Source organism: Hyphomicrobiales bacterium (genome assembly GCA_002869065.1).
In the GTDB taxonomy this organism is placed as follows: Bacteria; Pseudomonadota; Alphaproteobacteria; order Rhizobiales; family Rhodobiaceae; genus Rhodobium.
The window spans coordinates 57,672-288,357 of the sequence record PKTR01000006.1; the positions used below are offsets into that span (position 1 = coordinate 57,672).

Below are 230,686 nucleotides of genomic sequence, written 5' to 3' on the forward strand. Positions count from 1 at the left end.
GCGGTACGATTTGCTTATCGTCGGCGGCGGCGTGAACGGCTGCGGCATAGCGCGCGATGCCGCCGGGCGCGGCCTGAAGGTGCTTCTGTGCGAGGCCGACGATCTCGCCGGTGCGACCTCGTCCGCCTCAACGAAGCTGATCCACGGCGGGCTGCGCTATCTTGAATACTACGAGTTCGGCCTTGTCCGTAAGGCTTTGAAAGAGCGGGAAGTTCTTCTCGCGCTCGCGCCGCATATCATCTGGCCTCTGCGCTTCATCCTGCCGCATCATCGCGGCATGCGGCCGGCCTGGTTCCTGCGCCTCGGCCTGTTCCTGTACGATCATATCGGTGGCCGCAAGCGCCTGCCTCCAACGAAGACCCTGGACATGCGGACGCACCCGCTGGGCGGGCTGCTGAAGGATGGCTTCGACTACGGTTTCGAATATTCGGATTGCTGGGTCGACGACGCGCGTCTGGTTGTGCTCAACGCCGTGGATGCAGCCGAGCGCGGCGCCGACATTCGCGTCCGCACCGAATGCGTCAAGGCCGAGCGCACAGGCAGCGATTGGACGGCGACGCTGAAGAATCACCTGACCGGCGAGACCGAAACCGTCACCGCCCGTGCCCTGGTCAATGCGACCGGTCCCTGGGTGGCGCGTTTCCTTGAAAAGGCCGTCGGCGTCGAGCCGAAAAACCGCGTGCGCATGGTCAAGGGCAGCCACATCATCGTGCCGCGCTTCTTCGATCATGATCGAGCCTACATCCTGCAGACGACCGATGGGCGGATCGTCTTCGCCATTCCCTACGAGCAGGACTTCACGATGGTCGGCACCACCGACATCGATTATCACGGCGACCCCCGCGACGTGGCGATTTCCGACGACGAGATCGACTATCTCTGCGCGGCGGCGAGCGAGTATTTCCGCCATGATTTCCGTCGTGACGAGATCGTCCACACTTTTTCCGGCGTCCGCCCGCTCTATGATGACGGCGCCTCGGAGGCGAAGGCCGCGACCCGCGACTATGTCTTGAACGTCGACACCGGCGACGGCGCCGCGCCGCGCCTTGATGTCTATGGCGGCAAGATCACCACCTATCGCGTGCTCGCCGAGATGGTGCTGGAAAAACTCGGCGCGTTCCTGCCGTTCTCGCCGCGCGGCTGGACGGGCAAGGAGGCGCTGCCAGGCGGCGATTTCCCGATCGACGGCGTCGGTGCGCTAACCGAAAAACTCGCCGCCGACTATCCGTTCCTGTCCGACAAGATGGTTGCCCGTTTCGTCCGCACCTACGGCACGCGGACCTGGGACATGCTGGGCGATGCCGCGTCTTCCGACGATCTGGGCACCTGGTTCTGCGCCAGCCTCAGCGAGCGGGAAGTGAACTATCTCATCGACCACGAATGGGCGCGCAGCGCGGCCGATATCCTCTGGCGCCGCTCCAAGCTCGGCCTGCGCTGCAGCAGCGCGGATGTCGTCGCGCTTGAACAATTTGTCGCCGAACGGCTGAACGCCAGAGGCTGACGACAGATATTTCCGGCGCGCCCGCAACGTGCCTGCCGAAAGGCCATGCGCCGCGCCGCCACAGTGGTGACAACGCCGCGTCGCGGTGCTGTTATCGCGTCACGAGCGATTCAACGAGAACACCGTTCGGGAGGTCCCGCCATGTCATCCGCCATTCTTGCCATCGATCAGGGCACCACGTCGAGCCGGGCCATCGTTTTCGATGGCGACCAGCGCATCGTCGCGGTGGCGCAGGAGGAGTTCCCGCAGCATTTCCCGGCCTCGGGCTGGGTCGAGCACGACCCGGAAGATCTCTGGCGCACGACGCTCGCGACCTGCCGCGGCGCGCTGGAAAAAGCGGGTCTCAGGGCCGCCGACATCGCCGGCATCGGCATCACCAACCAGCGCGAGACCACCATCGTGTGGGATCGCGAGACCGGCTATCCGGTCCACAAGGCGATCGTCTGGCAGGACCGCCGCACGGCGGACCGTTGCGCCGCGCTGAAGCGCGAGGGCGCCGAGGCCGAGGTGGTCGCCAAGACCGGCCTGCTGCTCGACCCGTATTTCTCCGGCACCAAGGTCGCCTGGATTCTCGACAGCGTTCCCGGTGCGCGCGAACGCGCCGAGGCCGGCAAGCTCGCCTTCGGCACCGTCGATTGCTTCCTGCTGTGGCGGCTGACCGGCGGGCGGGTGCACGCGACCGACGCGACCAACGCCGCGCGCACGCTTCTGTTCAACATCCACACCAATGACTGGGACGACGATCTGCTGCGCATGCTGAACGTGCCGCGCGCGATCCTGCCCGATGTGCGCGATTGCGCCGCCGACTATGGCGTCACCGCGCCCGACCTGCTCGGTGGCTCCATACCTATCCTCGGCATTGCCGGCGACCAGCAGGCGGCGACCATCGGTCAGGCCTGCTTCGAACCGGGCATGATGAAGTCGACCTACGGTACCGGCTGCTTCGCCGTCCTTAACACCGGCGAGGAGGCGGTTACCTCGAAGAACCGGCTTCTGACCACGGTCGCCTACCGTCTCGACGGCCGCACGACCTACGCGCTCGAAGGCTCGATCTTCATCGCCGGCGCCGCCGTGCAGTGGCTGCGCGACGGGCTGCAGGTCATCACCTCGGCCTCCGAAACCGGTCCGCTGGCGGCTGAAAGCGACAGCGGCCAGCACGTCTATCTGGTGCCGGCCTTCGTCGGCCTCGGTGCGCCCTATTGGGATGCGGAGGCGCGCGGAGCCCTGTTCGGCATGACCCGCAACACCGGTCCGCGCGAACTCGCCCGCGCCGCGCTCGAAGCGGTCTGCTACCAGACCCACGATCTGCTGGAGGCCATGCGCGGCGACTGGCCGGCGGCGAGCGGTGCCGGCACCGTGCTGCGCGTCGATGGCGGCATGGCGGCGAGCGACTGGACCATGCAGCGCCTCTCCGACATTCTGAGCGCCCCGGTCGACCGTCCGACGGTGATGGAAACGACCGCGCTCGGCGCCGCCTGGCTCGCCGGCATGCGGGCGGGCGTCTGGCCGGATCGCCAAGGCTTCACCGAACGCTGGCAGCGCGACCGCCGCTTTGAGCCGGGCATGGCCGAGACCGAGCGGGCGGTGAAGATCGCCGGCTGGAAGGACGCGGTGCGCCGCACGCTGAGCGAGCACTGACCCGCTCAATTGGTGGCGTGCCGGTCTACAGCAGCGCGACGACGATCAGCGCTGCGGTGATGACCGCACCGGCGACCGGCACCGCGATCGGAACGTGGAACGTCGCGCGCTCCGTCCCTTCGCGACGTTTGATCAGGATCAGCGCGCCGTTGACGATCAGAAAGATCGTCAGCGCCAGCACCGACGTTCCCGCCGCCAGCTTCTCGATCGGAAGCGCTACAGCAAGCGCCGTCGCAATCACCGTGACCAGCACCGTCGCGCGCAACGGCGTGCGGGTGCGCGGATTGACACTCGACAGCCAGGCGGGGATCCAGCCGCGCCGCGCGATCCCGTAAAGCACCCGCGAGGCCATGACGATCTGGACGAGAATGCCGTTGACGCCGGCCGCGACCGCAATCGACGAAATGACGACGGCCGGCACGAGGCCCGAGGCTTCGGCGACGGCGGCGAGCGGGGCGGGGGCCTTGGCCAGCACGTCGGGGGGAATGACGGTCACCGCGATGGCCGCCACCGACAGATAGATCAGCGTGGCGAAGAACAGCGTCAGAAGGATCGCACGCGGCACGGTCTTCTGCGGTTCGTGAACTTCCTCGATGACATTGACCATGTCCTCGAAGCCGATGAAGGCGAAGAACGCGATCACGGCACCGGCGGCAATCGGCATCGGCGCGGTCGAAAAGGCAGCGCTCATCGTGTCGCCGAGTTTGGCCAGAATGTCGGGATCGGCGATCACCGCGCCAGCGGCAATCAAGATCAGCCCGCCCGCCTCGACGATGGTCATGAGGCCGGCGAAGGCGACGGATTCGGCAATCCCGCGAACGGCAACCGCACCAAGCAGGACGACGATGACGATCACCGCAAGTGCGGGCGGGATGGGCACCAGCGTTGCCAGATAACGCGCCGCGCCGATGGCAACGGCGGCTGCCGAAATGACACCCGCCGCGGCAACCGCGAGGCCGATCAGCGTTCCCATCAGCGGCGATCGGTAGCCGGCTTCGGTATAGGCGGCTTCGCCGGCGCTTTCGGGATAGCGGGTCGCCAGTTCGGAAAAGGAAAGCGCGGTAAGACCCGCTGCCGCGGCCGCTGCCACGAAGGAGAGCGGCGCGCCATAGCCGGCAAGCGCTGCAACCTCGCCGATCAGCACATAGATGCCCGCGCCGATGGTGACGCCGAGGCCGTACAGCACCAGCATGGTGAGCGAGATCGAGCGCTTCAGTTCGGTCATCTCGGACCTCCGTGCTGCTCACTCCCCGATGTGGTCATTCCGCCCCGGCAATGCCATGCGACATATGGGAAAATCGCAGGCCAGCGTGCTCAGAACCGGTAGCCGTGATGGTCGAGGAACGACTTCAGCGCCATCGGGAACGGCACGGTCGCGCGCATGTTTTCCGCGCATTCGCCGAACAGCCCGGTGTCCTTGCAGACCTCGAAGCCGTCATCCTTGCCCGGCTTGTAGGCCTTCTGCATCGCCTGCCAGGCTTCGACTCCTTCGCCGATCATCGATTTCGCCGCGATCCAGCCGGCAAAGAAGCCCGGCTGGAACTTGCCATCGTCCTGTCGCCAGCCTTCAAGTGCCTTCGCCCATTGCTTCAGCTTTGGCTGGAAGCGCGGCTCGCGCGACACGTCGACGATCTTGCCGGCCTGTACCGACAGGATCTTCACCGGCGCGGCGCTGCAGGCGTAGCAGTCGAAGGCATAGAGAAAATTCTGATCGGCGGCGACGAATTCGGCCCGGCCGTCGCCATCGGCGTCTTCCATGTAGTTGCCGCCGCCGTCCCATTCGCCCATGTCGACCGAGTTCCAGCCGCCGGCCCTGTCGGCGGTGGCGATGACCACCTTGGTGCAGCAATGTGCGCCGCCGGAATAGCTCGAGAACACCACCTCGGGCAGGTCGTTCGCCGCGTCGACTTCGATGACCTCCGCAACGCCCTGAACCCACTCGCCCGCCGAGACGCCTTCGGCTTCCAGAACCTTCTTGGAATCGACGAAGACATGCAGCACCGGGACGGTTTCCTCGTAGCCTTCCACGGTGCGTTTTTCGGTCCTGAGCGCCGCGGTGATGCGCCCTGACGTCACCATCGCCTGACGGTGCTGGTCGTCGAGCGTTGCGGTCGGATAGGCGGGCTTTTCCTCGGCAAGGGCGGCAAAGGGCGCGATCAGGATGACGGCGATGGCCGTGGCGGCCCGGAACAGATGGCGGTGCATGGCATCCTCGTCTTACGCGGCAACCGATACCGGCCACTCCGGCGGCAATGTCGGCGCAGTCAATAATGTCCGCGCCGCCGAAAGCAGCCCGGATTACATCGCGCGTACCATATGCGATTTTCGGATCCGAAACACGTCTTCGCGACCGGAGCGTAGCGGGTCTCGCTGAACGACTACGCTGAGCCGGGTGCAAGAAGCGAACCCAAGGCCGCGCGAGCGCTCTCGGCCGTGTCCGCGGACGAGCCCGAAGCGTCGATTTCCGCCCAGTCGAGTGCGCCGATATCGTAGCCGAGCTGCTGGCGGACGACGATGACGCCGGCATCCGACGCGTCGCCGGTGCGGCCGCCGACGCGCTCTTCGAGCACGCCTGCCGGCGCGGTGAGCCAAAGGCCGGCAAAGGGCGCCTCGACGGCTCCGGCAATACGGGCAACCGCGATCCGCTCTTCCGGATCGGCGAAGACGGCATCGATAATCACCGACTGGCCGGCGGCGAGCGCGGTACGCGCCTGGATCATCAGCCGGTGATAGACCTCGTCGGAGATTTCCCGTGCATAGGCCTCGGCCGGCAGGGGATCGGTCTCGGCAACGCCGAACAGCGCCTTGCGCTCAACGTCGGTTCGAAGCACCACCGCGCCCGGCGCACGCCCGAGATCGGGGGCAATCGCCATGGCGAGCGTCGACTTTCCGGTCCCCGACAAGCCGCCGATGGCAATCAGTGCCGGAGCCGTCGGTTCGACGCATTTCTCGGCGGTGGTGAAATAGCGCAGCGCGTCGGCGATCACCGCTTTGCGTTCGGCATCGCCGGCAAAGGGCAGGCGGGCGGCGGTGACCTTGGCACGGATCGCGGCCCGGATCGCCATGAAGAAGGCGAGTGCGGCAATACCTTCGAGATGGTCGGCCTGATGGGTGAGGGCGAGGTAACGCACCATCAGCCGGTTGGCAGCCGCGCGGTCGCCCCGTTCCCACAGATCCATGATGAGGAAACCTAGATCGTAGAGCACGTCGCCGGTGGCGATTCCGTCGTCGAACTCGATGGCGTCGAACAGGACCGGCGCGCCCTCGTCGAGCACGATGTTGCGCAGATGCGCGTCGCCATGACAGAGCCGGATATGGTTCATCCGCCCGCGCTGGGTGAGCAGCGGGGTGAGCCGGGAGAGCGTTTCGCGGCATTGCTCGGTCAGCGCATGCACCCGCTCGAACGGAAACAGGTCGGGCCATTCGAGGAAGGCGGTCTGGTTCTGCTCGATATAGGTGGCGAGATCGGCAATCCAGGATTCCGCCTCGCGCGGGCCGGCGGCCTCGTGGGCACTGGCCATCATCGCAGCGAGCGCATCGATCATCGCGGCGTCGAACGGGCCGTTGCCGGCGATCCGGTCGAGCGTTTGCGCGGGGTCGAAGCGGCGCATGCGCACGGCGTACTCGATTGTCTCGCCGGCGCCATCGAGTTCCAGACGGCCGTCCGCTTCACGGGTGATTGCGACGACGCCCTGATAGATCGACGGGGCGTTCGGCCTGTTGCGCTCGATCTCGCGTTCGCACAGCTCCCGGCGGTGATCGAGATCGCCGAAATCGAGATAGGGGAAGCGCACCGCGCGCTTGACCTTGTAGGCAAGCGGCCCGGCAAGGAAGACGGCGGAGATTGCCGTGTCGACGCGTATGACGGCTTCATCGATGCCGTGGGTCGCCGGGTCGGCAAGAAAGCCGAACGTCGCATCCTGGTCGGCGACGATATGCGATGGGGCCGGATCGCCCTGCGGCGCGGCCGCACCCGTCCACTCTGTCGTCATGGCGGGGCCTCCTCACGTGACGTCTGGCCGGGACGGTCTGCGTCTCCGGTGGCCGACGGGCCTGCGTAACATCCCGCACCTTCGCACAAGACTATGAAATCAGGTAGCGTTGCGGTAAGGCGTTGATCAAGGTCAATGATCGGCGGGCCTTTTGTGCCACGCTTGATCGTTCGACAAAAAATCGAGGAACGCCGAACAAGAGGATACGACCATGCCAAAGACGGGGCTTAAAAAAGTAAGACTGAATCTTGCGCGGACAAAAGAGTTTCCGGGCGGTTCCAGCCGTCATGGCTATGAATTTACCGCGCCTCTGGACGATGCCGGGCACATTGACCCGACGGCCTGGAAGAAGGTTCGCGATCAATGCCGTGTTCGCCGCTTCTGGGCCGGCGAGGAAGAGGACATCGGCCATCTCGTACATCGCCCCGGCGGCAGCTGGGCGTTCCGCTACGATATCGATGGCGATGAAGACGACGAGGCCGGCTACAAGTTCGGCGAGCACCCGTTCCATCCCGGCGAATACGTTTCGATTCGCGATGAAGACGGCGACCTGCACACGTTCCAAGTGGTGACCGTCACCGAACTCTGATTCCAAAACCCGGTGTCCCTCGGGTTCTGATTGCGCAGCCCGGTGTTCGATGAGGACGCCGGGTTTCGTGTTTCTGCGGTCGGGCGTTGGCGTGCGTTGAACACGTTTCCTTCGCGCACAAAAACCGATAGGGGTTTTCGACAGGCGGAAGGCTCCGCCAAACCCGAATTGCAGTCAGAGTGAGCATCATGGCCGAGACGAGGAAAACCGGCGGCGAACTGGTCGTCGCGATGTTGGAGCGCAACGGAGTCGACCGGGTGTTCTGCGTGCCCGGCGAAAGCTATCTCGCCGTGCTCGACGCGCTGCACGACAGCGATATCGAACTCACCCTGTGCCGTCAGGAAGGCGGCACCGCGATGATGGCGGAGGCCGACGGCAAGCTGACCGGCCGGCCCGGCATTTGCTTCGTCACCCGCGGTCCCGGCGCCACCAATGCGGCCGCCGGCGTGCACGTCGCCAAGCAGGACTCGACGCCGATGATCCTGTTCGTCGGCCAGATTGGCCGCGATCACCGCGAGCGCGAAGCCTTCCAGGAAGTCGACTACCGGCAGATGTTCGGTCCGCTTGCCAAATGGGTGACCGAAATCGACAGCGCCGAACGGGTGCCCGAAATCATCGCCCGCGCCTTCACCGTCGCCATGTCGGGCCGGCCGGGACCGGTGGTGATCGCGCTGCCCGAGGACATGCTACGCGAAACCGCCGAGGTGCCGCTGCCGGCCCCTTCGGTCGTCGTTGAAGCCTCGCCGGGCGCCACCCAGATGGCCGATCTCGGCGAGCGTCTTGCCGCTGCCCGCGCGCCGATCGTCATTCTCGGCGGCAGCCGCTGGAACGAGGAGGCGCGCGCCGCCGTCACCCGCTTTGCCGAACGCTTCGACCTGCCGGTGACCTGCTCCTTCCGCCGCCAGATGCTGTTCGACCACGACCATCCGAACTATGCCGGCGATGTTGGCATCGGCATCAACCCGAAGCTCGCCGCGCGCATCCGCGACGCCGATCTGGTGCTGCTGCTCGGCGGCCGCATGTCGGAAATGCCGAGCCAGAGCTATACGCTGTTCGATATTCCCACGCCGCGCCAGCAGCTCGTGCATGTCCATGCCGATGCCGGCGAACTCGGCCGCGTCTACCAGCCGGCGCTGGCGATCAATGCCTCGCCGGTGCAGTTCGCCGCCGCGCTCGACGATCTGGCGCCCGCCGCGCCGCCGTCATGGGGGGAGGCGACCCGCGCCGCCCGCGCCGATTTCGAGGCCTGGTCGACGCCGCCGGCGAACAATCCGGGCGACGTTCATATGGGACCGATAGTCAGCGCGCTGCGCGCCCGGCTCGACGACGAGACGCTGATAGCCAACGGCGCCGGCAACTACGCCACCTGGGTGCATCGTTTCTGGCGCTTCCGCCGGTTCAATACCCAGCTTGCTCCGACCTCGGGCTCGATGGGCTACGGCCTGCCGGGCGCAATTGCCGGCAAGCTGCGCTTTCCCGAGCGCAATGTCGTGGCCTTCATCGGCGACGGCTGCTTCCAGATGACCTGCCAGGAATTCGGCACGGCGGTGCAGGCGGGCGCGGCCATCGTAGTCGTCCTCGTCGACAACGGCATCTACGGCACGATCCGCATGCATCAGGAGAAGAATTATCCGGCCCGCGTCATCGCCACCGATCTGGTGAATCCGGACTTCGCCGCCTGGGCGCGCTCCTATGGCGGTCATGGCGAGACGGTAACGAAGACGGACGAGTTCATGCCGGCCTTCGAGCGCGCGGTGGCAAGCGGCAAGCCGGCCATCCTGCATGTTCGCCTCGCACCCGAAGCGATCACGCCGACAGCGACCCTGACCGGCCTGCGCAAGGCGGCACTCGCCGAAAAAGGATGAGTCTCTTATCCGGACAATAAAAAACGCAGCCCGAAAGGCCGCGTTTTCTTTGTTTTCAGTTTGGTCGGCGCCGTTGTTGGCGGCTCATTTCAAGTCCATTGCAAATGGAGCTTGAAATTCCGTTCGTGTATTTCTCCCGGCTTCCAGCCGAAAGAGAAATTCACGAGCATCCGCAGGACGGGCGCATCGCGCCCTTGTGCTGCGAAATTAATGCGCCATCAGCACCGGCACGGTCATCGAGCGCAGGAAGGTGCGCGTCGCGCCGCCGAGGATGAATTCGCGCATCCGGCTGTGCCCGTAGCCGCCCATCACGACCAGATCCATCGAATGATCGGCCACGTAGTTGAGCAGCGCGTCGCCGACGCCGGTCGGCGGGGCCGGGATCCGTTCGATCTCGACCTGCAGGCCGTGGCGGGCGAGGTAGAGCGCGATATCCGCGCCGGCTTCGCCTTCCGGCTTCTTGCCGTTTTCGACGATGACCACGGTCACGCTCTTGGCGAGCTCGAGCATCGGCAAGGCGGCATGAACCGCGCGGCTTGCCGTCCGTGATCCGTCCCATGCCACCATCGCCTTGCGGTCCACGAAGGACGGCTTGGAGACATACGGCACGAGCAGGATCGGCACGCCCGAATCGAACAGCGTCGCTTCGATCAGCGCTTCGCGCAACGGCTGCGGATGGTCCGGATCCTCCTGGCCGATGACCACGAGGTCGGTCAGCCGGGTGCGGGCGAGCAGGCCGCCCCATGCGCCGTCACCGACGGAAACGATCGCTGTTTCGCCGTTGACGCCGCCAACACGCAGCTCTTCCTCGAACTGCTTCGCGCCGGCTTCCGCCTGTTCGCGCGCCTGCCGGATCGAGGCTTCGAGATAGTCGCCCGGTATCGGCGCGGTGACATAGCCCGGAACCACCGGTTCCACCATCGGAGCAAGGCCGGTGAGGTGCGCTCCCACGAAGCGGGAGATCTCAACGGCAATCTTCGGGGCAGGTCCTTCTGTCTTCAGGTCAAGAACGACCACAATGTCCTTAATAGCCATGATCGGCCCTCCTCTCGTATCATCGGAATGATGATCCGACGAAAAGCATATGAGAACCTTGATTAAACGCAAGAATACCCTGCCAACATGGCGATTTTCCGGCTGTCGGCGGGGCTTTCGCGGACACTGGTTACCGGCGCGCTGAGACGCGCCCTCGCGAATCAGGAAAAGTGTTGCACGATGCAACGCTTCGTTGACATCTCAGACACAAACTTCGCCGGATGCGGGTGGCATCGCAGCGCTTCACGCGGCGCGCGCGGTGCTCAGATTGTCGAGCGACATCGCGATGTGCTCGGCGAGCTTGATGTGCACCGGATGGGTCGCCGTGTGGCCCTTGATCAGCGCAATGTTGGTATGCGCGAGACGCGGGACGCCTTCCGCCGGTCCAAGCACCCGGAGATCGCCGTTGAGTGCGCTTTCCGGCAGGACGCCGACCGCAAGCCCGGCGGTGATCGCGCCGATCATGGCCGTAGCGCTGCCACTGACGAAGGCGATGCGGTAGGCGCGTCCATGGTCTTCGAGCGCCTGAATAGCCGCCCGGCGCCAGCAGCAGGTCGTCGGCCCGACCGCAAGCGGCAGCGGGTCGAGCAGATGCGTCATGTGCGTGTCGGACCCGAGGAAGAACAGCGGCTCGCTGCGGATGATCTGCGCGCGGTCGCCGAAGTCCCTGACCACGTCGCCATGGGTGACGATGCCGAGGTCGAGATCACCCGCCTTCACCCGCCGGTTCACCTCGTTGCTCGACTGGCAGGTCATCGAGATTTCGAGGTTCGGATGGGTGCGCGCAAAGCCCGCGAAAATCCGCGGCAGCAGGCGCGGCGCGTAGTCGTCGGGGATGCCGATACGCACGAAGGTACGTTCCGTCTCGTCGGAAAAGGCGGTCAGCGTTTCCGCGTTGAGGGCGAGCATCCGCCGCGCATAGTTGAGCAGGCGCTGGCCGTTGTCGGTCAGCCGCGACTGGCGGCCCTCACGCGCGAAGAGCGGCTTGCCGACGTTCTCTTCGAGCTTCTTCATCTGCAGGCTGACCGCCGATTGCGTCCGGTTGACCCGGTCGGCGGCCTGCGTGAACGAGCCGGCATCCGCAATCGCGACGAAGCTGGCCAATTGATCGATATCGAGCGCGCGCATTGATGTTGTCCCATGAGCTTTTCTTATGGGTTAGATTAAAAACATTCGTTGGAATTATCAATAGCTGTCGCAGATACTGCATTCATCGACGCGGCGCACTTGTCGCCGGTAGGGAGCGAACGGCCCCATCCGGCAGCGCCGCAAGGACCACGGCTTCTGAAATCGGCTCACGACGGGCTGGCCCGCAGTGTTTTGCGGGAACGGGGAAGGCGTGTCTTCTTGAGGAGGTTGGACGATGAATATCGGTCTTCACGATACCCGCAACGACAGCCGGCGGATCTGGAACTCCCAGCGGATCGGCTACGCCTTTGTCGCCGCGGCAGGCACCGTGGCTCAGTTCGCGTCGAACTGGTGGAACCGTCGCAAGCTGCGCGCCCTCTACGAGTTCAGCCCGCACGAACTCGCCGACATCGGCATCACCCGGCAGGATCTCGACGCGGCCTATTACGGCCCGGCCGAGATGAGCCCGGGCGCGATCCTGCGGCGGCGGGCGAACGACCGGCGCACCGCCGAACGCGATGCCCTGCGGGCACTGAACAAGCTCGGGCACTAGTTCAAGGCACGTTGCCGCATCCCGTTCTGGACGGCTGCGGGATGCCGCGGCAAACCTGACTGAAATGACGCGGCCCGTTCCCGGCGCTTCTCCTTCTCACCAATCGCCGAGGACGGACTGCACCACCGCAAGGGCTGCAACTGCTGCCGTATCCGCTCTCAGGATACGCGGCCCAAGCGGAATGGCGGAGACGAACGGCTGGGCACGCAACACCAGCCGTTCGTCTTTCGAAAACCCGCCTTCGGGACCGATCAGCACCGCCAGCGGCCCGCGCGGCAGCTCGGCAAGGATCGGGATCGGGTTCATCTCGTCGTCGCGCTCGTCGCAGAACAGTAGGCGCCGCCCCGGCTCTCGCCCCGGCCATTTCTCGATCAGATCGGCAAGCGCCGCTGGCTCGCGCACTTGCGGGATCGCGAGGATGCCGCATTGCTCGGCCGCCTCGATCGCGTTCGACTGCATGCGCTCGGTGTTCACCCGGCCCGCCTGTGTGTGCTGAGTCATCACCGGCTGCAGCACGCCGGCGCCCATCTCCACCGCCTTCTGCACCATGTAGTCGAGCCGCGCATGCTTCAGCGGCGCGAACAGATAGTGCAGGTCGGAGGGCGGCGTCTGCTCGCGCGTCTGCTCGACCATGGCGACGACGCAGTGCTTGCGGCTCATTTCTTCGAGCCGCGCGAGCCACTCGCCGTCGCGCCCGTTGAACATCAGCAACTCGCTGCCCTCGCTCATGCGCAGCACGTTGCCGAGATAGTTCGCCTGGCCCTTGTCGAGCTCGATGCGGGCGCCCGCATTGAGCGTCTGGCGCACGAAAAGCCGCTGCATGCGGAAAGCGTAGCGAGGCATTTATCCTGTCCCCGAAAGTCTGCCGGCCAGTCGGTGCGGATCGCCGGTGCTGACCGTGTTGCCTGTTCTTGACCTTGTGTCGGCCGTTATGCCTCCTTGTGCGTCGAAAAGGAGACCAAGGCGTGACCGATTCTGTATCGAACATAGCCGAATATAGCGTTTCGGAAGTGTCGTTCGCCGTCAAACGGACGGTGGAAGACGCCTTTGGCTATGTGCGCGTGCGCGGCGAGATTTCCGGCTATCGCGGCCCGCACTCGTCGGGCCACGCCTATTTCGCGCTAAAGGACGAGAAGGCCCGCATCGAGGCTGTCATCTGGCGTGGGGTTTTCTCCAAACTCGCCTTCAAGCCGGAAGAGGGCATGGAGGTGGTCGCGAGCGGCAAGATCACCACCTATCCCGGCTCGTCGAAATACCAGATCGTCATCGACCAGTTGGAGCCGGCCGGCGTTGGCGCGCTGATGGCGCTCGTCGAGGAGCGCCGCCGCAAACTCGCCGCCGAAGGTCTGTTCGACGACGCGCGCAAGCAATTGCTGCCCTATCTGCCGCGCGTCATCGGCGTCGTGACCTCGCCGACCGGCGCCGTCATCCGCGATATCCTGCATCGTCTGGCCGATCGGTTCCCGGTCCACGTGCTGGTGTGGCCGGTGCGGGTGCAGGGCGAAACCTGCGGGCCGGAAGTGGCGACGGCCATCCGCGGCTTCAATGCGATCGAACCCGGCGGGCCGATCCCGCGTCCCGATCTGCTGATCGTCGCGCGCGGTGGCGGCAGTCTCGAGGATCTGTGGGGCTTCAACGACGAGGTGGTGGTGCGCGCCGCCGCCGACTCGATGATCCCGCTGATTTCCGCAGTCGGCCACGAGACCGACTGGACGCTGATCGACCACGCGGCCGATCTGCGTGCGCCGACCCCGACCGGCGCGGCGGAAATGGCGGTGCCGGTGCGCTCCGAACTGCTCGCGACCATCGAGGATCTGTCGCGCCGCCACGCAGGCGCAATGGCTCGCCTGATGGAAGCCCGTCACCGCGATCTCCGCTCACTCGCCCGCGCGTTGCCGAAGCCCGACGACGTGGTTGCCGTGCCGCGCCAGCGTTTCGATGCGGCAGCGGGACGGCTTTCCCGCGCGCTCGGCGCCAACACGCAAGCACACACGACCCGATTTGTCCGCACCGGCGGCCGCCTTTCGCCGCGCCTTGTCGAGCGCCTCGTCGAGCGCCTTCGCCAAAAGCACGACCGCGCCGGCGAGCGCGCCGGTCAGGCCTATCATTTGTTCCTCACCGCAAAGCGCCGGCAGATGGATCGCACCGCGCTACGCCTCCAGCCGCGTCTGGTCGACCACCGCGTGACCCGCTCCGCCGACCGGGTGGAGAGTGCCTCGCGGCGTATGGAGCAGGGCATGCGGCTGCGGCTCGAACGCGCCCGCCAGCGCTTCGATGCGACCGCAAAGCTGATGGAGACGCTCTCCTACAAGAACGTGCTGAAACGCGGCTTCGCGCTGGTGCGCGACGACGCGGGCAAGCCGGTGCGTGCCGCCGCCGGCGTCGCATCGGGTTCGGCGCTCGAGATCGAATTCGCTGATGGCCGTCTCGATGTGGTCGCTGCGGGCGGCAGCAAACCGCCGAGCGGCGAACCATCAGCCGCGAAGCCGCCAAGCTCGAAGTCGTCGGCGAGGAAACCGGCAGCGCCAAAGAAAACCAAACCCGAGCAGGGCAGTCTGTTCTAAGCTGTCCGAAATCGGAACGAACCGGCCGAAGCGGGGACGGCACCCGCCGCGCCGAAATGGAGGAACGCCCATGGACCTCGCCTTGAGCGAAGAGCAAAGCCTGATCCGTGACACTGCGCGTCGGCTGGCCGCGGACAGGCTGGCGCCGCTTGCCGAAACGCTGGACGAGGGCGGCGGGCGCGAGGAACTCCTCGCCAATCTCAAGCTGCTCGCCGACAACGGCTTCATGGGCCTCAATGTCAGCGCCGACTACGGCGGCACCGAAGCCGGCAGCATCGCCTTTGCACTCGCCATCGAGGAAACCGGCCGCGCCTGCGCAGCGACCGGTGTGACGTTGTCGGTCACCAACATGGTCGGCGAGGTCATCCAGGCGGTTGGGTCGGACGAGCAGAAGGAAACCTATCTGCCGCGCCTGTGCGACGGCACCTATCCGGCCGGCGGCTTCTGCCTGACCGAATCCGGTGCCGGTTCCGATCCGTCCGGCATGAAGACCCGCGCCGTCATGGACGGCAACGAATGGGTGCTGAACGGCTCCAAGCTTTATATTTCCTCGGCCGAATATGCCGGCGTGTTTGTCGTCTGGGCGGTCACCGACCCGGAGGCGAAGAAGGGCAAGGGTATCTCCTGCTTCCTCGTCGAGGCCGGCACGCCGGGCATGACCATCGGCAAGGCCGAAAAGAAGATGGGCCAGACCGGCTCGGCGACCAACGAGGTCATCTTCGACAATTGCCGCATCCCGGCATCCGCGCTGATGGGTGAAGTGAATGACGGCTTCCGCATCGCCGTGGCTGAGCTGGCCGGCGGCCGCATCGGCGTTGCTTCGCTTGCGCTCGGCATTGCCCTCGCGGCGATGGAAGCGGCCAAGGCTTATGTGTTGGAGCGCCAGCAGTTCGGCCGCGCGATTGCCGATATGCAGGGTATACAGTGGATGATCGCCGACCGGGAAACCGAGCTCGAAGCGGCGCGGCTGCTGATCCTGCAGGCCGCCTGGCTGAAGGAAAATGGCAGGCCCTTCGCCAAGGCCGCTTCGATGGCCAAGCTCTATTCGTCGGAGGCCGCTCAGCGTGCCACCTACACCGCGCTGCAGCTCCATGGCGGCGCCGGCTATATCCGCGACTACCCGCTGGAACGCCACGCCCGCGACGCCCGCATCACCACGATCTACGAAGGCACCAGCGAGATACAGCGCCTGATCATCGCCCGCGAGGTGCTCAAGGAGGTCGGGTCGGACGGCTAGGGTGAGGCGGCACAGCAGACCGTCTCCGCGCCGGCTCCTGGGGCGGGTAGGGTTAAGTTGCTGTTAGGCTTGTTTTCCTTTTTGCGACCATTTGCTTAGCCGTTTACCGGCTGTCCAGAGTGCCGCTGTATTTTAGGGCTCCCTAATTCTCGGTTTCGGCATCTGGAGCCCGCCCATGGCCAGGACCTTGGCTTCCCTCTCCAAGCACCATGCGCATCTGCGAGCGCTTGCCGCCGATGATCGCGGCAATATCGCCCTGATCTTCGCGCTGCTCCTGCTACCGGTCCTGCTCGCAATCGGCGGAGCCGTCGATTTCGTGCGCACCATCGAAACGCGCGGCGCGATACAGAGCAGCGCGGAACTGGCGGCACTGGCGGCTGCGACGCCGGAAGCGCTGTTGCTCTCCGAAAACAAACGCCGCGAACGCGCCGAGAAAGCCTTTGCCGCGCATATGGAGGGCAGGGGCCTTGATGATCCGCGCGTCACGGATGCGCGCTTCACGGCCGATACCGTCGCCGTCGATGCGACGGCTTACGTTCCGACCAGCTTTCTCAAGCTGATCGGTATGGACCAGATCGAGATCTCGGCTGAGGTCGAGGTAACGATCCCGGAAACCCGTGTCGGTGAAATGGTGTTCGTGTTCGACTTCCATACCCCGGCTCACAAACACATGAAGGACGGTCTGGCCGACCTCATCGGGCGGCTGACCAACCAGGGCGCCGACGATACGGCGCGGATCGGCCTCGTACCCTTCGGCGATGTGGTCTATGCCGGGCTTTCTCCGGCCTATCGGCGACCCGAGGCCGTCGATGCAGCAACCGGCAAGCCGACAGGTGAGTCGGCCGCAGGCGCGGCGAATGTCTGCCTGCTCGATCGGCCGCTATCGGCAGCACTCTCCGACCAGCTTCCGGCTCAGGCGAACCCCGACACTCTGTGGCCGGCGATCCTGCCCGACAGCGGCAATGGTTCGAATGTCTGCCGCCATTTCGAGCGGGCGAACGCGAGCTTGCGTCCTCTGTCGTCGCAGCACCGCGAGACCATGGCCGCCGTCAGGGATATCGGCGCGATGGTCGATACATGGTCGAGCGAGGCCCGCCTCGCCAACGCGCTGGCCCTTGGCTGGGCGGTCCTGTCGCCGACGGCGGCCTATGAAGAGGGTACCCGATATGGCGACCCGAAGACGCCCAAGACCATGGTGGTGATCGCGACCGCGACGCCGGGTGAGAACAACCCGGATCAGTCGGTGGTCAACAAGCACAGCGAAAGCGTCGGGGGCGACGATGTCGCCTATCGCAATGCCGCTCGCATCTGCGACGCCATGAAGGCGCGCGGGGTCAGGATCGTCACGGCGATCTGGGATGTGAACGGCAAGAGCTTCGATCTCGGCGAGGAGAAGTTCGTCAATCTGCAGCACTGCGCCTCGGAGGACGATGATTTCGTCGTCCTGAGCCGGGCGAACGATGTGCGCGGCCGGCGGATCTACGACGCGGTCGTTGCGCTCGAGCCGCTCCTGCGCCGCAAACACATCGTCTTCGTCAGCCGCTGACGTTGGCCCAGGCGAGCGCCGCCGCAACGGTGAACACCGCGAGGATGGTCGAGATGAGGATCGCCGCCGACGAACGCCGCGGCAGCACGTCGTAGGCCTGCGCGATCACGAACACGTTGCCGGCAATCGGCATCGACGCCACGACGACGCCGATGGCGAGCGCGGTCGACGGCACGCCGGCAAGGGTGAGGCCGGCAAAGACCGCAAGCGGATGCGCGACCAGTTTCAGCAGCGTCATGATGCCGATAGCCGTGATGTCGCCCTCGATGCGCCGTCCCGACAGCGAGACGCCAAGCGAGAACAGCGCCGCCGGCCCCGCCGCTGCGCCAAGGAAGGCCAGAAATCGGTCGAGCGGGCCGGGCAGGCCGAAGCCCGCCGCCGAGACAGCCAAGCCGAGCGCAATCGCGACGAGGAATGGGTTGGCGACGACGCCGATGGCGATCTGCCGGATCGCCGCGCGATGGCTTTCCGCGCCCCGGCTTGCTTCGAGTAGCGCGATCGACAGCGGGATCATGACGACGAGGTCGATGACCAGCGCCTGCGCGACCGGGCCGGCGCCGGCCTCCCCGAACGCCGCGATGATCAGCGGCAGGGCGAGGAAGCCGATATTGCCCACCGAGGCGGCCTGGCCGAAGATCGCCATCTCGCCAAGCGGGCTCGAAAACACCAGCCGGGCGAGAAGGGCTGCAGCGGCAAAGATCACCAGCCCGGCAAGGCCCCAGCCGAGAAAGAAGGCGGGATCGATCAGCGTGCCGATGGGCTGCTGGCCGAGCGCGCGCACCACCAGCGCCGGCATGGCGAAATAGAAAATGAAGATGTTGAGGCTCTTCACGCCCGCCGTGTCGATCATGCCGCGCCGTCCGGCGACGAGGCCAAGTCCGACGACGGCAAAGAACGGCAGGGTGAGGGTCAGAATGAGATCCAAGGAAAACTCCGCGGGCGGCTGGTGGGTACCTCACCCATATCGCGGCAGACGGTGCACCGCCACCCTCTCGCACCAACCGCAGAGCTGCGCCATTGCCCGCCGCAGGCCTCCCGGTTTAGCGTTGCCATTCCGACCCTTTGAGGACCCGCCGCCAAATGCCCGCAAGCCTGACCACCATCGGCTTCGATGCCGACGATACGCTTTGGCAGAACGAACAGTTCTTCCGCATCACGGAGGAACGCTTCGCCCATCTGGTGGCGCCGCACACCAATATCGACGATATCCAGGACCGGCTGCTCGAGGCGGAGAAGCGCAACCTCAGCCGCTACGGCTTCGGCATCAAGGGGTTCACCCTCTCGATGATCGAGACCGCGATCGAGATCACCGAAGGCGAGGTTCCGACCGCCGTCATCGGCGAGATCTTGCATATGGGCCGCGAGATGCTCGCCCATCCGGTTCACACCCTGCCGCATGCCGCCGAGACGCTCGAGTCCCTCGCCGGCGAGTTCCGTCTCGTCCTCATCACCAAGGGCGATTTGTTCGATCAGGAGCGCAAACTCGCCCAGTCGGGCCTTGGCGATCTGTTCGACGCCATCGAAATCGTCAGCGACAAGACCACCGACACCTATGAGCGCATCTTCGCCCGCCACGGCGACGGACCCGCGCGGTCGATGATGGTCGGCAACTCGCTGAAATCGGACGTTATCCCCGCCATCGAGGCCGGCAGCTGGGGCGTCTATGTTCCGCACGATCTGACCTGGGTCGTCGAGCATGCCGAAGAGCCGGAAGGCGCGGCGCGCTTCCGCAGGCTCGTTCATCTTGGCGAATTACCGGCCCTGATCGCGGGTCTGACAGGATGAATGCACTCAGCGCACGGAGCCATGCAGAATTGTTGACTCAAAAGTGGTTCGCAAACCGGCGCCGACCCCCTATATCCGCTTGAACAGTTTTTCTTCCGATCAGGCGGCGCGCATCGCATTTCAAGGCCGCCCCCGCCAAGGAGCCTTTCATGGCGCGCGACACCATCGACGAAACCCCGATCGAAACGCCGGATCAGCTTGCCGACTGGCTCGCCGTCGGCTGCAAGCCGGAAGAACGTTTCCGCATCGGCACCGAGCACGAGAAGTTCGGCTTCCACACCGAGGATCACATCCCGGTTCCCTATGAGGGGCCGCGCGGTATCCGTCGGCTGCTCGAAGGCATGGAAGGCCTGCTCGGCTGGGAGCGCATCGAGGATCGAGGCAAGATCATCGGTCTCGTCGATCCGACCCATGGCGGGGCCATCAGCCTTGAACCGGGCGGTCAGTTCGAGCTGTCCGGCGCGCCGCTCGAATCGATCCACCAGACCTGCCGCGAGACGAACTCGCATCTTGCGCAGCTGATGGAGATCGCCGAGCCGCTCGGCATGAAGTTTCTCGGCATGGGCGTGTCGCCGAAATGGTCGCTCGACGAGACGCCGCGCATGCCGAAGTCGCGCTACGACATCATGAGCGCCTACATGCCGAAGGTCGGCACGCATGGCCTCGACATGATGTACCGCACCTCGACCATCCAGGTGAATCTCGACTTCTCCAGCGAAGCCGACATGGTCACCAAGATGCGCGTTGGCCTTGCCCTGCAACCGATTGCGACCGCGATTTTTGCCGCTTCGCCGTTCCTCGACAGCAAGCCGAACGGCTTCCTTTCGTATCGTGCCGAAGTCTGGCGCCACACCGATCCGGACCGCACCGGCATGCTGCCGATCGCCTTCCATGATGATTTCGGTTTCGCCTCTTACGTGAACTGGGCGATCGACGTGCCGATGTATTTCGTCAAGCGCGGCGACACCTATCACGACGTCACCGGCCACACCTTCCGCGACTTCATGGAAGGCCGGCTCGAGAATATCCTGCCGGGTCAGCGCCCCACCGTCGGCGACTGGAACAACCACCTCTCGACCCTGTTCCCCGACGTCCGGCTGAAGCGCTACATCGAGATGCGCGGTGCCGACGGCGGCCCGTGGCGTCGTATCTGCGCGCTCCCGGCCTTCTGGACCGGCTTGCTGTACGACGCCGAATCGCTTGCCGCGGCGGCCGACCTCGTTGCCGACTGGACCGAGGCGGAGCGCCTGCAGCTGCGCGACGACGTGCCGAAACTGGCACTGCGCGCGCCGTTCCGCGATCACACGGTGCGCGAGATCGCTCGCGATGTGGTGGCCCTGTCGCGCGCCGGCCTCGCCCGCCGCGCCAAGCTGAACAGTGCCGGCTTCGACGAGACGGGCTTCCTTGCGCCGGTAGAGGAATCGCTCGCCATCGGCGAGACGCCCGCCGACCGCATGCTGCGCCGCTATCACACCGACTGGAACTGGGAGATCGACCCGGTCTTCGAGGAATACGCCTACTGAGTCGCCATACCGGGTGCTTCGAACCCGCAGGGTTCGCAAGGCCGACCGGCCGCCGGCACTTATGTGCCGCCCACGCGGAGGGCCAGCCCTGCAGGGGCGTACGGCCCGTGAGCGGAATAGCTCGCTCGCAGGGTTCGCTAGGTCGACTGGCCGCCGGCACTTATGTGCCGCCCACGCGGAGGGCCAGCCCTGCAGGGGCGTACGGCCCGTGAGCGGGATAGCTCGCTCGCAGGGTTCGCAGGGCCGACCGGCCGCCGCTGCAAGCTCTCCCTCGTCATCCTCCGGCTCGACCGGAGGATCGGCCAGCCAATTGCGCCAGATTGGCCGGTTCGGAGCGGGTGCTGCCGTTTCTATCGTCCCAAGACGCGATCCCTGGACGTGTTGAGAGCGATCCTCCGGTCGAGCCGGAGGATGACGAGGTGATTGTTTCCCGAACCCGAATGCATCCCCGTCTTTTCGGGAAATTGACGAGTCCGCCTTCCTCCCCGATCATATGGTCGGGAGCCAGCTGATCGCTGGCCGGGGGAGGCGCCCATGAGCTATTCGCTCATCAATATTCTTTTCGACGCGCAAAACGGCGACGCCGTCAGCAATTTCGCCAAACGCTTCGGTCTCGGTTTCGACGACACCGAGCGGGTCATGGAAGCGTTGATGCCGGCCTATTCGCGCGGCTTCAAGCTGAACACCTCGAACCCGCTCAGCCTGGCGAATTTCCTCGATGTCCTCGGGCAGGACCGCCATATCCGCTACTGGCGCGATCCCACGGCAGCCTTCACCGCCAACGCCTTCGACGATGGTGCCGGCATCCTACGGCACATCTTCGGCTCCGACAGCCTGGTTTTCGCGATCGCCAGGGAGGTCGCGAAAAAGACCGGCGTTCCCTACGACACCGTCGAGAAAATGATGCCGCCGATTGCCGCCATGCTTGTTGGCGGCATCGCCGAGGAACTGCCGCGCACCTCATTTGGCGAATTGATCGACGCCTATCTCGACGGGTTCGCCCGTGGGCGCCCCGATCCGGAGCCTGAACCCGAGCCGCTCCCTCTTGGGCCATCGAGCTTCTTCGACGCGGTCGGCACGTTTTTCGAAGGTCTTTCGCGCGGCCGGACCGAGGACAATGAGACCGAGGACGATGAGACCGAGGCCGAACCGGAGGAGGAAGGAGAAGCCGAAGCGGAGGAGGAATTCGAGGCAGACGCCGAGGAGTTTTCCCCGAACGGCGAGGAACTCACCGGCGAAGACCTGTTCGGCAGCCTGCTCGACGCCGGCGTGGAGCTGAGCCAGAGCCATGTCAGCGCCATGAGCGAGGTGTTCGAGCGCTTCTGGGATATCTCGCCGCAAATGCCGGGCGACGACGACTGAGACGAATACGGCGGCGAAGCCCGAAATGCTCCGCCGCCATTTCCCGATCTGTTCGCTACCGAATACGTGGGAAGAGCGTCAGTCCCACATCGGGACCGTGCTGCCGCCACTTTCGCGCTGCTTCATAACCTTGGCCTGGATGTATTTCTGGAAGTGCGTGTCCTTCCAGTGGCCCTCATGGACGAATTCGTGCATCGAAATGAAGTGGAACGGCTTGAAGTAGCCCGGCATACGCACCGTCTCGGCGTCCTTGCCGCTCTTGCCGGCAACGTCGGCCTCGCGCGAGAAGAAGCTGATCGACGGCGTGTACATCACGCCCCATTTGCGCGCCAGATCCCGCTCTTCCATCGTTTCACCGTCGAAATCGGTGGTTTCGCGCGAACCCCACATGTCGAGCTGCACGACGACGAAATTGTTCTTGATGTAGTCGGCGATCTCGGGAATCGCGAAGTTCTTGACGTGCATCTCGCGGCAGTAGGGGCAGCCGCGCTGTTCGAAGATGACGGCGAAGTCCTTGCCGGCGGCCTTCGCCTCTTCGAAGTCTTCCGCCATGTCGAGGAAGGATTCGTGAAACCACGGCTGGACATGCAGTCCGTTCGGGCCGACTTCGCCTTCGCCTGCAGCTTTCACCAGAGACGGCGCTGCAAGTGTGCCCGCAGCCGCGCCTGCGGCCGCACCGAGCATGAAACCTCTACGGTTGAGATTGATCATCGTTTCCCCCTCATGGAACGCGTTTGATTGGTCTTGTTTGATACGATCATACCTCACTGTCAGATGGTGAACAGAGGCGCGTTGTCAAAGCTTCGCGAGCGTGGGCCAGTGTGCCGACGTTCCCGTCTCGCCCGGCGCGGGAAGTCGTGATAGGGAATTCCCAAGGGCCGCGCTTCCCGCTGCCCTGTTTTTTCGGTTTTCGTTCGGTGAGATGCCATGCGCGTTCTGGTGATCGAGAATTTTGCCGCGACCACGCTCGGTCTGGTCGGGACCGCGCTTGAGGAAGCCGGCGCGGAGCTCAGCGTGATCCGCACCTTCGAGGGGCCTGTCACGATCCCCACCGACTCGGACGGCTTCGACGCGCTGGTGGTGCTTGGCGGCGCGCAAAACGCCCTTGCCGACGACACCCACCCCGAATTGCCGCGCATTGCCGCCCTGACGAAGGCGTTCGGCGACGCCGACAAGGCGGTGCTGGGCATCTGCCTCGGTGCCCAGCTCGTCGCTCGCGGTTATGGCGCGGAAAACCTTCTTGATCGCGGCATCGAATTCGGCTGGCAGCCGGTCGGTCCGACCGAAGCGGGCCGCAGCGATCCGGTCATTGAGCCGCTCGGTGACGCCGCGCCCGTGTTCCACTGGCACAGCGACACGTTCACCTTGCCGCCGGGCGCCGAGCACCTCGCCACCAGCGATCTGACCCGCCATCAGGCCTTCCGCATCGGCCGCGCGGTATACGGCATCCAGTTCCATTTCGAGGCGAGCCGTGCGCTGGTCGAGGAATGGTGCGAGGTCTTCGCCGATCATATCGCCGAACATACGCCGGACTGGCCGCTGCGGATGGAAGAGGAAAGTGCCCGCCACGGCGTGCTCGCCGATACGGTGGGGCTTGAAATCGGCCGCCGCTGGGTGTCGCTGATCCGCTGAATTTGTCAGGAGAACACACCGTGCGCGTCCTTGTCATCGAGAACACCAACCCCTCGAAGATCGGCCTTCTTGGCGTGGCGCTGGAAGAAGCCGGCGCCGAACTCGATGTGCTGCGCGCCTACGAGACGCCCGATGCTGTGCCGGCTAATTCAAGCGGCTACGATGCGCTCGTCGTGCTTGGCGGGCCGCAGAATGCGCGCGCCGACGATCTCCATCCCGAATTGCCGGCAATCGCCGCGCTAACCCGTAACTTTGGCGATGCCGACAAGGCGGTGATGGGCATCTGCCTCGGCTCGCAACTCGTCGCGCGAGGTCACGGCGCGGAAAATGTGCTCGACCGGCCGATGGAGTTCGGCTGGCACGAGGTTCGGCAAAGCGCCGAGGGTGCCGCCGATCCGGTGATGGCGGCGATCGGCAGGGGCGAGCCGATCTTCCACAGCCACCGCGACACCTTCACCCTGCCGCCGGGCGCGGTGCATCTCGCCTCAAGCGACCGCACGCCGAACCAGGCCTTCCGGCTCGGCCGCGCCGTCTATGCCGTGCAGTTCCATTTCGAGGCGAGCCGCGACGTGGTCAGTTTCTTCAGCGACGCCTTCGCCGAGCGCATCGCCAGTCACACGCCCGACTGGCCGCAGCGACAAGCCAGCGAAGCCGAAACGCACGGCGTTCGCGCCGATGAGGTCGGGCTCGACATCGCCCGCCGCTGGGTGTCGTTGATTCGGTAGAGCAGGGGTTATTCGACGACGGCGTCGGCTTCGAGTTCGACCAGCCAGTCCGGGTCGACGAAGCCGGAAACCTCGACGAAGGTGCAGGCCGGGCGGATGTCGCCGAATGCTTCGCCATGCGCTTTCGCCGCCTCTTTCCAGCGCGAAATATCGGTCACCATCACCCGCGTGCGGATGACGTCGCCAAGCGATGCGCCGGCGTCGGCAAGCGCCTGTTCGATAATCTCGATGCAGCGCTGGGTCTGCCTGTAGACATCGCCGACGCCATCGGTGCCGCCGTCCGCCGCAATCGGTGCCGTGCCGGCAACCGCGATCGTGTTGCCGATCCGAACCGCGCGGCTGAAGCCGATCTCGGGTTCCAGATAGGAGCCCGAGGACACGTTCTTGCGCATTGTTCTGCTCCGAAAGTGGCTAGAGCGTCTCGCGTTCAAGCTGAATCTCGAAATGCTCTAGCCCTTTGTTTAGCCGCATCTTTGTCGACGCCAATTGTTCCAATTGGCTGCACGATGCTCTAACCGACCACCACGATGTGCAGTGCCCGCGGCCCGTGTGCGCCCAAAAGGATCGTCTGCTCGATGTCGCCGGAGCGCGACGGGCCGGTGATCATGTTGACGGTGCGCGGCATCGTTCCCTTGCCGTTATAGGCGCGCAGCCGCTCCCACATGGTCTCCATGTCGCCGGTGATGTCCTCCGCCGCGACCACCACGATGTGGGTCTCGGGCAGGAAGTTCAGCGTCGTCGGATTGTCGGCGCCCGATTGCAGCACCAGCGTGCCGGTTTCGGCGATGCCGGCGAAGCTGTGCGACAGGCCGACCGCGTCGTGCCCGTCGGACGGGCCGGTCTGAACGTCAAGCGTCGGCGTCTTGTCCCACGGCACGCCGGCAAGGCGCGGATCGTTGCCGCGCCGCAGTGCGGCCGGCAGGTTCTTGTCGCGCAGATAGGTCTGCAGCGCGGCGGGCAGTTCGTCATAGGAACCGATGCGGGCAACGCTCGCCTGCACCTTCTCTGCTTGCTCGACGAACATGCCGATGCGCTCGGCGAGCGGCAGCTGGCCGCGCTTCGGGATCACCCCGCGAGGCGTCTCGGCGAGGCGCGTTTCAGTGATCGTCCGCCGTTCGGTGTCGTCGCCTGCAACGCCGAGCGAACGTTTCAGGCGGGCAAGGATGGCGTCGCGTCCGCTCATTGCTGTGCTCCCCGGTTGCCGCTGGCGCGCTGGCGTTCGGCCCATTGCTGCTGGAAGGTTTTGCCCTGCGGCGCCGGCAGGTCGCGATGTCCGGTCCAGCCGCCGGCAAGCGGCAGCCGCGAGAACCGGCCAGAGCGTTTGCCGAAGAACGACATGAACCGCGCCGCAAGCCCGGTCGCGAACTGATAGAGCTTCGGGCGCTTGGCCAGGAACGCCCACAGCTTCAGCCCGTTGCGCTGGGTCGTCGGCTGCAGATTGCGCTCGAACTCGCGCTCGCGCCAATGCCGCATCATCTTCGGCAGCGGGATGCGCATCGGACACACGCTCTCGCAGCGCCCGCAGAAGGTCGAGGCATTCGGCAGATGGCCGGACTGGTCGACGCCCCACAGCGTCGGCGTCAGAACGGCACCCATTGGGCCCGGATAGACCGAGCCGTAAGCATGGCCGCCGACCGCGTGATAGACCGGGCAGTGGTTCATGCAGGCACCGCAGCGGATACAGCGCAGCATGTCCTGGAACTCTGTGCCGAGCATCGCCGAGCGGCCATTGTCGAGCAGCACGACGTGATAGGCGTCGGGACCGTCCGGGTCGCCCGGGCGGCGCGGGCCGGTCGAAAAGGTGGTGTAGACCGACATATCCTGGCCGGTGGCGGAGCGCGCCAGAACGCGCAGGATCGTCGCCACGTCGTCGAGCGTCGGCGTCACCTTTTCGATCGAGGCGACCACGATATGGGTGCGCGGCAGGATCTGGGTTAGATCGCCATTGCCCTCATTGGTGACGATGATCGAGGTGCCGGTCTCGGCGATCAGGAAGTTGGCGCCGGTAATTCCGACATCCGCGCCGAGGAAGGTATCGCGCAGCACCTCGCGCGCTTCGCCCAGAAGCGATGTCGCTTCTTCCAGATTGCGTTCTTTCGGCAGATGGGTGTGCACGCGGCGGAAGTCGGCCTCGACCTCTTCCTTGTTGACGTGCACTGCCGGCGCGATGATGTGGCTTGGCGGCTCGTTGCGAAGCTGGATGATGTATTCGCCGAGGTCCGTCTCCACCGGGCGGATGTCGTTCTCGAGCAGGTGCTCGTTGAGCCCGATCTCCTCGGTGATCATCGACTTGCCCTTGGTCACCGTCTTCGCGCCCGCCTGTTTGCAGATGTCGAGGATGATGGCGCGGGCATCCGCCGCCGTCTCCGCCCAGTGAACCTGGCCGCCGGCCTCCGTCACCTTCTTTTCGTAGGCCTCCAGATAGAGGTCGAGATGGGCCAGCGTGTGGTTCTTGATATCGCGCGCGTTGTCGCGCAGCGCCTCGAACTCGGGCAGCGCGGCGGCAGCCTTCGCCCGCTTGGTGATAAAGCCGCGCTTGACGTTGCCGAGCGCCTTTTGCAGCCGGGCATCGCCGAGCGCTTCAGACGCCTGTTCCTTGAAGGCGGTCGATTTGATCTGCATGACGCCCCTCAATCCTGCGGTTCGCCGATGGCCGGCGTATCGGCCATGCCGGCAAGCACTTCCGCGACGTGGCGCACCTTAATGGTCTGTCCCTCGCGCTGCATCTTGCCAGCCATGTTCATCAGACAGCCGAGATCGCCGCCGAGCAGGGTTGCGGCGCCGCTCGCCGTCACGTTCTCGCTCTTCTTGCCGACGATGGCGTTCGAGATGTCGGGATATTTGACACAGAACGTGCCGCCGAAACCGCAGCACACGTCGGATTCTTCCATTTCCGTCAGCGACAGCCCCTCGACCGAGGCAAGCAGCGCGCGCGGCTGGTCGTGAACGCCGAGTTCGCGCAGGCCCGAGCAGGAATCATGGTAGGTCACCGAGCCGTCGAACTTGGCCGAAACGGTGTCGATCTTCAGCACATCGACGAGGAAGCTCGTCAGCTCGAAGACCTTGTCGGCAAAGGCTTCGGCGCGCGTCGCCCAATGTGCGTCGCCGGGGAAGAGATGCGGGTAGTGCACCTTCATCATCGCCGCGCAGGAGCCCGACGGCGCGACCACATAGTCGAAGTCCTCGAAGGCGGAGATCACCTGCTCGGCAAGGTCACGGGCATCCGCCGTGTCGCCGGAATTGTAGGCCGGCTGGCCGCAGCAGGTCTGCGCTGGCGGCACGACGACCCGGCAGCCGGCGTCCTCCATCAGCTTGACGGCGGCGAAACCGACCGAAGGCCGCATGAAATCGACCAGGCAGGTAACGAACAACCCGACGGTGGGCTGCGAGGCGGCGGGCGAGGGGCTCAAGCTTGTGACTCCCTGGTGTCGGAGGCGGTCCGGCGCTTGCGCGCCGGCGAAGGGGACATATGCGACGACCGCTCGGCCATTTGCTGCAGGCGGAGCGCGGCGACCGTTTCCCAGTCTCCGGCGCGCTGCACCTCGCGCATCGTCGTCTCCACGTAATCGATATGGGCCTCTGCTGCCAAGCGCGAAGCGACCGGATCGCCGCTGATGATCGCCTCGTAGATGGCCCTGTGCTGGGAAAGCAGGTTCTCACGGGCGCCGGGGAAGGCATAAACCGTCATGCGATTGTAGAACACGCCGTCGGACAAAAGCCGGTAACAGGCCCTGAGCGTGTGCAAGAGGATCATGTTGTGCGCGCTCTCGCCGACCGCATTGTGAAATTCGACATCGATCGCGGCCTCGGCATCGAAGTCGCCCCGGCCGTGCGCTTCTTCCATCCCGGTGAACAGGCGCGTCAGGATTTCCTTGTCCGCTGCGGTCGCCCGCAACGCGGCGAGTTCGGCGGCGGTTCCTTCGACCTCGCGGCGGAATTCAAGATAGTCGGCGACGGCGCGCGGATGACGGCGGATCAGGTCGACGATCTGGTCGGAGAACACCGTGCCGATCACGTCGGAGATGAAGGTTCCCTCGCCGTGACGCGAGGTGACGAGCCCGCGCTCCTCAAGTTTCTTGATCGCTTCGCGCAGGATCGGCCGCGAGACATCAACTTTTTTGGCCAATTCGCGCTCGGCCGGAAGCCGGTCGCCGGAGCGCAGAATGCCTTGCAGGATCAGGCTTTCGAGCTGCTCGACAACGGCGTCCGCCGTGCGGTTGTGGCTGATCTGGTGAAAAACCATTCGTTGGCACTGTATTTTAGCGATATCTGAAGTATCTGCCGCGTCGGTGCGCAAATAGCCTTTTCAGCGGGCCATTTTGTTGCTGACGCATGCAGGGCTCGGCATCGAAACTATTCTGCATTGCTTTCAGTGGTCAACATTGTTACCCAATAGACCAATGGCGGGTAACCGCACCGGCGTGGCGTCTGGACAATGAATGAGGGCTGGCCATCGGCCCCTTGATCGGTCTAGATTTCGGTCGGGAACAACGATCCGTCTTTTCAAGAAACGGACTTTCGACATCCAAGGGAGGAAACAGGGATGAAGAAATTTCTCGCTGCATCGGCTCTGACCGCTGCTATTGCGATGACTGGTGCTCCGGCTCAGGCTCTCGACAAGCTGAACTGGGACATGCAGTCGACCTATTCGAGCTCGCTGACGCAGCTCGGCACGCTCGGCAAGGTGATCTCCGAGCGTCTCGCGGCCGTTTCCGGCGGCGACATCAAGCTGACTTTCCAGGAGCCGGGCGCCATCGTGCCGGCACTCGAAGCGTTTGACGCGGTCTCCTCGGGCGCCATTCAGGCCGCCTGGTCGACCCCGGGTTACTGGACCGGCAAGGACTCCGCCCTTGCGCTGTTCGCCGCCGTGCCGTTCGGCCCGAGCGCCGGCGAATACTACGCCTGGATCAAGTTCGGCGGCGGCCAGGAGCTGATGGACGAAATCTACGCTCCGCACGGCATCAAGTCGCAGATCTGCGCCGTCATCGCCCCGGAAGCTTCCGGCTGGTTCAAGAAGGAAATCAACTCGGTTGACGACCTCAAGGGCCTGAAGATGCGCTTCTTCGGCCTCGGCGCCAAGGTCATGGAAAAGATGGGCGTTTCGACCCAGCTCCTGGCCGGCGGCGACATCTTCCCGGCGCTTGAACTCGGCACCATCGACGCCACCGAATTCTCCATGCCGGCGATCGACCTGAAGCTCGGCTTCTACCAGGTCGCCAAGCACTACTACTTCCCGGGCTGGCACCAGCAGTCGACCCTGTTCGAACTGATGATGAACAAGGAAGAGTGGGACGGTCTCGGCGACGACACCAAGGCGCTGATCGAAACCGTTTGCGAAGCCAACGTCGCTTACGGCCTGGCCGAAGGCGAGGCGATCCAGTTCGACGCGCTGGCCAAGCTGAAGGCCGAAGGCGTGACCATCCACAAGTGGGACCAGTCGATCCTCGACGCCCTGCAGGCCGCCTGGCTTGAGGTTGTGGACGAAGAAAAGGCAAAGAACCCGAACTTCGCCAAGGTCTGGGAATCGCTCTCGACGTTCCGCGCCGGCTACAAGACCTGGAAGGACATCGGCTACCTCCAGTAAGCCGCTGTTTCTCTTGAGGAATAAGGCGCCGCGCGGACATGCTTCGCGCGGCGCCGGAATTTCAGCCGGACCGGGTCTTTCGTTCCTATCGTGACAGCACACAACGTGCGAACAGGCGTTAGTCCGTTCCGCTGATCGGGCGTGGTCGTCAGAGGTTCCCGCGGGAACCGTTCTCCGATCCCGACCCCGTTTCTTTGACACTGGCGCCCCGCAATCGTGGCGTTGCGTGCCGTATTGAGCGTTTCCGCCGATTTCCCGTGAGGACACCGCGCGGCGCTCCAGGGGGAGAGAGCACCATGGGTTCCGCTCTGGCCGGCCTTGGCCTGCTGTTGGCGGTGGTCGCATCGATGCCAGCCGATCTGCTGGGCGATGCAATCACGTCCTACGCGATTTGGTTTTACGCAGCCGGCGCCGTACTGATCGTCTTGGGCGCAGCGCTGGGCGCGCGGCCCGTCATCGTCCTGCTCGGCGTACTGATCGCCGTGCCCTTGTTCTTCATCATCCCCGACGGACTGCCGGGCATCCTCAAGGCCAGCGGGATGAACGCGAAGTCGGTGTACCGCAACCACGAGCAACTTCTCGTGTTGTGCAGCCTTGCGGTGATGATCGCGGTGTTCCTGCTGGTGCTGTTCCGCAACCGCAGCGGCGTCTTCGCCGGCATGACGGAGTCGGCCGAGGATATCGACGATTTCGTCATCAAGGTCGGCAAGCTGGCCGCCTGGCTGTTCATCCCGCTGATGCTCGTCATCACCTACGACGTCACCCAGCGCAAGATCCTCGACTACTATCCCGACTATCTCGATACGGTCTTCTCGTTCAGTTCGACCAAGCTGCAGGAACTCGAGTGGCACCTGCACGCCACGCTGTTCCTGTTCTGCCTCGGTTTCGGCTATGCCAGGGATGCGCATGTCCGCATCGAACTGGTTCGCGACCACCTCAAGCCGAAGAGCCGCGTCTGGCTCGAAATCATCGGCGCGATGCTGTTCCTGCTGCCTTACTGCTATCTGGTCGTGAAGTTCGGCTACACCTTTGCTGAACGCGCCTGGACCTCGAACGAAGTGTCCGCGGCCCAGACCGGCCTCAGCCATCGCTGGATCATCAAGGCGATCCTGCCCGCCGGCTTTGCGTTCCTCGCACTGTCGGGCATCGCCGGCCTGTTGAAGAACATCGTCTACCTCTTCGGTCCCGACGATCTGAAACCCCGTGTTGCCGAATATGCCGGCACCCACCACGCTGACCAGCCGGACGATCTCGCCGAGCATGGTCCGATCACAGACTGACGGGGACATCGAAGATGGAAACCTTCATCGAATATTTGCCCCTGTTCATGTTCGTGGCGCTCGGGCTCTTTCTTTTCACCGGCTTTCCGGTCGCCTTTATCCTCGGCGGTATCGGGCTTGGCTTTGCCTTCCTCGCCGACCAGCTCGGTGCGTTTAACGTCGCCCGTCTGGTCGTCGTGCCGAACCGCATTTTCGGCGGCTCGATGGAAAATCCGGTTCTGGTCGCCATCCCCATGTTCATCTTCATGGGGACGATGCTGGAAAAATCGGGTGTCGCCAAAGACCTGCTGCACTGTCTGCAGGTGCTGACCCGGCGTGTACCCGGCGGTCTCGCTCTCTCGGTCACGCTGATGGGCACAATCATGGCCGCGACCACCGGCATCATCGGTGCCTCGGTCGTGATGATGACGCTGCTCGCGCTGCCGGTGATGATGGAGCGCAAATACGACATCCCGCTCGCGACCGGTACCATCGCGTCGTCCGGCACCCTCGGCATCCTGATCCCGCCATCGATCATGCTCGTCATCATGGCCGATTTGATGTCGATCCCGGTTGGCACCGTGTTCATCGCCGCCATCGTGCCGGGCCTGCTTTTGTCGGCGCTCTACTCGCTCTACATCTACGGCCTGTGCCATTGGAAGCCGCATCTCGCACCGCCGCTTCCCGATGATATCGGCCCGAAAAACCGCCGCGAATTCTGGGCGATGATCTTCCGCAGCTTCGTCCCGCCGGTGCTGCTCATCGTGCTGGTGCTCGGTTCGATCTTCGCGGGCTTTGCCACACCGACCGAGGCGGCCGGCGTCGGTGCCATCGGTGCGACGCTGCTGGCCATCTACAACCGCGCGCTCAACAGCGAAATCCTCAAGGACGTTTGCCATCGTTCGGCACTCACGACCGCGATGATCTTCGGCATCTTCGTCGGTGCGACCTGCTTCAGCCTGGTGTTCCGCTGGCTCGGCGGCGATGTGCTGATCGACGAGTTCATCAACGCCGCGGGCATCGGCTCCTGGGGAATCCTGCTCGTCATCATGGGCATGATCTTCTTCCTCGGCTTCTTCTTCGACTGGGTCGAGATCACGCTCATCGTGTTGCCGGTGTTCGGTCCGATCGTCGCCGCCCTCGATTTCGGCGGTCATGTCGGCGAATGGCCGGGCGTGTCCGAGTCGGCGCTGATCTGGTTCACCATCCTGGTGGCGGTGAATTTGCAGACATCGTTCCTGACCCCACCATTCGGGTTCGCGCTCTTCTACATGAAGGGCGTCGCCCCTCCGGGCGTTAAGATCCAGCACATCTACAAGGGCATCATTCCCTTTGTGATCCTGCAGTTGATCGGTCTGGCTCTGGTCGTCAGCTTCCCGGAAATAGCACTGTGGCTGCCAAGCACGCTGCTCAAATGACCTGATCCCGACGGCCCCGGCAAAAACCGGGGCCGTCTCGCATCTGTCGCCGTTTTTGTGATATCGCCACGCAGTGGGTTTACTGCGCGAAGGCAGGTGTATGCTTTGCCGCGGTCGTTGGTGGTCAGCAGAAGGAACGGGTCATGGGTGAAACGTCATCGGCCGGCGGAGGGGCGGTCTTCGAAGAACACCCGTTGCGCCAGACGCTGCTCGACGAGGTCCACGCGCGACCTTTCCCCTTGCTCGAGGCGCCGCTGCGCTCGATCCATCTTGCCTTCATGAATGCCAATACGGATGCCGAAAGCGAATTGGCCGCCGTCAGCGCGCTGTTTAGGGCTCATGGAGCCAAGCCGCCGGCCGCCGGTGCTCGTTATCACCGCAGTCCGATCGATATCGGCATCCTGCGCTGGGAACGGCACTCGGAATTCTCGACCTACACCTGGGAATCGAAGCCCGGCGAAGATCCGTTGCGGGAAGTCGCGCCGCGCGGCCCCTTCGGCGATGGCTTCACCCAACCCGGACCGCTGTTGTCGGCCTTGCGCCTGATCTTCCTGCCCGATCCCGGTGATGCGGGGCTTGAGAAACTCCTTGAGGCTTTCGATCCCGTCAGCCTCAGCGTCTCCGAAGTCACGCAGGGCAAGGGCCTGTTCGCGACCGACCTGAAGCAGGATCCACAGGGCTATATCCGCTACCTCGTCGTCGACCACGGCATGAGCCTCAGCCGCGCCGGTTCCGTCATCCTGCGCTTGCACGAGATCGAGACTTACCGGACGCTTGCGCTGCTCGGCCTGCCGGAAGCGCAGGCGGTGGCGCCGCGTGTCCGGCGGATGGAAGAGGAGCTGAGCGGCATTACCGCCGCCATCCGCGACACCACCGAACTGACCGCCAACCGGGAACTTCTCGCCCGTCTGACAAATCTGGCCGGCGAGCTCGAGGCCGATGTCGCGCGCATCAGCTACCGCATGAGCGCGACGCGCGCCTATGACGAAATCCTGCAGTACCGCATCGATGCGCTTGACGAAAAACCGACGCCGGGCCACGGCACGCTTGACCGCTTCCTCGCCCGCCGCCACAAGCCCGCGATCCGGACCTGCAATTCCGTTCAGAAACGTCAGGAGGCGCTGGCCCAGAAGCTCGGCCGTGCCATCGACCTGCTGCGCGCCCGGGTCGACATCGATCTGGAACAGCAGAACGGCGAATTGCTGGAATCGATGAACCGGCGTGCGCGCATGCAGTTGCGCCTGCAGCAGACGGTCGAAGGCCTGTCGATCGGCGCCATCAGCTATTACCTCATCGGCATCGTCGGCTACGCCGCCAAGGGGCTGAAAGAAGCCGGCGTGTTTCCGGTTAAGCCGGAAATCGTCATGGGCGCGGCCGTACCGGTCGTTCTCGGCTTCGTCTGGATGATGGTGCGCCGGATCCGCAAACACCACGCCGAGCACGACGACGGCTGATTGCTGCACCTCGGAGCGGCAACAAAAAAGGCCGGGACAAGCCCGGCCTTTTCAAATCTCGCGAGAATGCCGTGAGGCTTACTTCTCGTTGCCTTCCAGGTCGAACGACGACAGGTAAGCGATCAGGTCGGCGGCCTGCTTGTCGTCGAACTTCTGCTTGGTCATCTTCGACTTGCCGCCGATATAGGCCGACGGGTCGCGGGCGTATTCGACGATCTCGGCCGGCTCCCAGGTGCCGATCTCGCCGGCCTTGGCCTTCAGCAGGTCGGAATACTTGGCAGAATAGCTCTCCCAGGTCGCGGCTTCGCGGCCGACGATGCCGTTGAGAACCGGGCCGACAGCGTCTTTCGCCTTGTCGCCGACGCGGTGACAGGCCTTGCACTTGTTGAAGACCTTCTTGCCAGCCTTGGCGTCGCCGCCAGAGAAGTCCTGAGCGGACGCAGCGCCCGTCACGGCGATCATCGCAGCCGCAGCAAGACCAATAATATATTTCATGAGGAATGCCCTCCGGTTGTTTCCATTGCTCTCGAACACCGGGCCGCCCCTGGACCGGAAGCGGGACCATATCATGCAATTTTGGAATGTCAGCCCCCCGCGCTTTAGAGGCGTTAAAGAGAGCCCGGGGGCGACAATATGTTGCAGCCGCCAGCAGCGTTTCAATCGGGGAAGGGGATCACGCTCGCCGATTTCGCGTCGGCCACCGCCGGTGATGATTCGCCAAGCAGCTCCGAAATTCCGACATCCCAATAGGGCATCACGCCATAAATCTCGGCGAGGTAGTCGATGAAGACGCGGACCTTGGCCGGCAGGAAGCGGCGGCTCGGATAGACTGCGAAAACCGCAACGAGGCGCGAGCCGGAATATTGCGGGAGGACGACCTTGAGCTTGCCGGAGGAGAGTTCCGGCCCGATGTCCCAGGTCGACCTGAGAGCGATGCCAAGCCCGGCCATGACAGCCTCGCGCACGACCTCGCTCGAATTGGTCATGATGCGGCCTGAAGCGCGCACCGATACGAAGCCTTCCGGCCCTTCCAGTCGCCACGGGTCCTGATGCGCGGCGGCGAGGCAGACATGCCGTTCCAGCTCGGCGAGGGTTTTCGGCGTGCCGTGTTTGTCGAGATACTCCGGCGTCGCGCACAACACCCGGTGGACCGGTGCGAGCCGGCGCGCAACGAGGCTGGAATCTGCCAGTTCGCCTATGCGAACCGCGATATCGTAGCCTTCGCCGACGATATCGATGAACTCGTCCGACAGGATCAGATTGACGGCGATATCGGGGTTGGATTCGAGAAACGGGCCGAGATGCGGGGCGATGTGCAGGCGCCCGAACGAGGTCGGGGCCGAAATCTTGAGCGTGCCGCGCACCAGTGCCGAGCGTCGGGTGACGAAGGCCTCCGCTTCCTCGACGGCGGCGAGAATGGCGACCGCGCGTTCGTAATACCCCTGGCCCGCTTCGGTCAGGGCGATCTGTCGTGTGGTGCGCTGGAGGAGGCGGGTACCGAGGTGGTCTTCTAGTCGGCGGAGGCGTTTCGAAACCACGGCCGGCGACAATCCGACCTCTCGTCCCGCAGCCGACATGCTCCCTGCCGTCACGACGCGGACGAAGATTTCTAGATCTGAAAAATCACTCATTTTCAACCGACTGGAAAGGCAACTTCTTCGCTGAAGAGCTTTCTCAATTAGGGCTTGATCTGTCATATTCCAGACTATCGGCACCAAATAGATGTTACAATTGCCGGCAGCTAAGAAACTGGAATTCAGTCCTAATTCCTGGGGAGAAACAAATGTCCGGCCTGACGATGCCGCCGCTCGACGATGCGGTGATGACGAGGAGGCGCGAGATCGTCTCCGCCTTGCAGGCCATCGTCCCCGGCGAAGGGGTGATCGCCGACGAAACCGAGATGCGGGTCTACGAGTCCGACGGTCTGACCGCCTACCGCCAGCTGCCCTTCGTCGTTGTGCTGCCAGAGACCGTCGGGCAGGTAAGCCGCGTGCTTGCCTATTGCCAGGAGAACGGCATCAAGGTGGTGCCGCGCGGCGCTGGCACCTCGTTGTCGGGCGGGGCGCTGCCGCTGGCTGACGCGGTGCTTCTGTCGATGATGAAGTTCAACCGCGTGCTCGACATCGACTACGATAACCGCGTTGCTGTGGTGCAGCCCGGCGTGACCAATCTCGGCATCACGCGGGCCGTCGAACATGCCGGCTTCTACTACGCGCCCGATCCCTCGTCGCAGATCGCCTGCTCGATCGGCGGCAATGTGGCGGAGAATTCGGGCGGCGTGCATTGCCTGAAATACGGCCTGACCACCAACAACGTGCTCGGCGTCGAAATGGTGCTGATGTCGGGCGAGGTGGTTCGAGTCGGGGGCAAGCATCTCGACGCCGAAGGCTACGATTTGCTCGGCCTCATCACTGGGTCGGAGGGCATGCTCGGCGTCATCACCGAGGTGACGGTGCGCATCCTGCAGAGCCCTGAGACGGCGCGCGCGGTGCTGGTCGGGTTCCCCTCGAGCGAGAACGCGGGTTTCTGCGTCGCCGACATCATCGGCAGCGGCATCATCCCCGGCGGCATCGAGATGATGGACAGGCCGGCGATCCACGCGGCCGAGGATTTTGTTCATGCCGGATACCCGCTCGACGCCGAGGCACTGCTGATCATCGAGCTTGACGGACCCGAGGCCGAGGTCGATCACCTGCTGACTGAGGTCGAGAAGATCGCCCGCAGCCACAACGCCAACCACGTCCGCGTCTCGACCAGCGAGGAAGAGCGGCTCACCTTCTGGGCCGGGCGCAAGGCGGCGTTCCCCGCCGTCGGCCGTATCTCGCCGGACTACTACTGCATGGACGGCACGATCCCGCGGAAGGCGCTGCCGACGGTGCTCGCCCGCATGCGCGAGATGTCGGAGCACTATGGCCTCGGCGTCGCCAACGTCTTCCACGCGGGCGATGGCAACCTGCATCCGCTCATCCTCTACGATGCCAACAAGCCGGGCGAGCTGGAAAAGGCGGAGGATTTCGGCGCCGATATTCTGAAGCTCTGCGTCGAGGTCGGCGGCGTGCTGACCGGCGAACACGGCGTCGGCGTGGAGAAGCGCGACCTGATGCCGGCGATGTTCGATGATGCCGATATCGCCCACCAGATCCGGGTGAAATGCGCCTTCGATCCGAACCAGCTTCTCAATCCGGGCAAGGTGTTCCCGGAACTGCATCGCTGCGCCGAACTCGGCCGCATGCACATCAACAAGGGTCAGATGCCGTTCCCGGACATCCCGCGCTTCTAGAATGCGTCTTCAGGACGCCGAGAGGCTTCCTGGACAGGAAACGCACACAAAAACGAGTTCCCGAAAGGGGTCGCATGACCGATACATTCAAACCGCGCGATCAAAAGGACGTCGCCGACGTGGTGGCGTGGGCGATCGCGGAAGAAAAGCCGCTCGATGTCCGTGGTCACGGCTCCAAGGCCGGGCTCGGGCGGCCGTCGCAGAGCGCCTACACGCTCGATCTGTCCGGCCTGTCCGGCATCGCCTTCTACGAGCCGGAGGAACTGGTGCTCGGCGCCAAGGCCGGCACGCCGCTCGCCGAGATCGTCGCCGCCCTTGATGAAAAGGGCCAGATGCTCGCGTTTGAGCCGATGGACTTCGGCCCGCTCTATGGCGTCGAACCGGGGAAAGGGACGCTCGGCGGCACGTATGCGGCCAATGTCTCCGGCCCGCGCCGCCTGCAGGCGGGTGCGGCGCGCGACCATGCGCTCGGCATCGCTGGCGTTTCGGGGCGCGGTGAGGCCTTCAAGTCCGGTGGACGGGTGATGAAGAACGTCACCGGCTACGATTTGACCAAAGGCCTTGCCGGCTCCTACGGCACGCTCGCGGTGATGACCGACATCACCATCAAGGTAGTGCCGAAGCCGGAAACGCTGGCGACCGTCGTGGTGCCGGAGCTTGCCGCCGAAACGGCAGCCCGCGCCATGGCCACGGCGATGGGCTCGCCGTTCGAGGTGTCGGCCGCCGCGCATCTACCCTCCGCTGTTGTTGCCGGCCTCGATGGCGTCGAGGAAGGGCGTGCGGCCACCGTGCTGCGCCTCGAGGGCTTCGGCCCGTCGGTTTCCTACCGCGCCGGCAAGCTGGTCGAGCTGTTGAAGCCGTTTGGCAACGCCTATCGGCTCGATGAAAAGGCGAGCACGGCGCTGTGGGCGGAGATCCGCGACGTGCGGCCCTTCGCCGGCGCCGATGAACGCCCGCTCTGGCGGGTGTCGGTCGCGCCGACCGCCGGTGCCGGTGTCGTCGAGGCGATCACGCGGGCTGTTCCCGGCGCGCGCGCCTTCTACGATTGGGCCGGCGGGCTCGTCTGGCTCGAACTGCCGCTGGCAGGGGAAGCTCATGCCGATGCCGTGCGCGGTGCTATTGCCGTGGCCGGCGGTGGCCACGCAACGCTGATCCGTGCCGATGCCGCAACCCGCGCCGCTGTCCCCGTCTTCCAGCCGCAGCCGGCCGGTCTCGCGGCCTTGTCGGCGCGGCTGAAGGCGCAGTACGACCCGCACGGCATTCTCAACCCCGGCCGCATGGTCGCCGGGGTGTAACACCACGATCGGAAGGGCGCCGAGCATCGATGGGGCAGGGCCACACACATTCTCACGGGGCGGGTCATAGTCATGGCCCCAGTCAGGGCCACAGCCACGATCACGCCTCCGGTGCCAATGAGCGCCAGACGCTGATCGCGGCCTGCCTGACCGTGAGTTTCATGGGCGCCGAGATCGTAGGCGGCCTGTGGTCGGGCTCGCTCGCGCTGTTGGCCGATGCCGGCCACATGCTGACCGACACCGTGGCGCTCGTGTTTGCCTGGCTCGGCTTCCGCCTCGCCCGCCGGCCGGAATCGCCAAGCTTCACCTATGGCCTGAAGCGGCTGCCGGTGCTGGTTGCCTATACCAGCGGGCTCAGCATGTTCGTGATCTCGTTCTGGGTGCTGACCGAAGCGATTGGCCGCATGCGCGCGCCCGTGCCGGTTGCCGGCGGAATGGTGATCCTGATCGCCGTCCTCGGCCTCTTCATCAACATTGGCGTCTTCTGGATCCTCACCCGCGCCGATCGCGAGAACCTCAACATCCGCGGCGCGGTGCTGCACGTTATCGGCGATCTGCTCGGCTCGGTCGCGGCGATCATCGCCGGCACGGTGATCTACTTCACCGGCTGGATGCCGATCGACCCGTTGCTGTCGCTGCTCGTCGCCGTGCTCTTGGCATTCGGTGCCTGGCGGCTGACCCGCGATGCCGGCCGACTGCTGCTGCAGGCCGTGCCCGAGGACCACGATATCGCCGCCATCAGCGCCGAAATCGCCGCCGCCATCCCCGGCGTGCTCGATATCCATCACGTTCACATCTGGTCGCTCGCCGACCGCCAGACCATCATCACCCTGCATGCCCAGGTGGAGCCGGAGACCGACGGCGATGCTGTCGTCGTCGCCGTCAAGGAGCTGCTGCGCAGCCGCCACGGTATCGGCCACGCCACCGTCGAGATCGAAAAGGGCCCCTGTGCCGATGGAGCGGGGGCCGCCGGCCCGCGCGCCGTCGCCTGACGAGAAAACAAGAAGATGCAAACGACCTTTTCCGCCGAACAGCTCGCCAATCCGCTCGTCGCCGAAGCAGAGCGCATCCTGCGCAAATGCGTCCATTGCGGCTTCTGCACGGCGACCTGTCCGACCTTCGTGCTGCTCGGCGACGAACTCGACTCGCCGCGTGGCCGTATCTACCTCATCAAGGACATGCTGGAGTCCGGCAAGCCGGCGACGGAGAAGGTCGCCAAGCACATCGATCGCTGCCTGACCTGCCTGTCGTGCACCACGACCTGTCCGTCCGGCGTCGACTACATGCATCTGGTGGACGGCGCGCGCGCCCATATCGAAAAGAGTTACCGCCGGCCGTTTATCGATCGGCTGCTGCGCAACGTGCTGGCCGCAGTGCTGCCCTATCCGAACCGCTTCCGCCTGTCGCTGATCGGCGCCTTCTTCGGTCGTCCGCTGGCACCGCTTATGAAGCGCATGCCGGGCTTCGAGCGCTTCGCCGCCATGCTGTCGCTCGCGCCCGCGCGTCTTGCCGGCAAATCGGCCGCCCAGCCGGGAATGGCCTATGCGGCCGAAGGCGAGAAGAAGGGTCGCGTCGCGCTGATGACCGGCTGCGCCCAGCCGGTGCTCGCGCCCTCGATCAACGACGCCGCCATCCGGCTCCTGCGCCGCGCCGGTATCGAGATCGTGCTGCCGGAGGGCGAGGGCTGTTGCGGCGCGCTCGTCCACCACATGGGCCGCGAAGAAGATGCGCTTGCCGCCGCCCGCCGCAATGTCGACGCCTGGACCCGTGAGATCGAGGGCAAGGGGCTCGACGCGATCCTGATCACCGCGTCTGGTTGCGGCACCACGGTCAAGGATTACGGCCACATGCTGAAAGACGACCCGGCCTATGCGGAAAAGGCCGCCCGCGTCTCGGCGCTGACCCGCGATATCGCCGAATATGCCACCGGGCTCGAACTCGGCCAGCCGCTGCGCCTCACCGGCCTCACCGTCGCCTACCATTCCGCCTGTTCCATGCAGCACGGCCAGAAGATCACCCGCCAGCCGAAGGAGCTGTTGAGCAAGGCCGGCTTCATCGTCAAGGACGTGCCCGAAGGCCATCTGTGCTGCGGCTCGGCCGGCGTCTACAACATCATGCAGCCGGCGATCGCGACGCGCCTGCGCGACCGTAAGGTCGCCAATATCGAGCGCACCGCGCCCGATCTGATCGCCACCGGCAATATCGGCTGCATGACGCAGATCGCGACGGGCACAGACCTTCCCATCGTCCACACCGTGGAACTGCTGGACTGGGCGCATGGCGGCCCGGTCCCCGAGACGCTCGCCGAAAAGGGCATCGGCGCCGCCCACACGCACGCCTAGGCAATGGCGCACGCCTGATCGCGGGCTGTTCTGCAGGCATTGGCACTAGACGAAAGAATCTTTTCCATTTTGGAAAAGGTGATCCTCCATTACGATGGGTTTCGTTGAAGGCCGTTTCGGCGTTAAGTGCGGCGCAATTCTGGACGACGACGCGTGCACGGCGTGTCGTCAGCTCAACGAGGCCTACGCCATGACCGATATTGCTCTTCCCGAAGGTATTGCCATCACCGGCGCGCTCGGCGACCGCTACGAGGAAATCCTCACGCCGGAAGCGCTCGCTTTCGTCGCCGATCTGCACCGCAGCTTCGACGAACAGCGCAAGCGCCTCCTGAAGCTGCGCGAAGAACGCCAGAAGCGCTTCGACGCCGGCGAGCTGCCGAACTTCCTTGAAGAAACCGCCCATGTCCGCGACAGCGACTGGACCGTCGCGCCGATCCCGGCCGATCTGCAGGACCGCCGCGTCGAGATCACCGGCCCGGTCGACCGCAAGATGATCATCAACGCGCTGAACTCCGGCGCGCGCGTCTTCATGGCCGACTTCGAGGACGCGTCCTCGCCGGTCTGGAGCAACATGATCGAGGGCCAGATCAACCTGAAGGATCGCTGGAACGGTTCGATCGACTTCACCGACGCCGAGAGCGGCAAGAGCTACGCGTTGTCCGACAAGCCGGCCGTCCTCCTCATCCGGCCGCGCGGCTGGCACCTCGACGAGGCTCATGTGCTCGTCGACGGCACGGCGGTCTCCGGCGGCCTGTTCGATTTCGGCCTCTATGTCTTCCACAATGCCAAGGCGCAGCTGGCGCAGGGCTCGGGCCCGTATTTCTATCTGCCGAAGATGGAAAGCCACCTCGAGGCGCGGCTGTGGAACGACGTATTCAACCGCGCGGAACATACGCTCGGCCTCAACGAGGGCACCATCAAGGCGACGGTGCTGATCGAGACCCTGCCGGCGGCCTTCGAGATGGACGAGATCATCTACGAACTGCGCGAGCACATGGCCGGCCTCAATTGCGGCCGCTGGGACTACATCTTCTCGTTCATCAAGACGCTTCGGAAGAACCCGAACTTCGTCCTGCCGGATCGTGCGCAGGTCGGCATGGGCAAGGCCTTCCTCAACGCTTATTCGCAGCTCCTCATCAAGACTTGCCACCGCCGTGGCGCCTTCGCAATGGGCGGCATGGCCGCCGCCATTCCGAACCGCCGCGACCCGGAAGCGAACGAAAAGGCGCTCGCCAATGTGCGGGCCGACAAGGAGCGGGAAGCAAAGAACGGTCATGACGGCACCTGGGTCGCGCACCCGGATCTGGTCCCGGTCGCCATGGAAGTGTTCGACCGCGAGATGCCGGGCCCGAACCAGCTCGACAAGCTGCGCGAGGATGTCAGCATCGGCCAGAAGGAGCTGCTGGAAGTCCACCAGGGCACCAAGACCGAGGGTGGCCTGCGCGAAAACATTCGCGTCGGCGTCCAGTACATCGAGGCCTGGCTGCGCGGCCGCGGTGCGGTGCCGCTCTACAATTTGATGGAAGATGCCGCGACGGCGGAAATCTCGCGCGCCCAGATCTGGCAGTGGCTGAAATTCGGCGCCACGCTCGAAGGCGGCGTCGCGGTCACCGAAGAGCTGTTCGACCGGTGCCTCGAAGAGGAAATGCAGCGGGTGCGCGGCGAGGTCGGCGACGCGGCCTATGACGGCGGCCGCTTCCCGGAAGCCATCAAGCTGTTCCGCGACATGTCGCTGTCGGAAACCTTCGAGCCGTTCCTGACGGTCCCGGCCTATCAGATCATCAAATAACAAACGTTCTGCCGGCCAGCCCGGCGGAACGGCTCCCTGGAGCCCCGGCGAACCCTTTGGTTCGCCGGGGTTTTTTCTGTGCGCACGGACGTGATTTCGCGGCGCCCCGAGGTCGCGCTACAATGATCGCGAAGTCGTGGCAGAAGGAGGAGGCCCCATGACTGGAAGTTTCAAGCTCTTTGGAATGGCCTGCGCGATCGCGATGGTCGCAGCTTCGCCCGCTGTAGCCCAGCAGGCGACCGGCACGCCGGCAGTGACCGCACCCTCGCAGCCGGCGACCACCGGCTCGGTCTCGGCCCCGTCGACCGGCACGCCGACCGCCACTCCGGCTGAGCCCGCAACGGCAAGCGAACCGCTCGGAACCTTCGACGGCTCGCATGACTGCGAACCGGCGCGCTGGTCCGGCAAGACGCCAGTCAGTTGATCGAAAAAACGAAACCGGCCCCGCCATCACTGACGGGGCCGGAGCGTTTACTGATGATCCGGGCGGGAACTAGCGCTTTCCCGAACCGAAGGTCCGCTTCAGCGAAAAGTTGACAGACTTTTCGGATAAGAAATCGCGCAAAAACAATCCCCTACCGCACGATCACCTTGGTGCCGACGCCGACCCGCTCATAGAGCTCGGTGACGTCCTGATTGCGCATGCGGATGCAGCCCGACGACACCGCGTGGCCGATCGTCCAGGGCTGGTTCGAGCCGTGGATGCGGTACAGCGTCGAGCCGAGATAGAGCGCGCGCGCGCCGAGCGGGTTGTTCGGGCCGCCTTCCATATATTGCGGCAGGCCCGGCTGGCGCTGACGCATTTCCTCCGGCGGAGTCCAGCCCGGCCATTCTGCCTTGCGGGTGATTTTGTGCGTGCCGGCCCATTCGAAGCCGGGACGACCGACGCCGACGCCGTAGCGGCGGGCCTTGCCGCCTTGCTCCACCAGATAGAGGTAGCGTTCGTCGGTGTTGATGACGATGGTGCCCGGCTTGTGCGGGCCGTCATAGGACACCGTGGTCGGCATGAATTCCGGCGAAATCGAGCGCTTCGGCTTGGCGGCCACACGCGGGCGCGCCTGCAGCGACACCTGCTGAACGGGCCGCTGGTGCGGCGGCTCGCGGAACGTGCGGTGCGGCACGGCCATTTGCGTATCGCGGTAGAGCCGCGTCTTGCGGCGTTCGACCCGGCGCGGCTGCTGGGCGTGGCGCCCGGGGCGCAACTGCAACAACCAGGGTTCGGTGAGGTTGGGGCTCAACAGCAGAGGCGGATTGGAGCCGTAACGGGCCTGGCCGGCCTCGGATGTGCTGCAAAACGCAGCCAGCCCGATGGCGGACATGGCAAAAAGGGTCACAAAACGTTTCATCGACGTACTCGGCACTTTCTCGTCAACGGGTCGCGCACTGGGCGCGGGCTTACGGTCGGCGCAGTCCGGTCGGGCCGAACTCCACAGTCGGTCGCACACATTCGCTCGCCGACACCGGCGCCGAACGCTAAGACCGAAGAACCGTGACGGGTTTGTTTGGCAAGACGCCTCGACTTGCATGCCCTTACCCGGTTCCCCGAGATTAAGGCTAAGGACGCGAGTCACACCGATTGGTGAATCAAATCGTTTACCAACGTCATTGGTGCCGGGTTCTTGTTCGCGTGGTTAGGAAAACGTGAGGAAGCGTAGTTAACAGCTGACAAAACAACGCTCTTGAAGGCGTTTGCCCGTTAACATCTACGGCATTGCAGGAGGGTGCGGCGCTATCGGCTGATATCGATGCGCTTGTTGGCGATCAGTGTCGAGAGTCGTTTGCGCGCATCCGCGATTGCCGCCGGCAGAACGCGGCGCACTTGCACCGGCGTCATGCCCGCCTTGACCCGGCGGTCGTACAGCATGTTCAGCAGGTACCAGTCGAAAATCGCGAAAGTCTCGACCGAGGAACTGTCGTTGAAGATGGAGTCCTTCAGCCGCCAGTCGTCATTGACCGGCCCGAGGCTCTGGGTGATCTCCTCCACCATGCAATGGCGGAACGCGCGCCGGCCTTCATTCGCAACGATATAGACGAAGGCGCGGTCGAGGTTGATGCCGTTGCGCCCTCCGGTTACCGCCGAGCAGGCACTGCGCCGCAGAAGCAGGCTGTTGGCCTGGCCCGGCATGCCCTTGAGCGTCTCCTCGATCACTTCCCGGTAGTCGCCGCGGTCGATCAGGAAGACGATCATCTCCGCTTTTTTCTCGTGGCGGGTTTCGGTGATGTTCAGGTTCTTCACCGAAGCGCGCAGCACCTTGAGGAAACGGCGCACCTCCGCGCTGCGGTCGGGCTGGGCAAGATTGATGATGTGAACGCGGACGCGGCCTGGAAACTTCTTGATCCGGTTGCGGTTCGCCCGCCGGTTCTGCACCGGGTCCTCGGCGCCGAACACGGTACGCATGAAGCCGTCGATCAATTGCGCGTCGCTGTAGGAGTTGACGACGGAAGCCGGGCTGCGTTTGCCCGCCGCCGCAGGCCCTCCGCCGGTCGCGGCCGACAGCGCGCCAAGTGCTATCACGAGCAGGACGAGCACCAGCCTTCGCATCATGCCTGTCGGCTCCTTCCCGTCCGCGAATTCGACCCAAACCGACATCGCCGCCCCGGCATTGCCCGTCGAATGACTGTGAACCCGCATTGTGGCGCGGATCGGGGCGCGAAGGAAACGAAAACGCGCGTCACCGGCAAGATCGTTTCAGCGGACGTAGCGGCGGACGTCGCGCAACACCGAGGGCAGCGCCGATTGCGCTTCGTTGCGCGACATGCCCGGCCGGATCCGGTGGTGGTAGAGCATATTGAGAATGAAGCGGTCGAAGGTGGTGAACCGGTCGTGGCGGGACTGGTCGTTGAAGACGCTGTAGGAAAGCGTGCGGTCATCGTTCATCGGCCCGAGGCCCTGCAACGTTTCCTCGACAAGACAACGGCGGAACAGGAACTCGCCTTCGTCGGAAACGATTACCGCGGTCGACGACGAGATGCCCCGCGAGTCCGACAACACGCGAACCAGGCATCGGCCCGGCGCATCGGCCTTGGGATCGTCGTAGATCTCGCGCCGCACGACCTCGGTATATTGCGGCCGGTCGACGACGAAGATGGTGAAGTTGGCATCTCTCTGCCGCGACACGATGGTCGTCGTGAGGCCGCGGATGGCGCCGTTCAGGCTGCCGATGAAACGGCGCGCGGCCGCGGTGCGGTCGCGGCGGGCCATGTTGACGATGTGGAAGCGGACCGTGCGGGTGTATTTCTTCACCCGGTAGGGCTGCCAGTTCCAGGTGCGGTATTCGAGCCCGAACACCGTGCGCATGAAGCCGTCCATCAACTGCTTGTCGGAAAAACGCGGTTGCGCGGCCCCGATCCCGGAGGCCACGGAATCCATGCCGAGGCAGAACGCACAGATCAACAGAACGCGAACCAGACGATGCACCGAACGCCAAGCCTTCTCTTCCAATCGGGTTTTGCGACATTAGCGGCTGATGACGCGCTCTCCAAGCGCTTCGCCTTTTATCGGGCCGGTAAGGATTTCATTAAGGCTGCGCTTGGTAGCATTTGTCGTCTGCGCAGGGCTCGCGTCTCCTCTATGGCTTGAAAACAGATGATTGATCGCAAAAAACAATTTCGTATCGAACGGATGAACCGGCAAAGTGAATTCGATGCCGGGGCAGCCCCGTCGGATGGCGCTTGCAATGAAGTTCTGATCGAACTTGCCGAAATCAAGAGCCTGATCAAGCAGTCGGCCCGCAATCCAGGCGCCGTGGTGGACGCCGCCGACGAGGACTTTGCCGCGGCCGAACAGGATGCGACGGCGGCGCGCTATTCCGAAGAGGAACTGCGCGAGGCGCGCAAGCTCAAGGTCGAACTAGATATCATCCACGAGGCCATCGATCGCACCAAGCGCGAGATCGCCACGCTGCACAAGACCAATGTCGATCCTGAACGCATGACCCGCGTCACCGACGAACTGGACGCGGTCGTCGATGGCACGGAACACGCCACCGAGAAGATTCTGGCCGCGGCCGAGGTGATCGACGAAGACGCCAACACACTGTCGGCCCGCCTGAAGGGGCAGGATCAGGACCTTGCCAACGATATTCAGGACAAGGTCGTCAAGATTTTCGAAGCGTGTAACTTCCAGGACCTCACCGGACAGCGCATCACCAAGGTGGTGTCGACCCTCAAATTCATCGAGGATCACATCAATCAGATGATCGATATCTGGGGTGGTATCGACAGTTTCCAGGATGTCGAGGCCGAAAGAATGCCCGAGCGCGAAGGCGACAAGGCGCTGCTTAACGGCCCGGCATTGGAGGATTCCGAGGATATTGCATCACAGGACGACATCGACGCTTTGTTCGCCTGAGTGCGACCGCTGGTTCGCGCTGGCTTGACTTGACGCGGGGGGACAACCCTGCGACGACTATGCGCCTGTTGAAACCGATTGCGAGGACCGCAATGATCACGCCCGGCCTGCGGCGCGTTCGGTCTCTTTTCTTCGCCCTTAGCGTTGCTGTGCCGGGTGTCGTTCTCGGCGCTGCGCCGGGTTTCGCCGGCAGCACGGTCGCCACCGGTGCGGCGACGTCGGTTGTTCGCTCCGAGATTTCGACACCCGCGTCCGCGGTACGGCCGGTCCAGTGGGGATATGGCCGCCGCCCGATCGCGCGCCGTGCGTTCCGCTCGTGCAAGCGCTTCGCCCGTAAGGTCTATCGCGGCAGAACCAGGAGCCGCGTGCGGATCGTGTCCATCGAGCGCTTCTACGCAGAGCAGGGCAACCGGTTCTTCGTCGCGGGAACGATCCGCGTTCTCGATGGCCGGCCGGACTCGTTCTACCGTTTCCGCTGCCGGACCAAACGCGCCAAGGTCGTCTGGTTCCGTTAGGAGCTGGAGGCCTCGCCTGCACACTCACCTCATACCGACACAGCAAGGATGGCGCGATGGCTGTCGAGCACAGGAACGGCTTGATCGAGGACGTCGAAAGCGGTGCCTGCCGTTGCTGGTGGCCCGGCAATGACCCGCTCTATCAGGCCTACCATGACGACGAATGGGGGCGACCCGTTCGCGACGACAATCGCCTGTTCGAAAAGATCTGCCTGGAGGGCTTCCAGTCCGGCCTGTCCTGGCTGACCATCCTGCGCAAGCGGGAGAATTTCCGCAGTGCCTTCGCCGGTTTCGATCCGCAAAAGGTCGCCGTCTTCGGCGACGCCGACATCGAACGCCTTCTCGGCGACGCCGGTATCGTGCGCCACCGCGGCAAGATCGTGTCAACCATCAACAATGCCCGCCGCGCGCTGGAACTGCGGGACGAGTTCGGATCGCTCGCCGCCTATTTCTGGCGTTTCGAGCCAACCGCCGACGACCGTCCGCAAACGCTCGACTACGGCTCGCTTGTTGCACTCGGCAAGACACCCGCTTCGACCGCGCTGTCGAAAGATCTCAAGAAGCGGGGTTGGAGTTTCGTCGGTCCGACCACATGTTATGCCTTCATGCAGGCCATGGGCATGGTCAACGACCACCTCGAAGGGTGCTTCGTTCGCTCCAAGGTCGAGACCGACCGGAGCGCATTCCAGCGCCCGCGATAACGCTTCAACGGCGAAAAAGGTCGTGTTTTTCGGCTATCTACGCAGAAATCCGACTTTGCGCTGTTGACATGCTCAGGCGCCATTCTTAAATCAGCGCTCGACTGTTAGCACTCGACTAGGGTGAGTGCTAACAGGGCCTTTCAACAAGCGTGAGGAAGTTCGAGCGATGAATTTTCGCCCTCTCCATGACCGTGTGGTCGTTCGCCGCGTGGAATCCGAAGAAAAGACCGCTGGTGGCATCATCATCCCCGACTCGGCCAAGGAAAAGCCGTCCGAAGGCGAAGTCGTCGCCGTCGGCCCGGGCGCCCGCGACGAAGACGGCAAGCACATCGCAATGGATGTGAAGGCCGGCGACCGTGTGCTGTTCGGCAAGTGGTCCGGCACCGAGGTCAAGATCGACGGTCAGGACGTCATGATCATGAAGGAATCCGACATCATGGGCATCATCGGCTGACCGCCGGTGTGCTCGTAATCTGAACAATGACATCCGGTCCGTTCATCACTGAAGAATGGCAGTTGCTGCTTGTTCTCGCCGTCGGCATTGGCGCCGCTTGGGCGCTGCACCGACTGGCCAAGAAGATGAGCGATCGGGACGAATAGGGATCAGAGATTCATGTCTGCAAAAGAAGTCAAATTCGGCTCCGAAGCCCGCGACAAGATGCTCGCCGGCGTCGACATCCTCGCCAACGCGGTGAAGGTCACGCTTGGTCCGAAGGGCCGCAACGTCGTCATCGACAAGTCGTTCGGCGCGCCGCGCATCACCAAGGACGGCGTTTCCGTCGCCAAGGAGATCGAGCTCGAGGACAAGTTCGAGAACATGGGCGCCCAGATGGTGCGCGAAGTGGCCTCGAAGACCAACGACATCGCCGGTGACGGCACCACCACCGCGACCGTGCTCGCCCAGGCCATCGTCAAGGAAGGCGCCAAGGCCGTTGCCGCCGGCATGAACCCGATGGATCTGAAGCGCGGCGTCGACATGGCCGTTGCCGAAGCCGTCAAGGATCTGATGAGCCGTTCCAAGCCGATCAACACCTCGGAAGAAGTCGCCCAGGTCGGCACCATCTCGGCCAACGGCGAGCGCATCATCGGCGAGAAGATCGCCGAAGCCATGCAGACCGTCGGCAACGAGGGTGTCATCACCGTCGAAGAGTCGAAGGCGCTTGAGTTCGAACTCGAGACCGTCGAAGGCATGCAGTTCGACCGTGGCTACCTGTCGCCGTACTTCGTCACCAACGCCGACAAGATGATTGCCGAGCTCGACGATCCGTACATCCTGCTGCACGAGAAGAAGCTCGCCAACCTGCAGGCTCTGCTGCCGGTTCTGGAAGCCGTCGTCCAGTCGTCGCGTCCGCTCCTCATCATTGCCGAGGACGTTGAAGGCGAAGCGCTGGCGACCCTCGTCGTCAACAAGCTGCGTGGCGGCCTCAAGGTTGCAGCCGTCAAGGCTCCGGGCTTCGGCGACCGCCGCAAGGCCATGCTCGAGGACATCGCCGTTCTGACCGGCGGCCAGGTCATCTCCGAAGACCTCGGCATCAAGCTCGAGAACGTCACCCTCGACATGCTCGGCACCGCCAAGCGCGTCACCATCACCAAGGAAGAGACCACCGTCGTTGACGGCGCTGGCGACAAGGAAAACATCGACGCCCGCGTTTCGCAGATCAAGGCGCAGATCGAGGAAACCACCTCCGACTACGACCGCGAGAAGCTCCAGGAGCGCCTGGCCAAGCTCGCCGGTGGCGTTGCCGTCATCCGCGTCGGCGGTGCGACCGAAGTCGAAGTGAAGGAAAAGAAGGACCGCGTCGACGACGCCCTCAACGCGACCCGCGCGGCCGTCGAGGAAGGCATCGTCCCGGGTGGCGGTGTTGCTCTCCTGCACGCCAAGGAAGCCGTTGCCAAGCTCGACAGCGAAAACGCCGACGTTGCCGCCGGTATCAAGATCGTCCTGCGCGCTCTTGAGGCCCCGATCCGCCAGATCGTCGAGAACGCCGGCGTCGAAGGCTCGATCGTGGTCGGCAAGCTTTCCGAAGCCAACGATCCGAAGCTCGGCTTCAATGCCCAGACCGAAGAGTATGTCGACATGATCGCGGCCGGCATCATCGACCCGACCAAGGTCGTGCGCACCGCGCTTCAGGACGCCGCTTCGGTTGCTTCGCTGCTCATCACCACCGAGGCGATGGTTGCAGAGCTGCCGAAGAAGGACGCCGGCATGCCGGCGATGCCGGGCGGCGGCATGGGCGGCATGGATTTCTAATCCATCCCCACCGACGACATTGCGAAGGGGCCGCCTCCGGGCGGCCTCTTTTTTTGTCTGAAAGGGTGTTTCCAAAGGGAGTTATCCGCAGAAATATGCGGGTTTTTGGGTGAAGTGCAAAACCGTGACGGGCGTCACATCCGGATTTGGCGGGGCTCGCTAGAGTTCAATCATCGACGGGCGGAAACAACAAACGCCCACAACACGGGAATGCATCAAACACGGGGGAGAGACCCCACCCAAGAGGAGATACAGCCATGCGGAAGTTCGCCACCACCACCATCAGCACCCTGACCGCCGCCGCCCTTCTGGCCGGTTCGCTTGCAGTCACGACGACCTCGGCTTCGGCCGGTATGGCCAACGTCAACGCCGCGCTGACCCCTGCGGTCGCGACCACCGACGGATCGGATGCCAACGTCGTCAAGGTTGGCTGGCGTCACCGCCATCACCGCCGCCATCACTACGGCCCGGCCGCTGCCGGCCTGGTCTTCGGCCTCGCCACCGGCGCGATCATCGCCAACTCCTATGGCCCGCGCGAGTGCTACTGGACGACGATCAAGAAGAAGCGCTGGAACCGCTACGGCGAGCGCGTGATCATCAAGAAGCGGGTCAAGGTTTGCGACTAAGCAATCTTCCCGCCCCGGGAGCCCACCCTCCCGGAAAGAAGCCCCGCCCAAAAGGCGGGGCTTCGGCGTTTCTGGGGTAGGGCGCTGTACGTCTGAACTTCGCGCATGCGCCACCTACGCTTTGTCGCCCACCGTCTTCCGTTCTTAACTCCCGCTCTCTGTTCCCGTACCCGTCATCCTCCCATTCCCACTCCCGTCATCCTCCGGCTCGACCGGAGGGTCGCGCTCGATCCGGCACGGCCGGGAGGGATGCACAATGAGGCTGATGATCCCGGTGCAAGCGCCGGGACGCCAATGACTGGGCTATCCGATCCTCCGGTCGAGCCGGAGGATGACGCGGTGAAAGGGGGGCGGCCAACAAAGACCCGCCAAAGCAATACCGTTCCGATATGGGCAATAGGCCCCGGCTCAAGGCCGGGGTGACGGGGAGTGAGTGGGGCCAGGCACGGTGCCCGGCAAAGACCTCTGGATGGCTCTCATTTGAACCAAAGAGAACCGTGCGTGGGCTCGGCAGTTCCGTAGCTAAAGCTCCGCTGCCGCCTCAAGCACCGCGCGGTTTTCGATGCAGTAGTAGCCGGAGATACGGCTGATCGTGCCGGCCCGCTTCCAGTCGTTCAGCACCCGGTTGACGTTCTCTCGCGCCGCGCCGGCCATATTGGCGAGGTTCGCCTGGCTGAGCTTGTAGTGGATGAGGGTGCGGCCGTTATCGAGCGGCTTGCCGAAGGATTCCGCCAGTTGCAGCAGGGTCTGCGCGACCCGGCCCGACAACGGCAGGAAGCTGCGCGCGGCCAGAACGTCGTTGGCAAGCCGCAGCCGGCCCGCGACGATCGCCAGCATATGCCGGTAGAGCGCCGGGTTCTCTTCCGCGAAGCGGTCGAACGAGGCCTTGTCGACGAAGGCGAGCTGAGTCGGTTTCAGCGCACTGACGCTCGCCGAACGCGGCCGCCCATCGAGCAGCGCCAGTTCGCCGACCAGCGAGCCGGGACCGAGCACGGCGAGCAACTGCTCCTCGCCGTCATGGCTGACCACGCTGACCTTCAAGGAACCTTCGAAGACGACGTAGAACCCGTTGCCCGGATCGCCGGCAAGAAACAGCGTTTCGCCATTCGCGAGCTTCACCGACCTGGCGAGCTCGGCAAGTCCCTCGGCGAGATCGTCGGCCAGTCCTTCAAGCGAAAAACTGTTCTGAAGAATGTCCTTGTTGAGCCGCATCGTCGCCCCTCCGCTCTGTAGCCACACCGAGATTACGGCATGCAGGGGTAAATTTCACGCAAAGCCGTTCCGCTGCGGCATATCGGGACAAAAAAGCCCTGCACAACCCTGTTTTCGGCGCCCGGGGATCACACTCGGGGATAGCGCATCGCTACCGGAGGTAGGATACTGAAGAAACCGGGTTGTGGTGGTGCGGCCCGTGGATGCGTTCGCGACTGGGGGTCGAACGTGACAGTGTTGCGTGCCGGCGCGGTTTTCGCCGTGTCGGTTGGGGCAGGGATGGCAGTGACAGCTGCACGCGCCGACGACGAGGAGGCGCTGCGCCGCTTTCTGTATTTCTCCGACGCTCATGTCGCCTTCAATCAGCAATATTCGACCTATGGGACCCGCTTCGCGCCGCTGTCGAGCATCGACGAGACGGGGCCGATCGTCAGCATCACCTTCTCGTCGGGCAAGTTCCGGTACCGCAAGAAAATGCGCGCGCCGATCGGTCGGCGTCCACGAAAGAAACTGATCCGCACGGTCGATTTCGGCGGCGGTCTCGCGGCCGGCTATCAACTGGTCAAACCGCGCTATGGCGTCGCGCTGCTCGTTGGCGGGCTGGCCGACTATCGCCTCTTGATGCGGCGCGATCCGACCAATGACGATACCGGCTTCCGGCCAGCACTTGCCGTGATGGCAGAGGGCTGGGCAAAGCCGATCCCCAACCTGCTCGTCACGGCCTATGCGGAGGCCAAGACCCGCCATCACGCGACCTACGGCAAGCTGTTCGCCGGCCTTGAGGTCGACGAGGAGGTCTTTGTCGGGCCAGAGATCGGTTTCAGCCGCGACGACTACGGCACCGAACGCTTCACCGGATTCGGCTTTCTCGGCGTGAAGACCGGCCCGTTCCGGGTGAAGGCAACCTTTGGGGTCGTCGATGATGGCAGCCGCAAGAACGCCAACTATCTGTCGGTTGTCGCCTGGCGCCGGTTCTGAGCCGCAAAGCGCCCGGCTTCCGGCCGCTGCGTGCGGCGCGCAACCTTGCCCTGCCGGTCGCTTTCGTCTAGAGCATGGTCCGTTCAAATCCGGGCGATTTGGGCGACGAACGACGTTCATCAGATCAGCAACGGAGCCGCTTGCCAGAACCGCGAAGCGCTCCGACGACAAGTGGGGCGCGCCGGACCGGCGCGCGAAGTGTTTCAGACGCACCGTTGACCGCCGGGCCGGGCCCGCGACGTGTCCGGGCGGGGAGTTCCGGGAACCGATGGCCAAGAACAAGAAAGCGGACAAGCTGAAGGCGCGCCTGCCGCGTGGTTTCGTCGACCGCGAGGCGGCCGAAATCCGTTCCACCGAGGCGATGCTCGCCAAGGTGCGCGAGATTTACGAGCGCTATGGCTTCGACCCGGTCGAAACGCCGCTGATGGAATACACCGACTGCCTCGGCAAGTTCCTGCCCGATCAGGACCGCCCGAACGAGGGCGTGTTCTCGCTGCAGGACGACGACGAGCAGTGGATGAGCCTGCGCTACGATCTGACCGCGCCGCTCGCCCGCTATGTCGCCGAAAACTATCAGCAACTGCCGCTGCCCTACCGCTCCTACCGCAACGGCTGGGTGATGCGGAACGAAAAGCCGGGCCCCGGCCGCTTCCGCCAGTTCATGCAGTTCGACGCCGATACGGTCGGCGCGCCCTCGGTCGCCGCCGATGCCGAGATGTGCATGCTGATGGCCGACACGCTCGAAGCCGTCGGCATCAAACGCGGCGACTACATCATCCGCGTCAACAACCGCAAGGTGCTCGACGGCGTGATGGAAGCGATCGGCCTTGCCGGCGACGAACACGCCGGCACCCGTCTCACCGTGCTGCGCGCCATCGACAAGCTCGACAAGTTCGGTCCCGAAGGCGTCAAGCTGTTGCTTGGAGAGGGCCGCAAGGACGAATCCGGCGACTTCACCAAGGGCGCTGGGCTCGACGAGCGCGGCATCGCCATCGTGCTCGGCTTCGTCGAAGCCGGTCGCGCAACGGCGGCTGAAACGGTCGATGCGCTGCGCGCGCTCGTCGCCGACAGCAAGACCGGCAGCGAAGGCGCCGAGGAACTTGGTACCATCGCCGAACTCGTGTCGGCAGCGGGTTACGACGACGGCCGCGTCAAGATCGACCCCTCGGTGGTGCGCGGTCTCGAATATTACACCGGTCCGGTCTACGAAGCCGAGCTGACCTTCGAGGTCACCAACGACAAGGGCCAGGTGGTCCGCTTCGGCTCGGTCGCAGGCGGCGGGCGCTATGACGGTCTCGTCTCGCGCTTCATTGGCCAGCCGGTGCCCTCGACGGGCTTTTCCATCGGCGTCTCGCGGCTTCTCTCGGCACTGCGCTCGACCGGCAAACTCGCCGAGAAGGCCGTCGACGGTCCGGTCATCGTCACCGTGATGGACAAGAACGCGGTCGCCGACTACCAGCAGATGGTGTCGGAGCTGCGCGCCGCCGGCATCCGCGCCGAGCTCTATCTCGGCAATCCGAAGCAGTTCGGCAAACAGCTGCAATACGCCGACCGGCGCAACTGTCCCTGCGCGATCATTCAGGGCTCGGACGAGCGCGAGGCCGGCATCGTCCAGATCAAGGATCTGATCGAGGGCAAGAAGGCGGCAGCCGAAATCGAAGACAACGCCACCTGGCGTGAGAGCCGGCCGGCGCAGTTGGAAGTCGCCCGCGCCGATCTCGTCGCCGCGGTGAAAAAGCTGCTGGCCGACCAGCAGTCAGACGGTTAGGGAGCGTGTGATGCGCGATTTCGACGAATGCCTCGCGACCATGCGCGGGCTGATGGAGACGACGGGCTACCGCTTCGTCGATCCGCCGATCCTGCAGCCGGCCAACACCTTCGTCGATCTGGCGGGTGAGGACATCCGCGGCCGATTGTTCCTGACCGTGACGCCGGACGGCGACGAATTGTGCCTGCGGCCTGAGTTCACCATTCCCGTCTGCGCCCACCACATCGATACCGGCAATCCGGCACGCGGCGCGGCCTACGCCTATTTCGGCCCGGTGTTCCGCCATCGCGTCTCGGGCGGCGCGAGCGAGTTCCTGCAGGCCGGCGTCGAATCCATCGGCCGCGAGGACAACGAGACCGCCGACGCGGAAATCCTGTCGCTGGCGCTCGCCTCGCTGCGCACCTTCGGCCTCGAACTGCCCGATATCCGCATCGGCGATCAGGACCTGTTTTATGCGCTGGTCGACAAGCTCGATCTGCCGGTTGCCTGGCGCCGCCGCCTGAAGGCGGCCTGTGGCGACCGTGCCCGGTTGGACGCGCTGATCGGCCAGCTAGCCGGCGACGGCGAGCCGAGCGGCGCCGATGGCCGCGCCGGGCTGCTCGCCGCTCTTGAAGGCGCCGACCATGACGGCGCGCACGGGCTTGTCGAGGACCTTCTGTCGATTGCCAGCATCAGCGTCGTCGGTGGCCGCAGCGCGTCCGAGATCGCCGAGCGCTTCCTCGAGCAGGCAGCCTTTGCCGCCGGCTCCGGCGCCCGCCCCGACGAGGCCGACGTGCTTGCGCGCTTCCTCGATATCGCCGGCACGCCCGACCGCGCGGTCGAACAGATCGCCGCGCTGTGCGATGAGGCCGGCATCAATCTCGACACCACCATCGCCGTCTATGAGCGCCGCATCACGCTGATGGCCGAGCGCGGCATTCCGTTCGAGCGCATGCACTTCGCCGCCGATTTCGGCCGCCGCCTCGACTACTACACCGGCTTCGTGTTCGAAATCCGCGATCCCGCCGATCCCGGCCGCGGCCCGCTCGTCGGCGGTGGCCGCTACAACGGTTTGCTGAAGCTGCTCGGCGCCGGCAAGGACGTGCCCGCCGTCGGCTTCTCGATCTGGATCGAACGCCTGCCGCAGGAGGCCGGACAATGAGCTCGCTGATCGTCGCCGTACCCTCCAAGGGTCGGCTGCAGGAAAACGCCATCAATTTCTTCGCCCGTGCCGGCCTCAAGCTGTTGCAGCCGGGCGGCGCGCGCAACTATCGCGGCCGCATCGACGGCCTCGACAATTGTGAGATCGCCTATCTGTCGGCGTCGGAAATCGCCCGCGAGCTGGCGGTCGGCAACGTCCATCTCGGCATCACCGGGCTCGACCTGGTGCACGAGAAGATGGCCGACCCGGAAGCCCGCCTGCACCTCGTCACGCCGCTCGGCTTCGGCCATGCCGATGTCGTGGTCGCCGTGCCGAAGGCCTGGATCGACGTCGCCACCATGGCCGACCTCGCCGATGTCGCGCACGATTTCCGCGCCCGCAACGGCCGGCCGCTGCGCGTCGCCACGAAATACATCCGCTCGACGCGGGCGTACTTCGCCGAGCACTCCATCGCCGACTACCGCATCGTCGAAAGCCTTGGCGCCACCGAGGGCGCGCCCGCAGCCGGCGGCGCGGAGCTGATTGTCGACATCACCACGACGGGTGCGACGCTTGAAGCGAACAATCTGAAGGTGCTCGACGACGGCGTGATGCGTCGCTCGCAGGCCCATCTGGTCGCCGCCCGTGGCGCCCATTGGAGCGAGGAGGGGCTGACCGCGACCCGCGCCATCCTCGATCGCGTTGCCGCCGACGAGCGTGCCCGCAAGGTACGCGAGATCCGGACCACGGTTGCCAACACGGCTGAACTCGGCCGCGAGGTCGGGCGCATGTTCGGCGCCACCGTGCCGTTCGGTGCCACGCGGGGCGCGACGCTCGTGCTGCATTGCCCGGCGAACCGGGTTTACGACTGCGTTGTCTGGCTGCAGGGCAACGGCGCCGAGACCGTCACGGTCAGCGCGCCGGAATATGTCTTCGAAGCCCGCAACCCGCTGTTCGACGGGCTGGTCGAAGCGCTGCGGTAAGATTTGTGCTCGTTGCGCCATTCGCTTGGCGCACAGCCTCCGCCCACACACTCCCCGTCACCCCGGCCTCCGAGCCGGGGTCTGTTGCCCGTTTCAGCACGGTATGCCGGCAGCGTTGTCGCCGGGCATACCCCCCCACGTCATCCTCCGGCATGACCGGAGGATCGTTCTCCATTCGCACGGCGGTGGTGAGGCGGATAAGGGGGGAGTTCCTGTGACATCCCTCCAAGCGCAACCGACGTGTCCGACGCTGTCCGATCCTCCGGTCAAGCCGGAGGATGACGACGGAGAGGGGGGCTGGCCGGGCGCTTCTGACCGCCTGCGGGTGGTGAGGCACTAGCCGCCGCTTTTAAGCGACGTGCTCAATCCCGCGGGTTCGAGTAACGCAGCTCGTCTTCGTAATAATCGTCGAAGCCGACGCGGCGGCGCAGTTCGGTGAACGCCATCAGCATGTTGTCGGGATGCTCGCCGTGCTTCATGGCGGCGAGCGCATCGCGCATCGCGTGCATGGCCGCCGACAGCAGCGTCAGCGGATAGGCGGCGATGCGGAAGCCGAGCTCCTCCAGCTCCGCCGGCGGCAGTATCGGCGTCTCGCCGCCCTCGACCATGTTGGCCATGTGGATGCCGGGCACCTCACGGCAGACCGCGGCCATCTCTTCCTTGTCCTTCGGCGCTTCGACAAAGAGGATGTCGGCACCGGCATCGCGGAACAGCGTCGCTCGCTCGAGCGCCTCGTCGAGACCGTGACCGTGGCGCGCATCGGTACGGGCGAGAATGAGAATGTCGGCGCCTTCCTCGCGCGCGTCGACGGCGGCCTTGATACGGTCGAGCGCCTCGACCCGGTCGACCACCAGCTTGCCGCGGGTGTGACCGCAGCGCTTCGGCGCCACCTGATCCTCGATCATGATCGAGGCAAAGCCCGCCTGCGCGTAGCCCTTCACCGTGCGCTTGACGTTGAGCGGATTGCCGTAGCCGGTGTCGCCATCGCCGATCACCGGGATCGTCGTCGCCGCGCAGATGCTGCGGCCCTGATCGACCATCTCGCCATAGGAAATGAGCCCGGTATCCGGCAGGCCGAGCCGCGCCGCCGACACCGCAAAGCCCGACATGAAGGTCAGCGGAAAGCCCGCCTGCTCGATCATGCGGGCCGACAACCCGTCGAAACAGCAGGGCATGACGCGCAGAACCGGCTCGGCAAGGAGGGTGCGCAGGGTGGCTGCCGGCGTGGTCATGGCGGTATTCCTTATTTAAATGCAGGTGCTTGCGAAATCCGGGCTACAGCTTGAACGGGATGTACAGCACCAGGTCCGGCCAAACATAGCACAACGCGACCGTCGCCAGCATCAACAGCAGGAACGGCCAGACGCCGGCCGAGACCTCGCCCATGCCCGCCTTGCCGACCGACTGGATGACATAGAGGTTGAGACCGACCGGCGGGGTGATCAGCGCGCATTCGACCATGATGACGAAGAACACGCCGAACCAGATCGGATCGATGCCGAGCGCCATCAGCGCACCCGACAGAACGGGCACCATGATCAACATCATCGAGAGCGCTTCGAGCACGAGGCCCATGATCAGCAGAACGACGCTGACCGCGATGATGAACATCAGCGGCGTGTCGAAGGACGAGGTCAGCAGCGCGGAGATGTCCTGCGGGATACGGTAGAGCGTGATCGCCTTGCCGAACACCTTGGCGCCGGCGACGATCAAAAGGATCGCGACCGAAGTCACCATCGCCTCGATGGTCGCTTCCTTCAGCGACTTCCAGGTCAGCGTGCGCAGCACAAGCGTGGTGACGAAGAGCGCGCCGAGAAAGCCGATGGCGGCCGCCTCGGTCGGCGTGAAGGCGCCGGCATAGATGCCGGTGATGACGAAGGCGGCGAGCAGCACCGTCGGCAGCGCGCGGATGCCGGTCTTCAGCTTGACGTCCCAGCCGGCCTTCGGGCTCGGCTGGTAGTCCGTCGAGGTCATCGCGAAGATCACCGAATAGATGATGAACAGCACGATCAGCATCAGGCCCGGGCCGATGCCGCCGAAGAACAGATGGATCGGCGATTCCTCGACGATGAAGGCGTAGACGATCATCGGGATCGACGGTGGAATGAGAATGCCAAGCGTACCGCCGGCCGCCAAGAGGCCGAGCACGAAGCGGCGCGGATAACCGCGCTCGGTCATCTCCGGGATGGCGACCGTACCGATGGTGGCAGCCGTTGCCACCGACGAGCCGGAGATCGCCGCGAAGATACCGCAGGACAGGATCGTCGCGACGGCGAGCCCGCCCGGCCAGTGTCCGACCCAGGCCTGCACGGCGGCGAACAGGTCGCGCCCGACGCCGCCTTTCAAGAGCACGTTCGACATCAGCAGGAACAGCGGCACGGCGATCAGCACGAAGCTGTCGAGCGTCGACAGCAGCCCCTGCGGCACCATCAGCGGCGAGAAGCCGCCGATTGCCAGGAGCGCGAAGCCGAGCCCGCCAAGCGCGAAGGCGACCGGCATGCCGGAAAGCAGCAGCGCAAAGAGCGCGATGAGGATGAGGGCGGTTGTCATGATCAGTCGCCCTCATGCGGCTTCGGTGACGGCGTATCGTTCTCGCCGCGGCCGAGCGCACGGATCGTTTCGATCAGGGCCTGGACACCGAGAAGCGCAAAGCCGACCGGGACCGACAGCTCGGTCCAGAAGGTCGGAATGTTGAGCATCGAGCCGGTCGTCCGCCCGGTCTCGTAGGAATCGTAGGCGATCGGCGTGCCGTACCACACGACCACGCCGCAAAAGCCCGCGACCAGCAGGAAGATCAGCGCGTCGAGCCGATGCTGCACCATGCGCGGCAGGTGTTCGGTTACGAGGCTGATGCGGATGTGATGGCCGTTATGCAAGAGCGCGGCGGCGGCCAGAAAGGTGCCCCACACCAGCAACAGGGTCGACAGCTCCGCCGCCCATTTCGTCGGGGCATTGAACAGGTAACGGGCGATGACCTCGTAGGAGAGCATCAACCCGACCACAAAGAACGCCCAGGCGCCGATGGCGGCCAGGAATTTGGACAAGCTGTCAAACAGGCGCATGGTGAAAAACCGGCCGGACGCCACGGGCTGCGGCGTCCGGCCTCAAGAGGTTGCGATCAGTTGCCGAGAGCGTTCGCGGCGTCGAAGACGGTCTTGCCGAGGCCGCCCGAGGCGGCCAGGAAGCCATCGAACACCGGCTGCGCGGCAGCCTTCCAGGCGGCGATTTCTTCCGCGCTCGGATCGTAGATCTTCATGCCGTTCTCTTCCGACATCTTGAACGCCGCGGCCTCGATCTCCGTCATCTTGTCGCGAACGGTGGCGTCGGCCTTGGCGGCAGCCGCCTCGATCAGCGCCTTGTGCTCATCCGAAAGGCCCTGCCAGAACTTTTCGTTGATGACGACGATGAACTCGATGTCGGCGTTGTTGGTGCGGGTGATGGTGTCCATCACTTCCCACAGCTTGCGGCTCTTGACGCCCGACACGCCGGTCATGCCGACATCGACCGTGCCGCGCTGATAGGCGAGGTACTGTTCCGAGCCCGAGATAAGCGTCGGCACGCCGCCGGCGGCTTCGATCCAGGCGCCGAGCGTCTTGCCGAACACGCGGACCTTCTTGCCGTTGATGTCTTCTGGCGTCTTGATCGGGCCGCCGTTCGACAAGAGCACGACGCCGCCATAGGCCTGCCACCACAGCACCCGATTGCCGGTGCCCAGAATCGCTTCGTCGATCGGACCGCGCACGGTGCCGCCCTTGGCGGTCGCGGCGCGCACCTTTTATTCCGAGTTGAACAGGAACGGCAGGTAGAACACGTCGACCGCCGGGATGTCGCCGACGAAGCGGGTCAGCGAGGCAACGCCCATTTCGATGGCGCCCGAGCCGACGGCCTGCGGCACTTCCTTGTCCTTGTAGAGCTGCGCGGAGTCGTAGATCTCGACCGCGATGTCGCCGTTCGAGGTCTTCTCGACCTCTTCCTTGAAGACCAGCAGGTTCTGGCCGAGATGGCTCTTCAGCGGAAGCTGCAGGGTGATGCGCAGCGTGGTCGAGGCCGCGAACGCCGCAGATGCGCTGAGCGCAAGCGCCACGGTACCCGCGATTGCGAGACGAGCAAGTTTCATCAGGTGGTTCCTCCCAGTTTTTTCGACCCGGAGAATGGCCGATCAATTTCCGCGTTGGCAAGCCCCTTTCGTAATCTTTCCAATATGTTGCAGTGCATTAATGCGCATTCGCGAATGTTGCGCTCGAAGGTGCGAACGCACCTTGCCGGCGTTTTTTCGCAACAAAGCGCGCGCCGCGTGACCGGTTTGCGCGAATCCGTCACAATCGATATCTCCACCAGAAACGAAAGTGGCGCGGGCCGGACGGACCGGCGCGGCAAGGGATGTCAATCTTGGCGATCAGGCGGCTATCGGAATCGACCATCAACCGGATCGCGGCGGGCGAAGTGATCGAGCGCCCGGCGAGCGTCGTCAAGGAACTGGTCGAGAACGCGCTCGACGCCGGGGCGCGCCGCATCGAGATCGTCACCGCCGGCGGCGGCAAGACGCTGATCCGCGTCACGGATGACGGCAGCGGCATGACCCGCGAGGATCTCGAGCTCGCCGTCGAACGCCATTGCACCTCGAAACTGGCCGAGGACGACCTCGCCGATATCCGCACCCTGGGCTTTCGCGGCGAGGCGCTGCCCTCGATCGGCTCCGTCGCCCGGGTGACGATCACGACGCGGCATGCAAGCGAGCCGCATGCCTGGGAACTGACCCTTGAAGGCGGGCGGCCCACCACGCCGAAACCGGCCGCGCTGACCGAAGGCACCCGCATCGAGGTGCGCGATCTCTTCTTCACCACGCCGGCACGGCTGAAATTTCTCAAGAGCGAACGCGCCGAGGCAACCGCCGTCACCGACGTCGTGCGCCGTCTCGCGCTGGCCCATCCCGACGTGCGTTTTTCGCTCGCCGGCGCCGACCGCACCATCAGCGATTTTGCCGCTGCCCGCGGTGATGAGGCAGGCGCCGCGCGGATCGCCCAGGTGCTCGGCAAGGAGTTCCTCGACAATGCGCTCGAAATCGACGCCGAGCGGGAAGGGGTCCAGTTGACCGGCTTTGCCAGCTTGCCCACCTATCACCGTGCCAACACGCTGCAGCAGTTCTTCTTCGTCAACGGTCGCCCGGTGCGCGACAAGCAACTGCTCGGCGCGCTGCGCGGCGCCTATCAGGACGTGCTCGCCGGCCATCGACATGCGGCCGTCGTGCTCAATCTCGACCTCGACCCGCACGAGGTCGACGTCAACGTGCACCCGACCAAGGCCGATGTGCGCTTTCGTGATCCGGGGCTGGTGCGTGGCCTGATCGTCGGCGCCCTGCGCCGCGCCTTCGCCGAAAGCGGACCGCGAGCAGCAACCCACAACGCTTCCGCCGCCGTTGATGCCTTCCGCGCCATGGGGGCAGAGGCACGGACGGGGGCAGGGGGTCAGCCTTTTGCCGGCGGCTCCGCCCAGCGTCCCTCCGCACCCTATGATTGGCGCCAGTCGCCCTATCGCCCGGCTGATGAGGCGTCACCGGGCGCTACGCCGCCCTACGGCGCACCCACCGGTTTTGCCGAGGATCAGGCCGCGTTCGATGCCGTGTCGGCGCCGAGCGTCGACCGCCGGCCAGATGCGGCGCCGCTTGCCGAAGACCGCGTTGCCCGCCCGCTTGGCGCGGCCCGCGCTCAGGTGCACGAGACCTACATCGTCGCCCAGACCGAGGACGGCATCGTCATCGTCGACCAGCACGCCGCCCACGAGCGTCTCGTCTATGAGCGCATGAAGGCGGCGATGGCGGAGACGGGTGTCGGCCGGCAGATCCTGCTGATCCCGGAAGTGGTCGACCTGCCAGTCGATGACGTGGCGCGGCTGCTGGAGCGCGCCGACGAGCTCGCCGAGGCGGGGCTGGTGCTCGAATCCTTCGGCCCCGAAGCGGTCGCGGTGCGCGAGACGCCGGCGCTGCTCGGCGATACCGACATCAAGGGGCTCGTGCGCGATCTCGCCGACGACATCGCCGAATGGGACAGCGCCACGCGGGTGCGCGAGCGGCTCGACGCGATTGCCTCGACTATGGCCTGCCACGGTTCGGTGCGGGCCGGCAGGCGGTTGAAGGCGGAAGAGATGGATGCGCTGTTGCGCGAGATGGAGGCAACGCCGCTGTCCGGCCAGTGCAACCATGGCCGGCCGACCTATGTCGAGTTGAAGCTCGCCGACATCGAACGGCTGTTCGGCCGCAAGTAGCGCCGCGCCAACATTTCACAAGAGCGGGATATACCTCAGACGGAAGCGCGCCGCGCCGGTTCGCCGAGCGCCACCGTCGACAGCACTTCGTTGCGCACCGCCTTCGGCGGCGAGAACAGATTGCCCTGACCGAATTTCGGCTGATAGTCGAGCAGGTCGCGCACCTGCGACTCGGTCTCGATGTGGTCGATGATCAGCTCGACTTTGTAGCGTGCCAGAAGGTCGGCGAGGTCGGCGAGATGGATGTCCGTGCCTTTGACCGCTTCCGGGTCGAGCAGGCGTTCGGCGGCGATCTTGAGGAACCGGATGCCGGTGCGATTCAGTTCGGAGAAATCCATCCGCAGGTCGCGGACATTGTCGACCGCGAAGCGCACGCCGTATTCCTTCAACTCGGCGAGCGCGTCGGTCTCGAGCGGCCCCATCGAGCGATAGCCCTCCTGGGTCAGTTCCAGGATCAGCGCCGGCCCGACCTCAGACACGGATTTCAGCTGGTCGATCAGCTCGCCGAAGCAGCGCGCATCGACCAGCGACAGCGGCGAGATATTGCAGAACAGGCCGAGGCCGCGATCCCTTGTCGCAAAACGCTTCACCACGCTGAAGGCTCGCCGCAACAGCACCTGATCGACCCGAGGCGTCACGCGGGCCGCTTCGGTGGCGGCGAGGAAATCGGACGGGTAGATCATCACGTCGGCATCGTCGCGCAGCCGGATCAACGCTTCGTAGAAGCGGGTACGTCGCTGCGGCAACGTCACGATCGGCTGCAGATGCAGTTCGACCCGGTCGCCCATCACCGCCGACTGGACGGTGCGCAGCAGCTCCTCGCGCGCGGCTCGCTCCTCGGCCTCGCGCTGACGCCGGGCGTGGTCATCGCTATTGCGAACCGCAGGAGCGGCGGCCGAATGCCCGCGCGGGGCCGGCGGCATTATACCGGTGGCCGGCGCGGGAAGCGCTGCCTGCTGGGTCGCTGCGCGTACCGCGGCATTCTCGATTTCGGTGACCCGAACCTCGAGGTCGGCAAGCGACTCGGCGAGCTGTTTGACCAGCACGCTGAACACCTCGACTTCACCATAGAGCGACTCGACGCGTTCCCCGGCGTCGACCGACCCCTTGTCCTCCACCACCGCGAAGCGGTTCTCCAGATTGGTGACGTCGTCGCCAAGACCGTCGACCTGGCCCGACAACTCCTCGAACCGGGCGATCACACGGTCCTGATCGCGCCGGCGGTTCTGTTCGAGATAGGCCGCGGTGATCGCCATCATCACGATCATCGAGATGATCAGCGCCTCGCCCACGCTCATGCCAAGCTGCAAACGGGCGACGATGCCGGCGGACGCGGCAATGACGGCCATGCAGATGACAATGAAGATGGAAACGATGCGGGCCATGCCTCGGGGCTTCTCCAACGAACGGTGACGTACCGAATCGTCTGAAATGATGCGCGATTTCGCGGCAATGCGCACCGCCCCGCGGCGGCTTATCCCCAGCCGAGGGCTCGTTCGGCGAAAAATGCGCCCATGCTTCGGGTCCCGCGATGCCTCGCAACGCGGTGTGACGGGCAGTTCGGGTTTGGAACTCGGTGCATCGGGTTGGTTCGCCGGTTTTATGAGCGCTGCAAAGGTCTTGACCTTCCTGTCACTGGAAGTCGCAGATAGAAGGGGGCGCGGCGCCGATCGGGAAACCCTATGGGGGCGGTTGTCGTCGCTCAAATGGATCAGTTCCGGCACAGCCTCTGGATGCGTGTGCCGATGCCTCAAAAAGGATCAAGCCAATGATCACGCTCAAGGTTTCCGGCATGTCCTGCCAGCATTGCGTCAAGGCCGTCACCGCCGCCGTCGGTGAAGTCGACGACGCGGCCAGCGTGTCGATCGACCTCGAAGCTGGCGAGGTCGCGATTGAGTCGGCGACGCCGCGCGAGAAGTTCGTCGAAGCGATCGAGGATGCCGGCTACGAGGTTGCGGCCTGATCCGGCAATTTGCGGATCGGGGGGGCACCGCCCGGCATTTCACCTCAGTGTGAACGCTTGTGAACGGCGCGGCAGCGGCAATCGCGTTATCATCGTTGAACAGTGTTGCGGTGCAGCCGCCGACGCTTTGACCCGTACCCTTCGGTATTCGGTCGTAGCTGCGGCTCGCGCCGATGCCCGGCTAGACGATCCGCCTGTCGTTCGTGCCGTACCCCCAGTCGGCACAACGGCCCGCCGGCGCGGTGTTGCCCCACCGTGCCGGCTCTTTTTTGTGCCTTGCGCCTGATACTTGAGGGAAACAGCCGCGGTCAGCGCAACGCTGCGAGCCGCCCGCGCAGGGCGTGGTAGACCTTTTTCGCCGTACCCCGGAGCCGCCGCCGGCCTTTTTCAAGGCGTTCGGCAATGGCGATGGCGATCCCGGTGCTGGCCGGTCGCGTGTCGATGAGGATGTCGGCGGCATCGCTTTTTTCCGACCACAGGCTTTCCATCATCGAATGGCCCGCCTCGGTGCAGGAATCGGCGCCGATGATCGACGGATCGTCGACGATCCGCCGCGTCACGTCCATCACGGTCAGATAGCCCGGTGTGTATTTCGACAGGGATTCCTCATAGGCCGTTTTCCAGCAAAACGCCGTTTTGCCGCTGGTGACCGCGACCGACATGGCGACCGGCCGACCGTCGAGTTCGAGCGTATCGACCTGCACGTCCCCGCGGCGGGCGAAGGTGGCGATTACCTTGAGGAAGAAGCGCAACGCGTCGGGCTTGCGCAGGATCGCGGTGCCCTCGCGGCCCTTCCATCCGGCGGCCTCGAGTTCGAGGAACTGGCAGAACGCCGGCAGCACTTCGGACTCGGTGGTGTAGAGCTTGCGTTCCAGAACGCCGGTCTTGCCGAGCGACTCCCGCGCCTTTTCGGAACGGCGGTAGCGCCGCGCACTGAGTGATGCCTTGAGATAGGCCTCGCCGTCGAGATCGGTGTTGAGCGAGATATACGGCGTGTGGTTGACCACGGAGAAATGCCGGTCGCTGCGCTGGGTGGCGGCCTCGAGACCGCGCATGGCTTCGCCGTCGGCTTTCATCGTGTGCATCAAGAGGATGCGCGGGAACCCGGCGGCCGCGATTGCGTCAAGCGCATGCATCCAGAAGGCCGTGCCGCGCCCGGGCAGGATCAGCGGTGTGCCGCGAACGCCCATGCGGTGGTTCCAGACCTGCGTCGCCGAAAGCCACGGCCCCCAGCGGTGGCGGGCGAGTTCGATCGGCATAGCGCCGGCAAGCACCCGTTCATCGCCGTCTGTTTCATCGCCGCCGGCGTCGTCCCAGACCAGCACCAGAAACAGCCCTTTGGTGCGGCGGACTTCAGCCATCGCGGCTTCCAGCACGGTCGGCTCGAAGAACACATTGGCTTCCCCGGCGCGGTGGGCGAGACGCTCCAGCGCTGCGAAGACCGTTGCGATGTCGGCGAGCGGAACGATTTCGGCGCGGAATCCCTCAGGGGCGGCGACCTGAGCGGCAGCCCGGGACTCGGCGCTACGGGACCCGGAACGGGGGTCCGCTGCGGTGTCGAGAGCGGTTCGGCCTTGGATGAGCACTCCTAAACCTCTTGGCATTTCTTCTGGGACATCGGTGAACGCGCAAGCACGCTGCGCAGCAGCGCGCGAAGCTGGCCGATATCGAGTGTCGGAACGGGTTGGAAGCCGAAGTTTCGGCGGATGACGATGGTCGACAGCAGCAGTTCAAGCAGCATCGCGGTCGCGGTCGCGAGCGCCGCACCGGTGATCCCGAACGCCGGGATCATCACCAGATTGAAACCGGCGTTGGCGATCACTGCGGCGCCGAGAATGGCCATCCCGGTGCGCTGATGCCCGGTCATGACGAGCATTGTTTGCGCGGGTGCGATAGCCGAACGCGCAACGGCCGAAACGGTCAGGATGATCAGCGCCGGATAGGCTGCGGAAAAACTGGTTCCAAAAGCCGCCAGCAAGAGCGGTCCGGCAGCAACGATGCCGAGCGCCATGATCGCCGCCGGCCAGAAGGACAGCGTGACAGCCTGATTGACCGCGCGCGCAAGCCCGTCGTGATCGTCGGTTGCGGCGAAGTGGGCAAACCGCGGCGCCATCACCGCGATGACGGCGACGGGAACGAACCCGACCAGCATCAGGATCCGCGTCGCCGCGTAGTAGTGGCCGACGTTTTCCGCCGGGAGCAGGGCGCCCACCAGCACGATGTCGACATTGTTCATCAGGTGCAGGAGACCCTCGACCATCACGAGAGGGATCGCGACACCGAGCCAGGACGGCATGGAATATTCCGTCGATCCCAGGCCGATCGATTCGCGGGCGCCGTGGCGGGCGACAAAGGCCTGCACGACCGCCGTTGCCGCCACCGCGACCAGCATCAACGCCATGGCGTCTTCCGCCGTCGCATCTCTGCCGTAGACCGCGATCGCAATCGCAACGCCGGCCACGAGCATGACCGGACGAAGCAGCAGCGAAGGCGCCATGCCGCGTACCGGCCAGCCATTGCCGCGGCAGAAGCCGTCATTGACCTCCGTCAGCGCCAGGAACGGCAGGCAGAACGCAGCATAGAACAGCGCTTTGTGGTAGGTCGGCGCAATGGAATCGCCACTCTGGCTCAGCACGGCGATGGCGATCAACGCGATCAGCGACGACAGGCTGAACGCCACACCGAGCGAAAGCCGGCGCAGGCCGCGCAACAGGTCGAACCGGGCAAGCGCCTTATATTCGGGAACGAAACGCATCATCGCCGCGCCAAGGCCAAGCGAAAGCCAGCCGCCGATCAGCATAAGCCAGACCATGATGTTGGCGTAGATGCCGTATTCGGCCGCGCTCAACCAGCGGGCAAGGGCGATCTGGGCGACGAAACCGACGCCGGCGCCGGCGATCCGCAATCCGTAGACCGTCAGCACGCGCAGACCGCTGCGCGCGGTCTCGCGCGCCTGCAGGTGCACGGCGTCATGCACCGGCACCTCGTCAGTCGCCTCCACTTGCTCTGGCGGCTTTGTTGCGGCGTGGCTGTCCACGTCGATCCTCCGTCTACGGCGTCTGCGATTGTCCGCAAGACCCCGCCGTACCCCTGAAAAATCTCGTCTTGGAAAAACAACGTTACAGAAAAAGGATTTACTTCCGGTGAGCCGGTAGCGTTAAGGAACCGTAACGGCCGCCGTTCGGCCTGGCGTTCCGGTCGGCACTCCGCCGTCCTTCGGCGCTCGCGGAAACGCTTTCTTTACCCTGTTGGCGCAAAACGGATTGAGGTCATGGATGATTAACCATGACGTCGTTCGCAGTGGGGGTCCGTTTCGTCATGTCAGTCTTGCGAGGTCCGGCCGAAAACGTCCGCATCCTCGTTCTTGAATCCGATCCAGCCGCAAAACGGGTGCTTCTTTCCGGGCTTGAAACAGCCGCCGGGGTAGAAGCGACCGTCGTCGCCGATACGCTCGCCGGTGCCCGCCGTCTGGCCCGCGCGGAAGACTTCGATCTCGCCGTTGTCGATCTTGATGCGATCGGTGGCGCGGATTCGCTCGGTGCTCTCGTTCCTCTGCTCCCCGATGCCGTCGTCTTCGCCGTTACCGCAAGCGGGTCGGTTTCCGGCGCCATCGAGTCGCTGCGCGCCGGTGCGCACGACTTCATCGTCAAACCGCTTTCCGCGACGGCGCTCATCGAGCGTTTCGCAGCCTGCAGCCGCCGCCGGCACCAGGCCGTGATCGATACCCGTGCGACGGCCGGCCGACCGTCGCCAGTCGCAAATGATTTCGCCGGCTTTGTCGGCTCGTCGCCGCTGATGCTTGGTCTGTACGATCAGGTGCGCCGCATCGCGGCTTCCCGTGCCCCCGTTTTCATCACCGGAGAATCCGGCACCGGCAAGGAACTCTGCGCCGAAGCCATCCATGCCCATTCGGGCCGCGCCGATGCCCCCTTCATCGCCATCAATTGTAGCGCCATCCCGCGCGAACTGATGGAAAGCGAGATCTTCGGCCACGTCCGCGGCGCTTTCACCGGAGCCTCGGAAGATCGCGCCGGCGCCGCCGAACTGGCCGATGGCGGCACCCTGTTTCTCGATGAGATCGGTGAGATGGATCTCGCCCTGCAGGCCAAGCTCTTGCGCTTCATCCAGACCGGCGTGGTGCGCCGCCTCGGTGACAGCCGCAGCCGGCTGGTCGACGTGCGCTTCGTTGCCGCCACCAACCGCACCATCCTCGATGAGGTCTCGGCGGGTCGTTTCCGCGAGGATCTGTATTACCGGCTGCACGTTTTGCCGGTTCACGTGCCGCCGTTGCGCGCGCGCGTCGATGACATTTTGTCACTGGCGCATCATTTCCTCGCCCGGTTTTCTGCCGAGGAAGGGCGTTCTTTCACCGGCTTCTCAAGCGAAGTGGAGCACCGTCTCGTCACTTACGCGTGGCCGGGCAATGTCCGTCAGCTCGAAAACGTCATACGCCGGGCCGTGGTGCTCTACGACGGCGAAACGATTGAAGCGGCGATGCTCGCGGGTGCTCTGCCCGCCGCACCCGATCAGCCGATTTTCCTTGGCGAGCAAGGGGGTTATCTCTCCGCCCCGGGCTTTTCGCGCCACAGCGCAGCGGCGATCGCGCCGTTCTGGCAGCAGGAGCGGGATATCATCGAACAGGCGTTGGCCGCCTTCGACGGCAATATTTCGCGCGCCGCCGCCGCCCTCGAAATCGCTCCTTCGACGATCTACCGCAAACGTCAATCCTGGACCGAGCGCAGTCATCAGCCCTGACCGACGGCACTTCGCGGTTTACCGTGACGAAAAATTTGTCCAGCAAATCATTGTGATGCGTGAACAAGGCGTGTAAATCCCTCGTCAACCAAAGAAACATCAAATGGGTTGCTGGGGATAATGATCAAAAAGGCGTCTTTGTTGCCCGCCTTGGCTTTCGCCGCGGTTGGTTTCGGGCCTGCACTGGCCGGCGATATCGTCAACAAAGCGATCGAGGTCGAAAACAGCTTGCAGAACGGTCAGCCGGTCGCCGCGCTGACGGCCGCCGAGGCCGTCTACGACGCGACCTGGACGGCGATGCCGCTCAGCTTCGCCAAGGCGACGTTCACCGACGGTGCGGCCGATGGTTATGGCCGTTTCACGGCGCGTGAAAGCAACGTGTTCTCTCCCAGTGACCAGATCATGCTCTATGCCGAGCCGCTCGGCTATGGCTACGGCGAAACCGACAAGGGATTTGCCATCGATCTCGATGCCGACCTCGAACTGCGCACCGCGGGCGGCCAGATCCTCGCCGCCCAGAAGGACGTCAGTCGGCTGTCGCACGTTTCTGCGCGACCGGAACGCGCTTTTCATCTCTCGCTGAGCTTCGTATTCGAAGGTCTCAGCGCCGGCGACTACGTCGTTGCGATCACCCTGCGCGATGCCCATTCCGACAAGTCCGGTGCGTTCGAATTGCCGTTCACGGTCGATTCCGGCAAGCCGAAGCCGCGCCCGGGTGAAGGAAGCGCTAACTGAACGCGCGGAAATCATACGAAAGTTGAAAATTTCCGGGTGTGACGGGTGAAACACTCTTCCCCTCTGCACTCATAGGATGTATCGACGGTGCGGGCGTCGATGCCGGTTGAACCGGGGTGCATGGCGCCCCGGTTTTTGTTTGGGTTCGCCGCCGGGCTCGCCGGCGGGTATTTCGTTTTCCGCATTCTCGCGGCACATTCGCTGGGTCGATCAGCGCTGCCCTTGTGGCGTCGCCCTTCCGCTCAGCCCTGACAGGTTCGAACATGGCGCGCCTTCTGCCGGTCCTGATGATGGTGTTTGGCATCGGCATCCTCTCGTTGATGGATGCGCTGGTGAAGACCATCGGGCCGTTTTATCCCGTCTGGCAGATCACCTTCCTGCGCTATGTCGCCGGCCTTGTCGCCATTGTTCCGTTCGTTCTTGCGTTGCGCCCCGAGTTCCCGAGCTGGCCGGTCATCCGCGCCAATGGCCTGCGCGGCATTCTCGTCGTCGGCGCCGGTGTATGCTTCTTCAAGGCGATCCAGTTCATTCCGCTGGCGCTGGCAACGTCGCTGTTCTTCACCGCCCCGCTGGTCATTTCCGTGCTCGGCTGGGTCATGCTGAAGGAGCCGGTTCCCCGCAGCGCGGCTGTCGCGATCCTGCTCGGTCTCGTCGGTGTCGTCGTGATCTGCTCGGGCACGCTTGCCGCGGAAACGCTCGACGAGCCGTTTGAGCAACTCGCAATGGGCCTCGGCCTGGCGTTCGCCGCCGCGCTGTTTTACGCCGTCGCCATGGTGACGATCCGCGCCCGCACCCGTGGCGATCCCATCGTCACCATCATCCTCATGCAGACCATCGGCGGGACCGTGGTCTCGGCGCTGCCGGGGCTGTTGGTCTGGCATCCGATCCAGCCCGAACATTGGGTAGTCTATGCGACGATCGGCGCCTGCGGGACGAGCGGCTTCTTCCTGCTGTCTCACGCGCTTGCGCGCGCGCCGGTGGCGACCCTTGCACCGATCGAATACAGCGCCTTCCTGTGGGCCAGCCTTTGGGGCTATCTGTTCTTCGCCGAAATGCCGCGTGACACGACGCTGGTCGGCGCCGCGCTGATCGTCGTTGCCGGGCTGATCGTCATCCGCTCGGCCAAGACCCAGCGGGTGGCGCCTGCCGAGGTGCCGCCGGTCTAGCGCTTTCCCAAAAAGTTGTCAGACTTTTTGGATAAGAAAACGCGGTGGGCAAAAGGCGACAGCGCTTTCCCAAAAAGTTGTCAGACTTTTTGGACAAGAAAACGCGGAGGGCAAAAGGCGACAGCGCTTTCCCAAAAAGTTGTCAGACTTTTTGGACAAGAAAACGCGGGCAAACAACGCGTTCCGCGGTCGATCCACATCGCCGGATCGGCTATGATTCCGATCGCAACGATACCGGCGAGCGAGGAGACGATGGCCAGCATCTACGATCTGAAACCGCGTTTTCAGGCGTTCCTGCGTCCACTCGTCGTCTCATTGGCGAAGGCTGGCGTGACTGCCAACATGGTCACGCTTGCGGCCCTCGGCCTGTCGCTGCTCGCAGCCCTGCTGCTCGCGGTCTCTGCCGGCTTCAAGGCCTCGCTGCTACTGCTGCCGCTCGTTCTTTTCGTGCGCATGGCGCTCAACGCAATCGACGGCATGCTGGCCCGCGAGCACGACCAGAAAAGCCAGCTCGGCGCGATCCTCAATGAAGTCGCCGACGTGCTGTCGGATCTCGCGCTTTATCTGGCGCTGGTCCCCGCGCTCGCGCCCTACGGGGCCGCCGCAGTGCCGATCGTTTTCTTCGTCATCGGAGCGATCATCACCGAGTTCGCCGGCGTGCTCGCTCAGGCGCTTGGGGCGGGGCGGCGCTATGACGGCCCGATGGGCAAGTCCGACCGCGCCTTCGTCATCGGCACGCTGGCTGTCGCGGTAGCCCTGTTTCCAATCCCCTGGGTCGCACTCGACGGCATTTTCGTCATGCTGGCGATCGCCACCGTTCTGACTGCCTGGAAGCGCTGCGCGGCCGTGCTTGCCGCTTGACCTCGGCTTGCCAAGCCGTTACCCGCGCAGATGATGACCAACGAACCGATCCCTTTCCTGTCCGGTCTCTCGGCGATAGCCGGGCGCTACCGTGGCATCCTCTGCGACGTCTGGGGCGTCGTGCACAACGGCGTGCGCGCCTTCGAGCCCGCTTGCGAGGCGCTGGTGAAGTACCGCGCCGAGGGCGGCACGGTGGTGCTGTTGACCAACGCTCCGCGGCCGTCCGGCCCGATCTACGGCCAGCTCGACGGCCTCGGCGTGCCGCGCGACGCCTATGACGGCATCGTCACCTCGGGCGATGCGACCCGTGCGCTGCTGCTCGAAAAGGGCCTGCTCCGCATCCACCATATCGGCCCGGATCGCGACCTGACCCTCTACGAAGACAGTCCGATGACGCTGGTCGGCGCCGAGGAGGCCGATGTCGTCGTCTGCACCGGTCTTGTCGACGACGAGACCGAGAGCCCGGAGGACTACCGCGAAAGGCTCGACGCCCTCGTCAAGCGTGGCCTGCGTTTCGTCTGCGCCAATCCCGACATCGTCGTCGAGCGTGGCAACACGCTGGTGTGGTGCGCCGGTGCTCTGGCCAGGGAATATGCCGATCTCGGCGGCGAGGTGGTCATCCTCGGCAAGCCGCACGCGCCGATCTACGCCAATGCCTTTGCGCGGATCTCCGAACTGGCCGGCACGGCGTTGGACAAGAGCGATATCCTGGCAATCGGCGACGGGCTGAAGACCGATGTCGCCGGCGCCGTCGGGCAGGGGCTCGATACGCTGTTTATATCGGCCGGCATTCATGCCGCCGATTTCGGCGACGCCGACAATCCCGATCAGGACAAGGTGCGCACCCGGCTCGCCGACGAAGGTCTCGCGGTCGCCGCGATCATCCCCAAGCTCGCCTGGTAGTCTCAGCCCTCGCAGGCATGACGGCAAAAACGAAAAGGGCGCCCCGAACCGGGACGCCCTTTTTTAATTCAGTAGGCCCGTGGGCGCTCAGTCGAACAGCTTGTCGATCTCGTTCTGCGCGCCGACCGTGTCGTCGGCCAGAAGCGCATCGACATCGTCCTGCACGATTGCGTCGCCCTTCATCTGCGGCCCGTTGAGGAGCAGTTCGCGCTGGCGCTTTTCCGAATTGCTTTCCTCGAGAGGCGGCAGGTTTTCCGGCATCTTCAGCTTGTTCATCAGCGTGTCGAGCCGCTCGTCGATGTGGTTGAGCGTGGACACGACCTTGGAAATGCGCTGGCCGGTGATGTCCTGGAACGAACAGGCTTCGAAGATCTCGATGGTCTTGTCGCTGACCAGTGCCTGGAACGCGTCGGTATCCGACGGGTCCGCGCCCATCAGTTCCTCGGCCGCATTCATGATCGTGTTGGTAGCTTCCTCGGTCGCCTCGACGATGGCATCAAGCTCGCGCCCGGCATCGGGAATGCGATTGTGCTTCATGTCGTCGGCGCGCAGGTGCACCAGCTCGTTCTTCATGGTCGCGATTTCGTCGGCGATCGAAACGAGCTCTTGATAGACGACACCGTCGAAGGACGAGAAGAAGTCCTTGTAGGAATCGGCCATCACCTCGGCGAGCTGCATGACGTCCCCGATCGACACCTCGCCTGCCTGCGCTTTGCGGCGCTCCAGAAACTGGATGACGCGCAGGACGCTCTGGGTTTTCTGACTAGTTGACATACGTTCGTCCCCGAGCAGCGGGCAAATTACCCCGTTGCCTTTTGGTCGCGACCGTCAAGCCGCATCCGTTCCGTCTGAAAGGTCGAAGTGCGTCCGGCCTTATTCGGCGCTGAACACGGCGTCGATCTTGCCCTTCAGCGTCTGCGCATTGAACGGCTTGACGATGTAGTTGTTCACGCCGGCCTTCTTGGCCGCGATGACGTTTTCCGTCTTCGATTCGGCGGTCACCATGATGAACGGCGTCTTGCTGAGCGTCGCGTCGCCGCGCACCTGCTTGAGCAGCTCGTAGCCGGTCATCGGCTCCATGTTCCAGTCGGAGATCACCAGTCCGTAACGGCGCTGCTGCATCTTCGCCAGCGCTTCGGTTCCATCCGCCGCGTCGTCGACGTCGGAGAACCCGAGCTGCTTGAGGAGATTGCGGATAATACGGATCATGGTCTTGTAATCATCGACCACAAGCACCGGCATCGAAAGATCAAGCGCCATTGTCTACTCCATTTACTTGCACACAGGCCCAAGTTACGCGGGCTTCAGCGCTAAGACGCACACTACGGGGTCGATTTCTTCAGTCTTTTCCCCGCACCCCGCTGTAAACTAGCGCAAGGGATTGAAAAGAGCGTTAACTCGGAAAATTTTACCGAGTAAGGCTGTTGCGAAGACTCTGGGGCCCCGAGTCTAGGCGTCATGGAACCAGCCGATACCCCGAAAGCCGTATTGCTTTTACCCACCGCTCGCCTCTAGCGTTCGGCCCACAAGAAATCCAAGGGAAGCATCGCCGTGCTGGAACTGAGAACGCTGTTTTTCGAAGACCTGTCGGTTGGCATGAAGGAGACCTTCATCAAGCCGGTTCTGGCGTCCGACGTGGTCGGTTTTGCCGAAGTGTCGGGTGACCGCAATCCGATCCACCTGTCGGAGCATTTTGCCGCCCGCACGCCGTTCAAGGCGCGCATCGCGCACGGTCTCTACACCGCCAGCCTGATCTCGGCGGTTCTCGGTACCCGCCTGCCGGGCCCGGGCGCGATCTACATGTCGCAGACGCTGAACTTCAAGGCGCCGGTGCGCATCGGCGACGAGGTCACCGTCATCGTCGAAGTGATCGAACTCATCGCCAAGGGCCATCGTGCCCGCCTGCATTGCGAATGCCGGGTGGAGGACCGCGTGGTGCTCGACGGCGAGGCGATGGTCAAGGTGCCGGCTCGCGGAGCGATCAAGCTTCCCACTTGACCTTGACGGACTGAGTGGGCAGGGTCGCGCCGCATCCGCCCATGCCTGCCGAAAGGTCCACCCGCGATGTCCGCCTCATATAGTGTGCGCCAGCCGGCCTTTGCCCGCGTCGACGGCCTTGCCGCCGTGCCCGATAGCGTTCGCGGCGGCGTCGTCGCGATCGGCAATTTCGACGGCGTCCACCGTGGCCACCAGAGTGTGCTCAGCGTTGCGGTGGAACAGGCCGGAGCCCTCGGGGCGCCCGCCGTCGCCATGACCTTCGAGCCGCATCCGCGCGTCGTCTTTCGGCCCGACGTGCCGCTGTTCCGCCTGACTCCGGCGCCCGCCAAGGCACGCGTCGTCGAAGCGGCCGGCCTCAACGGCATCGTCATCGTTCCCTTCGACCGCGATTTCGCCGGCCAGACGGCGGAGACCTTCGTCAGCGACATTCTGGTCGGTGCGCTCGGCGCTCGTCATGTCGTCGTCGGCTACAATTTCCACTTCGGCAAGGGCCGTGCCGGCTCGCCGTCCTTCCTTGAGGACGCCGGCAAGCGCCACGGCTTCGGCGTCACGATAGTTCCGGCTTTCGGCGACGAGGGCGGCGAGGGCATTTCGTCGAGCCGCATCCGCGCCGCGCTCGAACAGGGCGACGTGACCGAGGCTGCCGCGCTGCTCGGCTATCGCTGGTTCGTCGAGGCCGAGATCGTCCATGGCGACAAGCGCGGCCGCACGCTCGGCTACCCGACCGCCAATATGAAACTGCCGGAGGATTGCGGTCTCGCGCACGGCATCTATGCGGTCAAGATCCGGATCGGCGGTGTCATGCATGATGGCGTCGCAAGCTACGGCCGCCGCCCGACCTTCGGCGACGGCATCCCGCTGCTCGAGGTTTTCGTGTTCTATTTCAAGGGCGACATCTATGGCGAGATCGTCGACGTTGCTTTCGTCTCCTATCTGCGCGGCGAACAGAAATTCGACAGCGCCGAAGCCCTGATCGAGCAGATGGATCGCGACAGCGAGGAGGCGCGCGCCGCGATCGCCGCCATGCAGCCGCTCTCGCCGCTCGATCTGGCGCTGACCTTTTCCGGCTGAGACCAATCGGCAGGCTGGCTTGCCGCGCACGCGCAAAGCCGACTAAGCTCCGCCGCATCCGCTACAACTGAGGCTGCGATCAGGCGATGAATATCCGTCCGGTCCTGTTCATTCTCGGATTTCTCTATTTCGGTCTCGCAACGTCGATGCTCATTCCGGCGATGGTTGACCTTGCGGTCGACAATTCCGACTGGGTCGGGTTCGTCGGTTCGGCGTTGTTCACCGGGACGGCGGGCCTTCTCCTTGTCGTGTCCTCGCACAATGAGTTGAGGGAAGGGCTGACAATCCGCCAGGCTTTTCTGTTGACGACCCTTGCCTGGACGACGCTGCCCGCATTCGGCGCATTGCCCTTCCTGCATATCGGCGTGCCTTATGTCGATGCTGCCTTCGAGGCGGTCTCCGGCGTCACCACCACCGGGTCGACTGTGCTGAGCGGCCTCGACCATCAGCCGCCGGGGCTGCTCTTGTGGCGCTCGATCCTGCAATGGCTCGGCGGCGTCGGCATCATCGTTATGGCGATCGTGCTGCTGCCCTATCTGCAGGTCGGCGGCATGCAACTCTTCAAGACCGAGAGCTCCGACCGCAGCGAAAAGATCGTGCCGCGGGCGAGCGAGTTCTTCCGCCTGCTTGCCAGCACCTACCTGTTTCTTACCCTGCTGTGCGCACTCGGCTTCTACCTGACGGAGATGTCGTGGTTCGACGCGATCAACCACGCCATGACCACGCTGTCGACGGGCGGCTTTTCCACCCATGACGCCTCGTTCGCCTTTTTCACCAATCCGGTGACCGTGTGGATCGGGACAATCTTCATGTTCGCCGGCGGCTTGCCCTTCACATTGATCATCCAGGCGCTGAGGGGCCGTCCGCTCGCTCTGTGGCGTGACCCGCAGGTCATCACGCTGTTTCGCTTCCTCGCCGTCGTTTCGCTCGTCGCCGCGATCTACCTTGCCATCGCCCAGGGTATTCCCCTGCAAACGGCGGTCACGCTGACAGCGTTCAACTTCACCTCGATTACCACCACGACCGGCTTCGCCTATGGCGATTACACCATGCTCGGCGCCCCCATCGTCGGCATCGTGTTCCTGCTCACCTTCGTCGGCGGCTGCACGGGGTCGACGGCCGGCGGCATCAAGATCTTCCGTTTCATCGTGTTCGCGGGGATGCTGCGCAATCATCTTCGCCGCATGGTGCGGCCGCATCGCATTCTCTCGACCAACTACAACAACATTCCGCTGTCGCCCGACATCGCCATGTCGGTACTCGCCTTCCTCGTCGCCTATCTTGGCTCTGTTGGCTTCTTCACCCTGATCCTCACCTTCTTCGGGCTGGATCTGGTGACCGCGCTGACCGGTGCGGCCCAGGCCGTCGGCAATGTCGGTCCGGGGCTCGGCGAGATCATCGGCCCGGCGGGCAATTTCGCCACGCTGTCCGATGGCGCAAAGTGGATCTTCGCGCTTGCCATGCTGATGGGGCGGCTCGAACTGTTCACCGTGCTGGTCGTGCTCGATCCGGAATTCTGGCGCCGCTGAGCGTGCCGGCTATCCGGCTTATCCGGCTGGTGCTAGTCCTGCCGTTTGCGCGGCAGCGTGCCGTTGGCAACGTCGACGATGAGCTGGCGATGAGCCGGCACAAGATTGCGCGCCGCGTAGCGTTCGAGCACGGTCTGCCGTGCGGCCTGACGCAGCGGTTTCATCTTCTTCTGCTTGTCGAGCGCCTCGTTGATCCGAGCCGCAATCGCGTCGGTGTCGAAGAAATCGACCAGCAGCCCGTTCTTGCCGTCCTCGATCACCTCGCGCACCGGCGCGGTGTCGGAGCCGAGCACCAGCGCTCCGCAGGACATGGATTCGATCATCGACCACGACAGCACGAACGGCACCGTCAGATAGACGTGCACGCTCGAGATCTGCACCACGGCGCGGAACGTGTCGAATGGCACCAGCCCCATGAAATGCGTGCGCTCGAGATCGAGGTCGAGGGTTGCGAGCGCGTGTTCCTTGTAGGTCTTGCCGTCGGCGCGCTTGCGGCCATAGGCGACCCGGTCCTGGCCGACGATCAGCGCATGCACGTTCGGCCGTTCCTTCTGCACCTTGGCGAGCGCTTCGAGGAACTGCGGGAAGCCGCGATAGGGCTCCATGCCGCGCGCCACATAGGTGATGACCTCGTCTTTGACGCCAAAGGTCTTGTCGCCAACCGTTACGGTGGCGTCCGCATCCGGCTGCAGATAGTCGGTGTCGACGCCGTCATGCAGCACCGAGATGCGGCTCGTCAGGTGGTCGGGGAACTGGCTCGCCTGCCAGCGCGTCGGGCACACGCCCCAGTCCATGTTGGCGATATCGAGCAGGATCGGCGCGTTGCGCATGCGAGTGCGCACATCGTCGTCCTCGCTGCGCGCGTCGCCCGGCAGGAAGTCGGCGTCCGACCCGGTCGGGTGATAATACCATTCGTAATAGGAGAGCAGCTTCGTTTCCGGCCAAAGGTCGCGGATGAACAGCGACGGGCCCCAGCCCGAGTGGGCGCACACCACATCGGGCACCCAACCGCGCTGCTTCAGCGGATAGAACGCCTTGAACACGGCCTGCGCGTTGAGGATCGCCGATTCCATCGGCGCCGCTGCCGGGTGGATCTGCTGCGTCACCTCGCGGTGCGGTGCGTAGTTGATGCGGCTGATATGGATCGACTGCTGGTTCGTGCCGAGCGTACCGGCGACCATCTCGATACCCGGCTCTTGGCCGAGATAGGCCATGATGCGGCGGTACTGGGCGGGAAAATTGTTGTGCAGGAAAAGAATGCGCATCGTTCGGTGGGCCTCCCAGCCGCCGCGCGAACGCGCAACGGCAAACACATAAGGGGGACGCGACACCGTCCGCATTCAGACGTTTTGGTCTGCGGCGCCGCTCCGCAAATCATCGGGCGCACCATGCCAGCCGATAGAAGCCGCGACAACCTTGGATCATCAGGGGGCGGTCGCGTGAGGCAACTATCCCGCAGGTGCAGGCAGGGCATGCGCCAGCCGGGCTTGCCGAGCGGCAAAACCCGTGTTCAAAGCGGGTAGGGGCTTTTCCTTGCGGCCCCGCCGCGAAAGGAAAGCCCGTGCCGAAGCCGCCGCATTCGCCCCCAAGCTCACCATTGAACTCGCCCGGGCAACACGGCGCTGAAGGGCCGGCCGCGTCCAATATGAGCGGCATCCTCTTCATGTCCTCGGCGATGTTCCTCGTGCCGGTGATGGACGCGATTGCCAAATACCTTGGCCAGACCGTGCCGCCGCTCGAAGTGGCGCTGTCGCGCTTCGTCTTCCAGGGTGTCTTCGCGGTCGCCGTCGCCGTCATTCTCGGCCGCAGTCTCACCCTCTTCCCGCGCCGCCTCGGGCTACACATCCTGCGCGGTGCCTTCATTGCCGCCGCCACGCTGTTCTTCTTCACCGCCGTCAAGACGCTGCCGATTGCCGACGCAATCGCGATCTTCTTCGTCGAGCCGATGATCCTGACCATGCTGTCGGCGCTGTTCCTCGGCGAATCCGTCGGGCCACGGCGCTGGGCGGCGGTCGCCGTCGGCTTCGTCGGTGCGCTGTTCATCATCCGCCCGGGAGCGGGCGTGTTCGGTCTCGCCGGCCTGTTGCCGATCGGGGCGGCGACCTGCTTCGCCTTCTACCTGATCCTGACGCGCAAGCTTTCGGGCACGGCGTCGATCCTCTCGTTGATGACGCTCGGTGCGATCTACGGCTCGGCCTTGCTCGGTACGGCGCTGTTTGCCACCACCATGCTGGCCGTCCCCGGCGCGATCTTTCTGATGCCCGATACGACCCAGCTCGGCCTGATGGTCGTCATCGGCGGGATTTCCTTCGGCGCCCACTTCCTCGTCGTGCTGGCGTTCACGCGCGCGCCGGCCGTCGTGCTCGCCCCGCTCAACTATCTCGAGATCGTGGCGGCCACCGCGCTCGGCTTCTTCGTCTTCGGCGACCTGCCCGACGCAATGACCTGGATCGGCATCGCGCTGATCGTCGGCTCGGGCCTCTACATCGCGCACCGCGAACGCCAGGCCGGCAAGGCGCACTAGGAAACAGGGCTTTGGCGCCATTTCTTGGGAGAACAGGGCTTTCCGCCCGCGCCGAGTGTTGCTAAGAAGCGCACCATGACCGACCGATCGACCCGACCCTGCCGTCTGATGGCGGCGATACCGCGAATTATTTGCCCGGCCTTCGCGTAAGGCGGGGAACACACCCGCGCGCCAAGGTCCGGGGATTGCGACGAGCCCGCCTGATGCTCTTCGGCCGGCTTACGCTCCGTGAAAGAGTTCAGAGATTTCCTGAGAGCGCGCCCGCTGCGGCGCCGCCAGACGAGTCCGAAAGCCTGCAATGACCGATACGAACGAACGCGACTATTCGAAAACCCTGTTCCTGCCGAAGACGGATTTCCCGATGCGCGCCGGCCTGCCGAAAAAGGAGCCGGAATTCATCGCCCGCTGGGACCGCCTTGAGATGTACAAGCGCCTGCGCGAAACCGCCGAGGGCCGCGAGAAATACGTCCTGCATGACGGTCCTCCCTACGCCAACGGCAACATCCACATGGGCACGGCGCTCAACAAGGTGCTGAAGGACGTCATCACCCGCTCCATGCAGATGCTCGGCTTCGACTCCAATTACGTGCCGGGCTGGGACTGCCACGGCCTGCCGATCGAATGGAAGATCGAGGAGCAGTACCGCGCCAAGGGCAAGAACAAGAACGACGTGCCGATCAACGAGTTCCGGCACGAGTGTCGCGAATTCGCGCAGCACTGGATCAAGGTGCAGACCGGCGAGTTCCGCCGCCTCGGCGTCGAGGGCGACTTCGAGACGCCCTACACGACGATGTATTTCGACTCCGAAGCGTTGATCGCCAAGGAACTGATGAAGTTCGCCACCTCGGGCCAGCTCTATCGCGGCTCGAAGCCGGTGATGTGGTCGGTCGTCGAGCACACCGCGCTCGCCGAGGCCGAGGTCGAGTATTACGACTACGAGTCCGACACGATCTTCGTGAAATTCCCGGTGACCGCCGGCCCGGACGATCTGAAACCCGCCTTCGTCGTCATCTGGACGACGACGCCGTGGACGATCCCGGGCAACCGCGCGGTCTCCTATTCGTCGCGCATCCCCTACGGCCTTTACAAGGTGACGGCCGCGGCGGAAGAAAACTGGGCGAAGGTCGGCGATCTGTATCTGTTCGCCGACAGCCTCGCCGAGAAGGTCATGGCGGCGGCCCGTGTCGAGAGCTTCGAGCGCGTGCGCGACGTCACGGCTGATGAACTGGCCGGTGTTTCCTGCGCCCATCCGCTCGCCGCGCTCGGCTACGACTTCACCGTGCCGCTCCTGGATGGCGATCACGTTACCGACGAGGACGGCACCGGCTTCGTGCACACCGCGCCGAGCCATGGTGGCGAAGACTTTGACATCTGGATGGAGAAGAAGGCCGAGATCGAGGAAAAGGGGATCTCCTCCGCGATCCCGCATCCGGTCGACGCCGAGGGCTTCTTCACCAAGGACGCGCCGGGCTTCGACGGCGGTCGCGTCATCGACCACAACGGCAAGAAGGGTGATGCCAACAAGCGCGTCATCGATGCGCTGGTGGAAGCCGGCGCACTGATCGCGCGTGCCCGCCTGAAGCACCAGTATCCGCATTCCTGGCGCTCCAAGAAGCCGATCATCTTCCGCAACACGCCGCAATGGTTCGTGTCGATGGACCGCGATCTCGGCGGCTACGGCCTGAACGGTGCTGCCGCCCCGGCTGGCAAGGATACGCTGCGCGGCCGTGCGCTCGGCGCCATCGACGCCACCCGCTTCGTGCCGGCCGCCGGTCAGAACCGGCTGCGCGGTATGATCGAGAACCGGCCCGACTGGGTGCTGTCGCGTCAGCGCGCCTGGGGCGTGCCGATCACCGTGTTCGTCAACAAGGCGACCGGCGAGGTGCTGAAGGACGACGCGGTCAATGAGCGCATCGTCGAAGCCTTCAAGGCCGAGGGCGCCGACGCCTGGTTTGCCGATGGCGCCAAGGAGCGGTTCCTCGAAGGCTACAATGCGGACGAGTTCGACAAGATCGACGACATCCTCGACGTCTGGTTCGATAGTGGCTCGACGCACGCCTTCTGCCTGGAACAGCGCCCGGACCTGAAATGGCCGGCCTCGCTCTATCTCGAAGGCTCCGACCAGCATCGCGGCTGGTTCCATTCCTCGCTCTTGGAAAGCTGCGGCACCCGTGGCCGCGCGCCGTATGATGCGGTTCTGACCCACGGCTTCGTCGTCGCCGAGGATGGCCGCAAGATGTCGAAGTCGCTCGGCAATCAGGTCTTCCCGCAGGACGTCATCGACAAGTCCGGCGCCGATATCCTGCGTCTGTGGGTGATGTCGTCGGATTACGCCGAAGAGCTGCGCATCGGGCCTGAGATCATCCAGACTAATGTCGACGCCTACCGCAAGCTGCGCAACACCATCCGCTGGATGCTCGGTTCGCTGTCGCATTACGAGGGCGAGGAAGTGGCGCTGGCCGACATGCCGGAGCTGGAGCGGCTCATGCTGCACCGCCTCGTCGAACTCGATCAGCTGGTCCGCAAGGCCTATGACGATTTCGATTTCAAGCGGATCTTCTTTGCGCTGTTTAACTTCATGACGGTCGAGTTGTCGGCGTTCTATTTCGACGTCCGCAAGGATGCGCTCTACTGCGATCCGTATTCCAGCGTCCGGCGCAAGGCGTCGCTCTTCGTCATCAACAAGCTGTTCGACAACCTCGTCAAATGGCTCGCGCCGATGATCCCGTTCACGGCGGAAGAGTCCTGGCTGACGCGCTATCCGTCCGACGACGGTTCGGTGCACCTGCAGCTCTTTGATGAGCTGCCGGCCGAATGGCGCAACGACGACCTCGCCGCGAAATGGGCGAAGGTGCGCAGCGTTCGCCGCGTCGTCACCGGTGCGCTCGAGATCCAGCGCCGCGAGAAGACCATCGGCTCCTCGCTCGAGGCCGCGCCGAAGGTGTTCGTCGCCGATGCCGGCGTCACCGTCGCGCTCGAAGGGCTCGACATGGCCGACATCTGCATCACCAGCGACATCACGATCGTTCAGGGCGAGGGCCCGCACGATGCCTTCCGCCTCGACGAGGTGCCCGGCGTGTCGGTGGTGTTCCAGCGCGCCGAGGGCAGGAAGTGCGCCCGCTCCTGGAAGGTGTTGCCCGATGTCGGCGCCGACCCGGACTATCCCGACATCAGCCCGCGTGACGCCGGGGCCATGCGCGAGTTCGATGCGCGTGCCGCCGCCGCCCCGCAGGAAGGCTGAATCTTGGCCTTTGCGCCGCAGTCCCGTGCAAGTGCGATCGGTTTTGCCGTCGCGCTTGTCGGGTTGCTGCTCGATCAGGGCCACAAGGCGTGGATGCTCTATGGCATCCGCGTCGCCGAGACCGGGCCGGTCGAGCTCACGTCGTTCCTCGATCTCGTCATGGTCTGGAACCGCGGCATCAGCTACGGCCTGTTCCAGACCGAGACCGGGTTCGGCCGCTGGCTGCTGGCCGGCTTCACCGTGATCGCCTGTGTCGTTCTCGCCATCTGGCTGTGGCGCACGGCACGCCTATTCCCGGCGCTTTCCATCGCGCTGGTGCTGTCCGGTGCGCTCGGCAACGGCATCGACAGGCTGGTTTACGGTGCCGTTGCGGACTTTTTTCATTTTCATTTCGGCAGCTTCTCCTGGTACGTCTTCAACCTTGCCGATGTCTGGATCGTTGCAGGTGTGGCCGGCCTCCTGTATGACTCGCTCGTTCATCGCCCGAATGATGCCGCAAAGAGCGGTCATTAGAGTATGAGAGAGTGCTCGGAATTCGGGCGGGCTGAGAGCATAGCGGTTGGCCTTTTGGGCCAAGGAGAATCCCCTGTGGCGGTTGAAGTGAATTGGGTTCGTGGTTTTTCGGCTGTCATGGCTGTGGGGATTGCGCTGTCGCTCGGCGGATGCGGAGCGATGGTTGGTACCAGCGGGTTCTCCGATGAGGATCGCTACAACGAGTCTGTCGACGAAGGCGTGATGCGCCGCATCATGGAAGGTATCGGCGGCGTCGATCCGCGCCGTGAACCGATCCGCTACAAGCCGCGCTCGCCGCTTGCCGTGCCGCCGTCGAGCGAACTGCCGCCGCCGGAAGATGGCAACGCCACAACGGCTGCTGCCGGCCAGTGGCCGGTCTCGCCGGAACAGCGCGATCGGCAGATGCTGATCGAAGGCTTCGAGAAGGAAAGCGCACGGCGCGACTCACGGGCGGGCGAGCGTCTGTCCCATGACGAGTTGCAGGAAGGCGCACTGACGCCGGAAATGGCCCAAAGCGCTCGGGCACGCCGTCCGTACAACCGCGATGTCGACACGATGGAACAGTCGGGACGCCGCCTGACGCCGGCCGAAATGAAAGGCCAGAAGGCGGTCCTTCCGAGCGATGCGAAGAACCTCGACGAAAACGGCGTGCCGGTCCGCAAATATCTCATCGAACCGCCGTCGGAATATCGCAAGCCGTCGCCCGAGGCACCGCTGGCGCTGCCGGAAAACAAGCACGAGAACTGGTTCACCAAGCTTTTCTGAGGCTTCGCGACCCGAACCAGCGCCTGCTGTCTGTCTGACAGCTGGATCAGCCTGCATGCTCCATGATATTGCCCGCGATTGTCGCGGATGTTGAACGCCTGCCAAGGCGTGATCACCATCTGTTGTAGCGGCCTCCCATGGCAAGCGGTTAACCTCGACCCTATATCGTCCCTACTTCCGCCCGAATCCCCACTGCAAATGCGGGCATCCGATTTGGCCATCCGACAGGGAGAGATCCGTGCCGCACGCCCTTGCGACCATTATCCGTTCACTTGCCGCCGGCCTTGTGCTGGCCGCCGCAGTACCCATGACAGTCGTTCCGGCTTCGGCGGACGACACTGCCCCGGCAGCGAAAACCGACGCAGCGATCCCCGTCGTCGGCGCCGGCGTTTCGGTCTCGAAACTCGACAACGGCATGGACGTGGTGGTGATCCCCGATCACCGCGCGCCGGTGGTCACCCACATGGTGTGGTACCGGGTTGGCGCCGCCGATGAGCCGGCCGGCCGGTCCGGAATTGCCCATTTCCTCGAACACCTGATGTTCAAGGGAACGACCAACCATCCGACCGGCGAGTTCTCGGCGCGTGTTGCGGAGATCGGCGGTCAGGAAAACGCCTTCACCTCGAACGATTACACGGCCTACTACCAGCGTGTCGCCAAACAGCATCTCGCCGAGATGATGGCATTCGAGAGCGATCGCATGGCCAATCTCATCCTCACCGACGAGGTCGTGTTGCCCGAGCGCGATGTGATCCTCGAGGAGCGCGCCCAGCGTGTCGACAACGACCCGTCCGCCCGCCTTGGTGAGGCGCTCGATGCCGCGCTCTTCGTGCAGCATCCCTACAGCGTGCCGATCATCGGCTGGAAGCATGAGGTCGAGAGCCTCAGCCGCGACGACGCGATCGCCTTTTACAATCGCTACTACAGCCCGAACAACGCCATCCTGATCGTTGCCGGCGACGTCGAGGCCGACGAGGTGATGAAGCTCGCCCGCGAGACCTATGGCAAGCTTCCGGTCCGTGTCGAACAGGCCGCTCGCGTTCGCCCCGGTGAGCCCGATGTGATGTCGGAGCGCATGATCCGTCTCGCCGACCCGCAGGTATCTCAGCCGAACGTTCGCCAGGCCTGGGTGGTGCCGAGCTACACCACCGCCAAACCCGGCGAGGCCGAGGCGCTTGACGTGCTGGCCGAAGTACTCGGCGGCGGCTCGACCAGCCGGCTGTACCGTGCGCTCGTCGTCGAAAAGGGCCTTGCCGCCAGTTCCGGCGCCTGGTTCCAATCCTCCGCGCTCGACGATACCCAGTTCATGGCCTACGCCGTGCCGCGAAAGGGCGTTTCGCTCGATGCATTGACCTCAGAGATCGACGCGACCATCGCCGCGATCGCCGAGAAGGGCATCACGAGCGAAGAGCTGGATCGCGCCAAGCGCACCCTTGTTTCCGATGTGATCTACTCGCAGGACAGCCAGGCGACTCTTGCCCGCATCTTCGGCGTTGCTCTGACCACCGGCGGCAGCGTCGAACGCGTCCAGAGTTGGCCGGCGCGGATTTCCGCCGTCACCGCCGAACAGGTTCAGGCCGCCGCCAAGAGCTATCTGGCGAGCGGGCGGGCCGTCACCGCCGAGCTGGTGGCGCCTGCCGACCAGCCGAAATCCTGAAGCCTCTCCCGGAGTTCTGCGCAATGAAACGAGCGATTTCGACCCGTCTTGCCGGGCTTGCCGGCGCCTTGGCTCTGCTCTCGGTCGCCGTGGTGCTGACCCTTACCGCACCGGTGCGGGCCATGGAAATCCAGCGTGTCGTCAGCCCCGGCGGCATCGAGGCCTGGCTGGTGGAAGAACATACCGTGCCTCTGGTGGCGCTCAACTTTGCCTTCCGTGGCGGCTCGTCCCAGGACCCGGCGGACAAGCCGGGCGTTGCCGAACTGCTGTCGTCTCTGCTTGACGAAGGCGCCGGCGACCTCGACAGCAAGACCTTTCAGGAGCGCATGCAGGATCAGGCCGTGAAGCTCTCCTTCTCGGCCCGGCGCGACGCCTTCACCGGAAGTATGCGCACCCTCGCCGCCAATCTCGATGAGGCCGTCGAGCTTTTGCGCCTTGCCGTCAACGAACCGCGTTTCGACGAAGAACCCGTCGCCCGCATGAAGGCGCAGCTGGTGGCTCGCCTTCGCGGCGAGGAAAAGGACCCGGAGTCGATTGCCTTCAAGAAGTGGTACGCCGCGGCGTTCCCGAACCACCCCTATGGCCGCTCCGCCTCGGGGACGGTCGAGACCATGTCGGCGATCACGATCGAGGACGTTCGCGCGCTGCGCAAGCGCATGTTCGTGCGCAAGGACATGAAGGTGGCGGTTGTCGGTGCCATCGACGCCAAGACGCTCGCGCCGCTGCTCGACACCCTTTTTGGCGCGCTTCCGGCCGAAGGCGACCTTGAACCGATCGCCGATGTTGCGCCGGTCACCGGCACCCGTGTCGTCGAGCCGATGGACGTGCCGCAGACCGTCATTCGCTTCGGCACCACCGGCCTGAAGCGCAACGACCCGGATTTCATGCCGGCCTATGTGATGAACCACATTCTCGGTGGCGGCACATTCTCGTCGCGGCTTTACAACGAGGTGCGCGAGAAGCGCGGGCTGGCCTATTCGATCTATACCTTCCTTGCGCCGTATGATCACGCCGGTATTTTCCTCGGCGGCACCGCGACGCGCGCCGACCGGGCCGACGAGACCCTGCGTCTGATCGAGGAAGAGATTGCCCGCATGGCCAAGGACGGACCGACCGCGGACGAGCTGGCCAAGGCCAAGAGCTATCTGATCGGCTCCTATCCGCTGCAGTTCGATACCTCGACCAAGATCGCGTCGGCGCTGATCAACATGCAGCTCGACGATCTCGGCATCGACTACATGGACACGCGCACGGCGAAGATCGAGGCGATCACGCTCGACGACGTCAAGAAGGTCGCCAAACGCCTTCTCGACAATGGCGGCCTGACGATTGCCATCGTCGGCAAGGCGAACGCGAGCTAGAGCGTCTGTTTTTCGCGCGTCATCCTCCGGTCGAGCTGGAGGATGACGTGAACAGGCGGAAATGCCGTTGGATGCCGGAACCGGGACGGGCACGCGCCAGCGCAGAGCACGGGTTCCCAGCGGAATTGTCCGGCCCTTGGCTAACTGGCATCTCTAACCCGCAGCGCGGCAGATCATCAGCTTGCTGTCGCCTGCTTCGCGGACGTCGAGAAGCTCAAACCCGTCGGGCAAGGTCACCTCGGCCCGGCGGTCTTCTTCCAAAATGCACAGCGCGTCCGGCGCCAGCCAGCCGCCCCCGCGGGCAGCCGCGAAGGCACGCTCGCCGAGTCCCTTGCGATAGGGCGGGTCGGCGAACACCAGACTGAAGGGTGCCATCGGCGCGCAGCGGCCGATCTTCGTGGCATCGCGTCGGTAAATCTTGGCGAGCCCCGTCGCGCCGAGCGTTTCGAGGTTCTGCCGGATCAGACCGCGTGCCTCGACGCCTTCCTCCACGAACAGCACAAACTTCGCGCCGCGCGACAGGGCTTCAAGCCCGAGCGCGCCGGTGCCGGCGAAGAGATCGAGTACGCGCGCATCCTCGACCGGGTCGTCGTAGCCGTGTTGCAGGATGTTGAACAGGCTCTCGCGCATCCGGTCGGTGGTCGGCCGGATCGCCTGGCTCTTCGGGCCGGCAAGTGCGGAGCCGCGAAACCGTCCGCCGACGATCCTCATGGCCGCTTCTTCGGTCCCGGTTTGCGCCCGCGCGGATGGGACTGCCGCTCGCCGCCGGGGCCGCGATCCGCCCGCTCACCCCGCGCCGGGCCGCGCGGCGGCTTGCCGCCCGGTTTGCCGGAAAACTTGCCAGCCGGTCTGTCAGCGTCTCTGCCAGGCCCCTTGCCACGCTGCTGCGGTCCACGCGAGGTGTCGCCTTCCGGCTTGTCGCCGGGTCTTCCGCCGGATCGATCGCCACGCTTGCCCTCAGGCGCCGCTCCCCGCGGGTTCGCGCCACCGCGTCCGCCACGTGCTGGCCGCGCGTCGCGCTCGTCGTCGTCGAAACGGTCGCCCTGCCGGCGGCTGTGTCCGCCAACGGGTTTCGGCTTGCCGCGCGGCGCGCGGGGTTTTTCCTCGGGCGCTTTCGGCGCCGGCACGCGCGGCAGGGTGGGGGTATCGAAATCGGCGCCGGCTTCGTCGGTCAGCTTCTTGCCGAGTTGGTCGCGCAGCACGCGTCCGCGGATCTCGTGCACCTCGCCGGCCGGCAGGTCGCCGAGCTGGAACGGCCCATAGGACATGCGGATCAGCCGGTTGACGCTGAGGCCGAGCGCTTCGAGCACGCGTTTCACTTCGCGGTTCTTGCCCTCGCGCAGGCCGAGCGTCAGCCAGACATTCTGGCCCTGCGTGCGGTCGAGCTTGGCTTCGATGGCGCCGTAGAGAATGCCGTCGACGGCAAACCCATCGGCGAGCTTGTCGAGCGCTTCCTGGGTGATCGTGCCGTGCGCGCGCACCCGGTAGCGGCGCAGCCAGCCGGTCGTCGGCAGTTCGAGAACCCGGGCAAGGCCGCCGTCATTGGTCAGCAGCAACAGGCCCTCGGTGTTGATGTCGAGCCGGCCCACCGTCATGACGCGCGGCAGATCCGCCGGCAGCTTGTCGAACACCGTCGGACGCCCTTCGGGGTCGTGCGTCGTGGTGACGAGGCCGCGCGGCTTGTGGAAGGCCCACAGGCGCGTGCGCTCGCGCTTCGGCAGCGGCCGACCGTCGACCAGCACGGTGTCGCTTTCGCTCACCGTCACGGCGGGGGAGGCCAGCACCTTGCCATTAAGGCTGACGCGGCCGGCCGCGATCCATTGCTCCGCCTCGCGGCGCGAGCAAAGTCCCGCACGGGCCATCACTTTGGCGATCCGCTCGCCGGTGTTTTTTGTCTCAGGCTCTTTTGTCATGATGCCGGCGGTGATAGCAGAGCCGGGCGCCGGACGGAAACGAAGAAATGGAATAAAGCGCTTTCCCAAAAAGGTGGCAGACTTTTTGGACAAGAAAACGCAGAAAAGTACGCTTCAGCGCGTTAGACAGGTCGGAAAATGACGGCAACCGCATCGGGACATATGGATGAAGCGCTCAAGGAGGCCCGCGCGGCCGCCGAGCGCGGCGAGGTGCCGGTCGGTGCGGTGATCGTCTGCGACGGTGAAATCGTCGCCCGCGCCGGCAATCGGACGCTCGAACTGAAAGATCCGACGGCGCACGCGGAAATGCTGGCGATCCGCGCCGCGACTGCCGCGCTCGGCTCGGAGCGGATTGGCGATTGCGATCTCTATGTGACATTGGAGCCCTGTGCGATGTGTGCTGCCGCCATCTCCTTTGCCCGCATCCGCCGGCTCTACTACGGCGCTGGAGACGAAAAGATGGGTGCGGTGGAGCACGGCCCGCGTTTCTTCGCCTCGCCGACGTGTCATCATGCGCCGGAAGTGTATTCGGGCTTTGCCGAGAAGGACGCAGCCGAGCTTCTGCGCGGATTTTTCAAGGACCGCCGGCAGCCTTGAGCGAATGGCCGCAGAGGTCCGTTTCGTCCGTGGGACTGGCGAAACCGGCCGCAATTGACTATGTAACAGCAGGCAATGGAGTTTGAGAAAGCCTCATGATGAACCGGTTCGAGACCGCCCGCCCGATCAGCGAAGCCAAGATCCAGTATCTTGATGGCGATTATCACATCGTGCGCGCCGGAGCCTTCGTGCGCTGCGCGGTGACCGGTCAGGCGATCCCGCTCGATGAGCTGCGCTACTGGAGCGCCGAGCGCCAGGAGGCCTATGTCGACGCGGCCGCGGCGCTGAAGCGCTATCAGGATTTGAACGGCGACAAATAGTCAGAGTGCCCGCTTTAGAGGCGGGACAACACGAAGTCGGCGAGCGCCGCCGCATCCTCGAAACGACAGCTGACCGAGACAACGGTGCTTTCCGCGTGCAGCCGCCGCAAGGCATCTTGTGTCGCGCCTGAAAGCCGCACCGCGTCTTTCTGTGTTGTGACCAGCAGTGCCCCGAGACGGTCCGCCTCGGCGAGCAGCTCGCGCGCATCCGCCTCGCTGAAGCCGTGGTGGTCGGGGAAGGCCTTTAGCGCCACGACATCCGCGCCGAGCGCTTGGAGCGTCGTGACGAACTTCTCCGGCCGTCCGATCCCCGCATAGGCGAGCACCTTTTTTCCCGCGAGCGACCGTGCTGCCTCGTCGGGCACCAGCGTGGCGTGGAACACCGGTTTGCGTGCCGCAGCCGCCCGGATGGCGAATTCCTCGCCCGCATCGCCTGTTCCCAGAATGACAATCGCATCGGCCCTGGGCAGTTGCGCGGCAAGCGGTGCACGCAGCGGCCCGGCCGGAACGCAGGCGCCATTGCCGATACCGACCGCACCGTCGACCACCACCAGCGACAGGGTCTTTGCGAGCGTTGGCGACTGGAACCCGTCATCCATCACGATCACGGTCCCGGGCGCGGTGCCGATAGCATCCGCACCGGCCTTTCGGTCGGCGGCAACGACGGTGCGACCCGCCCGCGCAAGCAGCAGCGGTTCGTCGCCCACCTCGGCGGCACTGTGAGTGCCGGTCGCGACCTCGACCGGCCCGGCGAGCGTGCCGCGATAACCTCGGCTGAGAAAGGCCGGCATCTTGCCGCGCGTGGTCAGCAGCGCGCCAATGGCGATCGCGACCGGCGTCTTGCCGGCGCCTCCGGCAACAAAATTGCCGACACAGATAACGGGAACAGATGACCGATGCCGCGCCTTGCGGCGCATGCGCGAGGTCGTCACGAAGCCGTAGGGGAGCCCGAGCGGGGCGAGCAATGTCGAGAGAAGACCGGCAGGGCGCCACCAGAACGAGGGCGTTCGGACGTTCATCGTCCAGCCGCCGGTTTCGCGGAAGCGCTGGCCTCCGTTGAGTTCGTAAGAGCAGGGCGTAGCGCGTCGAGCGTGCGCTCGATGCCGCCGCGCCCGGCTGCGACTATGGCATGCGCCCGTTCCACCTGATCGGTGAGGGCGTCGGTGTCGGCCAACAGTTGCTCGATCGCCGGCGCGAGATCGGCGTCGGCCTCGATCCGGGTGACAGCGCCGGCGGAGACCAGTTCGCCATAGACATCGCGGAAATTGTGCACATGCGGGCCGGTGACGATGGCGACGCCGAGCTGGGCCGGTTCGATCGGGTTCTGTCCGCCATGGGGCACCAGCGAGCCGCCGACGAAGGCGACTTGCGCCTGGCGATAGAACAGCCCCATCTCGCCGATCGTGTCGGCAAGATAGACCGCCGTTTCCGCCCCCGGTGTGTCGCCCGACGACCGGCGGGCAAAAGCAATCCCGTGGCCTTCGAGCAGCCCGGCGACCTCGTCGCCGCGTCCGGGATGGCGCGGCACCAGCAGTGTCAGCAGATCGGGAAAGCGTTTACGCAACCGTTCATGCGCCGCGATGATCTTTTCTTCCTCGCCCGGATGGGTGCTCGCCGCGATCCACACCGGGCGGCCATCGACGGCCTCGCCGAAAGCGGCAACGGCGTCCGCATCCGCCGGCAGCGCGTCGCTATCATATTTCAGATTGCCGGCGGCGACCGCATCGTGCACGCCGAGGTCGCGGAACCGATCCGCGTCGGCGGCGGTTTGTGCCGCGCAGCGGTCGATCATGCCGAACACGGCCCGCGCAATCGATGGCGCCGCCTTCCAGCGCCGCCAGGAACGCTCCGAAAGCCGGCCATTGACGACGCAGCGGGGGATCCCGGCGCGTGCGAGTTCCGACAGGGTCGCCGGCCAGATTTCGGATTCGACAAAGATCGCCACATCCGGTCGCCAGGTTTTCAGGAAGCGGCCGATCAGCGGTGCGACGTCGAAGGGAACGTACTGGTGCAGGGCGCCCTCGGGCAGTCGGGCCGCCGCGATCCGCGCCGCCGTCACCGTGGTCGTTGTCAGCAGCACGGCATAGCCGTTCGCGATCAACTGAGACAACAGCGGCATGACGGCGTTGGTTTCGCCGACGCTTGCCGCATGAACCCAGGCAAGCGGACCCGTCGGGCGCGCCTGGGAGGCATAGCCGAACCGCTCCTGCCGACGAGTCGGGTCTTCCTTGCCGTTGCGCGCGCGCCACGAGGTCAGGAGCGGCAGCGCCGGTGCGAGCAGACGACCGACGCCGCGATAGGCCTTCAAGGCGGCTCTAGCCATTCGCTCCGTCCACGATGTCATAGGCGCGCTCGGTCACCTGATTGAGACTGCGCTCCACTTTAACGCGGCATTCTTCCAGTGTCTCGTCATCGGCGTCTTTTGATACGAAAATCGGATCGCCGACAACGAACGCCGCCCGGCTGAAGGGCAGGTTGATGCTCGCCTTGTCCCAGCTGTCGATATCGATGCGCCAGCGGGTGGCGAAAGCGACCGGGACGATCGGCCGGCCGGAGCGCTGCGCGATGGCGATGATGCCGGGACCGACCACCTTCGCCGGCCCCTTCGGCACATCCGCCGTCAGCGCCAGCGAGCCGCCGTCGCGCAACACGCGAAGAGCTTCGATGACGCCGCGAATGCCGCCGCGCCGCGCGACCTGATTGTGCGTCTTGCCGCCGGACGCGCGGATCAGGCCCATACCGAGTTCGGCGACCGCGACCGCATTGATCTCGCCGTCGCCGGAGCGCGAGACGATGACGTGAAAGGGCACGCCTTCCGGCTGGCCGAGCGGTACGACGAAATGCTGGCCATGCCAGGTGGCGACGATGAAGGGGGCATGCGGTGTTACGCGCGCGCCGTAGTCAGCCGGCTCGAAGGTGATGCGGCTGGTCCGCCAGACGAGTTTCAGGTAACGCGCCAGCGTGCGGCCGACGAACCGCTGAACCCATTTGGACCGGCCGAGTTTCTTCAACATCGCCGGTCACTGCTCCGCCGGCTGTGCCGATCCGTTCGGTCCGTAGGTCGCGATATCCTCAACCGAATCCGCGAACTGGGTGCGGTGCAGATGAGCGTAGAGACCGCCCGCCGCAACGAGCTCCGCGTGCTTGCCCATCTCCACGATGGCTCCGTCCTTCATGACGACGATCATGTCGGCCTTTTTCACCGTCGACAGGCGGTGCGCGATCATCACCACGGTGCGGTCCTGCAAGAGCGTATCGAGCGCGGTCTGGATCGTCGCCTCGGCTTCGGCATCAAGTGCGCTGGTCGGTTCGTCGAGCAACAGGATCGGTGCGTCGCGCAGGATGGTGCGGGCAAAGGCGATGCGCTGCTTCTGACCGCCGGACAGCGCGTTGCCGCTTTCCCCGACCGGGCTGTCATAGCCTTCTTCGAGCTTTTCGATGAACTCGTGCGCGCCGGCGGCTCTGGCCGCGGCTTCGATTTCCTCGTCGCTCGCGCCTTCCGAGCCGTAGCAGATATTTGCCCGCACGGTGTCGTCGAACAGAACCGGATCCTGCGTCAGCAAGGCGCTCGCCAGCCGGGTGCTGGCGATGGTGGCCTGCTTCAGGTCCTGCCCGTCGATCAGGATCTTGCCCTCATTGGGGTCGAAGAAGCGCAGGATGAGGTTTACCACCGTCGACTTGCCCGCGCCCGAGGGGCCGACGAGCGCGACGCGGCTGCCGGCCGGGATGTTGAGGTGGAAATCGCGCAGCACCGGCGTGCCGTCGCGATAGCTGAAATCGACATGATCGAAGGTGATACCGCCGCCGGAAACCGCCAGCGGGCGCGCTTCCGGCCGTTCGGAGACCAGCGAGTCGCGGTCGAGAATGGCAAACACCCGCGACGAGGCGACGAGGCCTTCCTGCAAGGTGTTGAAGAGCTGCGCCAGCGACTTGATCGGCTGATAGACCAGCATCGCCGCCGTCATGAAGCCGGAGAAATGGCCGAGCGTCAGGTCGCCATAGATGCCCTGCCAGCCGCCATAGAAAATCGCACCGGCGATGCCGATGCCCGACAGGCCTTCCGCCACCGGCCCGCTCGCCGCCCGCATGCGCTTCGTCTGCATCATGTATTCGAGCGTGCGGTCGATGATGGCGCGCGCGCGCGTCGTCTCCTGCGCCTCGCGGTGATACGCCTTGACGACGCGGATCGCCTGCAGCGTCTGCGTCACGATTGAGCCGAGATCGCCGGTTTCCTGCAGCGTGCGCCTGACCGAGGAGCGGGTGCGCTTGCGCTGCAGCTGCATCAACCAGACGCCGATCGGCAGCATGCACAGCACGATCGTCGCCAGCATCCAGTCCATGTAGAACATGGCGCCGACGAGAAAGAGCACCTGCAGGAAGTTCTTGGCGAGACCTGAGAGCGTCTGCACGGCGGCCGCGTTGACCACCAGTACGTCGGTCATGAAGACCGAAACGAAGCGCCCGGAATGGGTCGTCTGCAGCCAGCCGATGTCCGACATGGCGAGCTTTTCGAACATCTGCGTGCGCAGATCCGCGATGATCCGGCTGCCGAGATAGGCCTCCGTCACCCGCGAAACGTATTCCGCCGCCGCGCGCAGCGCCATGATGACGAGCACGGCGATCGGCAGGAAATACAACATGCCGGCGTCGCGATTGACGAAGATGTCGTCGATCGCGCGCTGCATCAGGAACGGGATGGCGCCGGTCGTCGAGGCGACGAACACCATGGTGAAGATGGCAACCGCGAGGATACGCCAGCGCGGTTTCAGGTGGTCGCGATAGATGCGTCCGACGATCTCCCGGGCATCATAGTCCGGCACGTCGAGCGTATCGCTCTCGCGTGTGCTTCCCGAATTTGAAAGCAGGATATTCTTCACCCGGCCACCCTTTGTGTGCGCGGCGCCGGCCGCCAGGGGCCGGCGATACGACTACTTGCCCGCGCTGGTCACGTCCGGCTCGAGCAGACGGTGCAGGTGGACGATGAAGTAGCGCATATGCGCGTTGTCGACGGTCGCCTGGGCCTTCGCCTTCCAGGCTGCATAGGCATCGGCGTAGTTCGGGAAGATGCCGACCACGTCGATCTCCTCGAGGTTCTGGAACTCGATGTCGTCGAGCCGGTCGAGCTCGCCTCCGAATACGAGGTGAAGAAGCTGTTTGTGCGGCGTGTATTCGGTCATTGGCGGCTTTCCTGTCTTGGGTCCCTGTTCGGGGTCGCTGTCTTGGGTCGTCGTTGCTGCGGATGAGGGCCTCAGCCCTGACGGTTCGCGGCGAGGCCGTCCGCAACCGATTTCCGCAACGGTTCATGCAGTGCCGTGGGCGCCGCGATCAGCGCCGGATGGCGGATCTCGGCGCTGTTGTAACGAATTGTCGCGCCCGACGCATCGGTTAGTTTTGCCCCCGCTTCGTGCACCAAAAGGTCGGCTGCGGCAAGGTCCCAGTCGTGTGCATTGGGCCGCGCGACCGCGCCGTCGAGGCGTCCGTCGGCGACCAGCGCCAGCCGGTAGGCAAGCGAGGGGATGAAACCGACATTGGTCAGGCCCGGAAAGCGGGCGATGACGGGCTTCAGGACCGGCCACGGGCCGGCAAGGCGGGCGCGAGCGAGATCGCTTGTTTCGCCAGGCCGGATCGCTGCTCCGTTGAGCGTCGTGCCACCATGGGCGCTGGCCAGGAACATCTCGCCATGCACCGGGGCAAAGAGCGCGGCCGCGACCGGGCGCCCGTCGTCGACAACCGCCAGGCTGATCGTCCAGTCGTCCTTGCCCTCGACGAAGGCCCGGGTGCCGTCGATCGGATCGACGATGAACACGCGCGTCCGCTCCAGCCGCTCTCCGTCATCCGCCGTTTCCTCCGACAGCCAGCCATAGGCACTGCGCGCCGCCGTCAGCGTTTCGCGCAGATAGCGGTCGACCGCGTAGTCGGCTTCGCTCACCGGCGAGTCGTTTTCCTTGGTCCAGACCTCCGGGTCGCGGCGGAAATATTTCAGCGCGATGTCGCCCGCCGCCCGGGCCGCCTGTTCGAGCAGCGCGAGGTCGCTTTCGAAACCTGCATGCGGCGAGGTGAGGGGCGTATCAGCGTCCGGCAATCGTCAGTCCTTCGATCGCGATCGTCGGCACCACGACGCCGTGGCGATCCTGTGGGTCGTTCGCCGGCACCATTTTCGCGAACATGTCGACCAGATTGCCGGCAATCGTGATCTCGCTGACCGGTTCAACGAACTCGCCGTTCTCGAAGCGGAAGCCTGCCGCGCCACGGCTGTAGTCGCCGGTAACCCCATTGACGCCCTGACCGATCAGGTCGGTGACGAAGATGCCCGAGCCGAGCGACTTCATCAGCGCTTCGGGGCTTTCCTCGCCGGGCATCAGGGTAAGATTGGTCGAGCCCGGCGTCGGGCCGGAGCCGCCGCGCGAGGCACGCCCATTGGCGGTGAGGCCAAGTTCATGCGCCGTCGCCGTATCCATCAGCCAGGTCTGCAGCACGCCGTCCGTGATCAGGTCCATCGCCGCGGCTGCGCAGCCTTCGCCGTCGAACGGGCGCGAGGACAGTCCGCGCCGCTTGAGCGGATCGTCGATGATGCGGATGCCCTTGGCGAATATCGCCTCGCCGAGCTTTTCGCGCAGGAAGCTCGTCTTGCGGGCAATCGACTGGCCGTTGATCGCGGAGGTGAAATGGCGCACCAGACTCGTCGCCACCCGAGGCTCATAGACCACCGCACATTTCTGCGTGGCGAGCTTGGTCGGGTTGAGCCGGCGCACGGTGCGCTCGCCCGCCATGCGACCGATCGTGGCCGGGTCCTTCAGATCGCCGAGATGGGTAACGACGTCATATTCGTAGTCGCGCTCCATCGCGGTTCCTTCGCCGGCAATCGCCGTCATCGACGTCGAATAGCGCGAGACCAGATAGGAGCCGGTGAAGCCGGCCGAGGTGGCGAGAACCAGACCCGAATAGCCCGCCGACGCCGACGCGCCGGTCGACTTGGTGACGCCTTTGACGGCAAGGCCGGCAGCCTCAGCGGCCAGTGCCATCTCCGTCAGCGCCGCGCTGTCGGGGTTCGCCGTGTCGACGAGGTCGAGGTCGGGGAAGTCACGCGCAAGCGCGGCTGCATCGGCCAGTGTCGCGTACGGGTCTTCCGGCGTGACGCGAGCCATCGCCACGGCGCGTTCGGCAAGCGCCGCGATATCATCGAACGTGTTGGTGGAAACGCTTGCCACGCGCTTGCCGACGAAGACCCGCAGCGCGTAGTCGTCGTTCTCGGAGCGCTGGCTTTCCTCGACCTTGCCGTTACGCACCTCGACACCGAGCGAGGCGCTTTTCACCACCACCGCATCGGCCGCGTCGGCGCCGGCCTTCTTCGCTGCCTCGACGAGGGCGGCGGCATGCGCTTCGAGCGGGGCGGTATCGAGTTCGGCTGTCATGGGTACGCGAGTCTCCGTTTGCCGGTTCTCTTAAAGCATCGAACGGGCGAGGGGAATTGCAGCAGCGCCTATGAATACACGGCGCGGCGGTCAGCCGTTATGTAGGGTATCGGCGCCTGGATGCCAAATGGCGGTGCCTGTCGGCGGCCGGACATCGGGCCAGGGCATTGCGCGTTTGCCGGGCGGATTGATGTCCTAACGCTTTCTTCGCGTCCTGACCGATCGGTCATGAAACGCTAACCCTCTCGAAAATCAGCAAAATTTAACCAAGCCCCTTAAGCCGATTCCAACCGGCACGCGCTAAAGTGGTCTCCATAGAAGGGCAGACAAAACAAGGCCCTCGGGAGTTGTCATGGAGTGTCAAGCAGAGTTGGGCGGGGCCGCCCCGACATGGGGAGGCCTTGCCATGAGGCTCGATCCGTTCGCCTTGCCGGCGCGCTTTGAAATGCCGGTCGCCGAACCTGCTTCAGCATCGCGGTCCAGCGGTCGCGCCGCGGTCTATCTCGACCGTGACCGGGCAATCGTCCGCCGCCGTCTCGGCGGTCTTCCGTTGACCCTTTCCGTTGCCATTCGTGCGTTCAAGGGTGTCGCCGTTCGCACCGAGCCGAACGGCAACCATGGCGCCGTCACCGTCTCCCTTGAATTGCTGCATCATGATCCGGCGCTGACCCTGCCGCTTCTCGTCGCCGACCATTTCGACGACGTGCTCGCCGACTGGCGGGCCTGGGCGCGCACGCTTGGTCTGCCGCTGATCTTCATCGAATCCGACGGCCGCATCATGCAGCCCGAAGAGCGTCTCGGCGCGGTCGCCGTCGGCGATCCGATCGCCCGTCGCAAGTCGCCGATCCCGCGTCGCCGGCCGCGTTTCCTCAAGCGCCGCAAGGTCGGCCGCAAGGGCGAAATGCCGGTCTACGAAGAGGCCCGCGAGATCATCGCGCGCACCTGAATACGGCGAATTCGGCGGCGTCCCGCAATGGGACTCGCGAAACGGGCAATCCTGACACACGACACGTCGTACAATCCGCGAACCGCAAAAAGGGATTCAGGATCAAGCGACTCGAGTCGCCTGTTAAGACCTCGTTTACCCTGCCTGAATCGATACTTTAACGGGAAGAAACGTATTTCGTATCGTTCCCAGTGAGGCGTATCGAAGAAAAAGTTCCATAACTATTTTTCGGGTTGAGTGCAGCATCCGCTCGGCAAGGCCTGCTGCAAGGGGGCCGGTGGGCGGATCTATCGCTCGCTCACGCGCCCCAAAGGGACGGTTGTCGCCACGGCTCGGGGACGGTCAGAGCACCCTTCAGCGACGTGGCGCCCTCCTTCAGACAGAACGCCTGCCATGCGTCGCACCACGCGTCGGGAAGCGGGTAGGGCGGGGCGAGATCGTATTCCGGCGTGAAGCCGAAGCGGCCATAGTAGTTGGGATCGCCGAGCACATAGACATGGCTGACGCCGGCGTCCCGCAGCCGGTGAAATCCGTCGCGGACGAGCGCGCTACCAATGCCCTGCCGGTGCAGCTTCGGGTCGACCGCCAGCGGTCCCAGCAGCCCCAGCTTTTCGTTGCCGCCATCAACGCCGCAAGTGGTGAACGCGACGTGGCCGACGACCGCTCCGTCGACGGCAGCGACCAGCGACAGGACGCCCCGGTCTTCCGCCAGCAACTTGCGCAGCAGCGGGACGAGGTCCTCGTCGGGAAAGGCCGCCGGATAGATTTCCTCAAGCCGCCCGGCGTCGGCCGGGAAGCTCTCGCGGATTTCGATCTGTTCACTCATGCGTCGTCCTGTCCGGGTCCACGTATCAGAGCGCCGTCACAGCCGCATCGATGACGAGGCCGGCAAAGAAGATCCAGCCGGTGTCGCGGTTGGCGCGGAACAGCTTCAGGCACTGGTCGGGATTGTCGATGTCGAGCACCTTGATCTGCCAGCCGAGATGGACCATCGCGGCGGCAAGACCGAGATAGGCGAAGACGCCGAGACCGGCGAGATAGAGCGCGTAGGCAAACAGCGCGCTCGCCGCGCTGTAGAAGAAGATCAGCGCCGCATGGGTCTTGTCGCCGAACAGCCGTGCCGTCGAGCGCACCCCGATCAGCACGTCGTCTTCCTTGTCCTGATGGGCGTAGATCGTGTCGTAGCCGATGGTCCAGCAGATGCCGCCGACATACAGCGCCACGGCCGCCCAGTGGATCTGGCCGAACACCGCGCTCCAGCCGAGGAAGGCACCCCAGTTGAAGGCGAGCCCCAGCACCGACTGCGGCCAGTAGGTGATGCGCTTCATGAATGGGTAGACGGCGACCACGACCAGCGAGCAAAGCCCGGCCATCACGGTGTAATTGTTGAACTGCAACAGCGCCAAAAGGCCAACCAGCGCCTGCGCGAGCAGAAATGCCTTTGCCTGCAGGATCGACACCTGTCCGCTCGGGATCGGCCGCGAGCGGGTTCGCTCGACCATCGCGTCGAACTCGCGATCGACCAGGTCGTTATAGGTGCAGCCCGCGCCGCGCATGGCGATCGCGCCGACGAGGAACAGGAACATGTGCCACAGGTTCGGCATCAGGAAGCCGGCCGCGTCGGCCGCCATCGCCGCCGACCACCAGCACGGCCACAACAACAGCCACCAGCCGATCGGCCGGTCCCAGCGCGCCAGCCGCGCATAGGGCTTCAGCCACTCGGGCCCCCACCGGTCGACCCAGTTTCCGTTGACCGCATCGGCCACCACACCGAATCCGCGCGCTTCCATGTCTGTGCAATCCCTGCTGTCCGGCGTTCTCCCCAACGTTCCGTTTAAGCTGTGCAGGGCCTGAGGAAAACCCCGTCATATCGCCGCCTGCGTGCTTTTCACGGTTCCGGTCCGGCAGCCCGCCATGATAAGCCGGAAGCGGAATGACGGAATTGTGGCAGTAGGTGGAATATGAACGTCCTGTTGATCGGCTCCGGTGGTCGCGAACATGCGCTCGCCTGGGCGCTGGCGAAATCGCACGAGCTGGGTACGCTCTACGCGGCACCCGGCAATGCCGGCATTGCCGAGGTGGCGACGCTGGTCGAGCTCGACGCGGCCGATCACGAGGCGGTGGTTGCGTTCTGCCGCGAAAAGCGGATCGGTCTCGTCGTCGTCGGTCCCGAGGCGCCGCTGGTCGCCGGACTGGTCGACGATCTTGACGCCGCCCATATTCCCGCCTTCGGCCCGACCCGCGAAGCCGCCCGCCTCGAAGGCTCCAAGCGCTTCACCAAGGAACTCTGCGACCGCGCCAGCATCCCGACCGCCCGATACCGCGTTTTCGACAAGGCCGACCCGGCCCGCCTCTACGCCCGCGTCATGGGCGCGCCGATCGTCGTCAAGGCCGACGGGCTGGCAGCCGGCAAGGGCGTCGTCGTCGCCGCGACCGTGGATGAGGCGATTGCCGCCATCGACGCCTGTTTCGAGGGCGAATTCGGTGAGGCCGGAGCCGAGGTTGTCATCGAGCAGTGCCTCGTCGGCGAGGAGGCGAGTTTCTTCGCCCTGACCGACGGCACCACCGTGGTGCCGCTTGCGACCGCGCAGGACCACAAGCGCGTCGGCGAGGGTGACACCGGCCCGAACACCGGCGGAATGGGCGCCTATTCCCCCGCGACCGTGATGACGCCGAAGCTGATCGCCCGCACCATGGCCGAGATCGTCGAGCCGACCGTGCGCACGCTCGCCGAGATGGGCTGCCCCTACAAGGGCGTGCTCTATGCCGGGCTGATGATCACCGCCGAAGGCCCGAAGCTGATCGAATACAATGTCCGTTTCGGCGATCCCGAGTGCCAGGTGCTGATGATGCGCCTGAACGGCGATCTGCTGGGGCTGTTGAAGGCCGCCGCCGCCGGCCGGCTCGGTTCCGCCAAGGTCGACTGGACCGACGATGTCGCGCTCACCGTCGTCATGGCCGCGAAGGGCTATCCGGGCGCCTATGAAAAAGGCACCGAGATCAGGAACGTCGAGGCGGCGTCCGCCATGCCCGGCGTCGAGGTGTTCCATGCCGGCACCAAACGCGAGGACGGCAAGCTGCTCGCCAATGGTGGTCGGGTTCTCAACGTCACCGCGCTCGGCCCGACTGTTGCCGACGCCCAGGCGCGCGCCTATGAGGCAGTCGACGCCATCGAATGGCTCGAAGGCTTCTGCCGCCGTGACATCGGCTGGCGCGCGATGAGCGACGACACCGAGGTCGAGGAAACCATCAGCGCGGCTGCGATTGAGGCCGCGATTGCCGAGATGGCGGCGGCATCGGCAGCGCAGACGCCCGAACCGGCGCGCATTGCTGCCTCGGCGCCGGCAATGTCGGCTGTGGTCGCGGCGCTGGCAGGCGCTGGCGACCAGGCCGATGCGGCCGAAGAGCTCGATGAAATTGTCGATACCGATATCGACGAAGCACCGGCCGAACTGGCCGAAGTTGCTACTGAGCCGGAAATCGAACTCGAACCGATCGAGGACGCAGGGGCAGCCGAAGAGGTCGAACTGGTCGCTGATCCCGACGTGCTCGGTGGCGCGCTTGAAGACGCGTTGAGCGACATCGATTTCGACCTCGACCTCGACGATATGGACGACGAGGAGTCCGGCGATGAGGGCGACGAGGAGCCCGTCGCCGCCGACCCGGTTCTGGAAGACATCTTTGCCAACGAGATGGATCTCGATCTTGGGTTGGATGACGGCGAAGCGGACGCCGATACGGGCGACTCCGAAGGTGCCGCGGGCGAAGCCGACGAAGACACGCTCGAAGGGACCTTGCAGAGCGCCGTCGAAGCAGCCTTCGCGCTTGACGACTTCGCCGATGAAACCGAAGACGACGACGGCGAAGCCGACGGAAAGAAGGACTGACGGCGACATTCCGTCGAACCGGCACCGCGGGGAGGGAAGCGATGGCGGACGACAGCGATCCCGGCGATCTGTTTCCAGGCTTCGCTGAGACGCGGCTTGAGGGCGATGGGCTGACGCTTCACGCCCGTATCGGCGGGGAAGGCCCGCCGCTCGTCCTGCTGCACGGCTATCCGCAATGCCATGTCATGTGGCACCGCATCGCGCCGGAACTGGCGCGCCATTTCACCTGCATCATCCCCGATCTGCGCGGCTACGGGCAAAGCGACTGCGCGGCCGACAGCGTCGAAGGCTCCGGCTATTCCAAACGCGCCATGGGCAACGACATCGCCGCTGCCATGTCCGCGCTCGGCCATGACCGCTTCGCCGTCGCCGGCCATGACCGGGGTGCGCGCGTCGGCTACCGCATGGCGCTCGATCACGCCGACCGTGTCGAGCGGCTCGTCGTCCTCGATATCCTGCCGACGGCGGACTACTGGCTGCGTATGGATCGCGCCTACGGGCTGAAGATGTATCACTGGCTGTTCCTTGCCCAGCCCGCGCCGATGCCCGAAACGCTGATCGGCGGCGCGCCGGCGGCCTATCTGGAACACACCATCGCAAGCTGGTCCAAGGCCGGCGATCTCTCCGCCTTCGATCCGCGGGCGCTGGACGCCTATCGCGGCTTCTTCGCCGAGCCTGAGCGCATCCATGCGGTTTGTGAGGATTATCGCGCGGGCGCCGGCATCGACCGCGAACTGGACGAAGCCGATCAGGCCGCCGGGCGCCGCATCGCCTGTCCGGTGTTGACCGTGTGGGGCGAAACCGGTCTGGCGCCGAAGCCGGCTTCGGAGGATGACAGTCAGCTTAGCGTGTGGCGGCGCTGGACCGAGAACGTCACCGGCGCGCCGGTCGATTCCGGCCATTTCGTTGCCGAGGAAAATCCGCAGGCGACGCTCGCGCATCTCATTCCCTTTTTGACCGCGTAACCGACAGAGGCAGAATGTCCAACCGGATCGACCGTCAGGAAGCATTTTCCGGCACCCGCGAAACGCCCGAGGCGCTGCAATTCGACGAGCGTCGCCTGGAACGCTGGCTGCGCGATCGCATCGAGGGCTTCGACGGCCCGCTCGACGTGCGCCAGTTCAAGGGTGGCCAGTCGAATCCGACCTATCGGGTCGCCACGCCGCACCAAGCCTATGTGCTGCGTCGCAAGCCGCCCGGCAAGCTGTTGCCGTCCGCGCACGCGATCGACCGCGAATACCGGGTCATGGCAGCGCTCGGCAAGGTCGGCTTCCCGGTGCCGAAGGTGCATCTCCTGTGCGAGGACGACAGCGTCATCGGCACGGCGTTCTACCTGATGGACGAGGTGGTCGGGCGGGTGTTCTGGGAGCCCGAGATGCCGGCTTCCGACCGCATTGAGCGCGCCGCCGTCTATGACGCCATGAACGCGGCGATGGCGCAGCTTCACAGCTTCGATCCCGTGGAGCTCGATCTCGCCGATTTCGGCAAGCCCGAAGGCTATGTCGCCCGCCAGATCGCCCGCTGGTCGAAGCAGTATCGCGCGTCGCAGACCGAGACGATCCCGGAGATGGACCGGCTGATCGACTGGCTGCCCGACAATCTGCCGCCGGAAAACCCTGCCCGCCTGGTGCATGGCGATTTCCGGCTCGACAACATGATCCTCGACGCCGTCGAGCCGCGCATTCTCGCCGTGCTCGACTGGGAGCTGTCGACGCTTGGCGATCCCGTCGCCGATTTCACCTATCACTGCATGCAGTGGGAAATGCCGCCCTCGGAAGAAGGCGCCGGCGTCGGCTCGCTGGTCGGCTGCAATCTGGAAGTGCTCGGCATTCCGGCGCTGGCCGACTACATCGCGGCTTACGAGCGGCGCACCGGCCTTGTGGTCGGCGCCCATATCGATTTCTACTTCGCCTACAATTTCTTCCGCCTCGGCGCGATCCTGCAGGGCATCGTCGGGCGGGTGCGCGACGGCACGGCAACCAACGCCAACGCCGCCGCCATGGCCGATCAGGTCCGCCCGCTGGCCGAGACCGCCTGGCGCTTCGCGCAAAAAGCCGGCGCGTGACGTCATGCCACCGGCCCGGTGGATCAGGTCTCGCGGCCGACGATCCGTCGCCTTGCGCGGCGCTCCTGCGCTGACCACATAAAAGGCGTATCGTTGTGCTCCGCTCGCGTCGGCATGGCGGGATGCGGTCGCGGTTCGGCAGACGGCAACGTTCCGACCGCGATCCTCTGGTTCGGCCAGGATGGCAAAAGGATTTGAGCGATGACGTCCCCTCGTATCGGTCTGGCACTCGGCGGCGGCGGTGCCCGCGGCCTGGCCCATATCCCGGTTCTCGAAGCGCTGGATGACCTTGGCATTGTACCGGCCGCTATCGCCGGTACGTCGATCGGCGCCATCATGGCTGCCGGCTACGGCGCCGGCATGACCGGGGCGGACATTCGCACCTTCACGACCGAGCTGTTCAACAACCGGACCGAGGTTCTGTCGCGGCTGTGGAAGCTGCGCGGCAAGGGCCTTTCGATGTTCGAGAACGGCGGGCTCGCGCGCATCGATGCCGAACGCGTCGTCGAACTGTTCCTGCCGGAAAACCTGCCGGAAAATATTGAAGACCTGCGCATGCCGGTCTCGCTCGTCGCCGCCGATTTCTATGGCTGGGACGAGGCAGACCTGCGCACCGGTCCGCTGCGCAAGTCGATTGCCGCCTCGATTGCCCTGCCGGTGATCTTCAAGCCGGTATCCTGCCACGGCCGGGTGATGATGGATGGTGGTCTGGTCAATCCGCTGCCCTTCGACAAGTTGCCGGAGGATGTCGACATCGTGCTCGCCGTCGATGTGCTTGGCGGTCCCGAACCGCACCATCGCCGCAAGCTGCCGTCGACATCGGAGTCGATCTTCGGCGCCACCCAGCTTCTCATGCAGACGATCCAGCGCGAGAAACTGAGCCGCCGCCGCCCGGATATCCTCATCCGCCCGGACATCAATGCCTTCCGCGTTCTCAACTTCCTGAAAGCCAACGAAATCCTGAAAGCCGCCGGACCCGTGCGTGAGGAAACCAAGCGCCGCCTCGGCCGGCTGATCCACGTCTGGGAAACGGGTGGCGACCTTGCGGCAGAGCAAGCTGACGCGCTTGAATGGACGAGCGCGGAACGGGCGCCCGCGCAACTGCTCCAGTTCGAGCGGTAAATACGGCGGTCAGCTTCGATCGTCCTCGGCGTCCTCGTAGCCCGAATAGCCTTCCGCGTTGCGCGCGATCACTTCGGTCTCATCGCTCAAGGCTGTGGACCGGCGATGTGGCTCGGTTAGCGGCTCGGGTTTCACCGGCCGCTTGTGGATCAGGTCCGTCCCCGCATTGAACCCGTCGGCTTCCTGGATCAGCAGGCGCTCGCCGTCGCGCCGGCGGATGAATTCGATCATCTCGTCGGCATCGTCCGAGGTTTCCCCCAGCGCGACCAGCGTTTCATGGCCGAAACGCAGCGCGGATTCGAAGGTCTCGCGTAGTTCGAAGTCCACATTGCGCTGGCGCAGTTCGAGCGTGTGGGCACGGTCGTAGGCGCGGGCATGGATGCGCGCCAGCGGGAAGTGCGCCTGGATGAGGGCAATGGCCTTGTCTGCCGAACGCCGCGCCGTGCACACCGCGAAGATGCTTGCTTCGTCCGCTCCTGCCGCACGCAGCACGTCAAGCCGCGTGCCGTCGCCGTAGTAGATGCGGAAGCCGAACCGGCTCGCTGCCCGGATCCGTTCCGGGTCGTTGTCGATGATGGCGACGTCGATACCGCGCGCCAGAAGCACCTGCGAAACGATCTGGCCGAAGCGGCCGAACCCGATGATGAACACCGATCCCTGGGCGCCCTCGAAGTCTTCCTCCATCTCGTCTTTTCTCGGACGCCGGATCAGCTTCCTGGACAACGCGACCGTGAACGGTGTCGCCAGCATCGACAGCGTGACGATGGCCGCAAGCGTCGAGGATAATTGCTGGCTCATGATGCCGGCCGCCAGCGCGGCGGCGAACAGAACGAAGCCGAACTCACCACCCTGTGGCAGCAGCATGGCCGAGCGCATCGCGTCGTTGTGGCCGCTGCCGAAGCCGCGCGTCAGGATGTAGATGACCACCGCCTTGATGCCGATCAGCGCGCCGACAGCGGCGATGATCGTTTTCCATTCCTTTACCAGCAGGCCAAGGTCGATGGTCATGCCGATGCCCATGAAGAACAGACCGAGCAGGATGCCGCGGAACGGTTCGATATCGGCTTCAAGTTCGTGCCGGAACGAGGATTCGGCCAGCAGGACGCCGGCAAGGAAGGCCCCCATCGCCATCGAGAATCCGGCGATCTGCAAAAGCCAGGCCGCGCCGAGCACGACGAACAGGGCGGCTGCCGTCATGATTTCGCGGGCACGCGCATGGGCCAGCGTCCCAAACACCGGATTGATCAGATAGCGGCCGGCAACGAACACGATGAGGAGGGCACCCATCGCCAGGCCCGCCGTCACATAGCCCGGCATCGAACTTGAGGCTTCCCCACCTCCGGGGGCAAGAAAGGCAACGAGCGCCAGCAGCGGAACGATCGCTAGGTCCTGCAGCAAGAGGATCGCGATGGACTTGTGCCCGTGCGGCGTGCTCATTTCGTTGTGTTCTTCGAGGATCTGCATGACGAATGCGGTCGACGAAAGCGCCAGCCCGAAGCCGGCAATGACGGCGATTTTCCACGACAGTCCGAAATAGTGGGCGCAGGACGAGAGCAGAGCGGCGCTCACCACGACCTGCAACGTCCCGAGCCCGAAGATGTCGTGCCGCATCGACCACAGCCGCGACGGCTTCAGCTCAAGGCCGATCAGGAACAGGAAGAAGACGACGCCGAGTTCGGCGAATTGTAGAATTTCCTGCGGGTCGGCGAAGATCTGCAGCACGAACGGACCGACCACCACGCCGGCGGCCAGATAGCCGAGCACTGAGCCGAGCCCGAGCCGCTTGAAAACCGGCACGGCGATGACCGCCGCGCCGAGCAGCACCAGCGTGTGGGCATAAAACGCAGTTGTATGTCCGTGTTCCATGGTGCCGTGCGGGTTGTTGGCGGTTGGTCGCAAGGGAAACGACGCACACCGCGTCCGGTCGCGCTGCAAAACGTTCGACCGGACCGGAATCTTTCAGGAAAGAGTATAGATTATAGGTGTTTAGAAAGCCAGTTTCGGGGCTTTCCGTACCTTGTCGGCGTCTACGCCCCGGTGCCACCGACGGTCATCGCGTCGATCCGAAGCGTCGGCTGGCCGACGCCGGCGGGAACGCTCTGGCCGCCCTTGCCGCAGGTGCCGATGCCCGGATCGAGCGCCATGTCGTCGCCGATCATCGACACCCGGGTGAGCGCGTCCGGCCCGTTGCCGATCAGCATTGCGCCCTTGACCGGCGCGCCGAGCTTGCCGTCCTCGATCAGATAGGCCTCGGTGCAGGAGAACACGAACTTGCCCGACGTGATGTCGACCTGGCCGCCGCCGAAGGATGCCGCATAGAGACCCTTCTTCACCGACGAAATGATCTCGTCGTGGCTCTTGTCGCCTTTCAGCATGAAGGTGTTGGTCATTCGCGGCATCGGCGCGTGTGCAAAGGATTGCCGCCGTCCGTTGCCGGTCGGGGAAACGCCCATCAGCCGGGCATTCTGCCGGTCCTGCATGAAGCCCTTGAGGATGCCGTCCTCGATCAGCACGGTTTCCGAGGTCGGCGTGCCTTCATCGTCGATGCTGAGCGAGCCGCGCCGCGCCATCATCGTGCCGTCGTCGATCACGGTAACGCCGGGCGAGGCGACGCGCTGGCCGAGCAGTCCGGCAAAGGCCGACTCGCCCTTGCGGATGAAATCGCCCTCGAGTCCGTGGCCGACCGCCTCATGCAGCAGGATGCCGGGCCAGCCGGAGCCGAGCACGACGTCGAGTTCACCAGCCGGCGCCGGTACCGCGTCGAGATTGACGAGCGCCTGGCGCAGCGCCTCGTCGGTGCAGCTTTGCCAGCTTTCTTCGGTCAGAAACGTCTCGAAACCCTCGCGGCCGCCGGTGCCGTAGCTGCCCGATTCCTGGCGCGCATCGTCGCCCGCGACGATCGACACGTTAAGCCGCACCAAGGGGCGCACGTCGCGCACGCGATGGCCGTCGGCGCGCAAGATATCGACCACCTGCCACGAGCCGGCGAGCGACACCGAGACCTGCCGCACCCGGGGATCGCGGTCGCGGGCATAGGCATCGATCGTCTGCAGCAGCTTCACCTTGTCCTCGAAGGCCGGCGAGCCGATCGGATTGACGTCGCCATAGAGTGCCCGGTTGGTGCGGGCCGGCGGTGCGGCGTAGGTGCCGTTGTAACCGCGCTTGACTGCCTGCACGGCGTCAGCGGCGCGTTTCAGCGAGGCCTCGGTCATCTCGTCGGAATGGGCGTAGCCGACCGCCTCGTCGGCAACCGCGCGCAGGCCGAAGCCCTGTGCCGTGTCGAAACTGGCCGATTTCAGCCGCCCGTTGTCGAACAGCAGCGCTTCCGACTGGCGATATTCCAGGAACAGCTCTCCGTCATCGGCGCCCTTCAGCGCGTCCGCGGTGATCGCTTCGACGCGCGACGCATCGAGCCCGGCGGATTGAATGAGGTCGAGAGGGGAGTCGTTACGCTCGGACATTGGGCGGGAAGTCCTTTTTCTGCCGGCCATTGCAGCCGTCTGTCGGTTCGGCGCCGGCGCCGGGCGCCGGTTCGTTGTCCCTTATATAGGCGAATGGACCCGGATGCCGAGAGCCGGCTGAAATTTGCTGCAGAAGCTCGATCGCCGCCTTCGTGTAGCCGATTCCCGATTCGCGGTATCCCGAACGGGGCGTCATGGTGGCACAGGCCGGAATCCCGTCACTACGAAGATAGGACATATTGTCGCAGTAGGGGTCTACCGGATACCGTTCAGGGCACCGATTGTACCGTCCGGGCGCGCGTGAAAATTATCCGCTTTGGGCAAAAAGAAACGCGGCGCCGGGGCGCCGCGGGCATCATTTCAGATGTCGGTGGTGGCGACCGTCTTCAGACGATCACGGCAGGGCGTCGAAGCCTTCACCGAAGCCCTCGAGAGAGATCGGAATGCCGATCCCTTCTTCCGGCGTCTGGAAGATGATGAAGGTGGCGAGCCCGCCCTTCTTCAGCTTCTCGATCAACTCGTCCTGCAGGATCACTTCCGCTATGCAGCCATTCGGCAGGCAGCGCACGAAGCCGGCGCGGCCGACATCGGCGTCGTCGATGCGCAGCCCCAGCCCTGACGGCAGGAGCACGCCGAGCGGCGCCAACACGCGGAGAATCTTGGCCTTTTGATCCGCGGTCTTGAGCGCGATGACGGACAGGCCGACATTCTCGCGGTCTTCCGCGGTGACATTCTGGATCAGCGCACACTGCTCGCTCTGGGCACCCGGCGGGGTGTCGCAGCGGATCTGCCAGTCGCCATGCACGGACTGTACCTTACCCTGCGCGAGGGCGGGTCCGGGAATGACCGCAACGGTCGAAAGGACAATGGCGGCGCACAACGCGGCTGCACTCCGCACGAACACTCTGAAGTCGATCACGACGAGCTCCACATCAACACAACCGGCCCGTTCGGCCACGATTCGCAGCCGAAACGCCCCATAGGTGCCTGAAATCGATCGATTGTTCCAGCCCTGACGGGGCCTACCGATACGTTACGCCCGGATTTTCCTCAATCAACGCGAATTTCGTCATTGTCTTCGCCATTGCGGCGGACTGAGGGCAGGCGTCGCAGTTTCTCGAAAGTTCACCCTGCAGGAGCCTGTGGAAGGCGCGTGCGCAGACCCCGCCTTTTACGAAAGACGGCTTGCACAAGGGACGGATTTCCGGTTTTTATCGGAGGCGAAATTGATATAGATCAACTCTCGGGTCGAAAGATACCCGGTTTCAGTGCGACATCTGCGCGCAAGGCTGCCAGGGGGGCGGCCAAACCGGGAAGAAGAAAAACAAGGGAAGGAATTCGAACGTGGTCAAGAGATCTACGGGTTTCCTCGCAGCAACCAAGCTTCTCGCGCTTGTCGCAGCGCTGCTGTTGCCGGCGGTAGCGATGGCAGCTCAGCCGGAGCCGTGGCAGGCCAGCCTGCAGCCCTCGGTCACCGAGATCATGGACGACATCACCTGGTTCGAGAGCTTCACGTTCTGGATCATCACGGTGATCACCATCTTCGTCACCATCCTGCTGGCGATCTGCCTGATCCGCTTCCGTGCTTCGGCCAACCCGAATCCGTCGCGCACGACGCACCACACGATGCTGGAAGTCGCCTGGACGGTGATCCCGATCATCATCCTCGTCGTCATTGCGATCCCGTCCTTCCGCCTGCTCTACAAGCAGCTCGAGATCCCCGAGGCCGACATGACCGTCAAGGTGGTCGGCTACCAGTGGTACTGGGGTTACGAGTACCCGGATGAGAAATATGCCGGCCTGTCGTTCGATTCCGTCATGCTCGATGACGCCGAGCGCGCCGACAAGATCGCCGCCAAGGGCCTGACCGAGAAGGACGTGCCGCGTCTGCTCGCCGTCGACAGCGACATGGTCGTTCCCGCCGGCAAGGTCATCCGCGTTCAGGTCACCGCCGCCGACGTCATTCACTCCTTCGCCATGCCGGCCTTCGGCGTGAAGGTCGACGCCGTTCCGGGCCGTCTCAACGAGACCTGGTTCATGGCCCGCGAGCCCGGCGTCTACTACGGCCAGTGCTCGGAACTGTGCGGTACCAACCACGCCTTCATGCCGATCGCGATCCGCGTCGTCACCCCGGAGCAGTTCGAAGCCTGGGCAGCGGCTGCGAAGGACGACCTCGAGGGTGCTTACGAACAGCTCGCCGCGGCCATCGCCGCCGACAAGAAAACGGTCGAAATCGCGCAGCGCTAACGCCCGCTTCGATCCAACACTCAAGATTCAGGCGCAGCCCGCGAAAAAGCCGGCGCGCCGGGGAATAAAGGGAGATAACCGATGGCGGATGCTGCAGCACACGCAGGCCACGATCACCCCACGGGATGGCGTCGCTACGTCTATTCGACCAATCACAAAGACATCGGCACGATGTACCTGATCTTCTCGATCGTTGCCGGCATCGTCGGCGGCATCCTGTCGATCGCCATGCGCATGGAGCTGCAGGAACCGGGGATGCAGATCTTCGGCGACGCGCACATGTTCAACGCCTTTGTCACCGCGCACGGCCTCGTCATGGTGTTCTTCATGATCATGCCGGGCCTGATGGGCGGCTTCGCCAACTGGTTCATGCCGATCATGATCGGCGCGCCGGACATGGCGTTCCCGCGCATGAACAACATCTCGTTCTGGCTGCTGCCGTTTTCGTTCACGCTGTTGGTTCTGTCGCTGTTCGTTGGCGGCGCCGGCACGGGTTGGACGGTCTACGCACCGCTGTCGACCAGCGGCAGCCCGGGACCGGCCGTCGACCTTGCGATCTTTGCGCTGCATATCGCCGGCGTGTCGTCGATCCTCGGCGCCATCAACTTCATCACCACCATCTTCAACATGCGCGCTCCGGGCATGACGCTGCACAAGATGCCGCTGTTCGTCTGGTCCGTGCTGGTCACCGCCTTCCTGCTGCTCTTGTCGCTTCCGGTCCTGGCGGGCGCCATCACCATGCTTCTGACCGACCGCAACTTCGGCACGACCTTCTTCGATCCGGCCGGCGGCGGTGATCCGATCCTTTACCAGCACCTGTTCTGGTTCTTCGGTCACCCGGAAGTGTACATCCTGATCCTGCCGGCCTTCGGCATCATCAGCCACATCGTCTCGACCTTCTCCAAGAAGCCGATCTTCGGCTACATCGGCATGGCCTACGCCATGGTCGCGATCGGCGTGGTCGGCTTCATCGTCTGGGCCCACCACATGTACACGGTCGGCCTCGACGTCGACACGCAGGCCTACTTCCTGTTCGCCACGATGGTCATCGCGGTGCCGACCGGCGTGAAGATCTTCTCCTGGATCGCCACGATGTGGGGCGGCTCGATCACCATGCGCACCCCGATGCTTTGGGCGGTTGGCTTCATCTTCCTGTTCACCATCGGCGGCGTGACGGGTGTGCAGCTCGCCAATGCCGGCCTCGATCGGGCGCTGCACGACACCTACTACGTGGTCGCGCACTTCCACTACACCATGTCGATGGGCGCCACCTTCGGCATCTTCGCCGGCTGGTACTACTGGTTCCCGAAGATGTTCGGCTACCGCTACTCCGAGTTCCTCGGCAAGCTGCACTTCTGGCTGACCTTCATCGGCGTCAACCTGGTGTTCTTCCCGCAGCATTTCCTCGGCCTTGCCGGCATGCCGCGCCGCTACGCCGACTATCCGGACGCCTTTGCCGGCTGGAACTACATCTCCTCGATCGGCTCCTACATCTCGGCCGCCGGCGTGATCGTGTTCCTGATCGGCGTGTTCTCGGCCTTTGCCCGCAAGCAGCCGGCCGGTGACAACCCGTGGGGCGAAGGCGCAACGACGCTGGAGTGGACGCTCACGTCGCCGCCGCCGTTCCATCAGTTCGAAACCCTGCCGCGCATCAAATAGCGCGGCAGTTGGGGGGAGCCTGCGCCGGGGACGACGGTAACGGTGCAGGTGAAAGTGAGCGGCCGGTTGAGGGGCCGGCCGCTCTCTTGGTCAGCGAGAGATCGCTGAACGATCGCGAGACGAGCCGGACAAACAGGCCGCGGCGATCGCATACAGGGAAGGAAACCGCGTAACGATGGCGTACATCGAAACGAAAGACCTCGACACCGAGCTTGCCTGGACTGGCGGCATGGCAACCGTCGGCGACTTCATGGCCCTCATGAAGCCGCGCGTCATGTCCCTCGTTATCTTCACCGCTTTCGTCGGCATGATTGTCGCGCCGACGCACAGTCATCCGGTTCTGGCCGCAATCTCGCTGACGTGCATCGCCATCGGCGCCGGCGCTTCGGGCGCGCTCAACATGTGGTTCGATTCCGACATCGACGCGGTCATGTCGCGCACCGCCAACCGGCCGATCCCGGCCGGCCGCATGACGCGCGAGGAAGCGCTCGCCTTCGGCATGACGCTGTCGCTCGGCTCCGTACTGGTGCTCGGCCTCGTCGCCGGCTGGCTTGCCGCAGGGCTGCTCGCCTTCACCATCTTCTTCTACGTCGCCGTCTACACGATGTGGCTGAAGCGCTCGACGCCGCAGAACATCGTCATCGGAGGTGCTTCCGGCGCGCTGCCGCCGGTGATCGGCTGGGTCGCCATGACCGGCTCGATCTCGGTCGAGAGCCTGGCGCTGTTCCTGCTGATCTTCATGTGGACGCCGCCGCATTTCTGGGCGCTGTCGCTGTTCAAGTCGGGCGACTATCAGCGCGCCGGTGTGCCGATGTTGCCGGTGGTCGCCGGCCGCGCCTCGACCCGCCGCCACATCTTCGCCTATTCGCTGGCGCTCGTTCCGGTCGGCATCCTGCCGGCGCTGATCGGCCCGGCGGGCATCGCCTATGGCTGCGTCGCCGCCGTGCTCGGCGCCGTCTTCCTTGGCCTTGCCTACAATGTGCTGCAGGCCGGTGACGACGCGGACGCAGAACGCCGCGCCGCGATCCGGCTTTTCACCTTCTCGATCTTCTACCTGTTCCTTCTGTTCGCCACGCTGGCCACCGAGCATCTGCTCGGCTTCGGCGCGGGCGCGTGAGGTGACGATGATGGACACAACCATGAGCGAAGACGGTATCCGCCTTACCGACGAACAGAAGCGTCGCCGCCGCAACCGCTCAATCGCGATCGGGCTGGCGCTCGCCGGCCTCGTCGTCCTGTTCTACGTCGTGACCATCTTCAAGATGGGCCCCGGCGTCCTCGACCGGCCGCTTTAGGAGATCGCCGGTGAGCAAAGCAGCCCGCAGCAGCAACAGTAACGCGATCATCGCCGTCGCCTGTGTGGTGTTCGTCGCCACCATGGTCGGCGCGGCCTATGCCGCCGTGCCGCTGTACCAGCTTTTCTGCAGCGTCACCGGGTATGGCGGCACGACCCAGCGCGCCGAGGCAACCCCGGTCGCGCCGATCGACCGCACGATCACCATTCGCTTCGATGCCAATGTGGCGCAGAAGCTGCCCTGGTCGCTGAAGCCCGAAGCCGGTTCGCTCACACTCAAGGTCGGCGAGACCGGCACCGCGTTCTACAAGGCGGTCAGCAAGGCCGATGCCCGCACCTGGGGCACCGCGACATTCAACGTCACGCCGTTCGAGGCGGGCCCCTATTTCTCCAAGATCGACTGCTTCTGCTTCACCGAGCAGTCGCTGGCGGCCGGCGAAAGCGCCGATATGGGCGTGACCTTCTTTGTCGACCCGGCGATCGCCGAGGATCCGAAACTCGATCACATCAAGACCATCACCCTGTCCTACACCATGTTCCCGACCGACCCGCCGGCCAACAAGCCGGTCGCGGCGCGTGTCGACGACAAGGCGCGGACGAAACAGCAGCTTTGACCGGAAAGCGGGCCGTTGCGGCGGCTCCGAGCCAAGAACCAAAAAAGCGGGGAAAGACCCATGGCTGAGGCACACACGAAGAACCACGATTATCACCTCGTCGATCCGAGCCCCTGGCCGTTCCTGGCTTCGCTCGGCGCCTTTGTTCTGGCGCTCGGCGCGATCGGCCTGATGAAATGGAATATCGGTGAGACGTTCTCCGTCTTCGGTCTCGATTTCACCGGCTGGGGCGTCTTCGTCATCGGCATGCTGATCGTGCTCTACACCATGTTCGTGTGGTGGCGGGACACCATCAAGGAAGGCCAGACCGGCTTCCACACGCCGGTCGTCCAGCTCCATCTGCGCTACGGCATGATCCTGTTCATCGCCTCGGAAGTGATGTTCTTCGTGGCCTGGTTCTGGGCCTATTTCGACGCCGCGCTCTATTCCGGTGAAGCCATCCAGGCGACCCGCAGCGCCTTCACCGGCGGCGAATGGCCGCCGCAGGGCATCCATACCTTCGATCCGTGGCACCTGCCGCTGTTCAACACGATCATCCTGCTGACCTCGGGCACGACCGTCACCTGGGCGCACCACGCCCTGCTGCACAATGATCGCAACGGCCTGAAGTGGGGTCTGATGCTGACCGTCGCACTCGGCCTGCTGTTCACCTTCGTTCAGGGTGTGGAGTATTCCGAGGCCGCTTTCGCCTATTCCGGCAACATCTACGGCGCCACCTTCTTCATGGCGACCGGCTTCCATGGCGCCCATGTCATCATCGGCACCATCTTCCTGCTGGTCTGCCTGATCCGCGCGGTGCGTGGCCACTTCACGCCGAAGGAGCATTTCGGCTTCGAGGCGGCCGCTTGGTACTGGCACTTCGTCGACGTGGTGTGGCTGTTCCTGTTCACCTTCATCTACGTCTGGGGCGCCGGCGCGACCGCGGCCCACTGACGACAGACGGCTTGGTCGGCGATCCCCCGCGCGCCGACCCCACGCCGACAAGGTGGAACGACAGCGAAGGGCCGGACCTTGCCGAGGTCCGGCCCTTTCTATGATTTCCAGAGGTCGGGGAGCGATCCCGGGAGGACCCGATGAGCGACGACAGGCACTATCCCGAACTTTCGCCCTTCAGCACCGGTCTGAAGGGCCGCTGCCCGCGCTGCGGCGATGGCCCCTTGTTCGACGGTTTCCTCGAAACAGGCAAGAAGTGCCCGGCCTGCGGACTTGACTTCGGTTTCGTCGATTCCGCCGACGGGCCCGCCGTTTTCATCATGTTCATCGTCGGCTTCATCGTCGTCGGGCTGGCGTTGATGGTAGAGTTGTCCTATCAACCGCCGATCTGGCTGCATATGGTGCTGTGGATCCCGCTCATTCTGATCCTGTCGCTTGGACTTTTGAGACCCTTGAAGGGGATCACGATCGCGCTGCAATATGTCAACCGGGCACGCGAGGGGCGGCTTGGAGACGACCACGACGATGGCGACACTGCGTAATCTGGGGAAGTCGCACCTTATCCTGACGGTTCTGGCGCTGATTGCACTTGCGATCCTGATATCGCTCGGCAATTGGCAGATGCGTCGGCTCGCCTGGAAGGAAGGCCTCATCTCCACGATCGCCATGCGCGCCGAGGCCGAGCCTGTTCCGCTTGAGGAAGCGCTCGACCGCTGGCGTGTCGACGGCGAGATCGAGTACCTCCCTGTCCATGTCGCCGGCACGTTCCACCACGACAAGGAACAATATTACTATGCGCCGTCGACCGAGGGGCCGGGCTGGAACGTCTACACGCCGCTCGAGACCGAGGACGGCAAAGTCGTGTTCATCAATCGCGGCTTCGTCGCCGATGCGGTGAAGGACCCGGCAACCCGTCCGCAGGGCCAGCTGCCGGGCATCGTCGGTCTGGTCGGTCTCGCCCGCGCCGCGCCAAAGGAAAAACCGAACAGCTTCGTGCCCGACAACGACGTCGCCGGCAACGCGTACTACTGGCCGAGCCTTGCCGAAATGGCGACGGCGGCTGGCTATGATCCGAACGCGGAGACGCTGGTGCCGTTCTTCCTCGATGCCAAGGCGACCGAGATACGCGGCGGCTGGCCACGAGGCGGCACCACCCGCGTCGAACTGCCGAACAAGCATCTCGGCTACGCGATCACATGGTACGGCCTCGCGCTGACGCTCGTCGGCGTCTACGGCGCCTTCATGTGGAAAGCTTGGCGCGGGCCCGAAAAGACGGACGCCTGAGTAACAAGACGCTCAAAAGAAACGGGCGGCAAATAGCCGCCCGCATTTTCCAAATTGGCTGGTCGAGGTTCAGCCGAGCTGTTCGAGCAGCGCAGCCGCACCCGACACGACCGCCTGTCCGGCCGCCGGCTCGACGTTGAGCGATTTCACCACGCCATCCTCGACCAGCATCGAATAGCGCTGCGAGCGGACACCGAAGCCGCGCTCCGACAGATCCACATCCATGCCGATCGCTTTGGTGAAGGCGGCCGAACCGTCAGCAAGCATCAGGATCTTGCCATTGGCGCCGGTGTTCTCGCCCCAGGCCCCCATAACGAAGGCGTCGTTGACGGAAACGCAGGCAACCGTGTCGACGCCCTTGGAAAGGATCGTGTCGAAATTCTCCAGGAAGCCGGGCAGGTGGTTGCGGTGGCAGGTCGGCGTGAAGGCGCCGGGAATGGCGAACAGAACCACGGTCTTGCCAGCGAACAGGTCCGCGCTCGACAGGGTCGTCGGACCGTCCAGACCCATGATGTTGAAGGTCGCCTCGGGAAGGTGGTCGCCCACTTTGATGGTCATGCTTCGATGTCCTCAGAATTGCGCCGCAATGTGCGGCGGTATCGCATTTGCAGTGTCAGGAAAGACAGATAGGGGAGAGGTCGGCCTCAGTCGAGACGCCATTTCTGTTCCACTGCCCGCTGGCCGTTGACCAGTGTGAGGGTCAGTTCCGTACCCGACAGACTGGCGTCCTGGGGCACGCCGTCGAGCGGCAGGGTCCATGTCACGGTGCCGTCTTTTTCGGCCGTCTTCTTCGGCGCCGGGAAGTACCAGCTTTCCGGGCCCTCGACGAACAGGTCGCTGTCGGCGCTTACGTCGGCAAGCCGCGTTTCGATGGTTAGCGACTGGCGCTCTTTGGCGGCAACCGCGGTCACCGCGAGATCGGGACCGGCGTCCGCAGGCACCTTCTCCTGATAGCGAGCCAGTGTCGCGCTGGCTTCCGCGTCCGCCGCGAGATTGCGGCCGAGCACCAGCTTGGCGGTGCCGCTCGCCGGCACGCAGATCTCCTTGCACACGCCGTAATCGACCGACAGCGTCAAAAGCACCGGCAGTGCCGCGCTTTGTGGTTTGATGGTGATCGGCAGAACAACGGAGCTCTTGTAGCCGACCGACATGCCGCCGGAATCGTCGAAGCGATGCGGCGCCGGCCAGTCGATCTGCAGATCGGCGATGTTGGCGGAAGCGGAATGGTCGAAATAGGGCGGAACGCCGGAATCGCCGGGCGAGCGCCAATAGGTCTTCCAACCCGGTTCGAGCTCGATTTCGAGCCCAATGGTCTGGCTGCCGTCGGCAGCCGGCGGTCCGCCCGGCGCGATCACGCGCATGCGCGCGCCCATCGCATCCGACCACGATGAGGAAGCGGCCGATGCCGGCGCGGACATCGAAAAGCTCACAACCGCCAAGACGGCGAACAGTGCAGGTGTCTTCATGGACAGTGTTTTAGCGCGATCCATTTCCGTTGTCCGCTCTCGCATCATCATTTGCGCGTGAAGCCCGGCGTCGCAATGCGGACGCCATTACGCATTAACAAATGGCGATCGAAAGAGTACGATTCCAGATCTCGAACGAATGCGGTTGTTTGGGGGTGGAAACAGACAGGTGGATACGGTGTTTGAGGCCAACCCGGATAAGGACTATCTCGGCGGACAGATTCTCATTGCCATGCCGGGAATGGAGGATCCGCGCTTTGCCCGCAGCCTCGTCTATGTCTGCGCCCATTCCGAGGATGGCGCCATGGGAATCATCCTCAACCAGCTCTCCGATCAGGTGTCGTTTTCCGAGCTGCTGATCCAGCTTGACATCATTCCCGAGGACGAACAGATCCGCCTGCCCGCGGAAGCAAGCGGCATGCGCGTTCATCGCGGTGGTCCGGTCGAGACCGGGCGCGGTTTCGTGCTGCATTCTGCCGACTACTACTCCGACAATGCGACACTGCCGATCGACGAAGGCATCTGCCTGACCGCAACGCTGGAGATCCTGAAAGCAATTGCCGACGGACACGGGCCGCACAACGCCATCCTGGCGCTCGGCTATGCCGGCTGGGCGCCCGGCCAGCTCGAGGCGGAGATGCAGGAGAACGGCTGGCTCAACTGCCCCGCCGACATGGAACTGATCTTCGGCCGCGACCTCGAGACCAAATATGATCGCGCGCTCCGCCGGCTTGGCATCGAGCCGGCCATGCTGTCGAGCGACGCCGGCCACGCCTGAGCGCGGGCTCCCCGTCCAGATCCACTTCAGATGATGACGCCGAGGCCTGCCTCAGACCAGGAAGTCGTCGGCGTCGAGGGTCTTGTAGCCCCGGAATTCAAGCGTGAAATCGACCTTGCCGTTGTCGTCCATATCGAACGTGTAGATGGTCGTCTTCTTGCCGTCGATAACCGCCTTTTTGGATCGCACCACGGCGTCCATCGGGTCGAAATTCTGAAGATTGAGACGATCAACGATATCGGAAATGTCGATCTTGTCCGTACCCGGCTTGAAGTCGGTGATGAGGTCACGCTTGCTCGGATGCGGGCGCGAGTCACGCAGGCTGTTGAAGTCAAAGATGTCGTTGCCCGCGTTCCCGGTCAGCGTATCCTGATTGCCGCCGCCGACGAGTGTGTCGTTGTGCTTGCCGCCGACGAGCTTGTCATTGCCGAACCCGCCAACGAGGCTGTCTCTGCCGTTGCCGCCGATGAGCGTGTCTGACTGGCCGGCGCCGAGCATGGTGTCGTTGCCGCCGCCGCCGAAGATGCGGTCGTGCCCGCTCTGACCGGCCAGCAGGTCGCCGTCGCCATTGCCGATGAGCGTGTCGTTGCCGCCGCCGCCGCGAACCGTGTCGTTGCCGCCTTCCGCCCGGAAATAGTCGCCGTTCGCGGTGCCGGTCATCAGGTCGCCGGCCACGCTGCCATAGGCGCGGATGTTTTCCGATGGCGACAGCAGATCGAAGATCGTCTCGCTCGCCATTACCTCGCCGAGCGTCGTATCGAGCTCGTAGATCGAATAGCCGGTGATGCCGAAGATGCTCAGAATCTGCACCGCGGTGACCGGCGTCGAACTTGGATAGTCATCCGGTGTCTCGTTGCCGTCGATCGTCGGGAAGTCGCCGGTAATGGTTATGAAGCCACCGGAAAAGTCGTAGTAGAGCTTGCCCGGCTGATGCCGGTCGAAGGTCATCGACTGGATGCGGTCGCCCCAGTCGGCGACACTCGTCGTGTCCATATCGTCAAATTCGGCGGCATGTACACGCGGCATCGGTAGCTCCTTCTGGCATTGGTCTATCAACAGAACTTGCGTGATACCGTTGAGAAATCAACGGTGTTACGCCGATTTTATGGAAAAAAGCAGTATACGTAGCGTTTTTCGTAATATGGCCGCAATCCAGGGTCGAGTGCTGGTTGCCGCTACCAACGATGCCGGCCGTGCCGAGCCAGCTTCGCGATCATCATCGCCGGAAGGGATCATTGTCGGGGCTCGAAATCCCAGGAACAATGAAGGCTGCTGGAGCGGCAGAAATGGCGACGATGCGCTTGTCGTCAGGGCCGCGTGGCGATAGGGTCGCGCCACCCGTCGGCCGAGGAAAATGTGGCGATCGCCGGCGGCGAGGGAAGGAGCCCGATCCTTGAAATATGTGAGTACCCGCGGCGAAGCTCCCGCGCTCGGTTTCACCGATGTTCTGCTTGCCGGTCTGGCCCGCGATGGCGGCCTGTACGTTCCCGAAACCTGGCCGGAACTGTCCGCCGATGCGATCGAGGGATTTCTCGGTCGGCCCTATGCCGACGTCGCCTACACGGTGATCCATCCTTTCGTTGCCGGTGAGATTTCCGACGCCGATCTGCGCGCGATGATCGACGACGCCTATGCGGGGTTCGGTCATCCGGCGGTCGCGCCGCTTGTCCAGCTCGCGCCCGGTCACTTCCTGCTTGAGCTGTTCCACGGCCCGACGCTCGCCTTCAAGGACGTCGCCATGCAGCTTCTGGCGCGTCTGATGGATCATGTGCTCGCCAAGAAGGGCAAGCGCGCCACCATCGTCGGCGCCACCTCGGGCGACACCGGCGGTGCGGCGATCGAGGCCTTCCGTGGTCGCGACAATGTCGACATCTTCATCCTGTTCCCGGAAGGGCGTGTGTCGCCGGTGCAGCAACGCCAGATGACCACGGTCGCAGATGCCAACGTGCACGCGCTCGCCGTCAAGGGCACCTTCGACGACTGCCAGGCGCATGTGAAGGCGATGTTCAACGACTTCCGCTTCCGCGACGAGGTCGGCCTTTCGGGCGTCAACTCGATCAACTGGGCCCGTATCGTCGCCCAGGTCGTCTACTATTTCACCGCAGCCGTTGCGCTCGGCGCGCCGGAACGCCGTGTCGCCTTCACCGTGCCGACCGGCAATTTCGGTGACATCTTCGCCGGTTACGTGGCCCAGAAGATGGGTCTGCCGGTCGAGCGGCTGATCGTCGCCACCAACATCAACGACATTCTTTGGCGTACGCTTGAAAGCGGCCGCTACGAGACGCGCGGCGTTACCGCCACGACCTCGCCGTCGATGGATATTCAGGTGTCGTCGAATTTCGAACGCCTGCTGTTCGAGGCGGCCGGCCGTGACGCCGCCGTCGTGCGTCGCATGATGGCTGGGCTTTCCCAGTCCGGTGCGTTCGAACTCGACGAAACCGTCAAGGCCGTAATCGCCAACGACTTCGGCGCCGGCCGTTCCGACGAGGCGGAAACCGCGGCGACCATCGCGCGGCTGCGCGAAGAGGCCGGCTACCTGCTCGATCCGCATTCCGCAGTCGGCGTGACCGTTGCCGAACAGCATCTCGTTGCCGGAACGCCGATGGTGACTCTGGCGACCGCGCATCCCGCCAAGTTCCCCGATGCGGTCGAGGCCGCGTCCGGCGAACGTCCCGGCCTGCCGGCGCGTCTCGGCGACATGATGGAAAGGCCGGAGCGCTTCACCGTCATCGATAACGATCTCGCGGCGGTTCAGGCCCATATCCGCGCCCATGCGCGCGCGACGGCGGAGGCGTGATTTTGGACGGTGTCGAGGTAACCCGCCTGCCGAACGGCCTGACGGTCATCAGCCATGCCATGGACCATCTTGCCAGCGCTGCGGTCGGCGTCTGGGTCGGCGTCGGCTCCCGCGCCGAGGAGCGCCACGAAAACGGTCTCAGCCACTTGCTCGAGCACATGGCGTTCAAGGGGACCCGCCGCCGTAGCGCCCAGGCGATTGCCGAGGAAATCGAGGCCGTCGGCGGCGAGCTGAACGCTGCGACCAGCGTCGAAAGCACCGCCTTCTACGCTCGTATCATCGATTCCGACCTGCCGCTTGCCGTCGACATGCTCAGTGACATCCTGCAGGAATCGGTGTTCGATGCCGAGGAGCTGCGCCGCGAGCAGCATGTCATCCTGCAGGAACTCGGCGCCGCGCGCGACGTGCCCGAGGACTGGGTGTTCGACCTGTTCCAGGAGACCGCCTGGCCGGACCAGCCGATCGGCCGGCCCATTCTCGGCACCCAGCGCACCGTGCGCAGCTTCGCCCGCGAGCAGCTCTCGTCCTATCTTGATACCCACTACAAGGGGCCGTCCATGGTGCTGTCGGCGGCCGGCTCACTGTCCCACGACGCCCTGGTCAAACTGGCCGAAAGCCACTTCGCGAACGTGCCGGCCGAAACGGGGCCCAAAGCCGTCGCGGCGCAGTATCGCGGCGGCGAGCGCCACGAATTCCGCGACAGTATGGAAACCCAGATCGTGCTCGGTTTCGAGGGCGTTTCCTACGGTGGCGACGAGCAATACAAGGCCCAGCTTCTGGCCGGACTGCTCGGCGGCGGTATGTCCTCGCGGCTGTTCCAGGAAGTGCGCGAAAAGCGCGGCCTGTGCTATTCGATCTACGCTTTCCACTGGGCCTACAGCGACACCGGTATCTTCGGCATCCACGCCGCGACCGGCGAAGAGGATATCGCCGAGCTGATGCCGGTGATGTTCGATGAGCTGGAGCGCGTCACCGATGGCGTCAGCGAAACCGAACTGTCCCGCGCCAGGGCGCAGATGCGGGCAAGCCTGTTGATGGCGATGGAAAGCCCGGCGGCGCGCGCGAGCCAGATCGCCCGCCAGATGCTTGTCTACGGTCATCCTCTGTCGCCGGAAGAGATCCTCGACAAGATCGACCGTGTCACGGTCGGCGAGGTGCGCGATCTCGCCAGCCGGATCCTGTCGGGCTCGACGCCGACGCTCGCCTCGGTGGGTCACGATCGTGGCCTGCCGGGTATTGCCGAAATTGCCGAGCGCTTCGCCGCGCCGTCTCCTGCGTGATCGCCGGGGCGCCATGCTCTTCCTGCGCGCCAGCTCCAGCCCGGGCCCGACCATCCGCGGTGAGGGGATATATCTGCGCCCGCCCGTTCTGAGCGACTACTCCGAATGGGCGGCACTGCGCGGCAAGAGCCGGGATTTCCTCGAACAATGGGAACCGTCCTGGCCGTCCGACGACCTGACCCGTACTGCCTATCGCCGCCGGGTGCGCCGCTACCAGCACGAGATGCGCCAGGACGGCAGCTATGCCTTTCTGCTGTTCCGCCAGGGCAACGATGAATTGCTCGGCGGCCTGTCGCTGTCCTTCATCCGCCGTGGTGTCGCGCAGGCCACCTCGCTCGGCTACTGGATGGGAGAGCCTTATGCCGGGCAGGGCTTCATGACGCGCGCCGTCAGGGCCGTGCTGCCGTTCGCCTTCAACACGCTCAGGCTCCATCGCGTGGAAGCGGCATGCCTGCCGCACAATGCGGCCTCGATACGTCTCCTCGAAAAAGTCGGATTCATGCGAGAGGGCTACGCGCGCCGCTATTTGCGGATCGATGGAAAATGGCAGGATCACCTGCTTTTTGCCCGTTTGGCCGACGATCATGACGATGTGTCCGATGCCGGTGAACGCCGGTAAATGGTGGAACGTGGGTTTCCGTGCATAAAGAGTTCTTGTTAAGCGTAAACGGAGCCGATAGTTCTTCGTTATCCACTCCAGACGCCGGTTCGCTGCGCAGCGCGCGGCAAACGACGAATCCGGTGTCTGAACAAAAAGATGAAGCGGCAGCACGAGTGACCTCGCAGACTGTCGCCGAAGCGCCCGCTCCGGAGGTGTCTTTGCGTTCCCGCGGTATTGCCGGTTGGCTGCTCCTGATCGTGTTCGTCATGCTTGCCGTTCGCCCGGCGCTGGCGGTCGAGTCGGTCGTTGTGCCGCTCGATGTCGACGCGATCGATCTCTCCAGATCGGTGGAGATGCATCCCGGCGTTGGCGAGCGGCTGCAGGTTTCGACCGCGCCCGGCGCCGATGGCATCGTGCGGCGTATCGAGGTCTCCGCCCGCTCCGGTGGCAATTCCGACTGGGTCGTGTTCGCGTTGTCCAACCCGAGCGACGAGCAGATCGATCGGCTGGTCGTGGCGCCGTATTTCCGTCTCGTCGGGTCTGGCATCCTGCGCCCCGACCTCGGCGCTTCACGCATTGCCTCGATCACGCCGAGCCAGGGCTTCGCGCCGGAACGCCAGCCGAGCCAGGAAGCCGACGTCTTCCTCGTCACGCTCGATCCCGGTGTCGTCATCACCTTCATCGGCGAGTTGAACACGCCGCAATTACCGCAGATCACCCTGTGGGAGCCGAACGCCTACAAGGACAGCGTCAATTCCTACACGCTCTATCGCGGCATCGTGCTCGGCATTTCCGGCCTGCTGGCGCTGTTTCTGACCATCCTGTTCGTCGTCAAGGGCACCATCATGTTCCCGGCGACGGCGGCGCTCGCCTGGGCCGTGCTCGGCTATCTGTGCATCGATTTCGGCTTCTGGAACCGGGTGTTCGGCTTTGAACACGGGCAGGACCAGATGTACCGCGCCGGCGCCGAGGTGATCTTCGCCGCGACGCTGGTCATCTTCCTCTACGCCTATCTCAACCTGAACCGCTGGCATATCCGCTACAGCCACGTCGCGATCGCCTTCCTGGTGCTGCTTGGCGGTTTGCTCGGCGTTGCCGTCGCCGATCCCTCGCTTGCCGCCGGCATCGCCCGCATCACCCTCGGCCTCCTCGGCATCGTTGGCTTCGCGCTCGTCATCTGGCTCGCCTATCAGCACTACGACCGCGCGATCATGCTGATCCCGACGTGGTTTCTGCTGCTCGTGTGGCTGGTCGGCGCATCGCTCACCGTCACCGGGCAACTGGCGAACGACATCGTCCAGCCGGCGCTCTCCGGCGGTCTCGTGCTGTTCGTGCTATTGCTTGGCTTCACGGTGATGCAGCACGCTTTTGCCGGCGGTGCCATTGCCGAAGGTCTGTTCAGCGATACCGAACGCCGCGCGCTGGCGATCACCGGCGCCGGCGACATCATCTGGGACTGGGACGTCGCCCGCGACCGCATTCATGCGAGCGGTGAGCTGGAAGAACTGCTCGGGCTGAAACGCGGCGAGCTCGAAGGCCCGGCGCGCGATTGGCTCGATATTCTGCACCCGCAGGACCGCGACCGCTTCCGCGCCACCCTCGACGCCGTCGTCGACCAGCGCCGCGGCCGCCTCTCGCAGACCTTCCGCCTGCGCAGCGACGATGGCCACTACCGCTGGTTCCATCTGCGCGCACGGCCGATCCTCGGCTCCGATGGCGAAGTGATCCGCTGCGTCGGCACGCTGCTCGACGTCACCGAGGTCAAGACCGCGGAAGAACGGCTTCTGCATGATGCCGTGCACGACAACCTGACCGGCCTGCCGAACCGCGAACTGTTCCTCGATCGTCTCGGCGCGGTGCTGACCCGTGCCCGGTTCGAAAACGGCCAGAGCCCGTCAGTCTTCGTGCTCGACGTCGACCGTTTCAAGCAGGTCAATGACAGCCTCGGCCTGTCGGTTGGCGACTCGATCCTGCTGACTATTGCCCGCCGTCTCGGCCGTCTGCTGAAGCCGCAGGACACGCTGGCCCGCATTGGCGGTGACGAGTTCGCCGTGATCCTGGTTTCCGAGCAGGAAGCCGAGCGGGTCGCGGCCTTTGCCGAAACCATCCGCCGAACTCTGCGCGCGCCTATCAGCTTCGGTGAGCGCGAGATATTCCTCACGGCCTCGATCGGTATCGCTTCTGGCACGGGCGAACAGCGCCCGCAGGAGGAACTGGTCCAGGACGCGGAAATCGCGATGGTCGCGGCAAAGGGTTCCGGCGGCGACCGTATCGAGACCTTCCGTCCGGCGCTGCGCCACCACCGCGAACGCCTGATCGAGATGGAAGCCGAGCTGCGTCAGGCCATCGAACGAGGCGAGATCGTCGTTCTCTATCAGCCGATCGTGCGGCTCGAGGACAAGACCATCGCCGGCTTCGAGGCGCTGGTGCGTTGGGACCATCCGCGCCGCGGCCGGCTGAGTGCAGCCGAGTTCATTCCGGTTGCCGAACGTATTGGCCTCATCAACGAACTCGGCATGTATGTGCTCGAACGCGCCGCGCGTCAGCTCGCTGCCTGGCAGCAGAAGATTCCGTCGCATTTCCCGATCTTCGCCAGCGTCAACATGTCGAGCCGGCAATTGCTGCGCCACGACCTGATCAACGACGTCAAGGCGGTGATCTCCCGCTCCGAGGTCGCGCCGGGCTCGCTCAAGATCGAGATCACCGAGTCGCTGGTGATGGAGAACCCGGAATTCTCCTCCAAGGTTCTCGAGCGCATCCGCGATCTCGGCGCCGGCCTGTCGCTGGATGACTTCGGCACCGGCTATTCCTCGCTCAGCTACCTGCAGCGCTTCCCCTTCGACACTATCAAGATCGACCAGTCCTTCGTGCGTTCAAACGGCCGTGCCGCGCGGCCGGTCATCCTGCGCTCGATCATCGCGCTGGCCCACGATCTCGGTATGGAAGTGGTCGCGGAAGGCGCGGAGACGGAGTCCGACGCGCTCGAGCTGCTGCAACTCGGCTGCGAATACGTGCAGGGCTTCCTCTATGGCAAGCCGATGGCGGCCGACAAGGCGCGCAAGCTGCTCGAACAGCAGGCCGCGCTGCATCATCACTAGTCCTTAAGACAGCTCTCAGGGAATAATGATCGGCACCGTTGCTTGCGCGGCGGTGACGTCGAACGGCGTCGTGCCGAAAGGGTCGCCGTCGATCTGTCCCGGAACCGGGTTTTCGGCAGCGATGGTGACACGCTCGACCGGGCGCAGTGTGACGCCGTGCTGATGGGCGAGGCGCTGGGTGACGAGCCCGAAGCTGAACCGGGCAAGTGCAAGCGGCGAGTCGCTTTCCAGCGCGACCAGATGGAGCCCCGGCTTGGTCGCATGCGCGTCGGGACAGATCGCGAACGGGCCACCATAGTGGCGCATGTTGGTCACCACCGCGAGCCGGCAGGTCAGTTCGTCGCCATCGACGGTCACCCGCAGGTCGCGGCCCTTGTTGGCAAGGCCGTAGCGCAACGCCGTGATCGCATAGGCGAGCTTGCCGAGCCGGCGCTTCAGCTTGAGCGGCACCCTGTGGACGATTTCCGCGTCGAATCCGGCCGAGACCATCATCACGAACGGATGCCCGTTGGCGAGGCCGTAGTGCAGGGGTGCGGTCTTGCCCGCGGCCAGCACGGCGGCAAGCTGATCGGGCTTTCGCGGCAGGCCGAGTTCGTGCGCGAGTACATTCGCGGTGCCGAACGGGATGATGCCGAGAACGGGTCGGCAGGGCGCGTCGTCGAGACCGGTCAGGGCCTCGTTGACCGAGCCATCGCCGCCGGCAACCACCAGCGTATCGGCGCAGTCGATCTGGCCGGCGCAGATTTCGGCGATTTCTCCGGCATGCGTGGTGAGATGGACGCTGACCGCGGCACCGCGCTCGGCAAGCCCGGCGACGATCGCATCAAGCGTCGCCACGCGGTATCCGCCAGCGGTCGGATTGGCCAGTATAAGAATACGCCGGCTAACTTTTTCGAGAGTTGTATCTTCTTGATCTGTATGGGGAATGAGTGGCTCACGCCTGCTCATCGAACCCTTCCTCGTCGTTGCCGGCGCCGGCCTTCACCGGCATGAACGGCGTCATGCCCTTGCGGGCGAGTGCGTCGGCGCGCTCGTTCTCCGGATGCCCGGCGTGGCCCTTGACCCAGTGCCAGGAGACATCGTGGCGCTTGCGGGCTTCGTCAAGCGCCTGCCACAGATCGGCGTTCTTCACCGGTTTCTTGGCTGCCGTGCGCCAGCCGTTGCGGATCCAGTTCGCGAGCCATTCCTTGATGCCGCTGCGGACATAGACGGAGTCGGTATAGAGATCGATCTTGCAGGGCCGCTTCAGCGCTTCGAGCGCTTCGATGGCCGCGCGCAGTTCCATCCGGTTGTTGGTGGTCTCGGGCTCGCCGCCGCACAATTCCTTCTCGTGCCCGTTCCATTGCAGGAGCGCACCCCAACCGCCCGGACCCGGATTTCCCGAGCAGGCGCCGTCGGTGTAGATGGCGACTTTCTTCATCTCGCTCATCGCTCAAGCCCATACGCGGACGCGCTTTCCACCGTGCGGTGAAAGCGCAGCTTGCGCAGATATTCTCTCGGATCCTTCGGCGTGACCAGAGCCCCCTCCGGCACATTCAGCCAGTCGTACAACCGCGACAGCAGGAAGCGCAGGGCCGCGCCGCGCGCAAGCAGCGGCAGCGCGTTGAACTCGGCATCCGAGAACGGGCGTACCGAGGTGTAACCGGCCAGAAGCGCCCGCGCCTTCGTCACGTTGAACGAGAGATCCGTCTCGAAGCACCAGGCGTTGAGGCAAATCGCGACGTCATAGGCGAAGCTGTCGGTACAGGCGAAATAGAAATCGATGAAACCGGAGAGGTTAGTGCCGAGGAAGAAGACATTGTCCGGGAACAGATCGGCATGAATGATCCCGCTCGGCAGATCCTGCGGCCACAGTGTGCGGATCGCGGCGACTTCCTCGGCGATCTCGGTCCCGAGCCCGATCGAGACTTCGTCGGCCCGCTCGGCGGTCGCTTCGGCAAGTTCGACCCAGCCGGCGACCGACAGCGAGTTCGGTCGCGCCATCGCGAAGTCCTGGCCGGCCAGATGCATCTGCGCGAGCCCTTCGCCAAGCGCCGCGCAATGCTCGATGCGCGGTTTGCGGGTCGCCATGCCGTCAAGAAATGTAACGATCGCCGCCGGCCGGTCGCTCAGCGTGCCGAGTGCTTCGCCGTCCCTGGCGCGGACCGGCAGCGGGCAGGAAAAACCGGCCGCCGCCAGATGCTCCATCAGGCCGAGAAAGAACGGCAGATCGTCGGGATCGACGCGCTTTTCATAAAGCGTGAGAATGTAGTAGCCGGCTTCGGTATGCAGCAGGTAGTTCGAGTTCTCGACGCCTTCCGCGATACCTTTGTAGGACATCAGCGCGCCGATATCGTAACCGGCGACAAAGCTCTCCAGATCCTCGACCGAAACCTCGGTATAGACTGCCATCGGCCTAACCGTCCGCGGTTGCGCGCAACTCGCGCGGAAGGTTGAAGGCGATGGTTTCTTCGGCCGTGCGCACCGTCTCGACGGAAACCTGATAGCGCTCGGCAAACGCCGCGATCACTTCCTCGACCAGCACTTCGGGCGCCGACGCGCCGGCGGTGATGCCGAGCGCCTTGACGTCGCCGAACACCGTCCAGTCGATCTCGCTGGCGCGCTGGATCAGCACCGCCTTCGGGCAGCCCGCCCGTGCGGCGACCTCGCGCAGCCGCTGCGAGTTGGACGAGTTCGGCGCACCGACCACGATCATCGCGTCGATATCGGGCGCGATCGCCTTCACCGCGTCCTGGCGGTTGGTGGTGGCGTAGCAGATATCGTCCTTCTGCGGGCCGACGATAGCCGGGAAACGTTCCTCCAGCGCGGCGACGATGTCGCGCGTGTCGTCGACCGAGAGCGTCGTCTGCGTTGTCCAGGCGAGTCGGTCCGGCGTCTTCGGCGAAATGTTCGCCACATCGTCGACGGTTTCGACCAAGAGCACGGTGCCGTCGGGCAATTGCCCCATCGTGCCGACGACTTCCGGGTGGCCGGCATGACCGATCAGGACCACTTCGCGGCCGATATTGTGATGGCGGATCGCCTCGTGGTGGACTTTCGAGACCAGCGGGCAGGTCGCATCGACATAGAAAAGGTTGCGTGCCTCGGCGTCGGCCGGCACGGATTTCGGCACGCCATGAGCGGAAAAGATCACCGGCGCATCGGTTGCCGGGATTTCGTCGAGCTCTTCCACAAAAATGGCGCCTTTCGCCCTCAGATCGTCGACGACGAAGCGGTTGTGGACGATTTCGTGGCGAACATAGACCGGGGCGCCAAAACGGGCGAGTGCCTGTTCGACGATCTGGATCGCGCGGTCGACCCCGGCGCAGAAGCCGCGCGGGGCGCACAGCTTGATCGCGAGAGGCGGCAGGGTGGCGGCGTCTGTCATCGGCGGCTCTGTCGTGGCCAAAGGGATGTGGTTTCGGCGCGAATAGAGGCAGGCGGCCCGCCCATGTCAAGGGCAAGAGGCGGCGAGCGTGTCACAGCCGCCGATATGACGTGGCACCGCCGGAGCGGAGTTCGGCGAAACCGTAAACAGCCTCTTCGCAAAACCACGACGGGCCTGCTATAGAAGGGCCCGACGATTGTTGGGAGTTTGGAATGGTCGAAACCCAGCCGAAAAACGGCCGCCGGCAATGGCGCACGGCGCTTGCAGCAGCTCTGGTCTGCAGCTTCGGGCTCGCTGCCTGCGGCGGTGGCGATGAGGGCCCGCGCGCGAATTCGTTCGCCGGCAAGTTGCTGCGCGGCACCTCGGAAGACGTGAAGACGATCGACACCGAAAAGTTCGGTGCCCGTCCGCCCTGTCCGCCGCTTGCTATCCGCACCGGGACCCAGACCCACGTGATCTACGACCGTGGCCGTGATGGCGACCCGGAGGGCATCCGCTTCCAGGCGACGATCACCGAGACGGCGCGCGACTGCAAGAAGACGGCTACCGGTGAGCTCGGCATTTCGGTCGGCGTTGCCGGCCGCGTGCTGGCCGGTCCGCGCGGCGGGGGCGGCGAGGTGAAACTGCCGGTGCGCATCGTCGTGGTCGAGCCGAACGCCCCTGGCGGAGAGGATCGTGTGGTCTATTCCCAGCTCCACCAGATCCCCGTCACCGTCAGCGAGGCGGCGCCGTCCGTGCTGTGGACAAAGGTCGACGACTCCATCGTCGTGCCGCTGCAGCAGGGCTTCAAGATCTTCGTCGGCTTCGATTCGCGCGGCAAGAAGTGACTTGAACGACGGCCCGGGAGTTTCCCGGGCACGGCGCGCGGTGTGCCATTGACTTGGCCGCCGCCGCGCCCGACAATTACCGGCATCGGGACGACGTTGTGATCCCGATGAGGAAGACGGCGGCATAACCATCTTCCACAGACCCTCGCGGGAGAGATCGGCTTTGACGCCGGCGCCGAAGGAGCAACCGCCCCGGAAACTCTCAGGCGAAAGGACCGCAAGGGTCGGCAACGCTCTGGAAAGCGGCTTTCCTCGGAAGGCCCACCGAAGGAGTAACCGTGACGGCAGCCGCCGAATCGGGAAATCTCTCAGGTCTCGGGACAGAGGGGGCGCGGACGGTTCGGGAAGGACCGGATTCGCGACCCATCATCCAGCCGGGACCGGCACCATGAGCGACACGACACCTTCTTCCAGCGAAACCCTTTCGCGCACGCCCCTCTATGATCTGCACGTCGCCGCCGGCGCGCGCATGGTTCCCTTCGCCGGCTACGAGATGCCGGTGCAGTATGAGGGCATCATCGCCGAACATACCTGGACCCGCAGCCATGCGGGCCTGTTCGACGTCTCCCATATGGGCCAGGCGCGGCTCGACGGACCGGACTACGCGACGCTCGCTGCCGCCCTCGAGGCGCTTTGCGCGGCCGACGTGGTCAACCTCGCCAAGGGCCGTCAGCGTTATTCCCAGCTTCTCAACGACGAGGGCGGCATCGTCGATGATCTGATGTTCCGCCGCCCCGAGGGTGACGCCGGCGAGACCTCGCTGCTCCTGGTCGTCAATGCGGCCCGCAAGGATGTCGACTACGCGCTGTTGAACGAGCGCCTGCCGGCAAACGTCAAACTGACCCCGCTCGATCTGGCGCTGATTGCTCTGCAGGGACCGGAAGCCGCGACCGTGCTGTCGCGTCTGCTGCCGGGCGTCGAGGACCTCGCCTTCATGGCCTTTGGCGATTTCTCGCTTGCCCGTGCCGATGGGGCGGCGATGGCGCTGAACGTGATCCGCGCCGGCTACACCGGCGAGGACGGTTACGAAATCTCGGTTGCGCCGGGCGATGCCGCCGAACTGTGGCAGCGGCTGACCGCGGAAGCAGAAGTAAAGCCCGTCGGCCTTGGCGCCCGCGACTCGCTGCGCCTCGAGTGCGGCCTCTGTCTCTATGGTCACGACATCGACGAAACCACGTCGCCGGTCGAGGGCGGCCTCGTGTGGTCGATGCAGAAACGCCGCCGCGAGGAGGGGGGATTCCCGGGCGCCGCCCGCATCCAGAAAGAACTCGCCGAAGGTCCGTCGCGGCTGCGCGTTGGCATCAAGCCGGAAGGCCGTGCGCCGGCCCGCGAGGGCACGGAAGTCCAGCTCAACGGGCAAAAGATCGGCGTTCTGACTTCGGGCGGCTTCGGCCCGACCGTGAGCGGTCCCGTCGCAATGGGCTATGTCGACGCCGCCCACGCCGCATCCGGCACCGCGGTAGATCTCATCGTGCGCGGCAAGGCGATGGCGGCGACCATTGTCGATCTGCCCTTCGTGCCGCAGCGCTATTACCGTAAGCCGAAGGCGTGAGCCTTCCGGCATCTGTCCGCCATTTCACCATGGCTTTTTTTGGGGAACGAAAACCATGAGCCGCTACTACACGGAAGACCATGAATGGATCAGCCTCGACGGCGACGTCGGCACGATCGGCATTTCCAAATATGCCCAGGAACAGCTCGGCGATGTCGTCTTCGTCGAACTGCCGGAAGTCGGCGCCAGCCTGACCAAGGGTGGCGATGCCGCCGTCGTCGAGTCGGTCAAGGCCGCGAGCGAAGTCTACGCGCCGGTCGACGGCGAAGTCGTCGAAGTGAACGATGAACTCACCGGCGCGCCGGAAAAGGTCAATGACGATCCCGAAGGCGCGGCCTGGTTCTTCAAGGTCAAGCTCGCCGACACAGGTGCGGTTTCCGCGATGATGGACGAAGCCGCCTACAAGGCGTTCCTCGACACGCTTTGAGAGCCTGCGGGGCGGGACGACCGCCCCGCCTTTCTTCCGGGCAGCACAAACCCGGATACCAGCGACGATCGACCGGGCGGCAGCACTGGCCGGAGCCGGTTTTTGAGGATGAGGGTTGATGCGCTATCTGCCGCTGACCGACACCGACCGGGCCGACATGCTCGCCCGTATCGGCGTCGAGGGAATTGACGATCTGTTTGCCGACATCCCCGAGGACGTGCGTCTCGGCGAGTTGCTCGACCTGCCGCGCACCGCGAGCGAGATGGAGGTCGAACGCCAGCTCGGCCGCATGGCGGCAAAGAACACCGCCGCCGGCTCGGTGCCGTTCTTCGTCGGGGCAGGGGCCTACAAGCACCATGTGCCCTCGACTGTGGATCATCTGATCCAGCGCTCGGAGTTCCTCACCTCCTACACGCCCTATCAGCCCGAGATCACGCAGGGCACGCTGCAGGCGCTGTTCGAGTTCCAGACCCAGGTCGCCAACCTGACCGGCATGGATGTCGCCAACGCCTCCATGTATGACGGCTCGACGGCGGCCGGCGAAGCGGTCCTTATGGCGCATCGACTGACCCGCCGCGACAAGGCGGTGCTGGCCGGCGGGCTGCATCCGCATTACCGCGCGGTGATCGACAATCTCACCCATATGAGCGGCAGCCGTCTGGTCGCGCTCCCGGCCAATCCGGCGAATACCGGCAGCGCCGACGAGATCATGGCGGCGATCGACGACGAGACCTCCTGTGTCGTCGTCCAGACCCCGTCCTTCTATGGCGAACTCATCGATCTGAAGCCGATTGCCGAAAAAGCGCACGCCCACGGCGCGTTGCTCGTTGCCGTCTTCACCGAGGTGGTGGCGCTCGGTGCCATCGAGCCGCCGGGCGCGCAGGGAGCCGACATCGTCGTCGGCGAGGGCCAGTCGATCGGCAATCCGCTGACCTTCGGCGGTCCCTATGTCGGCCTGTTCGCCACGCGGCAGAAATTCATCCGCCAGATGCCCGGCCGCGTCGCCGGTCAGACGGTCGATGCCGAGGGCCGCCGCGGTTTCGTGCTGACCCTGTCGACCCGCGAGCAGCACATCCGCCGCGACAAGGCGACTTCGAACATCTGCACCAATTCCGGCCTCTGCGCGCTCGCCTTCACCATCCATATGAGCCTGTTCGGCGAAAGCGGGATGAAGAAACTCGCGTTGTTGAACCATCAGGCGGCGGTCAAGCTCGCCGACGCGCTCGCCGCTATCGACGGAGTGGAAGTGCTCAACACGAGCTTCTTCAACGAATTCACCATCTCCCTGCCGAAGCCGGCGGCCGACGTAGTCGAAGCGATGGTGGCAAAGGGCGTTCTTGCCGGCGTTCCGGTCTCGCGTCTCGAGCCGGGGCGCGACGGGCTGAAGAACCTCATGGTCGTTGCCGCGACCGAAGTGAACACCGATGAGGATCGCGCGGCCTATGTCGCGGCCTTGAAGGAGGTGCTGGCATGACCATGAACACGCAAGGCCGCGAGAGCGCCCCGACCGAAACCACCGGCACGGCGCCGGAGACCTTCACCGGCAACCGCGCGCTCGCCATCGAGGAGCCGTTGCTCTTTGAGGTCGGCCGCGTCGACAATTGCGGCGTCGACCTGCCCGAGCCGGATGCGGATTGCGCGTCCCGCCTCGGCAGTCACGCCCGCACCACGCCGATCGATCTGCCGGGCCTGTCCGAGCCCGAGACCATGCGCCACTACACGCGCCTGTCGCAGAAGAACTATGCCATCGACATGGGGCTTTATCCGCTCGGCTCGTGCACCATGAAGCACAATCCGCGCCTCAACGAGAAGATGGCGCGGCTGGCCGGCTTCGCAGACGTGCATCCGTTGCAGCCCATGTCGACGGTCAAGGGCGCATTGGAACTCATCGACGAGCTTGCCCGCTGGCTGAAAGTGTCAACCGGCATGGCCGCCGTTGCCATGAGCCCGAAGGCCGGCGCCCACGGTGAACTCTGCGGCATGATGGCGATCAAGGCCGCCCATGCGGCAAAGGGCGAGAACCGCTCCATCGTGCTCGTGCCGGATTCCGCGCACGGCACCAACCCGGCGACAGCGGCCCTTCTCGGCTACAAGGTCGTGTCGGTTCCTGCCCGCGACGACGGTACCGTCGATCCGGTGGCGATCAAGGAGCGGCTCGGGCCGGACGTTGCCGGCATTATGCTGACCAACCCGAACACCTGCGGCCTGTTCGAGCGCGACATCGTCGAGATCGCCGAGGCCGTGCACGAGGCGGGCGCCTATTTCTACTGCGACGGCGCCAATCTGAACGCCATCGTCGGCAAGGCCCGCCCGGGCGACCTCGGCGTCGACTGCATGCACATCAACCTGCACAAGACCTTTTCCACGCCGCATGGCGGTGGCGGACCGGGTGCCGGTCCGGTGGTGCTGTCGGACAAGCTCGCACCCTTCGCGCCGCTGCCTTATGTGCGGCTCGGCGACGACGGCTTCGAGATGGTCGAGAACCCGGACGAGGCAAGCCGCGACGGCACCACGCCGTTCGGCCGCATGGTCGCCTTCCACGGCCAGATGGGCATGTTCGTGCGTGCGCTGTCCTACATGATGTCGCACGGCTCGGACGGCATGCGTCAGGCCTCGGAAGACGCGGTGCTCAACGCCAACTACATCCGCGTCGGCCTCAACGATCTGATGAGCCTGCCTTTCGGCGACCGGCCCTACATGCATCAAGTGCTGTTCGACGATTCCTTCCTCGAAGGCAGCGAAGTGACCACGCTCGACGTCGCCAAGGCGATGATCGACGAGGGCTACCACCCGATGACCATGTATTTCCCGTTGGTCGTCCACGGTGCCATGCTGATCGAGCCGACCGAGTCGGAATCGAAGGCGACCCTCGACCTCTTCATCGCCACGATGCGCGACATCGTCATGCGGGTGAAGCGCGGCGAGGTCTCCCGCTTCAAGGGCGCGCCCTGGTACGCCCCGCGCCGCCGCCTCGACGAGACGCTCGCGGCCAGGAAGCCGATCCTGAAATGGGAGAAGCCCGGCCCGGCGGAGATCAGCCCGGGCTCGGAAGCAGCCGAATAGGGACTTGGCGGCTTAATATTGCCATTTGGCAGCAAATCCTCTATATCTTGCCATATAGGAGATGGTCATGGCGATGTTGCTGCCGATCGATACCGCGCCGCGGGACTTCACGCCCGACCCCATCACAGACGATGAGGGGGCGGCGATGTTCCGCGCCGCGCTTAATCTCTTCCGGCTCTGGGGCCTGACGGACGGCGAAGCGGCGACGCTGCTCGACCTGCCGGTGCGCACCTATCGCCGCTGGAAGACGGGTGAGCTTGGCCGTATCGGTCGCGATGGCAAGGCGCGGCTGTCCAACCTGATGGGCATCCACAAGGCACTGCGGATCATCTTCCGCGAGCCGCAGCGTGGCTATGACTGGGTTCGCAAGCCCAACGCGGCATTCGGCACGAAGTCCGCGCTCGACATCATGCTCGGCGGCGAGCTGACCGACCTGATGCGGGTGCGCCGCTATCTCGACGCGGAGCGCGGCGTCTGGTGATCGTTTCCGCCGACATCCCGGCAGCGCCGGTCGAATGGCCCGATGCCCGCCGCATCATCCGCAGCCTTTATCCTCCCATCGATCTCTTTGAGGATATCGCCGACCCGGCGGACTGGCCGCTGTTGATTGCTGCCGAGCAAAAGACCAATCCCCGCCTGATGGAGTCGATCGGCAATCTCGACCTGGTGCCGCCGGCTCGCCGCGTCTCTGGATCGGGCGCGAGCTGGCTGATGGCGCCCTTCGTCCATGTCAGCCGGGATCGCCCGAGCCGGTTTTCAGACGGCGGCTATGGCGTGCTCTATGCAGGGAATGACTTCGAAACGGCGTTGTTCGAAACCGTCCATCACCATGCGCTCTTTATGGCCGCGACCGACGAGCCAGAGGGATGGACGTCGCAGTTCCGCGAACTCGTGATGACCGTCGACGCGGACCTCCACGACTTGCGCGGTGGCGGTGGCGCCTACGACGATTTGCTCGATCCCGATGACTACAGTGCCAGCCAGTCGGCTGCCGCGACGCTCCACGCCAGCGGGTCCGACGGTGTCGTCTATCCGAGTGTGAGAAACGCCGGCGGCGAATGTGTCGGGCTGTTCTATCCCGACCTTGCCGCGAACCCGATCCAGGGACGTCATCTCGACTACCACTGGAACGGCAGCGCGGTGGATTATTACCGCGATGCCGGGACGGGCAAGGTCTTCGCAATCAGATAGAGGCGTTCCCCTCAGTACGGCATCGGGTGATGCCGGTAGGCATTGGTGAGGTCTTCCATGACCTCGTCTGAGAGCTTGATGTCGGCGGCGCCGATCGCGGTTTCGAGCTGCTTGATGCTGGTCGCGCCGAAAATCGCCGAACCCATGAACGGCCGGGTCAGGCAGAAGGCGAGCGCCATCTGCGCCGGGTCGAGGCCGTGCTTCTTCGCCACCTCGAGATAGGCGTCATGCGCCGGCCACATCGTGTCGATGATGCGGTTGTTGATGGTCGCGTTGATCGAGCGGCGGGAGCCCGGCGGCGTCGTATCGCCGGCATATTTGCCCGAGAGAATGCCGCAGGCGAGCGGCGAATAGGCCAAGAGGTCAACGTCCTCGGCAACGCACAGCTCGCCGAGATCGAGGTCGAACAGCCGGCACATCAGGGAATATTCGTTCTGGATCGAGGCCACGCGCGGCAGCCCCTCGCGCTCAGCGACGTCGAGGAACATCGCCGTGCCCCATGCGGTCTCGTTCGACAGGCCGATATGACGGATCTTGCCCGCATCCATCTGCCGTTGCAGCTCGCCGAGCACGTCGGCGATGTGCTGGCGCGTCTCCTCGCGGTCGACATTGGACGGATCGAAATTCCAGTGCTGACGGAAATGATAGCTGCCACGATTCGGCCAGTGCAGCTGGTAGAGATCGACATAGTCGGTCTTGAGCCGCTTCAGCGAGGCATCGAGCGCGATCGGAATGGTCTTCGAGGTGATCGGCGCGCCGTCGCGGATCCGCTTGGTGCCTTCGCCGATGATCTTCGACGCAAGCACGATGTCATCGCGCCGGCCGGTCTTCGCCAGCCACGTTCCGATATTTTCCTCCGTCTTGCCGGCATAATCGTCCGGGCCCGGATTGGCCGGATACATCTCGGCGGTGTCGATGAAATTGATGCCGTGGTCGAGCGCGTAGTCGATCTGCTCGTGCGCCTCGGCCTCGCTGTTCTGCGACCCCCAGGTCATCGAGCCGAGGCAAAGCGTGGAGACTTTCAGGTCGGTGCGGCCGAGCGTCTTGTAGTGCATGGAAGATCCGTTCGCGGTTGCGGTGGGTACTGGGCCTTGGGTGGTCCGGGAAGAGGCCGACGATACAAAAGCCCGGCACCAAACTCAAACAGGTTGCTGCGCCAATATTGCCGGCCGTGGCCGGAGCCGCTGCGCCCTCGCTCGTGTGCGGCGAACCCTCAAACCAGACGTATGGTTTCAGAAGAAAACTCGCGAAATACTTGTATTGTTTCTGAATTCATCACGAAAACCGTATGGAAAGTATATTCAAATTATGGAATGTTACAAAAATGCGATGTTCGGCAAGAAAATCGAATTCGCTATCGTGTTTTATACAGTTTACGGCGCGGAATTTTGTGATAAGGATTTTTTTCCAAGACTTAGGGGAAAATAGATGATCAATATTCTTGCCGCTGCGGTTATCGCGGCGCTGTCGGGTTTTGCATTGCCGCAGGGTCAAGTCGTGACGACGGATGAGGCGCCGCTCGTGCGTGTCGCGAAGCCGCTGCAGGGACCGAATTGCCCGGCTCCGCGGAGCATTCGCTCGCCAAATTCCAACATCCCGACCCAGGTTCGCTTCATCAACGAGCTGAACGGCCCCGTCGATCTCTACTGGATCAACTTCAAGGGCGGCTGGAAGAAATACGCGCGGATTCGCCCGGGCGGTTCGTTCAGCCAGCAGACCTACGCGGGTCATGCCTGGATCGCCTATGATGTGCGCGCGGGCGGTTGCGTTGGCAATAGCCTGTATTTCGCCAAGAAAGATCGCGGCCAGTGGGTCAAGTGGCACTACTGATCGCTCATCGGCAGGGCCTCGGCCCGGCGGCGCTGGTGAACGCGCGCTCTTTACGGCGTGAAGAATGAGAAAACCCGGGAGCGATCTCCCGGGTTTTTTGTTCCCGACGGCGCGCTGCGCACCTTACTGAAACGCCGTCTCGCTGAAGCTGCGCAATTTGCGCGAATGGAGCCGTTCGCGCGGCATGGCGCTGAGTTTTTCCAGCGCCCGGATGCCGATTTCGAGGTGCTGGCCGACCTGCCGGTCATAGAAGGCGCTGGCCATGCCGGGCAGTTTCAGTTCGCCATGCAGCGGCTTGTCGGACACACATAGCAGCGTGCCGTAGGGCACCCGGAAGCGGAAACCGTTGGCCGCGATCGTCGCCGACTCCATGTCGAGCGCAATCGCGCGCGACTGCGAGAACCGCTGCACCGGCTCGCGGTGATCCCTCAGTTCCCAGTTGCGGTTGTCGATGGTCGCGACGGTGCCCGTGCGCATGATCTTCTTCAGTTCCCAGCCCGTCAGCCCGGTCACCTCGGCGACCGCTTGTTCGAGCGCCACCTGAACTTCAGCAAGCGGCGGGATCGGCACCCAGGTCGGCAGATCCTGGTCGAGCACATGGTCCTCGCGCACATAGCCATGCGCCAGCACGTAGTCGCCGAGTTGCTGGCTGTTCCTGAGGCCCGCGCAATGGCCGAGCATCAGCCAGGCATGCGGGCGCAGCACCGCGACATGGTCTGTGACGGTCTTCGCATTCGACGGGCCGACGCCGATATTGATCAGCGTGATGCCCGACGAATCCTTGCGCTTCAAATGGTAGGACGGCATTTGCGGCAGGCGGTCCGGGGTCGCACCGGACGTCGTGCCGCCGGGCAGCGTGACCCGGTTGCCGGGCTCGACGAAGGCGTCATATCCGCCGCCGCCATCGGCCATCGTCTTGCGGGCAAGCTCGCAGAACGCGTCGACATAGAACTGGTAGTTCGTGAACAGCACGAAATTCTGGAAATGCTCGGCGGCGGTGGCCGAATAGTGTCGCAGCCGGTGCAGCGAATAGTCGATGCGCGGCGCGGTAAACGGCGCCAGCGGATGGTCGTGTCCCGGACGCGCCTCGAATGTGCCATTGACGATGGCATCGTCGGTGATGGCGAGGTCCGGCACGTCGAACAGGTCGCGCAAGGGGCGGGCGATGTGTTCGCCCCACGGGCCGGAGAGCCCGGCATCGTCGGCAAAGGCGAAGTGCAGCGGGATCGGCACCGCCGATTGGCCGACTTCGACCGGCGTGCCGTGATTGTGCAGAAGCTGGCCGATCTGCTCTATCAGGTAGCGACGGAACAGGTCCGGCCGCGTGATCGTGGTCGAATAGTGTCCCGGCCCCGGCACGAAACCATAGGCGAGGCGGGAATCGAGCCGGGAGTGGGTATCAACCCCAAGGCGGATCTCGGGGTAGGTGGCGCGGATCCGCTTCAAGGGCGCGTCGCCGGCCGCAAGCGCCGCAAAGCGCCGACGCAGATGGTCCGTGCTCTGGATGTAAAGCTCGGTGAGCCGGTCGACGGCGGCAACCGCATCGGTGAAGTGCTCCGGTTCGATCCGGGCCGGCATGTCGATATCGGCAAGGTCGAGGCCCGGCTGGTTCCGGTTCATCACGGCATCCTTTCGTTTGCGGCGGCAGAATCGGACAGCGCCGACCGACGCCACCGCTATCCAACCGTAAGCGCTCGACGGGCAGGGTCAAAGGAAAAGCGGCGGGGGCGAGGTTGATGCGCTGAGGAGTGAGCGGTCATTCCGCGCCGGCAATCAGAACAGCGGTGCCTCGCGCGATGACCATTGCTGCGTCGGCGGGCATGCCGGGTGCAATCCGGTGGTCGTAGAGCATGCGCAACGCGCCCGTATCCAGTGGGGAGGGCGTCGTGCGCGTGCTTCGTCTGGACAGGACTGAGTCGGCGAGCGCGTTCGTTTCTTTCAATCCCAGAGCCCCGAGGAGCGCCGCGTTGAGGCATTTGTCGTCAAATCCCTCTTCGATGAAGATGTGCGACACATAGAATTTGCCTTCCGCAGCGCCCTTGCGGAAATAGGCGACATGGGATGCGCAGGAAGCGCCGGTTATGTGGTGGTATTTCGCTCGCCGGATTGCTCACTGGCTGTGGTTGCGGTTGCGCATCAGCTTGTTGAGCAGTGAAATGAGGTCTTTCCGCGTCCCGTAGTGGATCGTGATGTCTGACGCCTTGAGGCCGAATTTGAACGTGAAGGGAAGATTGCCTTCCAGATTTCTGGCCGCGTCGACGATCCTGGTGAAATAGGCCGGCGGCGTTCCGCCACGGTCGGGATTGTAGAGTGGCTTCGCCTCGACGAAGATCCTGACCCGTTTCTGATCCCATTTCTTTGCGAAATTGCCGGCCACGCAGACACCCTCGCTGTTGCGTGCGACGCAAAGCTTGGCCACGTTCTCGAAGTGCTCGATGAGCTGCTCTTCTTTCAGGTCGTTGGTTTTTTCGTAGAACAGGGACGACGGGGTGAGGAGGATAGCTGCTGCAGCCAAAGCGGATGCGATGTAGTAAACCCAGATGATCGTCGGTATCGGGGTTTTCGGCGGCGCCTCCCATCGTCCTCGGGTCTCGACCGGCGGCCGCATGACCCCGGGGTGAGGGTTCTTCGGAAATTCATGATCTCTTGGCGAACGACGACCGTTCGACGATCGGTTTTCGTTCGGTGGGATATATGCACCACCCCACAAGGCTTTTCGGTCAGGTTCTCTGGGGCGGTCTTGACGGGACATCGTATCGGCAACTGACAATCGAACTTCTACAAAGCTTGCGCGGTCGATCAGCCCGCGCAGGCCCTAATGTCGGGAGAGTAGCGCAACTGAAACGCGAAAGGCGAGCCTGCCCGATGACGCGGAAGGGGAAAACATCGCGCCCTGTTCGGTCGTGACCTTGGCGAGGCAGGCTCAGACCTGGCCGTCGCTGACGCCCTTGCCGATCAGATGATCGAGCGGGATGCGGCAGAAACCTTGCGGCGGGATGCCGAGCGCGCTGTTGAACTTCGCCGACATGTTCTGGAACGCGATAAGGCCGGTTAGCTCGACCATGCCGTCATCGTCGAAATGCTCTCTGACAGCGGCGAAGACCGCGTCGTCGATGGCATCCGGTGCGAGCGTGACGGCCTCGGTGTAGGCGAGCACGGCCTTTTCGCGTGTGCTGAAAAGCTCGCTCTCGCGCCAGCCGGCGAGCGCCTCGACCTTTTCCTCGCTCACGCCGCGCTTCATCAGCGTTGCCGAGTTGATGTCGACGCAGAAGCGGCAGCCATTGAGTTGCGAGACCCGCACGGTGACCAGAGAACGCAGTGCCGGCTCCACCGGCGAGCCGCCCCGGTCGATCATGCCGTAGAGCGTTGCCACCCCGGCGAACAGCTTCGGCGAACGCGCCCAGGTGAGCGCCGCCTCGAGCGCCTTGCCGTATTTCCGCTTCTGGTTCCAGAAGAACGGTCTGAGAAAGAACGGATAGCCGTCGAGCGGTTTTGTCGGAATGCGCATGGTTCTCGCCCTGGTTCGGAAAATGGCGCGTTTTCCGGGATTTGTCGGTCTTCGACCCGCGGGGCGGCAGTGCCGTGAGCCCGCACGGACCATTGTTGACCGGCGAGGTCGCAAGCGAAAGGCTTTTTTGTCGCAGTTCGGGTTTTCGCGAACCGGCGAAGCTTTCACAAAGATTTCGCGAACCTGTTTGAGACGGTAAACAAACCGTTGACGAATAAGAAAAATTTTCGTTCCGGGTCTTAACCGCCTCTTTACCCTGTTGGGCCAGATTAACCCTCGTAATTGCGTAGGGTATTGCGTCGCAATGAGTGTATCGCGTAAAGGGGCGCCCGCCGTGGCGCCCCGCCATCTCTCCGAAACGGCCCCTCTCGACGAGATCCTCGTCGGTGATTGTGTTGCCGAGTTGTCGAAGCTGCCGGCGGGTTCCGTCGACGTGGTCTTCGCCGACCCCCCGTATAATCTCCAGCTCGAAGGCGCGCTGCATCGCCCCGACCAGTCCAAGGTCGACGCGGTCGATGACGAATGGGACCAGTTCGAGTCCTTCGCCGCCTACGATGCCTTCACCCGCGCCTGGCTGATGGCCTGCCGTCGGGTGCTGAAGCCGACCGGCACGCTGTGGGTCATCGGCTCCTATCACAACATCTTCCGTGTCGGCACAGTCCTGCAGGACCTCGGCTACTGGATGCTCAACGACGTCGTCTGGCTGAAGTCGAACCCGATGCCGAATTTCCGCGGCAAGCGCTTCACCAACGCCCACGAGACCATGATCTGGGCCTCGCGCGACCGCGACGCCAAGGGCTACACCTTCAATTACGAAGCGTTGAAGGCGTTCAACGACGATCTGCAGATGCGCTCCGACTGGACGCTGCCGATCTGCAATGGCGGCGAACGGTTGAAAGGCGACGACGGCCAGAAGGTCCATCCGACCCAGAAGCCGGAAGCGCTGCTCTATCGGGTGCTGCTGTCCTCGACCAATCCGGGCGACGTGGTGCTCGATCCGTTCTTCGGAACCGGCACCTCGGGTGCTGTTGCCAAGAAACTCGGCCGCCACTTCATCGGCATCGAGCGCGACAAGACCTACGCCAAGGCCGCGCGCGAGCGTATCGACGCCATCGTGCCGTCGCCCGACCACGCACTCGAGATTGTCAAAGGCAAGCGCGCCGAACCGCGCGTGGCATTTGGCCGTCTGCTTGAAGAGGGCCTGCTCGAACCGGGTGCCGAACTGACCGACGCCCGCGGCCGTTTCCGCGCGGTTGTGCGCGCCGATGGCAGTCTCGATGCCGACGGCACCGTTGGCTCGATCCACAAGGTCGGCGCCGCCGTGCAAGGGTTCGACGCCTGCAACGGCTGGACCTTCTGGCACCACGACAATGGCGAGGGCCCGACCCCGATCGACGATCTGCGCGCGATTATCCGCAAGGGCATGACGCGGTAGAACTGATCGACGGTTATCGGAACGCTTGAAAAACTGGCCGTTTTTCAATTAGTTGCCACCCGCACTCCCGTCATCCCGGCCTTGAGCCGGGATCCATTGCCCGTTTCGGCGCGGTATGCCGGTGCGGTTGGGGTTGGCTCAATCGCCACCCACGACCGTCATCCTCCGGCTTGACCGGAGGATCGTTCTCAACGCGGGCAGGGCCCAATGGCAGGTACGCAATCGCCCGCCCGCCTCGCTTCTCGCGCAAACCCGGTGGCCGTCTCTGGCCGATCCTCCGGTCAAGCCGGAGGATGACAGGAGAGATGGGTCGGAGAATGACGGGAGAGATAGGCCGGAGGGTAGCGGGGGAGCAGAATAGTCCGAGGTCGCGGCAGCCCCCGTACCAAACTCACCGCTTCCGCTTCGGATCCTGCCCGAGCCCGGCGGCGACCGCCTTGCGCATGACCGTCGGCAGGGCCTCGTCCTTCAGACAATCGATGCGCGCCCAAAAGGCGCCATCGGGCGCGGGGTGATCCGCCGCGACGTCGGCCCGGTAGACCGTCAATTCCAGATGAAAATGCGTGAAGGTGTGGCGCACCGTGCCGCTCATGGCTTTCCAGCTTGCCGTAAACGGAACGGAGAGCATGTCGGGCAGCTCGTCATCGCTCTTTTCCGCCCATTCATTGCCCGGAACTTCGGTCATGCCGCCCAGCAATCCCTTCGGTGGGCGGCGGCGCAGCAGGATTTCCCTTCCTGCCCGTACCGCAACGAAGGCCGCGCCATGCCGGGTCGGCTTTTTCTTCTTCTCGGCCCTGAGCGGGTAGATCTTCGGGGATCCTTCCGCCCGCGCCTCGCACGCCTCCATCCACGGACAGAGCGCGCAGGCCGGCCGCTTGGTGCAGATCGTTGCGCCGAGATCCATCATCGCTTGCGCGAAGTCGCCGGGCCGCGCGTCGGGTGTGAGCAAGGAAGCCTTGGCGCGGATCGCCGGCTTTGACTGCGGCAGCGGCTCGGGAATGGCGAAAAGTCGTGAGACGACGCGCTCCACATTGCCGTCGACCACGGTCGCGGGACGGTCTAAGGCGATCGCGGCGATCGCCGCCGCCGTGTAGGGGCCGATGCCGGGCAGTCCGCGCAGACCGTCTTCGGTGTCGGGGAAGACCCCGCCATGCTCTTCGGCAACAACTCTGGCACAGGCCACGAGATTGCGCGCCCGGCTGTAATAGCCGAGCCCGGCCCAGGCCGCCATCACCTCGGCCTCGTCGGCAGCCGCAAGGTCGGAGAGCGTCGGCCAGCGGGAGAGAAAGTTCTCGAAATAGGGCTTCACCGCCTGCACGGTCGTCTGCTGCAGCATGATTTCCGACAGCCAGACGTGATACGGCACGACGCGCATTCCGCTGGCTCGCGCTTTCGGTCCGACCCGCCAGGGCAGGGTGCGCGCATGCCGGTCGTACCAGGCAAGCAGGTCAGCCGGCTCCGGCCATGCCGTGTCCGCTCGATCCTTCGGCTCGCGCTTGATGCCCTTGTCCATGATCGTGTCTTGGCGCGGCGGGCACCCGAAGACAAGATGACACGCGAATTTTATCGCTTTCGCATGACCTCCCCCTTGCGCGCCGCAGCCTGCGACGCGAAAACGAGAGCCAACGAGTTTCGGAGACCAGGCCGTGGCATCGGATCAGCGCGCCAGATCGGGCAAGAAGCAGCAGTGGCAGAACCGCCGCCCGCAGCCGCTTGCCGATCTCATCGGCGCGGCGCTGACGCCGCTCTGCCGCCGCCGCGGTTTCGCCACCGCCGATCTGGTCACCGCCTGGTCCGATATCGTCGGCGAGCGCTACGCCGACACCACGCAGGCGGAAAAGCTGATCTGGCCGCGCAATGGCGAGGATGACGGCGACGACTATGCTTCGGCGACGCTGGTGGTGCGCTGCGAGGGGCCGACGGCGCTCTTTCTGCAGCATGACGCGCCGCAGATCATCGAACGCATCAACGTCTTTCTCGGCTGGGCCGCCATCGGCCGCCTCAAGATCATCCAGCGCCCGCTGGTCCACCGTGCAGTGACGAAGCCGAAGCCGCTCCGCCCGCTGACAGCGGATGAGGAGCGCGAGCTGGCCGCTTCGCTGTCGGGTGTCGACAACCCGCACCTGAAGGCTGCTCTGGAGCGCCTCGGCCGGGCCGTGCAGGGGACTCAGCCGAAATAGCATTGGCGGCATGCGCAAGATTGCCATATTTGGTCGGCCACATTCTGCGGAACGACCTTGGAAAACGGCACCGGGTTCAGGGGCGGTGCGAAAAACACCTGGGGAGGGGCATCAAAGGGCCCATCCCACCAAGCGGTAAGAGAGGAAGTGAACGTGAAAACGACCCGTCGCGTCTTTGTGAATGGTATCGGCGCAGCAGCGCTCAGCGCCGGTCTGGCCGGCGGCATCGGGCTTGGCGCCGTCGCGCCGGCGGCCGCTGAAAGCTACGACCTCGACAAGCTGATGAAGGCCGGCCCGCTCGGTGAGCAGTCGATCGGCGATGAAAACGCACCCGTAACCGTCATCGAATACGCCTCGCTGACCTGCGGACACTGCGCCAACTTCCACACCCAGACCTTCCCGGAAATCAAGAAGAAGTACGTCGAGACCGGCAAGGTCCGCTTCATCTTCCGCGAATTCCCGTTCGATCCGCGCGCGACCGCCGGCTTCATGTTGTCCCGCTGCGCCCCGAGCGACCGCTACTTCGACATGCTGGGACTGCTGTTTTCCCAGATGGCCGACTGGGCCTTCACCAACGAACCCGTCAAAGTTCTCTTCAACCTGTCCAAGCAGGTTGGTTTTACACAGGAGACCTTCAACGCCTGCTTGACGAATCAGGAACTTCTCGACGGAGTAAGCTGGGTGCGGGACTACGCGGCCAAGGAATTCGAAGTGAATTCCACCCCGACCTTTTTCATTAACGGCCAGAAACAGGTGGGAGCGCTCACCGTTGAGGAGATGTCGAAACTCCTGGATGAAGCACTGGGGGGCTAGCGGTAACGCCGCCAACCCGCTCCCCCGGCGCGTCCGCGCGCGCCGGGAGGGCCGTCCATGAGATTTTCCAAGCTCCGCTTGCTCGGCTTCAAATCCTTCGTCGAACCGACCGATTTCGTCATCGAATCCGGCCTGACCGGCGTTGTCGGCCCGAATGGCTGCGGCAAGTCCAACCTCGTCGAGGCGCTGCGCTGGGTGATGGGCGAAAGCTCGTACAAGGCGATGCGCGCGTCCGGCATGGACGACGTCATCTTCGGCGGCTCGCATAACCGCCCGGCGCGCAACACGGCGGAAGTGACCGTGATGCTGGAACGCGCCGACGGGCGCGTGCCGAGCGGACTTCCCGACGCCGAAATCCTCGAAATCACCCGCCGCATCGAGCGCGAAGCCGGCTCCGTCTACAAGATCAACGGCAAGGACGTGCGCGCCCGCGATGTCCAGCTGCTGTTCGCCGACGCTTCGACCGGCGCCCGCTCGCCGGCGATGGTGCGTCAGGGCCAGATCGGCGAGCTGATCGCGGCAAAACCGACCTCGCGGCGCGCGATCCTCGAAGAGGCCGCCGGCATTTCCGGTTTGCACACCCGCCGCCACGAGGCAGAACTGCGCCTGCGCGCCGCCGAACAGAACCTCGACCGCCTCGAGGATGTGCTCGGCGAGCTTGGTTCGCAGCTCGATGGGCTGAAACGCCAGGCCCGTCAGGCGACCCGCTACCGCACGCTTTCAGCTGAAATCCGCAAGGCCGACGCGACGATCCTTTATCTGCGCTGGATGCAGGCGAAAAAGGCCGTTGGCGAGGCTGAGCAGGCGCTTGCCGCCGAAGCCAAACGCGTTGCCGAGCAGGCCGAGGTGCAGGCACGCACCGCCAAGGACCAGGCCGTCGCCGCGCACGAACTGACCGCGCGCCGCGAAGCCGAGGCCAAGGCCTCCGCCGCCTTGCAGCGCCTTCGTCTGGCGCTTGGCGAACTCGACGCCGAAGACGCCCGCATCAAGGAGCGCATCGCCGATCTCGGCCGCCGGCTTGAGCAGTTCGCCGCCGATGTCGGCCGCGAGGAACGGCTTATCGCCGACAATCGCGAGGCGCTGGCGCGTCTCGGCGAAGAAGAAAAGGCCCTGAACTCGGATGAGGCGACGGCCCGTGACAAGGGCGCGGAGGCGACCGCCGCGCTGCAGGCCGCCGAGCAGCAGCTTACAGCGTCCGAAAAGCAGTTTTCCGACCTGACTGAGGAATCCGCACAACTGACCGCGCGTCGCGGGCATCTCCAGCGCACTATTCGTGATGCCGAAACCCGCATCGAGCGGCTGAAAGGGCAGGTCGCCGATATCGAGCGTGATCTTGCCGGTCTGGCCGACGCGCTCGCTCGCGAAACCGGCGTTGCCGAAAAGCAGGCCGCCGTCGAGGCAGCACAGGCGCAGGTCGGCGAGGCGGAAGCCGCTGCAGACGCCGCCGAACACCGTATCGATGCCGCCCGCGAGGCCGAAGCCGCCGCCCGAGCGCCGGTCAGCGACGCGGAAAAGCAATTGAACGCGATCGAGGCCGAAGCTGCCGCGCTGGAACGGCTTTTGGCGCAGGGCATGGGCGGCCGCTGGCGACCGATCGTCGAGGCGATGCGGGTGCGGTCCGGCTATGAAAAGGCGCTCGGCGCGGCGCTTGGCGCCGATCTCGAGGCGCCGACCGATGACGAGGCACCGATCCACTGGACCGATACCGGCACAGGCGATGGCGACCCGGCCTTGCCTGCCGGCGCGACGCCGTTGAGCGACTATGTCGAAGCGCCCGCCGCCCTGCGTCGCCGGTTGCGCCAGATCGGTCTGGTCGAGGCCGCCGAAGGCGAGCGGCTGCATGCCGACCTTGCGCCCGGCCAACGGCTGGTGACGAAGGATGGCCGCGTCTGGCGCTGGGACGGGCTGGTTGCGTCCGCCGACGCGCCGAGCGCGGCCGCCGAACGGCTGGCGCAGAAGAACCGGCTTGAGGAGCTGCGCGCCGAGGGAGACGACGCGGGGCGTGAGCTTGCCCGCCACCGTGCGGCCCACGAGGACACCAAAACCGCTCTGCAGCAGGCAAGCGAGGCCGAGCGCGCCGCGCGTGAAGCGCTTCGCCAGAGCCGCCATGCAGCGGACGCCGCGCGTGACGCGCTGAGCCGGGCGGAAAAGGCGATGGGCGAACTGGTCGCCCGCCGCAGTGCGCTTGAGGAAGCCCGCCTGCGTCTGGCATCGAGCCTGGAAGAAGCCGAAACGGCGCATCGCGAGGCCGTTGCGGCGCTGGCCGAGCTGCCGCCGCTTGAAGGCACCGAACAGCGCCTTGCCGCGACCCGCCTCAGCGTGCAGGAGCAGCGCGCCGCCGTCGCCGAGGCCCGATCTGTGGTCAATGGTCTGGCGCGCGAGGGGGACATCCGTCGCGCCCGCTTGCAGGCAATCGCCGCTGAACGCCGCAGCTGGACGAGCCGCGCGGAAAGCGCAGAACACCAGATCGCCACCCTGCGCGAACGCAAGGGCGAGGCGGAGGCCGAACTCGCGGCGATCCGCGAGACGCCAGACACCATCGACACACGTCGCAAGGCGCTGTTCCGCGAGGTCGAAGGCGCCGAAACAAACCGCGCCGCCGCCGCCGATGCGCTTGCCGAAAGTGAACGCCGTCAGGTCGAGGTTGACCGGCAGGCAAAGGATGCGCTGGCCGATCTGTCCTCCTGCCGCGAGGCCCGCGCCCGCGCCGAGGAAAGGCTCAACGCCGCCCGCGAGCGCGTGACCGATGCGGTCGAGCGCATCGACGAGACGCTCGAATGCAAGCCTGAAGAGGCTGCCGAACTTGCCGAACTGAAGCCGGGCGCCGAACCGCCCGACGTCAATGCCGTCGAAACCCGGCTCGACCGGCTCCGCCAGGAACGCGACCGCCTCGGCGGCGTCAATCTGCGTGCCGAGGAGGAGGCGAGGGAAGTCGCCGAGCGCCGCGACGTGCTGGTGACGGAACGCGATGACCTCGTCGAGGCGATCAAGCGTCTGCGCCAGGGCATCTACAGCCTCAATCGCGAGGCCCGCGAGCGGCTGGTAGCGGCCTTTGACCGCGTCAACGCCCATTTCCAGGAGCTGTTCACCCATCTCTTCGGCGGTGGCACGGCCGAGTTGCAGCTCGTCGATTCCGATGATCCGCTGGAAGCCGGTCTCGAAATCGTCGCCCGCCCGCCGGGCAAGAAACCGCAGACCATGACGCTTCTGTCGGGCGGCGAGCAGGCGCTGACGGCGATGGCGCTGATCTTCGCGGTGTTCCTGACCAACCCGGCGCCGATCTGCGTTCTCGATGAGGTCGACGCGCCGCTCGACGATGCCAACGTCGAACGCTACTGCAATCTGCTCGATGAGATGTCGCGGCGAACTGATACGCGCTTCGTCATCGTCACCCACAACCCGATCACCATGGCGCGGATGAACCGTCTGTTCGGCGTCACCATGTCCGAGCGCGGCGTGTCGCAACTCGTCTCCGTCGATCTGGCGACCGCCGAGCAGTATCGCGAAGTCGGATAACCGCGCAGGCCGTTTTTCTCCGAATCGGCAGGGCTTTTCGTCCCGCTGATTTCGCGATGCATCGGCATTTGACGCCGACGAATACAAAGACTCGGTGCGTCTTTCCTGCAACTCGGTCGCGCATGCGGCGAAGGTCGGATTGCCGCAGAGCCCGTTCAAACGGGAAAATCAATGAAAAATCATAATGTTGACCTGGGAAAGCCTTTCCTTGACAGTCTCGCGGCCCGCAACTATTGTGCGGCCGAATTCGGGGCTGTATCAGGCCGCGCTTGGTCTTTTTGTGCGCGGGAGGGGTGATGATCGACACTCGCTCACCGGCTGGAAAAGAAAGCGAAGGGGCTTCCGAGCCCTCCGAGCAGGAATTGGCGCAACGCCTTGCGCGGCTGGAAAAGTCGCTGGAAGCGCAGCGTCCGAAGGAACAAAAACGCCGGACGGCGGGAAGCGAAGCGAATGCCTACGGGCAGGCTTTCCGGTTATCGGCGGAGTTCGTTGCAGGTATCGGCGTCGGCGCCGCTCTTGGATGGGGCATTGACCGATGGTTCGAGACCTCGCCGTTGGGGTTGATCGTTTTCCTCCTCCTCGGTTTCGCAGCGGGCGTATTGAATGTGCTGCGCGCCGCCGGACTGGCCCCTGAGCCGGGCTCGGCAAGCGGGCAGGATGGGCAGCAAAGTTCGGAGCAGAAGCGCTCCGGCAATGAAAAGTGAGGGGCGGACCCGGTGGCGAACGATCCGATCCATCAGTTCCAGATCAGCAAGTGGGTCCCTATCGAGGTCGGCGGCGTCGATTTCTCGTTTACGAACTCCTCCTTCTTCATGGTCGCGACCGTTGCGGTCGCCTCCCTGTTCCTGATCCTTTCGACGAGCGGGCGTGGCCTGGTGCCGGGCCGCTGGCAGTCGATGGCCGAAATGGCCTATGAATTCGTCGCGGACATGTTGCGAAGTTCAGCCGGAACCGCCGGCATGAAGTTCTTCCCGTTCGTGTTCTCGCTCTTCATGTTCGTGCTGATCGCCAACCTGCTCGGCATGTTTCCGTACTTCTTCACCATCACCAGCCACATCATCGTCACCTTCGCGCTGGCGATGGCGGTCATCCTGACCGTGGTGATCTATGGCTTCATGAAGAATGGCGTGAGCTTCCTGAAGCTCTTCGTACCGAGCGGCGTGCCCGCCCTGCTGATCCCGCTGGTGACGCTGATCGAGATCATCTCGTTCCTGTCGCGCCCGATCAGCCTCTCGGTTCGTCTCTTCGCCAACATGCTTGCCGGCCACATCACGCTGAAAGTGTTCGCCGGCTTTATCGTTTCGCTTAGCGCCTTTGGCGCGGTCGGCGTCGCCGGCTCGATCCTGCCGCTTGCCATGACCGTGGCGCTGACGGCTCTCGAGTTTCTGGTCGCCTTCCTTCAGGCGTATGTCTTCGCTGTTCTGACGTGCATGTATCTCAACGATGCGATACATCCGAGCCACTAGGAACAGGTCGAGTTAACGGTTCAACCCAACAACGTATTCAGTTCAACCAAGGAGCATCTCAATGGAAGCGGAAGCTGCGAAGTTCATCGGCGCCGGTATTGCCTGCCTCGGCATGGGTGGCGCGGGCATCGGTCTCGGCACCATTTTCGGTAACTACCTGGCCGGCGCTCTGCGCAATCCTTCGGCCGCTGATGGCCAGTTCGGCCGTCTCATCTTCGGCTTCGCCGTGACTGAAGCGCTGGGCATCTTCTCGCTGCTCGTCGCGCTCATCCTGCTGTTCGCGTAATCCCTTTACGCGAGCAGGACGGATACGTCCGAAGAGTTTGATCTCGTGGGGGCGCGACGGGGCAACAGCACCGTCCGTCATCCCGTTCGGGGGCATTGATGGCATCCGAGACCAATACCCATACCGAAGTGCCTGCTGATGCACATCAGGGCGGCGGCGGAAACTTCCCGCCGTTCGACGGAACGACGTTCCCGTCCCAGCTCCTGTGGCTGGCGATAACGTTCGCCGTCTTCTATTACCTGATGTCGAAGGTGGCTCTGCCGCGCATCGCCGGTATCCTCGAAGATCGTGAGGATCGGATCGCTGGCGACCGGGCCGAGGCCGATCGGCTGAAGCGGGAGACCGACGAAGCCATCGCGGCCTACGAACAGGCGCTCGCCGAGGCCCGCAACAAGGCTCACGGCATCGCTCGCACCACGCGCGAAAAGCTTGAGGCCGATGTTCAGGCCAAGCGCCATGCGGCGGAAGAAGGTCTTGCGACCAAGCTTGCCGACGCCGAGGCGCGTATCGCCGGCATCAAGACCGTGGCACTTGCCGAGGTCGGCACGATCGCGACCGAAACGGCCGAAACCCTGGTGACGACGCTGGTCGGCGGCAAGGTGACGAAGACCGAACTCACCAAGGCCGTTACGGCCAGCATGGACGACTGAGGAGACCGCTCGTGGACGCGACATTCTGGGCATTCATCGGCCTCGTCCTCTTCTTCGTGGTGATGTTCGTCGCCAAGGTTCCCGGCAAGATCGGTTCGTCGCTCGACGACCGCGCCAAGGGGATCGAAGGCGAACTGGACATGGCTCGCAAGCTGCGTGACGAAGCGCAGAGCCTGCTCGCCGAATACCAGCGCAAGCGTCGCGAAGCCGAGCAGGAAGCCGAAGACATCGTCGCCGAGGCCAAGGCCGAGGCCGAGCGCCTCACCGCCGAGACCAACAAGGCGCTTGAGGAAATGATCGAACGCCGCACCAAGGCGGCAGAGGTCAAGATCGCGCAGGCCGAGACGATGGCTGTCGCCGAGGTTCGTGCCCGTGCGGCCGACGTTGCGGTGGCCGCGGCGGAAAAGATCCTTGCCGCCAAGGCGAAGGGCGACACCGCCAAGGCGCTGATCGCTTCGGGCATCGAAGAGGTGAAGACCCGCCTCAACTGATCCGGGTGCGTCGCACCGCTGGACAAGACAATTGACCGCTGTTCATCCGGACAGCGGTTTTTTGTTGTCCGGATGCCGGGGAAGTGCCCGGTTAGCGCGTGCTCCCGAACCGAAGGTCCGCGTACGCGAATTGTGGGAACCGGTTTTCGGGCAGGAATACACGTCAAAATAAGCGGACAGCGTTTCCGGTGATTCAATACTCACAGGAACATCTCTAACGCGCCAGAAGCTCCGCAATGGGTTTGAAGGTCGTGCGATGCAGCGGGCAGGGCCCCAGCCGGTCGAGCGCCTCCATGTGCTCGCTGGTGCCGTATCCCTTGTGCCTCTCAAAGCCATATCCCGGATAGGCTTTCGCCATCTTCACCATCAGCCGGTCGCGGGTGACCTTGGCGACGATCGAGGCCGCTGCAATCGAGATCGAGCGCGCATCGCCCTTGATCACGGCTTCCGCCGGGCACGGGCATTCGTCGGGCACATCGCGTCCGTCGATGAGGGCAAAGGAGGGAGCGCGTGGCAATGCCGACAGCGACTGCGCCATTGCCCAAAGGCTCGCCTTGCGGATATCGGTCGCATCGATCCGGTTGACCGAGGCGACGGTTACGGCAACGAACCCGCTGAGACAGATCTCGTCGAACAGGGCCTCGCGGCGGGCAGCCGTCAGCTTCTTGGAATCCGCCAGCCCCTGCGGGTGACGGCTCGGCTCGAAGGCAACGGCGGCGGCAACCACCGGGCCGGCAAGCGGCCCCCGGCCGGCCTCGTCGGCACCTGCAACAAGACCCGGAAAGCGTTTCGCTGCCCGCCGCTCCAGCTCGTCATTGGCAACGAGCGGCGGCAGGTCGAGGCGAAGCGTCGGCGATTCGGATGTCTTGCGAGCCATCGCCGAACCATGCCGGAAAACCGCAATCGGCGCGAGCGCGGATCGGCCCCGCATCGGGCCCAATCCCGCCGCCCGATCTCCTAGAACAGCGCCAGTTGCACGCCGCCACCTTCGGGCGGCACGAACAGGTCCGTCCGCAGTTTCATCTTCGTCCGATTGATCCCGAGCCGCTTGCAGGCGGCCTCGAAACGTCGCCCGATCAGCCAGGCATAGGGTCCGGAGCCGCTCATGCGTTTGCCGAAGGCGGCGTCGTAGTCCTTGCCGTCGCGGGTCGAGCGGATCAGTGACATGACATGGCGGTAGCGGTCGGGTTGTTCCCTCAGCAGCCAGTCCTTGAACAGCGGCGCCACATCGAGCGGCAGGCGCAGCAGGATATAGCCCGCCTCGCGCACGCCGGCAGCAGCCCCGGCGTCGAGAATGCGCTCGATCTCGGGGTCGTTGAGCGCGGGGATCACCGGCGCGACCATGATGGCGGTCGGGATGCCGGCCCCGGCCAGCTCTTTCAACGCCTCGAGTCGCCGTTCGGGCGTCGCCGCGCGTGGTTCCATCGAGCGCGACAGCTTGCGGTCGAGCGTCGTCACTGATAGCGCGACCTTGGCGAGCCCGCGCGACGCCATGCGAGCAAGAATATCCTGATCGCGGAGAACGAGCGCCGATTTGGTGACGATGGCGACCGGGTGGTTTGCCGCGTCGAGCACTTCAAGGATCGAGCGCATGATGCCCTGCGACCGTTCGATCGGCTGATAGGGGTCCGTATTGGTGCCGATAGCGATGGTTTTCGGCTTGTAGCCCGACACCGAGAGCTCGCGCTTCAACAGCTCTGCCGCGTTCGGCTTGGCAAACAGCCGGGTTTCGAAATCGAGCCCCGCCGACAGCCCCATATAGGCGTGCGTTGGGCGCGCAAAGCAGTAGCTGCAGCCATGCTCGCAGCCGCGATAGGGGTTGATCGAGCGATCGAAGGCGATGTCCGGGGACTCGTTGCGGGTGATGATCTTGCGCGCCCGCTCTTCCTGTATGGTGGTCTTAAGAGCAGGAAGATCGATGCCGCTTTCCCAGCCATCGTCGAATGGCTCGACGGCCAGGCGCTCGAATCTGCCGGATGTGTTGGACTGCGCGCCGCGTCCCCGGCGACGCTTTGGCGCGATCTCGACAGCGCCCGGCGGCAGCGGCTCGGCGGAAGGCAAGTCATGCTTGGTTGTGCGAATCTGGCGCATGCTGTGCCTCCTTTCAGGTCGGAATCTAGGCATCGAAAGAGAACAAAGCAAGAACAATTACCCGCAAGGCGGATCGAATCCTTAAACAAGCTGTGCTATGAGGGACGTATGCTGAGTATCGTCATACCGACCCTCAATGCCGAAAAGACCCTGACCCGTACGCTGGCGGCCCTTGTTCCGGCGGTGACGACAGGTGTCGTGCGCGAGGTCATCATCGCCGATGGCGGCTCAACGGACGCGACCGAAGAGATCGCCGAGGCCGCAGGCTGCGAATGGGTTTCGTGCACCGGCGGGCGCGGGGCGCAACTCGCCCGAGGCGCTGCACTGTCTCATCGCGGCGATTGGCTTCTGTTCCTCGATCAGGACACGGTGCTGGAACCGGGTTGGAGCGAAGAGCTCGAACAACTCGTCGACCGCATGCAGCGGGTGGGGCGCGCCCATGACATGGCCGCGGCCTATCGCCTGAGCTACGCCGACATCGGCTGGGTTCCGCGCCTGCAGGAGCGGCTGCACGCCGCGCATGCGCTGTTGCTTCGCCGTCCGACGGCGGCACAGGGGCTGGTGGTCGCGCGCCAGCTCTATACCCGCGTCGGCGGTCACCGCGAAGGCGTGCGCCGCGCCGATGCCGATTTAGCCCGCCGCGTCGGGCGCCGGCGCATGTTTCTGATGAAAACGGCGGCGACGACGAAGTCGTCGGGCAGGAATGTCAGCCTGCTGCGTTCGCTCGCCGGCAGCTTCGGGATTCTTTAGCCTAGTTTGACGTATCCGAAATGGTGACATCGCCCGCGTGCTTGCCGAGCGCGCCGGAAAGCCGCGTCGTGATGGCGACCATCAGGTCCGGCGTGGTGCGGTCGAGCCCATAAACCCAGTCCGGGAAATTGAGCGGTGCTTGTTCCTGCCAGATCTCGTCGTGCTGGTCGCTCGGCAGGATCTTTGCCGGATCGCCGACCGCAACCCAGCCGATGGGAACGGTCGAGCCCGGTTCGAGCCGCGTGCGGATGTGCACCACGCCGTTTATCCGCACCTCCGTGCCGCGCCCGAGATGGGAGCCGTGAAAAACGGCGGCACCGGTCGCAACGAACACCTCGTCTTCGATCGTCGCGCCGGTGACATGCGCGGTCGGTCCGATGAGGCAGTGATCGCCGATGCTGCAGGCATGGCGCTGGCCGGCGCGGACCACGGCGTTTTCCATCACGATGCAATTGCGGCCGATGCGGATTTGCCCTCCGGCTTCGCCGATGACGCGCGCGCCGTGCAGCACGCGGGATCCGGCGCCGATGGTGACGTCGCCGCAAATGGTGGCGTCCGGCGCGACCCAGGCGTCGGGATGAATGGTCGGCCCGATTCCGTCATGTTCGATCAGCATTGCCGTTCCTCTCGATCTCGGTTGCCCGTGTACCTATGGGGCAGAGCGGCCCGTCGCACAGCTCGTGGTCGCACAGCCGGCAGGTGGTGCGGGCAAAGGACCGCGAGGTCGTCGCACCGGCCAGAATTGTGTCGAGCGCGGCCTCGAAGGCGGCCCGTTGGTCGTCGGGCAGGGCGCCGAGAAGCCCGTCGAGGACGCCCAGGCGCGCTGCTTGCAGCCGTTCTGCTTCCGCTCGCCCGGTATTGGTCAGGGCGAGGGGCGCCGTCCGCCCGATCTTCTCGCCCCGTTCCGCCAGACCGCGTTTCACCAGCCCGTCCAGGACGCGCACGGCGGTCGGCTGAGCGATGCCCGCGACGGCCGCAAGCTCCGTCACCGTCAGGCCGGGGCGGTAGGAGAGGGTGAGCAGCAGGGAAGCCGCGCTCGGCGACAGCTCGCCAAGCGCCTCTCCCATCGCATCGAAGACGAGCAGGCCAAAGGCCCCAAGTTTGTTGGCGCATAACATATGCATAGGCTATGCAAAAAAATGGAAGGGAGTCAATCGGGAGAGGTGCGGGGGAGAGGTATGGGTGCCCGGGGGAGGGGAGTGGGGAGTGCGCGTTAGGCGCGGTCCTTCTTCCCCGAGACAACCTGTCATACACTGGAGTGAATAACGCAATTGTCGATTTGAGGTCTGAAAATGCCCCGTAACATCGATCTATTTAACGAGTTGGTCGGACTTGTTTTCGCCCAGCTCTATGATCGCTTCCCTGTAGCTTCAAACATCGATCGGAAAAAAATCGGTGAAGCTATTGGGCTTGAGTTGATTTCGAGTGAGATCAACAAGAAGGGACAAGAGCAGGTTAAGTTTGTGGACCCTGTCGAGGGACTTTCCTTCGAGAGGCTGCTCTTGAATACGACGCGCTGGCTCATTCACGAAGGCTTCATTAGAAGCGAGCGCAACGATGCGATGGTATCGGTAGTCCTTACCTCAAAGGCTCTTACCGCCCTTAACGCAATGCCGGCGTCTCTTGTTCCCCAAGAAGATGAACGCTCCTTTGGTGATCAACTCTCAGGTTTAGCCAGGGAAACCGCCACGGAAGCGAGGCGCTCCGCGATTACCAAAATTGTCGGAGAAGTGGTCGGCCACTTCGTGAGAGCCGCGACTTCGTCGCCCGCCTAGTCTGCCTTCCCCGGCTCGGGGCGCAGTTTGCGGCGCTTCATGTGCTCGTCAAGGCGCGGCATGATCTCGACGAAGTTGCACGGCCCGTGGCGGAAGTCGAACTGCGCCTTCAGGATGCCGTCCCAGGCGTCCTTGCAGGCGCCCGGCGAGCCCGGCAGGACGAAGATGTAGGTCGCGTTGGCGACGCCCGCCGTTGCCCGGCTCTGGATCGCCGAGGTGCCGATCTTCTCGTAGGAAATGAGCTGGAAGAGGGTCGAAAAACCCTCCATGCGCTTCTCGAATAGCGGCTCGACCGCCTCCGGCGTCACGTCGCGCCCGGTAAAGCCGGTGCCGCCCGTGGTGATGACCGCGTCGATATTGTCGTCGGCGATCCAGGTGCTGACGATGGCGCGGATCGCGGCGACCTCGTCGCGCACCAGCTTGCGGTCGATCAGCTGATGGCCGGCCTCTTCGATGCGCTTGGCAAGCGTCGTGCCCGACTTGTCTTCCTCCAGCGAACGGCTGTCCGACATGGTCAGCACCGCGAAACGGACCGGAACGAAAGGCTTCGACTCGTCGATACCAGGCATTGGCTCCTCCTCAGCGTCTTTTTTTCCGGGCGCCAAAGCGCGCGCACCAAATTCGAATAGAGCCGCGCGTCGTTTCACGCAACGGCCAAACCTCTTGCCGTGGTTTTCCACGCCAGAGAGGCGGAGACCTTGACCAAGGCCAAATGCCCGCCGCAATCGTCAGCGCATAACTGCGACAATTCGCGCGCCGAGATCTTTGTGGCATACTCGGGCAGAGGAGTCGCGAGGTTGGTCCTGTTGCATGCCGTTGCGGCGAATTCCGGGAAGTAAACCGAAAGCGGGTTAACTCAGCGCAATTTCGCGATGTGTTACCAATAGTGAATTGTTTTCGCTGATAGATGCGCATAATTGCAGCAAGGAAGCGACGTCAACTTGACGCTGGAATAGAAGTTAACTGAAAACAAGTTAGGAAGCGCATATGGGCAAGGAGCCGGAACGCGATCTCGACGAATCCGCCCTGTTTTTCCACCGCTATCCGCGGCCCGGCAAGCTGGAGATCCAGGCGACCAAGGCGCTCGGCAACCAGCGCGACCTGGCACTTGCCTATTCCCCCGGCGTTGCCGCTCCGTGCCGCGCCATTGCCGCCGATCCGGCAACGGCCCGCGACTACACGGCGCGCGGCAACCTCGTCGGCGTCATCACCAACGGTACGGCGGTGCTCGGCCTCGGGCCGATAGGACCGCTCGCCTCCAAGCCGGTGATGGAAGGCAAGGCGGTTCTGTTCAAGAAATTCGCCAATATCGACGTCTTCGACATAGAGGTCGATGAGACCGACGTCGATCATTTCTGCGATGCAGTGGCAGCCCTTGAGCCGACCTTCGGCGGCATCAATCTGGAAGACATCAAGGCGCCGGAATGCTTCCGCATCGAGCGCGCGCTGCGCGAACGCATGCGCATCCCTGTGTTCCACGACGACCAGCACGGCACGGCGATCATCGTTGGCGCCGCCGTCGTCAACGCGCTGGAACTGGCCAGCAAGGACATCGGCGAAGTGCGCATCGTCGCCTCGGGCGCGGGCGCGGCGGCGCTTGCCTGCCTCGAAATGCTGGTCTCGCTCGGCGCACGGCGCGAGAACATCTTCGTCACCGATATCGACGGCGTCGTCTATGTCGGCCGCCAAGAGAGCATGGACGAGTGGAAGGGCGCGTTTGCGCAGGAAACTGACGCGCGCACGCTCGCCGACGTCATCCCCGGCGCCGATGTGTTCCTCGGCCTGTCCGCTGCCGGCGTGCTGAAGCCGGAGATGGTCGAGGCGATGGGCGAACGCCCGCTCATTCTGGCGCTTGCCAACCCGACGCCGGAGATCATGCCTGAAGAGGCGCTGGCGGTGCGCCCAGACGCGGTGATCGGCACCGGGCGCTCGGATTATCCCAACCAGGTCAACAACGTCCTCTGCTTCCCCTACATCTTCCGCGGTGCGCTCGATGTCGGCGCCACAACGATCAACGAGGAGATGAAGCACGCCGCCGTCCGCGCCATCGCCGAGCTTGCCAAGGAAGAGCCGTCGGAAGTGGCGGCCAAGGCCTATGGCGGCGTCAGCCACACCTTCGGCCCGCAATATGTCATCCCGTCGCCCTTCGATCAGCGGCTGATCCTGCGCATTGCGCCGGCGGTGGCGCAGGCCGCGATGGACTCAGGTGTCGCGACCCGCCCGATCGAGGATTTCGAGGCCTATCTCGACCGGCTGAACCGCTTCGTCTTCCGCTCCGGTTTCGTCATGAAGACGATCATCGAGGCGGCGCGGGGCAAGGAAACCCGCATTATCTATGCCGACGGCGAGGACGAGCGTGTGCTGCGCGCCGCGCAGGTGCTGATCGAGGACCGCATCGGTCAGCCGATCCTGATCGGCCGTCCCGACGTCATCAAGCAACGCGCCGAGCGCTTCGGCCTCAAGGTCCGTCCGGGGCGCGATTTCGAATGCGTCGATCCGAACGACGACCCGCGTTACCGCGACTATGTCGACCTCTATTTCTCCTGCGTCGGCCGGCGCGGCGTGAACCCGGAGGTCGCCCGCTCAATCGTGCGCACCAACACCACCGTCATCGGCGCACTGGCGCTGAAACGCGGCGATGCCGACGCGCTCATCTGCGGTCTCGACGGCCGCTTCGTGAAGCATCTGCGTGATGTGCGCAACATCATCGGCCTGGCCGAGGGGGTGCGCGATTATTCGACCCTGTCGATGCTGATCAACACCAAGGGCGCCTATTTCCTCGCCGATACCTACGTCACCGACAATCCGGGCCCTGAGGAAATCGCCGAAATGACCGTGCTGGCGGCCAGCCATATCCGCCGCTTCGGCATCACGCCGCGCGCCGCGCTGCTGTCGCATTCGAATTTCGGCTCGCGCGACACGCCGTCGGCGATGAAGATGCGGCAAGCCGTCGAACGCGTCTGGGAGCTTGCGCCCGATCTCGATGTCGATGGCGAAATGCATGGTGACGCCGCGCTTTCCGAAGTGATCCGCGAGCGCGTCATGCCGAATTCGAAGCTGCCAGGCGACGCCAACCTGTTCGTCTTCCCCTCGCTTGATGCCGCCAACATTGCGCTGACCATGATCAAGGTGATGACCGACGCGCTGCATGTCGGGCCGATCCTGCTTGGCGCGGCGCAGACCGCCCATGTGCTGACCCCGTCGATCACCTCGCGCGGCGTCGTCAACATGTCGGCGCTCGCCGCTGTCGAGGCGCAGTCACTGATGGCGGGCGAGGCTGCCGCTGCCGAATAACGTCAGCACTCCCGAAGCGGGGCGGCGGAGCGCTGCCCCGCCTACGCAGATCATCATACGCAAACAAGACAATTGAAAACGGCCCGCCATTTGGGGCACCCTCAAAGAAAAAGCTGAACGGCAAAGCCGCAGTTGAACAAGAGTAGGGGGAAAAATGGCGGACATTCTGATTGTCTATGCCTCGCTTGAGGGGCAAACGCGCAAGATTTGCTGTCGCACGGCCAACAAACTGCAGCGGCAGGGTCACAACGTCTCGGTTCTCGATGCCCACACCGACGGGGAAATGCCCGATGCGATCGACGGGGCGATCATCGCCGGGCCGATCCATTACGAAAAGCACGACGACAAGCTGGTGCAGTTCCTGGCTGACCACAAGGACCGCCTGGCGGCGATCCCGACTGCGTTCGTCACCGTCAGCCTGTCGGCCGGTTCGAAGGATCAGAAGGAACGCGACGCGGCCAAGGCGATCACCAACGATCTGCTGGATCATGTCGGTCTTGCGCCAGCGATGAAGCTGCAGGCGGCGGGTGCCGTGCATGACGACAAGCTCGGCTTCTTCAAGCGCATGATGTTGCATCGGATCCTGCGCCAGAAGGGCGTGACGCCCGATGCGTCCGGCCACACCGAGTTCACCGACTGGAAGAGCTGCGACGCCTTCGTCAATCACTTCGTGCGCGAACATGTTCCCGAGCGTCGCAAGGCAAGCCTCGCAAGAAAGCCGCAAACGGTTCAGACCGAAACCCGGCTTGCTTGAGCGCCGTGGCGTTCCCATGTTAGGCGGCAGCGGGAAGGTTGCGCCGTTTTCCGGCGTGGCTTTCGCTATGTCCTGAGACATTCGCCGGGAGCGTTCTGTGTTCGATGAATTCCGCCAGTGGCTGAACAAGAAACTGTTCGACAAGCCGACCGTGATCCCGGTCGTGCGCGTGTCGGGCGCCATCGGCATGGCCGTGCCGCTGCGTCCCGGCGTGTCGCTCGCGAGCCTCGCCGCGCCGTTGAAGAAGGCCTTCTCGATGAAGAAGGCGCCGGCAGTGGCGATCGTCATCAATTCGCCTGGCGGCTCGCCGGTGCAGTCCAATCTGATCTACAAGCGCATCCGCGCGCTGGCGGAAGAAAACGAGAAGGACGTCCTCGTCTTCGTCGAGGATGTCGCGGCCTCCGGCGGCTACATGATCGCGCTTGCCGGCGATGAGATCGTCGCCGACCCGTCCTCGATCGTCGGTTCCATTGGCGTCGTGTCGCAGGGCTTCGGCTTCGTCGGGCTGATCGATAAGCTCGGCATCGAACGCCGCGTCTACACCGCCGGCACCCGCAAGGCGATCCTCGATGCCTTCGCGCCGGAAAACGAAGACGATATCGAGCACCTGAAGAGTCTGCAGGCGGAGATCCACGAGACCTTCATCGACATGGTGAAGGGCCGCCGCGGCGATATCCTGCGCGACGATGAGGATCTGTTCTCCGGTCTGTTCTGGACCGGCACGCAGGCCCGCGATCTTGGCCTCGTCGACCAGATCGGCGATATCCGCTCCGTCCTGCGCGAACGCTTCGGCGAGAGTGTTGAGATGAAGCTCGTGTCGGCCGAAAAGCGCTTTCCCTGGTCGCGTGGCAATGGGGCAGGGGTGTTTGCGGGTCTGAAATCGGAGGCTTCGCTCGCCGAAGACATGGTCGCCGCGCTCGAGACGCGCGCGCTGTGGCAGCGCTACGGCCTATAATCGAACAGCCGGCAACGGCGAACGAATGACGGGCTCGCCGCTACGCGGGCCAACGGGGGAAACGATACGCGATGGCTCAGCTCGTTGTGATGGCTCTGATCGGCGCCGGCGCCTATTTCGGCTGGAAGGCGTTCAAGCGCGAGATGGCGCGCGTCGACAAACGGCTGCGCGACGTCGAGAAGGACAAGCGGAAGGCCAAGGACTCGGTGCCGACATTGCGCGCCGGCGATGACGGCGTGTTCCGCCCGAGCGACGAGGACTAAAGCGCTTTCCCAAAAAGTTGACAGACTTTTTGGACAAGAAAACGCGAAAACAAACCCGCGAAGCCTGTGTCGGTTGCGAAGCAAACGCAACAGGAATGAGCGCGTTACGGGTCTAGTTTTTCAGAAAAATCAGCAGTAAAGCGCCGTGCTCAACAGGCCGGCGATGGCGACGATCAGCGTGGTCGCGACGGCAAGGCCGGTCGGCAGGCGGGTGTCGGCAAGCGCGGAATGGGTCGTGGCGATCGCGGTCGTATCCATCTCGGACATGAGCAGGGCTCCTTCGGAAACGGTGCAGCGGTCGGTCCGCCGCTCTCAACGCCACTTGTGAACCGCGCCGGCCCGGAAGGATGTGATCGGCAGCACAGTTCGGCGAGACCTTGCACCGATTCTCGTATGATGTGGAGTCCGCGCGCCGAAACCGGCCGCCGCACCCTGACGGCATGAGATGATTTGCACCTGCGGCGACTTCATGTAGTGTCCCGGCCAAATCGCCAGATGGCAGTGATCGAAGCAAACCGGAAGTTCGTCGATGTCGGAAGCCGCGCTCCCCACCCACATGCGCCCGCAGAACTCGTTCCAGGGCCTGATCCTGACGCTCCAGCGCTTCTGGGCCGATCAGGGCTGTGTCGTGCTGCAGCCCTACGACATGGAAGTCGGCGCCGGCACCTTCCACCCGGCAACGACGCTGCGCTCGCTCGGGCCGAAACACTGGCGCGCCGCCTATGTGCAGCCCTCGCGCCGCCCGACCGACGGCCGCTATGGCGAGAACCCGAACCGGCTGCAGCACTACTACCAGTTCCAGGTCATCCTGAAGCCGTCGCCGGACAATCTGCAGCAGCTCTATCTCGACAGCCTCGCGGCGATCGGCATCGACAACCGGCTGCACGATATCCGCTTCGTCGAGGACGACTGGGAGAGCCCGACGCTCGGCGCCTGGGGGCTTGGCTGGGAATGCTGGTGCGACGGCATGGAAGTCTCGCAGTTCACCTATTTCCAGCAGGTCGCGGGCTTTGAATGCGCGCCGGTCTCGGGCGAGCTGACCTACGGGCTCGAACGCCTCGCCATGTATGTGCAGGGCGTCGACAACGTCTATGACCTCAACTTCAACGGTCGCGAGGGCGCGGAAAAGATCACCTATGGTGACGTCTTCCTGCAGGCCGAGAAGGAATATTCGAAGCACAATTTCGAGATAGCCGACACCGAGATGCTGCTGCGCCACTTCCGCGACGCTGAAGAGGAATGCCGCCGTATCCTGAAAGCCGGCGAGGCCGAGGAAGACGGCGCGCTGCACGCCTGCGCGCTGCCCGCCTACGACCAGTGCATCAAGGCCAGCCACGTCTTCAATCTGTTGGACGCCCGCGGCGTGATCTCGGTCACCGAGCGCCAGAGCTACATCCTGCGCGTGCGCGAACTGGCGAAAGCCTGCGGCGCCGCCTGGCTGAAGACCGAGGGCGGCGGGGCGACGATCGCGAGCTAAAGCGGGCTCGATAAGTCGCGCCGTGGCGCGCAACTCGGTTTAGGCTTCGTTGTTCTTAAGGGCCTGAACGATAGCTTCTGCATGGCCGCGCAATTTCTCGATGGTTGAGTGCGGGTCGGCGATCAGGTCTGAAATGGCCACCTCCGTGGACCGCAGGTAGACGTTGCCGTCCCAGGTTTTGGCATCCCAATCGTCCGCGCTCAGGCTGCTTACGTCGAAATCATCGTCGTCGCTCCAAAGCTCGAGCGAGACTTTTCTTGACCAGCGATCCATGGTGACCGTCATGCAGGCGGCGCCGCGTTCCTGCGTTCCGAAATAGTGGCGGTTGATCTGAGAGTTCTCCCATATCGCGTAAGGCGTGCTCTCCGACGAAACGGGATCGAGGTTTTCCTCGCCGAAAAGTGCAGCTGCGCTCGCGGCTCCAAAAGTGCCATTCCACAGCTCGAACAGCACATCGATGAAATCGGCACGCACCTTTGCAGCCATCAGAAGTGCTTGGTTGTAGTTCCGTATGTGATCGAACTCGAACTCGGGACATTTCTTCCCGGCGAGGTCGGGGACGAGGGCGTCGACGGCGCGGGCGACTGCCCGGTCATCGCTGAAATACGCCTGCAGGCTTTCCGGTATCGTGTAGGTCATCATCCGTCTCCGCCTAGGCCGCCGATGCGGCTCCAGAGCATGTTCAGAAATATCGTGAAATTCGGATCGTCGTCGCGTGGCCGCAGGCGCTCGAAGCGAAGCCACAGCTCACGCCACGTCAGAAACCGCCATTCCTTGTCGTCTTCCGAAATGTGCGCTCGTTCGCGGTCGTACTGCGCAAGCACGACAAAATCGGCTGCCTTGTCGACGTAGGGTTTGGCGGAAACCGATCGAGTATACTTTCCCAACTGTCCCTTGGTCAGCGTATGTCCGAACTTCGCCTCGACCAAGATGGGACGCCAGCTATCGGCATTAGGGGAACACGGAATGCGGACCTCAATGTCGATGCGCCCGCCGTCGACCGGACGCTCCGCCTCTATTTCGGCGGACCGCAGAAGCTCGAGGTTGGGGACGTCTGGCGTGCCAAGTGCCTTCAGAAAAGCCGCCAATCGGCTGGCCTGCTTGTCAGAGCCGTCGGGTTGAAGCAGGTGCACGATCGCTTTTGTTGTCTGCGGCTCTGTAAGATGAATACCCCAGTCAATCTCGTGGGCGCTAAGGCTGTGGCCGCTGCTGAGAACGCCGAACAAGCGTTCCAATTTGAGGACCGAAAAAATCGGCCCACCTTCACCACTGGCGAGCTTTGCGAGTGGACGGAACCCACGCCGCATGGTGTCGGTGCGGCGCGCATCGAAAGCGACCAATGGCTTCGGGTCGAAGGAAAAAGGCGTTTTAGAAAAGCGTTCGATCAAGACCTGGCGGGCCCGATGGGCAAACCGAGAATCCTTGGGCGTGATGGAGCGGGGAGCCATTGCAGCAGACTCTCCATGAGGTTGTGAGTGTTATGGCAAGGAGAACGCGATCAGAGAGATGCGTCAATCTAAAATTGCATGGCGGGATCGTTCGCCGGCCGGCTGTATTGTGAGTGTCCAAGCGCTTGCTGGCGCAACGGTCGCGCGGTCGTCGCGGGACAATGATGTTTCTCGAAACATCAGCCTTCCCGAATGTGATGGCTGCGCTATTCTTCTCGGCGACTGCATTCCATGAGGAGGAAGCCCCATGTCTGATCCCGTTATCGCCCAGAAGGCGCCGTATCCGGTCGAGGTCGAGGAAGGCAAAGCCTATTTCTGGTGCGCCTGTGGCCGGTCCAAGAACCAGCCGTTCTGTGATGGCTCGCACGCCGGCACCGATTTCCAGCCGGTTCGCTGGAAAGCCGACGCCTCCGGCCGCAAGTTCTTCTGCGGCTGCAAGATGAGCAAGAATCAGCCGTTCTGTGACGGAACGCACAGCAAGCTCTGATTTTCCGACCTATACTTCGCCCCGAAATGTGAAAGGCGCGACAGGCAGCCCGCGTAGAATGCTGTCTGTCCGCCTGCGACGTTGCCGATGATCTTCAAGGGTCGCAATTTCGCCGATCCTTGGAAATTCAGCGCTTTCCCAAAAAGTTGACAGACTTTTTGGATAAGAAAACGCGGCACCACAATGAGAGACAGCATGTTGCTCATCTCGTGCAGAATGCAGCATGCTTTCTCTGATACCTTACCTAGCGTCCGTTCCGGACGCGTCGCCAAACGGGGTTGGTCATGTACAGCGCAATTGTTCTTGCGATTCTCGTCGTCATCGCGATCTACGGCATCACTCTCTACAACGGCCTGGTGAAGAAGCGCCAGATGGTAGGCGAAGGCTGGAGCGGCATCGACGTGCAGCTCAAGCGGCGTGCCGATCTGATCCCCAACCTGCTGGAAACGGTGAAGGGCTATATGGGCCACGAGCGCGAGACGCTCGAGCGCGTCACCGAGCTGCGCGCGCAGGCACAGGCCGCCGGCGGTGAGCATCCGGCCGAACGGGCCCGCATCGAGGGCGCGCTGTCCGGCGCGCTTGGCCGGCTCTTTGCCCTTGCGGAAAACTATCCCGACCTGAAGGCGAGCCAGAACTTCGTCGACTTCCAGGATTCGCTCGAAGAGATCGAGAACCAGATCCAGCTTTCCCGCCGCTACTACAATGGCGCGGTGCGCAATCTGAACGTCGCTGTCGAGCAGTTCCCCTCGAACCTCGTCGCCTCGCAGTTCAAGTTCGAAAAGGCGGAGTATTTCGAGCTCGAAGACACCGGCGACCGCGCCGTTCCCGACGTCTCGTTCTGATCCGGACAAATATCCGGGCGGCGGCCTGATGCGGCCGTCCGGCTTTTTCTGACGCAAGGGAGGCCGATCCATGCTGCGTCGTGTTCTTTTCGCTGTTTTCGCTGTCCTGTTGAGCGCGCTGCCGGCTGCGGCGGCTGAGCAGATCCTGTTCTACGGCAGCGACATCGTCGTCGAGCAGAGCGGCGATCTCGTCGTCACCGAAACCATCCGCGTGCGCGCCGAAGGCGGCGAGATCAAGCGCGGCATCTTTCGTGATTTCCCCGTCCGCAATGTCGAGCCGAACGGGCTCTACACCAAGGTGGGCTTCGAGATCCTGGAAATCCTGCGCGATGGCAAGGCGGAGCCGTATCACACCGAGCGGATCAACGATTATGTCCGCATCTATATCGGCGATGCCAATGTGTTCATCGAGACCGGCGAATATCTCTACACGATCCGCTATCGCACCACGCGGCAGATCCGATTCTTCAAGGATTACGACGAGCTCTTCTGGAACGTGACCGGCACCCGCTGGTCGTTCCCGATCATGCGCGCGGTCGCCACAATCCATTTGCCGGTGGGCGCCGAGATCATGCAGTCGGCGGGCTACACCGGCGGCTATGGGGCGAGCGGCTCGGACTACCGGGTGACGGCGAGCAGCAATTCCCAGATTCAGTTCGAAGCGACCCGCATTCTGCTTGCGGGCGAGGGGCTGACGGTTGCCGTCGGCTTCCGCAAGGGCATTCTCGACGCGCCGAGCGAGTCGGATCAGTTCCTGCGCCAGATGCTGGACAATTTGGGCTTCGTCCTGATGGGGGGCGGCGGGCTCGGCCTTGCCGCGTTCTTTTCCCTTATCTGGGCTAGCATTGGACGTGATCCGCCGCGCGGCACGATAATTCCGCTGTTCGAACCGCCTGAGGGCCTGTCGCCGGCCGCGGTCTCCTACCTGCACTTCATGGGCTTCAAGTCGAGCGGGTCGAGTTCGACCAAGGCCTTCATTGCCGCGCTGCTCTCGCTCGCGGTCAAAGGCAGGCTGACCATCGACGACACCGACAAGAAAAAGATCGCGGTCGAGAAGGGCGAGGGTGACGAGTACGGGCTCCCGTCCGGCGAACGCGCGATCTGGAACGCCCTACTCAAGAAGCGTGACCGTTTCGTCTTCGAACGGGCGAACGGCACCACCGTGAAAAGCGCGCAATCGCGGTTCAGATCGGCGCTGCTGCGCGAGCACGAAGGCATCTTCTTCAAGAACAACGTGTTCTATGTGGTCATCGGGGTCGTGTTCACGATCGCCGCCGTCGTCGGCTATTTCGTCTTCCAGCTTCCGAACGAGGACCAGGTTTTCGGTGTCCTGATCGGGCTCGCCTGCGGCGCGGGCGGCACCTTCGTGTTTTCCGCCGGCATGCGCCGTCTGCTCGGCTGGATCCCCGGCGGCGGCTCGAAGCTGCTCGGCATCTTGTTGACGGTGCTCGGCGCCGTGATCCTGATCTTCGGCTTCCTCGCCATTGTCGGCGGCACCAGCGGCTGGGGCGCACTCGTCAGCTTCATCGCGCTGCTGATGGGCGCCATGAACATCGCCTTCTTCCATCTGGTGCGCGCGCCGACCGTGGTCGGCCGCAAGGTGATGGACGATGTCGAGGGCTTCCGTCTCTATCTGGAAACGGCAGAGGCCGAGCGCATGAACATGAAGGATGCGCCGGATATGTCGGAGAAGCTGTTTGAGAGTTATCTGCCCTATGCGGTGGCGCTCGGCGTCGAAAAGCCGTGGTCGAAGGCGCTTGCCGCCCATATCGCCCGTACGGTGCCAAACCCGGATACCTACCACTACCATCCGTACTGGTATCGCGGCTCGGACTTCCAGCCGGACCGGTTCTCGACCGCAGCCTCCGGGCTCGTCTCCTCCATCGGTGCCTCGGTGTCGAGCGCGATGCCGAAATCGTCGGGCTCGTCGGGCTCCGGCGGCGGCGGTTTTTCCGGCGGTGGCGGCGGTGGCGGCGGCGGCGGCGGCTGGTAAGCCGCAGCCTCGGCCGGTGCGATTACGGGGCTGAGGGGGTGACTTTTCCCCTCATGCTTGCTAACGGACATCGCGCCGGCTGACGGAGTCCGAATACCATGCCAGATCTTTTGCTTGAGCTTTTCTGCGAGGAGATTCCCTCGCGCATGCAGCGCCGCGCTGCGACCGACCTGAAGAAACTCGTCGGTGACGGGCTGGTCGATGCCGGTCTGGCGTTCGAGGGCGCCGAAGCGTTCGCGACGCCGCGCCGTCTGGCCCTCCACGTGGCCGGCGTTCCGGCCCGTTCGCCCGACACCAGCGAAGAGCGCAAGGGACCGCGCGTCGGCGCGCCGGAAAAGGCGCTTGAAGGCTTTCTGCGCGCAGCAGGTCTCGCCTCCGTCGATGACGCCGAGATCGCCTCCGATCCGAAAAAGGGCGATTTCTACGTCGCCCGCATCGAAAAGCCCGGCCGCACGGCGGAAGAAGTCATCGCCGAACTCGTGCCGAACGTGATCCGCAAGTTCCCCTGGCCGAAGTCGATGCGCTGGGGCACGGGCACGCTGCGTTTCGTCCGTCCACTGCACGGCATTCTGTGCACCTTCGGGCCGGAACACGAGGAAACGCAAGTCATCGACTTCGAGGTCGACGGGATCCGCTCCGGCAACACGACGGGTGGCCACCGCTTCCTCGCGCCCGAGGCCTTCGCCGTGAAGCGCTTTTCCGACTACGTGCCGGCGCTCGAGAAGGCCAGGGTCGTGCTCGACCTCGACCGCCGCAAGGACATCATCCTGCACGACGCCCGCAACCAGGCGATGGCGCTCGGCCTTGAACTGGTCGAGGATGCGGGCCTTCTGGAAGAAACCGCCGGCCTCGTCGAATGGCCGGTCGTGCTGGTCGGCACCTTCGACGAGCGCTTCCTCGAAGTGCCGGAAGAAGCCGTCATCACCTCGATCAGGACCCACCAGAAGTGCTTCTCGTTGCGCGATCCGAAGACCGGCAAGCTCGCCAACAAGTTCGTTCTGGTCTCGAATCTTGAAGCGACCGACGGCGGCAAGGCCATTGTCGCCGGCAACCAGCGCGTCGTGCGTGCCCGCCTGTCGGACGCCGATTTCTTCTGGCAGACCGATCTGAAGACGCCGCTCGACGAGCGCGTGTCGAAGCTCGACGCCATCATCTTCCATGAAAAGCTCGGCTCGCAGGGCGAGCGGGTGAAGCGGCTCGAACGTCTTGCTCGCGCCATTGCGCCGAAGGTCGGCGCCGATCCGGAGCTTGCCGCACGCGCCGCCCATCTGGCGAAGGCTGATCTCGTCTCCGACATGGTCGGCGAGTTCCCCGAGCTGCAGGGCCTGATGGGCCGCTACTACGCGCTGGCGCAGGGCGAGGAAGCCGCCGTCGCAGCCGCCATCGAAGAGCATTACCGCCCGCAGGGCCCGTCCGACGCCGTGCCGTCCGATCCGGTCGCGATCGCCGTCGCGCTCGCCGACAAGCTCGACATTCTGGTCGGCTTCTGGGCCATCGATGAAAAGCCGACCGGCTCGAAGGACCCTTACGCGCTGCGCCGCGCCGCACTCGGCATCATCCGCATCGTGCTGGAACAGAACCTTCGCGTGCCGCTGCACGAACTCGGCACCCATGCGCTGCGTCGCACGCTGACCGATATCGCCTCCGCGCGCGGCCATGAGAGCATCGCCGAATTGCCGTTCCTGAAGGAAGGCAAAGGCAAGAGCCTCGCCGAGGAGGCGCTGTCCTTCCTTGGCCGCACGGCGGAAAAGGTGCTCGACTCGATCGGCGACAAGGTGCCGGAAACGCCGTGGGAAAGCGGCCTGATCGGCGATCTGCTGTCGTTCTTCGCCGACCGCCTGAAGGTTCAGCTGCGCGACGAGGGTGCCCGCCACGATCTGGTCGACGCGGTCTTCGCGTTGGATGGTCAGGACGACCTCTGGCTGGTCGTCCGCCGCATCGAGGCGCTCGGCAAGTTCCTCGAAACCGACGATGGCGCCAATCTGCTCGCCGGTTACCGCCGCGCCGCCAACATCCTCAAGGCCGAGGAAAAGAAGGACGGCCGCAACTTCGACGGCGAACCGCAGACTAACCTGTTTGCCGAGGAAGCCGAAATCGCGCTGGCCAAGACCATCGACACCGCCAAGGAGTCGGTCGGGGAGGCGGTTGCGAAGGAAGACTTCGCCGCCGCGATGACCGCGCTCGCCGCGCTGCGCGCGCCGGTCGATACCTTCTTCGACGACATTCTCGTCAATGCCGACGATGCCGCCGTGCGCGAAAACCGCCTGCGTCTGCTGAACGAGATCCGCGAAGCAACCGCCACCGTCGCCGACTTCGATCGCATCGAGGCGTAGCGGCGGGGTAGGGGCGTCGTCTGCCGAGAAAGTGCAGGCGCGCGTCCGGCCCGCACTGCGGTGCCACGCGCTGAACACCCGCCGTCGTCATGCCGGGCTTGACCTGGCATCCAATGGCAGTTGCGCGAAGTGCAAGTGCTGGCGGAACGGGTTCCAGTATTTGCCAACGGCCATGATCACCCTCACTCCCGTCATCCTCCGGCTTGACCGGAGGATCGTTCTCCACACGGGTGAGGCGTCGGCTGGGACGACGACAGCGCGTGAGCCCGCCGTGCGCACATCTATGCGGTCGCTGTGCCCGTTTCTGGCCGATCCTCCGGTCGAGCCGGAGGATGACGTGGGAGTAGGGCTCGGCACTCCTCACTCGCCACCGGCATACTGTTTCGAGATGGGCAATGGACCCCGCGTCACGCGCGGGGTGACGGGGAGTGGTGGGGTTGCCCACTGCGCTCACCGAGCTTGCCGAAAAGCGCTCACCGAACCCGCAGGGTTCGCAAGCGCGACTGCGCGCCGGCTGTTAGGCCGCCCCCTCGGAGGTCAGTAAGCAACGCGAACGCTCGACCGTGAGCGAAAACCAATACGACCCAACTCCCCACGCCGCCCTCTCATGGCCCCCCACCTCCCGCACCGCGCCTCTCCCCCTTGACTCTTCCCTATATTTCGATATTTCTCGAAATATGGATACAAAAGCCGCCCTCGACTCGCTCTCCGCTCTCGCCCAGCCGACCCGGCTGGAGGCTTTCCGCCTGCTTGTGAAGGCGGGCGCCGAAGGTATGCCTGCCGGCACGCTCGCCGAAACGCTCGGGGCCATGCCGAACACGCTGTCGACCCATCTCGGCATTCTGACCCGCGCCGGGCTTGCCGTTGCCAGCCGCGAGGGCCGCGTCATCCGCTACACCGCCCAGATGGACGGTATGCGCGACCTGCTCGCCTACCTGATGGAGGATTGCTGCAACGGCAATCCCGACATCTGCAATCCGCTCATCGAAACCATCACCTGTTCCTGTTGAAGGCCAGCCATGACCGAACCCGTTTTCAACGTTCTCTTCCTGTGCACGGGCAACTCGGCCCGCTCGATCCTCGCCGAAGCCATCTTGGCGACGGAAGGTGAGGGCCGCTTCCGCTCCTTCTCCGCCGGTTCGCAGCCGAAGGGCGAGCCGCACCCGATGGCGCTCGATCTGTTGAACCAGCTCGGTCATCCGACCGAGGGCCTGCGTTCCAAGAGCTGGGACGAGTTCGCGGCTGACGGCGCGCCGGAGATGCACTTCGTCTTCACTGTGTGCGACAACGCCGCCGGCGAGTCCTGCCCGGTCTGGCCGGGACAGCCGATGACCGCCCATTGGGGCATCGCCGATCCGGCCGCAGCCGAAGGCAGCGAAGCAGAAAAGCGCGCCGCCTTTGCCGAGGCCTACCGGCTGATGGCGAACCGCATCAGGGCCTTCACCTCGCTCCCGGTTTCGAGCCTCGACAAGCTGGCGCTGAAGAGCCGGCTGATCGAGATCGGCCATATGGACGGTGCATCGGAAGGCGCTGCGGAAACCGCAGGCTGACCACCGCGACCTGACCCGCTTCAAAAGAAATCCTGCAGGAAAACCCATGAACGTTTTTGAACGCTACCTGACCGTCTGGGTCGCGCTGTGCATCGTCGTCGGCATCGCGCTCGGCCACTGGTTCCCGGCTCTGTTCCAGGCAATCGGCGCGGCCGAGATCGCCAACGTCAATCTGCCGGTCGCCGTCCTCATCTGGGTGATGGTCATCCCGATGCTGATCCGCATCGATTTCGCGGCGCTGACCAAGGTGCGTGAGCACTGGCGCGGCATCGGCGTCACCCTGTTCGTCAACTGGGCGGTGAAGCCGTTCTCGATGGCGCTGCTCGGCTGGCTGTTCATCGCCGGCCTGTTCCGCGAATATCTGCCGGCCGACCAGATCGACTCCTACATCGCCGGCCTGATCATCCTCGCCGCCGCACCCTGCACGGCGATGGTCTTCGTCTGGTCGAACCTGTCGGACGGCGAACCGCATTTCACCCTGTCGCAGGTGGCGCTGAACGACACCATCATGGTGTTCGCCTTTGCGCCGATCGTCGCCTTCCTGCTCGGCATTTCGGCGATCATCGTGCCTTGGGAAACGCTGATCCTGTCGGTGCTGCTGTTCATCGTCGTGCCGGTGATCATTTCCCAGATCATCCGCCGCGCCGTGCTGTCGTCGGGCGGCGAGGCCGGCATCGCCCGCCTGCTCGGCGTCTTGTCGCCGGCCTCGGTCGTCGCGCTGCTGACGACGCTGGTGCTGCTGTTCGGTTTCCAGGGCAACAGAATTGTCGAACAGCCGATGATCATCGCGCTGCTTGCCGTGCCTATCCTGATCCAGGTCTATTTCAACTCAGGGCTCGCCTATCTGCTCAACCGCTGGAGCGGCGAGGCGCATTGCGTGGCAGCCCCGTCGGCGCTGATCGGCGCATCGAACTTCTTCGAACTCGCGGTGGCGACCGCAATCAGCCTGTTCGGCTTCGAATCCGGCGCAGCGCTCGCCACCGTGGTCGGCGTGCTCGTCGAGGTGCCGGTGATGCTGTCGGTGGTGGCGATCGTCAATCGCACGAAGGGCTGGTACGAGAAGAAACCGGCCCACTCCTGATCCACCAGTCGGAGCGGGATGAAGCGATACGGGCGGCGGCCTCACCGGCTGCCGCCTCGTCTGTGAAGAGGCCGAAGCACGTCGCGCCGGATCCCGACATGCGGGCAATCAGGCAGTCTGGGGCGGCGACAAGTGCGTCGAGCACATCGCCGATCACAGGTTCAAGCGCGCGCGCCGGCGCCTCGAGGTCGTTGCGGCAGGTGGCGAGGAAGCTCGCGAGCTCTGCTGCGGTGTCGAAGCTGGCGGGAAGAGCCGGAAGTGGCGAGTTGTCGCGCTTCGCCAGTGCCGTGAACACCGCCGGCGTTGACACCGCGACGCCCGGATTGACCAGCACCATATGGAAAGCCGGCAGGCCCGCCACCGGCTCGACGATCTCGCCGATGCCGCTTGCTTTCAGCGCCACACCGGCCATGCACATCGGCACGTCGGCGCCGAGCGACAGCGTCAGGTCGCCGAGGTCATCTGCGCGATAGGGTAGGGACCAAAGTTCGCACAGCGCTGTCAGCGTCGCCGCCGCATCCGCCGAACCGCCGCCGATCCCGGATGCCACCGGCAGATGCTTGTCGAGCACGATCCGCGCGCCGGCAACCGTGTGCCCATCGCTGCTCGCCTTCTCGGCGAGGCGCCGCGCGGCCTGTAAAACGAGATTGCTGGGACCGTCGTCGAGCGCATTGCCGAACGGTCCGCTGATGCGCAGCGAAAGCAGCCGGTCGGGCTCGGCCGCAATCCAGTCGCCGATTTCGGGAAACACAACCAGACTGTCGAGCAGATGATAGCCATCCGCCCGGCGCCCGGTGATGTGGAGTGCGAGATTGACCTTGGCGCGCGCCTCGATCGTGATCATGGCGCGCCCGCCCGTTTCGTCAGTTGTTCTGCGCGTCGCTCGGCGTCGAGGCGGCCTTCACCATGTCTTCCGTCAGCCCGCCGGCGAGCTTCTTCTTGATCGTCTCGAGCGCGTCGGGCTCGGGGCCAAGATCGCGCGAATGGCTCCACTGGAAGCGCGCTTCGAGCCGCCGGCCGACCTGCCAGTAGGCATCGCCGAGGTGATCGTTGATGATCGGGTCCTCGGGCCGTCGCTCGACGGCCTTTTCAAGTTCCTGCACCGCGTCCTCGTAGCGGCCGAGGCGGTAGTAGGCCCAGCCGAGGCTGTCGATGATGTAGCCGTCGCTCGGGCGCAGCTCGACCGCCTTGCGGATCATGTCGAGCGCTTTCTCGTAGTGCATGCCCATGTCGACCCAGGAATAGCCGAGATAGTTCAGCACGTCCGGTTCGTTCGGCGACAGCACGAGCGCCTTCTTGAAGTCGGCTTCCGCATCCGGCCAGCGCTTGGTGCGCTCGTAGCAGATGCCGCGGTAGTAATAGATCCGCCAGTTGCGCCGCTCCGTGTTGTTGCCGAGCGCTGCGATGCCCTTGCTGTAGACCTCGGCGGCTTCGGCATAGAGCTTGTGGCTGCGCAGCACGTTGCCGAGCGCGCGCACGGCATCCTGGTCGGACGGGTTCTGCTCGACCACGCCGGCGAGATGCTTGCGCGCCTCGTCGAGGTTCTTCAGGACATTGTAGTTGAGACCGATCTGGATCTCGGCGTCGCGTTTCAGCGGTGAACCTTCCGGAATGGTTGCGAAGATCTCGATGGCCCGATCGTTCCGCTTCAGCGTTTCGAACAGGTTCGCGAGCGCCAGCGTGGCCAGTTCCGCGTTAGGATCGAGATAACGCGCGAGCTGCAGATAGATCGCCGAGAGCTCGACAAAGCCGTCGCGCCCGATTGCCGAGCCGAGCCAGTACAGCACTTCCGCGCCGCCGGCCTGAACGTTTGCCGCCAGCGGTCCCGGGATCTTGCCGTCCGCAATCGCGGTGCGTTCCGCTTCGATCAGCGGGTGGCTGCCGCTTTGCAGCGCGTAAGTGTCGATGACGCCGAGCGCCTGGGCACGGTCGTCCACTCGGGCGAGCGCACGCGCATAGGCCTCGACGATCCGCAGCGCCTTGGAGTCCTTCTTGTAGGCTTCGCCGAGGCGCTGCGCGGCATCCTTCTTGCGGCCCGCCAGATCCGAGATCAAACCGGCGTGGAACGCGCGGAAGACATCGTTGGCGGTCGGATGGTCGAGCTGGTCGAGCCATTTTATGGCTTCGTCCGTCTTGCCGGCGCCCTGCAGCGCCCAAGCGACCAGAAGGTCCGTGGTCAGTTCGGCGAGCGGGCCGTCACTGGCAGCGGAAAAATGCGACTGCGCCTTTTCGAAGGTGCGCTCGCGCAGCGCCTTCACCCCGAGCACCAGCTGGGCGAACCGGTTCGATTTGTCGTTCTCGACGATCTGCCGCGCCAGTTCGATCGATTCTTCGATATCGCCATTGGCAACCAGCAGGCTGAAGGTCCGCTCGCGCATCTGCTCGTTGTCGGGATCGTTGCTCAGCGCGTCGCGGAAATAGGCAACCGCGTTTTCGATGTCGCGCTGGCTGCTGGCGTGGCGGGCTGCGAGATAACTGCCCGAAAGCGTCACCGGATAATTGTCGAAGACAGGCGGCGGCGCCTCGACCGCCTCGGTTTCTGTCGCCTGCGCGGCGCCTGGCCAAACAGGTGAAAGCGGCGTCGCCATTGCGCCGGCCAGCACTGCCATGGCGGCGCACCGCCGCAGGGTACGTCCAAATCCGTTCATCACCAGCCTGTCCGAAACCGTTGCTCGTTGCATGCGCTCTTTGCCCTAAGGGTCTGACTCGCTTCCCTATTGCTGCAGAATGGCCGTTTTGTGGTCGCCCTGCAAGGTGGCCGGTCCGCGGTGTCCGACCCGCGACGAAACAGCCGATCAGGGCTTCACCGAAATTGACGATGCTTGCTGCACTGCGGCAAAATAGGGGCTATATTAGAATCTTCTAACGGGTTTGCCCTGGGCAAGTCTCTCGGTTCGGGGTGGGCTGTCATCTACTGTTCAACAATATGTCGGTTCTGGCGGTTGCGGGAATCGGGCAGGTGCCGGCATATATCCTGATGTGAAATCTCACGAACGCTGGAAGAGGTGCGTCATGACCAAATGGGTCTACACCTTCGGTGACGGCAAGGCAGAGGGCGCGGCAAGCATGCGCAATCTCCTTGGCGGCAAAGGAGCCAATCTTGCCGAAATGTGCAATCTGGGGATCCCGGTGCCCCCCGGTTTCACCATCACCACGGAAGTCTGCACCTACTTCTATGCGCACGACCGCAACTTCCCGCCCGAGCTGACCGATCAGGTCGACGCCGCGCTTGAAGAGATCGGGAAGATCACGGGACGCAGCTTTTCCGATCCGTCGCGCCCGCTTCTGGTTTCGGTCCGCTCCGGCGCCCGTGCCTCCATGCCGGGCATGATGGACACGGTCCTCAATCTCGGCCTGAACGACGAGACTGTCGAAGCGCTTGCCGAAGAAGCCAATGATGCGCGCTTCGCCTACGATTCCTACCGTCGTTTCATCCAGATGTATTCCGACGTCGTGCTCGGCGTCGAACATCACGATTTCGAGGAGATCCTGGAGACCTTCAAGGAAGAAAAGAGCCTCGTCCTCGATACCGACCTCTCCGCCGACGACTGGAAGGTCGTGATCGAGCGCTACAAGGCGCTGGTCGAGGAACGGCTCGGCCATTCCTTCCCGCAGGATCCGAAGAAGCAGATCTGGGGTTCGATCGGCGCTGTGTTCGGCTCGTGGATGAACGCCCGCGCGATCACCTACCGCCGCCTGCACGCCCTGCCGGAAAGCTGGGGCACCGCCGTCAACATTCAGGCGATGGTGTTCGGCAACATGGGTGACACGTCGGCGACCGGCGTTGCCTTTACCCGCAACCCGTCGACCGGCGAAGACGCGCTCTACGGCGAGTTCCTGGTCAACGCCCAGGGCGAAGACGTCGTTGCCGGCATCCGCACCCCGCAGGACCTCACCGAACGCGCCCGCATCGGCTCGGGGTCGGACAAGCCGTCCCTCGAGACGACGATGCCGGATTGCTTCAAGGAATTCGTAGGCATCTGCGACAGGCTCGAAACGCACTACCGCGACATGCAGGACGTCGAGTTCACCATCGAACGCGGCAAGCTGTGGATGTTGCAGACCCGCGCTGGCAAGCGCACCGGCAAGGCGGCTCTACGCGTCGCCGTCGAGATGGCCGAAAGCAGTCTGATCACCAAGGAAGAGGCGGTTTCGCGCATCGATCCCGCAGCCCTTGACCAACTGCTGCACCCGATGATCGACCCGAGTGCCGAGCGCAAGGTTCTGGCGACCGGCCTGCCGGCCTCGCCGGGCGCTGCCGCCGGCGAGATCGTGTTCACCGCCGACGAAGCCGAACAGCTTGCCGGCCAGGGCCACAAGGTGCTTCTGGTGCGCGTCGAGACGAGCCCGGAAGACATTCACGGCATGCACGCCGCCGAAGGCATTCTTACCTGCCGTGGCGGCATGACCAGCCACGCGGCGGTGGTCGCCCGCGGTATGGGCAAGCCCTGCGTGTCCGGCGCCGGTTCGATCCGCGTCGACTACGCCGCCGAGACCATGACGATCGCCGGCCGCACCTTCCCGAAGGGCACGCTGATCACCATCGACGGCGCCAAGGGCGAAGTGCTCGATGGCGAAATCCCGATGCTGCAGCCGGAACTCTCCGGTGACTTCGCGACCCTGATCGCCTGGGCCGACGAAATCCGCCGCATGAAGGTCCGCACCAACGCCGAAACCCCGGCCGACGCCCGCGCCGCGCGCGAGTTCGGTGCCGAGGGCATCGGCCTGTGCCGCACCGAGCATATGTTCTTCGATGCCGACAGGATTATCGCCGTTCGCGAGATGATCCTCGCCTCCGACGAAGACGGTCGCCGCACCGCTCTGAACAAGCTCCTGCCGATGCAGCGTCAGGACTTCACCGATCTGTTCGAGATCATGCACGGCCTGCCGGTGACTATCCGCCTGCTCGATCCGCCGCTGCATGAATTCCTGCCGAAGACGGACGAGGAAATCGCCGAGGTTGCCGAGGCGATGGGCGTCGAGGCCGACCTGCTGCGCGAGCGGGCCGATGCTCTGCACGAGTTCAACCCGATGCTCGGTCATCGCGGTTGCCGTCTCGCGGTCTCCTATCCGGAAATCGCCGAGATGCAGGCCCGCGCCATCTTCGAAGCGGCCGTTGCCGCCGCCAAGAAGACCGGCACTCCGGTCATCCCGGAAGTGATGGTGCCGCTGGTCGCGACCAAGGCCGAACTTGACCTCGTCAAGGAACGGATCGATGCGATGGCCGCCGCTGTTGCCCACGAGTCCGGCACCGAGATCGCCTATCACGTCGGGACCATGATCGAACTGCCGCGCGCCGCGTTGCAGGCCGGTGTCATTGCCGAATCGGCGGAGTTCTTCTCCTTCGGCACCAATGACCTGACGCAGACGACCTTCGGCATTTCGCGCGACGACGCGGCGTCCTTCATCGGCACCTATCAGCAGAAGGGCATCTTCGAGACCGACCCGTTCGTCTCGCTCGACACCGAAGGCGTCGGTGAGCTGGTGGCGATTGCCGCCGAGCGCGGTCGCAAGACCCGTGAAGGCATCAAGCTCGGTATCTGCGGCGAGCATGGTGGCGACCCGGCCTCGATCCACTTCTGCGAGAGCGTCGGCCTCGACTATGTGTCGTGCTCGCCGTTCCGCGTGCCGATCGCCCGCCTTGCCGCGGCCCAGGCCGCGCTGCACACCAAGGGCGACACCACTGCATAAAGCGCGGGCCCATTGGCCGGCAGGCTTTTTTGCATAAGAAACAGACGGCGGGTGCGAGACGCATCCGCCGTCGCTCTTTCGAGGCCACGCTTGTGGTCGGGATAGTGAAATGACCGAAACACCCCGCAAAGGCCGCCTGATCGTCCTCGTCTTCTGGTATCTCGCCTGGGCGGCGGTCGGTATTCTGTTGGCCAAACCCGGCCTGATCGGCATGTTCCTCGCTGTAGGCGCCGGCGTCGTCGCTTTCCTGCTGATGGAAGTCTTCGTTAGCGGCAACATCGGCGGCCCGCATCTAATCGCCGCGATCTTCGTCGCCGTCATCGCCCACGGCGTTGCCCGCGTCATCGGCGTGCTTCTGTTCGCGGGCGCGGTTTGACCCGTCAACCACCCATTTCGACCAAGGTATCAGCCGTTTTTTTGCGCTTCCCCCGCGCGGCCAGCGCCGATCTGTGCTTGAAAAGGGGAAACGAGCAGGAATCGGCAGGCAGGGTCCGTGGCGGAGAACGACGCACTCACAATCGAAACGATACGCGCCGGCGGCAAGCGGGCGCTGTCGCGCGCGCTCTCGTCCATCGAGACCCGCGATGGCCGGCCCGAGATCATCCGCCTGCTCGATGAGGCCGCCGCTGCCGCGCGCGGTCATGTGCTCGGGCTGACCGGTCCGCCCGGTGTCGGCAAGTCGACGTTGACCGACACGCTCATCCGCCACTGGCGCTCGGTCGGCGAGACCGTTGGAGTCATCGCCGTCGATCCGTCCTCGCAGATCACGCAGGGCGCGCTGCTCGGCGACCGCACGCGGCTGAAGACCGACCCGGAAGACACCGGCGTCTTCGTGCGCTCGATGGCCGCCCGCGACCGGCTCGGCGGCCTCTCCGACCACGCGCTCGGCGCTGTCGTCTTGATGCGCGCGATCTACGATCACGTAATCGTCGAGTCGGTCGGCATCGGCCAGTCGGAGGCCGATATCGCCACCGTCGCCGACACGGTTTTGCTGTGCATCCAGCCCGGTTCGGGCGACTCGCTGCAATTCATGAAGGCCGGCGTGATGGAGCTGCCCGACGTGGTCGCCGTCACCAAGGCCGATCTCGGCGACAGCGCCCGCCGTGCCGTGGCCGATGTCGAGGGGGCGCTGACGCTTGCCCGCGCCGACGACGGCTGGCGGGTGCCGGTGATCCTGATTTCGGCAGCCGCCGGAACCGGTCTCGACGTGCTGCTTTCTGCCGTCGGGGATCACGCCGAGTGGCTGTCGAAAGGCGAGCGGTTGCGCGACAGTCGCCTTTCTCAGGCCCGCCAGTGGATCGGCCAGGCTATCCGCAGCCGCTTCGGCACCGAGGGGCTGAAACAGGTCGCCGGAGATCTGGCGAGCGCCGATCCGGCCGAGCCCTTCGCCGAGATCGCCCGCTGGGGCGACACCGTGCGCAAGCGGCTGGCTACCGGTTAGGTCTTTACGCCTCGGCGTGCAGCAATTCCGCGAGCGCCGCCGGATCGTCCGTGCCGAGCGCGCGCAATTGTGCGGCGTCGCGCCCGGGCGGTATGCCGAACAACCGGCTGTATTCCCGGCTGAACTGCGACGGGCTTTCGTATCCGACCGCGAAACCGACGCGCGAGGCTTCCGCCTTTTGCGCCAGCAAGAGCTTGCGCGCCTCCTGCAGCCGGATTTGCTTTTGAAACTGCAGCGGGCTCATCGCCGTCGCCGCCTTGAAGTGGCGGTGGAACGACGACGCGCTCATGCCGGCGATCCCAGCAAGCGCCTCCACGCGCATTGGCTCGGAAAAGTTCTTGCGGATCCAGCCGATGGCCCGGGCGATCTGCGACAGCCGGCTGTCGGCGAGCGCGATCTGGCGCAGCATCGCGCCCTGATCACCCTGCATCAGCCGGTAGAGGATCTCGCGCTCGATCAGCGGCGCGAGCATCGGGATGTCCTTTGGCTGATCGAGCAGGCACAGCATGCGCACCATCGCGTCGAGCAGATCCTCGGTGACCGTGCTGACCTCAAGCCCCGACGGTGACGACGGCTCGACGGCATTCTCCGGCAGGGTCAGCAGGATGTCGGCAAGCATCCCGGGATTGAGCGACAGCGAGGTCGACAGCAGAGGGTGCTGCGGGCTCGCCTCGCAGATCGCGCTGCTCACCGGCAGATCGAGCGAAACAATGAGGTAGTTGCCGCGCGCGTAGCGCACGATCCGCTCGCCCAACATCACCTCCTTTGCGCCCTGCGCGACGATGCAGAAGAACGGCTCGTAGACCATCGGCTTCGGCATCGTCCGACCCTCGACGCGGGCAAGCGCGACGCGCGGGATCGCCGTATCGAAACGGCCTTCCTCGCCGTGCCGGGCAATCAAATCTCTCAGGTCGTCAAGGCTGCTCATCGTCGATGCCTTCGCTTTCGGGAAGTGGACGGCGGTTCCCATCCTGATTGGTGCATGATGACGCTCCTGCCGCAAGGGCTGGCACCCGGCTCACACCGACATTTGAGAGGATCAGGCAAGGATTGCGGAGCATCCGGCTCACTCCCGCGCAGCTTTTCGCCCATCTTCGGTGTGTGGCCGGATCGATAGGTTCCGGCATTTGACAGGATCACATTTCTACTCCCGTGGGCGGGCCGTCTGTTCCGGCCGTTGATACGGGACCTCACAGAGGGGATCAGACCTTGCGATACAATCTTCTTGGAAAGACCGGTTTGCGCGTTTCCGAACTGTGCTTCGGCACCATGACCTTCGGTGGCGAAGGCATGTGGAAGGCGATCGGCGAATTGCAGCAGGCCGACGCCGATGCGCTGCTTCGCGCCGCCCTCGACGGCGGCATCAATTTCATCGACACGGCCAATGTGTATGCCAACGGCCTGTCGGAACAGATCACCGGGCAGGCGCTGAAGAACCTCGGCGTCGCCCGCGATCAGGTCGTCGTCGCCACCAAGGTGCATGGGCCGATGGGCGAGGGGCCGAACAATGCCGGCGCCTCGCGCTACCACATCATGGATCAGGTCCGCGCCAGCCTGAAGCGGATGCAGCTCGATCACATCGACCTCTACCAGATCCACGGCGTCGATCCGCTGACCCCGATCGAGGAAACGCTGGAAGCGCTCGACGCGTTGGTGCGTGCCGGCGACGTGCGCTACATCGGCGTCTCCAACTGGGCGGCGTGGCAGATCGCCAAGGCGCTCGGCATCTCGGAGCGCAAGAATCTCGCCTCGATTCGCTCGTTGCAGGCTTATTACACGCTTGCCGGGCGCGATCTGGAGCGCGAGATCGTGCCGATGCTGAGCGAGGAAAAGGTCGGCCTGATGGTCTGGAGCCCGCTTGCAGGCGGCTTCCTGAGCGGCAAATATACCCGCGAGGGTGCCGCCGACGGCGGCGGTCGCCGGGTGAATTTCGACTTCCCGCCGATCGAGAATGACCGTGCCTACGACGTTATCGACGCCATGCGGCCGATGGCAGAGGGGCGTGGGGTTTCGGTGGCGCAGATCGCCCTTGCCTGGCTGCTGCACCAGCCGGTCGTCACCAGCGTCATCGTCGGTGCCAAGCGGGTCGACCAACTGACCGACAATCTCGGCGCGGTCGATGTTCGGCTGACGGCGGAGGAACTGGCGACGCTCGACAAGGTCAGCGCGCTGCCGGAGGAATATCCCGGCTGGATGATCGAACGCCAGGCGAGCTACCGCACCGACAATCCGCAGATCGGGGCGAGCGAAAACAGCTAACCGTTAGCTCTCGCAGAAAAGCCCGGAGGCGGCAGCGCCTCCGGGTCATTCGCCGGCTTTGTCGGCGAGCGGCATGCGATAGAGCCGGCCGAGGCCGGGTATGTCGTCTTGGATGCCTGCGAGCCTGAGCATGTGCCAGGCAAGCGCCAGATTGCTCGAAAAGACCGGCTTGCCAATCGCGGCCTCGGCCTCCGACACGATGCCGGCAACGCGCAGATTGGTGCACGAGACGAACACCGCGTCGCAATCGCCCATTGCCGCGACCGACTTGATGGCGTCGAGCACGGACGCCGGCGAGATGCGCCCGACCACCCGGTCGTCGGATTCCTCGAACGAGCCGAAGCCGGCAATGGTCAGCCCGTTCTTCTCCAGCAATTCCCGCATCGCCGCCGATACGTCCGGCCGGTATGGCGTGACGAAACCGATCCGCTTCGCCTCGAGGGCCTCGCAAGCCGCCAGCACCGCACTGATCGGGTTGCTGACGGCGGCATCGGGATGCACCGAGCGTACCGCCGCCTCAACGCCGTCAACGCCGATCACCGTCGAGGCCGAGGTGCAGCCATAGCCGATGGCATCGAACGGGATCTCCGGCAACAGGGCGGCGGCCGCTGGCAGGTTCGCCTTCATCGACATCAGCGTTTCCGGCGTGATCTCCGCCGCCATCGGGATCCGCGTCATGTGCAGCACGACGTTTTCAAGCGCCATGATGCGCGCGAATTCCGGCTCGATCGTCTCGTCGGCCTGCAGCACGATGAGGCCGAGCCGGGCGCGGGCGCCAAAGCCGTCGTCGGTGGTGAAGGGTAGGGCCATCGGGTGTGCCTTTTCGGTTCAGATGATCGGCAGGCTGTTCGGCGCGCGCCGTGTCAGCAATTGCGGTGCGCCGTCGCGGATGACGAGGTTTTCTTCCAGCACCATGGAAAGCCCGTCACCATAGGAGAGCGACGGTTCGAGCGTGATCACCATGCCCTCGCGGAGCACGGTGTCGTCGAAAGCGGCGTGCGACGGCCATTCGGTGAGCTGCATGCCGAGCCCGTGGCCATAGCGGCCGACATCGCCGCCGCCCGGATCGAACTCCGAAATGACGCCGTGCATGGTGCGGAACAGATCGCGGCAGGTCGTGCCGGGGCGGGCGGCAGCGAGCCCCGCCTCCATCGCCCGGTGCAGCGTGTCATAGGCGCGTTTCGCCAGATCGTCGGCGCGGCCGATCGCGTAGTTGCGGTCGAAGTCGCAGAAATAGCCGTCGAAGACAGCACCCGTATCGAGCATCAGGATATCGCCAGCGGCGAGCGGCCGCTCGGAGGGCGGCGAGATGATGTCGCCATAACCGCCGGGCCCGGCCCCGCCGACCAGATAGGGCACGTCGTCAGCGCCTTCCTGCAAACAGGCGATGCGGAATGCCCGGAACGCTTCGACCAGCGGCTGCCCCTCGTGAAAGATGTCGTCCGGCTTCTCGAACACCGCCGAAACGAGGTCGCAGATATGCGCGAGCTTGGCGATCTCGGCTTCCGATTTGACCATCCGCAGGCCGCGCACGAGCGCGGTCGCGTCGGTGAAGGTGATGTCGGGCAGGCTCGCCGTCAGCCGTTCGAAATCGGCGAGCGGCATGCGCAGATGGGTCTCGTGACCCTTCATCAGCCCGATCCGGCCTTTTGCGGCGTTGATCGGCCCAAGCAGGTCGGCGAGCAGCGACAGCCCGTCATCGTCGGGGCGCGGCGCCGGCCAGGTGCGGATGTCGTCGAGCCAGCTTCGCCGCATCAGCGCGGCACCGATTTCCGGGATCACGGCAACCGGCTTGCCGGCTTTGGGAACGAACAGGAACCAGGGTCGTGTCGGGCTTTGCCAGAACAGCGTCAGGAAGCCGGTGAAGTAGCGAACTTCCGGTTCTGTCGTCAGCAACAGGCCGTCGAGGTCCTGTGCCGCCATCGCGCGTTGTGCCCGCTCCAGACGGGCTTCGAATTCGGCTGTCGGAAAGCCCCGCTCCGGGGCAATGCGGCTCATGGCCGTCTCTTGGCCGGCAAGCCATCCGGGCGCCATTCGTCAAATGCTTTGCAGCGGTGTCGCATAGGTAGTGATCCCCACGGCGGGCGCTTGTATCGCCGGCCATATGCAGCCTAACATTCCCATGGCGGAGTGGAAGACCTGCACAAGAAATCAGGCTCGCTTCGACCGGCCTATGGGGAGGCGGATACCGGCAATGCGCGATGATATACGCGATAAGGCCCGCAGCCGGGCAGAAACGGCGCGCGCAATCGAAAAGGTCGTGGCCGCGGAAAAGGCGGGCGGGGTAACGCTCGCCGATGCACGCCGCGATGCCGCTTTGCGCATCGAGCAGGCACAGAACGACATGCGGGCTCTGATCGACCGCACGCACGGGCGCATCGAACGCCTGCAGGCTTCACGGCGCGCGCGTGTCGATACCGAAATTGCCGCCATGCAGGATGAGGCAAAGAAGCAGGCTGAAGCCCATGCGCCGCCCGATGAAGAGGCGTTGAAAGCAGCCGCGGCCCGTCTCGCCGCCCGTCTGACAGGCGGGGGAGGGTAGGACCATGCCCGGCAGTCGCGCGGACTACGCCTTCGTTCAGGCGCGCCTGCAGGCCCGCCACGGCGCGCGTCCGCTGAGCGAAGACTGGTCGCGCATCGAGGCGGCGCGTTCGCTCGACAGCTTTCTTGCCGCCGCCAAGGCGAGCCCGCTTGCTCCCTGGGTCGAGACGATCGACCCGTCCGGGGATATCCACATCATCGAATTCCGGCTGCGCCAGCAATGGCGGCGCTATGTCGACGATCTCTCCCGCTGGCAGCCCGAACGCTGGCGCGCCGCGACCCTGTGGTTGAAACGCCTGGTCGACCTGCCGGTGATCGACCATGTGCTTGCCGGCGGCATCGCGCCCGATTGGGTTGAGGATGATCCCGCGCTCGCTCCCTTTGCCGGCTGGGACCCGGCGGCGCGCTCCAAGGCCCTCGCAGACGCTGGCCTTGCCCTGTTCGACCCGGCAAATGGCGCGCCGCGCTCCGCCGCCAAACGCTGGTTCGCCGAATGGCAGCGGCTCTGTCCGGCGGCGAACAAGGCGGCGCAGGCGCCGGCTCTCCTTGTTCTGCTCGGGTTGGAGGATGGCGGCCCGCGCGGCCTGGCCGATCGCGAAGCCCTGCGCCACCGCCTGATCAAGCTGTTCCGCAAGGGGGCCGGCACGTCTCTCGCGGTCTGCTCCCATCTGGCGCTGACCTTTCTCGATCTCGAGCGCCTGCGCGGCGGCCTCGCGCGCGCCCGCCTGTTCGAGCAGACACTGGTGGCGGAGGCGAGCTGATGTTCCGTCCAGCCCCCTGTCAGTGGTTCGAGATGATCACCACCCGCAAGGAGCTGGTGCCCACCCTGCGCCTGCTCGCCTCGACCGGTGCGATCGAATTGCAGACCCGCGAGGGCGAAGCCGGGCCGCTCGTCGTGCCGGGCACCGCCGACAAGCTCGCCCGCTTCCATGAACTGGCGCGCACCTATCACGCCTACTGGCCGCAGCCCGACCATACCCGCCCGATGCGGCTGAGCGATCCGGCGGCCGTGCTTGCGCGCGGACTGGAGAAGATCGACGACTGGATCCACGAGGCCGATCCGCTGATCTATGCCCGCGAGGGTCTGGCGCGCGAGGAGCGCTCGTTGCGTGAAGTGGCCGCCTTTCTCGATGTTGCCGACGACCGCAGGCTGCCGCCGCTGTCCGATCTGAGCCGCATCGGCGCACGCATGGAAGGCCGGGTCTTCCTGTTTCCGAAAGGCGAGAAGGCCCGCACCGACATCGCGCTCCTTGTGCCGGCTTCGCTGATGAGGATCGCGCTCAACGGCACTGAACAGGACTTCGTGCTGCTGTTCGGGCGCAAGGCGGATCTCGACCGCGCCGCGCATGATCTGGCCGCCCTCAAGGTTCACCCGATCCATTTGCCCGTCTGGTTGCCGAACGATCTTGCCGCCGCCAGGAAGCGAGTTGCCGACCGCCTCGCCGTTCTCACTAGAAATGAGGACGAGGCCAGCCGCGGCCTTGAAGACTGCACGGTGCGCCACGATCTCGCCGGCGTGCTGGCGGATTTCGCCGCCGTCGAATGGCTGGTCGAGCATGGCTCGGAACTGACCGCGAGCGACCGGCTTGCCTGGATTACCGGCTGGACGACGGCGACCAGCCCGGAGACCTTCTGCCAGTCGGTCGAGGGTGGCGGGGTCAGCTGTCTGGTGCAGTTCTCCGATCCGCCGGAAGGTGTCGAAGCGCCGGCCGTTCTGCGCAATCCGCCGTGGATCCGCGCGTTCGAGACCTTCGCCTACATGCTCGGAACGCCATCGGGCGGTGAGGCCGACCCGAGCCCGGTCGTTGCCGTCATCGCGCCGATCCTGTTCGGCTTCATGTTCGGCGATGTCGGCCAGGGCTTCGTCCTCTTGGTCATCGGTCTGCTGCTGCGCCGGCAACTCCCGTTCCTCGCCATGCTGGTGCCGGGCGGCGTGATGGCGATGGTCTTCGGTGTCCTGTTCGGCGCCGTGTTCAGCCGCGAGGATGTCTTCCACGCGCTGTGGCTGTCGCCGCTGCACGAACCGATTACCGTGCTGGCGGCGGCGCTTGCACTCGGCGCCGTGATCCTGTTCGCCGGCCTCGTTCTCAACGCGCTGCAGGCCTTCTGGCGCCACGCCTTCGGCGTCTGGCTCGCCCGCGACGCCGGCGTCATGGCCGCCTATCTTGCGACGCTCGGTGCGGTATTCGAACCGGCATTTTTGTGGGGCATTCCGCTCGGTCTTGCTTGGTTCTCCATCGGCGCCGCGCTGACCGCCTCGTCGGGCCGGATCGCCGCCGGCGCGACCGCGCTTGCCGAATTCGTCGAGCAGTTCCTGCAATTGCTTGTCAACACCGTGTCCTTTGCCCGCGTCGGCGCGTTCGCGCTCGCCCATGCCGGCCTGTCGCTTGCTGTTACCGGCATCGCGGACGCCGCCGGCGGTATTGGCGGCTGGATCGTCATGCTCGCCGGCAATCTGCTCATTCTCGGGCTCGAAGGGCTCGTCGTCGGCATCCAGACGACCCGTCTGGTGCTGTTCGAGTTCTTCGTCCGGTTCCTGAAAGGAGGCGGGCGGCCATTCCGGCCGTTACCACCGCCGAAACTTCCCACCCTGGGCATCAATGGGGGATCATCATGAAGCCAAGTCGCCTGACCATCCTGAAATTCCTCGCCGCCGGGGGCATGGCCATTGTCGTCGCCTCCGCCGGTCTGATCCTCGCCCTGCTGCCGGCAGGCGCCGAGGAAGCCGCCGTGGCCGCATCCGCTGTCGATCCGGGGGTGTTGCAGTGGGCCTTCATTTCGGCTGCGGTCGCCGCCGGTCTCGGCACCCTTGCAGCGGGCTATGCGGTCGCTGTCGTCGGCAGCGCCGCCGTCGGGGCACTCACCGAGAAGCCCGAACTGCTCGGCCGCGTGCTGATCCTCGTCGGCCTTGCCGAAGGCATCGCGATCTACGGTTTGATCGTCGCCATCCTGATCCTCAACCGGGCCGGCTGAGATGAACCCCGTGATCGTCATCGGCGATGAGGTGACCTGCTCAGGCTTCCGCCTTGCCGGGGTGGAAACGCGCGTGCCCGCGCCCGATGCGATCGACGAGGCCGTCACTTCGGCGCTTGGCGAAGCGGCATTCGTCGTTCTCACTGCGCCGGTCGCGGTCGCGCTCAGCGACGAACGGCTGGCGGCCTTGCGGGTGCAGGAGAGCCCGCTCGTCGTCGTTATGCCGGATATCCGCCGCGGCGATCCTGCAGCCGCGCTTGACGCGCTGAAAGCCCGTGTTCTTGGAGTCCTTGGAGTGGAAACGTGACCGCCGACACCCAGACACCAGCCAGATCGAACGCACCCGCCGAGCGGCAGGCCGAAGAGCTGATCGCCGATATCAACGAGCACGTCGCGGAAGAAGTCCGCGCCGTCGCCGAAGCCGCCGATGCGCGTATCGGCGAAATTCGCCGCAAGGGCTGGGCCAAGGCGCGCCGCCAGATGCACCGCGCCATCGGCGATATGCGTCAGGAGGAAATGCGCCGCCTGTCGCAGACCCGCGCCGAAATCGAAACCGATGGCCGCCGTCGCATGCAGCACGAATCCGCCGCCGTTCTCGATCACGCCCGCCCGATGCTGGCCGAAGCGCTCACCGGGCGCTGGCGGGACGCTGAAACGCGCGCGATTTGGATCGGTGGCCTGATTGCCCATGCCGGCAAGCGGCTCGCGCCCGGGAAAGGCGAACGGCATTTTGAAATCCGCCACGCCGCCGGCTGGAGTGCCGATGACGAAGCCTCCGCTAAAAAGGCGGCTAAGGACGCCGGCATCGATGATGTCGCCTTCGTTGCCGATCCTGCAATCGAGGTCGGGCTGGTGGTCGTCACCGATGGCGCGCGCATCGACGCCACGCCGCAGGCCTTCCTCGCCGATACCGCCTTCGTCGAGTCGGCCCTGCTGGCGGAGATTTTTGCCCGGCCGGACGACGCCGAAGAGGCGCGGGGAGGGGACGATGCCTGAAGCCCGTATCAGCTGGATCGCCGGGCCGGTTCTTCATGCCCGCTCGAAGGCGCCATTCCGGGTCGGCGAGGCTGTCGAAGTCGGACCCGACCGTCTGCCCGGCGAGATCATCCGCCTGGAGGGCGACGAGTTCGTCGCGCAGGTCTATGAGGATACGACCGGGCTGAAGCCGGGCGACACGGTGCATGGCACCGGGCAGGCGCTATCGGTGCCGCTCGGTCCGGGCCTGCTCGGCCACATCTTCGACGGCCTGTTGCGTCCGCTTGCCCGCGACTCGATGCCGACAGTGTTCAGCTTCAAGCCGGAAGTGCGCGTTGGCGACGATATCCGCGGCGGCGCGGTCTTTGGCCGTGTGGCCGGCGTCGGCGTCGCCGATGCCTGCATGGTGCCGCCGCATCTCGACGGTACGGTCGAGTGGATCGCCGAGGAGGGCGACCACCCAGTCGAGGCGGAGGTGCTGAAGCTGCGCGACAAGAAGGGCGACATCTACGGCATCGAGTTCTTCACGCTCTGGCCGGTGCGAAAGGCGCGGCCCGTCGCCGAACGGCTGCCCGCCGACGAACCGCTGATCACCGGGCAGCGAATTCTCGACACGCTGTTTCCCGTCGCGCGCGGCGGCCGCGCCGCCATCCCCGGCGGGTTCGGTACCGGCAAGACGGTGCTGCAGGAAACGCTCGCCAAATGGTGCCACGCCGACATCATCGTTTATGTCGGCTGCGGCGAGCGCGGCAACGAAATGGCCGAGGTGCTGCACGAGTTCCCGAACCTCACCGACCCGCGCACCGGCCGCGCGCTGATGGAGCGCACGGTGATCATCGCCAACGCCTCGAACATGCCGGTCGCAGCGCGCGAGGCGAGCATCTACACGGCCGTCACCGTCGCCGAGTATTTTCGCGATCAGGGCCTCGACGTGGCGTTGATGGCCGATTCCACCAGCCGCTGGGCAGAGGCCTTGCGTGAGGTTTCCGGCCGTCTCGGCGAACTGCCCGGCGAGGCCGGTTACCCCGCCTATCTGAGTTCGCGCCTGGCCGAGTTCTACGAGCGTGCCGCCCGCGTCGTCAGCCTCTCGGGCAAGGAAGGCTCGCTCACCATCATCGGTGCCGTGAGCCCGCCGGGTGGCGACTTCTCCGAACCGGTCACCAGCCACACCAAACGATACATCAGCAGCTTCTGGGGGCTCGACCGCGAACGCGCGCAAGCCCGCTTCTATCCCGCCATCCACCCGCTGCAATCCTATTCGATGGACGCCGGCCGCTTCTCCGCCTGGTGGGTCGCGCGCGGCAATGTCGAATGGCTGCGCCACCGCGAAAAGCTGCTCGTGCTGCTCGAACAGCAGGCCAATCTGGAGCGCATGGCACGCATCGTTGGCAAGGATGCTCTGCCCGCCGAACAGCAACTGACGCTGACCTCGGCCGAACTCGCCAACGAGGCGCTGCTGCGCCAGTCGGCCTATTCGCAGTCCGACCGCTACTGCTCGCCCGAACGCCAGACGGTGATGCTGCGCCTCATCATGCGCTTCGTGTCGATGGCGCGCGACGCACTCGGGCGCGGTGCGAAACCCGAAGAGATCGCGGCACTGCCGATCTACCGCCGGCTGCAGCGCATGGGCGAGGATATCGGCGAGGACGAGATCGACCGCTTCGATGCTTTGTGGTCGGACATGGAACGCCAGCTCGGTGAACTCGGATATGGCACGCCGGCTGCCGCGAGCGCTGTGGCGGATGCGGAGATGGGAGGCGACGATGCGCGCTGAGGTAAGCGTTTCGGGTGCCGTCGAGCGGATCGACGGACCGCTGCTGTTCCTTCGCCGCACCATCGAGGCGACGCTCGGCGAGGCCGTTGAGGTGCTCATCGACGACGAGCCGCCGCGCATCGGCCGCGTCACCGGCCTCGACGACGACACGGTGATCATCGAGGTGCTGGAATCGACCCGCGGTCTCGGCCTCGATGCCGTGCGGGTCCGCTTCCGCGGCGAGCCGCTGCGCTTCGGTGTCGGGCCGGGTCTGCTCGGCCGCGTGTTCAACGGCGTTGGCCAGCCGGTCAATGGCGGCCCGCCGGTACCGGCACGCGAGTTCCGCCGCGTCGATGCGCGGGCCATGAACCCGGTGTCGCGCGCGCTGCCGCGTGACTTCATCGAGACCGGCATCTCCGCCATCGATCTGATGAACAGCCTGATCCGCGGCCATAAGCTGCCGATCTTCTCCTCCGGCGGCCTGTCGCATGACAAGCTGGCGATCGAGATCGCCCGCCACGCCCGCCTGCGCGGCGGCAGCCAGTCCGATTTCGCCATCGTCTTCGTCGGTATCGGTGTGTCCTACGATTCCGCCGACGCTTTCCGCCGGGCGATGGAACTGTCCGGCGCGCTCGGCCACACGGTGATGTTCCTCAACCGGGCGAGCGAACCGAGCCCGCAGCGCCTGCTGACGCCGCGCTACGCGCTGACGGCGGCGGAATACCTCGCCTTCGACGAGGGCCGCCATGTGCTCGTCATCATGACCGACATGACCAACTACTGCGAGGCGTTGCGCGAGGTCTCGGCAAGCCACGGCGAGGTGCCCTCGCGCAAGGGCTATCCGGGCTACATGTATTCCGATCTGGCGACCATCTACGAGCGTGCCGGCAGCGCCCAAGGGGCGGAAGGGACGGTGACGCAATTGCCGATCCTGACCATGCCGGCCGACGACATCAGCCACCCGATCCCGGATCTCACCGGCTACATCACCGAGGGCCAGATCGTTCTCGACCGCGGCCTCGATCACAAGGGTATCGAACCGCCGATCAACGTGCTGCCGAGCCTGTCGCGGCTGGCCGATCAGGGCATCGGCGAAGGCTTCACCGACCCCGATCATCCCGCGCTCAGCCATCAGCTCTTTGCCGCCTATGCCAAGGCCATACGTGTGCGCGTGCTGGCAAGCGTCGTCGGCCGCGACGGCCTCACCGAAGGCGATCGCGGCTATCTCGTCTTTGCCGACCGCTTCGAGGCCGAGTTCGTCGCCCAGTCGGGCCCGCGCCTGCTTGAAGAAAGCATGGCCGTCGGCTGGAACCTGTTGCGCGATCTTCCGGTTGCCGATCTGACCCGGCTGAGCGACGAGCAGATCGCCCGCCACCTGACGACGGCAGGACCGGGCGGGGCGCCCGCTGCCGAAGTGCTTGACGAGGACGAGGAGGTGGATGCCGATGGCTGATGTCCAGGCCACCCGCAGCGCGTTGCTCGGTCTTGCCGACGAACGCACCCTGATGAAGCAGGGCTACGCGTTTCTCGACGAGAAGCGCATGCTGCTGGCGACCGATATGCTGTCACGCCTGAAAGCGCACGAAACCCTCGCGGCCGATTTCGAAAAGCGGTTCATGGATGCCCGTGAGGCGCTCAAGAAGGGCGTCGCCCGCCACGGCCTCGACGGGCTCGAAGTCTATCCTGCGCCGGATACCGTGTCCTTTGCCCCCGAGACGAGCGCCGGCCAGTTTCTCGGTGTGCGGCTGCTCGATGGCGCCGCACCTCAGCTGCAGGAGCCGGCCGGAGCGCCGCGCCCTCCGGTCGACCCGTCGCCGGAAGCCGCCGACACCGCAGCGGCCTTCGCCGCGCTGTTACCGCTGCTGTTCGCCATTGCGGTCGAGGTCGGCAATCTCGAGCGGCTCGCGCGCGAGTACAAACGCACCGAGCGCCGCGCCCGCTCGCTCGAAAACGTTCTGCTACCCGAGGTCGAGGAGACCATGCGGATGATCGAGGGGCATCTGGAAAGCGCGGATCAGGAAGACGCCATCCGAACCCGATTCATCGGCTCGCCGGAATAGCGGGAATGGACCGCCTCGGGCGACTCAGGTGCCCGGCGTGGCGAGGATTTCGTCGAACAGTGCCCAGGCCGCGTGGGCATCCGACTCGGACATCGTCCGGACGATATAGCCGCCCTCGATAATGACGTAATCACCGACCACAACCGGCTCATCCTGAAGCATGAAAAGACTCGCCGTGCGTTCGCTGCCCTTGGCTTCGCAGCGGGCGTTGAACCCGTCGATTTCGGTTACGCGCATGGGAATGGTGAGGCACATGACCCAGTCATATCATCGCATCGGCATAGCAGAATACGTAGTAACACAAGGTTCCTTTTTAATCTTTGTCAATGTGGCTAGGCTGGGCGCACTCTAAAATAGAAAAAAATAAGCAAGAGCAAGAAAACAAGAACAAGCAAGCCGAAGAAGGGGGTCGGCATGCCGTGCGGGAAAACGATCCTGGTCCTCGGACTGGGCAACCGCCTATTGAGCGATGACGCGGCCGGACCGCTCGTCATCGACCGGTTGAGTTGTTCTGAACAGATCGGCGCGGATGTTGGCGTGGTGTTGCGCGATGGCGGCACCATGGGCCTCAGCCTTCTCCCTGAAATCGAAGATTGCGACGGCTTCATCGCCGTCGATGCGGCGTCCTTCGGCGCTGAGCCCGGCACGGTGCGGGTGTTTGAAGGCGCCGACGTCGATGCGCTGCTCGGCGGCACCAAGAAGACCGCGCACGAAGTGGCGCTCGGCGACCTGCTCGGCGCCGCGGCGCTGAACGGCGCGCAGCCGGTGTATCGCGCATTGGTTGCCGTTCAGCCGGTGACGACCGAACTCGGCCTCGAGCCGACACCTGCCGTCGCCGCCGCCGTTCCCGCCATGGCCGAAGAGGTCGAAACCGTCATTCGCCGCTGGCGCGCGGGCGCCCAAGCGGCCGAACCAAATCCCCGCGAACGCGAGACCGAGGTGGCGTCATGACCCGCCCGATCCGGAGTGGATGCGCCGATGGCGTCAGAACCGGTCTCGCCGCCGCCATTCTCGGCGAGATTGCCGGCCATCTCGGCCGCCTTGCCGAAGACCCGTCCTACTCGGACGCCATCGACCTGCGCAGCCTGCCGATGACCGACGCGGATCGCGAAGATTTGCGCGCAGCGCTCGGGCAGGGCGAGGTCGGCGCTGTCGTCGATGTCGGCGGTGAAACCCGCGTCGACGAGAGCGCCTTCGCCGGCGTCTGGTGGGTCGAACACCGCGGTGCCGACGGCCGCGTCATGGCCGAACAGATCGTCGTCGCGCGTGTGCCCGACATCCTGCTCGCCCATCCCGCCGATATTGCGGATGCGCACCGCAGATTGATCGCTACCGATTTCCAGGACCAGGCTGCGTCGCAGGCAGCCGCCACGCCGTCCGATCCGGCGGCCAAGGAGGAAACACATGGCTGAGCGAGGCTTTTCCGGGAGAAAACCGACGGGAACCTTGGGGGAGATGCTGGCTGACCGCGGCATTTCCCGCCGCGCGTTCCTGAAATATTCGAGCTACCTCGCCTCGCTGATGGCGCTACCGCCCTCGGCGGCGACCGCGATGGCCGAAGGGCTCGCCAAGTCACGCCGACAGGCGGTGATCTGGCTCTCGTTCCAGGAGTGCACCGGCTGCACCGAGTCGCTGACCCGCTCGTTCAGCCCGACGCTCGAGGATCTGATCTTCGATTTCATCTCGCTGGACTACCACCACACCCTGCAGGCGGTGTCGGGCGAGGCGGCGGAAGAAGCCCGCCGCGCCTCGATCGAGGAGAACAAGGGCAAGTACATCGTCGTGGTCGACGGCGCGGTACCGACCCGCGATGGCGGCGTCTATTCGATGATTGCCGGTCATACCAACATCGCCATGCTGGAAGAGACCGTCGAGCACGCCATGGCCGTCGTTGCCGTCGGCACCTGCGCGACCTTCGGTGGCCTTCCGCTTGCCAAGCCGAACCCGACCGGCGCGGTGGCGATCTCCGATCTGGTCAAGGACAAGCCGGTGATCAACATTCCGGGCTGTCCGCCGATCCCCGAAGCCATGGCCGGCACGCTCGCCCATGTGCTCGCCTTCGGCCAGCTCCCCGAGCTCGATCATCTCGGCCGGCCGAAATCCTTCTTCGGCGAGACCATTCACGACCGCTGCTATCGTCGGCCGTTCTACGAACGCGGCCTGTTCGCCAAGAGCTTCGATGACGAGGGCGCCCGCGAAGGCTGGTGCCTGTTCGAAGTCGGCTGCAAGGGGCCGATCACCTACAACGCCTGCGCCACGCTCAAGTGGAATGCCGCGACCTCGTTCCCGATCCAGTCGGGCCATGGCTGCCTCGGCTGCTCCGAGCCCGAGTTCTGGGACAAGGGCGGCTTCTACAAGCCGCTGTCGGCAGGCGTCTTCACCGCCGGCGCCGCCGTCGGCGCGGCTGCCGTTGCCGGCGCCGCGATCGGTACGGCCTCCGCGCTCCTGGCGCGCAAGCGCCGCGAATCCCTGATGAAGGAGGACTGAGATGGATCTCCTCGATTTTGCCCGTGGGCCGGCCATCCAGTTTGCCCTCGTCGTTTTCGCACTCGGTACGTTGTGGCGTCTCGTTGGCGTTCTGCTCCTGCCGTTGCGGCGTGACTTCTCCAAGCCGCGCGAGGGCGCACCGTCCTCGTTCATGGGTGCGCTCGGCACCATCGTCGGCCGCATGTGGCCGAACAAGGCCTTCATCAGCCGCACGCTGTTCACCACGCTGAACAGCTACGTGTTCCACATCGGTCTGGCGATCGTGGTGTTCGGGCTCGCCCCGCACATCTTGTTCATCAAGGACATCACCGGCCTGTCATGGCCGGCGCTCCCGAGCAACGTGATCCTCGCCGTCGGTGTCATCACCATGGTGTCGCTGTTCGCGGCGCTGGCGCGGCGCATTTTCCACCCGGTCGGCCGCATCCTGTCGCGCGGTGACGACTACATCAGCTGGGTGATGACCATGCTGCCGGTGCTGACCGGCCTGCTTGCGACCACCCATCTCGGCGCCCGTTACGAGACCCTGCTTGCCATCCACATCCTGACCGTGGCGGCGTTCTTCATCTGGTTCCCGTTCGGCAAGCTGATGCACGCGTTCCTGTTCGTCTTCTCGCGCGGTGCCACCGGCATTCGCTTCAGCCACAGGGGGGTTAAGCTATGACCGCCGCCACCAAAGCAGCCGTCGGCTACGACGCCCAGGGCGACTTCAGCGACAGCGAACGCGTCGAACGCGCCATGAAGGGCTTCGTCCGCGAGTTCGGCTCAACCGCCGCCATCCACATGGAAGCCTGCCTGCGTTGCGGCATGTGCGCCGAGGCCTGTCACTTCTATCTCGCCACCGGCGAGGCGAAGTACACCCCGGTCTACAAGCTGGAACCGTTCCGCCAGGCCTATAACCGCGAGATGGGGCCATTCGCGCCGTTCTATCGCATGTTCGGCCTGACCCCGAAGGTGACCATCGAGGAACTCGAGAAGTGGCAGGAGCTGATCTACGATTACTGCACCATGTGCGGCCGTTGCACGATGGTCTGTCCGATGGGCATCGACATCGCCGAACTGGTCAAGGAAGCGCGCGCCGGCATGTTCCGCGCCGGCCTGATCCCCGAACGCCTGGCGCTGATGGACCGCACGGCCGATGCCTGGTCGAGCCCGGCGACGCCGGGTGAGGACCTGCCCGATATCCTGCAGGAAATCGGCGAGGAACACGGCGTCGAGATCCCCTGCGATCTCGAAAAGGCCGACTATCTGGTTACCGCGGCCCCGGCCGAATTCGGCGACCACACCAAGGCGCTCGCCGACATTGCCAAGATCCTGCACAAAATCGGGGTGAGCTGGACCTTCCATCAGGAAGGCTTCGATGCCTCCAACATCGGCTTTATCGACGGCGATACCAAGCTGCAGGAACGTCTGACCCGCAGCATCATCGACACCGCGATCAAGATCGGTGCCCACACGGTTCTGTTGCCCGAATGCGGTCACGCCTATGGCGCGGCGCGCTGGGAGGCGGCCCGCTGGTACGGCAAGGAACTGCCGGTGCGGATCATCCACATGAGCGAGTTCCTCGCCGAGATCGTCGGTCAGGGCAAGATCAAGCTGGAGAAGATCAACGAGACCGGCACCTTCCACGACCCTTGCCAGATGGTCCGTCGTGGCGGTCTGGAAGCCGCGCCGCGCGTCGTCCTGAAGGCGCTCGGCATCGACCTGAAGGAGATGGCCGACCACGGCAATCTCGGCTTCTGCTGCGGTGGCGGTGGCGGCGTCGTCTCGAACGTTCGGGCGACCGATATCCGCTATAAGGCGTTCGATCTGAAGAAGCGCCAGGTCGACGACACCGGCGCCAAACGTTTCATCACCAGTTGCGGCCAATGCCGGATCACGCTGGCGCTCGGCGCCAAGCACGTCAACTGGGACAAAAAACCGGAAAGCCTCCTGGAAATGGTGGCCGACCAAATGATCGATTGAGGGAAGGTGCGTGATGACCCAGAGAGTTGTTGTCGATCCCATCACCCGCATCGAAGGCCATTTGCGCATCGAGGCGGAAACGGGAGCGGACGGGGCGATCACCAGCGCCTACAGTTCGGGAACCATGGTGCGCGGCATCGAGATTATACTCAAAGGCCGCGACCCGCGTGACGCCTGGGCGTTTGCCCAGCGCATCTGCGGCGTGTGCACGCTGGTGCATGGCATCGCCTCGGTGCGATCCGTCGAGGACGCGCTGAAATATTCGATCCCGGCCAACGCCCAGCTGATCCGCAATCTGATGATCGCGGCGCAGTACGTGCATGACCATGTGATGCACTTCTATCACCTGCACGCGCTCGACTGGGTCGACGTGGTGTCCGCGCTCAGCGCCGATCCCAAGGCGACCTCGGAACTGGCGCAGTCGATCTCGCCCTATGCGAAGTCGAGCCCGGGCTATTTCGCCGATACCCAGAAGAAGCTGAAGGCCTATGTCGAGGCCGGCCAGCTCGGCATCTTCTCGAACGGTTTCTGGGGTCACCCGGAATACCGCCTCCCGGCGGAAGCCAATCTGATGGCGGTGGCGCATTATCTCGAGGCGCTGACCTGGCAGCGCGACGTGGCGCGGCTGCACGCCATCTTCGGCGGCAAGAACCCGCATCCGAACTTCCTCGTCGGTGGCGCGCCGAGCCCGATCAGCGCTGCGCCGGGGTCGAGCGGGGCGGCGGCGACCGCCGTCAACATCGTCACCCTTGGCGAGGTCCGCTCGATCATCAAGAAGATGCAGGAGTTCGTCGATCAGGTGTACATCCCCGACACGCTGGCGATCGCAAGCTTCTACAAGGACTGGTTCGCGCGCGGCGAGGGCGTCGGTAACTTCATGACGGTTGGCGACTTCCCGGCAAAGGGCATGGACGATCCGTCGAGCTGGTTCATCCCGTCCGGCGCGATCCTCAACCGCGACTTGACCCGCGTCGAACCGGTCGACCTCAACGATCCCGCGCAGGTGCAGGAATTCGTCGCCCACTCCTGGTACGACTATGCCGGCGGCAAGGAGACCGGGCTGCACCCGTATGACGGCGAGACCGAGCTGAACTACACCGGTCCGAAGCCGCCTTACGACCAGCTCAATGTCGAGGAGAGCTATTCTTGGCTCAAATCGCCGCGCTGGCGTGGCAATGTCATGGAGGTCGGCCCGCTCGCCCGCGTGCTGATGCTCTACGGCACCGGCCACGAGCCGACCAAGGAGCTCGCCAACTACGCGCTCGGCAAGCTCGATCTGCCGATCGAGGCGATGTTCTCGACGCTTGGCCGCACCGCGGCCCGGACGTTGGAATCGAAGATCATCGCCGACCAGATGATGTCCTGGCTCGACAATCTCATCGGCAACATCAAGGGCGGCGACCTGTCGGTCCACAACGAGGAAAAGTGGGATCCCTCGACCTGGCCGGCCGAGGCCCGCGGCGTCGGCTTCATGGAAGCTCCGCGCGGTGCGCTTTGCCACTACATCGTCATCAAGGACGGCAAGATCGATAACTACCAGGCGGTGGTTCCGTCGACCTGGAACGCCGGCCCGCGCGACGCAAAAGGCCAGCCCGGCCCGTACGAGGCTGCCTTGATGGACCGGCACGGTATGCACGATCCGGCCCAGCCGCTCGAGATCCAGCGCACCATCCACAGCTTCGACCCCTGCATCGCCTGCGCGGTGCATGTGGTTGACCCGGACGGCGAGGAAAAGGCCCGGATTCAGGTCCGCTGATAGCGGGCGGTGACAAAAATGCGAGGGGAAGACGAACGGCGCTTTGGTCCAGACCGGATCGACGCGCCGTTTGTTTTGGCAGGCTGCCGCTTCTGTCGAAGGCTAGCCGCTCAGGCCGAGCTTACTCGGGCTGCGCCTGTTCTTCCGGATCGATCTCATCGTCGCCGAGATGTTTCGCGCCGATCGCCTGATAAAGATCAAACAGCGAATCCATCGCGCGATGGGCGAAACGATAGAAATCCGGATCGGAAATGATTGTCTTGTGGTTCAGGAGGTGTTCCTCAACCATCGTTCGAAAGACAGATGCGAGATGGAGCACTTCGTGGGCGCCATAGGAGCCCGGCTGAAAGTCTTCCCAGCGGGGACCGCCGAACCCATCATCTTTTTCGTCGGCTTCGATGAGCGCGATCTCTTCGAGCCGAAACGCCTCGATTTCTTCATCTGAAAACAACATCGGTCCGGTCCTTTGGCTGTCTGGCATGGGTCCTTCGCTGCGTTCAGGGAGGGCGGTGCGAAGCTGGAGCAATCTTGAATTGCAGGATTGTGGAAATTTGATGGTTCCGTTTACGGGGCGTCGCCGAAAGCACTCCTGTGTGCGAATTGTCCGGCCTCAATGCTTCGGCAGGGCGGTCACCAGTTCGGGCACGAGATAGAACGTCACCAGCGCAACGAAGATGATCAGAACGAATGGCGCCACGCCGCGCGCGATGTCGGTAAGGCTCGTATCGTCCGGTGCCACCCCCTTCAGCACGAACAGGATCATGCCGACCGGCGGGGTAACGAGGCCGATCTCGATCAGCAGCACCAGAACGATCCCGAACCACAGCATGTCCATACCGGCGCCTTGCGCCAGCGGCGCCACGACCGGCAGCGTCATCAGCATCATCGAAATCGGTTCGATGAACATGCCGAGCACGATGTACATGACCGTTATCCCGGCAAAGACGGCCCAGGATTCAAGCTCAAGCGAAACCACGAAATTGACCAAGGCCGTCGCGGCCCCGACATAATCGAGAACGTATCCCATCTGCGCCGCGCCGACCGCCACGATCAGCAGGAAGCTGGTGACGATCGCAGCCTCTTCGAAGGAATCGCGGAACAGACGCAGCGTCGCTTTTCCCTTGAGGATGGTGAGGATGAAGGCGGCGAGGGCGCCGACGGAGCCGGCCTCGGTCGGTGTGGCGATGCCGAGATACAGCGATCCGAGAATGACGACGATCAGCAACACGAAGGGCAGGATCGGCAGCAGCGCCCGGACTTTTTCCTTCAAGCTCGTTCGCCCTGTCTGCGGTGCCGCGCCCGGGCGAGAGAACACCCAGATGAAGACCACGACGGAGAACAGCGCCATCAGGAAAAGGCCGGGCACGATGCCGGCCAGGAACAGCTTCGTTGCCGGAACGCCGACGATTGAGCCGTATAGCAGAAGGGCGATCGACGGCGGGATGAGGATGCCGAGCGTGCCGCCGGCGGCAATCACGCCGTAAGTCAGATAGCGGCTGTAGCCGTGCCGGATCATCTCCGGTCCGGCAACTTGGCCGATTGTCGCCGCAGTGGCCAGGCTCGAACCCGACACCGCGGCGAACAGACCCGACGCGGCGATGCTGGCATGAGCGATGCTGCCGGGGACGCGTCCGCCGATGACACGGAACGCGTGGAACATGTCGCGCGAGATTCCGCTGCGGACAAGGATCGCGCCGAACAGCACAAAGGCCGGAATTGCCGTAAGCGTGGAGTTGGTCACGGTTTCCCAGGCGCGCGCCGCCACCGGCTCAACCATTGGGAAGGGGAGCCAGAAAAGGCCGCCGAAGACGCCAATTGCTGCCATCAGAAAGGCGATGCCGACGCCGACCGACAGCAACAGAAACAGTGTCGCGCCAAACGCCAGCATCTGCATGAGCAGATCCTGTTTGGCCATCACGGCGAAAAGCCCTGCCCCGAAAAGCAGAAGTCCGGCAAGAATCGATGCCGCTGCCATCCGGCTCGCGGTGGCCGCACCAACGACCCCCAGGACAGCGACGATCAGGACGACTGTCGTCTCGCGGGGTTTGAACACAAACTGGTCGGTGGCCAGCAGTACGAGGGCGAGTGTGACCACCAGCCAGATCGTTGCCGCAAGGCCACCTGATGCGGGGCTCAATCTATCGGAGTGCTTGAGAACCTTGGCAAGCGTTGCCCAGACGAGCAGCAGATACCCGGCCGCAACGATCGCCTCGGGTATCCACAGCTTCGTCGCCAAAAGGCCCCAAGATCGTGATCCGGTGACATATTCCGAGTGGACGAAGTCGAGATATTTCCATCCGATCACCGTGATGATCACCAGTTCGAACCAGATGGTCGCCGCTCTCAGCCGTGTGGCGTTGTCCGCCGACAGGTGGGCCGAGACGAAATCGGCACTGACCTGCCGGTCGGATAGCTGCACGAACGCTGCGCCGACAAACACGACGACGAGCATCAGATAGCTGCTGTACTCGGTCACCCAGACCGTCGGGGACCCGAGCACGTAGCGCATGAACACTTCGTAGGAAATGATCGCCACCATCGCGCAAACCGCGATGAGGCTGACGTACCGGGAAAGCTGGCCCAAAAGCATTGCTGCGTTGTCGCGGGCAATTGCCTTCGGGCCGGCTCCGGGTCGTTGACCGTGACCGGAGAAACCGCTGTCGCGCCTGTCTTCACCGGCCATGGTCGTTCTTTCAGTTCGACTTCAAGGAAGCACGCACGCTTTCGACCAGCGCCCGTCCGTCGAGTCCGGCGCCTTCGGCCGCCCCATACCAGGCTTCGTAAACCGGCCCGCTGAACTCGTCGCCAACCAGGCGCGAAATCTCGGCATCATCGATGACGACGTAGTTTGTCCCATGAGCGCGCCACTTGTCAGCGAGATCCTGATTGCGGGCCTCATAACTGTCGTAGAGCTCCCCCTGCCATGCGGCGAGTTCGTCGGTGATCGCCTTCTGAAGGTCTTCGGGCAATTCGCCAAGCGAGTCGGCGTTGATCAACAGCTCCCAGGGGAGGTAGGCCGCGACTTTCCATTCCGAGACATGCGTCACCACGTCCGGCAGGCCCGAAGCCTCGGCCCAGCAGCTTGCGGTGAAGACGCCGTCGATGACGCCCTGCTGGAGGCCGGGCAGGATTTCGGCCGCGGGGAGGGCTGTCGGCTTCGCGCCGGCGGCAGCAATCAGCCGGCCGGTTTCGGGATTGTGCACCCGGAGCTTCTTGCCGGACAACTCGTCGACGGTCGAGATCGCATCGACGGACGCCAGGATCTGCGGGCAGAACGGCACGTTCATCAGCGAAACACTGTTGAAGTCGGCCCGCCACATCTCGGCGAATTTCGCTCCCAGGTCGCCATCCATCAGCGAACGGTACTCCGCAAGGCTGTTGACCAGGCCGGGCAGGGCGGGAACGCCAAGCAGCGGCTTGGTGCCGGCGTAATAGGCGTCGACAACGAGCCCCATATCCACCTGACGGTCCCGGATGCCCGGGGCCAGTGCCGCACCGCCCAGAAGCGATGAGTTGATCTTGATTTCGACGCGGCCGTCCGTGGCCTTGCTGATACGATCCGAAATCGTCTCAGCGACTTCAAGGTAGGATGTTCCCTTGAAGGCAAGATAGCCCAGCACGAGCTCATGGTCGGCCGCCAACGCAACGGTGCATGTGCTCATTGAGATGACCGCCGCCAAACCGGCTCCAACAATTCTCATTTCTGTTTCCTCCACTTTGTGTCGTGCCTTGCGATCAGGCACCGCTGGTGGAATGGCACTTTCCCCGGCTCCCTTTCGGGAAGCGCTGGCGCGTTTCAGCTGATCCGCCATTCTTCTTCTGCAGCAGCCAAACAGTGGTCTGCAACGCGCCGTCTGTCAACAAAAATGAATGACGACCCATTATTCATTATTAGAATTACCGTCAACGTGGAACAAACGACATTCCCTGTCCGGACGTCCCAACCGCCCGGTATTGAGGATGCGGGCGAGGCGCCTGCGTGTCGCGCGCGCGCATCGCCGAGTCTGTGCCGGTCGATGTTCTCAATGTGCAACCTTATCGCGGCTCGCTATCCGGGCGGCCTGATCGTGTTGACGCAGCCTGTATATGGACGGCGTCCCGCGCGCGCATCTTTTCCGTTGCCGGGTTGTTCCGCTGCGTTTGTCTTGATTTTTGGTAGGTGAGTTCGCGCGGCATAAATATGAATAATGGTTCGTAATTCATTTTTTTGTTGACACCCCCTCCTTTCGCCGGAAGGATTGCCCCGACACATCAGGGAGACAGTCATGGGCACTGCTGCAGGGCCATTCGCGGCTTTCGCGGGGATCGGCGAGATCTTGCCGCTGTTCAGCCGCCAGACCTGACCAGTATTGGCCTGACCAGTATTGGCCTGACCAGTATTGGCCGACCAAAAAGGCGGCCTGAACAAAAGACGGGCGCAACGACCAGGCGCCCCGAACGGCAAGAAGACGCGACCGGCATCGACGCATGGCCGGCAAGGAGGAGAACGCAATGACCTCGGGTTGGCAGGACTTCCCGCAAGGCAAGGTGGTCACCACCGCCGCCATCACCGTCACCGAGACCCATCTGGTGCAGTTCTCCGGGCTCACCGGCGACTTCTATCCCGTCCACACCGACGCCGAATGGGCCGCAAAAAGCGCCTTCGGCCAGCGCATCGCCCACGGGCCGCTCACCTTCGCGCTCGCCGTCGGGCAAATGTACCAGTCGCAGGCCTATGGCAACGCCATCATCGCCTGGCTCGGCGCCGACAATGTGCGCGCAACCAACCCCGTCTTCATCGGCGACACGATCCACGTCAAAGCCGAGGTCCTCACCTCAAGACAGGCCAAAAACCCCGACCGCGGCATCGTCACACTCAAATACAACGTCATAAACCAGAACAATGATGTCGTGATGTCGTTCGACTTCGCGCTCCTCATGCGATCGCAGGGCGCAGCGTCCGAGCTCTCGTCCGCGCAGTGACAGAGACCGAAAGACAGTCGGGAGGTGGTGCGCAATGATGGCGGAACGTTACGCGGCAAAGCCGCTGGCCGGCAAAGTCGTTCTGGTCACCGGCGGCAAACGCGGGATCGGTCTGGCAACCGCCAGGCTCGCGCGATTGCGCGGCGCGCACGTCGCGGTGTGCGATTGCCCGGACCGCGAGCTACCAGTCGATGAACTGGACCGAGATACGCTTTTTCTGGAGGGCGATGTCTCGATGGAGGACGACTGCGAGCGGTTCGTGTCCGAGACCGTCGCGCATTTCGGCCGCATCGATGTTCTGGTCAACAATGCCGGCATCGTCGAGCCGTCCCGCTCGACACTCAGGCAAGACCTCGAAACATGGCGCCGGGTGATCGACGTGAACCTGCAGGCGGTTTTCCTGATGGCGAGGGCCGCCGCCCGTGCCATGGTCGAGCAAGGGATCGCGGGAGCGATCGTGAATGTGTCGTCGATCGTCGGGCTGAACGGATTTCGCGCCAACAACGCCTACGGCCCCGCAAAGGCAGGGGTGGCGATGCTCACGAAGACGTTGTCGAACGACCTCGCGCGCACGGGTATCCGCGTAAATGCCGTGGCGCCGGGGTTCACGAATACGCGCATGACCGAGAAACTCGGCGACACGACGCCGGTGCACAAGGAGGCGTTTCTTGCGCGCATCCCGCTTGGACGCTTTGGCGAAGCCGAAGAGATCGCCGCGGCGATCCTCTTCCTCGGCTCCGATGAAGCGAGCTACGTGACCGGTGCGGTGCTGCCGATCGACGGCGGATGGGCTGCTTTTGGCGGTCCGTCCGAAGAGACGGCAGCATGAACAGGACCGGCAGCCACACCGGCAAATGTATGAAGTCCGGACGCCGATTTGACAGCGGCGAACTGCCGGACGGGAGGAAGCAATGAACGAAGCGGTCTATTTCGACGAACAGCATCAGCAATTCCGCGAAAGCATCCGCCGGTTCATCGAGAACGAGGTCGTTCCGAACGGCGAGGCCTGGGAAGAAGCGGGCATGGTGCCGCGCGATGTGCTGCGCAAGATGGGCGAGCTCGGCTACCTCGGTATCCGCTACCCGGAAGAATATGGCGGTTCGGAACTCGACACCATTTACAGCATGATTTTCCTTGAGGAGGTCGGGCGCTCGACGTTCGGCGGCTTCACCGCGACCGTCATGGTGCATACCGACATGGCCTCGCCGCATCTCGCCCACTACGGATCCCGCGAGCAGCTTTCGCGCTACATGCCGGACTTCATCTCAGGCGAGAAAATCTGCGCCATTGCGGTGACCGAGCCCGACGCCGGGTCGGACGTGGCCGGCCTGCGCACCCGCGCCGTGCTCGACGGCAACGAATGGGTGTTGAACGGCTCGAAGATGTTCATCACCAACGGCGTTCACGCCGACGTGGTCTTCGTTGCCGCCCGCACCGACCCGGAAGCGAAGGGATCGCGAGGCCTCTCGATGTTCATCGTCGAAAAGGGAACGCCGGGCTTCAATATCAGCCGGGCACTGAAGAAAAGCGGCTGGCTGTGTTCAGACACCGCCGAACTCTCCTTCGACGACTGCCGCATTCCGGCCGGCAATCTGCTTGGCGAAGAGAACCGCGGTTTCTACCAGATCATGCACAATTTCCAGCTCGAACGCATGATCATCGGCGCCTACACGATGGGCGAATGCGCCAAGGCGATCGAGCTTACGCTGGACTATGTCCGCAACCGCAAGGCCTTCGGCGGCACCCTCTGGGACAAGCAGGCGATCCGCCAGCGACTTGCAATGCGCGCCGCGCAGGTCGAGGCCGGACGGCAGCTCGTCTATCACTCGGCCTGGCTGGACAGCCAGGGACGCGACTGCGTGAAGGAGGTCTCGATGGTCAAGGCCTACTGCGGCGAACTGGTCAACCAGGTCATGTACGACTGTCAGCAGTTCCACGGCGGCTTTGGATATATGCGCGAGGCGCCGATCGAGCGAATGGTACGCGACGCGCGCATCTCGGCGATCGGCGGCGGCGCGACCGAAGTGATGCTGGAAGAAATCGCGAAGCGCATGTGACACCGACATCGCGCATTCAATGGGAAGAGACATCATGATCAGCAAGAACACTTCGCGGGTCGGCGTGACGATCGTCGGCAGCGGCCACACCCGGTTCGGACGCCTTGACGACATGAGTGTGGAGGACCTCGTCGTCGACGCGTCGCGGGAAGCGCTCGCAAGCTCGGGGCTGCCGGCCGAAGAGATCGACGCGATCTTCCTCGGCCACTTCAACTCGGGGCTGGTGCCGGACGGTTTTGCCTCCAGTTTGGTCCATCAGGCCGACGAAGCCCTGCGCTTTACCCCGGCGATCCGCTGCGAAAACGCCTGCGCCTCGGGCGCGGCGGCGATCATGTCGGGCATTCGTGCGATCCAGGCGGGTGCGGCGAAAAACGTGTTTGTCGTCGGCGTCGAGAAGATGACGTCGCGCAGCACGCCGGAAGTCACCACCGCACTCGGCGGGGCGGGCTACCAGCATAATCCCGAAGAAGCCTCGTTGAGTTTTCCTCAGGTCTTCGCACGGGCCGCTGAGGCCTACGGCGCCGCCTATGGCGATCCGTCACTGGCAATGGCGATGATCGCCCAGAAGAACCATCGCAATGCGCTGGCGAATCCCTTGGCGCATATGCAGCGTGAAATGAGCCTGGAGTTCTGCAACACGGTTTCGGACAAGAACCCGCTCATCGCCGACCCTTTGCGGATGACCGATTGTTCGCTCATCACCGATGGCGCCGCTGCGCTGGTGCTGACCGCCGAAGACAAGGCGGACGGTTTCGCCAAGCGCGCGCGGTTCCGCGCCGCCGAGCAGGTCAGCGACTTTCTCCCGATGTCCCGCCGCGACTTCCTTGCCTTCGAGGGACCGCGCCTGGCCATGGCACGCGCCTTCGAAGCGGCCGGCGTTGGCGTCGATGATATCGATTTCGCCGAAGTCCATGACTGTTTCACCATCGCCGAGCTGATGATCTACGAGGCGATGGGACTCGCCCCGGCAGGCCGTGGTATCGACGCGCTGTCGAGCGGTGCCGTGTATCGCGGCGGAAAGCTGCCGGTGAATCTCTCGGGCGGCCTGAAGGCCAAGGGACACCCGGTCGGCGCGACCGGAGTTTCGATGCACGCGCTCGCCTACCGCCAGCTGACCGGGTCGGCCGGCGACATGCAGATCGAGGACGCAAATCTCGGCCTCGTCTTCAACATGGGCGGTTCTGCCGTCGCCAACTACGTTTCGATCCTCGAAAGCTGCTGAGCTCAGGCCGCAGACAAGGCGTGGCGCCGGCGCAAGCGGGCGTCACTCGCTTGCGTCGCAAATGAACAATGATCCGGAATTCATTTTTATTGACTCGGCGGTGCATTTCGTCCCTAATTTCGGATGCAGGAACTGGCGCATTGCGGATCGCCTTCGGCGCAATCCGAATTGAGAACTGGCGGGAAGCCGAGCATCGGGGACGCTCCTCGACACAGATCCGGACCAACCGGACGCGTGCACACCGCATTTTTGGAAAACACGACCAGTCCGCGACCTCACCAGGAGGAGGAAACGATGTTCAGAATGTCCAAGATCGCGACGTCGGCTGCGCTCGCCGCGGCGCTCGCCGTGCCGGGAGCCGCTGTGGCCGACGACTTCAACGCAACCGTGGTGGCCGGACTTCCACCGACGGTGCTGTTCGTGAAAATGCTGCCGGAAAGCTTCCTGCCGGCCATCGAGTCCGGTCTGGCTGCGTCCGGCCACACGATGACCTTCAACGAGCAATATGGCGGCGCGATCGCCAGCAACGGCGAAGAGATCGAGGTCGTGTCGGCGGGGCTGGCAGAACTCGGCTACTGCATCGCCGCCTTGCGCGCCTCGAAACTGCCGCTACAGAACATGACCTATTACACGCCGTTCGTGTCGAGCGACGTGTCGGATGTCGCGGCGGTCATGAACCGCCTGCAGTTCGAAAACAAGGCCATGGCGGGGCTTTGGACTGACAACAATCTGGTCTATCTCGGCGGCCCGATCGGCATCGACGATTATGCCCTTCTGTCGACCAAGCCGGTCAACAGCATCGACGATCTCAAGGGCATGAAGATCGCCACCCCCGGCGCGGCGCTCAACTGGCTGTCGGGCACCGGCGCCGTCGCCGTCTCGGCCAATCTGGCGACCTATTACAACGAGCTGAAAACCGGCGTTTATTCCGGTGTTGTCGTGTCACCGAGCCTCGCCGCTCCGATGAAGCTGAACGAGGTGGCGCCGCATGTGACCATCGCCAGCCTCGGCGCGAATTACATCGGCGGACTATGCGCCAACAAGGACTGGTTCGACGGGCTGCCCGAAGACGTTCAGAAGACCTTGTTCCAGGCGGCGGACACCGCTGGCGCCTGGTACGCCAAGGAAATCGAGGCGGCCTATCAGCGTGGGCTCGACAAGATGACGGCCGCGGGCGCAACGGTGGCCATAGCGCCGGAAGAACTGCGGGCCGCCTGGGCCAAGGGGCTCGACAATGCCGCCAAGGAATGGGCAAAGGCGCTCGACGCGCAAGGCATGCCCGGAACGGAAACGCTCGCTATCTACATGAACGCGATGCGCGAAAGCGGCGCCAAGCCGCTGCGCAATTGGGATCAGGAGTGAGGCCGTGCCTCCTGCGATCCAAGAAACCCGGGAGCCGCGGCCGCTGCGGCTCCTCGACCGCCTCACGCAGGCTTTGAACATCTCTGGTTCTCTGCTGATTTTCGGATTGGTGCTACTCGTCGGCGCCGACGTCTTCGGGCGCAACCTCTTCGGCACTCCGGTTGCCGGCGTGCCCGAACTCGTCTCCATGACCATCGTCGGGATCGTGTTTCTGCAGATCCCGCAATGCCTGCGTGAAGGTAGGATGTCGCGCGCCGAAGCGACCGACATGTTCCTCGCCCGGCGTCTGCCGGCACTTCGGTCCGTACTGCACACGGTGTTCGACATCGTCAGCATCGGCATGATCGGGATCGTGGTCGCGGCAACCTGGCCGATGTTCGTGAAATCCGTGACGAGGAACGAGTTCATCGGTGCGATCGGCAACTTCACCGCCCCGACCTGGCCGATCCGCGTCGCAATTCTGGTCGGCGGCACCGCTCTTGCGCTGCAGTTCGCCGCACAGATCTGGCGGCGCTGGACGAGGCGCCCACGATGACCCCGTTCGATATCGGGCTCATTGCGCTGGCGGCTATCTGCGTTCTTGTCTTTCTCGGGCTCTATGTCCCGATCGCATTGATGCTGTGCTCCTTCGTCGGCGTGTGGGCCATCAAGGGCAATATGGATCTGTCCGTGAAGCTTCTCGGCATCGCCGCGAACCACGCGATTTCAAGCTACTTCTTTGGCGTCATTCCGCTATTCGTCTTCATGGGGTTTGTCGTTTCGGAGACAGGACTGGGGCGCGACGCCTTCGATGTCGCCAATGCCGCGTTCAAGAAGTTTCGCGGCGGTCTGGCCATCGGCACCGTCGGCGCCAATGCGATCTTTGCGGCAATCACTGGCGTTTCCATCGCGTCTGCCGCCGTGTTTTCGAAGATCGCAGTGCCGGAGATGATCCGGCATGGATACGGCCGCAGGTTTTCCGTCGGCGTGGTCGCCGGCAGCTCCGTTCTCGGAATGCTCATCCCGCCCTCCTTGCTGATGATCCTGTACGGGCTGCTGGCCGAACAATCGATCGGGGATCTGTTCATCGCCGGCGTCGTGCCGGGAATGCTTCTGGCGCTCGCCTTTGCTGTCGGCATCGTCGTGATGAGCTATCTGATGCCGGGCTTCGTCGGCTCGCCCGACCACGAATATGCGGAGCCGCTAAGCGCAGGCGACTGGCTGGCCAAGGGACTGCCGATCGCGTTGCTGGTCGCCGTCGTCCTTGGCGGCATCTATGGCGGCTATTTCACGCCGGTCGAAGCCGGCGCCGTCGGCTCGATCGGCGCGCTGCTGATCGCGATGGCCCGGCGCGCAATCACGTTCAGGATTTTCTGGAGGGTGCTGGTCGAGACGGGCCTTGTGACCGCAACGATCTGCTTCCTGCTGATCGCCGCGCAGATGTATTCCCGCATGCTGGCATTCTCCGGCGTCCCGGCCGGTATGGGCCACGCGGTTGCCGCCGCCGACCTGTCCTTCACCATGGTGCTTGCGATCTATCTGTTGGTCCTGATTGCGCTCGGCATGATCCTCGACAGTTCGTCGATCCTGCTGATCATCGTGCCGATCATGCTGCCGGTCTTTGCACCGATGGGTGTCGACCTCGTCTGGTTCGGCGTAGTCACGGTCATCGCCGTCGAGATCGGCCTCCTGACGCCGCCATTCGGCCTGTCGGTCTACGTCATCAAGGGGACGCTCGAAGACAGGTCGATCTCGCTCGGCGACATCTTCCTGGGCGCTGCCCCGTTCGCCCTCATCATGCTGTTGATCCTGCTTCTGGTCGCAGCTTTCCCGCAGTTGGCCCTGGTGCTGGTCAACTGAAAACGGATAGAGTCTTGGACGGGAAAGCGATCAGTTGTCGGACGAATCCGTTTTCGATCCGGTAGCGGCGAACAGACCGCCTTCGAGCAGCTTGACGTAAGTCGAAAGAAAGCCGCTCGCCTTTTCTTCGTCGAAGGTTTCGTCGGAATAGCTTGCCTGCATCATCAGATAGCTGCGGGCGCCCATGAGGATGTAGACGATGGTCTTCAGCTCGGCTTCGCTGAAAGAGCGAAGCTCTCCGTTTTCCATCTGTTTTCTCAGGCCCTTTTCGTAGACCGAGGCAAATTTGCGGACGTGTTCGCGAAAGGCGTTCGGCGCGTAGACTTCGGCTTCGTTTAGGACCCTGAGGAAGCCCGGATTCTCGGCGAAGAAGGCAAATGAGGACGCCATGCGCTGGCGCTCGAGTTCGACGCCGCTGGCGTTCCGGTCGACATTTTCGCGGATGTAGTCGAGCAGACGTTCGCCTTCGGCCGGCAACAGCTGGTCGAAAAGGTCCTGCCGTGTTTCGAAGTAGTTGTAGAAGGTGCCGTTCGCGACCCCGGCAAGCTCGGTGATACGCGCAATCGAGGCGCCTTCGTAACCGTGCTTGCCGACCACCGTGGCTGCTGCAGAGAACAGGGCACTCCTGGTTTCGAGCGCCTTGACCTCACGTTTGCCGGGTTTCTTCCGAGTGGTTGCAGCAACGCTTCGACTTGGCAAAATCCACTCCGTTTTTCAAAAGGATAACCCGGGCAAGCACCCACTTAATGATAGCGGATAGCTGAGGGTTTGCAACCAGCCGCGGGAGCGATGCTGAGGCCAAAAAGGGGCCTGGGGCGAAGCCGACGCCGGAGGCCGCGGCGGGCTTCCGGATGCCCCGGACGCGTGTGCCGGTGGCCGCGGCCGTTGAACGGCCACCGGATCCCACTCCGACTATTCGCCGATCAGATACTGCTGGAGCCAGGGGATCGTCTCGCGCGAAGCAATCTCCACCTTCGAGACGTTGCCATAGAGGCTCATATGCGTGATGTCGCCCAGTACCACGAGCTTCTTCTTCGGGGTCAGAATCGCGTTGAAAGCTTCGGTCTCCTTGTCCCACATGGTCAGGGTGTCCTTTTCGGCGATGACCATCATGGTGGGGATGTTCACGATCCGCCCGACATAGGGCATCACCGTGTAGAGTTCGCAAAGCTCCGTCGATTCAATCGTCGACCAGTGCTCGTGGTTGGGCGCGACCGTCTCCTTGAGCTTCATGAAGCCCTCATAGACGTCCGGATAGGGCCAGTGGGCCATTGTCGTGAACGGATCCGGGACCGACATCGGGATTTTTGATTCCGTGTTCGGGTCCTTGAACTTGGCGCTGCGGTACTCGAGCAGCGTCCGCTGCAATTCGCGATAGCGGGCCTCGCCATGGCCGATGCGCAAGGTTTCCGCGCCATCGATCAGCGGGATGTTGGAGACGATGCACTTGATGCGCGGTTCGATGGCGCCGAGGATCAGCACGTGGCCGCCGGAATACGAAATGCCCCAGATGCCGATCCGGTCCGCATCGACCTCGGGCAGGGTCTCCGCATAGTCGATCGCGGCGCGGTAGTCCTCGATCTGCATCCACGGATCTGCGTGCTGGCGCGGTTCGCCGTCGCTGTCGCCGAAGCAGCGGTAATCGAAGATCAGGCAGGCAACGCCGGCCTCGACAAAGAAGTCGGCGTATTCCGGCATGACGATTTCTTTGACGTAGCACCAGCCGCCGGCCATCACCAGGAGCGGCATCGGCCCGTCGACGTTGTCGGGGGTTTTCAGAATGCCCCGCACGGTCACGCCCTGGCTCTGGAATTCGATCTCGCGTTCCATTGTCTTCCTCCCAAAATCCTGCTTCGCCGTTCGCTTGTCGGATACGGCTGTTGTTGAGTGCGCGCCCGTGCCTGCAGGCGCGGACACCTGCGTTCAGCCTTTCGCTTCCTGCTCCAGGATTTCCATTGCCGACGCCTGCACCTTGCGGCGGTCGAGCTTGCCGGTCGGCGTGATCTTCCAGACCGCCTTGGAGACGAAGAACACCCGCTTCGGGATCTTGTATCCGGCCAGCTTGCCGCGGCATGCGTCACGGACCTTGGCTTCGCTCAGCTCAGCGGCAGGGTCGGCTTCGATGAGTGCGGTGACTGCCTCGCCCCATTTTTCGTCCGGCGTGCCGCAAACCACGGCCTTGATGACGCCGGGAATTTCCGTTGAAAGAAACATCTCGACTTCGAGCATCGAGACATTTTCGCCGCCCGACTTGATGATCTCCTTGTAGCGGCCGCGGTAGTAGAGATAGCCGTCCGCATCGACCCAGCCGTAGTCGCCGGTGTGGAAGAACCCGTCGTCATCGATGCATTCGGCCGATTCCGTGGGCATGTTGTAGTAGCCTTGGAACAGGTTCGGCCCGCGTACGCAGATCTCGCCGGGCTCGCCGACCGGCACTTCCTTGCCGGTATCCTGCGATATGATACGGACCTCGTTCGAGGTCGGACGGCCATTCGATTGCTTCATGCGTTCCACATCGAAACGGTCGCGGTAGGGGAAGAAGGTAGAACCGCCCATGGATTCGGAGGTGCCGTACAGGCTCCCGATATGGGCAAACCCCATCGCGTAGATCGCATCGAAGGTCGACGGGTTGGAGCCTGACATGGTGCGGGTGATGCTGGACAGGTCGTGCTGGCCGTATGACGGGCTATTGCGCATCATCGCAAAATGGGTGTCGAAGCCCCAGAACAGGGTGACGGGATCGCTCTCGATCAGCCGCATCGCCTCTTCGGGGTCGAACCAGTGCATCAGGCGGGACGTTCCCCCGCGCATCAGCGGAATGCACATCGAAATGATGCCGCCGACATGGTAGTTCGGCGTCGTCAGCAGGAAGGTGTCGACGGCAGTGGCCTCGAGACCGTCGGCGTAGTTGCATATGCCGCACAGCATCGACTGATGCGTATGGATTGCCGGCTTGGGAAATGACGTCGTGCCCGAGGTCAGCAGCAGCAGGGCCTGATCGTCCGGCCGCGGCGCGACGTGGCCTTGCGGTGGCCATTGGCCGGCATCCGCGCTCGAAGCGAGTGCATCGAGATGACGGGCAAAGCCGGGCACTTCGACGTCCGCGCCCTCGACGAAGACAGAACGCAGCTGCAAACCTTCGATGTCGATGTTGTCCGGGCTGGCATCTGCCAGTGCAGGCAGCGCTTCGAGGAATTTGCTGACGAGGTTCTCGCCCCGGTGCGGCGCGCCAATCACCAGGAACTTTGCATCCGTGAGCCGCAGCCCCTGCGAAATCTCCTCGCCGACCCAGGTCAGATTGAGCGGCACCACCTTTGCGCCGAGCGCCAGCGTGGCGAAGAAAAGCTCTACCCAGCGCGGTGAAACGCTCATCATGTAGGCGACATGATCGCCCGGGCGAACTCCCTGCTGGTGCAGCGCAAGCGCCAGTGCATCGACCCGTTGTGCGAGTTCAGCGAAGGTGATCGCGTCCTCGGCAAAGCGGACGGCAACATTCTGCGGCCAGTTGCGAGCCGAGTACTGCAGCATCCGGGGGAATGTCTGCCCCCGCCATTCCTGAAACATCGCTCAACCTCCCGCTTGGTCCGGTTCGTTTTGCCGGCCTGTTTTGTTAGCCTGTCCGGCTTGCCGCTATCCGGCAAGCGTCTGATGCGCTTCCTCCGCTGGACGCGCCCGCATCAGCATCGCGAGCTGCGCTTCCATCACCACATCGTTGTTCTGGTTTATGACGTTGTATTTGAGTGTGACGATGCCGCGGTCCGGGTTTTTGGCCTGTCTTGAGGTGAGGACCTCGGCCTTGACGTGGATCGTGTCGCCGATGAAGACGGGGTTTGTCGCGCGCACATTGTCGGCGCCGAGCCAAGCGATGATGGCGTTGCCGTAGGCCTGCGACTGGTACATCTGCCCGACGGCCAGGGCGAAGGTGAGCGGCCCGTGGGCGATGCGCTGGCCGAAGGCGCTTTTGGCGGCCCATTCGGCGTCGGTGTGGACGGGATAGAAGTCGCCGGTGAGCCCGGAGAACTGCACCAGATGGGTCTCGGTGACGGTGATGGCGGCGGTGGTGACCACCTTGCCTTGCGGGAAGTCCTGCCAACCCGAGGTCATCGCGTTCTCCTCCTTGCCGGCGATGCGTCGGCGCCGGCCGTGTTTTCTTGCCGTTCGGGGCGCCTGGTCGTTGCGCCCGCCTTTTGTTCAGGCCGCCCTTGCTCAGAACTGGCGTTTGAACAGCGGCAGAATCTCGCCGTCGCGCTCGGCAAAGGTGACGGTGACCCGGTCGCCGATCGCCATGCCGTCGCGGTCGCCCTCGATGTTGGAGAGAAGCCGGACACCCTCGTCGAGCTCGATGACGGCCATCGCATAGGGCAGAAGCGGCACGAAGGCCGGCGGCGGGTTGTTGTGCACGACGGTGAAGCAGTGGATCACGCCGTTGCCGCTGGCCTCGCGCCAGTCGTAGGTCTCGCCCCAGCAATGCGGACAGGCCGAGCGTGGATAGAAGTGCGGACGGCCGCAGTCCTCGCACCAGGGTATCAACAGCTTGCGCGCCTTCAGGCCGGCGTGGAACGGTTCGGCAATTTTCATCGTCAGCGTACCTCGTTCGTGAGAACCATGACCTGGGCGTCCATGTAGGTGCCGCCCGAACCGGTCTCGACGGCAATCTTTGCGCCCGGCACCTGGCGTGGGCCGGCTTTGCCCATGAGTTGGCGCAACGCCTCGACGAAGATCGATACGCCGCCGCCGGCGCCGGTATGACCGGCCGAGAGCATGCCGCCATTGGTTGTCATCGGCAGCGCCCCGCCGGGGAAGGTGCCGCCGGAGGCGACAAAGGCACCGGCCTCGCCACGCTCGACCAGCCCCATCTCCTCAAGAGCGATCAGGTTGATCACCGGATAGGCGTCATAGATTTCGGCAATGTCGATGTCCTTGGGACCAATGCCAGCCATAGCGAAGGCTTCCGCCGCCGCATCCGCATAGCCCATGCGGGCGATGTCCATCTCCTGGGCCAGCGAGTAATGCGTCACCCGCCCCGAGGCACCTGTGAGATAAACCGGCGTGTCGGTCAGATCGGCCGCGCGCTCGACCGAGGTGACGACGAAGGCCGAGGCGCCATCGGCCAGCATGTTCGATTCCTTGGCGTGGATTGGCTCCGACAGCACCTTTGAGGAGAGCACCTCCTCGACCGTCAGCGGCTTGCGGAACATCGCATTGGGATTGAGTTCGGCCCATTTGCGGGCCGAGACGCAGACCGCGGCGAGTTGCTCGGCCGTCGTGCCGGTCTCGTACATGTAGCGGTTGGTCAGCATCGCTGCCATCGAGCCCATGTGCTGGCCAAAGGGCTGCTCCCAGTGATCGGGAATGCCGAGCGTCGAGAACACCTCGATGGCGGTGGCGATGTCGATGCCGCTCTTGAGGCGGTCGGAATGGACGCACAGGACGTTCTTCGCCAGCCCGGACTTGACCAGCGCGGCGGCGGTCTTGGCCATCGCGCTGCCGCTGGCGCCGCCCGCCATCACCTGGATGTTGGCGTGCGCAGTGCCGTTCAGGCCAAGCTCTTCGACCAGGCGGCCGAAGATCAGGTCGCTGTTGAAGTCGCGGTTGAAGATCGCGCCGGTCGGCATGATGACGTCGATCTCGGACTTGTCGAGGCCGGCATCGCGCACCGCCATGCGGGCGGCCGTGGCCGCGGCCTCGAGCGCGGTGCGCTCGGGATAATCTCCGGTCGGGATCTCTCCGATCCCCGCGAAAGCCGCGAATGGCCCTGCAGCAGTGCCCATGACTGTCTCCCTAATGTGTCGGGGCAATCCTTCCGGCGAAAGGAGGGGGTGTCAACAAAAAAATGAATTACGACCCATTATTCATAAATAGGCCTGACAACAACGCGCCACAAACACAAGCACGCATGGAATGTGAGGCGAGCGGCATCGCGGTGCTCGGTGAACGCGGTGACCCTGGCGTGCGTTGAGAAAGAGCGGCGGAGGTGAGAGGAAATCCGCGAACCAGAACAAGGTCGCGACCGCGGCTCGGGCTTTCATCCGCCCATCGGAAGGCGTGAGCGTCGCGAATTGCCGCGGGATCAAGGAAATGGTGGGCCCGGCAGGACTCGAACCTGCAACCAGACCGTTATGAGCGGTCGGCTCTAACCATTGAGCTACGGGCCCTTATCAGCCGAATGCGCGGGGCGCTTGCGATGGTCACCGTGACAGAAGGTGAAAGACACCGCAGAGTGGACCCCGCGACGCTGCGCGTAAGGCGTGCAAGGACGCTGGAGACGCGCGGCTGAAAGGCCTTTCTGCCTACACCAGCGTCAGCCCATCCGGCAAGCCCGGATCGGGGCATATTGCGTGCTCGAACGCGCGCCCACGCTTTTGCCGCTTTTTTCGGTGACTGTCCGCCTGCGGCCCGGGGGCGGGCGCGATGTCGGCGGGCCGTGACAGGGCCTTGTCGTGCATCGCAGAACCGAGAGGTTCGCATGTCGCGACTGCAGGGGAAGGGCGCCGTCCGCGCCCGCGGCGAAAATTCATTTGGCCGCATTAACGGACTTTCAAGGTTAATCAGCGATCAACAAAGGAAGACGCACGAAGGATGCTGCAGTTTGTCGGCATCACGCGTGGTTGCGTTGGTGTGCGCGTTGGGTAGTTCCAGAGTTGAGTAGTGTGCTGATGTATCGTAAGCGCTCCCGTGGTTTCCTTTGCCGGACGATGTCGGCCGCGATGACCGGAGTGGTCGCCGCGGTTTCATTTTTCGTCTTCCCCGACCGGATCGCCTATCAGGATGCGGCAAGCCTCGTCACCTTCGAGGACAATGACGCCCTGCGCTGGACGGCCCATATTCAGGCGCCGGACACCGGGTCGACGCATACGCCGACCTACACCTTCGCAAATGTCGGTACGGTTCTGACCAAGGGCAAGCTGACCAGCAGGGTCGACCAGGTCACGACGGGCTCTGTGAAGTCCGATGGCGTTGCCGTTGTCGAACGCAAGGCGGCCAAGGATGTGGTCGACGCGACCTATACGTCGGACGCGCAGCGCATCAATCGCCGCCTCAAGGGCGATCGCTACGTGACGCGCGCGGCGGAGCCGAAGCCGGGCGAAATCAATGCCGGCGCCCTGTTCCAGCTTTCCAGCCTGATCGCACCGAGCGGCGAACGCGTCCTGCCGCGTGTCGCCTTCGTCAAGCCGACCCCGCTGCCCGACGCCGCAGCATCGACCGCCGTTGCCAGCCTTGATCACAAGGCGAAGCCGAGGCCGCTCGCCGACGACCCCGAAGCCGAGAAGATGCTGATCGCCCGCAGCGCGGCCGCCGTCAGCGCGTCGATGGTGATGGCCTACGCGCCGAATGACAGCGTCGATCTCGAGGCTCCGTTTGCCGCCCTGTTTGGTCCGAAGAAGCCCGAGGAACCGGAGGCCGCAACGCTTGTTCCCGATGTCGGCATCAACCACGCATGGGTGAACAACGCGCTGCCGGCGAGCGTTCTTTCCAACAAGGAACAGAAGTGCCTCGCCGATGCGATCTACTTCGAATCCCGCGGCGAGCCGTGGAAGGGCCAGGTCGCCGTCGCCCAGGTGGTGCTGAACCGGGTCAAGAACCCGACCTATCCGAATTCGATCTGCGGCGTCGTCTACCAGAACAAGCACCGCCGCAACCGCTGCCAGTTCTCCTTTGCCTGCGACGGCATCCGCGACCGCATCAACAATCGCCGCCTGTGGCGCCAGGCGCAGGAAATCGCCCGCGAGGTCACCTCCGGCAAGCAGTGGATCAAGGATGTCGGTGCGTCGACGCACTACCACGCGACCTACGTCAAGCCGCGCTGGGCCCGCACCATGAAGCGCAAGGACCGCATCGGCCGCCATATCTTCTACAAGACCTATGGCGGCGGCTGGAGCTGATCAGGTCCGTCACTTGCTAGGGAAAACGAACGCGGGGCCGAAAGGTTCCGCGTTTTTCGTTTGTGGGCGATTTGTCGTCGAGAGGGAGGGGACGTGGCCGAGGATAAAAACTGCGGCTAGCATTGGCGCACGTCTTATCCGCTCGCACTCCCCGTCACCCCGGACTTGATCCGGGGTCTATTGCCCCTCTCGACACGGTATGCCGTGTCGGCTCGTCGCGTACGCCCGGCTCAGCTCTCCACTGCTTTTATCTGGCGCATATGCCATTGGATTCCGGATCGCGCCGCTTTGCGGCTTGTCCGGAATGACGACGGAGAGGGAACGAGCGCCTCAGCCGATCGCGATGTCCAAACCCAAGTCCAATATCGGCGCGGAATGCGTGATCCAGCCGGTCGAGATGAGGTCGACGCCGGTTTCGGCAATTGCCGTCACGGACTCCAGCGTGACGCCGCCCGACGCTTCCGTGATCGCCCGTCCGTCGACAATGGCGACTGCCTCGCGCAGCGTCGAGGGTGCCATGTTGTCGAGCAGCACCGCGTCCGGGCCGTATTCCATCGCGACCTTGAGCTGATCGAGTGTGTCGACCTCGATCTCGATCTTGACCAGATGGCCGGCAAAGGCGCGGGCGCGTTCAATCGCCGGCGCGACGCCGCCTGCAACCGCGATATGGTTGTCCTTGATCAACACCGCGTCGTCGAGGCCAAAGCGGTGGTTCATGCCGCCTCCGCAGCGAACGGCGTATTTCTCGAAGGCGCGCAGGCCCGGCGTCGTCTTGCGGGTGCAGACGATCTGCGCCGAAGTGTGCGCGGTTCGGGCGGCAAACGCCGATGTTGCCGTCGCGATGCCCGACAGATGGCAGAGGAAATTGAGCGCGACGCGCTCGCCGGACAGGATGGCGCGCGCCGGGCCGGTGATCTCGGCAACGACTGTGCCGGCGGAAATCGCGTCGCCATCTTCTACGCGCCGCGTCACCCGGATCGCCGGATCCATCAGCGAGAACGCCGCCTCGACGAAATCGAGCCCGGAGAGGACGCCATCCTTGCGGGTGGCGAGCACGGCGGTCGCCTGCGCGTCGGGCGGGATGGTCGCCTGGCTGGTGATGTCGCCGGCCCGGCCGAGATCCTCGCTCAGCGCCGCGCGCACCGCGTCCTCAACGGCGATCGGGGAGAGAACCGGGAGCAGAGAGCGGGCATCAGTCATTGGCGGGAACCTCGGGTTTTTCGGTATCCTTGGCGGCAGCCGCAACGATGGCATCGATCTGCGCAAGGGTCAGGAACGAGCGCCGCGCCTGCGCCGGATCGGTCTCGGGATAGTCGGCGCGATAATGGCCGCCGCGGCTTTCGGTGCGCTGCAGGGCGGCAGCGGCAATCGCCTTGGCCGTCGTCAGCATGTTGTCGACCTGGCGCGAGCGGCTGCCTTTTTCAAGCGCGCTCAGGATAGCGAGCGCCTTTTTCAGGCCGGCCTCGCGCCGTACCACGCCGACATGCTCGCTCATCACCCGGCGGATGGTGGCGACGATGTTACTCTCGTTCGCCGGTTCGGCGTCGGCATCGGCTTTTTCCGGCGGCAGCGGCCGCCAGGCGCCGGTTTCCGAGGCCGGCAGCAGGCCGGCGATATCTTCGGCGATGCGCGCGGCAAAGACCACGGCTTCAAGCAGCGAGTTCGACGCGAGCCGGTTGGCGCCATGCGCGCCGGTCGAGGAAACCTCGCCGCAGGCCCACAAACCGTCGACCGAGCTGCGCCCGTTGGCGTCGGTCAGCACGCCGCCCATGTGGTAGTGCGCGGCGGGCGCGACGGGGATCAGATCCTTGGCCGGATCGATGCCGGCGCTCATGCAGGCCTCGTAGACGGTCGGGAACTTGTCCTTGAACGCGTCGCCGACGGATTTGCGGCAATCGAGGAAAGCGCCGCGTCCGCTCATCACCTCTTCGTAGACGGCGCGGGCGACGACATCGCGCGGCGCGAGTTCGGCGTCCGGATCGACATCAAGCATGAAGCGCTTGCCGTCGCCATTGACCAGGAGCGAGCCTTCGCCTCGCAACGCTTCGGTCGCAAGCGGCGCCGGGTCGCGGCCGATGTCGATGGCGGTCGGGTGGAACTGGACGAACTCGCAGTCGGCAAGGATCGCGCCGGCGCGGGCCGCCATGGCAACGCCGTCGCCATTTGCCTGCGGCGGGTTGGTGGTGACGCCGTAAAGATGGCCGATGCCGCCGCTGGAGAGCACGATCGCGCGCGCCGGCAGGAAGATCGGCGTGCTCGCCTTGCCCGAGGCCGGCCGCACCATGATGCCGGTGACGTTGCGGCCCTCGGTGACGATTTCTTCCGCCAGATAGCCCTCGACAACGCGGATCGACGGCGTGTTGCGAACGGCGGCCGCCAGCGCTTCCATGATTGCCCAGCCGGCGCGGTCGCCCTGTACGCGCACGATGCGGCGGTGCGAATGGGCTGCTTCGCGCGACAGCATCAGCTTGCCTTCAAGGTCGCGGTCGAAGGGCACTCCATAGGACAGGAGGTCGTGGATCCGCTCCGGCGCCTCGCTCGCCATCAGATGGGCGATGCGCTCATCGACAGTGCCGGCGCCGGCCGCAATCGTGTCGGCGGCGTGGGCATCGGGCGTATCGCCTTCGGAAACGGCTGCCGCGATGCCGCCCTGCGCCCAGGCCGACGAGGCTCCGGCGCCGAGTTCGGCGACGCTTAAGAGGGTAACGGGGCGGGGGGCGAGTTTGAGGGCGCAAAAGAGGCCCGCGAGACCTCCGCCGACGATGATCACATCGTCGATCACCGACCAGCTTTGCGGCGTGAACGTGCTGACGGCATCCGTATCTTCGGCCATGACCGTAGTCCGTTGGCTAGGGCGACCTGGAAAGGGCGTGCCGGTCCGGTCGCTCGGACGGTTCCATGAAAGGCGGAGGGGAAGCGGTGCACCTTCCCGGCGCCCACGTCAAGTGCCCGCCCGTCGCAGTCCGGCGAGGGCGGGCATTGTTCTTGGAATGTGTCGATCAGCTCTTCAGGTTGACCATGCGCTCGACGGCGTGGCGCGCGCGCTCGGCGACCGCCGGGTCGATGGTCACTTCCTCACGCATCTCGAGCAGAGCGTCGAGGATCTTCGGCAGCGTGATCCGCTTCATGTGCGGGCACAGATTGCACGGCCGCACGAACTCGGTCTCCGGCGCCTCGGAGGCGACGTTGTCGGCCATCGAGCATTCGGTGACCATGACGACGCGGGCCGGCTTCTCGGTTTTCACCCAGTCGATCATCTGCGCGGTCGAGCCGGTGTAGTCGGCTTCCGCGATGACGTCCTGCGGGCATTCCGGATGGGCAATGATCTTCACCGAAGGATCGGCCTCGCGGTAGCCGCGCAGCTCCTCGCCGGTGAAGCGCTCATGCACTTCACAGGCACCCTTCCAGGTGATGATCTCGACATCGGTGTTGCTCGCCACATAGGCAGCCAGATACTGGTCCGGCACCATGATGACGCGCTTGGCGCCGAGCGACTCGACGACCTGGATGGCGTTCGAGGAGGTGCAGCAGATATCGCACTCGGCCTTCACCTCGGCCGAGGTGTTGACATAGGTGACGATCGGCACGCCCGGATAGGTCTCGCGCAGCAGGCGGACATCGGCGCCGGTGATCGACTCGGCAAGCGAGCAGCCCGCATCCATGTCGGGGATCAGCACGGTCTTGTCCGGGTTCATCAGCTTCGCCGTCTCGGCCATGAAGTGCACGCCGCACTGGACGATGACGTCCGCGTCGGTCTTGGCGGCTTCCTTGGCGAGCTGCAGCGAGTCGCCGACGATGTCGGCAACGCCGTGGAAGATCTCAGGCGTCTGGTAATTGTGCGCCAGGATGACCGCGTTACGCTCCTTTTTCAGCGCGTTGATCGCGTGAATGTAGGGCGCAAAGAACGGCCACTCGATCGCCGGAATGACATCCTTGACCTTCTCGTAGATCGGCGCCGTCGCTTCCGCGACCTCTTTCGTATAGGCCAGCGAAGGCCGCGAAATGGCCTCGTAGTCCTTCGAAACGCGCGCACGTGCGGTCGTGCAGGCCGTGGTCTCGGCACCGTGATCCATGAGGCTCATGGCAATCTCCCATCGCCGTTATGCTCAGGTTGAGTATAAAGAGGACGAAAAAACAACCGGCGAAACCACCGGTTACGCACCCCTTATGCTCATTTCGAGTTTTATTTAGCGAGGCGAAGCGGCAATTTCCACCCAACCGGCGTATTTTTTCGCCGGCTGCGTCGATTTTGTCCGGGTGCCTTTGAAACTACGGCTATTTTCGGCCTAGAAATTCGACCGAAACCGAACCGAGCGGGCCGAAATCCGCCACCACTTCGCTGTCGGCACGGATCGGAACGATGCCAAGGCAGGTGCCGGTCGACACCCAGTCGCCTTCTTCAAGCGACTTGCCCTGCGCGGTCAGCGCATTGGCGAGCCAGGCGAGCGCTGCGAGCGGGTGGCCGTAGACCTGTGCGCCGGATCCCGCATTGGTCTCCGTCCCGTCGACAAGGGCGCGCACCTCGGAACCGGCGAGGTCGAGCGCCTCCCAGTCCGGGATTTCGTCGCCGACCACGAAGCGGGCGTTGAGGCCGAAATCCGAGATCGCGTCGACGATTGCCGGGAAGCCTTCGGAGGCGACGCGCCGACCGACGATCTCGATCGCCGGATGGCAGCTCTCGATCACCGAGGCGATGCTCTCCGCCGTCTCGCCGCCGACGAACGGGCGAGAAATCGGTCCGATGCGGAAGGCGAACTCGCATTCGACTGCCAGCATGGTCTCGTCGATGACGATGGCCTCGCCGCTGCGGTGGCTGTCCTCGGCGAACATCGGACCGAAGAACGGGCCGTCGCAATTCATGATTCGCTGCGCTGCCGGGCTCGTCGCGCCGATCTTGTAGCCATTGCGCCGGCCATAGATGGTCGTCGCGATGTCCTGAAGCGCGTAGGCGTCTTCCATCGTCGTGATGGCGGAAGACGGGAACGGCGCGCTGGTGCGCCGATTGCGCCGGGCGTCGGCAAGCTGCGAGGCGAGGATTTCTGCGGCAGAACTCATGGAAGGGGCATCTCCGCGCCGGGCCGGGCAGCACGCGGCATGCACCGACAGGTGGATGAGGGGAGGTGCGGCGGTCGGCGCCGCACTTGGAAATCACTGCCAACACTATAAAACACTGGTGCCGAAAGGAAGCATTCGTATTCGCCGCGAAAGGCCGATACACAGGCTTTCTTGTGCTGCGGACGGGCGGTGCAATTGACGGCGAATGCGGCGCAGCGCCGATGCGAGGAGGTAGCATGACCACCGATCGAACCGGCGCGACGGCGCTCTTCTGGCGTAGTCTGCCCTTCATCATCGCCAGCGGTTGCCTGATTGCGGTGTTGTCCTTCGGACCGCGCTCGATCATGGGGCTTTTCCTTGCCCCGATCACCGAGGACCGTGGCTGGACGCGCGAGATCTTCGGCTTGTCCATTGCCATCCAGAATCTGTTGTGGGGCATCGGCCAGCCCTTTGCCGGCATGATCGCCGACCGTTACGGCACCGCCCGGGTGCTCGCCGTCGGCGGCGTCATCTACGCTCTCGGCCTGTTCATGATGGCCTGGGCGCCGGAACCGGTCTTTCTGCATCTGTCCGCCGGCATCCTGGTCGGCATCGGCCTGTCGGCGGCGTCGTTCTCGATCGTGCTTGCCGCCTTCGGCCGCGCCGTCAGCGACGCCAAGCGCTCGCTCGCCTTCGGGGTCGGCACGGCTGCCGGCTCGCTCGGCCAGTTCGTCTTCGGCTTCCTCGGCCAGGGCCTGATCGACCATTTTGGCTGGTCGATGGCTCTGATCATCATGGGCGTGATGATGCTGGCCATCGTTGTGCTGGCGATCCCCTTACAGGGCCGCAGCGAGGTGGGCGCGCAGGCGGATGCCGTGGTGGAATCCTCGCTCGGCGCGACGCTTGCCGAGGCCTTCGGCCACAAATCCTACGTGCTGCTCGTGCTCGGCTTCTTCGTCTGCGGTTTCCACGTCGCGTTCATCGCGGTCCACCTGCCGCCGTATTTGACCGACAAGGGCATCGACGCGACCTGGGGCGCGTCGGCGATCGCCATTATCGGCCTGTTCAACGTCGCCGGCTCGCTGATCTCCGGCGTCATCGGCGGGCGTTATTCGAAAGCCTATTTCCTGTCGCTGATCTATTTCGGCCGCGGAATTGCCATCACCATCTTCATTCTCATGCCGATCACGCCGGTGACGGTGGTCGTCTTCGCCGCCGTGATGGGCTTCCTGTGGCTGTCGACGGTGCCGCCCACTTCCGGGCTGGTCGCGGCCATGTTCGGGCCGCGCTACATGGCAACACTGTTCGGCATCGTCTTCTTCTCGCATCAGATCGGCGCCTTCCTCGGCGTTTGGCTCGGCGGCCGTCTTTACGACACCACGGGCACCTACGACGTGGTGTGGTGGCTTGGCGTTGCGCTGTCGGTTTTCGCCGCGCTCGTCCACCTGCCGATCAAGGACACGCCCGCACCGAGCCTGCAGCCCGTTCGCCAAGGCTGACGGCGGGCGGGCCTTGCGAACCGCCCCGAAAGCGGGCACAAGGCCACAAGAGACACGTCTTAAAAGCGGGCGCGCCCGGCTGCGTTCGCCAACGAATTTCTGATAAGGGAGAGCACCATGGACCGCTTCAAGGGCATTTTGATCACCCGTGACGAGGAAACCAGGAAGCAGTCGGTGGCCCTCACCGACATCGATGCCGCCGACATGATGGAAGGCGATGTCACGGTTCGCGTGACCCACTCGACCATCAACTACAAGGACGGCCTCGCGATCACTGGCACGAGCCCGGTAGTGCGCCGTTTCCCGATGATTCCGGGCATCGATTTCACCGGCGAGGTGGTGTCCTCCGAGAGCGACGAGTTCAAACCCGGCGACGCCGTCATCCTCAACGGCTGGGGCGTTGGCGAAGTGCATTGGGGCGGCCTCGGCGAGATGGCCCGCGTCAAGAGCGACTGGCTGGTGCGCCGCCCCGACGGCCTCAGCGGCCCCGAGGCGATGGCGATCGGCACGGCCGGCTACACCGCGATGCTTTGTGTGCTCGCCCTTGAGCGCCACAACATCACGCCGGATCGCGGCCCGGTCGTCGTGACGGGCGCCGCGGGCGGCGTCGGCTCGGTGGCAACCGCCATCCTCGCCAAGCTCGGCTATCACGTCATCGCCTCGACCGGCCGCACCAGCGAGACTGACTACCTGACCGGCCTCGGCGCGTCCGAGATCATCGACCGTGCCGAACTCTCCAATCCCGCCCGTCCGCTCGGCAAGGAACGCTGGGCCGGCGGCGTCGACGCGGTCGGTTCGCACACGCTCGCCAACGTGCTGGCAATGACCAAATACGGCGGCGCTGTCGCGGCTTGCGGCCTTGCCGGCGGCATGGACCTGCCGGCGAGCGTTGCACCCTTCATTCTGCGCGGCGTGTCGCTGCTCGGCATCGACTCGGTGATGGCGCCGAAAGCTTTGCGCACCGAAGCCTATGAGCGTCTTGTGACCGACCTCGACAAGGAAAAGCTCGCCGCCATGACCACCACGATCGATCTCGACGACGTAATCGGCAAGGCCGGCGATATCCTCGAGGGCAAGGTCCGCGGCCGCATCGTCGTCAACGTCGGATAAGACCTGGCCTCGGCGGCGGGTACACCGAAAAACAAAAAGGCCGCGGCGATAGCCGCGGCCTTTTTCGTTCTGAACCGGCGTTCCGACTACGCGGCTTCCTCGCGGCAATCGGCGAACGCCTTCACGGTGCAGTTCTCGCAGCGCTTCTGGAAGCGCAGCAGCCGCCGCAGCGTCGTGATCGCTTCGTTCTTGTCGTCGAAGAAATGGTTGTTGCCGATTTCCTTGATCATGTGGGTCCGGCTGATCGACTGGTAGACCTGCGGCTTGAGGCCGGTGAAATAGAGCCCGCCGCCCAGCTCGTCGAGCCGCTCGGCCTCCTGCATCAGCATTTCCGTGCCGCTCAGGTCGATGGCGTTGATGCCCTCGCCGATCAGCAGGATGTGGTAGATGCGTTCCTTCTCGATGATGTGCTGCAGCTTCGACTGGATGTGGTTCACCGAGCCGAAATAGATCGACATGTCGATGCGCAGGATGCGCATATCGGGGCACTGCAGCAGCGGCTTCACCTGCACGTCGGTCAGCGTCTTCTTGTGGTAGACCGGGTCGATATCCGGCGCCAGCGTGACGATTTCCGGCGTCGAGGTGCGCATCAGGAAGATGACGAGCGACAGGAGTACGCCGAGATAGATGGCGAATTCCAGTTCGAGCAGCAGCGTCGCGAACAGCGTCGTCAGCAGGATCGCGGTTTCCGAATAGCTCGATTCCAGAACATGCTTGATCTGATGGAAGTCGATCAGATTGTAGGCCACCAGCAGAATGACGCCGGCCATCGCCGCGACCGGCAGATAGGCCATCAGCGGCGCGACCAGAAGCACGATCAGCACAAGGAAGGCGGCTGCAAACAGTGCCGACATCGGCGTCTGCGCGCCCGACGAATAGTTGATCCCCGAGCGCGTGAACGAGCCCGAACCGGCATAGCTCGAGAAGAAGCTGCCGACGATGTTCGACAGGCCCTGGCCGATGAATTCCTGATTGCCGTCGATGCGCTGGTGCGACTTCGCGGCGATCGCGCGGCTGATCGAGACGGCCTCGATGAGGCCGAGCAGGGCGATGGCGAAGGCGTCGCGCGCCAGCGTCTTCAGGGTCGGGAAGGCAAGGTCGGGGATCGAGAAGGGCGGCAACTGCGCCGGGATCTCGCCAACAAAGGTCATGCCGTGCTGCGCGCCGTTGATGCCAAGCGCGATAAGGCCCGCGATGATCATCGCGATCAGCAGGTTCGGCAGTTTCGGCACGAATTTCTTGATCAGGATCGCGATCACCAGCGTGCTCGCCGAGACGAGCAGGATGTACAAGTTCATCTCCCCGATATGCAGCCACAAATCTCGCCAAGTGTGGATGAAGGACTCGCCCTTTGGCAGGTTGATGCCAAGCACGTTCTTCATCTGCGATGTCGCGATGAGGATGCCGGCGCCGGCGGTGAAGCCGACGACCACGGTATGGGAGACGA

The 230,686-nt window shown here is 64.4% G+C and carries 211 protein-coding genes, 1 tRNA gene, 1 pseudogene and 1 riboswitch (2 of these 214 only partly in view); of the genes and pseudogenes, 128 read left to right on the plus strand and 85 right to left on the minus strand.

The genetic code is table 11. The features are described from left to right. Together C0606_15385 and glpK are read left to right on the plus strand one after the other, a co-directional pair. A protein-coding gene (locus C0606_15385) for a glycerol-3-phosphate dehydrogenase (protein PLX36100.1) crosses the window boundary here: on the plus strand, positions 1-1,501 show its 3' portion. 5 nt of this gene lie to the left of the window's left edge; the window shows 1,501 of its 1,506 coding nt (coding positions 6-1,506); its start codon lies beyond the left edge, outside the window; its stop codon occupies positions 1,499-1,501. Positions 1,502-1,642: 141 nt separating this feature from the next. Further along, the gene (gene glpK / locus C0606_15390) at positions 1,643-3,139 is read left to right on the plus strand and encodes a glycerol kinase (GenBank protein ID PLX36101.1); all 1,497 of its coding nucleotides are present in this window, start codon (positions 1,643-1,645) and stop codon (positions 3,137-3,139) included. 25 nt (positions 3,140-3,164) lie between these two features. On the opposite strand, the gene C0606_15395 is transcribed toward glpK, so the two are convergent. The 3 genes from C0606_15395 to C0606_15405 form a co-directional block, all read right to left on the minus strand. Continuing rightward, positions 3,165-4,364: an amino acid permease gene (locus C0606_15395; protein ID PLX36102.1), complete on the minus strand. Its 1,200-nt coding sequence runs from the start codon at positions 4,362-4,364 to the stop codon at positions 3,165-3,167. Positions 4,365-4,453: 89 nt separating this feature from the next. Then, positions 4,454-5,344, minus strand: coding sequence for a hypothetical protein (locus C0606_15400; protein PLX36103.1), 891 nt, complete (start codon positions 5,342-5,344; stop codon positions 4,454-4,456). Positions 5,345-5,517: 173 nt separating this feature from the next. Continuing rightward, the gene (locus C0606_15405; protein PLX36104.1) at positions 5,518-7,131 is read right to left on the minus strand and encodes an aminoglycoside phosphotransferase; all 1,614 of its coding nucleotides are present in this window, start codon (positions 7,129-7,131) and stop codon (positions 5,518-5,520) included. Positions 7,132-7,342: 211 nt separating this feature from the next. Here C0606_15405 and C0606_15410 point away from each other — a divergent pair, with 211 nt between their 5' ends. Then, positions 7,343-7,720: a hypothetical protein gene (locus C0606_15410; GenBank protein PLX36105.1), complete on the plus strand. Its 378-nt coding sequence runs from the start codon at positions 7,343-7,345 to the stop codon at positions 7,718-7,720. 188 nt (positions 7,721-7,908) lie between these two features. Continuing rightward, the gene (locus C0606_15415) at positions 7,909-9,585 is read left to right on the plus strand and encodes a thiamine pyrophosphate-binding protein (protein ID PLX36106.1); all 1,677 of its coding nucleotides are present in this window, start codon (positions 7,909-7,911) and stop codon (positions 9,583-9,585) included. Positions 9,586-9,792: 207 nt separating this feature from the next. Here the strand turns inward: C0606_15415 and C0606_15420 are convergent, their stop codons facing one another. Continuing rightward, complete coding sequence (locus C0606_15420) at positions 9,793-10,620, minus strand: universal stress protein UspA (GenBank protein ID PLX36107.1); 828 nt, start codon at positions 10,618-10,620, stop codon at positions 9,793-9,795. Between the two features lie 243 nt (positions 10,621-10,863). Further along, on the minus strand, positions 10,864-11,748 hold the full coding sequence (locus C0606_15425; GenBank protein PLX36108.1) for a transcriptional regulator: 885 nt from the start codon (positions 11,746-11,748) through the stop codon (positions 10,864-10,866). A 235-nt stretch (positions 11,749-11,983) separates the two neighbouring features. Here C0606_15425 and C0606_15430 point away from each other — a divergent pair, with 235 nt between their 5' ends. Then, entirely contained in the window at positions 11,984-12,301 is a 318-nt protein-coding gene (locus C0606_15430) for a hypothetical protein (protein ID PLX36109.1), read from the plus strand. A gap of 96 nt (positions 12,302-12,397) precedes the next feature. Here C0606_15430 and C0606_15435 read toward each other — a convergent pair whose 3' ends face one another. Beyond that, a complete protein-coding gene (locus C0606_15435) occupies positions 12,398-13,144 on the minus strand; it encodes a 16S rRNA (uracil(1498)-N(3))-methyltransferase (GenBank protein ID PLX36110.1) in 747 nt (248 codons plus the stop codon). Between the two features lie 122 nt (positions 13,145-13,266). On the opposite strand from C0606_15435, the gene C0606_15440 reads away from it, so the two are divergent. The 3 genes from C0606_15440 (at position 13,267) to C0606_15450 (ending at position 17,648) form a co-directional block, all read left to right on the plus strand. Beyond that, positions 13,267-14,865 carry an exodeoxyribonuclease VII large subunit gene (locus C0606_15440; protein ID PLX36111.1) on the plus strand — a complete coding sequence of 533 codons (1,599 nt, stop codon included), beginning with the start codon at positions 13,267-13,269 and terminating at the stop codon, positions 14,863-14,865. A 70-nt stretch (positions 14,866-14,935) separates the two neighbouring features. After that, complete coding sequence (locus tag C0606_15445) at positions 14,936-16,102, plus strand: acyl-CoA dehydrogenase (protein ID PLX36112.1); 1,167 nt, start codon at positions 14,936-14,938, stop codon at positions 16,100-16,102. Positions 16,103-16,277: 175 nt separating this feature from the next. Next, positions 16,278-17,648 carry a hypothetical protein gene (locus C0606_15450; GenBank protein PLX36113.1) on the plus strand — a complete coding sequence of 457 codons (1,371 nt, stop codon included), beginning with the start codon at positions 16,278-16,280 and terminating at the stop codon, positions 17,646-17,648. Here C0606_15450 and C0606_15455 read toward each other — a convergent pair. After that, a complete protein-coding gene (locus C0606_15455; GenBank protein ID PLX36114.1) occupies positions 17,638-18,573 on the minus strand; it encodes a malate transporter in 936 nt (311 codons plus the stop codon). The genes C0606_15450 and C0606_15455 overlap by 11 nt on opposite strands. Before the next feature lie 155 nt (positions 18,574-18,728). Here C0606_15455 and C0606_15460 point away from each other — a divergent pair, with 155 nt between their 5' ends. From C0606_15460 to C0606_15470, 3 genes are all read left to right on the plus strand, one after another. Further along, positions 18,729-19,433, plus strand: coding sequence for an HAD family hydrolase (locus C0606_15460; GenBank protein ID PLX36115.1), 705 nt, complete (start codon positions 18,729-18,731; stop codon positions 19,431-19,433). 149 nt (positions 19,434-19,582) lie between these two features. After that, positions 19,583-20,956, plus strand: a complete 1,374-nt coding sequence (locus tag C0606_15465; protein PLX36116.1) for a glutamate--cysteine ligase — start codon at positions 19,583-19,585, stop codon at positions 20,954-20,956. Between the two features lie 534 nt (positions 20,957-21,490). After that, positions 21,491-22,318: a hypothetical protein gene (locus C0606_15470; protein ID PLX36117.1), complete on the plus strand. Its 828-nt coding sequence runs from the start codon at positions 21,491-21,493 to the stop codon at positions 22,316-22,318. A 78-nt stretch (positions 22,319-22,396) separates the two neighbouring features. Here C0606_15470 and C0606_15475 read toward each other — a convergent pair whose 3' ends face one another. Next, positions 22,397-23,029 carry a thioredoxin gene (locus C0606_15475; GenBank protein ID PLX36118.1) on the minus strand — a complete coding sequence of 211 codons (633 nt, stop codon included), beginning with the start codon at positions 23,027-23,029 and terminating at the stop codon, positions 22,397-22,399. A 216-nt stretch (positions 23,030-23,245) separates the two neighbouring features. On the opposite strand from C0606_15475, the gene C0606_15480 reads away from it, so the two are divergent. Together C0606_15480 and C0606_15485 are read left to right on the plus strand one after the other, a co-directional pair. Then, positions 23,246-23,950, plus strand: coding sequence for a GMP synthase (locus tag C0606_15480; protein ID PLX36119.1), 705 nt, complete (start codon positions 23,246-23,248; stop codon positions 23,948-23,950). 20 nt (positions 23,951-23,970) lie between these two features. Then, positions 23,971-24,675, plus strand: a complete 705-nt coding sequence (locus tag C0606_15485; GenBank protein PLX36120.1) for a GMP synthase — start codon at positions 23,971-23,973, stop codon at positions 24,673-24,675. Between the two features lie 8 nt (positions 24,676-24,683). Here the strand turns inward: C0606_15485 and C0606_15490 are convergent, their stop codons facing one another. The 5 genes from C0606_15490 to C0606_15510 form a co-directional block, all read right to left on the minus strand. Continuing rightward, on the minus strand, positions 24,684-25,067 hold the full coding sequence (locus tag C0606_15490) for a hypothetical protein (protein PLX36121.1): 384 nt from the start codon (positions 25,065-25,067) through the stop codon (positions 24,684-24,686). A gap of 119 nt (positions 25,068-25,186) precedes the next feature. Further along, positions 25,187-25,858: a lactate utilization protein gene (locus C0606_15495; protein ID PLX36122.1), complete on the minus strand. Its 672-nt coding sequence runs from the start codon at positions 25,856-25,858 to the stop codon at positions 25,187-25,189. Further along, a complete protein-coding gene (locus C0606_15500; protein ID PLX36123.1) occupies positions 25,855-27,297 on the minus strand; it encodes an iron-sulfur cluster-binding protein in 1,443 nt (480 codons plus the stop codon). Before C0606_15500 ends, C0606_15495 begins: the two co-directional genes overlap by 4 nt. Before the next feature lie 8 nt (positions 27,298-27,305). Beyond that, complete coding sequence (locus C0606_15505; GenBank protein ID PLX36365.1) at positions 27,306-28,019, minus strand: Fe-S oxidoreductase; 714 nt, start codon at positions 28,017-28,019, stop codon at positions 27,306-27,308. Between the two features lie 62 nt (positions 28,020-28,081). Further along, positions 28,082-28,918 carry a GntR family transcriptional regulator gene (locus C0606_15510; GenBank protein ID PLX36124.1) on the minus strand — a complete coding sequence of 279 codons (837 nt, stop codon included), beginning with the start codon at positions 28,916-28,918 and terminating at the stop codon, positions 28,082-28,084. A 300-nt stretch (positions 28,919-29,218) separates the two neighbouring features. Here C0606_15510 and C0606_15515 point away from each other — a divergent pair, with 300 nt between their 5' ends. The 4 genes from C0606_15515 to C0606_15530 all read left to right on the plus strand — a co-directional run bounded on the left by C0606_15515 (position 29,219) and on the right by C0606_15530 (position 34,390). After that, on the plus strand, positions 29,219-30,259 hold the full coding sequence (locus C0606_15515) for a C4-dicarboxylate ABC transporter (protein ID PLX36125.1): 1,041 nt from the start codon (positions 29,219-29,221) through the stop codon (positions 30,257-30,259). A gap of 659 nt (positions 30,260-30,918) precedes the next feature. After that, on the plus strand, positions 30,919-31,539 hold the full coding sequence (locus C0606_15520) for a C4-dicarboxylate ABC transporter permease (protein ID PLX36366.1): 621 nt from the start codon (positions 30,919-30,921) through the stop codon (positions 31,537-31,539). A 14-nt stretch (positions 31,540-31,553) separates the two neighbouring features. After that, complete coding sequence (locus C0606_15525) at positions 31,554-32,936, plus strand: C4-dicarboxylate ABC transporter (GenBank protein PLX36126.1); 1,383 nt, start codon at positions 31,554-31,556, stop codon at positions 32,934-32,936. A gap of 143 nt (positions 32,937-33,079) precedes the next feature. Then, complete coding sequence (locus C0606_15530) at positions 33,080-34,390, plus strand: DUF3422 domain-containing protein (GenBank protein PLX36127.1); 1,311 nt, start codon at positions 33,080-33,082, stop codon at positions 34,388-34,390. 78 nt (positions 34,391-34,468) lie between these two features. On the opposite strand, the gene C0606_15535 is transcribed toward C0606_15530, so the two are convergent. Together C0606_15535 and C0606_15540 are read right to left on the minus strand one after the other, a co-directional pair. Further along, on the minus strand, positions 34,469-34,960 hold the full coding sequence (locus C0606_15535) for a hypothetical protein (GenBank protein ID PLX36128.1): 492 nt from the start codon (positions 34,958-34,960) through the stop codon (positions 34,469-34,471). An 86-nt stretch (positions 34,961-35,046) separates the two neighbouring features. Beyond that, complete coding sequence (locus tag C0606_15540) at positions 35,047-36,021, minus strand: LysR family transcriptional regulator (GenBank protein ID PLX36129.1); 975 nt, start codon at positions 36,019-36,021, stop codon at positions 35,047-35,049. 152 nt (positions 36,022-36,173) lie between these two features. Here C0606_15540 and C0606_15545 point away from each other — a divergent pair, with 152 nt between their 5' ends. From C0606_15545 to C0606_15570, 6 genes are all read left to right on the plus strand, one after another. After that, positions 36,174-37,670, plus strand: coding sequence for an FAD-binding oxidoreductase (locus C0606_15545; protein PLX36130.1), 1,497 nt, complete (start codon positions 36,174-36,176; stop codon positions 37,668-37,670). 74 nt (positions 37,671-37,744) lie between these two features. Next, positions 37,745-38,965: a glycolate oxidase subunit GlcE gene (locus C0606_15550; GenBank protein ID PLX36131.1), complete on the plus strand. Its 1,221-nt coding sequence runs from the start codon at positions 37,745-37,747 to the stop codon at positions 38,963-38,965. A gap of 29 nt (positions 38,966-38,994) precedes the next feature. Next, positions 38,995-39,957, plus strand: coding sequence for a cation transporter (locus C0606_15555; protein PLX36132.1), 963 nt, complete (start codon positions 38,995-38,997; stop codon positions 39,955-39,957). Between the two features lie 15 nt (positions 39,958-39,972). Next, positions 39,973-41,307 carry a glycolate oxidase iron-sulfur subunit gene (locus C0606_15560; GenBank protein PLX36133.1) on the plus strand — a complete coding sequence of 445 codons (1,335 nt, stop codon included), beginning with the start codon at positions 39,973-39,975 and terminating at the stop codon, positions 41,305-41,307. 190 nt (positions 41,308-41,497) lie between these two features. Continuing rightward, positions 41,498-43,096, plus strand: a complete 1,599-nt coding sequence (locus C0606_15565; GenBank protein ID PLX36367.1) for a malate synthase A — start codon at positions 41,498-41,500, stop codon at positions 43,094-43,096. Between the two features lie 184 nt (positions 43,097-43,280). Continuing rightward, complete coding sequence (locus tag C0606_15570) at positions 43,281-43,520, plus strand: hypothetical protein (protein ID PLX36134.1); 240 nt, start codon at positions 43,281-43,283, stop codon at positions 43,518-43,520. 151 nt (positions 43,521-43,671) lie between these two features. Here C0606_15570 and C0606_15575 read toward each other — a convergent pair whose 3' ends face one another. The 3 genes from C0606_15575 to C0606_15585 form a co-directional block, all read right to left on the minus strand. Then, on the minus strand, positions 43,672-44,442 hold the full coding sequence (locus tag C0606_15575; GenBank protein PLX36135.1) for a L,D-transpeptidase: 771 nt from the start codon (positions 44,440-44,442) through the stop codon (positions 43,672-43,674). 383 nt (positions 44,443-44,825) lie between these two features. Further along, complete coding sequence (locus C0606_15580) at positions 44,826-45,728, minus strand: hypothetical protein (protein PLX36136.1); 903 nt, start codon at positions 45,726-45,728, stop codon at positions 44,826-44,828. Between the two features lie 57 nt (positions 45,729-45,785). Continuing rightward, the gene (locus C0606_15585; protein PLX36368.1) at positions 45,786-46,466 is read right to left on the minus strand and encodes a hypothetical protein; all 681 of its coding nucleotides are present in this window, start codon (positions 46,464-46,466) and stop codon (positions 45,786-45,788) included. Between the two features lie 216 nt (positions 46,467-46,682). On the opposite strand from C0606_15585, the gene C0606_15590 reads away from it, so the two are divergent. The 6 genes from C0606_15590 (at position 46,683) to C0606_15615 (ending at position 51,540) form a co-directional block, all read left to right on the plus strand. Beyond that, complete coding sequence (locus C0606_15590; protein PLX36137.1) at positions 46,683-47,447, plus strand: hypothetical protein; 765 nt, start codon at positions 46,683-46,685, stop codon at positions 47,445-47,447. 92 nt (positions 47,448-47,539) lie between these two features. Further along, the gene (locus C0606_15595; protein ID PLX36138.1) at positions 47,540-47,962 is read left to right on the plus strand and encodes a hypothetical protein; all 423 of its coding nucleotides are present in this window, start codon (positions 47,540-47,542) and stop codon (positions 47,960-47,962) included. 56 nt (positions 47,963-48,018) lie between these two features. Beyond that, a complete protein-coding gene (locus C0606_15600) occupies positions 48,019-48,663 on the plus strand; it encodes a DNA-3-methyladenine glycosylase I (protein ID PLX36139.1) in 645 nt (214 codons plus the stop codon). Between the two features lie 166 nt (positions 48,664-48,829). After that, positions 48,830-49,117, plus strand: coding sequence for a co-chaperone GroES (locus C0606_15605; GenBank protein PLX36140.1), 288 nt, complete (start codon positions 48,830-48,832; stop codon positions 49,115-49,117). Between the two features lie 159 nt (positions 49,118-49,276). Further along, positions 49,277-50,914 (plus strand): chaperonin GroEL, encoded by a 1,638-nt coding sequence (groL, locus tag C0606_15610; GenBank protein PLX36141.1) that lies wholly within the window; start codon positions 49,277-49,279, stop codon positions 50,912-50,914. A 257-nt stretch (positions 50,915-51,171) separates the two neighbouring features. Continuing rightward, a complete protein-coding gene (locus C0606_15615) occupies positions 51,172-51,540 on the plus strand; it encodes a hypothetical protein (GenBank protein PLX36142.1) in 369 nt (122 codons plus the stop codon). Positions 51,541-52,062: 522 nt separating this feature from the next. Here the strand turns inward: C0606_15615 and C0606_15620 are convergent. Continuing rightward, the gene (locus C0606_15620; protein ID PLX36143.1) at positions 52,063-52,752 is read right to left on the minus strand and encodes a cyclic nucleotide-binding protein; all 690 of its coding nucleotides are present in this window, start codon (positions 52,750-52,752) and stop codon (positions 52,063-52,065) included. Between the two features lie 237 nt (positions 52,753-52,989). Here C0606_15620 and C0606_15625 point away from each other — a divergent pair, with 237 nt between their 5' ends. From C0606_15625 to C0606_15640, 4 genes are all read left to right on the plus strand, one after another. Continuing rightward, on the plus strand, positions 52,990-53,730 hold the full coding sequence (locus tag C0606_15625; protein ID PLX36144.1) for a hypothetical protein: 741 nt from the start codon (positions 52,990-52,992) through the stop codon (positions 53,728-53,730). Positions 53,731-53,998: 268 nt separating this feature from the next. After that, complete coding sequence (locus C0606_15630; protein PLX36145.1) at positions 53,999-55,498, plus strand: histidine--tRNA ligase; 1,500 nt, start codon at positions 53,999-54,001, stop codon at positions 55,496-55,498. A 10-nt stretch (positions 55,499-55,508) separates the two neighbouring features. Next, complete coding sequence (locus tag C0606_15635; protein PLX36146.1) at positions 55,509-56,639, plus strand: ATP phosphoribosyltransferase regulatory subunit; 1,131 nt, start codon at positions 55,509-55,511, stop codon at positions 56,637-56,639. Further along, positions 56,636-57,601, plus strand: a complete 966-nt coding sequence (locus tag C0606_15640) for an ATP phosphoribosyltransferase (protein PLX36147.1) — start codon at positions 56,636-56,638, stop codon at positions 57,599-57,601. Before C0606_15635 ends, C0606_15640 begins: the two co-directional genes overlap by 4 nt. A gap of 362 nt (positions 57,602-57,963) precedes the next feature. Here C0606_15640 and C0606_15645 read toward each other — a convergent pair whose 3' ends face one another. The 4 genes and pseudogenes from C0606_15645 to C0606_15660 all read right to left on the minus strand — a co-directional run bounded on the left by C0606_15645 (position 57,964) and on the right by C0606_15660 (position 61,718). Continuing rightward, positions 57,964-58,833 carry a carboxyvinyl-carboxyphosphonate phosphorylmutase gene (locus C0606_15645; protein ID PLX36148.1) on the minus strand — a complete coding sequence of 290 codons (870 nt, stop codon included), beginning with the start codon at positions 58,831-58,833 and terminating at the stop codon, positions 57,964-57,966. A 43-nt stretch (positions 58,834-58,876) separates the two neighbouring features. Beyond that, on the minus strand, positions 58,877-60,151 hold the full coding sequence (locus tag C0606_15650) for a C4-dicarboxylate ABC transporter permease (GenBank protein PLX36149.1): 1,275 nt from the start codon (positions 60,149-60,151) through the stop codon (positions 58,877-58,879). A gap of 2 nt (positions 60,152-60,153) precedes the next feature. After that, entirely contained in the window at positions 60,154-60,663 is a 510-nt protein-coding gene (locus C0606_15655; protein ID PLX36369.1) for a C4-dicarboxylate ABC transporter substrate-binding protein, read from the minus strand. A gap of 56 nt (positions 60,664-60,719) precedes the next feature. Then, positions 60,720-61,718 (minus strand): annotated as a pseudogene (locus C0606_15660) (C4-dicarboxylate ABC transporter substrate-binding protein). A gap of 263 nt (positions 61,719-61,981) precedes the next feature. On the opposite strand from C0606_15660, the gene C0606_15665 reads away from it, so the two are divergent. Next, complete coding sequence (locus C0606_15665) at positions 61,982-63,862, plus strand: DNA mismatch repair endonuclease MutL (GenBank protein PLX36150.1); 1,881 nt, start codon at positions 61,982-61,984, stop codon at positions 63,860-63,862. A gap of 35 nt (positions 63,863-63,897) precedes the next feature. Here C0606_15665 and C0606_15670 read toward each other — a convergent pair whose 3' ends face one another. Next, positions 63,898-65,247 carry a hypothetical protein gene (locus tag C0606_15670; protein PLX36151.1) on the minus strand — a complete coding sequence of 450 codons (1,350 nt, stop codon included), beginning with the start codon at positions 65,245-65,247 and terminating at the stop codon, positions 63,898-63,900. 383 nt (positions 65,248-65,630) lie between these two features. Here C0606_15670 and C0606_15675 point away from each other — a divergent pair, with 383 nt between their 5' ends. Next, the gene (locus C0606_15675; protein PLX36152.1) at positions 65,631-65,825 is read left to right on the plus strand and encodes a copper chaperone; all 195 of its coding nucleotides are present in this window, start codon (positions 65,631-65,633) and stop codon (positions 65,823-65,825) included. Between the two features lie 308 nt (positions 65,826-66,133). Here C0606_15675 and C0606_15680 read toward each other — a convergent pair whose 3' ends face one another. Continuing rightward, positions 66,134-67,429 (minus strand): hypothetical protein, encoded by a 1,296-nt coding sequence (locus tag C0606_15680; GenBank protein PLX36153.1) that lies wholly within the window; start codon positions 67,427-67,429, stop codon positions 66,134-66,136. Beyond that, on the minus strand, positions 67,414-68,868 hold the full coding sequence (locus C0606_15685; protein PLX36154.1) for a hypothetical protein: 1,455 nt from the start codon (positions 68,866-68,868) through the stop codon (positions 67,414-67,416). The genes C0606_15680 and C0606_15685 overlap by 16 nt, the downstream gene beginning before the upstream one ends. Positions 68,869-69,143: 275 nt before the next feature. Between C0606_15685 and C0606_15690 the strand changes: the two genes are divergently transcribed. The 5 genes from C0606_15690 to C0606_15710 all read left to right on the plus strand — a co-directional run bounded on the left by C0606_15690 (position 69,144) and on the right by C0606_15710 (position 74,245). After that, on the plus strand, positions 69,144-70,580 hold the full coding sequence (locus C0606_15690; protein ID PLX36370.1) for a sigma-54-dependent Fis family transcriptional regulator: 1,437 nt from the start codon (positions 69,144-69,146) through the stop codon (positions 70,578-70,580). Positions 70,581-70,700: 120 nt separating this feature from the next. Further along, entirely contained in the window at positions 70,701-71,315 is a 615-nt protein-coding gene (locus C0606_15695; protein PLX36155.1) for a hypothetical protein, read from the plus strand. A 263-nt stretch (positions 71,316-71,578) separates the two neighbouring features. Next, positions 71,579-72,481 carry an EamA/RhaT family transporter gene (locus C0606_15700; protein ID PLX36156.1) on the plus strand — a complete coding sequence of 301 codons (903 nt, stop codon included), beginning with the start codon at positions 71,579-71,581 and terminating at the stop codon, positions 72,479-72,481. Positions 72,482-72,733: 252 nt separating this feature from the next. Further along, positions 72,734-73,342: a hypothetical protein gene (locus C0606_15705; GenBank protein PLX36371.1), complete on the plus strand. Its 609-nt coding sequence runs from the start codon at positions 72,734-72,736 to the stop codon at positions 73,340-73,342. A 30-nt stretch (positions 73,343-73,372) separates the two neighbouring features. Continuing rightward, positions 73,373-74,245, plus strand: coding sequence for a TIGR01459 family HAD-type hydrolase (locus C0606_15710; protein PLX36157.1), 873 nt, complete (start codon positions 73,373-73,375; stop codon positions 74,243-74,245). Positions 74,246-74,332: 87 nt separating this feature from the next. Here the strand turns inward: C0606_15710 and C0606_15715 are convergent, their stop codons facing one another. Both C0606_15715 and C0606_15720 read right to left on the minus strand, forming a co-directional pair. Next, the gene (locus tag C0606_15715) at positions 74,333-75,019 is read right to left on the minus strand and encodes a chemotaxis protein (protein PLX36158.1); all 687 of its coding nucleotides are present in this window, start codon (positions 75,017-75,019) and stop codon (positions 74,333-74,335) included. Between the two features lie 99 nt (positions 75,020-75,118). Further along, positions 75,119-75,505, minus strand: coding sequence for a two-component system response regulator (locus C0606_15720; GenBank protein ID PLX36159.1), 387 nt, complete (start codon positions 75,503-75,505; stop codon positions 75,119-75,121). 336 nt (positions 75,506-75,841) lie between these two features. On the opposite strand from C0606_15720, the gene C0606_15725 reads away from it, so the two are divergent. The 3 genes from C0606_15725 to C0606_15735 all read left to right on the plus strand — a co-directional run bounded on the left by C0606_15725 (position 75,842) and on the right by C0606_15735 (position 78,843). Next, positions 75,842-76,243 (plus strand): acyl dehydratase, encoded by a 402-nt coding sequence (locus C0606_15725; GenBank protein ID PLX36372.1) that lies wholly within the window; start codon positions 75,842-75,844, stop codon positions 76,241-76,243. A gap of 66 nt (positions 76,244-76,309) precedes the next feature. Then, positions 76,310-77,314 (plus strand): bifunctional riboflavin kinase/FMN adenylyltransferase, encoded by a 1,005-nt coding sequence (locus C0606_15730; protein ID PLX36160.1) that lies wholly within the window; start codon positions 76,310-76,312, stop codon positions 77,312-77,314. 104 nt (positions 77,315-77,418) lie between these two features. Continuing rightward, positions 77,419-78,843 (plus strand): potassium transporter TrkH, encoded by a 1,425-nt coding sequence (locus C0606_15735; protein PLX36373.1) that lies wholly within the window; start codon positions 77,419-77,421, stop codon positions 78,841-78,843. 32 nt (positions 78,844-78,875) lie between these two features. Here the strand turns inward: C0606_15735 and C0606_15740 are convergent, their stop codons facing one another. Then, a complete protein-coding gene (locus tag C0606_15740; protein PLX36374.1) occupies positions 78,876-80,108 on the minus strand; it encodes a glycosyl transferase family 1 in 1,233 nt (410 codons plus the stop codon). A 380-nt stretch (positions 80,109-80,488) separates the two neighbouring features. Between C0606_15740 and C0606_15745 the strand changes: the two genes are divergently transcribed. From C0606_15745 to C0606_15770, 6 genes are all read left to right on the plus strand, one after another. Beyond that, positions 80,489-81,367 (plus strand): EamA/RhaT family transporter, encoded by an 879-nt coding sequence (locus tag C0606_15745; protein ID PLX36161.1) that lies wholly within the window; start codon positions 80,489-80,491, stop codon positions 81,365-81,367. A gap of 298 nt (positions 81,368-81,665) precedes the next feature. Next, entirely contained in the window at positions 81,666-84,608 is a 2,943-nt protein-coding gene (locus C0606_15750; protein PLX36162.1) for an isoleucine--tRNA ligase, read from the plus strand. After that, the gene (locus C0606_15755) at positions 84,609-85,121 is read left to right on the plus strand and encodes a signal peptidase II (GenBank protein PLX36163.1); all 513 of its coding nucleotides are present in this window, start codon (positions 84,609-84,611) and stop codon (positions 85,119-85,121) included. It abuts the gene before it with no gap. 159 nt (positions 85,122-85,280) lie between these two features. Then, complete coding sequence (locus tag C0606_15760; GenBank protein ID PLX36164.1) at positions 85,281-85,886, plus strand: hypothetical protein; 606 nt, start codon at positions 85,281-85,283, stop codon at positions 85,884-85,886. A gap of 307 nt (positions 85,887-86,193) precedes the next feature. Next, a complete protein-coding gene (locus tag C0606_15765; protein PLX36375.1) occupies positions 86,194-87,543 on the plus strand; it encodes a peptidase M16 in 1,350 nt (449 codons plus the stop codon). 23 nt (positions 87,544-87,566) lie between these two features. After that, positions 87,567-88,904 carry a peptidase M16 gene (locus tag C0606_15770; protein ID PLX36165.1) on the plus strand — a complete coding sequence of 446 codons (1,338 nt, stop codon included), beginning with the start codon at positions 87,567-87,569 and terminating at the stop codon, positions 88,902-88,904. 153 nt (positions 88,905-89,057) lie between these two features. On the opposite strand, the gene rsmD is transcribed toward C0606_15770, so the two are convergent. Beyond that, positions 89,058-89,615, minus strand: coding sequence for a 16S rRNA (guanine(966)-N(2))-methyltransferase RsmD (rsmD, locus tag C0606_15775; GenBank protein ID PLX36166.1), 558 nt, complete (start codon positions 89,613-89,615; stop codon positions 89,058-89,060). After that, positions 89,612-90,817: a pseudouridine synthase gene (locus tag C0606_15780; protein ID PLX36376.1), complete on the minus strand. Its 1,206-nt coding sequence runs from the start codon at positions 90,815-90,817 to the stop codon at positions 89,612-89,614. The genes rsmD and C0606_15780 overlap by 4 nt, the downstream gene beginning before the upstream one ends. Positions 90,818-90,955: 138 nt before the next feature. Between C0606_15780 and C0606_15785 the strand changes: the two genes are divergently transcribed. Together C0606_15785 and C0606_15790 are read left to right on the plus strand one after the other, a co-directional pair. Continuing rightward, entirely contained in the window at positions 90,956-91,414 is a 459-nt protein-coding gene (locus C0606_15785) for a tRNA-specific adenosine deaminase (protein PLX36167.1), read from the plus strand. A 98-nt stretch (positions 91,415-91,512) separates the two neighbouring features. After that, complete coding sequence (locus tag C0606_15790) at positions 91,513-91,734, plus strand: DUF2093 domain-containing protein (GenBank protein ID PLX36377.1); 222 nt, start codon at positions 91,513-91,515, stop codon at positions 91,732-91,734. Between the two features lie 14 nt (positions 91,735-91,748). On the opposite strand, the gene C0606_15795 is transcribed toward C0606_15790, so the two are convergent. The 7 genes from C0606_15795 to C0606_15825 all read right to left on the minus strand — a co-directional run bounded on the left by C0606_15795 (position 91,749) and on the right by C0606_15825 (position 99,146). Then, a complete protein-coding gene (locus tag C0606_15795; GenBank protein PLX36168.1) occupies positions 91,749-92,753 on the minus strand; it encodes a tetraacyldisaccharide 4'-kinase in 1,005 nt (334 codons plus the stop codon). Then, complete coding sequence (locus C0606_15800) at positions 92,750-94,057, minus strand: 3-deoxy-D-manno-octulosonic acid transferase (protein PLX36169.1); 1,308 nt, start codon at positions 94,055-94,057, stop codon at positions 92,750-92,752. The genes C0606_15795 and C0606_15800 overlap by 4 nt, the downstream gene beginning before the upstream one ends. Beyond that, the gene (locus tag C0606_15805; GenBank protein PLX36170.1) at positions 94,050-94,748 is read right to left on the minus strand and encodes a hypothetical protein; all 699 of its coding nucleotides are present in this window, start codon (positions 94,746-94,748) and stop codon (positions 94,050-94,052) included. Before C0606_15805 ends, C0606_15800 begins: the two co-directional genes overlap by 8 nt. Before the next feature lie 6 nt (positions 94,749-94,754). Beyond that, positions 94,755-96,611, minus strand: coding sequence for an ABC transporter permease (locus C0606_15810; GenBank protein PLX36171.1), 1,857 nt, complete (start codon positions 96,609-96,611; stop codon positions 94,755-94,757). A gap of 51 nt (positions 96,612-96,662) precedes the next feature. After that, positions 96,663-96,911, minus strand: coding sequence for a DUF4170 domain-containing protein (locus tag C0606_15815; GenBank protein ID PLX36172.1), 249 nt, complete (start codon positions 96,909-96,911; stop codon positions 96,663-96,665). 71 nt (positions 96,912-96,982) lie between these two features. Beyond that, positions 96,983-97,816 carry a 3'(2'),5'-bisphosphate nucleotidase CysQ gene (locus C0606_15820; GenBank protein ID PLX36173.1) on the minus strand — a complete coding sequence of 278 codons (834 nt, stop codon included), beginning with the start codon at positions 97,814-97,816 and terminating at the stop codon, positions 96,983-96,985. Continuing rightward, positions 97,803-99,146, minus strand: coding sequence for a modulator protein (locus C0606_15825; GenBank protein ID PLX36174.1), 1,344 nt, complete (start codon positions 99,144-99,146; stop codon positions 97,803-97,805). The genes C0606_15820 and C0606_15825 overlap by 14 nt, the downstream gene beginning before the upstream one ends. Before the next feature lie 406 nt (positions 99,147-99,552). Between C0606_15825 and C0606_15830 the strand changes: the two genes are divergently transcribed. Next, a complete protein-coding gene (locus tag C0606_15830; protein PLX36175.1) occupies positions 99,553-100,092 on the plus strand; it encodes a hypothetical protein in 540 nt (179 codons plus the stop codon). 298 nt (positions 100,093-100,390) lie between these two features. Here the strand turns inward: C0606_15830 and C0606_15835 are convergent, their stop codons facing one another. Next, positions 100,391-100,918 (minus strand): N-acetyltransferase, encoded by a 528-nt coding sequence (locus C0606_15835; protein ID PLX36176.1) that lies wholly within the window; start codon positions 100,916-100,918, stop codon positions 100,391-100,393. A gap of 25 nt (positions 100,919-100,943) precedes the next feature. Then, entirely contained in the window at positions 100,944-101,882 is a 939-nt protein-coding gene (locus C0606_15840) for a 4-hydroxybenzoate octaprenyltransferase (protein PLX36177.1), read from the minus strand. Between the two features lie 171 nt (positions 101,883-102,053). Between C0606_15840 and C0606_15845 the strand changes: the two genes are divergently transcribed. The 4 genes from C0606_15845 to C0606_15860 all read left to right on the plus strand — a co-directional run bounded on the left by C0606_15845 (position 102,054) and on the right by C0606_15860 (position 107,166). Further along, positions 102,054-103,979 carry a phosphoribosylamine--glycine ligase gene (locus tag C0606_15845; protein ID PLX36178.1) on the plus strand — a complete coding sequence of 642 codons (1,926 nt, stop codon included), beginning with the start codon at positions 102,054-102,056 and terminating at the stop codon, positions 103,977-103,979. Positions 103,980-104,020: 41 nt separating this feature from the next. Next, on the plus strand, positions 104,021-104,944 hold the full coding sequence (locus C0606_15850; protein ID PLX36179.1) for an alpha/beta hydrolase: 924 nt from the start codon (positions 104,021-104,023) through the stop codon (positions 104,942-104,944). Between the two features lie 14 nt (positions 104,945-104,958). Then, a complete protein-coding gene (locus C0606_15855) occupies positions 104,959-106,044 on the plus strand; it encodes a phosphotransferase family protein (GenBank protein PLX36180.1) in 1,086 nt (361 codons plus the stop codon). Positions 106,045-106,245: 201 nt separating this feature from the next. Further along, entirely contained in the window at positions 106,246-107,166 is a 921-nt protein-coding gene (locus C0606_15860; GenBank protein PLX36181.1) for a patatin, read from the plus strand. 9 nt (positions 107,167-107,175) lie between these two features. On the opposite strand, the gene C0606_15865 is transcribed toward C0606_15860, so the two are convergent. The 4 genes from C0606_15865 to C0606_15880 all read right to left on the minus strand — a co-directional run bounded on the left by C0606_15865 (position 107,176) and on the right by C0606_15880 (position 111,558). After that, positions 107,176-109,032, minus strand: a complete 1,857-nt coding sequence (locus tag C0606_15865; protein ID PLX36182.1) for a potassium transporter TrkA — start codon at positions 109,030-109,032, stop codon at positions 107,176-107,178. 161 nt (positions 109,033-109,193) lie between these two features. Continuing rightward, positions 109,194-110,627, minus strand: a complete 1,434-nt coding sequence (locus tag C0606_15870) for a metalloprotease TldD (GenBank protein PLX36183.1) — start codon at positions 110,625-110,627, stop codon at positions 109,194-109,196. Then, entirely contained in the window at positions 110,614-110,823 is a 210-nt protein-coding gene (locus C0606_15875; GenBank protein PLX36184.1) for a hypothetical protein, read from the minus strand. The genes C0606_15870 and C0606_15875 overlap by 14 nt, the downstream gene beginning before the upstream one ends. 198 nt (positions 110,824-111,021) lie before the next feature. Further along, positions 111,022-111,558 (minus strand): invasion-associated locus B family protein, encoded by a 537-nt coding sequence (locus tag C0606_15880; GenBank protein PLX36185.1) that lies wholly within the window; start codon positions 111,556-111,558, stop codon positions 111,022-111,024. A 494-nt stretch (positions 111,559-112,052) separates the two neighbouring features. Here C0606_15880 and coxB point away from each other — a divergent pair, with 494 nt between their 5' ends. From coxB to C0606_15915, 7 genes are all read left to right on the plus strand, one after another. Then, positions 112,053-112,874, plus strand: coding sequence for a cytochrome c oxidase subunit II (gene coxB, locus C0606_15885; protein ID PLX36378.1), 822 nt, complete (start codon positions 112,053-112,055; stop codon positions 112,872-112,874). An 81-nt stretch (positions 112,875-112,955) separates the two neighbouring features. Then, entirely contained in the window at positions 112,956-114,533 is a 1,578-nt protein-coding gene (ctaD, locus tag C0606_15890; protein ID PLX36186.1) for a cytochrome c oxidase subunit I, read from the plus strand. Positions 114,534-114,708: 175 nt separating this feature from the next. Further along, positions 114,709-115,650 carry a protoheme IX farnesyltransferase gene (locus C0606_15895; GenBank protein PLX36187.1) on the plus strand — a complete coding sequence of 314 codons (942 nt, stop codon included), beginning with the start codon at positions 114,709-114,711 and terminating at the stop codon, positions 115,648-115,650. A gap of 188 nt (positions 115,651-115,838) precedes the next feature. Further along, a complete protein-coding gene (locus C0606_15900) occupies positions 115,839-116,441 on the plus strand; it encodes a cytochrome c oxidase assembly protein (protein ID PLX36188.1) in 603 nt (200 codons plus the stop codon). A 60-nt stretch (positions 116,442-116,501) separates the two neighbouring features. Beyond that, entirely contained in the window at positions 116,502-117,374 is an 873-nt protein-coding gene (locus tag C0606_15905) for a cytochrome c oxidase subunit 3 (protein PLX36189.1), read from the plus strand. Positions 117,375-117,514: 140 nt separating this feature from the next. Beyond that, entirely contained in the window at positions 117,515-117,916 is a 402-nt protein-coding gene (locus tag C0606_15910) for a hypothetical protein (protein PLX36190.1), read from the plus strand. Beyond that, positions 117,855-118,658, plus strand: a complete 804-nt coding sequence (locus tag C0606_15915) for a hypothetical protein (GenBank protein PLX36191.1) — start codon at positions 117,855-117,857, stop codon at positions 118,656-118,658. The genes C0606_15910 and C0606_15915 overlap by 62 nt, the downstream gene beginning before the upstream one ends. 69 nt (positions 118,659-118,727) lie before the next feature. On the opposite strand, the gene C0606_15920 is transcribed toward C0606_15915, so the two are convergent. Next, entirely contained in the window at positions 118,728-119,216 is a 489-nt protein-coding gene (locus C0606_15920) for a peroxiredoxin (GenBank protein ID PLX36192.1), read from the minus strand. A gap of 86 nt (positions 119,217-119,302) precedes the next feature. Then, complete coding sequence (locus tag C0606_15925; GenBank protein ID PLX36193.1) at positions 119,303-120,175, minus strand: hypothetical protein; 873 nt, start codon at positions 120,173-120,175, stop codon at positions 119,303-119,305. Between the two features lie 88 nt (positions 120,176-120,263). Between C0606_15925 and C0606_15930 the strand changes: the two genes are divergently transcribed. Next, positions 120,264-120,902 (plus strand): hypothetical protein, encoded by a 639-nt coding sequence (locus C0606_15930; protein PLX36194.1) that lies wholly within the window; start codon positions 120,264-120,266, stop codon positions 120,900-120,902. Between the two features lie 51 nt (positions 120,903-120,953). On the opposite strand, the gene C0606_15935 is transcribed toward C0606_15930, so the two are convergent. Next, complete coding sequence (locus C0606_15935) at positions 120,954-121,928, minus strand: hypothetical protein (GenBank protein PLX36195.1); 975 nt, start codon at positions 121,926-121,928, stop codon at positions 120,954-120,956. Between the two features lie 367 nt (positions 121,929-122,295). Here C0606_15935 and C0606_15940 point away from each other — a divergent pair, with 367 nt between their 5' ends. From C0606_15940 to C0606_15955, 4 genes are all read left to right on the plus strand, one after another. Beyond that, on the plus strand, positions 122,296-123,699 hold the full coding sequence (locus C0606_15940) for a threonine synthase (GenBank protein PLX36196.1): 1,404 nt from the start codon (positions 122,296-122,298) through the stop codon (positions 123,697-123,699). A gap of 59 nt (positions 123,700-123,758) precedes the next feature. Then, a complete protein-coding gene (locus C0606_15945; protein PLX36379.1) occupies positions 123,759-124,979 on the plus strand; it encodes a peptidase M16 in 1,221 nt (406 codons plus the stop codon). Between the two features lie 13 nt (positions 124,980-124,992). Then, positions 124,993-125,598 (plus strand): 30S ribosomal protein S5 alanine N-acetyltransferase, encoded by a 606-nt coding sequence (locus C0606_15950; GenBank protein PLX36380.1) that lies wholly within the window; start codon positions 124,993-124,995, stop codon positions 125,596-125,598. A 248-nt stretch (positions 125,599-125,846) separates the two neighbouring features. Continuing rightward, positions 125,847-128,678 (plus strand): sensor domain-containing phosphodiesterase, encoded by a 2,832-nt coding sequence (locus C0606_15955; protein ID PLX36381.1) that lies wholly within the window; start codon positions 125,847-125,849, stop codon positions 128,676-128,678. Between the two features lie 15 nt (positions 128,679-128,693). On the opposite strand, the gene C0606_15960 is transcribed toward C0606_15955, so the two are convergent. Genes C0606_15960 through C0606_15975 form a run of 4 tightly spaced genes read right to left on the minus strand, consistent with a single transcriptional unit; the run spans position 128,694 to position 132,045 of the window. Continuing rightward, positions 128,694-129,626 (minus strand): sphingosine kinase, encoded by a 933-nt coding sequence (locus C0606_15960; GenBank protein PLX36197.1) that lies wholly within the window; start codon positions 129,624-129,626, stop codon positions 128,694-128,696. After that, on the minus strand, positions 129,613-130,098 hold the full coding sequence (locus tag C0606_15965; GenBank protein ID PLX36382.1) for a ribonuclease HI: 486 nt from the start codon (positions 130,096-130,098) through the stop codon (positions 129,613-129,615). Before C0606_15965 ends, C0606_15960 begins: the two co-directional genes overlap by 14 nt. A 5-nt stretch (positions 130,099-130,103) precedes the next feature. Next, positions 130,104-131,069 carry a homoserine kinase gene (locus tag C0606_15970; GenBank protein ID PLX36198.1) on the minus strand — a complete coding sequence of 322 codons (966 nt, stop codon included), beginning with the start codon at positions 131,067-131,069 and terminating at the stop codon, positions 130,104-130,106. Between the two features lie 4 nt (positions 131,070-131,073). Beyond that, entirely contained in the window at positions 131,074-132,045 is a 972-nt protein-coding gene (locus tag C0606_15975; GenBank protein PLX36199.1) for a 4-hydroxy-3-methylbut-2-enyl diphosphate reductase, read from the minus strand. A 212-nt stretch (positions 132,046-132,257) separates the two neighbouring features. On the opposite strand from C0606_15975, the gene C0606_15980 reads away from it, so the two are divergent. From C0606_15980 to C0606_16010, 7 genes are all read left to right on the plus strand, one after another. After that, a complete protein-coding gene (locus C0606_15980) occupies positions 132,258-132,872 on the plus strand; it encodes a hypothetical protein (GenBank protein PLX36200.1) in 615 nt (204 codons plus the stop codon). A gap of 138 nt (positions 132,873-133,010) precedes the next feature. Beyond that, positions 133,011-133,100, plus strand: a riboswitch (glycine riboswitch). A gap of 160 nt (positions 133,101-133,260) precedes the next feature. Next, positions 133,261-134,424: a glycine cleavage system protein T gene (locus tag C0606_15985; GenBank protein PLX36201.1), complete on the plus strand. Its 1,164-nt coding sequence runs from the start codon at positions 133,261-133,263 to the stop codon at positions 134,422-134,424. Positions 134,425-134,479: 55 nt separating this feature from the next. Further along, on the plus strand, positions 134,480-134,851 hold the full coding sequence (gcvH, locus tag C0606_15990) for a glycine cleavage system protein H (protein ID PLX36202.1): 372 nt from the start codon (positions 134,480-134,482) through the stop codon (positions 134,849-134,851). Positions 134,852-134,969: 118 nt separating this feature from the next. Next, positions 134,970-136,325, plus strand: coding sequence for an aminomethyl-transferring glycine dehydrogenase (locus C0606_15995; protein ID PLX36203.1), 1,356 nt, complete (start codon positions 134,970-134,972; stop codon positions 136,323-136,325). Then, positions 136,322-137,914, plus strand: coding sequence for a glycine dehydrogenase (aminomethyl-transferring) (locus C0606_16000; protein PLX36204.1), 1,593 nt, complete (start codon positions 136,322-136,324; stop codon positions 137,912-137,914). The genes C0606_15995 and C0606_16000 overlap by 4 nt, the downstream gene beginning before the upstream one ends. 67 nt (positions 137,915-137,981) lie before the next feature. Further along, the gene (locus C0606_16005) at positions 137,982-138,395 is read left to right on the plus strand and encodes a hypothetical protein (protein ID PLX36383.1); all 414 of its coding nucleotides are present in this window, start codon (positions 137,982-137,984) and stop codon (positions 138,393-138,395) included. After that, positions 138,392-139,105 carry a hypothetical protein gene (locus C0606_16010; protein PLX36205.1) on the plus strand — a complete coding sequence of 238 codons (714 nt, stop codon included), beginning with the start codon at positions 138,392-138,394 and terminating at the stop codon, positions 139,103-139,105. Before C0606_16005 ends, C0606_16010 begins: the two co-directional genes overlap by 4 nt. Before the next feature lie 11 nt (positions 139,106-139,116). Here C0606_16010 and C0606_16015 read toward each other — a convergent pair whose 3' ends face one another. Beyond that, positions 139,117-140,160, minus strand: coding sequence for an aldo/keto reductase (locus C0606_16015; GenBank protein ID PLX36206.1), 1,044 nt, complete (start codon positions 140,158-140,160; stop codon positions 139,117-139,119). Between the two features lie 373 nt (positions 140,161-140,533). Here C0606_16015 and C0606_16020 point away from each other — a divergent pair, with 373 nt between their 5' ends. Continuing rightward, positions 140,534-140,935, plus strand: coding sequence for a hypothetical protein (locus C0606_16020; protein ID PLX36207.1), 402 nt, complete (start codon positions 140,534-140,536; stop codon positions 140,933-140,935). Between the two features lie 123 nt (positions 140,936-141,058). Here the strand turns inward: C0606_16020 and C0606_16025 are convergent, their stop codons facing one another. The 4 genes from C0606_16025 to C0606_16040 all read right to left on the minus strand — a co-directional run bounded on the left by C0606_16025 (position 141,059) and on the right by C0606_16040 (position 144,443). Continuing rightward, positions 141,059-142,513 carry an AMP nucleosidase gene (locus C0606_16025; GenBank protein ID PLX36384.1) on the minus strand — a complete coding sequence of 485 codons (1,455 nt, stop codon included), beginning with the start codon at positions 142,511-142,513 and terminating at the stop codon, positions 141,059-141,061. A 178-nt stretch (positions 142,514-142,691) separates the two neighbouring features. After that, positions 142,692-142,949, minus strand: coding sequence for a hypothetical protein (locus tag C0606_16030; protein ID PLX36208.1), 258 nt, complete (start codon positions 142,947-142,949; stop codon positions 142,692-142,694). 96 nt (positions 142,950-143,045) lie between these two features. Beyond that, the gene (locus tag C0606_16035) at positions 143,046-143,543 is read right to left on the minus strand and encodes a hypothetical protein (protein PLX36209.1); all 498 of its coding nucleotides are present in this window, start codon (positions 143,541-143,543) and stop codon (positions 143,046-143,048) included. A gap of 315 nt (positions 143,544-143,858) precedes the next feature. Beyond that, on the minus strand, positions 143,859-144,443 hold the full coding sequence (locus C0606_16040) for a carboxymuconolactone decarboxylase family protein (protein ID PLX36210.1): 585 nt from the start codon (positions 144,441-144,443) through the stop codon (positions 143,859-143,861). A gap of 304 nt (positions 144,444-144,747) precedes the next feature. Between C0606_16040 and C0606_16045 the strand changes: the two genes are divergently transcribed. Then, positions 144,748-145,878 carry a modification methylase gene (locus C0606_16045; GenBank protein ID PLX36211.1) on the plus strand — a complete coding sequence of 377 codons (1,131 nt, stop codon included), beginning with the start codon at positions 144,748-144,750 and terminating at the stop codon, positions 145,876-145,878. Positions 145,879-146,269: 391 nt separating this feature from the next. On the opposite strand, the gene mutY is transcribed toward C0606_16045, so the two are convergent. Continuing rightward, positions 146,270-147,391, minus strand: coding sequence for an A/G-specific adenine glycosylase (gene mutY / locus C0606_16050; protein PLX36212.1), 1,122 nt, complete (start codon positions 147,389-147,391; stop codon positions 146,270-146,272). Positions 147,392-147,524: 133 nt separating this feature from the next. On the opposite strand from mutY, the gene C0606_16055 reads away from it, so the two are divergent. From C0606_16055 to C0606_16090, 8 genes are all read left to right on the plus strand, one after another. Next, complete coding sequence (locus C0606_16055) at positions 147,525-148,058, plus strand: DUF721 domain-containing protein (protein ID PLX36213.1); 534 nt, start codon at positions 147,525-147,527, stop codon at positions 148,056-148,058. A 282-nt stretch (positions 148,059-148,340) separates the two neighbouring features. After that, positions 148,341-148,871 (plus strand): disulfide bond formation protein DsbA, encoded by a 531-nt coding sequence (locus C0606_16060; protein PLX36385.1) that lies wholly within the window; start codon positions 148,341-148,343, stop codon positions 148,869-148,871. 57 nt (positions 148,872-148,928) lie between these two features. Beyond that, a complete protein-coding gene (locus C0606_16065) occupies positions 148,929-152,387 on the plus strand; it encodes a chromosome segregation protein SMC (protein PLX36214.1) in 3,459 nt (1,152 codons plus the stop codon). A 296-nt stretch (positions 152,388-152,683) separates the two neighbouring features. Next, positions 152,684-153,091, plus strand: a complete 408-nt coding sequence (locus C0606_16070) for a hypothetical protein (GenBank protein PLX36215.1) — start codon at positions 152,684-152,686, stop codon at positions 153,089-153,091. Between the two features lie 12 nt (positions 153,092-153,103). Continuing rightward, positions 153,104-153,853, plus strand: coding sequence for a F0F1 ATP synthase subunit A (locus C0606_16075; protein ID PLX36216.1), 750 nt, complete (start codon positions 153,104-153,106; stop codon positions 153,851-153,853). A 61-nt stretch (positions 153,854-153,914) separates the two neighbouring features. Beyond that, entirely contained in the window at positions 153,915-154,139 is a 225-nt protein-coding gene (locus C0606_16080; GenBank protein PLX36217.1) for an ATP F0F1 synthase subunit C, read from the plus strand. Between the two features lie 98 nt (positions 154,140-154,237). Continuing rightward, complete coding sequence (locus C0606_16085; protein PLX36218.1) at positions 154,238-154,789, plus strand: ATP F0F1 synthase subunit B'; 552 nt, start codon at positions 154,238-154,240, stop codon at positions 154,787-154,789. 11 nt (positions 154,790-154,800) lie between these two features. Then, positions 154,801-155,280 carry an ATP F0F1 synthase subunit B gene (locus C0606_16090; GenBank protein PLX36219.1) on the plus strand — a complete coding sequence of 160 codons (480 nt, stop codon included), beginning with the start codon at positions 154,801-154,803 and terminating at the stop codon, positions 155,278-155,280. A 214-nt stretch (positions 155,281-155,494) separates the two neighbouring features. On the opposite strand, the gene C0606_16095 is transcribed toward C0606_16090, so the two are convergent. Both C0606_16095 and C0606_16100 read right to left on the minus strand, forming a co-directional pair. Beyond that, positions 155,495-156,157: a ribonuclease HII gene (locus tag C0606_16095; protein PLX36386.1), complete on the minus strand. Its 663-nt coding sequence runs from the start codon at positions 156,155-156,157 to the stop codon at positions 155,495-155,497. Positions 156,158-156,237: 80 nt separating this feature from the next. After that, a complete protein-coding gene (locus tag C0606_16100; GenBank protein ID PLX36220.1) occupies positions 156,238-157,371 on the minus strand; it encodes a radical SAM protein in 1,134 nt (377 codons plus the stop codon). On the opposite strand from C0606_16100, the gene C0606_16105 reads away from it, so the two are divergent. Next, positions 157,345-158,121: a glycosyltransferase gene (locus C0606_16105; GenBank protein ID PLX36387.1), complete on the plus strand. Its 777-nt coding sequence runs from the start codon at positions 157,345-157,347 to the stop codon at positions 158,119-158,121. The two genes, C0606_16100 and C0606_16105, sit on opposite strands and share 27 nt — an antisense overlap. A gap of 1 nt (position 158,122) precedes the next feature. On the opposite strand, the gene C0606_16110 is transcribed toward C0606_16105, so the two are convergent. Both C0606_16110 and C0606_16115 read right to left on the minus strand, forming a co-directional pair. Further along, complete coding sequence (locus C0606_16110) at positions 158,123-158,737, minus strand: transferase (protein PLX36221.1); 615 nt, start codon at positions 158,735-158,737, stop codon at positions 158,123-158,125. After that, the gene (locus C0606_16115; protein ID PLX36222.1) at positions 158,721-159,245 is read right to left on the minus strand and encodes a MarR family transcriptional regulator; all 525 of its coding nucleotides are present in this window, start codon (positions 159,243-159,245) and stop codon (positions 158,721-158,723) included. Before C0606_16115 ends, C0606_16110 begins: the two co-directional genes overlap by 17 nt. Before the next feature lie 168 nt (positions 159,246-159,413). On the opposite strand from C0606_16115, the gene C0606_16120 reads away from it, so the two are divergent. Continuing rightward, a complete protein-coding gene (locus tag C0606_16120) occupies positions 159,414-159,896 on the plus strand; it encodes a hypothetical protein (GenBank protein ID PLX36223.1) in 483 nt (160 codons plus the stop codon). Here C0606_16120 and moaB read toward each other — a convergent pair. Next, on the minus strand, positions 159,893-160,465 hold the full coding sequence (gene moaB / locus C0606_16125) for a molybdenum cofactor biosynthesis protein B (GenBank protein PLX36224.1): 573 nt from the start codon (positions 160,463-160,465) through the stop codon (positions 159,893-159,895). The two genes, C0606_16120 and moaB, sit on opposite strands and share 4 nt — an antisense overlap. Before the next feature lie 418 nt (positions 160,466-160,883). Between moaB and C0606_16130 the strand changes: the two genes are divergently transcribed. From C0606_16130 to C0606_16150, 5 genes are all read left to right on the plus strand, one after another. Continuing rightward, the gene (locus C0606_16130; GenBank protein ID PLX36225.1) at positions 160,884-163,190 is read left to right on the plus strand and encodes an NADP-dependent malic enzyme; all 2,307 of its coding nucleotides are present in this window, start codon (positions 160,884-160,886) and stop codon (positions 163,188-163,190) included. 154 nt (positions 163,191-163,344) lie between these two features. Beyond that, positions 163,345-163,944, plus strand: coding sequence for a hypothetical protein (locus C0606_16135; protein PLX36226.1), 600 nt, complete (start codon positions 163,345-163,347; stop codon positions 163,942-163,944). 187 nt (positions 163,945-164,131) lie between these two features. Next, positions 164,132-164,899 (plus strand): S49 family peptidase, encoded by a 768-nt coding sequence (locus tag C0606_16140; GenBank protein ID PLX36388.1) that lies wholly within the window; start codon positions 164,132-164,134, stop codon positions 164,897-164,899. Between the two features lie 71 nt (positions 164,900-164,970). After that, on the plus strand, positions 164,971-165,162 hold the full coding sequence (locus C0606_16145; GenBank protein ID PLX36227.1) for a hypothetical protein: 192 nt from the start codon (positions 164,971-164,973) through the stop codon (positions 165,160-165,162). A gap of 529 nt (positions 165,163-165,691) precedes the next feature. Beyond that, on the plus strand, positions 165,692-166,639 hold the full coding sequence (locus C0606_16150; protein PLX36228.1) for a glycine--tRNA ligase subunit alpha: 948 nt from the start codon (positions 165,692-165,694) through the stop codon (positions 166,637-166,639). A 39-nt stretch (positions 166,640-166,678) separates the two neighbouring features. Here the strand turns inward: C0606_16150 and C0606_16155 are convergent, their stop codons facing one another. Continuing rightward, a complete protein-coding gene (locus C0606_16155; GenBank protein ID PLX36229.1) occupies positions 166,679-167,281 on the minus strand; it encodes a hypothetical protein in 603 nt (200 codons plus the stop codon). Then, on the minus strand, positions 167,278-168,087 hold the full coding sequence (locus tag C0606_16160; GenBank protein PLX36230.1) for a hypothetical protein: 810 nt from the start codon (positions 168,085-168,087) through the stop codon (positions 167,278-167,280). Before C0606_16160 ends, C0606_16155 begins: the two co-directional genes overlap by 4 nt. A 247-nt stretch (positions 168,088-168,334) precedes the next feature. On the opposite strand from C0606_16160, the gene C0606_16165 reads away from it, so the two are divergent. From C0606_16165 to arsB, 7 genes are all read left to right on the plus strand, one after another. Next, a complete protein-coding gene (locus C0606_16165) occupies positions 168,335-168,574 on the plus strand; it encodes a glutamate synthase (protein ID PLX36231.1) in 240 nt (79 codons plus the stop codon). A 284-nt stretch (positions 168,575-168,858) separates the two neighbouring features. Continuing rightward, a complete protein-coding gene (locus C0606_16170; GenBank protein PLX36232.1) occupies positions 168,859-169,416 on the plus strand; it encodes a hypothetical protein in 558 nt (185 codons plus the stop codon). A 70-nt stretch (positions 169,417-169,486) separates the two neighbouring features. Continuing rightward, positions 169,487-171,409, plus strand: a complete 1,923-nt coding sequence (locus C0606_16175; protein ID PLX36233.1) for a DUF2207 domain-containing protein — start codon at positions 169,487-169,489, stop codon at positions 171,407-171,409. 98 nt (positions 171,410-171,507) lie between these two features. Continuing rightward, positions 171,508-173,742: a glycine--tRNA ligase subunit beta gene (locus C0606_16180; protein ID PLX36234.1), complete on the plus strand. Its 2,235-nt coding sequence runs from the start codon at positions 171,508-171,510 to the stop codon at positions 173,740-173,742. Positions 173,743-174,419: 677 nt separating this feature from the next. Then, the gene (locus C0606_16185; GenBank protein PLX36235.1) at positions 174,420-174,752 is read left to right on the plus strand and encodes a transcriptional regulator; all 333 of its coding nucleotides are present in this window, start codon (positions 174,420-174,422) and stop codon (positions 174,750-174,752) included. 9 nt (positions 174,753-174,761) lie between these two features. Further along, positions 174,762-175,292, plus strand: a complete 531-nt coding sequence (locus C0606_16190) for an ArsR family transcriptional regulator (protein ID PLX36236.1) — start codon at positions 174,762-174,764, stop codon at positions 175,290-175,292. 46 nt (positions 175,293-175,338) lie between these two features. Further along, positions 175,339-176,373, plus strand: coding sequence for an arsenical-resistance protein (arsB, locus tag C0606_16195; protein PLX36237.1), 1,035 nt, complete (start codon positions 175,339-175,341; stop codon positions 176,371-176,373). On the opposite strand, the gene C0606_16200 is transcribed toward arsB, so the two are convergent. Next, positions 176,327-177,217 (minus strand): 4-(cytidine 5'-diphospho)-2-C-methyl-D-erythritol kinase, encoded by an 891-nt coding sequence (locus C0606_16200; protein PLX36238.1) that lies wholly within the window; start codon positions 177,215-177,217, stop codon positions 176,327-176,329. The two genes, arsB and C0606_16200, sit on opposite strands and share 47 nt — an antisense overlap. Positions 177,218-177,236: 19 nt before the next feature. Further along, positions 177,237-179,054, minus strand: coding sequence for a hypothetical protein (locus tag C0606_16205; protein ID PLX36239.1), 1,818 nt, complete (start codon positions 179,052-179,054; stop codon positions 177,237-177,239). 331 nt (positions 179,055-179,385) lie between these two features. On the opposite strand from C0606_16205, the gene C0606_16210 reads away from it, so the two are divergent. From C0606_16210 to C0606_16220, 3 genes are all read left to right on the plus strand, one after another. Then, the gene (locus C0606_16210; GenBank protein ID PLX36240.1) at positions 179,386-182,064 is read left to right on the plus strand and encodes a pyruvate, phosphate dikinase; all 2,679 of its coding nucleotides are present in this window, start codon (positions 179,386-179,388) and stop codon (positions 182,062-182,064) included. Between the two features lie 109 nt (positions 182,065-182,173). Then, positions 182,174-182,440, plus strand: a complete 267-nt coding sequence (locus C0606_16215) for a hypothetical protein (protein ID PLX36241.1) — start codon at positions 182,174-182,176, stop codon at positions 182,438-182,440. Positions 182,441-182,590: 150 nt separating this feature from the next. Further along, a complete protein-coding gene (locus C0606_16220; protein PLX36389.1) occupies positions 182,591-183,505 on the plus strand; it encodes a methylmalonyl Co-A mutase-associated GTPase MeaB in 915 nt (304 codons plus the stop codon). A gap of 4 nt (positions 183,506-183,509) precedes the next feature. Here the strand turns inward: C0606_16220 and C0606_16225 are convergent, their stop codons facing one another. Next, positions 183,510-184,433, minus strand: coding sequence for an AraC family transcriptional regulator CmrA (locus tag C0606_16225; GenBank protein PLX36390.1), 924 nt, complete (start codon positions 184,431-184,433; stop codon positions 183,510-183,512). Positions 184,434-184,714: 281 nt separating this feature from the next. On the opposite strand from C0606_16225, the gene C0606_16230 reads away from it, so the two are divergent. Then, a complete protein-coding gene (locus C0606_16230; protein PLX36242.1) occupies positions 184,715-185,764 on the plus strand; it encodes an aldo/keto reductase in 1,050 nt (349 codons plus the stop codon). Between the two features lie 45 nt (positions 185,765-185,809). On the opposite strand, the gene C0606_16235 is transcribed toward C0606_16230, so the two are convergent. Together C0606_16235 and C0606_16240 are read right to left on the minus strand one after the other, a co-directional pair. Next, complete coding sequence (locus tag C0606_16235; GenBank protein PLX36243.1) at positions 185,810-186,574, minus strand: Asp/Glu racemase; 765 nt, start codon at positions 186,572-186,574, stop codon at positions 185,810-185,812. An 18-nt stretch (positions 186,575-186,592) separates the two neighbouring features. Beyond that, positions 186,593-187,762, minus strand: coding sequence for a peptidase M24 (locus tag C0606_16240; GenBank protein PLX36391.1), 1,170 nt, complete (start codon positions 187,760-187,762; stop codon positions 186,593-186,595). A 196-nt stretch (positions 187,763-187,958) separates the two neighbouring features. Here C0606_16240 and C0606_16245 point away from each other — a divergent pair, with 196 nt between their 5' ends. The 9 genes from C0606_16245 to C0606_16285 are packed head-to-tail and all read left to right on the plus strand — an operon-like array spanning position 187,959 to position 196,066. Continuing rightward, positions 187,959-188,306, plus strand: a complete 348-nt coding sequence (locus C0606_16245) for a hypothetical protein (GenBank protein ID PLX36244.1) — start codon at positions 187,959-187,961, stop codon at positions 188,304-188,306. Positions 188,307-188,310: 4 nt separating this feature from the next. After that, positions 188,311-189,066, plus strand: coding sequence for a hypothetical protein (locus tag C0606_16250; GenBank protein ID PLX36245.1), 756 nt, complete (start codon positions 188,311-188,313; stop codon positions 189,064-189,066). Beyond that, positions 189,066-190,922, plus strand: a complete 1,857-nt coding sequence (locus C0606_16255; GenBank protein PLX36246.1) for a hypothetical protein — start codon at positions 189,066-189,068, stop codon at positions 190,920-190,922. The genes C0606_16250 and C0606_16255 overlap by 1 nt, the downstream gene beginning before the upstream one ends. Beyond that, entirely contained in the window at positions 190,919-191,278 is a 360-nt protein-coding gene (locus C0606_16260; protein PLX36247.1) for a H+transporting two-sector ATPase C subunit, read from the plus strand. The genes C0606_16255 and C0606_16260 overlap by 4 nt, the downstream gene beginning before the upstream one ends. A gap of 1 nt (position 191,279) precedes the next feature. Beyond that, complete coding sequence (locus tag C0606_16265; protein ID PLX36248.1) at positions 191,280-191,585, plus strand: Vacuolar H+transporting two-sector ATPase F subunit; 306 nt, start codon at positions 191,280-191,282, stop codon at positions 191,583-191,585. Next, positions 191,582-192,274 carry a hypothetical protein gene (locus C0606_16270; GenBank protein PLX36249.1) on the plus strand — a complete coding sequence of 231 codons (693 nt, stop codon included), beginning with the start codon at positions 191,582-191,584 and terminating at the stop codon, positions 192,272-192,274. The genes C0606_16265 and C0606_16270 overlap by 4 nt, the downstream gene beginning before the upstream one ends. After that, positions 192,267-194,027 carry an ATPase gene (locus C0606_16275; protein PLX36250.1) on the plus strand — a complete coding sequence of 587 codons (1,761 nt, stop codon included), beginning with the start codon at positions 192,267-192,269 and terminating at the stop codon, positions 194,025-194,027. Before C0606_16270 ends, C0606_16275 begins: the two co-directional genes overlap by 8 nt. Then, complete coding sequence (locus C0606_16280) at positions 194,017-195,459, plus strand: V-type ATP synthase subunit B (GenBank protein PLX36251.1); 1,443 nt, start codon at positions 194,017-194,019, stop codon at positions 195,457-195,459. The genes C0606_16275 and C0606_16280 overlap by 11 nt, the downstream gene beginning before the upstream one ends. Beyond that, entirely contained in the window at positions 195,446-196,066 is a 621-nt protein-coding gene (locus C0606_16285) for an ATPase (GenBank protein PLX36252.1), read from the plus strand. Before C0606_16280 ends, C0606_16285 begins: the two co-directional genes overlap by 14 nt. Positions 196,067-196,090: 24 nt before the next feature. On the opposite strand, the gene hypC is transcribed toward C0606_16285, so the two are convergent. Further along, positions 196,091-196,321, minus strand: coding sequence for a HypC/HybG/HupF family hydrogenase formation chaperone (hypC, locus tag C0606_16290; protein PLX36253.1), 231 nt, complete (start codon positions 196,319-196,321; stop codon positions 196,091-196,093). Positions 196,322-196,480: 159 nt separating this feature from the next. On the opposite strand from hypC, the gene C0606_16295 reads away from it, so the two are divergent. Genes C0606_16295 through C0606_16320 form a run of 6 tightly spaced genes read left to right on the plus strand, consistent with a single transcriptional unit; the run spans position 196,481 to position 202,271 of the window. Then, the gene (locus tag C0606_16295; GenBank protein PLX36254.1) at positions 196,481-197,017 is read left to right on the plus strand and encodes a peptidase M52; all 537 of its coding nucleotides are present in this window, start codon (positions 196,481-196,483) and stop codon (positions 197,015-197,017) included. Next, entirely contained in the window at positions 197,014-197,478 is a 465-nt protein-coding gene (locus C0606_16300; protein ID PLX36255.1) for a hydrogenase expression/formation protein, read from the plus strand. Before C0606_16295 ends, C0606_16300 begins: the two co-directional genes overlap by 4 nt. Then, positions 197,471-198,553, plus strand: a complete 1,083-nt coding sequence (locus tag C0606_16305; protein ID PLX36256.1) for a Ni/Fe hydrogenase — start codon at positions 197,471-197,473, stop codon at positions 198,551-198,553. Before C0606_16300 ends, C0606_16305 begins: the two co-directional genes overlap by 8 nt. 1 nt (position 198,554) lies before the next feature. Beyond that, complete coding sequence (locus tag C0606_16310; GenBank protein PLX36257.1) at positions 198,555-199,214, plus strand: nitrate reductase; 660 nt, start codon at positions 198,555-198,557, stop codon at positions 199,212-199,214. Beyond that, positions 199,211-200,515, plus strand: a complete 1,305-nt coding sequence (locus C0606_16315) for a (Fe-S)-binding protein (protein PLX36258.1) — start codon at positions 199,211-199,213, stop codon at positions 200,513-200,515. The genes C0606_16310 and C0606_16315 overlap by 4 nt, the downstream gene beginning before the upstream one ends. A gap of 10 nt (positions 200,516-200,525) precedes the next feature. Continuing rightward, the gene (locus C0606_16320) at positions 200,526-202,271 is read left to right on the plus strand and encodes a hydrogenase 2 large subunit (GenBank protein PLX36259.1); all 1,746 of its coding nucleotides are present in this window, start codon (positions 200,526-200,528) and stop codon (positions 202,269-202,271) included. A 121-nt stretch (positions 202,272-202,392) separates the two neighbouring features. Here the strand turns inward: C0606_16320 and C0606_16325 are convergent, their stop codons facing one another. The 3 genes from C0606_16325 to C0606_16335 all read right to left on the minus strand — a co-directional run bounded on the left by C0606_16325 (position 202,393) and on the right by C0606_16335 (position 206,083). Beyond that, complete coding sequence (locus tag C0606_16325; GenBank protein PLX36260.1) at positions 202,393-202,725, minus strand: hypothetical protein; 333 nt, start codon at positions 202,723-202,725, stop codon at positions 202,393-202,395. A 156-nt stretch (positions 202,726-202,881) separates the two neighbouring features. Further along, entirely contained in the window at positions 202,882-204,954 is a 2,073-nt protein-coding gene (locus C0606_16330; GenBank protein ID PLX36261.1) for a hypothetical protein, read from the minus strand. Between the two features lie 10 nt (positions 204,955-204,964). Next, on the minus strand, positions 204,965-206,083 hold the full coding sequence (locus tag C0606_16335; GenBank protein PLX36262.1) for a hypothetical protein: 1,119 nt from the start codon (positions 206,081-206,083) through the stop codon (positions 204,965-204,967). Between the two features lie 655 nt (positions 206,084-206,738). Here C0606_16335 and C0606_16340 point away from each other — a divergent pair. The 7 genes from C0606_16340 (at position 206,739) to C0606_16370 (ending at position 213,713) form a co-directional block, all read left to right on the plus strand. Next, entirely contained in the window at positions 206,739-207,233 is a 495-nt protein-coding gene (locus C0606_16340) for a hypothetical protein (GenBank protein ID PLX36263.1), read from the plus strand. Positions 207,234-207,267: 34 nt separating this feature from the next. Further along, positions 207,268-208,062 carry a hypothetical protein gene (locus C0606_16345; GenBank protein PLX36264.1) on the plus strand — a complete coding sequence of 265 codons (795 nt, stop codon included), beginning with the start codon at positions 207,268-207,270 and terminating at the stop codon, positions 208,060-208,062. An 82-nt stretch (positions 208,063-208,144) separates the two neighbouring features. Then, positions 208,145-209,290 carry an acyl-CoA dehydrogenase gene (locus C0606_16350; protein ID PLX36265.1) on the plus strand — a complete coding sequence of 382 codons (1,146 nt, stop codon included), beginning with the start codon at positions 208,145-208,147 and terminating at the stop codon, positions 209,288-209,290. Between the two features lie 34 nt (positions 209,291-209,324). Next, a complete protein-coding gene (locus C0606_16355) occupies positions 209,325-210,512 on the plus strand; it encodes an acetyl-CoA acetyltransferase (GenBank protein ID PLX36266.1) in 1,188 nt (395 codons plus the stop codon). 303 nt (positions 210,513-210,815) lie between these two features. Further along, entirely contained in the window at positions 210,816-211,874 is a 1,059-nt protein-coding gene (locus tag C0606_16360) for a C4-dicarboxylate ABC transporter permease (protein ID PLX36267.1), read from the plus strand. Further along, positions 211,858-212,409 carry a TRAP transporter small permease gene (locus C0606_16365; GenBank protein ID PLX36268.1) on the plus strand — a complete coding sequence of 184 codons (552 nt, stop codon included), beginning with the start codon at positions 211,858-211,860 and terminating at the stop codon, positions 212,407-212,409. Before C0606_16360 ends, C0606_16365 begins: the two co-directional genes overlap by 17 nt. Continuing rightward, positions 212,406-213,713 carry a C4-dicarboxylate ABC transporter permease gene (locus C0606_16370; protein ID PLX36269.1) on the plus strand — a complete coding sequence of 436 codons (1,308 nt, stop codon included), beginning with the start codon at positions 212,406-212,408 and terminating at the stop codon, positions 213,711-213,713. The genes C0606_16365 and C0606_16370 overlap by 4 nt, the downstream gene beginning before the upstream one ends. Before the next feature lie 30 nt (positions 213,714-213,743). On the opposite strand, the gene C0606_16375 is transcribed toward C0606_16370, so the two are convergent. The 7 genes from C0606_16375 to C0606_16405 form a co-directional block, all read right to left on the minus strand. After that, a complete protein-coding gene (locus C0606_16375) occupies positions 213,744-214,415 on the minus strand; it encodes a TetR/AcrR family transcriptional regulator (protein ID PLX36270.1) in 672 nt (223 codons plus the stop codon). Positions 214,416-214,625: 210 nt separating this feature from the next. Then, positions 214,626-215,543: an alpha/beta hydrolase gene (locus tag C0606_16380; GenBank protein PLX36271.1), complete on the minus strand. Its 918-nt coding sequence runs from the start codon at positions 215,541-215,543 to the stop codon at positions 214,626-214,628. Positions 215,544-215,636: 93 nt separating this feature from the next. Next, positions 215,637-217,277, minus strand: coding sequence for a hypothetical protein (locus C0606_16385; protein ID PLX36272.1), 1,641 nt, complete (start codon positions 217,275-217,277; stop codon positions 215,637-215,639). A gap of 66 nt (positions 217,278-217,343) precedes the next feature. Beyond that, complete coding sequence (locus C0606_16390) at positions 217,344-217,817, minus strand: hypothetical protein (protein ID PLX36273.1); 474 nt, start codon at positions 217,815-217,817, stop codon at positions 217,344-217,346. 102 nt (positions 217,818-217,919) lie between these two features. Beyond that, positions 217,920-218,291 (minus strand): hypothetical protein, encoded by a 372-nt coding sequence (locus C0606_16395; GenBank protein PLX36274.1) that lies wholly within the window; start codon positions 218,289-218,291, stop codon positions 217,920-217,922. A gap of 2 nt (positions 218,292-218,293) precedes the next feature. After that, positions 218,294-219,484, minus strand: a complete 1,191-nt coding sequence (locus tag C0606_16400; GenBank protein PLX36275.1) for an acetyl-CoA acetyltransferase — start codon at positions 219,482-219,484, stop codon at positions 218,294-218,296. A 308-nt stretch (positions 219,485-219,792) separates the two neighbouring features. Beyond that, positions 219,793-219,868 (minus strand) — tRNA-Met (locus tag C0606_16405). 552 nt (positions 219,869-220,420) lie between these two features. On the opposite strand from C0606_16405, the gene C0606_16410 reads away from it, so the two are divergent. Beyond that, complete coding sequence (locus tag C0606_16410; protein PLX36392.1) at positions 220,421-221,596, plus strand: cell wall hydrolase; 1,176 nt, start codon at positions 220,421-220,423, stop codon at positions 221,594-221,596. A 330-nt stretch (positions 221,597-221,926) separates the two neighbouring features. Here C0606_16410 and C0606_16415 read toward each other — a convergent pair whose 3' ends face one another. From C0606_16415 to C0606_16430, 4 genes are all read right to left on the minus strand, one after another. Beyond that, positions 221,927-222,796, minus strand: coding sequence for a nicotinate-nucleotide diphosphorylase (carboxylating) (locus C0606_16415; GenBank protein PLX36276.1), 870 nt, complete (start codon positions 222,794-222,796; stop codon positions 221,927-221,929). Further along, positions 222,789-224,429 (minus strand): L-aspartate oxidase, encoded by a 1,641-nt coding sequence (locus C0606_16420; GenBank protein PLX36277.1) that lies wholly within the window; start codon positions 224,427-224,429, stop codon positions 222,789-222,791. Before C0606_16420 ends, C0606_16415 begins: the two co-directional genes overlap by 8 nt. 166 nt (positions 224,430-224,595) lie before the next feature. After that, entirely contained in the window at positions 224,596-225,678 is a 1,083-nt protein-coding gene (locus tag C0606_16425; GenBank protein ID PLX36278.1) for a quinolinate synthase, read from the minus strand. A 193-nt stretch (positions 225,679-225,871) separates the two neighbouring features. Further along, on the minus strand, positions 225,872-226,651 hold the full coding sequence (locus C0606_16430; protein PLX36279.1) for a hypothetical protein: 780 nt from the start codon (positions 226,649-226,651) through the stop codon (positions 225,872-225,874). A 236-nt stretch (positions 226,652-226,887) separates the two neighbouring features. Here C0606_16430 and C0606_16435 point away from each other — a divergent pair, with 236 nt between their 5' ends. Then, positions 226,888-228,129, plus strand: a complete 1,242-nt coding sequence (locus C0606_16435) for an MFS transporter (protein ID PLX36280.1) — start codon at positions 226,888-226,890, stop codon at positions 228,127-228,129. 117 nt (positions 228,130-228,246) lie between these two features. Beyond that, the gene (locus C0606_16440) at positions 228,247-229,239 is read left to right on the plus strand and encodes an oxidoreductase (GenBank protein PLX36281.1); all 993 of its coding nucleotides are present in this window, start codon (positions 228,247-228,249) and stop codon (positions 229,237-229,239) included. 86 nt (positions 229,240-229,325) lie between these two features. Here the strand turns inward: C0606_16440 and C0606_16445 are convergent, their stop codons facing one another. Further along, on the minus strand, positions 229,326-230,686 hold the 3' portion of the coding sequence (locus C0606_16445; GenBank protein PLX36282.1) for a sodium-independent anion transporter. It continues 391 nt past the right edge of the window; 1,361 of the gene's 1,752 nt are visible here — the last part of the coding sequence; its start codon lies beyond the right edge, outside the window; it ends in the stop codon at positions 229,326-229,328.

Bases quoted from the DNA above. Each gene is read 5' to 3' on its own strand.
- glpK (PLX36101.1), top strand. From the start codon at position 1,643: ATGTCATCCGCCATTCTTGCCATCGATCAGGGCACCACGTCGAGCCGG.
- C0606_16395 (PLX36274.1), bottom strand. From the start codon at position 218,291: ATGAAAATTGCCGAACCGTTCCACGCCGGCCTGAAGGCGCGCAAGCTG.
- C0606_16035 (PLX36209.1), bottom strand. From the start codon at position 143,543: ATGCGGCCGCCGGTCGAGACCCGAGGACGATGGGAGGCGCCGCCGAAA.
- C0606_15420 (PLX36107.1), bottom strand. From the start codon at position 10,620: ATGGCTATTAAGGACATTGTGGTCGTTCTTGACCTGAAGACAGAAGGA.
- C0606_16210 (PLX36240.1), top strand. From the start codon at position 179,386: ATGACCAAATGGGTCTACACCTTCGGTGACGGCAAGGCAGAGGGCGCG.
- C0606_15715 (PLX36158.1), bottom strand. From the start codon at position 75,019: ATGTCAACTAGTCAGAAAACCCAGAGCGTCCTGCGCGTCATCCAGTTT.
- C0606_15595 (PLX36138.1), top strand. From the start codon at position 47,540: ATGATCACGCCCGGCCTGCGGCGCGTTCGGTCTCTTTTCTTCGCCCTT.
- C0606_16430 (PLX36279.1), bottom strand. From the start codon at position 226,651: ATGAGTTCTGCCGCAGAAATCCTCGCCTCGCAGCTTGCCGACGCCCGG.
- C0606_15825 (PLX36174.1), bottom strand. From the start codon at position 99,146: ATGACAGCCGAACTCGATACCGCCCCGCTCGAAGCGCATGCCGCCGCC.
- C0606_16310 (PLX36257.1), top strand. From the start codon at position 198,555: ATGGATCTCCTCGATTTTGCCCGTGGGCCGGCCATCCAGTTTGCCCTC.
- C0606_16400 (PLX36275.1), bottom strand. From the start codon at position 219,484: ATGGGCACTGCTGCAGGGCCATTCGCGGCTTTCGCGGGGATCGGAGAG.
- C0606_16315 (PLX36258.1), top strand. From the start codon at position 199,211: ATGACCGCCGCCACCAAAGCAGCCGTCGGCTACGACGCCCAGGGCGAC.
- C0606_15935 (PLX36195.1), bottom strand. From the start codon at position 121,928: ATGCCGCGTGTACATGCCGCCGAATTTGACGATATGGACACGACGAGT.
- C0606_15475 (PLX36118.1), bottom strand. From the start codon at position 23,029: ATGATCAATCTCAACCGTAGAGGTTTCATGCTCGGTGCGGCCGCAGGC.
- C0606_16140 (PLX36388.1), top strand. From the start codon at position 164,132: ATGGCCGTGCCGCTGCGTCCCGGCGTGTCGCTCGCGAGCCTCGCCGCG.
- C0606_16025 (PLX36384.1), bottom strand. From the start codon at position 142,513: ATGCCGGCCCGGATCGAACCGGAGCACTTCACCGATGCGGTTGCCGCC.
- C0606_16150 (PLX36228.1), top strand. From the start codon at position 165,692: ATGTCGGAAGCCGCGCTCCCCACCCACATGCGCCCGCAGAACTCGTTC.
- C0606_16325 (PLX36260.1), bottom strand. From the start codon at position 202,725: ATGTTGTTTTCAGATGAAGAAATCGAGGCGTTTCGGCTCGAAGAGATC.
- C0606_15970 (PLX36198.1), bottom strand. From the start codon at position 131,069: ATGGCAGTCTATACCGAGGTTTCGGTCGAGGATCTGGAGAGCTTTGTC.
- C0606_16330 (PLX36261.1), bottom strand. From the start codon at position 204,954: ATGGCCGGTGAAGACAGGCGCGACAGCGGTTTCTCCGGTCACGGTCAA.
- C0606_15855 (PLX36180.1), top strand. From the start codon at position 104,959: ATGTCCAACCGGATCGACCGTCAGGAAGCATTTTCCGGCACCCGCGAA.
- C0606_15590 (PLX36137.1), top strand. From the start codon at position 46,683: ATGATTGATCGCAAAAAACAATTTCGTATCGAACGGATGAACCGGCAA.
- C0606_15645 (PLX36148.1), bottom strand. From the start codon at position 58,833: ATGACCACGCCGGCAGCCACCCTGCGCACCCTCCTTGCCGAGCCGGTT.
- C0606_15650 (PLX36149.1), bottom strand. From the start codon at position 60,151: ATGACAACCGCCCTCATCCTCATCGCGCTCTTTGCGCTGCTGCTTTCC.
- C0606_16040 (PLX36210.1), bottom strand. From the start codon at position 144,443: ATGCGCATTCCGACAAAACCGCTCGACGGCTATCCGTTCTTTCTCAGA.
- C0606_15695 (PLX36155.1), top strand. From the start codon at position 70,701: ATGATCAAAAAGGCGTCTTTGTTGCCCGCCTTGGCTTTCGCCGCGGTT.
- C0606_15470 (PLX36117.1), top strand. From the start codon at position 21,491: ATGAGCTATTCGCTCATCAATATTCTTTTCGACGCGCAAAACGGCGAC.
- C0606_15710 (PLX36157.1), top strand. From the start codon at position 73,373: ATGATGACCAACGAACCGATCCCTTTCCTGTCCGGTCTCTCGGCGATA.
- C0606_15730 (PLX36160.1), top strand. From the start codon at position 76,310: ATGTCCGCCTCATATAGTGTGCGCCAGCCGGCCTTTGCCCGCGTCGAC.
- C0606_16300 (PLX36255.1), top strand. From the start codon at position 197,014: ATGACCCGCCCGATCCGGAGTGGATGCGCCGATGGCGTCAGAACCGGT.
- C0606_15445 (PLX36112.1), top strand. From the start codon at position 14,936: ATGGACCTCGCCTTGAGCGAAGAGCAAAGCCTGATCCGTGACACTGCG.
- C0606_16360 (PLX36267.1), top strand. From the start codon at position 210,816: ATGTCCAAGATCGCGACGTCGGCTGCGCTCGCCGCGGCGCTCGCCGTG.
- C0606_15550 (PLX36131.1), top strand. From the start codon at position 37,745: ATGACCGATACATTCAAACCGCGCGATCAAAAGGACGTCGCCGACGTG.
- C0606_16115 (PLX36222.1), bottom strand. From the start codon at position 159,245: ATGCATATGTTATGCGCCAACAAACTTGGGGCCTTTGGCCTGCTCGTC.
- C0606_15575 (PLX36135.1), bottom strand. From the start codon at position 44,442: ATGAAACGTTTTGTGACCCTTTTTGCCATGTCCGCCATCGGGCTGGCT.
- C0606_16355 (PLX36266.1), top strand. From the start codon at position 209,325: ATGATCAGCAAGAACACTTCGCGGGTCGGCGTGACGATCGTCGGCAGC.
- C0606_16130 (PLX36225.1), top strand. From the start codon at position 160,884: ATGGGCAAGGAGCCGGAACGCGATCTCGACGAATCCGCCCTGTTTTTC.
- C0606_16410 (PLX36392.1), top strand. From the start codon at position 220,421: ATGACCGGAGTGGTCGCCGCGGTTTCATTTTTCGTCTTCCCCGACCGG.
- C0606_16190 (PLX36236.1), top strand. From the start codon at position 174,762: ATGACCGAACCCGTTTTCAACGTTCTCTTCCTGTGCACGGGCAACTCG.
- C0606_16100 (PLX36220.1), bottom strand. From the start codon at position 157,371: ATGCGCCAGATTCGCACAACCAAGCATGACTTGCCTTCCGCCGAGCCG.
- C0606_15785 (PLX36167.1), top strand. From the start codon at position 90,956: ATGACGGCAACCGCATCGGGACATATGGATGAAGCGCTCAAGGAGGCC.
- C0606_15600 (PLX36139.1), top strand. From the start codon at position 48,019: ATGGCTGTCGAGCACAGGAACGGCTTGATCGAGGACGTCGAAAGCGGT.
- C0606_15790 (PLX36377.1), top strand. From the start codon at position 91,513: ATGAACCGGTTCGAGACCGCCCGCCCGATCAGCGAAGCCAAGATCCAG.
- mutY (PLX36212.1), bottom strand. From the start codon at position 147,391: ATGGACAAGGGCATCAAGCGCGAGCCGAAGGATCGAGCGGACACGGCA.
- C0606_16155 (PLX36229.1), bottom strand. From the start codon at position 167,281: ATGATGACCTACACGATACCGGAAAGCCTGCAGGCGTATTTCAGCGAT.
- C0606_15640 (PLX36147.1), top strand. From the start codon at position 56,636: ATGAGCTCGCTGATCGTCGCCGTACCCTCCAAGGGTCGGCTGCAGGAA.
- C0606_15450 (PLX36113.1), top strand. From the start codon at position 16,278: ATGGCCAGGACCTTGGCTTCCCTCTCCAAGCACCATGCGCATCTGCGA.
- C0606_15480 (PLX36119.1), top strand. From the start codon at position 23,246: ATGCGCGTTCTGGTGATCGAGAATTTTGCCGCGACCACGCTCGGTCTG.
- C0606_16260 (PLX36247.1), top strand. From the start codon at position 190,919: ATGAAGCCAAGTCGCCTGACCATCCTGAAATTCCTCGCCGCCGGGGGC.
- C0606_16120 (PLX36223.1), top strand. From the start codon at position 159,414: ATGCCCCGTAACATCGATCTATTTAACGAGTTGGTCGGACTTGTTTTC.
- C0606_16175 (PLX36233.1), top strand. From the start codon at position 169,487: ATGCTGCGTCGTGTTCTTTTCGCTGTTTTCGCTGTCCTGTTGAGCGCG.
- C0606_16165 (PLX36231.1), top strand. From the start codon at position 168,335: ATGTCTGATCCCGTTATCGCCCAGAAGGCGCCGTATCCGGTCGAGGTC.
- C0606_15980 (PLX36200.1), top strand. From the start codon at position 132,258: ATGGTCGAAACCCAGCCGAAAAACGGCCGCCGGCAATGGCGCACGGCG.
- C0606_15580 (PLX36136.1), bottom strand. From the start codon at position 45,728: ATGCGGGTTCACAGTCATTCGACGGGCAATGCCGGGGCGGCGATGTCG.
- C0606_15630 (PLX36145.1), top strand. From the start codon at position 53,999: ATGGCCAAGAACAAGAAAGCGGACAAGCTGAAGGCGCGCCTGCCGCGT.
- C0606_15800 (PLX36169.1), bottom strand. From the start codon at position 94,057: ATGGCTAGAGCCGCCTTGAAGGCCTATCGCGGCGTCGGTCGTCTGCTC.
- C0606_15570 (PLX36134.1), top strand. From the start codon at position 43,281: ATGGCCTGCGCGATCGCGATGGTCGCAGCTTCGCCCGCTGTAGCCCAG.
- C0606_15605 (PLX36140.1), top strand. From the start codon at position 48,830: ATGAATTTTCGCCCTCTCCATGACCGTGTGGTCGTTCGCCGCGTGGAA.
- C0606_15525 (PLX36126.1), top strand. From the start codon at position 31,554: ATGGAAACCTTCATCGAATATTTGCCCCTGTTCATGTTCGTGGCGCTC.
- C0606_15750 (PLX36162.1), top strand. From the start codon at position 81,666: ATGACCGATACGAACGAACGCGACTATTCGAAAACCCTGTTCCTGCCG.
- C0606_15945 (PLX36379.1), top strand. From the start codon at position 123,759: ATGGACCATCTTGCCAGCGCTGCGGTCGGCGTCTGGGTCGGCGTCGGC.
- C0606_16280 (PLX36251.1), top strand. From the start codon at position 194,017: ATGCGCGCTGAGGTAAGCGTTTCGGGTGCCGTCGAGCGGATCGACGGA.
- C0606_16145 (PLX36227.1), top strand. From the start codon at position 164,971: ATGGCTCAGCTCGTTGTGATGGCTCTGATCGGCGCCGGCGCCTATTTC.
- C0606_15410 (PLX36105.1), top strand. From the start codon at position 7,343: ATGCCAAAGACGGGGCTTAAAAAAGTAAGACTGAATCTTGCGCGGACA.
- C0606_15875 (PLX36184.1), bottom strand. From the start codon at position 110,823: ATGACGCCCCGTTCGGGATACCGCGAATCGGGAATCGGCTACACGAAG.
- C0606_15430 (PLX36109.1), top strand. From the start codon at position 11,984: ATGAATATCGGTCTTCACGATACCCGCAACGACAGCCGGCGGATCTGG.
- C0606_15500 (PLX36123.1), bottom strand. From the start codon at position 27,297: ATGCAGATCAAATCGACCGCCTTCAAGGAACAGGCGTCTGAAGCGCTC.
- C0606_16340 (PLX36263.1), top strand. From the start codon at position 206,739: ATGGCCGGCAAGGAGGAGAACGCAATGACCTCGGGTTGGCAGGACTTC.
- C0606_15620 (PLX36143.1), bottom strand. From the start codon at position 52,752: ATGCGGCTCAACAAGGACATTCTTCAGAACAGTTTTTCGCTTGAAGGA.
- C0606_16265 (PLX36248.1), top strand. From the start codon at position 191,280: ATGAACCCCGTGATCGTCATCGGCGATGAGGTGACCTGCTCAGGCTTC.
- C0606_16420 (PLX36277.1), bottom strand. From the start codon at position 224,429: ATGGCCGAAGATACGGATGCCGTCAGCACGTTCACGCCGCAAAGCTGG.
- C0606_16135 (PLX36226.1), top strand. From the start codon at position 163,345: ATGGCGGACATTCTGATTGTCTATGCCTCGCTTGAGGGGCAAACGCGC.
- C0606_15670 (PLX36151.1), bottom strand. From the start codon at position 65,247: ATGGCCCGCATCGTTTCCATCTTCATTGTCATCTGCATGGCCGTCATT.
- C0606_15845 (PLX36178.1), top strand. From the start codon at position 102,054: ATGAACGTCCTGTTGATCGGCTCCGGTGGTCGCGAACATGCGCTCGCC.
- C0606_16205 (PLX36239.1), bottom strand. From the start codon at position 179,054: ATGCAACGAGCAACGGTTTCGGACAGGCTGGTGATGAACGGATTTGGA.
- C0606_16005 (PLX36383.1), top strand. From the start codon at position 137,982: ATGGCGATGTTGCTGCCGATCGATACCGCGCCGCGGGACTTCACGCCC.
- C0606_16255 (PLX36246.1), top strand. From the start codon at position 189,066: ATGTTCCGTCCAGCCCCCTGTCAGTGGTTCGAGATGATCACCACCCGC.
- C0606_15560 (PLX36133.1), top strand. From the start codon at position 39,973: ATGCAAACGACCTTTTCCGCCGAACAGCTCGCCAATCCGCTCGTCGCC.
- C0606_16240 (PLX36391.1), bottom strand. From the start codon at position 187,762: ATGAGCCGCATTGCCCCGGAGCGGGGCTTTCCGACAGCCGAATTCGAA.
- C0606_15865 (PLX36182.1), bottom strand. From the start codon at position 109,032: ATGGAACACGGACATACAACTGCGTTTTATGCCCACACGCTGGTGCTG.
- C0606_15770 (PLX36165.1), top strand. From the start codon at position 87,567: ATGAAACGAGCGATTTCGACCCGTCTTGCCGGGCTTGCCGGCGCCTTG.
- C0606_16215 (PLX36241.1), top strand. From the start codon at position 182,174: ATGACCGAAACACCCCGCAAAGGCCGCCTGATCGTCCTCGTCTTCTGG.
- C0606_16085 (PLX36218.1), top strand. From the start codon at position 154,238: ATGGCATCCGAGACCAATACCCATACCGAAGTGCCTGCTGATGCACAT.
- C0606_15835 (PLX36176.1), bottom strand. From the start codon at position 100,918: ATGAGTGAACAGATCGAAATCCGCGAGAGCTTCCCGGCCGACGCCGGG.
- C0606_15910 (PLX36190.1), top strand. From the start codon at position 117,515: ATGAGCGACGACAGGCACTATCCCGAACTTTCGCCCTTCAGCACCGGT.
- C0606_16065 (PLX36214.1), top strand. From the start codon at position 148,929: ATGAGATTTTCCAAGCTCCGCTTGCTCGGCTTCAAATCCTTCGTCGAA.
- C0606_15565 (PLX36367.1), top strand. From the start codon at position 41,498: ATGACCGATATTGCTCTTCCCGAAGGTATTGCCATCACCGGCGCGCTC.
- C0606_15950 (PLX36380.1), top strand. From the start codon at position 124,993: ATGCTCTTCCTGCGCGCCAGCTCCAGCCCGGGCCCGACCATCCGCGGT.
- C0606_15765 (PLX36375.1), top strand. From the start codon at position 86,194: ATGACAGTCGTTCCGGCTTCGGCGGACGACACTGCCCCGGCAGCGAAA.
- C0606_15530 (PLX36127.1), top strand. From the start codon at position 33,080: ATGGGTGAAACGTCATCGGCCGGCGGAGGGGCGGTCTTCGAAGAACAC.
- C0606_16045 (PLX36211.1), top strand. From the start codon at position 144,748: ATGAGTGTATCGCGTAAAGGGGCGCCCGCCGTGGCGCCCCGCCATCTC.
- C0606_15745 (PLX36161.1), top strand. From the start codon at position 80,489: ATGAGCGGCATCCTCTTCATGTCCTCGGCGATGTTCCTCGTGCCGGTG.
- C0606_15515 (PLX36125.1), top strand. From the start codon at position 29,219: ATGAAGAAATTTCTCGCTGCATCGGCTCTGACCGCTGCTATTGCGATG.
- C0606_16385 (PLX36272.1), bottom strand. From the start codon at position 217,277: ATGTTTCAGGAATGGCGGGGGCAGACATTCCCCCGGATGCTGCAGTAC.
- C0606_15930 (PLX36194.1), top strand. From the start codon at position 120,264: ATGCGGTTGTTTGGGGGTGGAAACAGACAGGTGGATACGGTGTTTGAG.
- C0606_16245 (PLX36244.1), top strand. From the start codon at position 187,959: ATGCGCGATGATATACGCGATAAGGCCCGCAGCCGGGCAGAAACGGCG.
- gcvH (PLX36202.1), top strand. From the start codon at position 134,480: ATGAGCCGCTACTACACGGAAGACCATGAATGGATCAGCCTCGACGGC.
- C0606_16425 (PLX36278.1), bottom strand. From the start codon at position 225,678: ATGAGCCTCATGGATCACGGTGCCGAGACCACGGCCTGCACGACCGCA.
- C0606_16060 (PLX36385.1), top strand. From the start codon at position 148,341: ATGAAGGCCGGCCCGCTCGGTGAGCAGTCGATCGGCGATGAAAACGCA.
- C0606_16225 (PLX36390.1), bottom strand. From the start codon at position 184,433: ATGAGCAGCCTTGACGACCTGAGAGATTTGATTGCCCGGCACGGCGAG.
- C0606_16350 (PLX36265.1), top strand. From the start codon at position 208,145: ATGAACGAAGCGGTCTATTTCGACGAACAGCATCAGCAATTCCGCGAA.
- C0606_15535 (PLX36128.1), bottom strand. From the start codon at position 34,960: ATGATATGGTCCCGCTTCCGGTCCAGGGGCGGCCCGGTGTTCGAGAGC.
- C0606_16295 (PLX36254.1), top strand. From the start codon at position 196,481: ATGCCGTGCGGGAAAACGATCCTGGTCCTCGGACTGGGCAACCGCCTA.
- C0606_16390 (PLX36273.1), bottom strand. From the start codon at position 217,817: ATGACCTCGGGTTGGCAGGACTTCCCGCAAGGCAAGGTGGTCACCACC.
- C0606_16370 (PLX36269.1), top strand. From the start codon at position 212,406: ATGACCCCGTTCGATATCGGGCTCATTGCGCTGGCGGCTATCTGCGTT.
- C0606_15740 (PLX36374.1), bottom strand. From the start codon at position 80,108: ATGCGCATTCTTTTCCTGCACAACAATTTTCCCGCCCAGTACCGCCGC.
- C0606_16345 (PLX36264.1), top strand. From the start codon at position 207,268: ATGATGGCGGAACGTTACGCGGCAAAGCCGCTGGCCGGCAAAGTCGTT.
- C0606_16440 (PLX36281.1), top strand. From the start codon at position 228,247: ATGGACCGCTTCAAGGGCATTTTGATCACCCGTGACGAGGAAACCAGG.
- coxB (PLX36378.1), top strand. From the start codon at position 112,053: ATGGCAGCTCAGCCGGAGCCGTGGCAGGCCAGCCTGCAGCCCTCGGTC.
- moaB (PLX36224.1), bottom strand. From the start codon at position 160,465: ATGCCTGGTATCGACGAGTCGAAGCCTTTCGTTCCGGTCCGTTTCGCG.
- C0606_15780 (PLX36376.1), bottom strand. From the start codon at position 90,817: ATGACAAAAGAGCCTGAGACAAAAAACACCGGCGAGCGGATCGCCAAA.
- C0606_15925 (PLX36193.1), bottom strand. From the start codon at position 120,175: ATGATGATGCGAGAGCGGACAACGGAAATGGATCGCGCTAAAACACTG.
- C0606_15680 (PLX36153.1), bottom strand. From the start codon at position 67,429: ATGCCAAGAGGTTTAGGAGTGCTCATCCAAGGCCGAACCGCTCTCGAC.
- C0606_15700 (PLX36156.1), top strand. From the start codon at position 71,579: ATGGCGCGCCTTCTGCCGGTCCTGATGATGGTGTTTGGCATCGGCATC.
- C0606_15635 (PLX36146.1), top strand. From the start codon at position 55,509: ATGCGCGATTTCGACGAATGCCTCGCGACCATGCGCGGGCTGATGGAG.
- C0606_15400 (PLX36103.1), bottom strand. From the start codon at position 5,344: ATGCACCGCCATCTGTTCCGGGCCGCCACGGCCATCGCCGTCATCCTG.
- C0606_16160 (PLX36230.1), bottom strand. From the start codon at position 168,087: ATGGCTCCCCGCTCCATCACGCCCAAGGATTCTCGGTTTGCCCATCGG.
- C0606_16305 (PLX36256.1), top strand. From the start codon at position 197,471: ATGGCTGAGCGAGGCTTTTCCGGGAGAAAACCGACGGGAACCTTGGGG.
- groL (PLX36141.1), top strand. From the start codon at position 49,277: ATGTCTGCAAAAGAAGTCAAATTCGGCTCCGAAGCCCGCGACAAGATG.
- C0606_16015 (PLX36206.1), bottom strand. From the start codon at position 140,160: ATGCACTACAAGACGCTCGGCCGCACCGACCTGAAAGTCTCCACGCTT.
- C0606_15665 (PLX36150.1), top strand. From the start codon at position 61,982: ATGTCAATCTTGGCGATCAGGCGGCTATCGGAATCGACCATCAACCGG.
- C0606_15540 (PLX36129.1), bottom strand. From the start codon at position 36,021: ATGAGTGATTTTTCAGATCTAGAAATCTTCGTCCGCGTCGTGACGGCA.
- C0606_15415 (PLX36106.1), top strand. From the start codon at position 7,909: ATGGCCGAGACGAGGAAAACCGGCGGCGAACTGGTCGTCGCGATGTTG.
- C0606_16250 (PLX36245.1), top strand. From the start codon at position 188,311: ATGCCCGGCAGTCGCGCGGACTACGCCTTCGTTCAGGCGCGCCTGCAG.
- C0606_16335 (PLX36262.1), bottom strand. From the start codon at position 206,083: ATGGCGGATCAGCTGAAACGCGCCAGCGCTTCCCGAAAGGGAGCCGGG.
- C0606_15405 (PLX36104.1), bottom strand. From the start codon at position 7,131: ATGACGACAGAGTGGACGGGTGCGGCCGCGCCGCAGGGCGATCCGGCC.
- C0606_16105 (PLX36387.1), top strand. From the start codon at position 157,345: ATGCTTGGTTGTGCGAATCTGGCGCATGCTGTGCCTCCTTTCAGGTCG.
- C0606_16095 (PLX36386.1), bottom strand. From the start codon at position 156,157: ATGGCTCGCAAGACATCCGAATCGCCGACGCTTCGCCTCGACCTGCCG.
- C0606_15520 (PLX36366.1), top strand. From the start codon at position 30,919: ATGACGGAGTCGGCCGAGGATATCGACGATTTCGTCATCAAGGTCGGC.
- hypC (PLX36253.1), bottom strand. From the start codon at position 196,321: ATGTGCCTCACCATTCCCATGCGCGTAACCGAAATCGACGGGTTCAAC.
- C0606_15760 (PLX36164.1), top strand. From the start codon at position 85,281: ATGGTTGGTACCAGCGGGTTCTCCGATGAGGATCGCTACAACGAGTCT.
- C0606_15395 (PLX36102.1), bottom strand. From the start codon at position 4,364: ATGACCGAACTGAAGCGCTCGATCTCGCTCACCATGCTGGTGCTGTAC.
- C0606_16020 (PLX36207.1), top strand. From the start codon at position 140,534: ATGATCAATATTCTTGCCGCTGCGGTTATCGCGGCGCTGTCGGGTTTT.
- C0606_15555 (PLX36132.1), top strand. From the start codon at position 38,995: ATGGGGCAGGGCCACACACATTCTCACGGGGCGGGTCATAGTCATGGC.
- C0606_15915 (PLX36191.1), top strand. From the start codon at position 117,855: ATGTCAACCGGGCACGCGAGGGGCGGCTTGGAGACGACCACGACGATG.
- ctaD (PLX36186.1), top strand. From the start codon at position 112,956: ATGGCGGATGCTGCAGCACACGCAGGCCACGATCACCCCACGGGATGG.
- C0606_16415 (PLX36276.1), bottom strand. From the start codon at position 222,796: ATGACTGATGCCCGCTCTCTGCTCCCGGTTCTCTCCCCGATCGCCGTT.
- C0606_15425 (PLX36108.1), bottom strand. From the start codon at position 11,748: ATGCGCGCGCTCGATATCGATCAATTGGCCAGCTTCGTCGCGATTGCG.
- C0606_15545 (PLX36130.1), top strand. From the start codon at position 36,174: ATGTCCGGCCTGACGATGCCGCCGCTCGACGATGCGGTGATGACGAGG.
- C0606_15985 (PLX36201.1), top strand. From the start codon at position 133,261: ATGAGCGACACGACACCTTCTTCCAGCGAAACCCTTTCGCGCACGCCC.
- C0606_15720 (PLX36159.1), bottom strand. From the start codon at position 75,505: ATGGCGCTTGATCTTTCGATGCCGGTGCTTGTGGTCGATGATTACAAG.
- C0606_15615 (PLX36142.1), top strand. From the start codon at position 51,172: ATGCGGAAGTTCGCCACCACCACCATCAGCACCCTGACCGCCGCCGCC.
- C0606_15955 (PLX36381.1), top strand. From the start codon at position 125,847: ATGCTTGCCGTTCGCCCGGCGCTGGCGGTCGAGTCGGTCGTTGTGCCG.
- C0606_15870 (PLX36183.1), bottom strand. From the start codon at position 110,627: ATGTCCGAGCGTAACGACTCCCCTCTCGACCTCATTCAATCCGCCGGG.
- C0606_15960 (PLX36197.1), bottom strand. From the start codon at position 129,626: ATGAGCAGGCGTGAGCCACTCATTCCCCATACAGATCAAGAAGATACA.
- arsB (PLX36237.1), top strand. From the start codon at position 175,339: ATGAACGTTTTTGAACGCTACCTGACCGTCTGGGTCGCGCTGTGCATC.
- C0606_16110 (PLX36221.1), bottom strand. From the start codon at position 158,737: ATGCTGATCGAACATGACGGAATCGGGCCGACCATTCATCCCGACGCC.
- C0606_15435 (PLX36110.1), bottom strand. From the start codon at position 13,144: ATGCCTCGCTACGCTTTCCGCATGCAGCGGCTTTTCGTGCGCCAGACG.
- C0606_15705 (PLX36371.1), top strand. From the start codon at position 72,734: ATGGCCAGCATCTACGATCTGAAACCGCGTTTTCAGGCGTTCCTGCGT.
- C0606_16070 (PLX36215.1), top strand. From the start codon at position 152,684: ATGATCGACACTCGCTCACCGGCTGGAAAAGAAAGCGAAGGGGCTTCC.
- C0606_16285 (PLX36252.1), top strand. From the start codon at position 195,446: ATGCCGATGGCTGATGTCCAGGCCACCCGCAGCGCGTTGCTCGGTCTT.
- C0606_15815 (PLX36172.1), bottom strand. From the start codon at position 96,911: ATGACCGAATACACGCCGCACAAACAGCTTCTTCACCTCGTATTCGGA.
- C0606_15690 (PLX36370.1), top strand. From the start codon at position 69,144: ATGTCAGTCTTGCGAGGTCCGGCCGAAAACGTCCGCATCCTCGTTCTT.
- C0606_15490 (PLX36121.1), bottom strand. From the start codon at position 25,067: ATGCGCAAGAACGTGTCCTCGGGCTCCTATCTGGAACCCGAGATCGGC.
- C0606_16185 (PLX36235.1), top strand. From the start codon at position 174,420: ATGGATACAAAAGCCGCCCTCGACTCGCTCTCCGCTCTCGCCCAGCCG.
- C0606_16200 (PLX36238.1), bottom strand. From the start codon at position 177,217: ATGATCACGATCGAGGCGCGCGCCAAGGTCAATCTCGCACTCCACATC.
- C0606_16080 (PLX36217.1), top strand. From the start codon at position 153,915: ATGGAAGCGGAAGCTGCGAAGTTCATCGGCGCCGGTATTGCCTGCCTC.
- C0606_15850 (PLX36179.1), top strand. From the start codon at position 104,021: ATGGCGGACGACAGCGATCCCGGCGATCTGTTTCCAGGCTTCGCTGAG.
- C0606_15675 (PLX36152.1), top strand. From the start codon at position 65,631: ATGATCACGCTCAAGGTTTCCGGCATGTCCTGCCAGCATTGCGTCAAG.
- rsmD (PLX36166.1), bottom strand. From the start codon at position 89,615: ATGAGGATCGTCGGCGGACGGTTTCGCGGCTCCGCACTTGCCGGCCCG.
- C0606_15460 (PLX36115.1), top strand. From the start codon at position 18,729: ATGCCCGCAAGCCTGACCACCATCGGCTTCGATGCCGACGATACGCTT.
- C0606_16235 (PLX36243.1), bottom strand. From the start codon at position 186,574: ATGGCCCTACCCTTCACCACCGACGACGGCTTTGGCGCCCGCGCCCGG.
- C0606_15495 (PLX36122.1), bottom strand. From the start codon at position 25,858: ATGAGCGGACGCGACGCCATCCTTGCCCGCCTGAAACGTTCGCTCGGC.
- C0606_15725 (PLX36372.1), top strand. From the start codon at position 75,842: ATGAAGGAGACCTTCATCAAGCCGGTTCTGGCGTCCGACGTGGTCGGT.
- C0606_15805 (PLX36170.1), bottom strand. From the start codon at position 94,748: ATGTTGAAGAAACTCGGCCGGTCCAAATGGGTTCAGCGGTTCGTCGGC.
- C0606_15510 (PLX36124.1), bottom strand. From the start codon at position 28,918: ATGGTTTTTCACCAGATCAGCCACAACCGCACGGCGGACGCCGTTGTC.
- C0606_15975 (PLX36199.1), bottom strand. From the start codon at position 132,045: ATGACAGACGCCGCCACCCTGCCGCCTCTCGCGATCAAGCTGTGCGCC.
- C0606_16380 (PLX36271.1), bottom strand. From the start codon at position 215,543: ATGGAACGCGAGATCGAATTCCAGAGCCAGGGCGTGACCGTGCGGGGC.
- C0606_15585 (PLX36368.1), bottom strand. From the start codon at position 46,466: ATGGATTCCGTGGCCTCCGGGATCGGGGCCGCGCAACCGCGTTTTTCC.
- C0606_16170 (PLX36232.1), top strand. From the start codon at position 168,859: ATGTACAGCGCAATTGTTCTTGCGATTCTCGTCGTCATCGCGATCTAC.
- C0606_15505 (PLX36365.1), bottom strand. From the start codon at position 28,019: ATGCGGCCTTCGGTCGGTTTCGCCGCCGTCAAGCTGATGGAGGACGCC.
- C0606_15655 (PLX36369.1), bottom strand. From the start codon at position 60,663: ATGCGCCTGTTTGACAGCTTGTCCAAATTCCTGGCCGCCATCGGCGCC.
- C0606_16275 (PLX36250.1), top strand. From the start codon at position 192,267: ATGCCTGAAGCCCGTATCAGCTGGATCGCCGGGCCGGTTCTTCATGCC.
- C0606_16435 (PLX36280.1), top strand. From the start codon at position 226,888: ATGACCACCGATCGAACCGGCGCGACGGCGCTCTTCTGGCGTAGTCTG.
- C0606_15895 (PLX36187.1), top strand. From the start codon at position 114,709: ATGGCGTACATCGAAACGAAAGACCTCGACACCGAGCTTGCCTGGACT.
- C0606_15465 (PLX36116.1), top strand. From the start codon at position 19,583: ATGGCGCGCGACACCATCGACGAAACCCCGATCGAAACGCCGGATCAG.
- C0606_15795 (PLX36168.1), bottom strand. From the start codon at position 92,753: ATGAACGTCCGAACGCCCTCGTTCTGGTGGCGCCCTGCCGGTCTTCTC.
- C0606_15905 (PLX36189.1), top strand. From the start codon at position 116,502: ATGGCTGAGGCACACACGAAGAACCACGATTATCACCTCGTCGATCCG.
- C0606_15860 (PLX36181.1), top strand. From the start codon at position 106,246: ATGACGTCCCCTCGTATCGGTCTGGCACTCGGCGGCGGCGGTGCCCGC.
- C0606_16180 (PLX36234.1), top strand. From the start codon at position 171,508: ATGCCAGATCTTTTGCTTGAGCTTTTCTGCGAGGAGATTCCCTCGCGC.
- C0606_16000 (PLX36204.1), top strand. From the start codon at position 136,322: ATGACCATGAACACGCAAGGCCGCGAGAGCGCCCCGACCGAAACCACC.
- C0606_15840 (PLX36177.1), bottom strand. From the start codon at position 101,882: ATGGAAGCGCGCGGATTCGGTGTGGTGGCCGATGCGGTCAACGGAAAC.
- C0606_15995 (PLX36203.1), top strand. From the start codon at position 134,970: ATGCGCTATCTGCCGCTGACCGACACCGACCGGGCCGACATGCTCGCC.
- C0606_15830 (PLX36175.1), top strand. From the start codon at position 99,553: ATGAGGCTCGATCCGTTCGCCTTGCCGGCGCGCTTTGAAATGCCGGTC.
- C0606_15965 (PLX36382.1), bottom strand. From the start codon at position 130,098: ATGAAGAAAGTCGCCATCTACACCGACGGCGCCTGCTCGGGAAATCCG.
- C0606_15920 (PLX36192.1), bottom strand. From the start codon at position 119,216: ATGACCATCAAAGTGGGCGACCACCTTCCCGAGGCGACCTTCAACATC.